Origin of the sequence: Noviherbaspirillum massiliense JC206, assembly GCF_000312045.1 — a bacterium.
GTDB classification, from domain to species: Bacteria; Pseudomonadota; Gammaproteobacteria; order Burkholderiales; family Burkholderiaceae_D; genus Noviherbaspirillum; species Noviherbaspirillum massiliense.
Window position 1 is genome coordinate 2,051,638 of record NZ_HE978634.1, and the last position, 215,322, is coordinate 2,266,959.

The window sequence follows — 215,322 nt, forward strand, 5'->3', positions numbered from 1 at the left end:
CCAGCACCGCCGCCAGCTCATCGTCGGTAGGATGCAGTTTTGCCAGCAAGCCAGTATAGACGGCAATTTTTCCGCCGGGCATGCACCACGCGTTGACCTCTGACGAGGTCAGCACATTCACTTCCCAGTTCCATTTGGGCGCATCCGGGCGAAAAGCCGCGGTCTCGGGAATGAGGCGCTGGACAATCTTGCGCACCCGCTCGACCTGCGCCGGGTCCTGGTTCACCAGCCCTTTCTTGCGTGCTTCCGTCATCAATTCTGCGTATTGCTGCTGGGCCGCCTGATCCATCTCCTGCGCAGAAAGTGCCATCCTTTGCTGGCGGTCGACACCGACCACACCGCCCTGCGTCGTTTGCACGGTTTGGCAGGCCGCCAGCCCGAGCACAAACACCGCGAGCATCATGCGTTTCAGAATCATTGGCTTGATGGCGAAATTCATTTTCCCTCCTCTTGATCACGTGACTGCCAGCGATATGAAAGGACTGCCGCACCGGCACCCACAAGCGAAAACAGCGCCGCTGTCAGATAGACTGCGCGCGGCCCCAATGTATCCCATAATTCCCCTAAAACAAGGCCGCCGAGAGTGCCGCCCAAACCATAGGAAATGCTGGTAAAGAGCGCCTGCCCCCTTGCCTGCAAGGGCCCCGAAAACCAGCGCTGCAGGCTGGCGATCGAAGCCGAATGGTGAACGCCGAAAGTTGCGGCATGCATGAGCTGGGCGATCGACAGCAACAGCAGCGACTGGGCGCCGTAACCGATCAGCAGGAAGCGGGCGACCGCAATCAGCAGGCTGGCCACCATCAGTTTCCTGATGCCAAAACGCCGGAAGATGGGTGCCTGGTAATAGAAAAACGCGATTTCGACCACCACTCCGAGCGACCACATTAAACCTATCACCGTGTTGCTGTAGCCGATTTGCGCCAGATACAAGGAATAGAAAACATATAGCGACGCATGCGCCGCGATCATCAGGAAAGTCGACGCGAAGAATGCGGCGACCTCGCGCCGCTTCAGCAGGCTCATGACCGAGGGGCCATTCATGGAAGCCTGGCCGGGCGGCGATTCCTCCATCCGCAGGCAGGCGACCAGCATCAGTGCGAGCAGGCCAATCGAAATCCAGAGCATGAGACCAATGCCGTACCAGTCGAGCAAAGGGCCGGCAAGCGTGACGGCGAGGATGAATCCGACCGACCCCCACAGGCGCAGTTTGCCGTAATGCGTCAGGTCCCCGCGCATTTCAGACAGCATCAGGGCTTCGGACAAGGGAACCTGCGCGCTGGTGAACAGGTTGACTGCCACCATCACAACGAAGAACTGGGCAAATGTGTGTCCAAAGAAGATTCCGGTAAAGCTTGCGAATGCGGCCAGCGCGGTGATGCGCAGCACAGCCACCCGCTGCTGCCTGCGGTCCGCGATCCAGCCCCACAGGTTGGGACCGAAAATCCGCATCACCTGCATGAGCGACATCAGCGCGCCAATCTGCGTTGCCGTCATGCCGTGATCGGCAAAATAAAGACTTGCATAAGGCGAAAAGATGCCGATGTAGCCGTAGTAGGCAAAGAAGAACAGCGCGAAGCTGACCCACTGCCTCGACCAGGATGCGTGCGCCATGCGGCGGGGATCGGGATGCGGCAGAATCGGTTTGTTGCGCAGGCTCATCTGCCCTTCATCCTCACGACGGGCAAAGCCGCGCCAAAGCGAAACCGCGGCTTCGCCTCATCCTTGCGAACCATTCCTTGCAACTTCTAGATGCTTGCCGCGATTTTCGGAGTCGTCACGCTCACGTCGCCGCACTGGGCCCGATGGCGCAACGCATGATCCATCAGGACCAGGGCCAGCATCGCTTCGGCGATCGGGGTCGCCCGGATGCCGACGCAGGGATCGTGCCGGCCGAAGGTTTCCACGTTGACCGGATTGCCGTTCTTGTCGATCGAACGGCGCGGTGTGCGGATGCTGGAAGTGGGTTTGATTGCGATCGATACCGTGATGTCCTGGCCGGTCGAAATGCCGCCCAATACGCCGCCTGCATTGTTGCTGGCAAAGCCCTGCGGCGTCAGTTCGTCACCATGTTCGCTGCCCTTTTGGGCGACCGACTTGAAGCCGGCACCGATTTCGATGCCCTTGACGGCGTTAATGCCCATCATCGCAAAGGCGATGTCGGCATCCAGCTTGTCGTAGAGCGGCTCGCCCAGACCGACCGGCACCTGCTGCGCAACTACCTCGATGCGCGCGCCGCAGGAATCGCCTTCCTTGCGCAAGCCATCCATGTACGCTTCCAGCTGCGGGATGATGGTCTGGTTCGCGGCAAAGAAGGGATTGGTCTGGACGAAGTCCCATGATTCGAAGGGAATCGCGATTTCCCCCAGTTGGCTCATGCAACCCTTGAAGCTCGTCCCGTACTGCTGTTTCAGCCATTTCTTGGCAATAGCAGCGGCGCCGACGATGGGCGCGGTCAGGCGTGCCGACGAACGTCCCCCGCCACGCGGGTCGCGAATGCCGTACTTGTGCCAGTAGGTGTAGTCCGCATGTCCCGGGCGGAAGGTTTCGGCGATATTGCCGTAATCCTTGCTGCGCTGGTCTTCGTTGCGGATCAGGAGCGCAATCGGCGTGCCGGTGGTTTTTCCTTCGAAGACCCCTGACAGGATTTCAACGGTGTCAGATTCCTGACGCTGCGTGACGTGGCGCGAAGTGCCGGGCTTGCGCCGGTCGAGCTCCGGCTGGATATCCGCTTCCGACAGCTCCATTCCCGGCGGACAGCCATCGACCACGCAGCCGATTGCCGGCCCGTGGGATTCGCCGAAGGTAGTGACGGTGAAGAGCTTGCCAAAAGTGCTGCCGGACATGTTATGCGTACTATCTCGAATTGAAGAGGGAAGGCTCGATTTTAGCCTATCCCTCGCAGGTTACGCGGCTAAAAATTATTTCCAGTCCCCGCGCAAGGCCAATACCTGTTCCTGCAAAAGCTCTGGAGTCGCTTGGGCCGGCGCCACCGGCCGCCCGACCGCCAGCGACAGCCGGGAAAACGGTCCGCGCTTGAACGAACGCTCGAAAGGATTGCCTTTGCCGCGTGTCAGCAGGCTACCCCACAAGCCGCGCAAGGCCATCGGGATCACCGGTACCGGCGTGCGGTCGAGGATTTTCCTGACGCCCCCTTTGAACTGATTGATTTCGCCGTCCATTGTCAATTTTCCTTCCGGGAAGATGCACACCAGTTCGCCCTCGTGCAGCGCCTGCGCGATATCCACGTACGCTTTTTCCATCAGCCACGGATCTTCCTTGGCCGGCGCGATCGGTATCGCCTTGGCTGTCCTAAAGATCCAGGACAGCACCGGGATCTTGAAGATGCGATGGTCCATGACGAAGCGTATCGGCCGCGGACTCGCTGCCATGATGACGATCGCATCCACATAGCTGACGTGGTTACAAACCAGCACGGCCGCTCCTTCTTCCGGAATGCGGTCGGTATCCACTGTATGCACCCGATGCAGGGTATGAATCAGCAGCCATGCGAGGAAGCGCATCAGGAACTCCGGCACCAGCGAGAAGATGTAGATTGCAACGACCGCATTCATCAGGGCCGTAGCCATGAAGATCTCCGGGATCGTAAAACCGATCCTCAGCAGCACCATGGCCACGCCGGCCGCAGCCACCATGAACAGGGCATTCAGGATGTTCATTCCCGCGATGGTGCGAGATACATGCTGGCGATCGCAGCGGGTCTGGATCAGCGCGAACAGGGGAACGATGTAAAAGCCACCGAACACGCCGATCATCACGCAGTCGAACAGGATGCGCCAGCTGCCCTGCTGCACGATGAAACCGGCGGCATCCACCATTGCAGCATTCGTGTAATGCAGGCTCGCGAGATAGAGGTCGAAGCCGAAGATCGACAGGCCGATCGAGCCAAACGGCACCAGGCCGATTTCCACCTTGTGTCCGGACAGCCGCTCGCACAGGAGCGATCCGGTGCCGATTCCGAGCGAGAACACCGTCAGCAGCAGCACGAATACGCTATGGTCGCCATGGAGATAGTCCTTCGCATAGACCGGAAACTGGGCGAGGATGATGGCGCCATAGAACCAGAACCAGGAATTGCCCAGCATGGACAAGAACACCGTGCGGTTCTGGCGTGAAAAGCTGATATTGCGGACGGTTTCGGTCAGCGGATTCCAGTTGATCTTCAAATCCGGCGCCGGCGCCGGCGAATGCGGAATGCGCAGACTGAACAGCCAGCCGATCACGGCACATGCGATCGTTCCGCCAGCCACCAGCTGCACGCCCCAGGGCTTGTGCAGCACCAGCACGGCGCCCAGCACTTCGCCTAGCAGGATGCCGACGAAGGTGCCCATCTCGATGATGCCATTGCCGCCGACGAGCTCTTCCGGCTTCAGCTGCTGCGGCAGGTAGGCGTACTTCACCGGGCCGAACAGCGTCGAGTGCAGGCCCATGCCGACGATGGCTCCCACCAGCAGCCACAGGTCATGCCGCAACCAGCCGATTGCCGCTAGCAGCATGATGCCGATTTCCAGTATCTTGATGTAGCGCGCGAGCCGCGACTTCTCGAACTTGTCTGCCAACTGCCCGGCGCTCGCCGAAAACACCACGAACGGCAAGATGAACAGCCCGGGAATCAGATTGTTCAGCAGACCCGGATCCAGGTCGGTCCAGCTCAAGGCTTCGTAGGTCAGGATGGTCAACAGGGCTGTCTTGAACAGGTTGTCATTGAAAGCACCGAAGAACTGGGTCCAGAAAAAAGGGCCGAAACGGCGCTGTGCAAGCAAGGCAAACTGACTGGATTGACTCATGTCGGTTTAATCAAAAGAAGAAAAATGGAATTTGAGGCGCGCGTCAAAGCAACCGTGATTCGCTTTGACGGCAGAAGTGTAGAGGACAATGAAGCCGTTTTCGGGAGCTTTTCCCAAAAGTGTTGCCGGGCGATACCCGGTGTGTCGTTTTCTCCGCATCCGGATGGGAGCGTCGGCCCCTATTGAGCGCCTGCCTGTCCGGGAGAATCAGATCTGCGGGCACATGCGCGTAGTGGAAGAAGCCGCCTGCCAACTGCCCGGTCAGTGCAAAAGGCCCTGTCCGTGCATCCGGCCAGCCTACTCCTCGCCCTCGCCTTCGGCCGGCCAGTCGCGGATGTACGCCTTGAGCATCCTGTTCTCGAAACTCTGCGCTTCCAGCACCGCCTTGGCCACGTCATAGAACGAGATCACGCCGAGCAAGGTCTTGGCGTCGACCACCGGCACGTAGCGCGCATGCTTTTCCAGCATCAGGCGGCGCACTTCATTGATTTCGGTGTCAGGGGTAATCGTGATCGGATGGTCGTCCATGTGCTTGCGCACCGTGCCAGCGCCGATGGAACCCTTGTTGGCATGCAGGGCCTTGATCACTTCGCGGAAGGTCAGCATGCCGACCAGTTCGCCGAATTCCATCACGACCAGCGAACCGATGTCCTTTTCAGCCATCGTGCTGGCCGCTTCCGCGATGGGCATGTCGGGGGTCACCGTGTAGAGGATGTCGCCTTTGACCTTCAGGATTTCGGATACTTTCATGGGTGCCACCCGGGAGAAATGGAGTTTGTTGTCACATTAGAAATTTAGCCCAAGCCGGACTAAAAATCCAGCCGCGCCGGGCTATTTTGCCTCTTAGATCAGGAACGGGTTCAATGCTAGGATGACAAAATCGCTTGATCGACAAGAATGCCCAACCAGGCTGCAGGAGACAAATTTCACATGAACATTCCGAAATACCCAGGCTTCGATACCCTGTCGCTACATGCCGGCGCGGCGCCGGACCCGGCGACCGGCGCGCGGGCTACGCCGATTTACCTGAGCACTTCCTTCGTGTTCAAGGATTCGGATCATGCCGCCTCGCTGTTCAATATGGAACGCGCGGGCCATGTCTACTCGCGCATCTCCAATCCGACCAATGCGGTACTGGAAGAACGCATCGCCGCTCTGGAAGGCGGCGTCGCTGCGATCGCAGTGGCAAGCGGGCAGGCTGCGCTCCATCTTGGGCTGGCAACGATTGCCGGTGCCGGTTCCCATGTGGTCGCTTCGCGCGCCCTGTATGGAGGCTCCCATAACCTGCTGGCCTACACCATGAAGCGCTTCGGCGTCGAGACCACCTTTGTCGATCCGCGCGACCTCGATGCGTGGCGCAATGCGATCCGTCCGAATACGAAGGTATTGTTCGGCGAAACCCTCGGCAATCCGGGCCTGGATGTGCTGGACATTCCGAAGCTTGCCGACGTTGCGCATGAACGCCATCTGCCGCTGATGGTCGACGCGACCTTCACCACACCCTACCTGCTGCGCCCATTCGACCATGGCGCCGACCTGATCTTCCATTCCGCGACCAAGTTCCTGTGCGGCCACGGCACCGCCATTGGCGGGCTGCTGGTCGATGGCGGCACCTTCGACTGGCAGGAAGCATATGAAAAAACCGGCCATTTCGCCGAATTGTGCGAACCGTATGAAGGCTTCCACGGCATGGTGTTTTCGGAAGAGTCGACGGTTGCACCATTTTCCCTGCGCGCCCGGCGCGAAGGCGTGCGCGACTTTGGCGCAGTGATGAGCCCGCACAATGCCTTCGCCATCCTCCAAGGTATCGAGACACTCAGCCTGCGCATGGAAAGGCATGTGGCAAATACCCGCAGGATCGTCGAATTCCTTGCTACCCATCCCGCAGTGGAAGCGGTCATGTATCCCGAACTGGAAACCCACCCGGACCATGAACTCGCCAAGACCTTGCTGCCGAAAGGCTGCGGCGCGGTATTTTCCATCAATATCAAGGGCGACCGGGCTGCCGGCCGGCGCTTCGTAGAATCGCTCAAGATCTTTTCGCACCTGGCCAATGTCGGCGACGCGAAATCGCTGGTCATTCATCCGGCGTCCACCACGCATTTCCGCGTGCCGGCGGAACAGCTTGCCGCTGCGGGCATTACCGAAGGCACCATTCGCCTTTCGGTCGGACTGGAAGATGCCGATGATCTCATCGAAGACCTCGGGCGCGGACTGAAAGCTTCGCAAAAGGGAAAATGACATGCTGCTGAATGTTCACGGGCACGATGCCTATTGCTATACCGGCGGCAAGACCTTCGATCCCTCCCTGCCGACGGCCGTTTTCATCCACGGCGCACAGAACGACCATTCGGTCTGGGCCCTGCAAACCCGTTATTTCGCGCATCATGGCTTCGGTGTGCTGGCGGCGGATCTTCCAGGACATGGCCGCAGTGCCGGAGCACCGCTGGCGAACGTCGAGGAAATGGCCGCCTGGCTGCTTACTCTGTTGGACGCTGCCGGCGTCAAAACAGCAACGCTGATCGGACACAGCATGGGCTCGCTGGTAGCGCTGGAAACCGCGTACCTCGCCCCGACACGGGTCGACAAGCTGGCTCTGGTCGGCACCGCCTATCCGATGAAAGTATCGGAGGCACTGCTGGATGCCGCCAAAAACAATGAACAGCTTGCGATCGACATGGTGAATATTTGGAGCCATTCATCCTTCGTGCAAAAGCCATCCTGCCCGGCCCCCGGCTTTTATGTATTGGGGGGCAGCCAGCGACTGATGCAGCGGCTATCAAAGCTGAACCTGGCGCCAGTCTTTCACACCGATTTTTCCGCCTGCAATGCGTATGCGAATGGAGAGATTGCCGCAAGGTCGGTGACCTGCCCTGCTCTATTCCTGCTCGGGAAGAGCGACCTGATGACCATGCCAAAGGCAGCAGGGCCCCTGATCAAGGCGATTTCGCATGCCAAGGTCGTCCAGATCGAGAAATGCGGGCATTCGCTGATGTCCGAGCAGCCGGATGCCGTTCTCGATGCCTTGTTCGGATTCGCCGCTGGATGAAACGCAGCTATGCTTTCTTTGCTTTGGGGAATGGAGTTGCATCCGCGCGGGACCGGAACTAATCTATCGTTGCCAATACACCAAGGAGGATGACATGAGCACCATCGCGGAAACGAAATACGAAACCTTTACCGATTTTTATCCTTTTTATTTAAGCGAACATTCCAACCGCACCTGCCGCGAGCTGCATTTCGTCGGCTCCACGTTGTCGCTCCTCTGTGTTGCCGCACTGGTCCTGAGCGGGAATTTCTGGTGGCTGCTGGCCGCACTCTTGTCCGGCTACGGATTCGCCTGGGTCGGCCATTTCGTATTCGAAAAAAATCGGCCAGCCACTTTCCAGCATCCCCTTTATTCGTTCATGGGCGACTGGGTCATGTATTGGCAGATGCTGAAAGGCCGGTCTGCATTCTGAGCCGGCCTAGGCTGCCATGTCCTGCCTTGACGACGCAAAGTGCGCGGACAAGGTCTGATCCAGGCCTTGTTCGATCACGCTTTCCACCTGTTTGACAACGGGCTTGCCGCTCGCAGGACTGAAGACGAAGACCCGGTACACATCCGCAAGTTTCAGCCGCTCCGGATTGGCAAGCAGGGTCCAGGTGTCCAGCCCTTCCGAGATGCGCTTGCCCAGTTGCACTCTACTGGGTCCGCTTGCCCGAATGCGCCCCACCCAGCCGGCATCCAGCATTTTCTCGAGAAGGCTCTCCGCTTCCTCGAAGCCAAGGCGCGTCCTTGAACGTATGGTGCCGGCATCGACTGCAGCATTCCTGCCGCTTTCCCGCGCCTCATACAACACTTTCAGCACCGACATTGCGTCGACAAAAGCGCTGCCGGGCGTCGGCACATGCCACCAGCGCTCATACTTCACGACTGGCAGCGCAGCCGCCACGACCGCTCCCATCAAGGTAATCAGCCAGGACACATAGACCCAGATCAGGAAGATCGGCACCGCGGCGAGCGCGCCGTAGATCACCGTGTAAGTCGGAAACTGCTTGATGAATACCGCGAAGATGCGCTTTGCAATTTCGAACGCGACTGCGGCGAACAGTCCGCCCCAGGCTGCGTCCCGCCAGTCGATCACCCGGTTCGGGACGATCACATACAAGAGGGTAAAGGCTGCCATGGTCAGCAGCACCGAAATCACCGTGTAAATGGCATTGCCGAGCAGAAGCAGCCGGGTGGCAAGTTCGTTGGTCGCGGTGAACACATAGGAAGTGGCCGTGATGGAAGCGCCGATCAGCAACGGACCGAGTGTCACGATTGCCCAATACACCACCACTCGCTGAGTAATCGGCCGCGCTTCCTTGACGCGCCAGATTTCATTGAATGCGCGATCAATCGTCAACATCATTGCAACTGCAGTCACGATGAGACCGGCCGCCCCGATCGCGGACAACCGCGTCGCCTTTGCCGAGAACTGGGTGAGATAGCCGAGTATGGTATTGGCAATGGTTTTCGGCATCAGGCTCTGGATGAAATAGGCCTCCAGTGATGCACGGAAAGTATTAAACAGGGGGAAAGTGGTGAATATTGCCAGTGCAATGGTCAGCATCGGCACCAGTGCAAGCACGGTGGTAAAGGTCAGGCTTCCGGCCACCTGCGGCAGGCGTTCTTCATTCAGGCGCCGTCGCGCGAATCGGAGCAGGCTGCGCAAATCGTCCAGCGAAAGGCGCTGAAATATTGCTGGAATATGTTGGAAAAGGAAACGGAACATAAGAGAGGTACCGTCAAAGGCTGCAACATGCAGGCGTGATACGGTTGGCAACTCAAAGCGCCCTATAATACCAAGCATGAATGCACCCGACCTGACTATTCTTGTTCTATATTATTCGCGGCATGGCGCCACGCGGAAGCTTGCGGAACTGATTGCGCAAGGCATTGAAAGCGTGTCGGGTTGCGACGCCCGCCTGCGCACGGTGCCGGCCGTTTCCACGGTTGCGGAAGCGGTTGAGCCGGAAGTGCCGAAGGAAGGCGCGCCTTATGTGGAACTGCGCGATCTCGAGGAATGCGCCGGCCTTGCGCTGGGATCGCCCACCCGCTTCGGTAACATGGCCGCTCCCATGAAATATTTCTGGGATGGCACGTCCTCGCAATGGCTGTCGGGCACATTGAACGGCAAGCCGGCCTGCGTGTTTACCTCCACCGGCAGCCTGCACGGAGGTCAGGAAACCACCCTAATGTCGATGATGATTCCACTGCTGCACCATGGCATGCTGTTGCTCGGACTGCCTTACACGCAGCCGGAATTGATGACCACTTCCAGCGGCGGCACACCCTATGGTGCCAGCCACTGGGCCGGCGTCAATGGCACGCATCCGATCAGCGAGGAAACCAGGATTCTGACAATTGCGCTGGGCCGGCGCCTAGCCCAGACAGCCCGCAAGTTGAGAGAGAACTGATGCAATATCCAGCGCAGAAGGTATTTTATTTCGGCAGTGCCGGCAGCCTGCTGGCCTTGATCGCATTATGTGTGGCCTGGGAACTGGTGCTGGCACCGCTGCGGCCAGGCGGTTCCTGGCTGGTGCTGAAGGCAGTCCCGCTGCTTGTGCCGCTGCACGGCGTGTTGAAGCGCAACCTCTACACCATGCAATGGGCATCGATGATGATCCTGCTTTACTTCGCCGAAGGAATCGTAAGGGCCACCAGCGACAAGGGATTGTCGGCCACCCTGGGCTGGGTCGAAGTCGGGCTGACCAGTGTGTTTTTCCTGTGCACCATCCTCTTCCTGCATCCCTACAAGAAGGCTGCCAAAAAGCTGGCCCAACAAGTCATCCAGAAAGCGTCCAAATGAACGATTTTCTCAATCTGTGCCGCGACGCGGTCGGGGCAGCCCATGTATTGACCGCCGAAGCGGACGTCGCTCCCTACCTGACCGACTGGCGCCGCCGCTTTACCGGCAAGGCGCTTGCGGTGGTGAAGCCGGCCTCGCCGGAGGAAGTGGCGGCGATCGTCCGCCTGTGCAGCCAGTTCCGCGTGCCTATCGTGCCGCAGGGCGGCAATACCGGCATGGTGCTGGGCAGCGTCCCCGATGCAAGCGGCACCTCGATCGTCCTGTCCCTGACCCGGCTCAACCGGATCCGGGGGATCGATACCGTCAACAACACCATGACCGTCGAAGCCGGATGCGTGCTTGAGACCATCCAGAACGCCGCCGCCGATGCGGGCCGCCTGTTTCCCTTGTCACTGGCAGCCGAAGGCAGTTGCACCATCGGCGGCAATCTCTCGACCAATGCGGGCGGCGTTGCCGTCCTGCGCTACGGGAATACGCGCGAGCTGTGCCTCGGCCTCGAAGTAGTCACGCCGCAGGGCGACATCTGGAGTGGGCTGAAAGGCCTTCGCAAGGACAATACCGGCTACGACTTGCGCGACCTGTTCATTGGCGCGGAAGGCACGCTCGGCGTCATTACCGCCGCAGTCCTGAAACTGTTTCCGCAACCGAAGGCAAAGCTGACGGCGCTGGCCGCCCTGGAAACGCCGGACGACGCGTTGCGCCTGCTGTCAATTGCCCAAGCGCGCTGCGGGGCAACGCTCACTGCATTCGAACTGATGTCGGAAATATGCCTGCACCTGGTCACCAAGCACTTCCCGCAGATACGCCTGCCGTTTGCGCAGCACTATCCGCAATATGTCCTGCTGGAGCTGTCCGACAGCGAATCCGAGGAACATGCGACCGCCATGCTGGAAGGCCTGATCGAAGAGGCGCTGGAACAGGGATGCATAGTGGATGCGGTGGTCGCCTCTTCGATCGCCCAGTCGAACGCGCTGTGGAATCTGCGCGAGCATATTTCGATGGCGCAGGCAGCGGAAGGCAAGAATATCAAGCACGATATCTCGGTACCGATTTCCCGCATCGGCGAATTCATCCGCATCACCGACGTGGCCCTGCAGGATGCCTTCCCCGGCTGCCGCATGGTCACTTTCGGCCATCTCGGGGATGGCAACCTGCATTACAATGTGTCGCCCCCGGAAAACGGTTCGGATGAAGAATTCATCCGCCATCAGGAGGCAATCAACCGCGTGGTGCATGACAGCGTCGACCGTTTCGGCGGATCGATTTCGGCGGAACACGGACTGGGTGCGCTCAAGCGCGATGAAGTCCGCCGCTACAAGTCCGAGACGGAAATGGCCTTGATGTGGACCCTCAAGCAGGCGATCGACCCGCTCGGCATCATGAACCCGGGAAAAGTCATATAAACAAACAAGGACAATCAAGATGACCCGAACCCTGCTGCTGTGCGCGCTCCTGTGCCTGTCCGCTCCTGCAATGGCCGTCTACAAGTGTGAAGCGGGCGGAAAGGTCACCTACAGCGACAAGCCCTGCGCTGGCGGCAGGCAGATCGACCTCGGTCCTGGCGTTTCCCCTTCCGATACGACGCAGGCGAATTCCCAGCTCGCCCAGGAGAAGGCAAAACTCGCACAGCTGGAAAGCGAAAGGCACAAGCGCGAGGCGAAGGAAGAGAAAGAACAGCAAAAGCTGGCGCGCGTCGCAAGGGCCAAGCAGAACCGATGCATGGCAATGGCACGCCGCAGGAATGCAGCGGATGAAGATGCCGCCGCCGCTACCGGCAAGGCCCACGACAAAGCCATGCGCAGATTGCGTCGCATTGTCGAGGAATATGAGGCGGAATGCAGGAAATGAGCTGGCGCTTGCCGGGAAAGGATTGACCACCCCATCCACGCTATCAAGCACTTCCCGGTCGCCCGCCTCGCCTGACTTTCCCAGACCATCGGTTTTCTCCCCCTTGGGCTGACTTGCTCGCCAGCCCAGCATCTCCCCTACTCCTGCCTCAAACATCGCCGAATAACTTGTTCCCGGGTCAATGATGGTCTTCGTGCGTCACAACATGGAGCGCTTGAATTTATTGCTTTTATGCAACAAATTCCCGATAGAATGCAAACAAGCGGTCATAATTGCCTGTATCCAGCAAGCGCCGGCAAAGGCATCGAAACCGGATTCATCCAATCTCTGCGGGGACCAACTTGAGCATTACTTCTGGCAAGCACGAGGGGGACGCCTACAAGCACCTCGCCACCATGTATGCCGTGCTCGGCGCCATCAATGAAGCCATCCTGCACGCGCAGACGCCCGCAGAGCTTTACCAGCGTGTTTGCGAAGCCGCCGTGGAAGACGGCAAGCTCCTGACTGCGGCGCTCATGGTCCCCGACCCCGCCACGGCCCGCGTCAAGGTGGAAGCTGTCGTCGGCATGGGAGAACAGGGACTGCACCAAGCGCGCATCTCGATTGACCCGGACTCACCTGAAGGGCAAGGCCTGGTAGGCCTGGCTTTCCGCACGCAAAAATCCGCCGTCAGCAATGATTTCCTGAAAGACGAACGCACGCGCCCCTGGCACGTCTTGGCCGAAAAGGCCGGCATTGCCGCAGGCGCAGCGATTCCCCTCTTGCGCGACGGGCACCCGGCCGGCGTGCTGCTGTTCTATTCAGCGCAGAAAAACGCCTTCGACCACAAGACGGTTACCCTGCTCGATCGGATTGCCCGGAATATCGCTTATGCGCTGCACAATTTCGAGCGCGAAGCCGAGCGCAAGCGCACCGAGGAAGCGCTGCGCGCAAGCGAGGAAAAATACCGGACCATCCTCGAAACCATGGAAGAAGGCTATTACGAGGTCGATCTGAAAGGCCGGAGCCTCTTCTTCAACTCCTCGACCTACAAGGCCCTGGGCCTGACTGCCGAAGAATTCAAGGGCCTGAGCAATCTTAATTATCAGACGCCGGAAATGGCAGCGACGGTATACAAGGCCTTCAGCGAGGTCTACCGCACCGGCCAGCCCTTGCTCAATCAGGACTGGGAGTACCGTCACAAGAACGGCAGCATCGTACGGGTGGAAGGTTCGGCCCATCTCATCAAGGATGCCAACGGCACGCCGGTCGGATTCCGCGGCCTCATGCGCGATGTGACGGCGCGCCGGAAAACCGAGGATGCGCTGCGTGCGAGCGAGGAACGATATCGCACCATTATTGAAAGCATCGGGGACGCCTATTACGAAGTCGATCTGAAAGGCAATCTCGTTTTCTACAACGATGCCTTCGTCCGCATGCTCGGCTATGCCCATAGCGAAATGGCGGGAGTGAACAACCGGGATTACATGACGCCTGAAGTGGCAGTGACGGTGTACCAGGCGTTCAACGAGGTTTACCTTACAGGCAATTCCAAGCACAGCCAGGACTGGGAGCATATCCGCAAGGACGGCAGCAAAATCCAGGTGGAAGGCTCGATCCACCTGGTCAGGAACAGTTCCGGAAATCCGGTCGGATTCCGCGGCATTCTTCGCGATGTGACCGAGCGCCGCAAGATGGAGCAGGCGCTGCGTGAAAGCGAAGCGCGTTTCCGCGCCTTGACCAATCTGTCCTCGGACTGGTACTGGGAGCAGGATACAGAATTTCGCTTTACACGCCTCGAAGGCCGGCACGCGAAAGCGGCCGAGATACAGGGCTATTTCCTTGGCAAGCCAATCTGGGAATGCGGCTTCGAGGTGCAGGCCGAAGGCGGATGGGATGCGCATCGCGAGTTTCTTGCTGCGCAAAGGCCATACCGCGACATCATCATGTGCCGGGTGCTGACTGACGGGAGCCCGTTCTACATCAGCGCCAGCGGGGAAGCGGTGTTCGACGGCGAGGGCCGCTTCACAGGATACCGCGGCGTATCGCGCGAAATCACCGACCAGAAAGTCGCCGAAGAACGCATCCAGTATCTTGCCACCCATGACGGCCTCACGGGCTTGCCGAACCGCGCGATGTTCAGCCACCTGCTGAATGCGGCCATCTCGTCGTCAAGCCGCTACGAGCGCAGCTTCGCGGTGCTGTTCATCGACCTCGACCGGTTCAAGTTCATCAATGACACCCTCGGTCATGAAGCCGGCGATGAACTCCTGAAGGAAGTCACTGCCCGCTTCCAGAAGACATTGCGCGCAAGCGACACGATCGCCCGGCTTGGCGGAGATGAATTCGTGGTGTTGATCCAGGAAACAGACCACAAGGACCAGGCCGCCACGGTCGCCCGCAAGATCCTGGCGGCCGCCATCCAGCCCGTGACGCTGATTAGCCAGGAATGCCGGGTGACGGCCAGTATCGGCATTGCCATGTTCCCGCAGGATGGCGAAGACGAGCAGACACTGATGAAGAATGCCGACATTGCGATGTACTTTGCCAAGGAAGAAGGCAAGAACAACTTCCAGTTCTATTCCAAGGAAATCAAGTCGCAATCCCTCGAGCGCCTGCTGCTGGAATCCAACCTGCGCCGCGCGCTGGAGCGCAATGAATTCACGTTGCACTACCAGGCCAAGGTCGATCTCAGGAACCGCAGGATCACCGGGGTGGAAGCCTTGCTGCGCTGGCACAATGCCGGGCTCGGCGCCGTATCGCCGGCACACTTCATCCCGATCGCGGAAGAAACCGGATTGATCGTCCCCATCGGCAAATGGGCCCTCCGGACAGCCTGCCTGCAAAACGTGGCATGGCAAAAACAGGGCTTGCCGCCGATATGCATGGCGGTCAATCTCTCGGTGCGCCAGTTCGCCGACGAGCACCTGCTGGAGGACGTCGCAGCGGTACTGAAGGAAACCGGCATGGCGCCCCATCTGCTGGAGCTGGAAATCACCGAAGGCATGGTGGTCCACAACCCGGAGCGCGCCATCAAGCTGCTTACGGCGATCAAGAAAATGGGAGTGCGGCTGGCGATCGATGATTTCGGAACAGGCTATTCCTCGCTCGGCCAGCTCAAGAGCTTCCCGATCGATACCCTCAAGGTGGACCGCTCCTTCATCCGCGATCTCGCCACCAGCACCGGCGACAAGGCAATCACCGAAGCCATCATCGCAATGGGCAAGACCCTGAGCCTGACAGTGATCGCAGAAGGTGTCGAAACCGTCGAGCAGGAAACCTTCCTGCGCGAGCACGCCTGCGACGAGATGCAGGGGTATTACTTCAGCAAGCCTATTGGCGCGGACGAGTTTGCCGCGCTGTTAGCGTCACATGCTCTGCCGCCGCAGAAGTAATGGTAGTGACTTGATTGGCAATTGGCATTGACCTGAAATCGGGCGTGGCAGCGCTTAACGAGGATGTGGCCTGCCCAGCAGGAGTCGAACCTGCGACCTACGGCTTAGAAGGCCGTTGCTCTATCCAGCTGAGCTATGGGCAGTGTGTAGAGAAATTTCTGGAGCCGGCATGCAAGGTGCGGCATTCGGGTTGGCCCGCATGCATGGACTGCTTGCGAAGCCGTGCGAATATTACCGCTAATGCCTTGCGCTTTCAACCAAGCACGGGGCATCCCCAAACAACGCGGCAGGTCCGTTATGCCCTTCGATAGCAAAAGCGAAACCGATATTCGGACTCGCCGTGCTTTTACCGAAAAAGAAAAAGGGTTAGCGATAAAGCTAACCCTTTGAATACTGGTCGGAGTACAAGGATTCGAACCTTGGACCCCCTGCTCCCAAAGCAGGTGCGCTACCGGGCTGCGCTACACTCCGAAAAGAAAGGCATGATACTCGACCCGTTTGCCCAGGTCAATTTATACGTGAGGACCGAAGTAGACAACCTATAAGACCATGCTAGGCAGAACCAGGAGCAGCGTCAAGACAGATTATCCCAAGACAGTTGTCGACAGCTTTCGAAATACTGTTCCCGGCCTGTAAATGGATCCTGAAAGGAAATGGCTTTCGCCAATAGTTTGAGCGGCTGCGACATGTCATCGCCTTTGCAGGCTTGCGCTTCGGGATAAAAATTATCATTGACAATCGGGATCCCGAGTGCGGAAAGATGCAGGCGCAACTGATGCTTTTTCCCGGTGACGGGATACAGGCGGTAAAGACTGATGTCACCGCGCTTTTCCAGCACTTCGATCCGGGTTTCGGAATTTGGCGGCCCTTCCACTTGTTTCATGCGGAAAAACTTGTCCCCCTCCACCATACGGCTCCGGTAAGTAAGCGGAAAACTTAGACCCGGCAGGCAACCGGCCAAGGCTTCGTAGGTTTTTTTCATTGCCCGTTTTTGGAACAGGGACTGATAACTGCCGCGCGTAGCCGGATTATGGGAAAAAATGACAATTCCCGCAGTTTCCCTGTCGATGCGATGGATGGGTGTCAAATGCTCAAGGCCGGTTTTCTTCTTCAGGCGGACAAGGAGGGTTTCGTGAAGAAAGCGGCCGGAAGGAATGACCGGCAAGAAGTGCGGCTTGTCGGCGACGAGGATATGTTCGTTCTGATAGAGGATTTTTTCTTCGAAAGGGATCGGCGTCTCCTTTTCGAGCTCACGATAATAAAAAATGCAGTGTCCCTGTCGATATGGGCTATCGGGACTCAATCGATTTCCCTTGGCGTCGACGACTTCCCCTCTGTTCATGCGGGAAATCCAGGTTGCCAACGACACGTCAGGAAACCGCTTTTCCAGAAAGGCAAGAAGGCTTGGCCAGGAGCCCACAGGCAAACACAGGTAGCTCGGACTCACGCCAGACCGCATTGGCAACGGCGTCATCACATCCTGCCAGCCTTGCGTCCCGCGTTTGACCGTTTCATGTGCCCTGCGAGCTGGCTCAGGCATTCACCCTGGCGGCAATACGCTGCGCCATCTTCTCGGCGGTTTCGGCGCTCTCCGCCTCCACCATGACACGGATCAGGGGTTCGGTACCGGATGCACGGATCAGTACCCGCCCCTTGTCGCCCAGCTCCGATTCGACGATTTCCTTTTCTGTCAGGAGCGCCGCATTCTTCTGCCAGTCGAATCCGGGCGCCACTTTCACGTTGACCAGGCTTTGCGGATAAAGCGCGATGTCGGCGGTGCATTCGGCGAGGGTCTTGCCGCAGCGCTTCAATGCAGACAGCACTTGCAGTGCGGAGACAATACCGTCGCCTGTCGTATGCTTGTCCAGGAACAGCAAGTGTCCGGAGCCTTCTCCGCCCACCAGCCATCCCCGTTCCTGCAGGATTTCCAGCACATAGCGGTCGCCGACTTTCGCACGTGCAAAACCAATGCCCATCTTCTTGAAGGCAACTTCCAGCGCCATGTTGGTCATCAGCGTGCCAACCGCGCCTTCGATTGGCGCGGTGGCCATGCGGTCCTTCACCATGACGTAAAGCAATTCGTCGCCATTGTAGATCCGCCCAGTGTTATCGACCATCAGCAACCGGTCCGCGTCCCCATCCAGGGCAATACCAAGATCGGCACCATGCTGAATCACTGCCTTCGACAGCGCTTGCGGTGCGGTGGCGCCAAGCTTGTCATTGATGTTCAAACCATTCGGCTCGTTGCCGATCGCGACGACTTCGGCGCCGAGCTCGTGGAATACATCGGGCGCGATGTTGTAGGCAGCCCCGTGGGCACAGTCAACCACGATTTTCAGGCCGCGCAGGTCCAGCTCATTCGGGAAGGTGCTTTTGCAGAATTCAATATAGCGGCCCTGGGCATCGAACAGACGCTTGGCCTTTCCCAGCTTTTCGGAAGGCACGCATTCCATGGGCATGTCGATGGCAGCCTCAATCGCCGATTCGACAGCGTCCGGGAGCTTGCTGCCCTGGGCAGAGAAGAACTTGATGCCGTTGTCATCGTATGGATTGTGCGAGGCGGAAATTACGACGCCTGCAGACAACCTGAGCGCGCGGGTCAGGTACGCTATCGCCGGAGTCGGCATTGGCCCGGCCAGCATCACGTCCACGCCAGCCGCAGCAAAACCAGCCTCCAGGGCGGCTTCAAACATGTAGCCGGAAATGCGGGTGTCCTTCCCGATCAGCACCGTTGGCTTGGCCGGGCTTGTCCCTTCCTGCACCAGCACCTTGCCAGCGGCATAACCAAGCTTCATCACGAAATCCGGCGTGATTGGAGCAACCCCTACTCTTCCCCGGACACCGTCGGTGCCGAAATATTTACGTGTCATTTTTGATTCCTGTCTGTATTCACGAGGCTGCGCGCCAGACTGTCAGTGCATCGACCGTTTCCGCCACATCATGAACACGCACGATGCGCGCGCCATGTGCTGCAGCCGCCAATGCAGCGGCAAGACTTCCTGCAAGCCGCTGCTCCACCTGCCTCCCGGTAATGGCGCCGATCATTGATTTGCGGGACAGGCCAGCCAATACCGGCAAGTCGAGCTCCTTCTGCAGCCAGTCGATATTTTTTAACAGGGCAAGATTATGCTCCAAGGTCTTGCCGAATCCAAATCCCGGGTCGATGCATAGTCGACGGCGATCAATGTTTTCTTGTTCGATCGACCTGATGCGTTCTCGAAGATAAGCCGTGACCTCGCGCGTGACATCCTCGTACTCCGGCTTCAATTGCATCGTCTGCGGATCATTTTGCATGTGCATGATACATAAGGCACAGTCACTTTCCTTGACGACACTCAACGCACCTTGGGCGGTAAATCCCTTGATGTCGTTGATCATGTCTGCTCCCGCCATAATTGCCTCGCGCATGACCTCCGGCTTGCAGGTATCGACAGAAAGCGGCTTTCCGCAGTCGCGCAAGGCGTACAAGACAGGCATGACTCGCTGCAACTCCTCTTCGACCGAGACCGGGGGAGCACCTGGCCGGGTGGATTCGCCGCCTATATCGATAATGTCAACGCCGTCGGCAATCATTTGTTCGGCATGAGACAGGGCGCGTTCCAGGGAATGGTGTCTGCCGCCGTCGGAAAAGGAATCCGGCGTCACATTCAGGATGCCCATGACATAAGTTCTGGACTCGCTCTGGTCCAGAGACAGGCGGTAGCGCCCGCATTGCAGATAGGTTTGCATTGCTCGAATCTTTTGGTTAACAAAAAAGGGCGAGGATTGCTCCTCACCCTTTTATTCAAGTACTTCGGTAATTGCTCGAACCAGCCCGGAATCAGGCCGGTGCCGGCGCATTCGGAGAAACACCGCCCGAAGCATTGTCGGAAGCGGACCGTTTGGGCGGCACGCCAGCCTTCGGCGGACGCGGTTCACGGCCTTCCATGATGTCGTTGATCTGGTCGGCATCGAGCGTTTCCCATTCCAGCAATGCATTTGCCATTACTTCAACCTTGCTCCGGTTTTCTTCCAGCAGGCGGCGCGACAAGGCATATTGCGTATCGAGAATCGAGCGGATCTCGTTGTCAACCTTTTGCTGGGTCGCCTCGGATACAGTTTTGGAAGTCATGCGGCCGAAATAGGCGTCCTGCTCCGTATCCTCGTACACCATGGTGCCCAGGGTTTCCGACATGCCGTAGCGTGTCACCATCGCACGTGCAAGCTTCGTTGCACGTTCGAAGTCGTTCGATGCGCCGGTAGACATTTGATGCATGAAAATCTCTTCAGCAATACGTCCACCGAACAGGATGGCAATTTCTTCCAGCATCTTGTCCTTGTACATGTTGACGCGGTCGTGCTCGGGCAATTGCCAGGTAAGTCCCAGCGCAAAACCGCGCGGCATGATGGTCACTTTATGCACAGGGTCAGCCTTCGGCAAAAGCTTGGCAACCACTGCGTGACCGGACTCATGGTACGCAGTATTGCGGCGCTCTTCTTCGCGCATGACCGCCGACTTGCGCTCCGGCCCCATGACGATCTTGTCCTTGGCATCCTCGAAATCCTGCATTTCCACCAGGCGCTTGTTGCGGCGGGCTGCAAACAGGGCTGCCTCGTTCACAAGATTCGCCAGATCGGCGCCGGAGAAGCCCGGCGTACCACGGGCCAGGATGTCGGCCTTGACGTCCGGTGCAATCGGCACCTTGCGCATATGGACGTACAGGATCTGCTCGCGGCCGCGGATATCCGGCAAGCCGACCATCACCTGGCGATCGAAACGACCCGGGCGCAGCAGTGCCTTGTCCAGCACATCGGCTCGGTTGGTTGCTGCAATGACGATCACGCCTGAAGTTGCCTCAAAGCCATCCATTTCCACCAGCAACTGGTTCAGCGTCTGCTCGCGCTCGTCATTGCCACCACCCATGCCGGCACCACGATGGCGACCGACCGCATCAATTTCATCAATGAAGATGATGCAGGGCGAATGCTTCTTGGCATTTTCAAACATGTCGCGTACGCGGGATGCGCCGACACCAACGAACATTTCAACGAAGTCCGAACCGGAAATCGTGAAGAAAGGCACTTTTGCCTCGCCAGCGATTGCACGTGCCAGCAAAGTCTTACCGGTACCCGGAGGGCCGACCATCAATACGCCACGCGGAATGCGGCCACCCAGCTTCTGGAACTTGGTCGGGTCACGCAGGAAGTCCACCAGTTCCTGGACTTCTTCCTTTGCCTCGTCGCAACCGGCGACATCGGCGAACGTCACGGTATTGCTCGCCTCATCCAGCATTCTGGCCTTGGAGCGGCCGAAGGAGAAAGCGCCGCCTTTCCCGCCTCCCTGCATCTGGCGCATGAAAAAGACCCATACGCCGATCAGGAGCAGCATCGGGAACCAGGAGATAAAGACTTGTGACAGGAAGGACTGCTCTTCCGGTTGCTTGACGTCAAACTTGACGCCATTGTTGATGAGGTCGCCGATCAGTCCGCGGTCGAGATAGGTGACCGCCGTCTTGACTTTCTTGCCGTCCGTCGTAGTCGCGATGATGCTGCGGTCTTCGATGGTAGCTTCCTTGATGTGCTTGGATTTCACCTCGTCCAGGAAGTCCGAATAAGCAACCGGCGTTGCACCGCCAGCAAGCGTACGGCCATCGAACTGCTTGAAGACAGTGAAAAGCACCAAGGCGATGACCACCCAGATGGCGGCTTTGGAAAACATGTTGTTCACTAGAACTCCTTAGACGCTGGCGCGCCCATTTACAAATCTTGTAAGGTTGATTCTACCCCCATTGCGTGGGGCTTACTAGCTTGCATGTGTGGCTGAACCCTTTAAAGTCAAGGGCGAAAAGTCATTCATGCCGGATTCAAGCGGGATTCTTGAGTATTTTACCGAGCAAGAAAATTTCAGAGGATTTATCCCTGCTGGCCTTAGGCTTCTTGGACAGGACTGTCTTGAATTCTCTCTTGAATTTCTCTACCAGCTGGCTGTAACCCGTCCCATTGAAACATTTGACGAGCAGGGCCCCGGAAGGTTTCATGTGTGCACGGGCAAATTCGATTGCCAGATCGATTATATCCTCCACCCGGGCGGCGTCCGTCACTGCCACGCCGGACAGATTGGGAGCCATGTCGGACAAGACGAGATCAACCTTGCGGCCCGCGACCACTTGCTCGAGCTGCTCCAGCACATCCTGTTCCCGAAAATCGCCCTGAATGAAATGGACATCGGCGATCGGCTCCATTGGCAGAATATCCAGGCCAATGATGGTTCCATGAATTCCGCCACCCGCCTGACCCGCCAGCTTGTTGCGGATGTATTGCGACCAGCTGCCGGGCGCACAGCCGAGATCGACGATGATCTGGCCCGGTTTGATCAGCTTTTCCGCCTCGTCGATCTCTTTCAGCTTGTATGCCGCCCGCGCACGATAGCCCTCTTTCTGGGCCAGCTTCACATACGGGTCATTGATGTGCTCGTGCAGCCAGCTTTTGTTCAATTTGTTCTTTGCCATTCGCGTAGAATACCGTTTTTAGGAAATTTATCATGCTTAAATTATCACCCGCCGAGCGCAGCGCACTTCGCTCCGAAGCGCATGCGCTGAATCCGGTCGTCATCATCGGTGAATCCGGTCTGACGCCGGGCGTCCTGAAGGAAATCGATGCCAGCCTGAATGCGCATGGCCTGATCAAAGTTCGTGTTTTCGGAGACGACCGCGAAGCCCGTACCGGCATCTATGAAACCATTTGCAGCGAACTTGATGCCGCGCCTATCCAGCATATCGGCAAGCTGCTGGTCATTTACCGCCCCAGGAAAGAAGAACCGAAGGAGCGCAGCGAGAAAAGAGGCAAGGGTCTGCGCGAAGTCACGATCATCAAACCCAGCGCAAGCGGCACCAAGCGCCCAACCGTAAGCAAGGTCATTCTCAAGGGTAACGAGCGGGTCACTGCCGGCGGTTCAATCAAGCGGGCCAAGCCGCGCCAGAAAAGCACCAAGAAATCGGCATTGGGCCGCTAAGCGGATCGCAACAGTCTCTGCCTGGAACAACAGGCTTGCCTACCTGCTTTTGAAAACCAGGGCCGCCCCGAGCAGGCTTTGAATCAGGTAAATGGCACTCGAGATGCCATGCAGGATTCCGAACTTCATCCGGGCATCCGGGTCCGCGATGCCTCCGGGACCTGCGGCGGCACGAATTTCGGCCATGAACGGCTGAAGGCCGAAATAGCCGATGAGCGTACATGCGAGCATGGCCAGAACCAGGCCAATCCGGATGCGCCGCCCTCTTTCATCACCATCTCGGTCCATCCTGGCCAAGGCAAGCAGAATCAGCGCGCAACCAACCGACAGCCACGCTTCAATGTGAAACAGGCTGCCCGCAATGGTGCCCGCCAGCCCTCTGTCCGCCAGCGTGGCAAACAGGGTCGGCGCGACGACATAGCCGATGGCCCACAATCCTCCTACCCAGAAGGTCGTGATCAGCACCCGCACGCGCGCCGCCAGCATGGACATCAGATATAGAGCACTTCGAGAATTTCGTATTCGCGGATGCCGGACGGCGCATTGACCTCGACCACGTCGCCGGCATACTTGCCGATCAAGGCGCGTGCAATCGGCGATGTGATTGATATCTTGGACTCCTTCAGGTCGGCCTCGTCCTCGCCCACGATCTGATATTTCACCTTCTGCCCGGTTTCCAGGTCTTCGAGGCAAACGGTGGATGCGAACACTACCCGGCCTTCGGCATCCAGCAGCTTCGGGTCGATGATCTGGGCAGCGCTCAGCTTGCCTTCCAATTCGGCGATCCGGCCTTCGATGAAGCTCTGGCGCTCTTTCGCCGCATCGTATTCGGCGTTCTCGGACAAGTCGCCTTGCGCCCGTGCTTCCGCAATCGCATTGATCACAGCCGGACGTTCTTTGGATTTCAAGCGCTGCAGTTCTTCCTTCAGCAGTTCTGCACCAAATTTTGTAATGGGAACGGTACTCATGATTTCTTTTGGCAAAATGAAAACCACAGAGGTCACAAATAGCATCGAACATGTCGATACCGTCTGTGACCTCTGTGGCTAAACTCGAATTGTCTGGCTAGTTTAAGGTTTTATGCAAGCCTTGTAAATCGTAGACGTGCAATTCATCGAGATGATGCATGCCTTCCACCGCCGCTTCCGCACCCGCGATAGTTGTGAACGTCGGCACCCGTGCTGCCAGCGCGGAGGTACGGATGGTGCGTGAATCCGCGATGGCGGAGCGCTTTTCCTCGACAGTATTGATCACGAGAGCAATTTCATTGTTTTTGATCATGTCGACGATGTGCGGCCTGCCCTCGGCAACCTTATTCACGGTCGCAACCGGAATGCCCGCAGAAGCGATGGCTGCTGCCGTGCCTTTGGTTGCCACCACCGAGAAGCCCAGCTCGACCAAGTCCTTGGCGACCTGCACTGCGCGCGGCTTGTCGCTGTTCTTGACGCTGAGGAACACCTTGCCCGATTTCGGCAGCTTCACGCCGGCGCCCAGCTGCGACTTGACGAAAGCTTCGCCGAAAGTCTTGCCGACGCCCATGACTTCGCCGGTCGATTTCATTTCCGGTCCGAGAATCGTGTCCACGCCCGGGAACTTCACGAACGGGAACACTGCTTCCTTGACACTGAAGTAGCCCGGTACCACTTCGTGCTCGACACCTTGGCTCTCCAGGGACTGCCCCACCATGCAGCGCGCGGCGATCTTCGCCAGCTGCAGGCCGGTCGCCTTGGACACGAAGGGCACGGTACGCGAAGCACGCGGATTCACTTCCAGCACGAAGACCACATCCTCGGTCTGTCCGTCGACTTCCTTCTGCTGGATCGCGAACTGGACGTTCATCAGGCCGACCACGTTCAAGCCCTTGGCCATCAGCGCTGTCTGGCGCTTGAGTTCCTCGATGGTCTCTTTCGACAGCGAATAAGGCGGCAGCGAACATGCGGAGTCGCCGGAGTGCACGCCCGCCTGTTCGATATGTTCCATCACGCCGCCGATGAAGGTGCGCTGACCGTCCGACAGGCAGTCGACATCCACCTCGATCGCGTCGTTGAGGAAGCGGTCGAGCAGCACCGGCGAATCATTCGACACCTTGACCGCTTCGCGCATGTAGCGCTCGAGGTCGCGCTGCTCGTGCACGATTTCCATCGCGCGCCCGCCCAGCACGTAGGATGGACGAACTACCAGCGGATAGCCGATTTCCTGTGCGAGAGCCAGGGCCTCTTCCTCGGTGCGCGCGGTACGGTTCGGCGGCTGGCGCAGGCCCAGGTCATTCAGCAGTTTCTGGAAGCGCTCACGGTCTTCCGCGGCATCGATCATGTCCGGCGAAGTGCCGACGATCGGCACGCCATTCGCCTCCAGGTCGAGCGCGAGCTTCAGCGGCGTCTGGCCGCCGTACTGCACGATCACGCCGTAAGGCTTTTCCTTGTCGACGATCTCGAGCACGTCTTCCAGCGTCAATGGCTCGAAGTACAGGCGGTCCGACGTATCGTAGTCAGTTGAAACGGTTTCCGGGTTGCAGTTGACCATGATGGTCTCGTAACCATCCTCGCGCATTGCGAGAGCCGCATGCACGCAGCAGTAATCGAACTCGATGCCCTGCCCGATGCGGTTCGGCCCGCCACCCAGCACCATGATCTTCTTCTTGTCGGTCGGCTGCGACTCGCACTCTTCATCGTAAGTCGAGTACATGTACGCAGTCTTAGTCGCGAACTCCGCAGCGCAGGTATCGACGCGCTTGTAGACGGGACGAACATTCAGCTCGCGGCGCCGTTCACGCACTGCCTTGTCGGTAGTTTTCATCAGCTTGGCCAGGCGACGGTCGGCGAAGCCTTTTTGCTTGAGCTTGTACAGCGTATTCCGGTCGAGCGACTCGAGCGACTGCTTTTCCAGCCACAATTCGATATCGACGATTTCCTTGATCTGCGCCAGGAACCAGGGATCGATGTGGGTCAGCTGGTGCACCTCTTCCAGCGAAAATCCCTTCGCGAATGCATCGCCGACGTACCAGATGCGTTCTGGTCCCGGCTCGCCGAGCTCTTCCTCGATGGTTTCGCGGTCGGTCGTCTTTTCATTCATGCCATCGACACCGACTTCCAGGCCGCGCAGCGCCTTCTGAAAGGATTCCTGGAAGGTGCGGCCAATGGCCATCACTTCGCCTACCGACTTCATCTGCGTTGTCAGATGGCTGTCGGCCTGCGGGAATTTTTCGAAGGCGAAACGCGGCACCTTGGTTACGACATAGTCGATCGACGGCTCGAACGAGGCCGGGGTCGCGCCGCCGGTGATCTCGTTGCGCAATTCATCCAGCGTAAATCCGACTGCCAGCTTGGCCGCCACTTTCGCAATCGGGAAGCCGGTGGCCTTCGACGCCAGGGCGGAAGAACGCGAGACGCGCGGATTCATTTCAATCACGATCATGCGGCCGTCTTTCGGATTGACCGCGAACTGCACGTTGGAGCCGCCGGTGTCAACGCCGATCTCGCGCAGTACGGCGAGCGAGGCGTTACGCATGATCTGGTATTCCTTGTCGGTCAGCGTCTGCGCCGGCGCCACCGTGATCGAGTCGCCAGTGTGCACGCCCATCGGATCAAGGTTCTCGATCGAGCAGACGATGATGCAGTTGTCCTTGCGGTCACGGACAACTTCCATCTCGAATTCCTTCCAGCCGATCAGGGACTCTTCGATCAGGAGTTCGTTGGTGGGCGATGCTTCCAGCCCGCGCTTGCAGATGGCTTCGAATTCTTCCGGGTTGTAAGCGATGCCGCCGCCGGTGCCACCCATGGTGAACGAGGGGCGGATGATGACCGGGAAGCCGATTTCCTGCTGCACTGCCCATGCATCTTCCATCGAATGCGCAATACCCGAGCGCGCAGAGCCGAGACCGATCTTGGTCATGGCTTCCTTGAACTTGGAACGGTCCTCCGCCTTGTCGATCGCTTCAGGTGAAGCGCCGATCAGTTCGCAGCCATATTTTTCCAGCACGCCGTTGCGATGCAGGTCGAGCGCGCAGTTCAATGCAGTCTGGCCACCCATGGTCGGCAGGATCGCGTCCGGACGCTCCTTGGCGATGATGCGTTCCACCACCTGCCAGGTGATCGGCTCGATGTAGGTCACATCGGCCATTTCCGGGTCGGTCATGATGGTCGCCGGGTTGCTGTTGACCAGGATCACCCGGTAACCCTCTTCGCGCAGCGCCTTGCAGGCCTGTGCGCCGGAATAGTCGAACTCGCAGGCCTGGCCGATAATGATCGGGCCGGCACCAATAATCAAAATACTCTTTATATCTGTACGCTTAGGCATATTTCTTCTTCTCCGTCATCGCCTTGTCCATCAGTCCAATGAAGCGATCAAACAGTGGGGCGATGTCCATCGGACCAGGAGACGCTTCCGGATGTCCCTGGAAACAGAACGCGGGTTTGTCGGTGCGTTCGAATCCCTGCAGCGACCCGTCGAACAGGGATACATGGGTGACGCGGCAATTTGCAGGCAGCGTGGCCGGATCAACTGCAAATCCATGGTTTTGCGAAGTAATCATCACCTGCCTGGTATCGAGGTCCTGGACCGGGTGATTGGCGCCATGGTGGCCAAACTTCATCTTCAGCGTTTTCGCGCCGGACGCGAGTCCCATGATCTGATGGCCGAGGCAAATGCCGAAGGTCGGAATGCCGCGGTCGATCAATTCCCGGGCGGCCTTGATCGCGTAATCGCAGGGCTCCGGATCTCCCGGGCCGTTTGCGAGGAAGATGCCATCAGGATTGAGTGCAAGTGCGTCGGCTGCGGTCGATTGCGCGGGCAACACCGTGATCTTGCAGCCGCGCTCGGCCAGCATGCGCAAGATGTTGCGCTTGACGCCGTAATCGAATGCAACCACATGGTATTTGGGCGACGACTGCTGACCGAAGCCCTTGCCCAGCTTCCATTCCGTCTCGTTCCAGACATAGGGCTTGGTGGTCGACACCACCTTGGCCAGATCCATGCCGGCAAGGCCGGGAAAGGATTTGGCGAGCGCCAGCGCTTTTTCGGCATCGGCTTCGCCAGCCAGAATGGCACCGTTCTGCGCACCCTTTTCGCGCAAGATTCGAGTCAGCTTGCGGGTATCGATACCGGCGATACCGACGACGTTCTCGGACTTCAGGTAATCTGACAGGCTCTGCTTTGAACGGAAGTTGGACGTCAACAAGGGCAAATCCTTGATGATCAGGCCGGCTGCATGGATCTTGTCGGCCTCGACATCCTCGGGATTGACGCCGACATTACCGATATGCGGGTAAGTGAGCGTGACGATCTGGCGACTGTAGCTGGGATCCGTCAGGATTTCCTGGTAGCCGGTCATGGCCGTGTTGAACACCACTTCGCCGATTGTGTGGCCGGATGCACCGATGGAAAAACCTTGAAAGATGGACCCGTCTGCGAGCGCAAGTATGGCCGGAACTGAATGGCCAGAAAAAAATGGCAGCAAGGGTAACTCCTAAGATGGTTACCGCCGCTGCGCTGCGCCGAACGACCGCCAACCAAGCAGCTTGCGCTTTGGATTTCGCGGGTCTTTTCGGGACGGAAAGGAAGGGGTATGCGCTACGGCGGGCTAAATTGGTTAAACCTTGCAATTATAGCCGATACCGCCCTTGCCGGCAAATTCTCTAACTGCGGCAAGGGCAATATGAGTGTGAAGGGATACGTTGATTAGGCTGTAAGTGCAGCGATTCCAGCCTTGGCAATCTGAGCGTCTTCAGTAGACTTGACGCCGGACACGCCGACTGCACCTAGGCACTGGCCGCCGACCGTGATGGGAACGCCGCCTTCAAGCATGCCTTCCAGGACCGGTGCAGTGATAAAGGAATAACGGCCGTTATTGATCATGTCTTCGTAGACCTTGGACTCGCGGCGGCCGAGCGCTGCGGTCTTCGCCTTGGCCGGCGCAATCTGGGCAGAGATCGGAGCAGCGCCATCGAGACGCTGCAGCCACAGCAAATGACCGCCATCGTCAACGATCGAAATGCTGACCGCCCAGTTGTTTGCCTTTGCTTCGGCTTCCGCCGCTGCTGCGATTTTCTTGACGTCGTCAAGCGTCAGGTATTGCTTGGATTGCATTGCGCCTCCTTGTGAAAGATGGCGGAATTTTACGTGAGTCATGCAAGGGATGCACGCGCGGAATCAGAACGCAATGAACCGCATTATTTTTTTGTCATCATCATATTTATAAGCGGCTGCAATTCATTCGCCAGCTTCCCGATATAAGGCCTTACCTGCTCTTCCTTGCCTTCTTTCAGCCATTGCAATACGGTGGCAAGGTCCGGCACGCCTCCAGGGGCAGCATCCGGTTCCGAGATATCGCCGCCGACACCACCACCCTGCTGCATTGCCCCGTCATCAAGCGCACCGGCCTTAGTGTCGCCAAGCAAAAAAGATGCTTCCTCCTCCGCACCCACCACGCCTGTTACGGCGCGCTCCATGCCGAGCACAGCGCGACGGTTTGCGGCCTCGTTCATCGCGTCAAATGTGATGGCAGACGGGTCCGAACCGCTGTCACTTAGTGACGCGAGCCCGCAGCTTGCAACCAGCGCAACATTGTCATCCTTGAGCAGGTTGGCATTGGCGATCGCCTTGCAAACCCGCAGCGCAAAAAAACGGGCCGAATCGAAATTGATGCTTCCCGTTGCCAGGGTATAGCTGGCCTCGCCGGTTTTCGCGACATGGTCAGTCTGGCGGATCGTGCGACGCAGAAGCTGCCCGATTGCATCGATGATGGCGTCCGGAGGCTGCTGAATCCCCCCTTCATGGCCAACATGTTTCAACCCAATGGAAACATTCAGGATGACGAAGTTCTTCTTGTGCTTGGCTGCGTTCGCCAGCAGCACTTCGGCCTGTGTTCGCAACTCCTCGGGAGAAGCCAGCTTCATCACAGCCGCATCCGGCGTATCGCTATGCACAAGGGCTTCCAGGCCGCGCTCGAATTCCCGCTGAGTGCTGACCAGCTTCGAAAGGATATCAAGACGCGACAGCAATTGCGCCGTGCCTATGCCTTTCGTGATCAGGTCAGTGGCGCCCGCCGCCTTGGCACGCTCGCACTCCTGCCGCTCATCGCTGCCTGAGATCACGATGACCGGGATGTCGCGTATGCGGCTGACCTTTGAACCGCGGATCCGCTGCAAAAGCCCGTATCCGTCAAGCTTGGGCATCGTCAGGTCGGTGATGACCACGCGAATGCTTGGATCAAGCAGCAGCACTTCCCAGGCCTGCTCCCCGTCGAGCGCCTCCCGGAATTCAAACATGCCTTCGATATGCTTGATTAGCGTGGCGCGCACAATACGCGAGTCATCCGCGATCAATATCCGTGGTTTGACTGAAATCTCTCCTGGTGTTTGCATAGGCCCGCACATGTCTTCCAACTATTTCAGTGCAAGCATACCTTCAGGCAACAAATTTTGACAGCATTGCCAGATTCGCTTACCCTCCGTTGGCCAAAGAATGCAACAATCGGCCGCACACAATGGCCAGCGTGAATGTGAAGGAGACTGTACATGCGACTCTGCGCCCTGATCCTCGGCTGCTGTTGTGTTTTTGGCGCCGCTCATGCCTCGGATGAACCTGGCGAAGCAGTCGAGGCAAACGCTGAATTGCCGGTCCATGCGGACAAGACATCCGAACTGACGATGCGCGCAATCGGCATGATCGGCACCAGATATAGATACGGGGGCGATGTTCCGGAAACCGGGGTGGATTGCAGCGGACTTGTGCGCTACCTGTTCAAGGAAGTATGGGACGCCGACCTGCCGCGCACCTCGACGGAAATCAGCCGATTCGGAAGGAAGATTCATCTACGCGATCTGCAACCGGGTGACCTTGTGTTTTTCAACACTTTGCGCCGGGCATATTCACACGTCGGCATTTACCTGGGCGACAACAAATTCATTCATGCCCCCGCTTCCGGCGGCCATGTCCGGATTGAAAGCATGACGCTGCGGTACTGGAAAAAACGCTTCAATGGAGCGCGCCGCATGAATGAACCTGAAGCGGATTCTGCACCTGCAAGCGACCAGGCGGCAATGGCGGCGGACGCCGGCAGACAGCATGAATGAAATGCCGGCAAGCCGTATGACGCGCCTGTTTATTGCTCCCGCTTCGCCTTCAGTTTCTGCTTGATCTCGGGTATTGCTGCTGAAGCGACCTGTTCCCCGGCAAGAATCGCCAGATTCCGGCTTGGAAAATCATTCCCCTTCATCGATCCGAGCTTAGGCTGCAGAACGATGTCCGCATCCTTCAGCTCATATTGATTGATGCTCTTTCCCATGATTGCAAAAGTTTGCAGCAGCACATCGAAAGAACTGTCGGAGGGCTGCATTTCGGGTTGCGCGGAGATATTGACCGCAATCACGAAGTCCGCGCCCATTTCACGTGCAAACCTTACCGGCACTGGAGAGACGAGGCCGCCATCGACATAGGTATGGCTGCCGATTTTCACGGGCTGGAAAACGCTGGGCACTGCAGATGAGGCCCGCACCGCAACACCGGTGTTGCCCCGCCTGAAAAGAATTGGAGCGCCGGTATGAAGGTCGGTGGCAACCGCGCCGAACGGAATCTTCAGTTTCTCTAGCGGCACGTTGTGCAGGGTCCGGTTTACGTAATTCTGCAGCGCCTCACCTTTCAACACCCCGCTCGCCTTGGCAAAAAACGGAATCGACCAGTCGGAAATTGCGGCTTCATCCATTTGCAATGCAAGCTTGTGCAGGGCGAATCCATTGTTGCCGGCTGCGTACAGAGCGCCAACCAGGCTACCCGCACTCGTCCCAACGACGATGTCGGGATAGATTCCCTGGGCTTCGAGCGCTTTGATGACGCCGATGTGGGCAAATCCGCGTGCAGCCCCTCCGCCCAGCGCCAGGCCGATCTTGATGTTGCGCGGCGCTTTTGGAAGCACTTCCGGGGGGACTACCACCGGAGCGACCGGAACGGTCTGAACAACAGCTTGTTGCGCCGTGACGGCAGATGAAGTTGGGGCGACCGGGGTCACCGTTGCACAAGCGGCAAGCGCCACGGAAACAACTAGAGCGGAAACAAAAGACAAGCGAAGCATGATGGACATGACGGAAAACTAGCGTCGTCCATTGTAGCGGAAGTTGGCGGAAAGAAATTTGTGCGGCCAGGAATTAACTTTTCCGCAATAATCTTCCGCTTTCCAGATCAGCCTGTCTTCCAGTTGGATCAGCCGATGACAGCCGCTTTCTTCGGGAATGTCGCAATAAAAGTGCTTCCCTCGCCGGGCTTCGATTCGATGGCAAGAGTGGCATCGTGTCGCAACAGGACATGCTTGACGATTGCCAGACCGAGCCCGGTTCCCTGCGTTTCCCTGGACCGCCCCTTGTCAACGCGATAAAAGCGCTCGGTCAGGCGGGAAAGATGCTCGGACGCGATACCAATGCCAGTGTCGCGCACAATGAATTGGAGACCTGATTCCGTTTCCTGCCACCGGATGTCGATGCTGCCCTCCGCCGGCGTGTAGCGCACCGCATTCGATACCAGGTTTCCAAATGCACTTCTCAACTCCTCGGTACTTCCGCTGATATCCGGGCCAGCAACTTCAAGCGAGATGCGGTGTCTTCCTGCAGACAGCGCTAGAGCCTCCTGACGGACCTGTTCAAGCAGGCCGCGGACATCCACCCTTTCCGGCCGCAGCGGATGGTCCAACGACTCCAGGCGCGTCAGGGTGAGCATGTCCTCGACGAGGTTTTGCATTCGTTTTCCCTGCTCCGCCATTAGCTTCAGGTGCGCCCCTCTCGTCTGAGAATCAAGGTCTGGCTGACTCTGGGCAATCTCCAGGAAGCCGTTGATGACGGTCAGAGGGGTGCGCAACTCATGCGAAGCGTTCGCAACAAAGTCGCGGCGCATGGTTTCAATGCGCTCGAATTCGGTCACATCATGTGTCACCAGAATCTGTCGTCGGCTTTCAAATGGAATGATCTGCACAATCAGCTTCCGATTCCGAAAACTGAGAGTCAGCGCCTGGTCGTAACGGCCAAGAATGATGTAATCCATGAATTCGGGACTGCGCAGCAGATTGGTTACGCGCATGCCCTTGTCCCGGCCAAGATCGAAACCGAGATGCCGTTCCGCGGCCGGATTGCACCATTCCAGGAACAGCACGTCATCCATGATGACCACGCCGTCCGGCAGCAGCGACATGGCTTGCCTGAACCGGGCCAGCCATTCACTCAGTTCAGCCCGGTTTTTCTCGTCATCGCGCCGCAGTTTGTACAGGCGGGCAAAAATCTCGGTCCATGCCCCCCACCCGTCCGGCAGCTTTTCACTGGCTGGATGTTCAAGCCACTCGGCGAGCTGGTCAAGATAATGCAGCTGCACGATCAGCAATGCGCACATGACCGCCATACCGGCAGCCAGCGCAGGGACCGGGCCATAAAAATATCCCAGGATGCCGACACCAACCAGGATCAGTGCAAGCCGCAGAAAGACGGGAATCCAGAACAACAGGCGCTGGCTCATGATTAGACTTATTTTTCCGACAGCATGTAGCCCACGCTACGCACTGTTTTGATCAGGGATTCTGCGTCCTTGAGCACCTTGCGCAGACGCAGCACATGGACATCCACGGTCCGCTCTTCGATCGCCACATGGTCTCCCCAAACCCGGTCCAGCAACTGGCTCCGCGAGAATACGCGCTCAGGATGCGCCAGCAAGAACTTCAGCAACTTGTATTCGGTGTTGCCGATATCGATCTTCTGGCCATGAAGCGTGACCGTGCAGCTAACCGGGTCAAGGGAAACGGCGCCTGCGCTCATCAATTGCTGCGCATGTTCCGGACTCTTGCGGCGCAATAGCGCCTTGATCCGGGACGTCAGCTCGCGCGGAGAAAAAGGCTTCGTTATATAGTCGTCCGCGCCGCTGTCCAGGCCGGCAATCTTGTCTTCCTCCATGCCCTTCGCCGTCAGCATGATGACAGGGAGCGCATGAAACTGCCGGTCATTGCGAATCCTCGTCAATAAGCTCAAGCCGCTCTGGTCCGGCAGCATCCAGTCCAGCAACATCATCTGCGGCATGCGGTGCTGGATAGAGGTCCATGCTTCCGCCGCCGTCTGCGCTACGGAGACATTCCACCCGCCAGCCTTGAGAGTAAAGCTCAGCAGCTCGGCAATCGCCGGCTCATCTTCAACAATAAGTATGGTGGCTTTCTCAACTGCCATGACTATACAGAGCTTTCCGGCTTGGAATGCGCGTAACCGGTATGGCGGATATCCTTTCCCTCAACGATATAAACGACATATTCGGCGATATTCTTCGCATGATCACCAATGCGCTCGATCGCCTTGGCAACCCAAAGGGTATCCAGGGCCGACGAGATGGTTCTCGGATCTTCCATCATGAATGTGATCAGGGTGCGCATGATGGAACGGAATTCATGGTCGACAACCTCGTCCTGCGCGATTATTTTCGCCGCCTGCTCCTGATCGAGACGCGCAAAAGCATCCAATGCATCATGCAGCAAATCGGCGGCCCGGCCCGCCAGAACCCGGATCGTCTCATAATGATTGAGCGCACCCGCTATGCCCCGTTCATGGAGCTCCTTCGCCGTGCGCGCAATCTTCGTCGCCTCGTCGCCGATGCGCTCCAGGTCGGTAATGACCTTGACGGTCGCCATGACAGTACGCAAGTCATTTGCGGCAGGCTGGCGCCTGACGATCAGGTGGCTGCAGGAATCGTCCAGGGTCACTTCGAGCCGATTGACCTGTTCATCCGCCTTGATCACCTCGTCGGCCTGATTCGAATTCCCGGTGCGGAAACAAGCGATCGCGTCATTGAACTGGCTCTCGACCATTCCGCCCATGAGCAGCACTTTGGAGCGTATTGCCTCCAGATCCAGATCATATTGTTTTGAAGAGTGGTCACCCGGCATCAGATTCTCCTAAATGCATCATTCATTGCTCATGCTCCGAAATTATCCAAAGCGGCCAGTAATGTAATCCTGGGTCTCCTTCTTCGCAGGATTCATGAAAATCTGGTCGGTTTCACCGAACTCTACCAATTCGCCCAAATACATGTAGGCCGTGTAATCCGAGCAGCGGGCCGCCTGCTGCATGTTGTGCGTCACGATCGTGATGGTGTAATCGTGTTTCAACTCGTTGATCAATTCCTCGATTTTCGCAGTCGAAATGGGGTCGAGTGCCGATGTCGGCTCGTCCAGCAACAGCACGTCCGGCTTGACCGCGATGCCGCGCGCGATGCACAGCCGTTGCTGCTGGCCGCCAGACAGGCTCAGGCCGCTCTTGTCCAGCTTGTCCTTGACCTCATCCCATAACGCGGCTTTCCTGAGTGCCCATTCCACCCGTTCATTCATTTCGCCACGAGAGAGTTTCTCATACAGGCGCACGCCGAAGGCGATGTTCTCGTACACCGACATCGGAAAAGGCGTCGGCTTCTGGAACACCATGCCCACTTTCGCACGCAGGATATTCACATCCTGATCAGGGTCGAGAATATTGCGGCCCTGGTAGAAAATCTCCCCTTCCGCGCGCTGACCGGGGTACAAGTCGTACATCCGGTTCAGCGTGCGCAACAAGGTAGATTTGCCGCAGCCGGATGGACCGATGAATGCCGTCACCTTTTTCTCATGAATATTCAGGTTGACATCCTTGAGGCTCTGGAAATTACCGTAATAAAAATTGAGATGCGAGATTTCCAGAATGGCCTTCGCGGCAGAGGAAGATAGGGATTGACTCATTTTAATTAGGAATCTTTTGTCTGAACAAGGTACGTGACAGGATGTTCAGGCCGAGTACGCTGAAGGTGATCAGCAGTGCTCCGCCCCAAGCCAACGTGCGCCAGTTTTCATATGGGCTCATTGCAAACTGATAGATCACCACCGGAAGATTGGCCAGAGGCGCGTTCATGTTGGTACTGAAAAACTGGTTATTCAGCGCGGTGAATAAAAGAGGCGCGGTTTCCCCGGAAATCCTTGCAACTGCGAGCAGCACACCTGTCATGACGCCGGCTCTGACCGCGCGCAGGCGCACCATCATCGCCACTTTCCAGCGTGGCGCACCGAGCGAAAATGCCGCTTCCCGCAGGCTGTTCGGCACCAGCCTGAGCATGTTGTCGGTAGTTCGCACGACAACCGGAATGGCGATCAGTGAAATGGAGAACGTGCCGGCCCATCCGGAAAAGTGCTTGACGTTCGCCACGTAAATCGCGTACACGAACAATCCGACAACAATCGATGGTGCAGACAGCATGACATCCGTGACGAAACGCGTGACACGGGCCACCCAGCTCTGCTCGCCATACTCGGCGAGGTATATTCCTGCGAGAATGCCGACCGGTGTGCTGATGAGCGTTGCGGCTCCCACCATCATCAAACTGCCGACAATCGCATTCAACAATCCGCCACCTTCATCCCCGGGCGCTGGCGTCGTCATGGTGAACATCGCGGGATGCACTGCGCCTATGCCCTTGAGCAGCAGTGTCATTAAAATCCATGCCAGGAATGAGAGACCGATTACCATTGCGGCAACCGACAGCGCCATTCCAAGTCTGTGCTTCCATAAACGCCTGCGGTAGACCGGATTCATCATTTGGCTCCCTCTTTCCGTGCCAGGCCCATCAGCATGAATTTCGCCAGCGACAGCACCACAAAGGTGATCAGAAACAGAATCAGGCCGAGCGCGAACAGCGAGGACAGATGCAGCTTCGATTCCGCTTCCGCGAATTCATTGGCCAGCGTAGAGGCAATGCTGCTCCCGGGAGAGAAAAGCGACCACGACAATGCCTGGGCATTGCCGATGACGAAGGTGACGGCCATGGTTTCACCCAGCGCCCGTCCAAGGCCCAGCATCACACCTCCTACCACGCCGGTTTTCGTATACGGGAGAACAACCCTTCTCACGACCTCCCACCTGGTGCAGCCGAGGCCATAGGCGGATTCCTTCAACACCGCGGGAACGACCTCGAAGACATCGCGCATTACCGAGGCAATGAATGGAATGATCATCACGGCCAGGATCAGGCCGGCGGTCAAGGTGCCAATTCCCATCATCGGCCCTTTGAACAATTCGCCAAGGAACGGGATCTGGCCCAAAGTGTTCTTCAATGCAGGCTGCACATAGTCTGCGAAGACGGGCGCAAATATGAACAGCCCCCACATGCCATAGATGATGCTCGGTATTCCCGCAAGCAGCTCCACTGCCATCCCGAGTGGGCGACGCAGATTTACCGGACAGATTTCGGTAAGGAACAGTGCAATTCCGAAACTCAGGGGCAAGGCGATCGCAAGCGCAATGAATGAGGTGGCCAGCGTGCCCACGATGGCGATCAGGGCGCCATATTTGTCATTCACCGGATCCCATTCAATGGTTGTGATGAACGATGGACCGAATTCCTTGAACGCCGGCCAAGCGCCGATGACGAGGGAAACGATAATACCGCTCAGGACCAGCAGGACGCTCAATGCGAATGCCAGCGTGATTTTATGAAACAGGAAATCCTGCAGCCGCTGCATGCGGACAGTCGAAGCGAGCGCCTTCGCTGCAGTTTCGGCTTGTTCTGTCATGCGGCCTGACTGCTTGGCGCAGGCCGCAGATGAAGGCGTGTGTACATTCATGGTTTAAAAGGCAGATCGAACGAACTGGCCGCGTCCTTGCGAATTCATCGGGATGCGGCCAGTTTCGGTGCAGGGCAAGCTTCCAAGCCTTACCAGATGGCCTTGCCGGTGCTGTCTTTCAATTGCGCTTTCCACGCATCCTGCACCAGCTTGGCTACCGAGGCAGGCATGGCGACATATTCAAGTTCCGAAGCCATCGCGCCGCCATTCTTGTACGCCCAGTCGAAGAACTTCAGCACTTCCTTGGCTTTTGCCGCATCGGCCTGCGTCTTGTGCATCAGGATGAACGATGCCCCGGTAATCGGCCAGCTGCCCTTTCCGGCCTGGTCGGTCAGGATGACTGCGAAGCCCGGAGTTTTTGCCCAGTCCGCGCCGGCTGCAGCCGCTTTGAACGCCTCGTCGTCAGGTTGCACGAATTGTCCATCGCGGTTCTTCAATTGGACATGCGCCATATTGTTTCTCTTCGCATAGGCATATTCGACATAGCCGATCGAGTTCTTCATCCGCTGGACGTTTGCGGCAACGCCCTCATTCCCCTTGCCGCCGATGCCAGCCGGCCATTTGACCGCCGTGGACGCGCCCACCTTCGACTTGAATTCGGGATTGACTTTGGACAGGTAGTCCGTGAACAGGAAAGAGGTGCCGGATCCGTCGGCGCGGTGTACCACTGTAATGTCTTCTGCAGGAAGTTTGAGCCCGTCATTGAGAGCGGCAATTTCGGGAGCGTTCCATTTGGTGACTTTCCCGAGGTAGATATCTGCAAGTACTTGCCCGGTCAGTTTCAATTGCCCCGGCGCGACTCCTGCCAGGTTAATCACGGGCACCACCCCGCCCATGATTGCAGGGAATTGGGTCAGGCCGTCCGCATCCAATTCTTCCGCCTTCAGAGGCATGTCGGATGCGCCGAAGTCGACAGTCTTGGCCTTGATCTGCTTGATCCCGCCACCTGAGCCTATTGACTGGTAATTCAGGCCGACGCCGGTAGCTTTCTTGTAGGCTTCCGCCCATTTTGCATAAATCGGATAGGGGAATGTCGCACCTGCCCCGGTGATATCTGCTGCAATGGCGGAAGAGAAAGCCATTGTAGCGGCGGCCGTTACTGCCAAAGACTTCAAGAATCGGTTCATACCTGCTCCTTTATGATGGGAAAGCAGTTCGAACTCTAATGAAGATTTATGACAGGTTTATGACAACTGAAATAATCAGTGTCATAAAGGCAGGCCGGCGGAATAAGAGTCTACAGTGCCAGGGATATGACATGCAGCCCTAACCCGACCAGGCCGCCGACCAAAGTGCCATTGATTCGGATGTATTGCAAGTCTTTCCCGACGTGTAATTCCAGCTTGCGCGACACGGTTTCCGCGTCCCATTTCCGGATGACGCGCGCCACCAGGTCTGCAATCATCTTCCGCCGCTCTACGATCACTTCGGTCGCCAGCAGGCGGATCCCCTGATTGATCTTGCTTTGCACCTTGGCGTCGCGCAGCAGGTCTGCGCCAACATTGCGGAATGCCTGTTCCAGCCTTGCGCGCATCCTGGAATCCTTGCTGGCGGCATCGGCGACAAGCCTTTCCTTGATTTCAAGCCAGACGTGCATGACGTAGTCGCGAAACATGGGATGGGCGAGTACTTCCCTGACCAATGAATCGATCTTCGCCTCATATTCCGGCGACGTTCGCAGTTTTTCGATGAACGCATTGGTCGCATGCTCGAAGCGCAGGCGCCATTCGCTGTCTTCATCCCGCATTTCGGCAAGTGTGCTTTCCAGCGCATCGAGCAATCGCTGGTACAGCTTGTCATCGATGGTTTTGGGCAGCCAGCGCGGGCTCGCTTCATGGATGCGCCAGCGGATATACGACTTGTTGTGATCCAGTGTTCCTGCCGCCATCTCGATCAGCTGGCTGAACAATTCCTGGTGATGGTTCCTGGCGGCCATGATTGTCAGCACTTCAGCGCATATCGGCGCGAATTTCACGCCTTCCAGAGCCGAACTGATCCTGCCCTGAATGAAATGCTGTATATCCTCATCCTCGACGACGCGCAGCAGCGCGGGAACACCCTTCATGATCTGGCGTGCAACTGCAGCACTGTTTTCCGACCGCGCCAGCCATTGCGCGGCAGCGCCGGCAAAGTCAATCGTACGCAACTCGTCCCGGATGATTTCCTGGGTGATGAAATTATTCTCAAGAAAGTTGGCGAGGCTCTCTCCTATCCTTTCCTTGTTCCTCGGAATGATGGCGGTATGCGGAATCGGCAACCCAAGCGGAGCCCTGAACAAGGCGGTGACTGCGAACCAATCCGCCAGGGCGCCCACCATCGCGGCTTCCGCAAAGGCGCTGACAAAAGACAGATAACTCCACTTCGGCTGCAGCAGCCTTGCGGCAACAAACACCACAGCCATCAATACAAGCAGACCGGTCGCAAGCCGGCGCATTCTTCTAAGCTGTATCAGTTGCTCGGATTCCTGCATCGATGGATACACCTTTACTTGTTTATTCAGGATAACAATTCGAGCATCAAATCATTCAAATAGTTCGGCTTTGACAACATGAACCGCACTTTCGCCCCTGCCGGAAGATGAAAGCCCCGAATAGATGTCTGCGGCACATCAAGGCACCAGCGGATAAGGAGGAATGTACCTGCCCCTGCAGCAAGGCCCATGTCATGATGTCCAGTAAGATCAGAGATTGGCAATGCCAATCGGCCGTTTTCAATGAAGCCGTGGTTGCCGCCAGGTGATTACGCGAAGCAAGGCTGTACAAGCATGACCCGTTACGCACTCTACTTCACTCCTGCCCCTGATTCTTCCTGGTGGCAGGCAGGTTGCAGCTGGCTGGGACGCGACCCCGCACGCAATATCGAATGTTCTCGCCCCGCGATCGTCAATGTGCCAGTTGACATATTGAACCGGTTGACGGAGGAAGCCCGCCGGTATGGGTTTCATGCGACGCTGAAGGCGCCATTCCATCTTGCAAACGGCTTTACCGAAACGCACGTGAATGCGATGGCAGATGCATTTTGCGCCGTCCAGCAGCCTATCATCCTGCACGACGTGAAAGTTCGCCCGCTTGGCGAGTTTCTGGCACTTCGGCCGGCCGGCCCCGTCCAGGATATCTGTGCGCTGGCTACGCGTTGCCTCGACTATTTCGACCTGCTGCGAAAGCTACCGGATGCAGAAGAATTGGATGAACATCGTCGTGTAGGCTTATCGGAGCGTGAAGAGGCCTTGCTGCAGCGCTGGGGCTATCCATACGTCGAAGAAAAATTCCGCTTTCACCTGACGCTTACCGGCCCGCTGGCCGGCTTGCCTTCCGATGCTGCGTTGGCAGTAAAGAGCGCCGCCCAAGCCTGTTTTGCGACTGCCCAGGCTGCGGAGCCGCTCGTCATTGACGGGTTGAGCCTATTCAAGGAAGAGCACCCCGGCGAGCCCTATGTTCTCTTGCGCCGCATTTCTTTTGGAGCAAGACCGCCGGCAAACTTGCTTCCCCCGCGCGGCAAGCTGTTTTACATCGTCGGTCCTTCCGGAGTCGGCAAGGACACCTTGATCCAGTGGGCGCAACAGCGCGTGGGTGCCAGGCAGCGGGTTGTGTTTGCGCAGAGAATATCCACCAGGCCGGAGGCTTCAAGCAGTGCACAGGACTTCGTGGACAGGGAAACCTTTTTGCGACTGGAAAAATCTGGCCACTTCGCAATGACCTGGTCGGCACATGGCTTTTTCTACGGAATCCCGCGCAGCATTGAAGCCGACCTTGCAATCGGATGCAACGTCGTTGTCAACGGTTCGCGCGAATACCTGCCGCAGCTGCGACGGCAGTTTCCCGGCACGCGAGTCATCTGGATCGATGCAGATGCAGCGCTGATCCGACAAAGAATCGAAGCACGCAGGCGGGAATCCGGTATCGCCCTGCGAAGCCGGCTGGAACGGACCAGCCGCTTTCCGCGCCCAGACAGTCAGGAAATCATCCATATCGATAATAGCGGGCCGCCGGGAATCGCCGGGCAGCGCCTGCTGCAAATATTGGAAGATGAAAGCAAGGCGAATTTGAATACATGATTTTCCGCAGCCAAGAGGTTGGCAGCACGCCGCCTCGTGGGATTAAAGCGTCACGTGCGCCCTATCTGAATGAAAAATACTCATACTGCAGATTGCCCTCGGGGATGCCGCTCTTGCGCATCTGCAGCCGAATCTGTTCCAGCAGACCCTGCGGGCCGCAAAAGCTGATGTTGACTTCCCTCGCGCCGGCGACCTGGACAATTTCGGCGAAGCGCTTGGTGAAAGCCGGGCTTGCGGCTCCCTCTGAAATGGGGACGAATTCCGCGCCCCGCTCCCGAGCCATTTCGCCCAGCACTTCGGCGCTCGGAAACTCGCGGCCCGGCGTAAAGAAATAGAAGAAGGTGACCTTCTCAAAGCCCTGTGCGGCCTCGTCCTTCAGCCAGGCGACGAACGGCGAAATTCCGACACCCCCCGATCCAGACTTCCCGCTTCGCGGCACCACGACGCTTGAAGCGCCCATAAGGTGCATAGATGTTGGCCCGCATTCCGATTTTAGTCCGGGCAATGAGCTTGCGGGTATGGTTGTCCAAATTACGGATAAGGAAGTCGACCTGACCATCGGAGCCGCTGGCGCTGGCAATCGTGAATGGATGGGGCTCGCGCATCCCGTCTTCGGTCATTGTCAGAAATCCGAATTGACCAGGCTCGAAACGGATTGGGCTCTCCACCGGTTTGAGCATCAAATGCACCGCATTGCTGCCGGGCGCGACTCCAGTCACCTCCTATTCGGCATGACTTGATACGAAGCGATACAAGAAGAGCTTGTAAGCGGCGGCCACGATTCCCACCGAAGAGACACCCGCCAGCCAGATTCCTGCCGGACTCGCCAGCTCGATGGGCGTTTTGATGCTCAACGAATGCAGGACTACGATCAGAAACAACGGCCCGGAAAGCTTGTGCCACCAGCGCCATGATGGGTGCCGTATCCCATCCCTGCATGCCGGCTCTGAACAACAAGTGAAACGAGGCAAAGCCTAGCGCCCATATCCCCATCCACTTGCGTGCCCTGTAAACCCGGTCGAGGCCTCCGAACCAGGACTCGATGAATCCCCCAGCGCTCTCCCAGAGTCGCCGCCGTCGCCATTAATGCCAGAGCGGTAACGCCGGAAGCGAGACTGAAGGCCGCTGTAGAAAACCAGTCCCGGGAAGGGATTTCAGAAAATGTCAGCAGAAAACTGATTGCCGCGGGTAACAGGACGGCTTGCCATAGCCTGATATGCATATCGTCAAATCTTGTGCGTTTGAATTGATGTCGCGGAAATGCGCTCAACTTTCTTTATCGACATATCACAACCGTGAAGTTCGACAAGTTCCAATTTGATAGTTCCCAAGGTACTCCATGGACCGGCAAGCCATTCCCCCTGTATTGAGACCAGTCAGAATGATGGTAAATAGCGTGCGGCGAAAATTGGAGCAGCGGCAGACTAAGAGCTTCGTCGACTGGAGCAGCGAAAAGAGAAGAAGTGCTGCAAACCCGCGTCAGAACTCAGTTAGTGCACCAAGCCGAGGATCAGAATTGAAAATCCTCACCACCCTGGCTTTTGGACATGTATGAAATGCACCCCAGGCGCGTTTTTGCGAGAGACGGAATAAAGCGCTGCATGGAAGCACCAAACAAGATGATGCACTGGAGCTTTTTGGGCAATGATGGAGAAGCCACTTATTCCCGTCGTGATTGTCGGCATTCAAAACAGAATCGGCCTGGCCCTGGTCCGGGACCTGGGCCGACACAGAGTGCCGGTGTATGGGTTTTCCACCGATCCGGCGGCTCCGGCCCTAGTATCACGTTATCTCCACAAAGGTTACGTCCGGGCTCCCGAAGAACCAGCGTTCATCGATCAGCTTGCTGCCTTGGGACACAGATTGGGACAGGCATGCCTCATTGCCCATGTCGAATGCGACATCGCCCTGTTAAACCGCCATCGACACCAGTTGCATGCCTTCCGGTTCTTATTTCCTGATGATGCGCATATGCAAAGAGTGGTCAATAAAGAGCAGACCTATTTGACTGCTCAAAAGATCGGTATTGCCGTACCCCGTACTGCTCAGATCCGCTCTCTCGACGAGATCGCCCACGTTTTGGGAACCTGGCAATTTCCCGTGGTGCTGAAATGGCCCAACCCTTACGCCGTCATGCCTGCATTAGCCAAGGTCGGACTGCCCTTTGAAAAATCGCATTACTGCTATTGCGCAAGTGAGCTCCTGCACTATGTGCGCCAATTCGCGTCCATCAACCAGTTTCCCTTAATTCAGGAGTATTGCCCGGGCGACGGGCTTGGCATTTCCATGTTCGTGGCAGGCGGTCATGCTTGTCAGGTATTTCAACACCGAAGAATTCATGAATGGCCGCCGGAAGGCGGTGTATCCAGCATGGCGCAATCCGAAGCGCCCGCCCCTGCGCTTGTCGCGCAATCCGTGGCGCTGCTAAGGGCATTAGATTGGGAAGGCATTGCCATGGTGGAGTACCGGATGGATCCGACGACGGGTCAAGCCGTCCTCATGGAAGTCAATGGCAGATACTGGGGGAGTCTGGCGCTTGCCAGCCATGCCGGCGTATCCTTCCCTTGGCTGGCGTATCAGGCCATGATACTGCATCAGCCAATCAGACCGATCCCGTACCGCAGCGGCATCCGGTTGCGGTGCATGATTGAAGAAACCAAACGCTTGTTGCGCATCCTGTTCCAGCAACACCGAATAGCCGACCAGAGCTTAAGGTATTGGCGCCTGCCCGAACTCTGCCGATACTTCATCGATTTCTTTCGGCCACACACTGCATACCCCTTACTCCAGCGGGACGACCTGATGCCGTTCGTACGCGATACCCGCGCTTTGCTGTATCGCCTGGCGCAGCGCTTGTTCCGTTAATGCAAACGAATACACCCACGCAACATCCCGTTGCCCGGATTAGCGAGCAATAGCAGGCGGCTTGATGAAGTCATTCGAACCCGAAAAATGCGGTCAAGCCTGAGGAACCGGAGCGCGATTGTGCCTGCCGACACCAACATCTCCTGATAGCCAGACGCCGCTGCCACCCTTTTATTCGCCGGTGCTCGCCGCGGGCGGAGTCCGTCTCAGAAAAGGAACAATCATTTGCCCCCAAAAACTATTCGGCATCGATTCGCTGAGACCGTATCTGTTCGGCGGGACTTTACCTTGTGGGATATGTGCTGTTCGAAACAAAAAATCGAAAAGCACCAAGTGCGGTGCGAAATCTTTGTTGTACGCCTCCGGAACAGAGCAATGGTGCCAATGATGAAATGTGGGACTGGCTATGATCCAGCGCAGTGGCCCATAATCCACCTTGATGTTCGAATGGTTGAGAAAGCCTTGGAATCCCAACACTATTGTGTAGGCAAGCAGTGGAGTATTGGAAAATCCGAGACCAAAGATCGGCACAAGCTGGAAGCAGTCTCCCAATATCTTGTCGAGTGGATGCACACGCACATTTGCGAGCCAATCCATTCGCACTGACGTATGGTGGATCTTGTGGAATCTCCATAGCCATACGTATTGATGCGCACCTCGATGATAGAAATAGGCGAGAAAGTCCGCCAGAAGCACAATCTCGATGAACTGAAGCCATCCCGGTTGTTGTCCCGCTATACCATCAGACTCAAACCCGAATGCCCACCGGATGATCAGTATGGCCGATACGGTGATGGCATCTGAAAGGCGGCCGACGAAGCATCCCACGACGTAGTAGGTGACATCAGTCATCCAGCCCGGTCGCAGCACGCTCTGATGCCGAAAAGGAAGATATCGTTCAAGCGTTACAAATACCAACGCGAACATTGTAAAACCCGCAAAGATCTCAAGGATGATCGGCGCGGACATGAGAGTCTATGCACCCGCAAAAAGGAAACAAGACGAGGATCGCAGAAATGGCGTCAGGGCCACTGAGCGTCTGCTTTTTAAGCTATTTGACCAATTGCTCGTGTCAAGAATCGGGCTCGCACGACACTGCGGCATCTCAATAACGCATGAATTCCTGTGTACGAGGCGAATGCAATTCGAACCGTACTACGCTTCATGCAGGGGTCCCAATAAGCTTGCACATCGCGCACCCGTGTTGCTTGGGTTTAAGAATTCCCAGCTGATTGCAATACGCCTACAACGAAAACAGAAACGGCCTTCGGATGAGCCCGTGAAGCATTGCCTGATCAAGACAGTGGCGTGATTGATGAGAAGAAAAAGGCGCGGGGAGAGGCAGGTTTTCCCACGCCAGGCAAAATAAAAGCCGCTTGGAAGCGGCTTTGAGTGTAATGCTAAGTACTTGATATTCTTGGCGGAAAGGGAGGGATTCGAACCCTCGATACGCTTGCACGTATACTGGATTTCGAGTCCAGCGCATTCGACCACTCTGCCACCTTTCCTGGTCGGTCATTTGCAGCGGGTACATGCCGCAAAGCGCGAAATTATAACAGAGTCTTTTCCTGTTCGTAACCCCTGGCGATTTTTGCATGCGCCCTCTGCCGCATTTACATACGGCAAATGGCACCAATCACCCTTGAGCTTCCGGCGACAAACGCTTCAAGCCACCCATATACGGCTGCAATGCTTCCGGGATCTCGACACTGCCGTCCGCCTGCTGGTAGTTTTCGAGAATGGCGACCAAAGTGCGTCCTACCGCCAGGCCGGAACCGTTGAGGGTATGGACCAGTTCCGGTTTGCCTTGGGCATTGCGGAAGCGCGCCTGCATGCGGCGTGCCTGGAAGGCTTCGCAATTCGAGATAGAAGAAATTTCGCGATAGGTGTTCTGCGCCGGCAGCCAGACTTCGAGGTCGTAAGTCTTAGCGGCACCGAATCCCATGTCGCCGGTGCACAGAGCCACCACGCGGTAAGGCAGGCCGAGTTTCTTCAGGATGTTTTCCGCATGCCCGACCATTTCTTCCAGCGCGTCGTAGGAATTTTCCGGGTAGACGATCTGCACCATTTCCACCTTGTCGAACTGGTGCTGGCGGATCATGCCACGAGTGTCGCGGCCGTAGCTGCCCGCTTCGGAGCGGAAGCATGGTGTGTGCGCAGTAAGCCGGACCGGGAGCGCATCGGCGCCGAGGATTTCATCGCGCACCATGTTGGTCAGCGAGACTTCGGAGGTCGGGATGAGGTACAGAGCCTCGCCCTCACCTTCCTGCCCGCCCTTCTTGACAGCGAACAGGTCGGCTTCGAATTTCGGCAACTGTCCCGTGCCGCGCAGGGAGTCGGCATTCACGATGTACGGCGTATAGCATTCAGTGTAATTGTGCTCGATGGTGTGCGTGTCGAGCATGAATTGCGCCAGCGCCCGATGGAGACGGGCGATACCGTTCTTCATTACGGCAAAACGCGAGCCGGCCAGTTTGGCGGCGACATCGAAGTCCAGGCCCAGCTTCGCGCCGATGTCCACGTGATCGCGCACTTCGAAATCGAAAGCGCGCGGCGTCCCCACCTTGCGCACTTCGACATTCGCGCTTTCATCCTGTCCCACCGGGACCGATTCGTGCGGCAGGTTGGGGATGGACAGCATGAATTCGCTGAGCTTGGCCTGAACTGCATCGAGGCGCTCGGCCGACGCCTTCAGTTCATCGCCGATGCCGGCGACTTCGGCCATTACGGCGGAAGTGTCCTCGCCTTTTCCCTTGAGCATGCCAATCTGCTTGGACAAGGCATTGCGCTTGCCCTGCAATTCTTCCGTACGGGTCTGGATTTGCTTGCGCTCGGCTTCAAGCGCATTGAAGGCGGCGACATCGAGCTGGAACTTGCGCGTCGCCAGGCGGGCAGCAACGGCATCGATGTCCTTGCGGAGAAGTTGAATGTCGATCATGGAATTGCCGGTTTCTGATTGCGAAACCGCCATTGTACCAAGCGCTCGCGAGCACAAGCGCGGCCGACAAGCGGCTGGCTGTTGATTATTGCCAAATCAGATGGATGAAAACCGGTGAGATGCGCGTGAGGAATCTGACCGACACGCAGCGTGACCAATAGCATGAAGCGCTTGGCGCGCAAGAAACTGGCGCTAAGCCTTGACCTTCTTCGCCTCGCGATCCAGCGCACGCAAATACGCCAGCTTTTCCCCGATCTTTCCTTCCAGGCCACGCGGCGTGGGCTGGTACCAATGCGGCTCCTTCATCCCTTCAGGCAGATAGGTTTCCCCGGCCGCATAGGCATCCGGTTCGTCATGCGCATATCGATACAGCTTCCCGTAACCGAGTTCCTTCATCAGCCTGGTCGGAGCATTACGCAAATGCTCGGGCACCGGGCGCGACTTGTCCTTGGCAACGAAGGCGCGGGCGGCATTGTAGGCGTTGTAGACAGCATTCGACTTGGCTGCGCAGGCGAGATAAACCACTGCTTCCGCCAGCGCCAGTTCGCCCTCAGGCGAGCCGAGCCGCTCGTAGGTTTCGGCGGCATCGAGCGCTAGCCGCAGTGCACGCGGATCGGCGAGCCCGATATCTTCTGCCGCCATGCGAATGATGCGGCGCGCGAGGTAGCGGGGGTCGGCGCCACCGTCGAGCATGCGCACGAACCAGTAGAGCGAGGCATCCGGATTCGAGCCGCGCACCGACTTGTGCAATGCCGAGATCTGATCGTAAAAGGCATCGCCGCCCTTGTCGAAGCGGCGCAGATTTTCCGACAAGGCAGTGGACAGCAATGCTTCATCCACCTCCTGTTGTTCGTTTGCGGCGGCAGCACGGGCGACGATCTCGAGATTGTTGAGCAACTTGCGTCCGTCGCCATCGGCGCTCGCGATCAGGCTGGCCTTCGCGCCTTCGGTAAAGCGCAGGCCACCCAGTTCTTGGGAACAGGCGCGCTCCATCAGCGCCGCCAGGTCGTCCTCGGTCAACGACTTGAGCACATATACCGCCGCCCGCGACAGCAGTGCGCCGTTCACCTCGAAGGAAGGGTTTTCAGTGGTCGCGCCGATGAAGGTGAACAAGCCGCTTTCCACATGCGGCAGGAACGCATCCTGCTGGCTCTTGTTGAAGCGGTGCACTTCGTCGACGAACAGGATGGTGCGACGGCCGGAAGTGGCGCGCACCAGTTCCGCCCGCTCCACCGCCTCCCGGATGTCCTTGACACCCGACAGCACGGCCGACAATGCAATGAAATCCGCATCGAAACTGTCCGCCATCAGACGCGCCAGCGTCGTCTTGCCCACACCCGGCGGGCCCCACAGAATCATGGAATGCGGTTCGCCGGATTCGAAGGCAACGCGCAGAGGCTTACCGGGCCCGAGCAAATGCTGCTGGCCGATGACGTCGTCGAGCGAGCGCGGGCGCAAGCGCTCAGCTAGGGGAGGAAGCGACATGGCTTTGGCAGGGTGACAGGCATGTGTCGAAATCAAAGGCGGGCAAGAGGCATGGATGGCAAACTTTTCCGCGAGGTGTCCATTCCCGGCTGGCCAGGAATGCGGACAGACTTATTGCTGGAATACGTCCGCCCCCTTGGGCATCACGAACTTGAACTGGTCCGGCGCCATGGGCGGATTCTTTTCAAACTTGCTGAATGTCAGCTGTGACACCTGGCCAAATGAATCGCGCAGTTCCATCGCCTGCGGCACACCATCCTTCAGGCCGATCAGTATGCGATCGAAATTCGTGTCCTTCGCCTTCGGCGTTGCTTCCAGCCACTCCAGTCCATCCCTGGTTCCCGCCTCTTTCAAAGCGAAATTCTTTTCCAGGTCATTGCTGCCGAACAGGATCGCGGCCGGCGAAGATCCGAGGGCATTTCCGAGTTTTTTGACCGTGACCTGGTTCAGGTCCTTGTCATAGATGTAAAGTTTTTCACCGTCCGCCTGCAGAACCTGCTCGTACGGTTTTTGATAGGTCCAGATGAATTTGCCGGGGCGGGAAAACTTGAATGTGCCGCTCGCAGGATTGGACACCTTGGTCGTGCCATCCATGGTCTTCACCTGACGCTGAAGGAATTCGCCCCTGGCGGACTTGGTGGCGGACACGAAGGACTTGAACTGGTCCAGAGCCGATGCATGGGCAAGTGCAGGCAATGCCGCAATACAGGTGGCGGCAATTGCCGCAAGCAGTTTGGTACGCCGGAAAAATCCGGTCGACTGACAGGGTTCGATGCGATTCAAAACGTTTTCCTATTCGGCATTATTCCCAGCAGGAACAAGGATCTCGCGGTTGCCGTTGGATTGCATGGATGAAACGAGGCCGCTCTGTTCCATCTGCTCCAGCAGGCGCGCAGCGCGATTGTAGCCGATACGCAGATGGCGCTGCACGAGAGAGATCGAAGCGCGGCGGTGCTTGAGGACCACCGCGACAGCCTGATCGTACATTGCGTCCGACTCGCCGCTGGCTCCGCCTTCTGCACCACCCAGAACAGGGTCGCCGCCCTCTTCCGCCGTGCCGCCTTCCAGGATGCCTTCCACATAATTCGGCTCGCCCTGCGACTTCAGGTGCTCGACCACCCGATGCACTTCATCGTCGGACACGAAGGCACCGTGCACGCGAATCGGCATGCCGGTACCGGGCGGCATGTAGAGCATGTCACCCATGCCGAGCAGTGTCTCGGCGCCCATCTGATCGAGAATGGTGCGCGAATCGATTTTGCTGCTGACCTGGAAGGCGATGCGGGTCGGGATGTTCGCCTTGATCAGGCCGGTAATCACGTCGACCGAAGGACGCTGGGTCGCGAGGATCAGGTGGATGCCCGCGGCACGGGCTTTCTGTGCGATGCGGGCGATCAGTTCTTCCACCTTCTTGCCGACCACCATCATCAGGTCAGCCAGTTCATCGATAATGATCACGATGGTTGGCAGCTTTTCCAGCGGCTCGGGCGCATCAGGCGTCAGGCTGAACGGATTCGGGATCTTTTCCTCATTCTTTTCTGCGTCGGCGATCTTCTGGTTGTAACCGGCCAGGTTGCGCACGCCAAGCTTGGACATCAGCTTGTAGCGGCGCTCCATCTCGGCCACCGCCCAGTTGAGCGCATGACCGGCCTGGCGCATGTCGGTGACGACCGGCGCGAGCAGATGAGGAATGCCTTCGTAGACCGACATTTCGAGCATCTTCGGATCGATCAGGATCATTCGCACGTAATTCGGGTCGGACTTGTACAGCAGCGACAGGATGGTCGCATTGATGCCGACCGATTTGCCGGAGCCCGTGGTACCGGCGACCAGCAGGTGCGGCATCTTCGCCAGGTCGGCAACCACCGGATTGCCGGCGATATCCTTGCCGAGCGCCACTGTGAGGCTGGACGGACTGTCGTTATAGACCTTGGAACCGAGGATTTCCGTCAACCGCACGATCTGCCGCTTCGGATTGGGCAATTCGAGTCCCATGTAATTCTTGCCCGGGATGGTTTCCACCACGCGGATTGACGTCAGGGAGAGAGAGCGGGCAAGGTCGCGCGCAAGATTGACGATCTGGCTGCCCTTCACGCCGGTTGCCGGCTCGATCTCGTAGCGCGTAATCACCGGGCCCGGATAGGCCGCAACCACTTTCGCCTCGACGCCGAAGTCGGAGAGCTTCTTCTCGATCAGGCGACTGGTGAATTCCAGCGTGTCGACGCTGACGGTTTCCTGGGCCGCCGGCGGCTCATCGAGCAGCGAAAGCGGCGGCAGATTGGTGTCCGGGAGGTCGTTGAACAGAGAAACCTGCTTTTCCTTTTCGACGCGCTCGGATTTCGGCACGGCCACCACCTGGGGCTCGATGCGGATCGGCGGCGCTTCGACGATCTTTGCACGCTCCTGCACCACCACTTCCTCGCGCTTGACCGCAGCGACATGGCCAACCTTGCGATCCTGGCGCTCCACATAAAATTTGCGCATGCGTTCGATGACGCCTTCGATCATCGCACCGATACGCTCCGCAACCGACAACCAGGATATATGGAAAAACAGGCTGAAGCCGACGCCGAACAACATCAGGAACAGGAGCGTGGCGCCATTGAAACCAAATGCAGCCTGTGCCCCATCGCCGAAATACTGGCCAAGCACGCCACCGGGTGCCCGCGGCAATTGCGCCTTCAAGGTGTACATCCGCGTATGCTCGAGAGCGGTGCTGCCGATGATCAGCAGGACGAATCCGATCGCCCGGATCCATGCCTCGTGCGGGTGCTCCGGCTCCGGCTCCTTCTGAAACAGGAACCGGTGCGACAGACGTCGGTACCCCTTCCACACGGACCGCAGCAACCATACGCAATACCACCATGCCGAAAAGCCGAAGATGTACAGCGTCAGGTCTGCCACCCAGGCCCCGGTAAAACCGCCCCAGTTATTCGGCTTTGATACCACGGCCGACTGTGACCAGCCGGGGTCGGCCTTGGAATAGGTTGCAAAGATGAGAATTAAATAAATGGTAATGCCGGTCAGCACGAACCAGCGTGCCTCCGATAACAGGCGCACCAGCCGGTTCGGCAATGGCGCCGCCTCCTGCGTCTTCTGCGCCTTCGCATTGCGCGTATAAGCTTGGGTTGTCCGGGTCATAAGATGAGAAATGGCATTCGTGAAATGCTGGAATGCGGCGGGTGTTCGGGCGCTGTCCGAGGGACTGCCGGTGCTCGCAAGGCATGTTCGACTATAATCTTAACCAGTTTTTCGGGCGCAAAACCGAATAAGCCGGGATGCAGTTGCAATTTTGCCCTTCGACCCCATATGCAAAGCTCTGCCAAACCGGTATTGGCACCGTGTATCGTCCTTGACAACCCTTACTCGTAATTCCTATGGCTACCACCAAACATGCCCAAGTCCTGATTCTCGGCTCCGGTCCCGCCGGCTATAGTGCCGCCGTCTATGCTGCCCGCGCAAACTTGAAGCCGGTCATGATCACCGGCATGGAACAGGGCGGCCAGTTGATGACCACCACCGATGTGGAAAACTGGCCCGGCGATCCGATGGGCGTTCAGGGGCCGGAGTTGATGCAACGCCTGTTGCAGCATGCCGAGCGCTTCAATACCGAAATCATTTTTGATCATATCCATACCGCGAAGCTTACTGAAAAGCCATTCCGTCTCATTGGCGACGTCGGCGAATACACCTGCGACGCGCTGATCATTGCGACCGGTGCCTCCGCCCAGTACCTTGGCCTGCCTTCCGAAGAGGAATTCATGGGCAAGGGTGTGTCGGCCTGCGCCACCTGCGACGGCTTCTTCTATCGCGGGCAGGAAGTGGCCGTGGTCGGCGGCGGCAACACCGCAGTCGAAGAAGCGCTCTATCTGTCCAACATCGCGCGCAAGGTAACGGTCATTCACCGGCGCGACAAGTTCCGTGCCGAACCCATCCTGATCGATCGCCTGAAGGCAAAAGTCGAGGAAGGAAAAGTCGAAATCAAGTGGAATCACACGCTGGAAGAAGTCACTGGCGACGCGAGCGGCGTGACCGGCATCAGGATCAAATCCACCGTGGATGGCAGCGTCCATCCGGTTGCCGTCCATGGCGTCTTCATTGCAATCGGCCACAAGCCGAACACGGGAATTTTCGACGGCCAGCTGGACATGCATAACGGCTATATCAAGACCAGGGCCGGACTGGAAGGCATGGCGACCTCGACCAGCATTCCGGGCGTATTTGCAGCTGGCGACGTGCAGGACCATATCTATCGCCAGGCGATAACCAGCGCCGGGACCGGCTGCATGGCGGCGCTGGATGCGCAGCGCTATCTGGAAAGCCACGCCGGGTAATTACTCTCCGGGCTTTGCAAAGGCTGCCACGGCAGCCCGTATCGGAAAGCAGAGCCGCCCGCAGCAGTGAAGTGCCCATGCGGGCGGCACATGGACACATTCATCATGTCTGGCATCATCAAGGATCTCACGGCTCTCAAGTCACTGCGCGAGCAACTGAAAGCGCAGGAGCAGGCGCGCAAGGAAGCCGAAGCCGAACGCCTGCGGCGGGAGCAGGAAATCCGGCGTGAAGCCGAATTGTTCCGCCGCAGCATAGGCAATGTTGCGCCCCTTCCTCCTTGCGACAAGGCCCCCTTCTCGACGCCCCGCCCTCTGCCGATCCCGCGCCAGCATCTTGCCGACGAACAGGCGGCATTGCAGGAGTCCCTGTCCGATGAATTCAATGTCGACACCCTGCTCGACACCGATGAAGCATTGAGCTTTGCCCGCAACGGCATCGGTCGGGATGTGCTGCGCAAGCTGCGGCGCGGACACTGGGTCATCCAGGGCCAGCTGGACTTGCACGGCATGCGCCGCGATGAAGCACGCGAGGCTTTGGCGGAATTCCTGCGCGCTACCGCGAAGCGCGGCTTGCGCTGCGTGCGCGTCATTCACGGCAAGGGCTTAGGCTCCGTCAACAAGGAACCCGTGTTGAAGAACAAGGTCCGCAGCTGGCTGGTGCAGAAGGAGGAAGTGATCGCCTTCTGCCAGGCCAGGGCCGTGGACGGTGGGGCCGGGGCCCTGATTGTTTTGCTGAAGGCGCAAGGGTAGGAAAAAGCCTGAATCCGAATGGAGCCGGGATGGATGCCTTACCGTGGCTTAAACCGCATCGGCTCCGGTTTCACCGGTGCGGATACGGATCACCTGCTGCACATCCTGCACAAAAATCTTGCCGTCTCCAATCTTCCCGGTACGTGCGGCCTTGATGATGGCATCGACTGCCTGCTCGACCGAACCGTCGTCGATCACCGCTTCGATTTTCACCTTGGGCAGGAAATCGACGACATATTCCGCGCCGCGATAAAGTTCGGTATGGCCCTTCTGCCGCCCGAAGCCCTTGACCTCGGTAACGGTGAGTCCGTTGACACCAATCTCCCCGAGCGCCTCACGAACTTCATCGAGCTTGAAGGGCTTGATGATTGCAGTAACAAGCTTCATGACAATTTCTCCAGTAAATATCGTTCGTCAAACCCCGGCCCTAGGGTTTCGTACAATGCCCTGCGCAGCAAGCCATTCGACCGGCACTGCAGCCTCTTCCTGGGGGCAAAGGCACTGAAATGGAAAGTGAACTGTTAAACGCAGGAAAATTTCATGCTGAATTATCGCACGCGAATTGTTTCTTCTCTATCGGATATTGGACAAGCGGAATGGGATGCGCTGATTGCAGCCCAGCCGGACCGGAATCCCTTCCTGTCGTACGCCTTCCTGCATGCGCTGCATGAATCCGGCTGTGCTTCCACGACCACCGGGTGGACGCCGCAATATCTGACGGTATGGCAGGCCAACCGGCTGGAAGCGGCCCTTCCCCTCTATGCAAAAGACCATTCCTACGGAGAGTATGTATTCGATTGGGCATGGGCCGACGCCTACCGCAGAAACGGCCTCGATTACTATCCCAAGCTTCTGTCCGCCATTCCCTTCACGCCTGTCAGCGGCAGCCGCCTGCTGTCCCGCTCCCCTCAGGCACAGGCGGAATTGATCAAGGCACTCTGCGCCCTGCAGGAAGCCAGCGGCACGTCATCGACTCATATTCTTTATCCGCCCGAAGAACAGGCAGAGGCGCTGGAAAAAGCAGGCTTCATGTTGCGCGCCGGCGTGCAATTTCACTGGATGAATGGCGGTTACCGCGACTTCGACGATTTTCTGGAAACCCTGGAGCAAAAGAAAAGGAAGAATATCAGGCGGGAGCGCCGCATCGTGCAGGAAGCGGGCATTGGCTTTCGCCATGTACGCGGCCAGGAAGCCAGCGCGAAAGACTGGCGCTTCTTCAAGCGCTGCTACGACCGCACCTATGCCGAGCACTATTCGACTCCCTATCTCGACCTGAACTTTTTTCAGCGCATTGGCACCGCGATGCCTGAGAATATCCTGCTGGTGATCGCTGAACGTAAAGGGCATCCGGTAGCATCCTCCCTCCTGATTCATGACAGGCGTGCCCTGTACGGCCGCTACTGGGGTGCCATCGAATTTGTGCCTTGCCTGCATTTTGAAACGGCGTATTACCAGCCGCTCGAATTCTGCATCGCAAACGGAATACAGCGTTTCGAAGGCGGCGCGCAGGGGGAGCACAAGATGGCGCGCGGCTTCCTGCCGCAAAAGACCTGGTCAGCTCATTGGCTGGCACATCCCGCGTTCGCCAATGCGATTGAGCAGTTCCTGCAAAGGGAAACCGGCGGCATCGAAGCCTATATCGATGAATTGAACGAGCGCAGTCCCTTCAAGGCTGGATGACGCTGCTGCATGATGCGCAGCTATGCGCAATAAACAACACGACATGCAGGTTGGAGCAAAAGTGAACAAGAGCTGTGTTTATAATCTCCAGCGACTAAACAGGACCATGAGGAATTTGCCATACGATGACATATCCTGCTGCAGCTCCTGCCAATTCGGACAATTCCTCGATCAGTCGTATCGGCCGCTTCTCCATCACGCGTGAACTGGGCCGCGGTTCGACAGGCCGCGTCTATCTGGGACATGATCCTGTCATTGCGCGCGACGTCGCCATCAAGACTTTCCATCCAGGCCTTTCCGGCCCTGACAGAAAGCCGCACGAGCAGCAGCTCATCAATGAAGCGCGTGCCGCCGGGCGCCTGTCTCATCCCAATATCGTGACAATTTACGATGCCTCGAGCGAAGGCGGAACGACTTACATTGCGATGGAATTGCTGCAGGGCTGCGAACTGCAGAAGATGCTGGATGGCGGAACGCGCTTCAGGCCTGGAGAAGTTGCGGCCATTGCGTGGAAGCTTGCCGATGCGCTCGACCATATGCACCGGAATGCAGTCATCCACCGCGACATCAAGCCGGCCAACATCTTTATGGTCGAAGACAAGCAGCCGAAGCTGATGGATTTCGGAATTGCGCGCAGCCCTAATCGGACCTCCGGCATGTTGGCGCAGGATGACGCGCCCTACACCATCTTCCACAATGATCTGCTGGGCACGCCCAACTACATGTCGCCGGAGCAGGCATCCGGAATTCCGGTGGACGAGCGCACCGACATTTACTCGCTCGGCACCGTAATGTATGAAATGCTGGTCGGGCGCAAGCCCTTCCAGTCGGACGAGACGGACAAACTGCTGCACCAGATCACCCACAAGACACCGCGCACGCCGCACGAGATTGATTCGAGAATTCCGCCAGCGCTTTCGCAAATCGTGATGAAGGCAATGAGCAAGCGCCCCGAAAAGCGTTACTCGGATGCCGCGAGCATGGCACTCGATATCAAGCGCTACATCGCGCACCAGAAGCGGGCGCGCCGCGGAAGGCAGATCCGCAAGGCCACGCTGGAAAAGCGCGGACCGCTTGCCGCGCTCCTGCAGCAGGATATCCTGCACTGGATAGGCTATCTTGGGCTGGCTGGCGCTCTGGCGCTTGCTGCGCTCAGCCTGGTGAGCCGGTGATCATTGACCGCAGTCGGCCGGCTAGCGCGATTGCAGCGCGGCGAGGACTTGCCCCTTCAAGGTCTTGATGAGCGCAGTCTCATCCGGCGGCACGCCTTCCGGTGCAGGCTCGGCACGGTCCGCATAAAACAGGCCGATCGGTTTTTTGTTCAATACCAGCGGCAGTACGATGAAGCTGCGGGCATCGGGCAACAGATCCGTATGCCATGCCGGAAGCAGATTCCTGATCTTCGGAGCACGCGCGTCGGAAATCATCAGGTCCGCATCATTTTCCAGCGCAAGATGAAACAGGTCGCGCGCCGGCGAGCCTGAAAACAAGAATCCCGCCTGGCGTGTGCCGCTTTGTTCGCCCATCGCAATGCGCGCGCGAAACTGACCGGACTGAAGATCTTTCAGGCAGACGGCACCGAAACGAAAGCCCATGCCGCCATAGAGCGTTTCCAGCACCAGCAGCAAGAGATCGTTCAGCTTGCAGCGGCTGGACGCCATCATCTGTGTCACATCCTGCACGCCTGCCAGCAACAGGTCGCGCGCGTTGATCGGCTTGCCGCTCGCATGCCGCGCGCTGCTACCCAGGGCGTCGCCATCGGGTGCACTGAGCAGCAGCTCATCCGGCAATCCTTCCGAATCTGCCGTTTCCTCCAAGAGGCCACCGTCTATATCCGCGCTTTTCCCTTCGGGACCGCACTCTAGTTTCGCGAGGCTGGCCAGCAGGCGGGTTTCCTGCGTCGTCACCGAAAGAAGTTCCTCCAGTTTGGACTGATCGAAGTTCAGGGCCGCACCGAACCGTTCCAGCAATGCCTTGCCCGCGGCTGCATCCCTGTCCGCACCTCCATTGGAAATCAACGCGGCCGCCGCGGCGCAGAAAGCAGTAGCCTGCTGCAGCCATTCCTGCCGGCCTTTGGCGGGTTTCAGGACGCCGGCAGCAGGCGCGGCATGCGCCTTGATGATCGTGTCCGGCATCTTCCATTCCTGCAGTACGGACTCCCCCACCGCCTCCACGCTGCAACCAATCACGTTCACCGCTGCCTGTGCGGGCGTATGGGTACTCGCGTCGACCAGAGATGTTATCCGTGCATAAAGATCCGGTTCATGCGATGCGAGCAGCACACGCCCAATATTCTTGAACAGAGCTGCCACCGACACCTCTTCCGCATCCTTGAAAGGGCTGCGCCGCGCCAGCTCGCGTCCCACGATGCTTGCAGCCAGTGCGCGCATCAGTTCCATACGCACACTTTGCGCATGTTTTCCCGACATGCCGTCCACCAGCAGCATCGCCAGCGCAATGGCTCTGACCGAATCGAATCCCAGCAGAAAAATTGCTTTGGAAATCGTGGCAATCGGCGCACCCGACGCCGTACGGTAACTTACCGTATTGGCCATCCTCAGGATTTTCTGCGTTAGGGCGACATCCGACAAAATGAAATGCGCGAGATCCCCCACAGCCTCATCATCCGAAGACGCCATCTGGATCACCCGGGACACAGAACTGCCCAATGCCGGCAATTCCGTATCGGCCCGGATCTTCTGCATCAGCCTCTCACGTGCAGTGCGCGCATCCTCTTCGTCCAAAACGCCGGGTGAAGCTAGTGGCCGGGTTGCCAGGGTGTCGGGAAAAGCCACTTCTATCTGCTCCGGGCGTTGTGGATTAATTTACGCTGCACGATTGATGCAATTCAGTTGAGGGCTGGCTCGTGCAAGGAATGTTGCGTTCCAAGGAGATTGTCAGTGGCATGCCATGCGCGAGACGCCTGCCTGAATAATGTCGGCAAACCTTTGAAAAACTTTATTCCGGCTGCGGACTTTATTTCATCCCTGGGAGCGCCGGCGGCCCGGGCATGCCGGGATAAAAAAAAGCGCATCCGAAGATGCGCTTTTCGTGCGGGAAGATAAAGGACCAAGCTTACTTGGCGACTGCTTCTTTTTTCTTGAAGGCCTCGACACTGGCCAGGATTTCCGCCCGTGCTTCATCCGGACCATACCATCCCTCAACCTTTACCCATTTGCCTTTTTCCAGATCCTTGTAGTGCTCGAAAAAGTGCTGGATCTGCTGCAGACGCAGATCGTTCAGGTCTTCCGGTTTTTGCCAGTGGGTGTAGATGGGCAGTACCTTATCAACCGGCACCGCCAGCAGTTTCGCATCCTGGCCACCCTCGTCAGACATGCGCAGCAAGCCGATCGGACGGCAGCGCACCACCACACCGGGGATCAAAGGAAAAGGCGTTACGACCAGCACGTCGACCGGATCGCCGTCATCGGAAAGAGTTTGCGGAATATAGCCGTAGTTGCACGGGTAATGCATGGCCGTGCCCATGAAGCGGTCTACGAAAATTGCGCCGGTTTCCTTGTCGACTTCATACTTGATCGGGTCGGCATTCATCGGAATTTCGATGACCACATTGAAATCATTGGGCAGGTCGCGTCCTGCCGGGACATTATTCAAGCTCATGATGCAGCCTCACTGGTGATGGGAATTTGTAAAAAACGGTGGATTATAACGACTTTCAATTTGGCCTTGTGCGCCGCAACAAGAACGTCTGCGGCAGCTCAAGCGTCAGTCGCTGCTGCCTTTTGGCGGGAAGCAACGGAAAACGGGTAGCGGAAACGCGATCGGTCAATTGGCAGAGGTCCGGAGTCATTCAGTCTGTCACAACATCAGGGTCAAGGCGCACTTTCGGTAATGCGCGGCTGCCTGTTCCCGCTGATTCAGCGCTTCATGCAACTGCGCCAGCTTGAGGTGTGCTTCGCGTACCGTAGCCGCCTCCGTAGCGTCTGACAAAGCCTGTTCCAGGTGCCGCTGTGCCTTGCCCCAGAGCTTTTGCCTGAAGCATAGCGTCCCCAGGGTCAACTCCACCTCCGCGTCGCCCGGATGCGCGCGGCACCACTCTTCGCAGCGCTCGATCTGCGCCAGCAACTCCGGTGAGCCTTCGGGGCCGGCGGATTCGCGATAGGCACGCACCAGCCGGTCGTCCCATTCGGTCTCGACCGCCTTTTCCACGATGACTCGTGCCTCGTCATGCAAGCCATTGGCATTGAAGGTGCGCGCCGCCCGCAATGCGACGAAGGGGCGGATACGGTCTTCGGCGGGAATGCTGGTCCAGATGCGCTTGATCGAGTCCGCATCATGCCGGCGCTCCGAAAGCAGATCGTCATACGCGAGTTCACGCAAGCGCCTGGACAGGGCTGGATGGAGAGCCTTGTGCTTGTCCAGCTGGCGCACCAAACGCAATACTTCTGGCCAGTTGCCAGCCCGCTGGTTGGCCTTCAATGCCAGCCGCAAGGCGTGAATGTGACGCGTGCCGGTGCTATTCAATTCCCTCATCGTTTCGAGGGCAGCTTCCGACTGATGATCGTCGACCAGCAACTCCGCAGCGACCAGGAGACGGGCGGAACGCAGTGACGGGTCATCCTGGACCTTGGCAAGCCAGCTATCCCTGCGATCCGGTTGGCGCAGGCGGTGTGCCGCCCGCGCGCCGATCAGCGCCGCCAGGCCGGCGTTTTCCGGGCTTTCGGCAGCGCGCGAGGCTGCCTTTTCCGCATGGCCGAAGCGTCCCTCGAACAAGGCTTTCAAGGCATCGCGCAAGGACCGGTTGCCTTCACGTTCACGTTTTTCCCGCCGATAGGCTGCGACGCGCTGCGGCATCTGGCGCGTGGCCCGGATGGCGCTCAGGATGACGTAGGCCACGATGAAGGCCAGGACAGCCAGCGCCAGAAAAAGATTCAGCGACATGTCCACCCGGTAGGGCGGATAGAACAGCACTACGTTGCCCGGATTGAAGCGGGCGCCGAGGGCCAGGCCGATGGCGGCTGCGAACAGGATGACGATCGAAAGAAAGATGCGCATTGTCCGGAATCCTTATGGCTTCGCCTTGTAATTGCGCACCGCTGTAAGGCTGTCGTCCAGGGTCGGCATTTCGATCGACAGGTTGCCCGACTGCACTTGCTTCAGCAGGGATTGCACGGTCTGTGTCTGTTTCGCATGCGGGTCGAAATATTTGACGATCGCATCCTGCGCCGCGACGATGTCATTGCGGAAGGCCGATTCATTGCGCGACAACAGAGCCAGGCGTGCGCTCAACAGACGCAGCTTGAGATTCTCCCGGACGTAATACGCCTGCGCAGGAGACAGCAGCAAGGCTTCCGGCGTGTCGACATTGCGAACCTGAATCAGCTGCTTGATCTCGGCCCACATTTCGCTGGCCCAGCTGTTCCATTTGTCTTCCAGCCTGGCGGCCCAGTCCGCAGCCGCACTGGCTTTCGCTGCGGCTACTGTCTGGTCTGGGTCAAGCTTCGGCTGGCGCCGCGAGTTTTTCGGAGGCGTTGGTGCCACGGCCGGCTTTTCATCGGACAGCAGCGGCATCTGGTCGATCAGAGTGATCGCACTGTCGAGCCGCAGCGCCATGCCGGGCAGATCGACTGTCGGCAGCGCTTTCAGCCTTTCGATATCCCGGGCAATCGCCCGGCGAATCCCGATGAACTGCGGCTTGTCCGAATGGGACAGGCGGCTGTCGGCATTCTGCAGGGCGATCAGTGCGCCTTGCACATTCCCGGCGAGCTGCAACTGCTGGCTGGCAGTGGACAGCACCTGCTCGATTTCCGCCAGCGCCCAGTCATCGCGGTTCTTGGACAAGTCCTGATACAGCTGCTCCAGCGCGAGCTGCTGGCTCTGCGCTTCGGCCTGCTTGCTCTCCAGGACATTCACCTTGGCCTGCAACTCCTTGGTGGCTTCCTGCACCGACTTGGTCAGGATCTTCGTTTCGGTATTGACGGCATCGCCGGCCGACAGGCGCCGCGCCAGTTCCTGCCGCAGGCCGCGGATTTCCTTGTGCGTGTTCCACCACAGGCCGGCAAGCAAGAGCGTCAGCACGCCGAGCGCGACATAAATCCACTTGGCCGCGGATACCGCGCGGCGCCCCTTTTCATTCATCTGGAAGTTGCCGGGTGAAGCGCCCTCCTGCAGAGGAGGATCTGTTGTACCGGCGGCCTGCTGTGATTGGGAAGCGATTGGCATTTCGTTCATATGTGGGATTGTAACGCGGCAAGCAGCTGTTCGTCGCCTGAACCGGTCAAGGTGATATGTTGAAAACCGAGAATACGCGCCGTTTCTTCGATGCGGATGTGGGGCACGATGAGATGCTGTTCTTGCAATTTCCGAATGAGGTCATCCTGGCCGATCTGCCCGGACAACTGAATAAGGTTCCGCAATGCTTCCGAACTGGTAATGATCCAGTCGCAGGACCCATCGATCAGTTGCTTCAGCAGTGCCGTTTTTTCCTCATTGAGTTCCGGCGCAGCCCGCCGGTAGGCAGCCACCTTCCGGACTTCCACGCCGGAGTCCTGCAATGCGTCGGCCAGCAATTCGCGTCCGGATTCGCCGCGGATGATCAAGACGCGCTTGCCACGCAAGGCTTCCACATCCAAGGCCTGCAACAGTCCCTGCGAATCACTGCGCCGGGGATCAGCCGGGCTGATGATCCTGGCATGCTCCACAGTCACGCCGTGCCGGGCCAGCGCCGCCTTGCTGCCCTCGCCCACCACTGCAATCGCAGCGTCCTGCGGCCAGTCCTTGATCCAGGCGAATGCGGCATCGATCGCGTTCGGGCTCACAAATGCGACCATTGCATAGTCATGCAAATCCGCAAGCGCTTCCTGCAGCGGCCGGGAATCCGGCAAGGGAAGAATGTCCAGCAGCGGGAAAACCACGGGTACGCGCCCGACATCCCGCACCCGCTGGGCGAGCGGCACGGCCTGTGCAAGCGGTCGTGTGATCACGACAGGATGGGAAGCATTCTTCATCATTGGGCAAGGCAGTTGCGCATGGGTTGCGGGCTGGATCGGCTGGTCTTTTGCTGAAGGCCCAGACTATCAGGCATCCATGGCCTTGCACGCCTCCAGGATTGCATGCGCGCCCTGCTGCTCCAGGTTCTTTGCAATTTCCCGGCCCAGCACTTCCGGTGCGTTGGCCGGGCCGGACGCTTCGGCGCTGGCAATGCGCCGGCCATCAGGCGTGGCGATCATGGCACGCAGTCGCATCTTTTCGCCTTCCACCATGCCGAAAGCTGCGAGTGGAATCTGGCAGCTTCCGCCGAAGGTCCTGGATACGGTGCGCTCCGCGCTGACTGCGAGCGCCGTCGGCTGATGGTTGAGCGGCACGAGAAGGCGCCGCAAGTCTTCGCGGCCGGCGGGAATTTCTATCGCCATCGCCCCCTGGCCAGGCGCAGGCAGGCTTTGCTCCGGGTCCAGCAGGCCGCGGATGCGCTGCTCCAGTCCCAGGCGCTTCAAGCCTGCGGCAGCCAGGATGATCGCGGCATATTCGCCCCGGTCCAGTTTCGCCAGGCGCGTGTCGAGATTGCCCCGCAACGGCCGGATGACAAGGTGCGGATAACGGGCGGAGATCAGCGCCTGGCGACGCAGGCTGCTGGTGCCGACGACGGCGCCGTCGGGCAAGGCATCCAGCGAAGCGTAGTCGTTGGAAACGAAGGCATCGCGCGGATCTTCGCGCTCCAGCACCGCTCCCAATGCGAAGCCCTCGGGCAATTCCATCGGCACGTCCTTCAGGCTGTGCACTGCCAGGTCCGCGCGCCCTTCGGCCATGGCCACTTCGAGTTCCTTGACAAACAAGCCCTTGCCGCCGACTTTGGACAATGTGCGATCGAGGATCTGGTCGCCTCGTGTCGTCATCCCGAGAATGTCGACGGAGCACTGCGGATACAACGCGGAGAGCCTGCTGCGAACATGCTCGGCTTGCCACATCGCAAGGCGGCTTTCACGAGACGCGATGATGATTTTCGAGGGAGGTAATGCGTTCAAAACGGGTTCTTTCGAAAAGCGCGGGCGCGGTTGCGCCACTTCAATCGGAAGCGCAGATTTTATCATGCGCATGCAAGCCTTCTTACCGCACCAGCGCCTTCACAACCGGCCATTGCCGTCTTGAAATGGGGAGCTTTTCATCCACATCGCGCAGGATTACCTGCCAGGATTCCTGCACCTTGTCGCCATCGGCGTCAATGACCTGCGCGCCGCGCTCGACACCGATGATCGCACTGCGCGCAACCAGGGCATTGCGATGCACCCGCACGAATGTCGAAGCAAATTCTTCCTCTATCGAAGTCAGCGACTCTTCGATCAAGTGCTCCTGCGCCCTGGTACGCAGGGTCACGTATTTCAGCTCGGCCTTGAGATACAGAACCTCTGCAACCGGCACCAGCAGCACCCGGTCGCGCTCCTGCACGGAGAAATGCTGGCGCCTTGCCTGCATGGAAGCGGCCACGGCGCTCACGGCATCCTTCTGCGAGATGGTCTGCGCGCGCAATTCGGACGCGCGCCGGATTGCATCGGCAAGGCGCGCGGCGCGTACCGGCTTGAGCAGATAATCCAGCGCATGCACCTCGAACGCTTTCAGCGCGAATTCATCATAGGCCGTGACGAAAATCACCGCTGGTGCGGTGACTGGATTGCGCGTCAGATGGGAGGCGAGCTCGATGCCGTTCATGCCCGGCATCTGCACATCCAGCAGGACGATGTCGGCTTGCGCGTTCGCGATCAGCCCCAATGCGCCGAGCGCATTGGCGGTCTCGCCTGCAAGTTCATGCGGGCACTCCTGCGCAATGTCTGCGAGCAGGGTTTTCAGGCGGCTGCGCGCAGGTGCTTCATCATCCACGATAAAAATTCTTGGCTTCATCCGGGGCTCTTCATGTAGGGAAAACGCAGGCGCACTTCAAAAACTCCGCGCCCAACCGTCGTGGTCAGCTGTGCCTCCACGTCGTAAAGCAAAGCGAGGCGCTCGCGAATGTTGTTCAAGGCCATGTGATTGCCGGATGCCGCCACGGACTTGCCCTGATACGGATTGACGACGACCACTTCGATACGGTCGATCGAGCGGCTGACATGCACCTGCACTTCGACTGGACCGCTTGCCGGCTCGACGCCGTAATGCACGGCATTTTCCAGCAAAGGCTGCAAAAGCAAAACCGGGATTTGCGCTTTGCGCAACACTTCGTCACTGATGCCTTCCATTTCCCATCGTGGCTGCAGGCGCTCGCCGAGGCGGATCTTTTCAATTGACAGGTATTGGTGACAGAGCTCGATTTCCCTTGCCATGGTCGTCATGCTGTGCGGATCGCTCATCAGGACCCGGAACAAGTCCGCAAGGTCTTCCAGCGCGGCTTCGGCGCGTTTGGGTTCGGTCCGGATTAACGACAGGACCGCATTCAAGCTGTTGAAAAGAAAGTGCGGCCGGATGCGCGCCTGCAGCGCCTGCAGCCGTGCTTCAACCAGAACGGGGGAAAACGCGCGCGTGCGCAATTCGAAGTAATGCTGAAACAGGATGCCGAGCAGCGCTGCGGTAAGAATGCCCTTCACTGCGGTGAAATGCTCGAAACTGCTCAGGAACCAGTCGAAGGATGTCAAAAAACTCATGATGACGCCGGTCACCAGCGCCGGCACGAGCACGCACAGCAGTCGCTGCATGGGCGGGGTTACGCCATGCATCAGCCCGGCATGCGTCAGCACGCGCCGCACGCCGCACAAGGCAAACAGCGACCACAGGCATGCCAGTTCCACCAGCATGGAAGCTTCGACGAATTCCGTCAGCCCCTGCTCCACGCTGTTGGTCTGCAACAGGATGCCGGTCAGGACAGCGGCATTCACCGCCAGCAGCGCCCGGAATACCACGCCGATATTGCAGCAGTCGGGAATCACGACTTCCATGGGTGCGGCGGCTGGCGTTGCTGTTGGCGGCATAGAATGAACGTATCGGGGGAAGCCCGCAGGACAAGCTGGTGTTTTATAATCGCGTATTCAACGCGGAACCCGAATTATGACAGCACAACTCTCCAAAAAAAGCGAGGCCTGGTCGGCGCGCTTCTCCGAACCTGTATCCGATTTGGTAAAGCGCTACACGGCATCGGTTCTCTTCGACAAGCGCCTTGCGGCAGCCGATATCGAAGGCTCGCTTGCCCACGCCGAAATGCTGGCGCACCAGGGCATCATCAGTGCGCAGGATTATGCGGACATCCAGCGCGGCATGGCGCAAATCCAGTCCGAAATCGCAGCCGGGAAGTTCGAGTGGCTGCTCGACCTGGAAGACGTGCACCTGAACATCGAAAAGCGGCTGACCGAGCTGGTCGGTGATGCCGGCAAGCGTCTGCATACCGGCCGCTCGCGCAACGATCAGGTCGCGACCGACATCCGGCTGTACATGCGTTCCGCGATCGACGATATCCTCGGCCTGCTGCGCGACCTGCGCCTGGCCCTGCTGGACCTGGCCGAACAGCATGCCGACACCATCCTGCCCGGCTTCACCCACATGCAGGTTGCACAGCCGATCACCTTCGGCCATCACATGCTCGCCTATGTGGAAATGTTCAACCGGGACGCCGAGCGCATGGCCGATTGCCGCCGGCGTGTCAACCGCCTGCCGCTCGGCGCAGCCGCGCTGGCCGGCACCACCTTTCCGATCGACCGCGAGCGCGTCGCCAAGACGCTCGGCTTCGAAGACGTCTGCCGCAATTCACTCGATGCGGTATCGGACCGCGATTTCGCCATCGAATTCTGCGCCGCTGCAGCCCTGGTCATGACGCATATCTCGCGGATGTCGGAAGAACTGGTGATCTGGATGAGCCCGCGCGTCGGCTTCATCGACATCGCCGATCGCTTCTGCACCGGCTCGTCCATCATGCCGCAGAAGAAGAATCCCGACGTGCCGGAACTCGCGCGCGGCAAAACCGGGCGGGTCAATGGTCATCTGATCGGCCTGCTGACGCTGATGAAGGGACAGCCGCTGGCCTACAACAAGGACAACCAGGAAGACAAGGAACCGCTGTTCGACACCGTCGACACCGTCACCGACACGCTGCGCATTTTTGCCGACATGGCAGGCGGCATCACCGTCAAGCCCGAAGCGATGCGCGCGGCTGCATTGCAGGGCTATGCAACGGCAACCGACCTTGCCGACTACCTGGTGAAGAAAGGCCTGCCTTTCCGCGACGCGCATGAAGCGGTTGCCCTGGCAGTCCGTACCTGCGTCGACCGGGGTTGCGATTTGAGCGACCTGCCGCTGGAAGAGCTGCGCAAGTTTTCATCACTGATCGATGCCGATGTCTTCCAGGTACTGACTCTGGAAGGATCGGTCGCCGCCCGCAATCACATTGGCGGCACGGCGCCCGCACAAGTCCGGGCTGCCATTGCGCATGCGCGCGCGCAGCTGAGCTGACTCTTCCGCCATCACGCAAGGGGGCCGGATCTTCGTCGCTCCGGCCCCCTTGCCTTGCGCGCCTGACGCTATGCGTTGCCACGTCGGCCGGCGTTGTCTGAATTGCGTGGCCCGCGCCTACGCTTTCGGGCAACTACCACGGAGAGGCCACTCCACCCTACGTACTTTCACGTATACAGCAGAGGGGAAAACCGCCGAATATCAAATCAGACAGCCTTTTTCGTGCAGCCACGCAAAAAACAGGCGCCCCGCGGGAGTAAAGTACTTGCTATCGAATTGAAATGGCATATACTCCCCAGCCAAAAAGTTTCCCTATTGAAAATTAAATGCGATCCCATTCCTTTAAGGATCAGAGGATTTTTGTTACTGGAGACTAACCATGTCGTTTTTACTGTCAATATCGAAGCTCATTGACACGATCAATGAAAAGATAGGAAGCCTCGTCAGCTGGGCCCTTCTGATTTCGGTCCTCATCTGCAGCGGCAACGCCTTCGTCCGCTACCTTTTCAACACCAGTTCCAACGCCTGGCTGGAAGTCCAGTGGTACCTGTTTTCCGCGATCTTCCTGCTGGCTTCGGCCTACACGCTGAAACGGAACGAACATGTGCGCATCGACGTGGTCGCGGGCCGGCTGTCGAAACGCACCCAGGTCTGGATCGACCTGCTTGGCTTCCTGTTCTTCCTCCTGCCCATGTCCCTGATCATCCTGTACTACGCGATCCCCTATGCCTGGATCTCGATCCAGAGTCAGGAAATCTCGAGCAATGCGGGCGGCCTGATCGTCTGGCCTGCAAAAATCCTGATCCCGATCGGCTTTTTGCTGCTGACCTTGCAAGGCGTCTCTGAATTGATCAAGCGCATCGGCTACCTCCAGGGCAAGGTGGATGCAAGCGCGTTTGAAAAGCAGGCCGCTACGCCGGAAGAAGAAATCGAGGCGATCAAAGCCGCAAACAAAATCAACTGAGCGCCCGGAGACGAAACAATGGAGCAATTTCTGATTGCAAATATGGCGCCGATCATGTTTGGCGCACTGGTGATATTCCTGCTGTCCGGTTTCCCGGTGGCCTTTTCGCTGGCCGCCAACGGTCTGTTCTTCGGTTTGGTAGGCATCGAACTTGGGCTGTTGACGCCTGAACTGCTGCAAGCCCTGCCGAACCGGATCTTCGGCATCATGGCCAACGATACCCTGCTCGCGATTCCATTCTTTACCTTCATGGGATTGATCCTGGAGCGTTCCGGCATGGCCGAAGACCTGCTCGACACCATCGGCCAGCTGTTCGGCCCTGTTCGGGGCGGCGTGGCTTATGCGGTGATTTTCGTGGGCGCCCTGCTGGCCGCAACCACCGGCGTGGTCGCGGCTTCCGTGATTTCGATGGGGCTGATCTCGCTGCCGGTGATGCTGCGCTATGGCTATGACAAGAGACTGGCGTCCGGCGTCATTGCTGCCTCCGGCACCCTGGCCCAGATCATCCCGCCGTCGCTGGTCCTGATCGTGATGGCCGACCAGCTCGGCCGCTCGGTAGGCGACATGTACAAGGCCGCATTCGTGCCGGGCCTGCTGCTGACGGCGATGTATGCCGGCTACGTGCTCTCCCTCTCGATCTTCAAGCCCAATGCCGTGCCGGCCCTGCCCCTGGAAGCGCGCAACCTGCGCGAGCCGAATGGCAGGAGCGGCGTGCTATCCCTGCTGGTGCTCGTAGTACTGGCCGTCGTAGGCTCCTACGCCTTCGCCTCTTACTACGGCTCCACCCACCCCAATGCGCCCGGCGACGAGGTCGGCATTTATTCGGCCGGCGTCGGCATTGTCGGAGCCTTCATCCTTGCCGTCATCAACCGGCAGTTGAAGCTGGGCCTGCTTTCGCGCATGGCGGAAAAAGTGGTGTTCGTCATGATCCCGCCGCTCGCGCTGATCTTCCTGGTCCTGGGCACGATTTTCGTCGGTATCGCCACACCGACCGAAGGCGGCGGCATGGGTGCATTGGGCGCCCTGATCCTCGCGCTGATGAATCGACGCCTCTCATGGTCATTGATGAAGCAGGCCATGGATTCAACCACTCGCCTGTCCTGTTTCGTCGTCTTCATCCTGATCGGGTCGAGCGTGTTCAGCCTGGTATTCCGCGGCGTCAACGGCGACCTGTGGGTCGAGCACCTGCTGACCTCTCTGCCCGGCGGCAGCACCGGCTTCCTGATCGTGGTCAACCTCCTGTTCTTCGGACTGGCCTTCTTCCTCGACTTCTTCGAACTGGCCTTCATCCTGGTACCGCTCGTCGGCCCCGTCGCCGAGAAGCTCGGAATCGACCTGATCTGGTTCGGCGTGCTGCTCGGCGTGAACATGCAAACCTCCTTCATGCACCCGCCCTTTGGCTTCGCGCTATTCTATCTGCGCTCGGTGGCGCCGAAAGAAGTGAAGACGTCGGACATCTACTGGGGCGCAGTACCCTTCGTACTGATCCAGGTCATCATGGTGGCGCTGATCATCAGCTTCCCCAGCATCGTCTCGGTCGGCAAGAAGACTGACATGAAAGAGCAGCTCGAACTCCGGATCGATGCACCTTCGATGAACCCGGGCTACAACTATTCGGCGCCCAATTTCTCTACCGAGCCGGACACGAAAAATGAGGGCGCGCCGGAAGATGGCGCACCACAGCTGAACTTTTCCACGGACGCAGACAAGAAGTAATCCTGTTCCAGCGAATCAAGCCCCCGCAAGGTGATTCTTGCGGGGTTTTTTGTTTTCAGGGAATTCGTCCATTGGCTCTGCCAGGCACAATAAAAAACCCGCAGGGCTTCCGCGCTGCGGGTTGACGCAAGAGTCTGTCGGCTTACTTGCGATTGATCATGAAGTTCTGCATCGGCGCTTCGGCTACCGAGAACCACTGGTTCTGGTCCCGCTGGAAACGCTTGTACGGTTCGTAGATCTTCTTGAACTTCGCATTCTTGGAGGCTTCTTCTTCCATGGTGGTGACAGCCGCCTTGTAGCAGGCTTCCATGATCTCCCGAGAGAAGAAGCGCAGTTTCGCACCGTTCTTGATCAGGCGCGCCAGGGCTGCCGGATTCTTAGAGTCGTATTCGGCCTGCATGGTGACGTGGGCATCATAGGCTGCGGCTTCGACCGCGTACTGGTATTCCTTCGGCAGTTTTTCCCATTCCTTGATGCCAACATAGAAGGACAACTGCGCACCGGATTCCCACCAGCCCGGCGCGTAGTAGTACGGCGCAACCTTGTAAAAGCCGAGCTTCTCATCGTCATAAGGCGTAGTCCACTCGACCGCATCCAGCGTGCCTTTTTCCAGCGCCGGGTAGATATCCGCGCCCGCCAGTTGCTGAGGCACGAGGCCGAGAGGTGCCATGACCTTGCCGGCGAAGGCGCTGATGCGCATCTTCAAGCCCTTGATATCGTTCAGCGTCTTGATCTCCTTGCGGAACCAGCCGCCCATCTGTGCGCCGGTATTCCCGCCGAGGAAATTGACGATGCCGTAGTCCTTGTAGAACTCGCGCAGCAGCGCCTTGCCGCCGCCCTGCTCGAACCACGCGGTCTGCTGGCGCGAGCTCATGCCGAAGGGGACGGCGCAGTCGAATGCGAAGGTCGGATCTTTGCCGAAATAGTAGTAAGGCGCGGTATGGCCCATTTCCACCGTCCCTGCCTGAACCGCGTCCACTACCTGGAGCGCCGGAACGATTTCACCGCCGGCAAATACGCGGATATTGAATTTGCCGCCGGTCAGCTGCGACACGCGCCTGCTGAACACTTCTGCGGTGCCATAGAGCGTGTCGAGCGATTTCGGGAAGCTCGAGGCGAGGCGCCAGTTGATGGTGGGCTGGGTTTGTGCCAGCGCCGGTGCGGCAACCGCGCCTGCAGCTGCGCCGGCAGCTGCCTTTTTCAGAAAGGAACGACGTTCCATTTTTTCTCCTGCAGGATTAAACAACATTCAATATGTGCCAGATAAAAAAACCCGCGGAGCCTGCGCACTGCGGGTTGATCGAGCAAGAATGCTTTACTTGCCGTTGATCATGAAGTTCTGCATTGGCGCTTCTGCCACCGAGAACCACTGGTTCTGGTCTTGGCGGAAGCGCTTCCAGGGCTCGTAGATCTTCTTGAACTTGGCATTCTTGGATGCTTCCTCTTCCATCACTTCGGTCGCCGACTTGTAGCAGGCCTCCATGATTTCCCTGGAGAGGAAACGTAGCTTCGCGCCGTTCTTGATCAGGCGCGCCAGAGCTGCCGGATTCTTGGCATCGTATTCAGCCTGCATGGTCACATGCGCCTCGTAGGATGCAGCCTCAATCGCGTACTGGTATTCCTTCGGCAGTTTTTCCCACTCCTTGATGCCAACATAGAAGGACACCTGCAGGCTCGGCTCCCACCATCCCGGGGTGTAGTAGAACGGTGCGACCTTATTGAAGCCCAGCTTTTCATCGTCATAAGGTCCGATCCATTCCGCCGCGTCGATCGTACCTTTCTCAAGCGCAGGATAGATATCGCCGCCGGCAATCTGCTGCGGCACCACGCCAAGGCGCTGGAGCACGCGGCCACCGAATGCGCTCACGCGCATTTTCAGGCCCTGCAGATCCTTGGCAGTCTTGATCTCCTTGCGGAACCAGCCGGCCATCTGGGTGCCGGTATTACCGCCCAAGAAATTGATGATGCCGTAATCCTTGTAAAACTCGCGGGTCAGCGCCTTGCCGCCGCCCTGCTCGAACCAGGCGGTCTGCTGGCGCGAGGTGAGCCCGAACGGCACTGCGCCGTCAAATGCGAAAGTCGGATCCTTGCCGAAATAATAGTAGGACGCGCTATGCCCGATCTCGACGGTGCCGGCCTGGACAGCATCCAATACCTGCAGCGCAGGGACGATTTCACCGCCGGCAAAGACACGGATGTTGAACTTGCCGCCAGTCAGTTGCGCGACGCGCTTGGAAAACACTTCCGCTGCGCCGTAAATCGTGTCCAGGGATTTGGGAAAGCTGGATGCCAGACGCCAGTTGATGGTGGGCAGGGTTTGGGCCAGTGCCGGCGCAGCGATCGCGCCAACCGATGCACCAACAGCCGCCTTCTTGAGAAATGAACGACGTTCCACTTTGTCTCCTTGTTTTGTTACGGAAAATCGGTACTGCGGGCCTGTATGTTACCCCAATTTCTACTCTTTCTTGATATCTAATTTTTCAGCCGTTCATCGAAATGATGAGCGCAACCGCTCTTCTGCGCAGCCTTGTAGGAACAAGTCCGTAGCATGCGCCGGCGGGGCTTCCTACTTCTCATTCCTGCATGGCCGGCGACCAGGCGGAACACACCTCACACCCTGTGGAAATTCCCGCGTCTTGGCATCAGTCCTGCTTGCTTTTTCAGGATGCGAAACCCCGCAAGGGGAACAGAAGGCCAAATGAAAGGAGACACGCCATGAAAGGGAAACCGCTTTACAAATCTCTGTACTTTCAGGTGCTGACGGCCATCATCATCGGGGTTCTGCTCGGGCATTTCTATCCGGCGCTCGGTGCGGAAATGAAACCGCTGGGCGACGGCTTCATCAAGCTGATCAAGATGATTATTGCGCCCGTCATTTTTTGCACGGTCGTGATTGGGATTGCCGGCATGGAAGACATGAAGAAGGTCGGCAAGACCGGGGGCCTGGCCCTGCTCTATTTCGAAGTGGTGAGCACGATCTCGCTGATCGTCGGCCTGATCATAGTCAACCTGGTACAGCCCGGCGGCGGCATGAATGTCGATCCGAAATCGCTCGACACGAAGAGCATCGCGGCCTATACCGGCCCGGGGAAAATGCAGTCGACCACTGAATTCCTGCTCAACATCATCCCGAGCAGCGTGGTGGATGCCTTTGCCAAGGGGGACATCCTCCAGGTCCTGCTGTTCTCGATCCTGTTCGGCTTTGCCCTGCATCGATTTGGGGGCCGCGGCACGTTGATGTTCGACTTCATCGAAAAGCTGTCGCATGTGCTGTTCGGCATCGTCGGCATCATCATGAAACTCGCACCGCTCGGCGCATTCGGCGCCATGGCATTCACCATCGGCAAATACGGGGTAGGCAGCCTGGTATCCCTGGGCAAGCTGATGGGCACCTTTTACCTGACCTGCCTGATCTTCATCTTCGGCGTGCTCGGCATCATCGCCTTCCTGCACGGCTTCAGCATCTGGAAGTTCGTCAAATACATCAAGGAGGAATTGTTCATCGTGCTCGGCACTTCCTCATCCGAAGCGGCCCTGCCGCGCATGCTGGCCAAAATGGAGAATCTGGGCGTCAGGAAATCGGTCGTCGGCCTGGTCATTCCCACCGGGTATTCCTTCAACCTGGACGGCACCTCGATTTACCTCACCATGGCTGCGGTCTTCATTGCCCAGGCGACCAATACGCCCATGACCCTGACCCAGGAGCTGACCCTGCTCGCCGTGCTGATGCTGACATCGAAGGGCGCCGCCGGCATCACCGGGAGCGGGTTCATCGTGCTGGCGGCCACCCTGTCCGCGGTCGGCGGCGTGCCGGTTGCCGGCCTTGCGCTCATCCTCGGCATCGACCGCTTCATGTCTGAAGCGCGGGCGCTGACCAACCTGATCGGCAACGGCGTGGCGACGATCGTGGTCGGCAAATGGACGGGCGATGTCGACATGGAGCGGTTGCACGCGCACCTGAACAATGAAACGCCCGACGAAGCCGACGAGCCGGAAGAAGTGCTGGATCACAACGAAGCCCACATGCCCGAAGTCAAACCGGCTGCGCGCCAGGAAGCATGAAATCACAGCCCGGTACTGCCCGCCGACTTCAGGCGCCGGCTGAGTGCTTACGGCCTTGTCAATTGCCGGCGATCGTCATGCTTTCGATCAGGATGGACCCGGTTTCCTTGGTACCACGAACCAGGGTATCGGTACCGACCGCAACCATCTGGCGGAACATGTCCTTCAGGGTGCCGGCAATGGTGATCTCTTCCACCGGATACTGGATCACGCCGTTTTCGACCCAGAAGCCGGAAGCGCCGCGCGAATAGTCGCCGGTCACGTAATTGACGCCCTGCCCCATCAGCTCGGTGACCAGCAGGCCGGTCCCCAGCTTTTTCATCATGGCCTCGAAGTCGTCCGTGGGCGCAGTCAAGGACGAGACCAGGAAGAGGTTATGCGAGCCGCCGGCATTGCCGGTCGTTTTCATGCCCAGCTTGCGCGCCGAATAGGTGGACAGGAAATAGCCCTGCACCACGCCATCCTTCACCACTTCGCGCCGGCTGGTCTTGACGCCTTCCTCGTCGAAGGGTGAAGAGCCAACGGCACCGATGATATGCGGGTCTTCGATGATCTGGATATGCGGCGCGAACACGTCCTTGCCGAGGGAATCGAGCAGGAAAGTCGACTTGCGGTAAAGGGCCCCTCCGGATACGGCCTGGACGAACGAGCCGAGCAAACCTGCTGCCAGGGGCGCCTCGAACAGCACAGGACACTTGCGCGTCCCGAGCTTGCGCGCATTCAGACGAGCCAGCGCGCGCTCGGCTGCATAGCGCCCGATCGCTTCCGGCTGCGCCAGCTTTGCCGGGTCGCGCGCCGAGGAATACCAGTCGTCGCGCTGCATGTTGCCGCCCTTGCCAGCAATGGGCGCCACCGACACGGTATGACGGGAATAGGGGTAGCCGCCGATGAAGCCGCAGCTGTTGGCCGACACGAATTGCGACTGCTGGGCATAGACGCTCGCGCCTTCGCTGTTGGTGATGCGCTTGTCGACTGCGAAGGCGGCCGCCTCGGCACGCTGCGCAACGTCGACCGCTTCTTCGGTCGAAATCCGCCAAGGATAGCAGAGCTGCAGGTCGCGCGGCTGCATTTCCAGAGTGTCCGGATCGGGCAATCCCGCACAGTCGTCTTCCGCAGTGAAGCGCGCGATGTTATATGCCGCTTCCACCGTATCCCGCAAGGACTTCTCCGAAAAATCCGAGGTGCTGGCATTGCCGCGGCGGATGTGGCCTGACTTGCCGAGATAGACCGTAACTCCGATACCCTTGTCCTTGTTCTGTTCGATGGTTTCGATCTTGCCCTTGCGCACGGTAACCGCAAGGCCATTGCCTTCACTGATTTCGACTGCGGCATCCGACGCGCCTTTTTCCTGTGCGAAACGAAGGACATCTCTTGCAAGCTGCCTCAACTGGTCCTGGGTATAGGTGAAAACGGAGTCGCTCATGGTCTTGTTTTTTTCGCAGTGGATTTAAAACAGTTATCATAGCAGTCGTTTACAGAACGGCCTTGCGCCACATTGCTTTTACCATGCCGAACTCCAATCGAGGCTCGGTCGGTTTCCGCTCCAACGAGTTTGAACAGGAATACGACCGCCCTTCCAAATCCCAGTTGAAACGCGAAATGACCGCCCTGCAAGAGCTGGGCGAAGAACTGGTCAATCAGCCCAAGGATCGCGTCATGCGCGTGCCCATGCCGGAAGATGTGCGCGAAGTCATTCTCGAATGCCAGCGCATCAAGGACCATGAAGGCCGACGCCGCCAGTTGCAGTATGTCGGCAGGAAGATGCGTACGCTGGAACCCGAGGAAGTCGCGGCCATCCAGAAAGTGCTGGACGGCTGGAAAGGCCAATCCAGGGCGGATACGGCGGCATTGCATGCGCTTGAACGGCGTCGCGACAAGCTGCTGGCGGATGACAAGGCCCTGACCGACCTGATGGCCCAGCATCCGGAACTCGATGTCCAGCAATTGCGAACCCTGATACGCAACGCGCGCAAGGAACAAGCCGAGAACAAGCCGCCCAAGGCTTATCGCGAAATCTTCCAGATCCTGAAGGAATTGCAATCCTCTTCCGCGAAGCAGACGAACGAGCAAGATGACCAAGAAAACGAAGAATGATCCCGATGAAGTGCTGATTGGCCTGGTGTCGATTTCCGACCGCGCCTCCAGCGGCACCTATGAGGACCAGGGCATCCCCGCTCTGCGCGATTGGTTTTCCGCCGCACTCGCCAGCCCGTGGCAAATGGAAACCCGGCTGATTCCGGATGAGCGTTCCCTGATTGAAAAGACTTTGATCGAACTGGTCGACGACCTCGGCTGCGACCTGGTGCTCACGACTGGCGGCACCGGCCCGGCCCGGCGCGATGTAACACCGGAAGCCACACTTGCGGTCGCCACCAAGGAAATGCCGGGCTTCGGCGAACAGATGCGGCAGATCAGCCTTAGATTCGTACCGACTGCCATCCTGTCGCGGCAAGTGGCGGTTATTCGCGAAACGCCGGACCATGCGGCGCTCATCATGAACCTGCCGGGACAGCCGAAGTCGATCAAGGAAACGCTGGAAGGCTTGAAAGACGCGGACGGCAAGCAGATCGTACCCGGCATCTTCGCCGCCGTGCCCTACTGCATCGACCTGATCGGCGGACCGTATATCGAAACCCATGAAAGCATCTGCAAGGCATTCCGGCCGAAGTCGGCGATCCGGCAGCGCTGATCCAGCCTGAACATCTGGCCGACCGCACTGAGCCGGGCGGCCTGGCATGTAAGCGGGACCATTTTCCACACTGCCTCTTTTGATTACCGCAAGATCCGCTCCATACAGAACATGACAGACCTGCTTGACTCCATCCAGATAGAAACCGCGCCGAATCCCACCGTCTCCGTGATCTGGCTGCATGGCCTCGGTGCCGACGGCAATGATTTCGTGCCGATCGTGCATGAGCTCGACCTGAGCGGCTGCCCGCCGATCCGTTTCGTCTTCCCGCATGCACCGACGATGCCGGTGACTGTCAACAATGGCTACGTCATGCGCGCCTGGTACGACATTCTCGGAACCGACCTCGCCCGGCGCGAGGATGAAGCCGGCCTGCGCAAATCGCAGACCCTGGTGGAGCAGTTGATTGCCCGGGAAAAGGCGCGTGGCATTGCTTCGAATCGAATCATCCTCGCGGGCTTTTCGCAGGGTTGCGCAATGACGCTGCAGACTGGCCTGCGCCATCCGGAAAAACTCGCCGGCCTGCTCTGCCTGTCCGGCTACCTGCCTATCCATACGACGGTCGAAGCGGAACGCCATGCGGCCAACCATGACACGCCGATTTTCCTCGCGCACGGCCGCAGTGATCCGGTGATTCCGATCGACCGCGCGGAAAAGTCCCGCGACATGCTGAAGAAGCTTGGCTACCGGGTCGAGTGGCATGAATACATGATGCCGCACTCGGTATGCATGGAAGAGCTGGATGACATCAGCCGCTGGCTGAAGCAGATCCTGGCTTGAGGGACGTCCTGCAACGGCCGGCACGCGGCCGTTGCAGGACACTCCGATACGTCAAAGCGCCTTCTGCCCGCCGGGCAGAACGGCCGCAAACTTCCTTACTTGAACACCACCGTCCGATGGCCGTTCAAGAGAATCCGGTGCTCGACGAACCATTTGACGGCACGGGCCAGTACCACGCATTCGACATCGCGTCCGATCGCGGTCAGAGTGTCCGGGTCCATTGAATGGTCGACCCGCTCCACATCCTGCTCGATGATCGGCCCTTCATCCAGGTCGCTGGTGACGAAGTGCGCCGTGGCGCCGATCAGCTTGACGCCGCGCTCATGCGCCTGATAGTAGGGCTTCGCGCCCTTGAAGCTGGGCAGGAAGGAGTGATGGATATTGATGGCGCGGCCGGCCAATGCCTTGCACATCGCCGGTGACAGAATCTGCATGTATCGCGCCAGCACCACAAGGTCGATATTGTTCGTCTTGACGATTTCGAGCACCCGCTCTTCCTGCGCCTGCTTGGCTTCCGGTGACGCCCCGGCTGCCAGCGGCAGATGATGGAAAGGAATGTTGTAGCTTGCCGCCAGCTGGTAGAAATCCATGTGATTCGACACGATGGCCGGAATCTCCACCGGCAGCAGTCCGCTTCGGTAACGGAACAGCAAGTCGTTCAGGCAGTGGCCGATCTTCGATACCATCAACATGACGCGCGGCTTCTTGTGCGCATCATGCAATTGCCAGTTCATCCGCATCGCGCCGGCCACCTCGGCAAAATCCTTGCGCAAGGCCGCATCGCTTACTGAAGAATCTTCCGCGGCAAAATGCACCCGCATGAAAAACAATTGCGACTGGGCGTCGCCAAACTGTGCCGAGTCGATAATGTTGCAGCCATGTTCGGCCAGGAAGCCGGATACGCGATGAACGATGCCACGCTGGTCGGGGCAGGACAGTGTGAGGATAAATTCGGGATACATGATGTAGGTTATTCGGTGACAGGGCTTGGCAGGGCAGCAAGCCAAAGGCCGCTATTTTCGCACGCTTGCGCTTCGCAAACAAAAACCCGGAAACGCCCAAGGACGCTTCCGGGTTTTGCATGGCTTCCCGATGGGCAGCCGTCGCCTTCCGAGATGGCCTCGCCGGCTTGCATCCGCCGGCGAACCTATAGGAATGGCAGGGGCGGATTAACCGACTTTCGCGACGGTCAGGCCTTTGGTTGCGGCAGCTGCCGTGCCAACCTGGATATCGCCGGACAACTGGCCACCTTCTTCAATAACTACCTTGCCATAGCGCACTTTGCCGGTAACCTTGCCGGTGGAATGAATCACCAGCTTCTGGCGTACGGTCAGGTCGCCTTCGAAATCACCACGGATTTCGGCGATGTCGATTTCAGCGGAACCCTTGAATGCGCCGTTCTGGGCGATCTGGATCACGCGGGAATCGATGGTCGCTTCGACGCGGCCTTCGACGACCAGGGTGTCGCAGTCGGTGATTTCAACGCCCTTGAGCTTGATGTTCGGCCCGACGATCAGCTTGCTGCCGCCTTCGTTGGCAGTCGCTACAGGAGTGTCGGTGCTGGGCGCATTTACCGGGCTGCCCAGAGGCGAAGCCGGCTTCGAAATGCCCGATGCGCCGCTCGAAGCGAAGCCGCCGGCATTATTGTTAAGAGAAGAATTTGGCGTATTGGCGTCGCGCTTGCCAAAAAGCGAATCGGATCGAAGCATGTGATCTCCTGAAGTAAATACGTGACGAGAAGTTTTTCAATGAATAGGAACGCTTTCAGCTTTCTCCTGTTCGCGGGCGTCTGCATCGTATGCCACACCCGCATTTCAGGACACGCGATCCCCATCCCTTGAACCGCGGCAATTTACGGCTCCAGCATTGGTCTGCTTGCCTGATGGAAAGTTCCGTCGCTGTTACACTTTTTAATAATTTAATAAAAAAAGAACGACCGTTCCAATTCCGGTATAGTGAGCACCTGTTTCAAGAAAGGCATCTGAAGCATCCGCTTCGGGCCTGCCCGAACATGCGCGTGCCAAGCTGGCCAACGATGGCTGCAATCCGGATTTCTCGTTTGTCCAGGCTGTCGCAATCGAGCGCACCCCGACATCACCCCTGAATGGAGCAAGCATGAACACGACGTCTCTCACGAACCGGCAATTTCTCCTCGCCGCCCGCCCGGTCGGCCTGCCCAAGCCCAGCGACTGGAATTTCACTACCGAACCGGTCAGGGACATCGGCGACGGGGAAATCCTCGTCAAGCTGCTTTATCTGTCGCTCGATCCCGCGATGCGCGGCTGGATGAATGAAGGCAAATCCTATATTCGCCCGGTTGGCATCGGCGAAGTGATGCGCGCCGGTGGCATAGGCAAGGTGATCGCTTCAAAGTCGCCGAAATTCGCCGTCGGCGATCATGTATCCGGCAGCCTAGGTGTTCAGGAATACTGGGCTGGCCCGGCAGATGACAAAGGCGCAAGCCTGCACAAGGTCGATCCGAAAGTTGCGCCCCTGCCGACTTACCTGAACACGCTCGGCATGCCCGGGATGACGGCCTACTTCGGCCTGCTCGAAGTCGGGCAGCCGAAAGCGGGTGACACAGTGGTGGTGTCCGGGGCAGCCGGGGCGGTAGGTCAGGCAGTAGGCCAGATCGCCAAGCACAAGGGCTGCCGGGCGGTCGGCATTGCCGGCGGCAAGGAGAAGTGCGATTTCGTCGTCAAGGAACTCGGCTTCGATGCCTGCATCGACTACAAGAGCGGGTCAGTCAAGGAAGGCCTGAAGCAGCATTGTCCCAACGGCGTGGATGTCTATTTCGACAATGTCGGCGGCGACATCCTCGATGAGGTCCTCACACGCATCAATATGAAGGCGCGGATCGTGATTTGCGGCGCAATCTCGCAGTACAACAACACTACACCGGTCAAGGGCCCGGCCAACTACCTGTCCCTGCTCGTTAACCGGGCACGCATGGAAGGCATGGTCGTATTCGATTATGCGAACCGCTATCATCTCGGCGTTGCCGAAATGGCGAAATGGATGAAGGAAGGCAGTTTCAAGTCGCGCGAAGATGTCGTCACCGGGCTGGAGAAATTCCCGGAAGCGCTGCTGATGCTGTTCGAGGGCAAAAACTTCGGCAAGCTGGTACTGCAGGTGGCGCAGGACGACTGAAGACATGCATTGCCCCGCTGGATCGGCAAGCGGGGCAGGCAACAAAAAAGGCGCTGCAGATTGCAGCGCCTTTTTCTACAAGCCTTTAGACAGAACCGATTACTTGCTGCGGCTCTTGTATTCGCCGGTGCGGGTATCGATTTCGATCTTGTCCCCGATGTCGACGAATAGGGGAACCGGGATTTCGAAACCGGTCGAGATCTTGGCCGGCTTCAATACCTTGCCGGAAGTATCGCCCTTGACGGCCGGCTCGGTGTAGGTCACTTCGCGTACGACCGTGGTCGGCAGCTCGACAGAGATCGGCTTGCCATCGTAGAACACGACTTCGCAAGTCATGCCGTCTTCCAGGTAATTGATCGCGTCGCCCAAGTTCTCGGCTTCGACCTCATACTGGTTGTATTCTTCATCCATAAAGACATACAGCGGATCGGCAAAATACGAGAAGGTCACCGGCTTTTTGTCGAGCACGACGATGTCGAACTTGTCGTCGCCACGGAATACGTTTTCCAGCGGCGCATTCGTCAGAAGATTTTTCATCTTCCACTTGTAGGTGAAGCCCGTGCGGCTTGAACCGTTAACGTCGGAACGGAGCACGATGAAAGGCTTGCCGTCGACCATGATGATATTGCCAACACGAATTTCTTTTGCAAATTTCATAGAGATTGAACGTAAAAAATGGGTTGCGTAAAAATCATCTCTCGCTCATGGCCAACAGCACTTCCCGCTCACGTCAGATAGAGAGAATCTCAAAGATTAACCGCGCATTATACCTTGTTTTCCGTAGTGAATGACCGAATCGAGCCAGCAAACTTCAGCAAGTTGGACGCCAGATCGCCATTCGCCAGGATTTGCTGCTGCCATTCGGCCGCTCTGCGCGCAATAGCCGGCATATCGGCCGCAAAGCGCGACCACAGCGCAGGCCAGTCGCCCCTCTCTTCTCCACTTCCGACGCGTGCATCGTTCCAGCGCAGGGAGAAGTTCCTCAGACTTTCAATGTCGGGAGAATAGCGCTGCAAAAACGCGCGCAGTTTCTTGTGATGCAGGTTCTCGTCCTGAGGATAGATATGCCAGATGAATGGCTGCCCCGCCCACTGGGCACGCACAAAGGAATCCTCCCCGCGCACGAAATTGAGGTCGCACGCCCATAGTAACTTGTCGTAATCCGGTTGAGCGACAAAAGGCAGCACGCGTACGGTGAGCGCATTGCAGGTACGTGCCGCACCCGGCCTTGCTTCTGTTCCGAGAAATGCCTGAATAGCCTCTGTTGCAACCCCTTCCGGGGCGAGGCAGGTTATTGCCTTGTCGCCTCTTTGCCAGACATCGAACAGCGCCGGGACTGGCGCGTGCGGATAACAAAACAGGGATGCCTTCAACGATGCCATTTCCTCCGGACTCAGGCCGACTTGCGCAAGAAAGGCCTTGATGGCAGTCTGATCCGATTGAAATTGCCGACGCTGCTTTTCCAGCGAGGATTCATGCAGCAGGCCGCCGGTTTTATTCGTAAATCCGGGAAAGAAAAAGTATTTCGTTATCGGCAGGCGCGGATGCGGCGAAGGCAAGGCGTGGCACCCCTCAACCCACTCCTCGGCACTCAAGCCTTCGAGGTTGAGCCATACCGGACGCGGATTGCACTCTGCCATTGCGGCAATGTAGCCGGGCGGGATATCGCAGCCGAAGAATTCAATGACGATATCGGCAACATCGTCCGTCGAAAACACACCGTCCTGATTGCGCCAGTGGAGCACGGTCACACCAGCAAGCTCCTGCACTTCCGCGTCGGTCACCACATCCGGACAAATCCGTTGAAAGCTCCGCAGATCATCCACCCACAAGGTGACGCCGATGCCATGTTCATGCTGCAGCTGCCGTGCCAGACGCCAGCAGATGCCGATGTCGCCATAGTTGTCGACAACTTTGCAGAATATGGCCAGGGTGGTTGCCTGGATTTTGTTGGAGTACATTTTTGACATTCACACCGGCAGGCAAATGCCTGCCCTGATTTTCTACTTGCCCTGAGCGTTGTCTTTCTTCGCCGAGGGGAAGAATACCTGCTGGCCTTCCACCCTGAACTGCGCGATCTGCCTTTGCCCCTCGTCCGAGGTGATCCAGTCGATCAGCTGCATCGCTCCCTTGTAATTGATGTCCTTGTACTTGGCTGGATTGACAGCAATGATCCCGTAGGGATTGAACATGCGCGGATCTCCTTCCACTTCCACCGCCAGCCCCGTCTTCGCCCGATAGGCATTGAAGGTGGCGCGGTCGGTCAGGGTATATGCCTTCAATTCCGAGGCCATGGTCAGCACCTCGCCCATGCCCATGCCGGCCGAGACGTAGGAGCTGCCCTGTGGTTGGGTGCCGACCTGCTTCCAGTAATTCTTTTCCATCTGGTCGGTACCGGAATTGTCTCCGCGCGAAATGAATTTCGCCTTGCTGTCGACAATCTTCTTCATGGCGGCCAGCACATCCTTGCTGCCCTTGATGCCGGCCGGGTCATCAGACGGGCCGACGATGATGAAGTCGTTATACATCACGTCGCGGCGATTGACGCCATGTCCCTCGGCGACAAACTTGTCTTCCGAAGGCCGCGCATGAACCAGGGTGACATCCACGTCGCCATTTTTTGCCAGCTCCAGCGCCTTGCCGGTACCCACGGCAATCACCTGCACCCGGCTGCCCGTCTTCGCTTCGAATTTCGGCAACAGGTAATTGAGCAGGCCGGAATTCTCGGTACTGGTCGTGGTCGACATCTTGATGACCGATTGTGCTTGCGCCAGAGGCGTGACGAGGGAAATGCAGGCAAGGGCCGACAACCAGAACAGGGAAAGGCGTCGTTTCAATCTCATCGCAATCTCCTTCAAAGTTTCGCATTTTTCAAAATCGGCCGTGCGGTACGATATTCAAGGTGGCCGTCTCGCAGCTTCAGGCGCTGCATGCCATGCAAGCCGATCAGGTCGCGGTCGTGGCAGGCGATGATGATGCTGCTTCCTTCGCCGACCAGCCCCGGAATCAGTTCGATCACCTTCTCCCGCGCCGCGCCATCGAGGTTCGCCGTCGGCTCGTCCAGCAGCAAGAGTCTTGGTGCCAATACCTTTGCGCGCGCCAGCGCGACACGCTGCTTTTCTCCGCCGGACAGGCTGTCGGGCTTGCTGTCTCGCAGATGAACGACATCCGCCCATTGCATTGCCTGCTCGACGCGCGTTGCAATCGCCCTTTTCGGCAAGCCGCGCGCCTTCAGGCCATAGCCGATATTGGCAGCCACACTGGTTGAAAACATCACGGGATGCTGGTGCACATACACCACCGCGTCGCGCATGGCAGCGGCATAGGGATGCCAGCTAACCGGCTGGCCGAGAAAATGCGCCTGTTCCACCTCGGCGCGCTCAAGACCGGCAAGGATGCGCAACAGAGTGCTCTTGCCGGCACCGTTCCTGCCGGTCAGGACGTAGGCCGTGGCAGCTTCGATAGCCAGCGCCTCGATGTCGAAAAGAATCCGCTCGCCGAAGCGCTTGCGCAGGCGATGGAGCGTCAGCAGGGAAGTCATGACGCCAGCCTGGAGATGCGGGTATCGCCCTGCAGCAGTAGCAGGGCGGCATTGATCACCAGCGCGATCGTCATCAGCACTATGCCGAGCGCAAGGCCCTGGGCAAATTCTCCCTTGCTGGTTTCCAAGGCGATGGCCGTGGTCATGGTCCGGGTTTCTCCCGCTATATTGCCTCCTACCATCAGGGCACACCCGACTTCGGACAGCACGCGGCCGAAGCCGTTGATCACGGCTGCCATTACACCGAAGCGCACTTCATGCAGCACCGTCGTCATCACGCGCCAGCGCGAAGCGCCATGGGTGAATGCTGTTTCCGCCAGACGCGGATCGGCAGCCTGCACTGCAGCAAGCACGAAAGCAACCAGCACCGGCAAGGCGATCAAGACCTGCCCGACGACGATGCCCGATTGCGAAAACAACCAGTGCAGCCCGCCCATCGGCCCCTGCCGCGACAATAATCCGTACAACAGCAGGCCGATCAGTACGGTAGGCAATGCGAGCGCTGCCTGCACCAGCCAGATTAGGATGCGGCGGCCCGGAAAGGAAGCGGTAGCGAGCACATAGCCTGTGAGCACGGCAATCGGTGCGGCGATGATCAGGGCGACAAGGGAAGTCTTCAGCGATACCCAGATAATTTGCCATAGCGCAGCATCGCCGGAGAAAAGCAGGACGAATGCATCGCCAGTGGCTTCGAAGAGTTGCATGGGCAATCTACCAAACGTCGAGTTCAGGCGAGCTTGAAGGCCGGATCCAGCACGTCCGGCTCCATGACCAGCCGCTCTTTTCCGGTCAACAATAAAAAATGCTTGCCGGTGCAGCGCGCAAGAAGAGACATGCCGACTTTTTGCGCAACTGCATGCCCCATTTGCGTCGTGCCGGAACGCGACAGCAAGAACGGGATGCCCATCTGGGCACCCTTGATCACCATTTCCGACGTCAGCCGTCCCGTCGTGTAAAAGACCTTGTCAGCGCCGGAAATATCCTCCAGCCACATCTTTCCCGCAATCGCATCCACTGCATTGTGACGGCCGACATCTTCGACGAAGTACAGCATCTCGCCGTCGGCATTGAACAGCGCGCAGCCATGTACCGAGCCTGCCTGCTTGTAGATGGATTGCTGCGTGCGTATGGTGTCGACAATCCGGTAAAGCGTGGATTGCCTCAGGCGCGCATCCGGCGGCAGGCTGATCGCATCGACCTCATCCATGAGGCCGCCGAACACCGTACCCTGGCCGCACCCTGTGGTCACGATCCGCTTGGATGTGCGGTCTTCGATATTGCTGATGCCGTTGCGCGTGGTGACTGCCACCGCTTCCACGCTCCAATCCACCTGCACCGTAGCAATCTCCTCGATCGACCTGATCAGGCGCTGATTACGCAGGTAGCCGAGCGTGAGCGCTTCCGGCGCACCTCCAAGCGTCATGAGCGTCACCAGCTCGCGCTTGTCGAGATAAATCGTCAGCGGACGCTCGGCGGGGATCGCGATGGTCGACACCCGGCCGCGTTCGTCCATGGCTTCAACCGGATGGGTAAGATCGATTGCAGCATTGGACAGGAACGGACGACGCGGCATGATGTTCAGATCAATTGATGCTTGCCAGCAGCTGGCCACCGCCATAGCTGCTTTGCTGCGGCGCTACTCCTCCAAGCGAAATGCGGATGGCGCAATACTTGAACTCCGGAATTTTGCCGAACGGATCCAATGCAGCATTGGTCAGTTTGTTGATCGCCGCTTCATAGTAGCAGAAGGCAACGAACACGGCGCCACGCGGTGAGCTCTCGTCGGCACGGGCATACAGCGACACCTTACCGCGCCGCGACTCGACGGTGATGATGTCGCCCGGCTTGCCGCCGAGGTCCGCCAGGTCCAGCGGATGCACCAGTGCCACCGGATCCGGCTCGATCGCATCCAGCACACTGGCGCGGCGGGTCATGCTGCCGGTATGCCAGTGTTCCAGCTGACGCCCCGTGATCAGCACCATCGGATAATCCGTATCCGGCCGCTCTGCCGCAGGAATGATGTCAGCGGGGACAAAGCGCGCGCGGCCGGTCGCCGTCGGGAAGTGCTCGGTGAATACCACCGACTGCCCGGGGTCGCCTTCCTTGGCGCAGGGGTAGGTCACGCCATGCTCGCGCTCCAGGCGGTCCCAGGTGATGCCGGCAATGCTCGCCATGCTTAGTCGCATCTCGTCAAAGACTTGGGAAACATGGGTATATTGCCAATCCAGGCCCAAGCGCTGCGCGATCTGCTGGATGATCCAGAGGTCCTGCTTCGCCTGTCCGGGCGGATCGATCGCCTGCCGCCCGAGCTGGACCACGCGATCGGTATTGGTGAAGGTGCCGGTCTTTTCCGGGAAGGCGGATGCCGGCAGGATCACATCGGCAAGATAAGCGGTCTCGGTCAGGAAGATATCCTGCACCACCAGATGGTCCAGCGCCGCCAGTGCTTCCCTGGCATGATTGGCATCGGGGTCGGACATGGCCGGGTTCTCGCCCATGATGTACATGCCGCGCACGGTTCCGGCCTTGATCGCATGCATGATTTCCACCACGGTCAAGCCCGGCTTGTCATCCAGCGGCATGCCCCACAGCTGCTCGAACTTGGCTTTTGCTGCCGGATTATCGACCCGCTGGTAATCCGGATACATCATCGGAATCAGGCCGGCGTCGGACGCCCCTTGCACATTGTTCTGGCCGCGCAGCGGATGCAGGCCGGTGCCGGGACGGCCAATCTGGCCTGTCATCAGGGCCAGCGCAATCAAGCAGCGGACATTATCGGTTCCATGCACGTGCTGAGATACGCCCATGCCCCAGAGGATCATCGACGCTTTCGAAGTGGAATATAGTCTTGCCACATAGCGGATGGTATCGGCATCGATGCCGCAAATCGGCGCCATGGCCTCCGGGCTGTACGCTTCGACATTCCGCTTGAGATCTTCATAACCGATGGTACGGCCGTCAATGAAGCTGGGATCGACCAGGTTTTCATGCACGATCACATGCATCATCGCGTTCAGGAGGGCCACATCGGTATCGGGCTGGAATTGCAGATAACGGTGCGCCATCCGTGCCAGGTCTGAACGTCGGGGATCGCACACGATCAGTTTCGTGCCATTCTTGACCGCATTCTTGATCCAGGTAGCGGCAACCGGATGATTCACTGTCGGGTTCGCACCGATTACGATCACCACTTCTGCCTTGGCCACGTCCATGACCGGATTGGACACCGCACCCGAGCCTATGCCTTCGAGCAGTGCGGCGACCGAAGAAGCGTGGCACAGACGCGTGCAATGGTCGACGTTGTTGGTGCCAAAGCCGGTACGCACCAGCTTCTGGAACAGATAGGCTTCTTCATTGCTGCCCTTGGCCGAACCGAAGCCGGCCAGCGCGCGTGGGCCATGCGTGTCGCGGATCATGCGCAGCTTGCCGCCGGCCAGCTCCAGAGCCTCTTCCCAGCTCGCTTCACGGAACACCTCAAACAGCTTGTCCGGGTCCATCACCATGTCGGCGCGCTTGGGCGCATCACTGCGGCGAATCAGAGGTGTTTTCAGGCGCTGGGGATGGTGCGCGTAATCGAAGCCGTAACGGCCCTTGACGCACAGGCGCTTGTGGTTGGCGGGTCCATCGCGTCCTTCGACATAAAGGATCTTGTTGTCCTTGACGTGATAGGTCAGCTGGCAGCCGACGCCGCAATACGGGCATACCGACTCGACCTGTTTGTCCGGCGTGGTCTGGGTGGCGCCATTGCGCACCAGCTGGGCCGGCATCAAAGCGCCCGTGGGACAGGCTTGCACGCATTCGCCGCAGGCCACGCAAGTCGATGCGCCCATCGGATCATCCATGTCGAACACGATCTTGGCGTCCTCGCCACGGAAGGCGAGCCCGATCACGTCATTGACCTGTTCATCCCGGCAGGCGCGCAGGCAGCGGGTGCACTGGATGCAGGCATCGAGGTTGACCGCAATCGCGGGATGCGACAAATCCGCCTTGATCTGTTCGCGAGGCGCGAAACGCGGTGTGCCCACCTGCAGCTTTTCGGCCCACTGGTCGACTTCATTGTGACGGGTGTAATCGGTCTCCGGCATGTCGGATTGCAGCAGCTCCAGTACCATCTGCTGCGCTTTCACCGCGCGTTCGCTATTCGTGGTAACCGCCATGCCATTGGCAGGATGACGGCAGCAGGAAGGTGCCAACACCCGCTCGCCCTGGATTTCCACCATGCAGGCGCGGCAATTGCCCGCGGTATCCAACCCCTCCTTGTAGCACAGGTGCGGAATCTCGACGCCTTCGCGCTGCGCCACCTGAATGATCGATTCATGCGCGCTGCCACTGACTTCCTTGCCATTCAAGGTGAACGTCACTTGCGTGGCTGCGGCGGCTTGTGCCAGTTCATTACGGGTAATTGCGTTCATGCTGTCTTTATCCTTGCCTTTCGCTCATCGTCACGCCAGCTCTTGCGGAAAGTATTTGATCACGCAGTCGATCGGGTTGGGTGCTGCCTGTCCCAGGCCGCAGATCGAAGCATCGCGCATCACGGCTGACAGTTCTGCCAGCAAGGTTGTATCCCAGTGAGGCTGTTCAATCAGTTGCAGCGCTTTGGCTGTGCCGACACGGCAAGGCGTGCACTGCCCGCAGGATTCTTCCTTGAAAAACTGCATCAGGTTGCGCGCGGCAGCCACTGCGCTGTCCTTTTCGGACAGCACGATGATCGCCGCGGATCCGATGAAGCAGCCATACGGCTGCAAGGTATCGAAATCCAGCGGAATGTTGCTCATGCTTGCGGGCAGGATGCCACCGGACGCGCCGCCCGGCAGATACGCATACAGGCGGTGGCCGTCCTGCATGCCGCCGCAGTATTCCTCGACCAGTTCCGCCAGCGTAATGCCGGCCGGTGCGAGGTGCACGCCCGGCTTCTTGACCCGGCCCGATACCGAGAACGAGCGCAAGCCCTTGCGGCCGTTCCTGCCATGCGATGCGAACCAGTCACCGCCCTTTTCCAGCAACTCGCGCACCCAGTACAGCGTCTCGAAATTGTGCTCCAGCGTTGGGCGCCCGAACAGGCCGACTTGCGCCACGTACGGTGGACGCAGGCGCGGCATGCCACGCTTGCCTTCAATCGACTCGATCATTGCCGATTCTTCGCCGCAGATATAAGCCCCCGCGCCTCGACGCAAATGAATTTCCGGCAAACCGGACACCGGAGGGGCCGCGCGCAATCGCGCCAGTTCGGCTTCCAGCATCGCGCGACAGCCATGGTATTCATCGCGCAGGTAAATGTAGATCGCAGAGATTCCCACTGCCCAGGCGGCGATCAGCATCCCTTCCAGAAAGCGGTGCGGATCGCGCTCCAGATAGGTCCGGTCCTTGAATGTACCCGGTTCGCCCTCGTCGATATTGACTGCCATCAGGCGCGGCCCCGGTTCATTGCGTACGATGCGCCACTTGCGCCCGGCAGGAAAGCCTGCACCGCCCAGACCGCGCAAGCCCGACGCTTCCATCGTCCGGATCACGTCTTCCACATCACGCGCGCCGGACATGCATTCTTTCAGCAGGCGATAGCCGCCCTGCTCCTGGTAATCGCCATAATCGATATAGCGCTCTACGGATGGGTTCACCGAACCTGCCGCCACTGCGGCCCTGACGGCATCGTTGCTGGCATTCGCGATCGGATTCTGCCCCACCACAGCTACCGGCGCCTGTTCGCAGCGGCCGACGCAAGGTGCCGGGATGACGCGCACTTCCTTGCCCAGAATTGCCGGCAGCTTGGCGAGCAATTCGCCGGCTCCGGCCAGTTCGCATGACAGGCTGGCACACACCCTGACCGTCAGGCTGACCGGGCTGGCCGCCTCGTCACCTTCCTTGATGACTTCAAAATGATGGTAAAAGGTCGCCACTTCATACACTTCCGCCTGAGCCATGCGCAGTTCCTGCGCCAGTGCCGCCAGATGCGGGGCCGACAACCGGCCATAGCGGTCGTTGATGAGGTGCAGGTATTCGATCAGCAAATCTCGGCGGCGCGGAGAGGAAGCCAGCAGGGATTGCACTTGTTCCAGCGCGACTGGGTCGACGCGGCGCCCCTTGGGAGCCTGGCGCTTGCGCTCCTTGCTAACAGCGGGCGCAATTGGTATGACGGTTCGGTTCACGGTGACCTCGGCTTTGGAGAGGCGCAGAATGCCGTGCTGCAGAGTATTTGCTCTGCAGCACGGACAAGCCGAGCGCCCTTAAGGATTATTTAAACAGGATCACGGCCTTCTGCAAGGTGATCCAGACGCCGACTGCGAGAGGAATGCCCACCGCGAGCCAGGCAAACAAGGCCAATACTGCACCATTTGCGACAGTCGGAGTAGCGATGGCAACGGCCCCACCGGATGCACCGGCATAGCCAGCCTGAGTCGAGCCAGCATTGCCTGCCGTCGAACGTTCATGGGCAAGCTTGCGTTCGCGCGCCAGTTCTTCGTCGGTCATGAAATTCTTCTCGGCGACCGGGCGGACAAGCAGGTTGCAGATGAATCCGAGCACCAGCATGCCGGCAAGGATATACATGGTGATGTCATATGCCTGAGCCTTCGGCACCCCATGCGCAATCTGGTACTCGCGGATGTAATTCACCAGCACCGGACCAAGCACGCCTGCGGTCGCCCAGGCAGTCAACAGCCTGCCGTGAATCGCGCCTACCATCTGGGTGCCGAACATGTCAGCAAGATACGCCGGAATGGTTGAGAATCCCCCGCCGTACATCGAGAGGATGATGCAGAATGCCAGCACGAACAAGGCCAGGTGGCCGCTCTTGGCCATGGTCGGAATCGACACGTACAGGACGAAGCCGAGCGCAAGGAAGACGAAATAAGTCATCTTGCGTCCGATGTAGTCGGAGAACGATGCCCAGACGAAACGTCCGCCGATATTGAACAGGGAAAGCAGACCGGTGAAACCTGCCGCAATGGCGGCAATCTGCCCCTTCTGGGCCGCAGTCAGGTCATTGAACGGCACATCGAGGCCGATCAGCTTGCCGCCGAACACTTCCTGCAGCAGCGGAGAAGCCATGCCGAGAATGCCGATACCCGCTGATACGTTCAGGGTCAGCACGGACCAGATCAGCCAGAACTGCGGAGTCTTCCAGGCAACATTCAGATGAACATGCCTGCTGGTGATCATCGCATTGTTGGCTTGTGTTGCAGGCGGGGTCCAGCCCTCCGGCTTCCAGCCGGTCGGGGGCACGCGATAGCCCAGTGCGCCCGCCATCATGAATACGAAATAGATGGCCGCCAGCGCCAGGAAGGTTTCCCACACGCCGACCGAGGTTGGTGTTGCAAAAAACTTCATCAGCATGTCTGCCAGCGGTGCGCCGATCATGGCGCCGCCGCCGAAGCCCATGATTGCCATGCCAGTCGCCATGCCGCGGCGGTCCGGGAACCATTTGATCAGGGTCGACACCGGCGAAATGTAGCCCAGGCCGAGACCAATGCCGCCGATGACGCCGGCTCCCAGCCACATGAGCCAGATCTGGTGGACATAAATGCCGAATGCCGAAATCACCAGGCCGCCGCACCAGCAGATGGTGGCCACGACACCCGCCTTGCGCGGGCCCGCATGTTCCAGCCAGCCGCCGAACAGTGCAGCGGCGGCGCCGAGGAACAGGAAGAACAGGGTGAACATCCAGCCCAGCATGGAAATTTTCCAGTCGCAAGTCGTCGCGAAAATCTCCGCGAAGAAGCTCATGTCCTTCGGACAGGCGATGGATTCCTTGATGCCAATGGCCTTGGACAAGGGCAGCCAGAAGACTGAAAAGCCGTAGGCCATGCCGATGCACAAATGAATCGCCAACGCCGCCGGCGGGACCAGCCAGCGGTTGAAGCCAGGCTCCGCGATGGTGCGTTCCTTGGACAGCCAATCTGATAAAGCCATTTCTCCTCCTTGTTTGGGGTCACGAGTCAGGCCGCCATTACCAATATGCTATAAATGGCATATAGTTCCGGCAACATTACTTTTATTGCCACGGGAAAATATCATTGATCCAAGGAAGCATCAATAAGCTTTATGTTTCATAATGTTTAAGATCACCATCGACCCTCGTTGGGAAATTGCGCGCGAAGCCCAGCCATGGCTGGATACGACTTTCCTGCTGCGCTTATTGCTGTCGATCCAGGAAACCGGATCCATTGCGCAAGCAGCGAATGAAGTCGGACTGTCCTATCGTTACGCATGGGGATTGCTGCGCGATGGCGAAAAGCTCTTCGGCCATGCACTCATGCATACCGAGCGCGGACGCGGCACCCGGCTTACTACGCTGGCGGAAAAATTGATCTGGGCAGACCGCCGCGTCAAGGCGCGCCTGACGCCGATGCTCGAAAGTCTTGCCTCGGAAGTGGAAAACGAACTGGAAAAAGTGTTTGGCGAAAAGCCGGCAGCCATCCGGCTCGATGCAAGCCACGGCTTTGCCGTTGCCGCCCTGCTCAATCACATGGATGGCAACGGGCTGCCGGTCAATCTGCGCTATCGAAACTGCACGGACGCGGTCGCCGCCTTGTGGCAGCATGAATGCGACTTGGCTGGCTTTCATGTACCGATCGGCAAATTCGAACGGGCTGCAGTCGACTGGTACGCGAAATGGCTTGATCCCCGCACCCATTGCCTGCTGCACCTTACGACGCGCAAGCAGGGATTGATCGTCGCACCCGGCAATCCGAAAAACATCGTCGACCTGCGCGACCTCGTTCGAAGCGATGTGCGTTTTGTTAATCGCCAGGCTGGGTCGGGCACACGGATGCTGCTGGAATTGATGCTCACCAAACAAAAAATCCCGTCAGGTCAGATCAACGGATTTGAAAGCGCCGAATTCACCCATTCCGCAGTGGCGGCCTACATCGCAAGCGACATGGCCGATGTGGGGATTGGCGTACAGGCGGCGGCACAGCGATTCAAGCTGGATTTCGTTCCGCTGCTGCAGGAACGCTACTTCTTCGCGCTGACAACGTCTTCGATCGAGAATCCCCTGATGCAAAAGCTCATCGGGATCATGCGGTCGCCTGCATTTCAGAGCAGCGTGAATGGGCTGGCAGGATATGACGCGACCGGCGCCGGAACACTCCTGTCGCTTGACGAGGCATTTGCCACGCTTTCGACACCGCAATAACGCGAGAAGAAATTGCAGGCCATATTTGGAAAGGGCAAAAAAAACGCCACGCAAAGCGTGGCGTTTTTCATTTGGCGTCCCCACGGGGATTCGAACCCCGGTTATCGCCGTGAAAGGGCGGTGTCCTAGGCCTCTAGACGATGGGGACAGAAACCTGTCAGTACTACAGCCTATCTTCACATTTTGCTGGTGGAGGTAAGCGGGATCGAACCGCTGACCTCTTGCATGCCATGCAAGCGCTCTCCCAGCTGAGCTATACCCCCTTGCGAAGAAACGGAATTATAGCAAAGGTTTTTCTCCAATGTAAATCGTCTTTTGAAAAATTATTTGGAGAATTTCGCGAGGCGTGCCAAAACCGTTTCGCGACCAAGCAATTCGAGGACTGCGTCGATGGCCGGCGTCTGCAATTGCCCGGTCAGGATCAGGCGCAATGGCATGGCGAGTTGCGGCATTTTCAGCTTGTTTGTTGCAAGCACCTCCTTCAACAGCGCGGACAAGGCGGCCTTGTTCCACTCGACGGTTTCGCATTGTTTCCCAAATTGCGCGAGCGCCGGCTTCACCGCATCCGTGACATGCTGGGCAAGCAGAGCCGCATCGGGTGCCGGCTGGCGATAGAACAGCATCGCGGCATCGGCCAGTTCATTGATGGTGCTGGCACGTTCCTTCAGCAAGGCAATGACTGCCTGGAGGTCGGGACCGCCTTCGAATTGCGCACCTTCACGCTCCATCACCGGCCGCACCAGTGCTTCAAGGCGTGCGTTGTCGGACTGCTTGATGTAATGGTTGTTGAGCCAGGCCAGCTTTTCCGGATTGAACTGCGCCGGCGATTTCGACAAGTGGTCGAGGTCGAACCAGGCACAGAATTGTTCCATCGAAAAAATCTCTTCGTCGCCATGGCTCCAGCCGAGGCGAGCCAGGTAATTCAGCATTGCTTCCGGCAAATAGCCCTGCGCCGGATATTCCATCACGCTGACGGCGCCATGACGCTTCGACAGTTTCTCGCCGTCGGCACCGAGAATCATCGGCACATGGCCGTACTGCGGCAGCGACGCGCCGAGCGCGCGCAGGATGTTGATCTGGCGCGGCGTATTGTTGACGTGATCGTCGCCCCGGATTACGTGGGTGATCTGCATGTCCCAGTCATCAACCGACACGCAGAAATTGTAGGTTGGGGTTCCGTCCGGCCGCGCAATGATCAGATCATCCAGTTCGCGATTGGAAATGGTGATCGGCCCTTTCACCAGGTCATTCCAGGTGACGTCGCCATCGAGCGGGTTCCGGAAGCGCACCACCGGCTTGCGGCCTTCCGGCACCGGCGGCAAGGTCTTGCCGGGTTCCGGACGCCAGGTGCCGTCGTAGCGCGGCTTTTCGCCGGCCGCGCGCTGACGCTCGCGCATTGCCTCCACCTCTTCTGGCGTGCAATAGCAGTAATACGCACTGCCCGCTTCCAGCATCTGGCCGACGACTTCGCGGTAGCGGTCCATCCGCTGCATCTGAAAAAACGGACCTTCGTCATGGTGCAGGCCCAGCCAGTTCATGCCATCGAGGATGGCCTGCACCGCTTCCGGGGTGGACCGTTCCAGGTCCGTGTCTTCAATGCGGAGGATGAAGGTGCCACCGAAATGGCGGGCATAAGCCCAGGAAAAAAGCGCGGTGCGCGCGCCGCCCAAATGAAGATAGCCGGTAGGACTGGGAGCGAATCGGGTGCGAACTGTCATGGCAAGTGCAAATAAAAACGGCCTTGGGTCGCCAAAGCCGTTGTTAAAAAAGAGCCCACATTTTACCGTGCCGGGGAAAAGAATGGAAACCGCTTCATCCGCCCCGGCACGTTCCGCGGCTAGTCATTCTTGATGACGATGCTGGGGAATTTGCTGGTCATGTCCTTGGCCTTTTCCGCCACCTTGACCGCAACGCGGCGCGCGATGTCCATGTAGATGCTGGCAACCGGGCCATCCGGGTCCGCCACCACCGTAGGCTTGCCGGAATCGGTCTGCTCGCGGATCGACATCGTCAGCGGCAATGCGCCAAGGAAGTCGACGCCGTATTCCTCGCACATCTTCTCCCCGCCGCCGACGCCGAATATCGGCTCGGCATGGCCGCAGTTCGAGCAGATATGCGTGCTCATGTTTTCCACCACGCCGAGAATCGGGATGCCGACCTTTTCAAACATCTTGAGGCCCTTGCGCGCGTCCAGCAGCGCAATGTCCTGCGGCGTGGTCACGATTACCGCGCCGGTTACCGGCACCTTTTGCGACAGCGTCAACTGGATATCGCCGGTGCCGGGTGGCATGTCGATGATCAGGTAATCGAGGTCGCGCCAGTTGGTCTGCTCCAGCAGCTGCTGCAGCGCCTGCGTCACCATCGGACCGCGCCAGACCATCGGCTGATCAGGATCGATCAGGAAGCCGATGCTCGATACCTGCACGCCATGGTTTTCCAGCGGTTCCATGGTCTTGCCGTCGAGGGATTCCGGGCGACCGGAAATGCCCATCATCATCGGCTGTGAAGGCCCGTAAATGTCGGCATCCAGAATGCCTACCTGTGCACCTTCGGCGGCCAGTGCCAGCGCCAGATTGACGGCGGTGGTGGACTTGCCGACGCCGCCCTTGCCGGACGCCACCGCAATGATGTTCTTGACGTTGGACATCAGCTTGACGCCGCGCTGGACCGCATGCGCAATGATTTTCGAATGGACATTGACCTTTATATTCCCGACGTCGCCAGCGCCGCGAATGGCGGCAGTGGTCATGTCGCGAATCGTGGCAAGCTGGCTTTTTGCCGGATAGCCAAGTTCCACGTCCAGCGACACATCCGTGCCGCTCACCTGGATATTCTTTGCAGACTTGCTGGATATCAAATCCTTGCCGGTGTTGGGGTCAATCACCTGGGACAGTGCCGCCTTGACGGCGTCGATCGTGATGCTCATCGCTTCTCCTGAATAGTTACATAAGTCTAAACGAAATCCGCGATGACCTCGTTCGAGTGAAGTCCGGCGCATGGCAATCGGCACGGGACGGGGCTGTGTGCCAATGCGGCAAGCGCCCCCGGACTGCTAAAATGCCAGTTTTATTCCCATCCGCACTGCAAAATGAGTTCCACTACGCTTCGCAAGCTGTTCGTTACCACTGCCCTCCCCTACGCCAACGGCGCTTTCCATATCGGCCACATCATGGAATACATCCAGGCCGACATCTGGGTCAGGTTCCAGCGCATGCAAGGCAATGAAGTGCATTTCGTCGGGGCGGACGACGCACACGGTGCGCCGATCATGATCGCCGCGGAAAAGGCGGGCGTCACGCCGCAGGAGTTCGTCGCCCGGATCGCCGCTGGTCGCAAGCAGTATCTCGACGGCTTCCATATCCAGTTCGACAACTGGAGTTCTACCGACAGTCCGGAAACGCATGAGCTCTCGAAAGAGATCTACCTCCGCCTGCGGGACGATGCAAAACTGGTCACAACCAAGACCATCGATCAGTTCTTCGACCCGGTCAAGAACATGTTCCTGCCGGACCGCTACATCAAGGGCGAATGCCCGCGCTGCGGCGCCAAGGACCAATACGGCGACTCCTGTGAAAACTGCAGCGCCGTCTATTCGCCGACGGAGCTCAAGAATCCGTATTCCACCCTGACCGGCGCCACACCGGTGCTGAAATCATCCGAACATTTCTTTTTCAGACTGTCCGACCCGCAGTGCGTCGAGTTTTTGCGCGGATGGGCGCTCGACCCGAACCGGTTGCAGCCGGAAGTTGCCAACAAGGCCAAGGAATGGCTGGAGGGCGAAGGCGGTCTGGGTGACTGGGACATCAGCCGCGATGCGCCCTATTTTGGCATTGAGATTCCGGATGCACCCGGCAAGTATTTCTATGTCTGGCTGGACGCGCCGATCGGCTATCTCGGCTCGCTGAAAAATTATTTCAACAAGACCGGCCGCGATTTCGACGCCTTCATGGCCGACCCGAACACCGAGCAATACCATTTCATCGGGAAGGACATCATTTATTTCCACACGCTGTTCTGGCCGGCAATGCTGCACTTCTCGGGCCGCAAGGTACCGAACAACGTGTTCGTCCATGGCTTCATCACCGTCAGCGGCGAAAAGATGTCCAAGTCGCGCGGCACCGGCATTTCTCCGCTGCGCTATCTCGATATCGGCATGAACCCGGAATGGCTGCGCTATTACATCGCCGCCAAGCTGAATGCCAAGGTGGAAGACGTCGATTTCAATCCGGAAGACTTTATCGCCCGGGTGAATGCAGATTTGATCGGCAAGTATGTGAACATTGCCAGCCGCTCCTCGAATTTCCTGACGAAATATTTCGACGGCAAGCTGGATTCTGCTACCTCCGAAACATTCCTGAAGGAGCGGGAAGTCGGCGTGGAAGATGAAGTCGCCCATGCCTACGAGCAGCGCGAGTATGGCAAGGCTTTGCGCATCATCATGGGATATGCCGACACCATCAACCAGTATTTCGATGCCAACAAGCCTTGGGAACTGGCAAAGGATGAGAACAAGCGCGCCCAGCTGCATGAAGTCGTCACCAGGTGCATGCTCGGCTTCTACCGCCTGACGATCCTGCTGAAACCGGTATTGCCGGCGCTTGCCAAACAGGCGGAAGCTTTCCTGCGCGTCGGCGACCTGTCGTGGCAGGACCTGAACCGTGCGCCCGCATCCATCGGCGCCTATTCTCATTTGATGACGCGCGTGGATGCGAAGATGCTGGACGCCTTGTTTGATATTCCGGTGGCTGCGTCTGGCCAAGCGCCGTCTTCCGGTTCGACCTCCGCACCCGCATCCCGGCCTTCCCCCTCCGAGGGGGGCGGTGAGAACGGCGCGGCGATCGAGCCGATCGCCGCGGAAATCAAGATCGACGACTTCGCCAAGATCGATTTGCGCATCGCGAAGATTGTCAATTGCGAAACAGTCGAAGGCTCCGACAAGCTGCTGCGCCTGACGCTCGACGTCGGCGAAGGCCGCATGCGCAACGTGTTCTCCGGAATCAAGTCCTCCTACAAGCCGGAAGACCTGATCGGCAAGCTGACGGTCATGGTGGCAAACCTTGCACCACGCAAGATGAAGTTCGGCGTATCTGAAGGCATGGTGCTGGCGGCTTCCGCTGCCGATGAAAAAGCCAATCCCGGCATTTATGTGCTCACCCCCTGGCCTGGTGCCGAGCCGGGCATGCGCGTCCGATAAGCGGCTCGCTCGACTGCCATGAATCTCCTGGTACGCGAAGCCCATGTCGACGATGCGCAACTGATTGCAGATCTTACGCGCGCGGCATGGGCAAACCGGGTTACGCCGACTTCCAGCGGCCATCGCGAAACCGCCGTGCGGGTACGCGAGGATTTGCAGACAGGTGGCGGTTTTCTGCTGCTGGTCGATGATATTCCCGTCGGCTCGGTGCGCTGGCTGCCGGTCGACACTGAACCGGGCGTATGGGAAATTCTGCGCATGGGTGTGATCCCGGGTTACCGCGGCACACACCTGTCGCAACACCTGGTGGAAGCGGTCATCCACCATGCCCTGGCATCCGACGTCGACGAATTGCGCCTTGCGGTCCGCCCGGAGCAGCCGCGGCTGCTCGACCTGTATGCCGCGCTCGGATTCGAACTGGCGCCGGAACTGGAATACATGCATGCCAATCCGCTCGAACCCGCACCTGTGGTCATGCGCAGAAAGCTAGACCGATGATTAGCCTGCCCATGCGCCCATTTATTCGCGGCGCCTGCGTCAAGACAAGGTAAAATAACGCCCGGAACATACTGTTATCAGACCAGCCATGAAACTCAGCAAGCAACAGGGATACGAATCAGATTTCACAAAGTTTCTCAAGGATTTGAAGGAAAAGAATCCCGATATCGAGCGCAAGCAGCGCGAAGGCCGCGCTATCTGGTGGGACAGGCCGCCGCTTGACCTCGACTCCCGCAGGCGTCTCAAGGAATCGTCGGTAAAGCAGCAGGCTTACGTCTACCAGACCAAAGTGTAAATCGTGACTACCCCGCAGGACGCGCAGTTAGCGCATTTGCCGCCAGATGCGCCCGAGCTCAAGCTTGCGGGCCAGCCTGATTCCACTCCGGATGTGATCGATGGCGTGGCGCGCGCCCGTCTCTATGGCGAGCCGCTGTTCACGCTGCCGAACGACTTGTACATACCGCCGGATGCCCTGGAAGTCTTCCTGGAAGCATTCGAAGGTCCACTGGACCTGCTGCTCTACCTGATCCGCAAGCAGAACTTCAACATCCTCGACATTCCGCTGGCCCAGGTCACGCACCAGTATCTGGACTATGTCGAGCAGATCCGCACGCACAACCTGGAACTCGCCGCCGAATACCTGCTGATGGCAGCGATGCTGATCGAAATCAAGTCGCGCATGCTGCTGCCGGTGAAAAAAGCAGATACCGGCGAAGAAGCCGAGGATCCGCGGGCCGAACTGGTGCGTCGCCTGCTCGAATACGAGCAGATGAAGCTGGCGGCGCAGCAGCTCGATACCCTGCCGCAGATCGGCCGCGATTATGTGCGGGCCCAGGTTTTCATCGAACAGACCATGGTGACGCGCTGGCCGGACGTGAATATCGTCGACCTGCAATCAGTCTGGGCCGATATCCTGAAGCGCGCGAAGCTGACCGCTCATCACACCATCAGCCGCGAAGAACTGTCGGTACGGGAACACATGACCGGCATTCTGCGCCGGCTGCAGTCCGCCAAGTTCGTTGAATTCGCCGACCTGTTCGATCCGTCGCGCGGCGTGCCGGTAGTCGTTGTCAACTTCATCGCCATGCTCGAACTGGCAAAGGAAACCCTGATCGAGATTACTCAGGCCGAGCCTTATGCGCCGATCTACGTGCGCCTGGCCTATTCGCCGACCTGAACACGCCGAAACCACATCCCTTCCCGCTGCACTGCAGCCAGGTTTTCAAGGATACCGACCGCTCATGAAAATCATCTCTTCCATCGAAGAACTGCGCGACCATTTGCGTGGCCAGTTGCGCACCGCGTTCGTGCCCACCATGGGCAACCTGCACGAAGGACACCTGTCCCTGATGCGCCTGGCGCGCAAGCATGGCGATCCCGTGGTCGCGTCCATCTTCGTCAACCGTCTGCAGTTTGGCCCGAACGAGGATTTCGACAAGTATCCGCGCACCTTCCAGGCCGATGTCGCGAAGCTGGAAAAGGAAGGCGTGTACGTGCTGTTCGCGCCGACCGAGAAGGACATGTATCCCGAACCGCAGGAGTACCGGGTGCGTCCGCCCGACGACCTCGGCAATATCCTGGAAGGCGAGTTCCGTCCCGGCTTCTTTACCGGTGTGACCACCGTGGTCATGAAACTGTTTTCCTGCGTTCAGCCGCGGGTGGCGGTGTTCGGCAAAAAGGATTACCAGCAGCTGATGATCGTGCGCAACATGGCCCGGCAGTTTGCACTGCCGACGGAGATCATCGCAGCCGAAACCTTTCGCGCAGAGGATGGCCTGGCGCTCTCATCCCGCAACAGCTATCTGTCAGAGCAGGAGCGCGCGGAAGCGCCGTCCCTGTACCGCCTGCTGAATGAAGTTGCCGACGAAGTGCGCAGCGGCCATCTCGACATGTTCGAACTGGAACGCCATGCCATGGCGAAGCTGGCGGGACGCGGCTGGAAACCCGACTATGTGTCGATCCGCAAGCGCGCCGACCTGCAGCCGCCGTCTGCCGGTGACCTGGCCAAAGGCGAGCCTCTGGTGGTCCTGGCCGCTGCCAAGCTCGGCATTACCCGCCTGATCGACAATCTCGAGATTTGAACCGGGCCAGCCACCGGCTCCCAGGGAAGCCGGCACGAACCGGCTTGCGTTTGCTGCTTCGCGCAGGGCTCGCATGCTGCGCTGCCCTGCTGCTCTCCCAGGCCCGCGCCGCCATTTCCGTTCTCGACGACGAAAACCATAGCGTCATCCTCGTCCGTCCGGCACATCGCATCGTCAGCCTCGCACCGCATGCCACCGAATTACTGTATGCCGCCGGCGCCGGGCCTTACATGGTGGGCGTTTCCGAATACAGTGATTTCCCGCCCCAGGCGCAAAAGCTGACTTCGGTCGGCGGAGTGTCCTCGCTGGACCTGGAGCGCGTCATCGCCCTGAAGCCGGAACTGGTGATCGCCTGGGGCAGCGGTAATTCGGCAGCGCAGGTCGCACGGCTGCGCGACTTGGGCATCCCCGTGTTCATTAGCGAACCGCGAAACTTTGCGACGATAGCTTCTTCGATCGAGCGCCTGGGACGCCTTGCAGGAACGGAGAAAGTGGCACAGGATGCGGCGACGGCTTTTCGCATGCGTCTGAACAAGCTCCAGCAAACCTACCGGCACCGCCCGCCGGTGAAAGTCTTTTACCAGATCTGGCGCGCGCCACTGATGACGCTCAACAATGCGCATCTCGTATCCAGCGTGATCCGCCTGTGCGGCGGGCAGAATATTTTCGGCGGATTGCCGCAACTGGCGCCGACGGTGAGCCTGGAAGGCGTCCTGCAAGCGAATCCCGAAACCATCTTCATCACCGATGCCAGTGACGATGCATTCGAGGAATGGCGCAGATTCCCGAAACTCACAGCTGCTGCGCGCGGCAACCTGTTCCGCCTGGACGGCAACCTGATGAATCGTGCCGGCCCGCGCATACTGGATGGTGCCGAGGCGTTGTGCAAGGACCTGGACGTCGCCCGCAGCAAGCGTTGAGCCTAGAATCAGTCCGGCATCAGCATCAGGTCGGTAATCCCCGGATCGATGCCAAGCTGCGACAGCAGCGTAGTGACTTGCCCGCGGTGATGGGTCTGGTGATTGAACAAGTGTGCCACCAGCAGCCAGGCCGGCTTGGTGCGCATCGATTTCGTCGAGCCGCTGTACCAGCTGAAGTCACGCGCCAGCCAGTCCGCATCCAGCATCGCTGCCCAGGAAAGGATATCGGCGTCCATGGCAACGCGTGCGGATTTCAAGGCATTCCAGTCTTCGTACAGGTCGACCCCGACGGCGGATTTCGGATAATCCCGAGCGAGGGGCGTGTCCTGCGCAAAGCGCGAGACCCAGACATGGTCGGCCCAGATCACATGATTCAGCGTCGAATGGATCGACCTGAAAAACGCACCGCGGTCCGCCTTGCGTTCCTCGTCGGTCAGCCGGTCGCAGGCGGCATAAATGCCTTCATTCATCCAGCGGTTGTAGCGCGCCATCAGCTGTGCATGTTCCGGTGTGATCATGTCTTTCCCTGTTGATGATTGCCCTTGAACGATAGCATCAAATCCGCCCTGACGCCGGCATACCCGAACGCTTCCGCAAATGCGCTTCAGAGCGGAAAGAACAATCGTCCTTGCGCTGTCTGTACTGCCTCGAAGGTACAGCCGAAGACCTCGTGCAGCAAGGGTGGCAACAGCATTTCCTCGGCCGGGCCAAGCCAATGCCGCCCATCCGCCATCATCAGCACATGGGTCGCAAAGCGGGACACGAGATTGATATCGTGGCAGGCGGCGATGATCGCCTTGCCCCCTTGCCCCGGCGCCAGATTCCGCGCCAGCATCTCCTGCATCAGTCTCATCACCGCAAGCTGGGCTGCCGCGTCCTGGTGCGCAGTCGGTTCGTCAAGCAGCAGCAGGTCGGGGTCCTGGGCAAGCAAGGTCGCCAGCGCAACCCGCTGGCGCTCGCCGCCGGATAATTTGACAACATCCTTGTGTGCGGCACCCGCCATACCGACTGCTGCAAGCGCCGAGCGGGCAGCCGTTCTGTCGGCATCGGATTCCCAGCCGAAGCCAGATTGGTAGGGATGGCGACCGGCCATGACGGTATCGAGCACGCTGCTCGAAAAGGCATCGAACTGCTGCTGCGCCAGCAGACCGCGGCAGCGGGCAAGCGCGATTGCCGAAATGCCGCGGATATCCGAGCCGTCGAGGAGGATGCGTCCGTGCTGCGGTTCGCGCAATCCGGCGAGCGTATGCAGCAGCGTGCTCTTGCCTGCGCCGTTCTTGCCGACGATGCACCAGAATTCACCCGGATGAACATGCAGGTTCAAGCCGTCGCACAAGAGCTTTTCGCCGGTGCGAATGTGCAAGGATTCGGTGCTGAGCAAGGCGTGCCTCATGCCCGGCTCCTCGACAGCAACCACAGGAACAGCGGCACGCCGACCAGGGCGGTAATTACGCCGACCGGCAATTGCGTGGGCGCCACGGCGGTACGGGCCAAAAGATCAGCGATAGTCAGGAAACTGCCTCCGGCAAGCACGCTGGCCGGCAGCAGGATGCGCTGGTCGTTGCTGAACACCAGCCTGATCGCATGCGGCACCACCAGGCCGACGAAGCCGATGGTGCCGGCAGCCGTCACTGCGGCAGCCGTCGCAAGGGATGCCGCGCACAGCACCATGATGCGCAGGCGCACCACCGGCACGCCGAGCAACTGGGCAAAGCTTTCTCCCCGCGACAGCAGGTTCAGGGACTTCGCATTGAGAATGGACCAGACAGCGCCTGCTGTCAGCACGATCCATGCCGGCAGAAGGAAGGCGCTGCCTTCGAGATCGCCCAAAAGCCAGAAGATCATGCCGCGCAATTGCGCATCCGGCGCGAGGCTCAGCGCCAGCGTGACGAGGGCGCCGGATCCGGATGCGATCATCACGCCAGTCAGAATCAGCCGGTGCCCGGCGGCGAAGGGCGTATCCGGCAGGTGGCGCAGCGAACGGTGCGCCAGTCCGAACAGCAGCAGCACCGTAGCGGCGGCGCCCAGAGCCGCGCCGACGCCTGCCGAATGCTGCACCGAGATGCCGACATGGATGGCGAACAGCATTGCCATCAGCGCTCCTGCTGCCGCGCCGCCAGAAAGGCCGAGCACATAGGGGTCGGCCAGCGGATTGCGCAGCAAAACCTGCATCAATGCCCCGGCGAGCGCGAGCAGGCCGCCTACCGCGAATGCCGCGAGCACGCGCGGCGCCCGCAGTTGCCAGATCATCTCGTTCACATCAGGCACAGGCATGCAGCCAGTGCTGCCGCACAGGGAGGACACGGCGAGCACAAGCACCGCCAGCACAGACAAGCTAACCAGGATGACGATGGCACGCCGCATCGCTTTTCGCCTTCTCAGGATTTCCAGTTGACGCCCACGAACACGCCGCGCGGTGGCTGGTTGTACCCGTAGGCAGTCTGGTAATCGCGGTCGAACAGGTTTTCGATCCGACCAAACACGGAAAAAGCCTTGCTGACTGCATATCGCGCATTCAGGTTTGCCACCCAGTACGCGCCCAGCCAGCTTGCACCGTCCGGCCGGCTGCCGCTGTAATCCACGTTGCCACCGATCTCCCAGCGTTGGATCGCCCTGCTTGCCGACACCGATGCCAGGGTGCGCGCACGACGGCGCAGTCGCTCGTCGGTCACATCATCGCGCGGGTCCTGGAGAGTGAGGCTGCCGCGCAAACTCGTATCGAACCATTTTCCACTGGCGCTCAATTCCAGTCCTTTGTTGCGGGTGCGGGCGATGTTCTCGAAGCGGTTGCTCACCGGGTCGTACTGCAACTCATCCCGGGTGCGGGTGGCGAACACCACGGCGCGCAAGAGCACGTCCTGCAACGCGTATTGCAGGCCGGTTTCGACCGAACGTGCATGCTCCGGCTTCAGGTCGGGATTGCCGAATCCCGGCGCATAGAGATAGCCGAGGGGCGGTGCGCTGAAGCCTGTCGATACACTGGCCGTCGCCTTGAGCGCCTCGGTCAGGCTGTATCCATATCCGAGATATCCGGTGGTGGCGGAATCGACCCGGTCGAGCTGGTCATGCCGCACGTTGAACTGCCACTGGTGCGCCCCGGACTTGCCCTGCAGGCCGGCATAGACGCTGTCCGCATTGCGGTTGACATCGAAAACCGTACCGTAGCCGTCATCGCTGTCAAGCATCTGCCACTGGCGTTCGACGCCGGCGATCACGGCCCAGGCTGCGTTCAGCGCGATCTCGTTGTTCCATTGCAGCGCACGCGTCCTGGTCCGGAAACTGTCTTCGGTCACGCCAAATGCGCTTTCGTAGCGGTTCTCATTCTTGTCACGAAATTCGGAATACGAGAGCTGCGACGACCAGTTCGCGGCAAGGCGGTTCCGGGCGAACAGGCTGAACATGCCGAGATCGGTCTTGCTAGTCTGGACATCTTCAGGCGCCCCGAAATTCTGGTCGAAATCAGCTTTCCCCCGTGTTCCAAGAAAGCGCAGGCCGAACTCCTGCCCTTTCGCCCACTCCTGCGAAATCGTGCCGCTGGCGCTGGTATTGCGATAGCCGTCATGGTCCGGATTGGCACTCGGAATCTGCGCCGGGTTGAGCGCGGAGAAGCCGCCCGTGTGGAAATTCGATGCGGAAAGCGAATAATGCAGGCCCTCGGAGGAACCGCTTATGCCGGCCGACACACGGTTGGTATCGCGCGATCCGGCTTCGGCGCTGACGCTGGCCTGCGGCGGGCCTTCCCCGCGCTTCGTGAAGATCTGGATCACGCCGCCGACTGCGCTCGAGCCATAAATGCTGGAGACATTGCCGCGCACGACTTCGATGTGATCGATCTGGTCGAGCATCAGATGCTCGATGCTCACCGTTCCGGTCGCATCCTGTTTCGTCATCGGCACACCGTCGATCAGAACCAGGGTTTGCCGTGTTTGTGCTCCCCGCAGGAACAGTCCGCTGGCTTCGCCATACCCGCCATTCTGCGTGAACTGGATGCCGGCTTCATGCTTGAGCAGCGACGGCAGGTCGACAGCCTGGGAATTGCGGATTTCTTCCGGCCCGATGACCGTGGTATGCGGCAAGGCGTCGGTCTGGGATTGCTCGATGCGCGAAGCGGTGACAACGACCGGCGCAAGCGTGCGCTCATTGTCGGTTTGTGCCGATGCGGATGAACAGGCAAGGATGAACAAGGCAGGCAGCAGCGGATGCATTGCTGCGCCACCGGTGCGGGGTGTGAAACGGTTCATGTAGTTGATTTTCGATAGCAAGCTTCCAGCCTGCTTCCCCGCAGGCCGGATTCAACGGAAGGCGCAACAGGGCTGTCGAAAACGAATGAACATAGTCTGCGCATGGCTGCCCAGGCGGGACCGATCGATTCGTGTTTGCGAAAACCCCCGTCCGCAGCACTTCCCCCTGTCCTGGCCGGTATCCGGGCTAACAAGTCGGGCAAGCTGCCTTCCCATGCAGACTGCACAGTGGCTCGAAGGCTTGCCGGTCACGATGAGGCGGTGACGCTTGTTTTACCGTTGCGGGGGCAGCACACGTTGGCTGTGTCATGCACAGCGCCGTGTTTCCCGTTTAACTGCACGCATGGACATGCGCGCGGGCACCAGAACCCGGCCATTGTAAGCTTGTCAGCATTTGCCCGCAAATTTCATTGGAAAAATCTGCATCTGCCACGACAGCAAACAAAAAGGGCGCCACGATGTGGCGCCCCTTGTCCGGCGGCTCGCCCGAAGCAAGCCGTCTCCCGGTTCCTGCAACTTCAGTTGATGAATTTTTCGTTCTTGGTGATGGCCGTCATGTCGACAAATGTCGATCCGTTGTGACTGCTTGCGGAGAAATTCACCGGGAAGCCGATGTCGTAGTTCGACAGGTTGATGGTTTCGAGTGCCTTGATGAATTTGTCGCGTGTCAGGTCAGGACCGGCACGGCGCAAGCCTTCGACAAAAACTTTCGCGGCAATGAAACCTTCCAGGCTGGAAAAGTTCAGGTTGTCGATGCCGGCCTTCTTCATTGCCTTGGTGTATTCGTTGACTATCGGATTGGCCTGGCGCCACGGAAATGGCACCACCTGGGAAACACCCACGCCTACGCCGTCATTACCAAGGGCACGGGCAAGTGCCTGGCTTCCCACGAAGGAAACATTGTGGAACTGGCCGGTGTAGCCGCCCTTCTTCATCTCCTTGATGAAGGCTGCACATGAAGCATAGGCGCTGATCTGGATGATGGCGTCCGGGCGCTTCGGCAGGAGTTTCGCAACGGCGCTGGAGACATCGGTGCTGTTGCGCTCGACGGTGGCCGTGCCGACGACCGAGAGGTTGCGTTTCTTCAGTGCGCGCTGAACGCCATCCAGACCAGTCAGGCCGTAGGCATCGTTCTGGTAAAACACGGCGATATCGTTGATGCCGAGCTTGACGAGCTGGTCTACCAGATGTTCCGTCTCTTCAAAATAGCCGGCGCGGACATTGAAGATGTAGCGATTGAATGGCTCGCGCAGAGATTGCGCGCCGCTGAAAGGAGCGAAAAATACCATTTTCGCCTGGCTGAAAATCGGAACCACGGCATTGCTGGTCGGGGTTCCCACATAGCCGAACAGGGCGAACACCGAACCGCTCTCAATGAAGCGCTTGGTATTGGCCACCGCAAGCTGCGGCTCGTACTTGTCGTCGGCTGTCTGGATCGAGATCTTTCTGCCATGGACGCCCCCTTCCTCGTTCACCATGTCGAAGTAGGCTTTGGCGCCGGCATGCAGTTGAATGCCCAGTTCGGCGGCGGGACCGGAAAACGCCGCCGACTCGCCCAAGGTAATGCTGTTCGGGGTAACGCCCACCTCTGCCAGACACGTACCGGCCGACATCGCCAGCATGACAAGGCTGCCGCCCACCCATTTACCCAAGCGCATCCACATCTGCAACCACTCCTTATCAATTGGTCAACTACCTGACCTTGCAAAACCACGGATTTGTGAGCAATGAATCATCAACGATTCTTTTCTCGCAATTTTCGGACCCAGAAATGTAAGGCCAAGTTGCTATATGGCAAAAATTTGATACGATTTGTTTCAATTTATGGATGCGCAATGATGCGGAAAGGCAGGACCTTGTCGGACGGGCTTGTGGCGGTTGCCCTTTTGCTTGCCAACCGGTCAACGCTGCTGCAGTTGCGCCTCACCAGAGTCCCTTCAATTTGCAGATCTGCTTGCGATTTCTCCTTCATTTTTGCGAACCGGGCCGCAGGTCCAACACCTACCATTGCATTGCACCGGCAGTTTCCCCCTGCCGGCAACTAGAAACATGAACACTTCCGCGGAATACTACGACCGGCAATTCAATGTGCGCGCCCACGTCAGGGACCATGCGTACGTCTATACCAGGTGGATGAAGGAATCGGCGCGGGTGCGCCGCATGCATGCGGCCATCCTCGATGTCGCCTTTGGCGAGGCGAGCGGCGAGCGTCTGGACTTCTTCCCGGCCAATCGCGGCGGCGGTCCGCTCCTGGTCTTCATCCATGGCGGCTGGTGGCGCTCGCTCGACAAATCGGATTTTTCCTTTATTGCGCCCGCCTACACTCAAGTTGGCTTCAATGTTGCCGTTACTAACTACACGCTCGCTCCGGCGGCATCGGTTGCAGAAATCACAAGGCAGCAATTGCGCGCAATCGCATGGCTGTATCGCAACGCGGATCAGTACGACTTCGATCCGAATCGCATCGTGGTTTGCGGCCATTCTGCAGGAGCGCACCTGACCGCGATGATGCTGGCGGCGATATGGCCAGAGTGGGGAAAGGATCTGCCGCCGGACCTGGTGAAGGGAGCAATCCTGCTGTCCGGCGTCTATGACCTGGAACCGGTACAGCGGTCCGACTTCCTGAATGCCGACCTGAAACTGGGGCCGGAAGAAGTCGGCCTGCTGTCGCCGGCACGCCTGCCCCACGCAGGAAAGACGCCTTTCATCACCGCGGTCGGAGGATTGGAATCGGATGAATTCAAGCGGCAAAACATGCTGATCGGGGAAGCCTGGAAAGCGAACCATGCAGGGGACATCCCCCTGCCCGAAGCAAATCATTTGACGATTTGCGACGCCTTCGCGACCCCGGGGCATCCCCTGCATCAGGCAGGCGCCAAACTTGTTTCCAGGATGTGAGCCAGACAACGTAGAACTGAAAGACCGACATGACCGACGCAGCAGATGATCTAGAAGCACTGTTTGAACAAGTAGCCGCTCAGCGCACCCAGGAGGCGGCGGCCGAACCGGCCCCGGCCCAGCCTGCCGGGCAGTCCGCCGGCGAACAATCCGATGCGGCCGCGCAACTGGCAATGGATGACGACCAGTCCGCCAATCCCATGTATGAACGCCTCGGCGGCATCGTCCGGCTGCTGCACGATTCGCTGCGCGAGCTCGGCTATGACCGTTCGCTGGCGAATGTGGCCACGCAGATCAACGATGCGCAGGACCGGCTCGGCTATATTGCTTCGCTCACTGAGCAGGCGGCGAACAAGGTACTGAATGCGGTCGATGTCGGCATGCCGGCGCAGGAAGCGCTGCAGAAGCAGGCGAAGGACATGGACAGCCGCTGGGCCCAGCTGTTCGAGGGCAAGATGAGCATCGAGGAATTCAAGGCGCTCGCTGGCGATTCAAAGCAGTTCGCTGCGGTGGTGATGGAAGCAACTGACGCGGAAAAGGCGCGCCTGCTGGAAATCATGATGGCCCAGGATTTCCAGGACATTACCGGCCAGCTGATCAAGAAAATCGTGGCCATCGCCAATGCCGCGGAACGGGAACTCGCGCAGCTGCTGCGCGACTATGCACCGCCCGAAGTGAAGACTGCGATGGCGGCGGCAGATAACAAGCCGGCCGAGCTGATGAACGGCCCTTCCACGCCGAACGCGGCGATGGCCCAGAATGACGTCGACAGCCTCCTTGCCGAACTGGGGTTCTGATGGACGACATGCTCAAGGAATTCGTCGTCGAGGCGCTCGAGCTCGCCAACAATGTGGAAGAGCACCTGCTCTCCCTGGAGCGCCGCCCCGACGACAGCGATACGCTGAACGCGCTGTTCCGCTCCTTCCACACCATCAAGGGCGGCGCGGGTTTCATGAACCTGCCGGCGATCGTCTCGGCCTGCCATTTGACCGAAAACCTGTTCGATGCGCTGCGAACCGGACAGGTACCGGTTACGCCGGCGGCGATCGAGGCCGGATTGCAGGCGAGCGGCTTCGTCGCCGACCAGCTTTCTCAGCTTGCCAATGGCGCCGCGCCTGAAAGCCTTCCCGCCATGCCGGCGGTGCTGGAAGAATTGCTGACCAGCGCCATCAACGGCAAGGCTGATGCGAGCAAGAAGACAGTGGCGGCTGCCGAAGGCGCCGCTGCAGCGAGCTCCACGCAAGTTCAAGTTTCTGCAGCGGACGGCGTCGACTGGGAAGCCCTCTACCGCGCAGTCGTGCCGGGCCATGACGCGCCCGCGTTCGCGCATCCTGCGCCGGCAGCGAAGGCCGCGACGGAAGATCCGGGATTCAAGCCGATCACCGCAGCGGTCAAGGAAGACAGCATCCGCATCGACGCGGTCAAGCTGGACGCCTTGCTGGAAGTGGCAGGCGAATCGGTGCAGGCAGCCAACCAGGCCAGCGTGCTTCTTGAGAAACTCGCGCAGTTCAAGTTCGAAGGCCAGGCCGCGGCCCTGATGGCAGCACTCGCCGAAACTCTCGGCCGCGCCTCGCGCTATTCCACTGAGTTGCAACGTGCCACGCTGGCGACCCGGATGCAGCCGGTCGGCCGCCTGTTCCAGAAATTCCCCCGCCTGGTGCGCGAACTCGCGAAAGACCTCGGCAAGGATGTGGAACTGGTGATCGAGGGCGCCGAAACCGAAGTGGACCGTGTCGTTGTCGACAGCCTGTACGACCCGCTGGTGCACATGCTGCGCAATGCGCTCGACCATGGCGTCGAGGAAGCGCAGGAGCGCGCGGCCGCAGGAAAGTCTGCCAGGGCGACTATCTCGCTGAAAGCCTGGCAGGAAGGCAATAGCGTGATGATCGAACTGGCCGACGACGGCCGCGGCATGGATGCCCAGAAGCTGCGCGCCAAAGCGATTGCCAAGGGACTCATCGGCGAATCAGCGGCGGCCACGGCTGAAGAAGCCTATCAACTGGTGTTCCTGCCCGGCTTTTCGACCAAGGAAGTGGCTTCCAGCGTTTCCGGCCGAGGCGTCGGCATGGATGTGGTGAAAACCGCGGTGGAAAAGCATCGCGGCGCAATCCGCATCGATTCGACCCTGGGCAAAGGCACCCGCTTCACCATCCGCCTGCCGATCGAATTGTCGATCGTGCCGACGCTGCTGGTGCGCGCCTCGGGTGCCGCACTCGCGATGCCGATGGCAGTCGTGCAGCGGGTGGTCGAGTTGCCGGAAACCTTCATGGAAGTGGGAGGCGAGCCGGTCCTGCGCGACCAGGGGCGCCCGCTTGCGGTGCGTTCTCTGGCCGGCATCCTCGGTTATGAAGCCAGCAGGGAAAAGGTCGGCATCGTCATCGCCGCGCCGCAGCCCTATATCCTCGCAGTCGCCGCAGTCGACGGTACCGCCGACCTGGTGATCAAGCCGCTGACGGCGATGGCCGTCCCCGGCATCAATGGCACGGCCCGCTCGGCGGAGGGTGAACTGGTGCTGGTCATCAGCCTGTCTTTCCTGCTGGACGGCTGCAAGACCAACACGCTGCGGCTGGCCGCATAAGATTCCTCGCGCACGGACGGTGCATCCGTCCGTGCGCGAGGCCCGATCAGGGATTGGTGAGCTTGAGTCCGACGATGCCGCCGATGATCAGGCAGACGCACAGGATCCGCCCGGCCGTGGCCGGCTCGTTGAACAGCATGATTCCCAATATCACCGTGCCGACTGCGCCGATGCCGGTCCAGACAGCATAAGCCGTACCCACCGGCAGGCTGCGCATCGCAAGGCTCAACAAGACTACGCTCGCCACCATGGAAACACCGGTGGCGAGCGATGGCCACAGCCTGGTAAATCCGTTGGTGTATTTCAATCCGATTGCCCAGCCGATCTCGAACAGACCGGCAATGAAAAGCACTACCCAAGTCATGCAACAACTCCTGTGAAGCGGGGCCGTCCCCGGTTATCGATGCAGGAAGGGGTCGTCCCCTCCCCGACAAGGGGCACGCTCCCGCAACAGGAATGCCGCCTTATTCCTTGTCCGCCAGCCGTGCCGCTTTTTCCTTCGACCAGGCGGCGACTTTGTCATGGATGCCCTTCTGTTCGCTGAACATCTGGGAATTGGAAGCGAGCTGCGCGCACAACTCCAGCCGGATGCCGTTCGGGTCGAAAAAGTAGATGGACTTGAACACCCGATGGTCGGTCACGCCCAGCACTTCGATGCCATGCGACTGCAGTCGCGCCTTCATCGTTTCCAGCTGCTCCACGGTGTCGACGCGCAGGGCAATGTGGTTGACCCAGGCCGGCGTGTTTCCCGAGGGCGCAGGCGCGACATTATCGCCGAGATCGAAAAACGCGAGGCAGGAACCGTCAGTCATGCGGAAGAAGATGTGGACGTAGGGGCAATATTCGCCGGTCGAGGGCACGATATCGGAACGGATGAAGTGAAACAGCGGCAAACCGAGAATATCTTCATAGAAATGCCGGGTTTCTTCCGCATCGCGGCAGCGATAGGCGAAATGGTGCAAGCCATGGATGGGAACTGCAGCCAGGGCGGCAGCCTGGCCGATGGCGGTGCTGGCAAGCGTATTCATGGAGACCTCCTGCGATTCGGCATGTCCGGGCGCTTTCCATGAGAAGAAAGCGTCATCCCGTGGAAACCCGGCCCTTCGGTACAGTCATTCATATCGGAAGGACCATCTAAATCAGGGGCAGTTCATGGAGCGGATTTGTGCGCAGTCCTGTCCGCTGCATATTGCGCGACGCGCTGCTCGATCGCCCCGAAAATCGACTTGCCTTGGGCGTCCAGCATTTCGATGCGGATGGTATCGCCAAACTTCATGAACGGCGTCTTCGCTTCGCCATGTTCAATCATTTCCAGGCAGCGCTTTTCCGCGATACAGGTATACCCCTTGGCAGCGTCCTTGTTGGACACCGTGCCGGAACCGACGATCGTGCCGGCACGCGCATTGCGGGTTTTCGCCAGATGGGCAATCAGCTGCGGAAAGCTGAATACCATGTCGACGCCCGCATTCGGCTGTCCGACCAGCGTGCCATTCCATGTGGCGCGCAGCGGCAGGTGTACCTTGCCGTCCTGCCAAGCCGACCCGAGCTCATCCGGCGTGACGGCCACCGGCGAAAAGCTGGATGCCGGCTTGGACTGGAAAAAGCCGAAGCCTTTCGCGAGTTCGGCTGGAATCAGGTTGCGCAGGGAAACATCATTGACCAGCATCAGCAGCTTGATATGCGTGGCAACCTGTTCCGGCCGGGTACCCATCGGCACGTCATCCGTGATGACGGCGACTTCGCCTTCGAAATCGATGCCCCATTCTTCCGAACCCACCAGGACGTCGTCACAGGGCCCCAGAAAATCGTCGGAGCCGCCCTGGTACATCAACGGCTCATGCCAGAAGGATTCCGGCATCTCGGCATTGCGCGCCTTGCGTACCAGCTCGACATGGTTGACGTAGGCGGAGCCGTCGGCCCACTGGAACGCCCGTGGCAAAGGCGCCATGCAGCGCTTCGGATCGAAGGCGAAGGGCCGCGCGGCCTTGCCGTCGTTCAACTGGTCATACAGTGCCTGAAGCTGCGGCGCCATGAAATTCCAGTCATCCAGCGCACGCTGCAGGGTCGGAGCGATGCCATCGGCAATATGGGCGGTCTTCAGGTCGCGTGCCACGACGGCCAGTTGGCCATCGCGGGTACCATCTTTAAGGGTGGCAAGTTTCATGCAGTTCCCTCACGCAATTGATCCGAAATACGGATCGTCAGAGCTCGTAGGACTCTCGCTCGCCGCTCATGATCTGTTCGACCAGTTTGCGGTTCAGAGTCGGCGACAGCAATTCAATGAAACTGTATACATAACTGCGCAGGTATCCGCCCTGCTTCAGCGCAACCCTGGATACATTCGTGCCAAACAAATGTCCCACTGGAATTGCCCGCAAACCCTTGTCGCGCTCGGAATCGAAGGCCATGCCGGCAATGATGCCCACGCCTAGGCCAAGCTCTACATAAGTCTTGATCACATCGGCATCGATAGCTTCCAGCAGGACATCCGGCTTCAGATGCCTGACCGAAAAGGCGTGGTCAATCTTGGCCCTGCCGGTAAAGGCACTGTCATAGGTAATTAGCGGGTAAGCGGCGATTTCCTCCAGCGTCACGCTCTTGGATTTCAGCAAGGGATGCTCGGGCGGCACCACGACCACATGTTCCCACTGGTAGCAGGGCAGGGAAATCAGTCCATCGATATCGGCAATGGATTCGGTTGCCAAGGCGAGGTCGGCCTGGTCCTTCAGAACCATGTCGGCCACCTGCCTGGGATTGCCTTGCAATAATGACAGCCTCACTTTCGGATATTTCTGGGTGAAGGCATGCACGACCTTGGGCAGGGCATAGCGTGCCTGTGTATGGGTGGTCGCGATAGTAAAACTGCCACTGTCCTGAGCCGCGAATTCCTTTCCGATCTGCTTGAGTCCATCGATTTCCTGCATGATCAGCTCGACGGATTTCAGGACCGCCCTGCCCGGCTCGGTCAAGCCGCGGATACGTTTTCCGTGCCGCGTGAAGATGTCGATGCCAAGCTCCTCCTCCAGTTCGATGATTGCCTTGGAAACGCCAGGCTGCGAAGTGTAAAGCGCCTTGGCTGCCTCGGTCAGGTTGAAGTTTTGCCGGACGGCCTCGCGCACGAAACGAAGTTGATGCAGGTTCATATTCCCCTTGCTCCTATATCCTTGCTCGCCCAGTTTTCATAATCGGGGAGCATATAAGCAAATAAATTCTATGTAGTTTGGAATAATGAATTAGTTTATTACGATTCATGCTACTTTGTGCGAGGTAACATGACTGTTTCTTATGTTGTTTCAGGTTTTGCAGTAGGCATGCTGGTCGGACTGACCGGCGTGGGCGGCGGCTCCCTCATGACGCCGCTGCTGACTCTGCTGTTTGGCGTCTCGCCATCGGTGGCCGTCGGCACCGACCTCGCCTTTGCATCCGTTACCAAGGTTTCCGGCACTTTCGCGCATAAATTCGGCGGCAATGTCCGTTGGCCGATCGTCGGGCGTCTCTGCGTCGGCGCCCTGCCCGCGGCTGTGCTCGCCACCTTCGCCATCCGGCACTTCGGAACGCTGAACGAGGAAATCGGCCAGTTCATCCGTTATGCAATCGCGACTTCGGTCCTGCTGACCGTGACTGCCCTCCTGTTCCGTAGCCAGCTGCTGGCATGGGTGAATGCCCATCCGGGAAGGCAGTTGCAAGGACGCAAACTTACCATTGCCACCATCGCTGTCGGTGCATTGCTCGGCACGCTGGTGACCATTTCCTCGATCGGCGCCGGTGCCATTGGCGCCACCCTGCTGGTACTGCTCTACCCGCGCCTGTCGCCCGCCGAGATTGCCGGCACCGATATCGCCTATGCAGTTCCGCTGACCGCCATCGCTGCAGCTGGCCACTGGTGGCTGGGCTCGATTGACTGGACACTGCTGGCTACCCTGCTCCTGGGATCGGTACCGGGCATCATCATCGGCTCGCTGGCCGCCCGCGCTGTACCGGAAAAGATCTTGCGAGGCCTGTTGGCGACGACGCTGACGGGTGTCGCCGCGAAATTAGTTTTTTAAGGACGGAAGATGTATCGCTACGACCAATACGACCACCTGATTCTCAAGGAACGCATCGCCCAGTTCCGGGACCAGGTCCGCCGCCGCCTGGCGAACGAACTGACCGAGGAAGAATTCCTTCCCCTGCGTCTGCAGAACGGGCTGTACATGCAGCGCCACGCCTACATGTACCGCATCGCGATTCCCTATGGCCTGCTGTCGTCGACGCAACTGCGCAAGCTGGGCTACATTGCTCGCACCTATGACCGTGGCTACGGCCATTTCACCACCCGCCAGAACATCCAGTTCAACTGGATCAAGCTGGAAGAAGCGCCGGACATCTACGCGCATCTCGCCTCGGTGGAAATGCACTCGATCCAGACTTCGGGCAACGACGTGCGCAACACCACCGCCGACGAGTTCGCCGGCGTGGCTGCAGACGAGATCGTCGACCCGCGGCCGTATGCCGAGCTGGTGCGCCAGTGGAGCACCTTCCACCCGGAATTCGCCTACCTGCCGCGCAAGTTCAAGATCGCCTTCAATGCCGCCGCGGAAGACCGTGCCGCCATCATGATGCACGACATCGGCATTCAGATCGTGAAGAATGAACAGGGCGAAATCGGCTACCGGGTGCTGGTCGGCGGCGGACTGGGGCGCACGCCCATCCTCGGCAGCTTCATCCGCGAGTTTCTGCCCTGGCAGCACCTGCTGACCTATATCGAAGCCATCCTGCGCGTCTACAACCAGTACGGCCGGCGCGACAACAAGTTCAAGGCACGCATCAAGATCCTGCTGAAGGCAACCGGCGTCGAGGAATTCGCGCGCATGGTGGAAGAAGAATGGGCCGACCTGAAGGATGGCCCGGGCACCCTCACGGAAGAGGAGTTCCAGCGCGTTGCCGCCTACTTTGCGCCGCCAGCATACGAAAGGCTGGCCAACGAAGATGCCCTGCTCAAGCAGCAAAGAACCGAAAGCAAGGCGTTCGACAACTGGATGAAGCGCAACGTCAAGCCGCACAAGGTCCCGGGTTACGCTGCCGTCGTGCTGTCGCTGAAGAAGCCGGGCGTGCCGCCGGGCGACGCGACCGCCGAGCAGATGGACTTCGTGGCCGACCTGGCAGATCGCTACAGCTTCGGCGAAGTGCGCGTGACGCACGAGCAGAATCTGGTCCTGGCCGACGTGAAGCAATCGGATCTGTTCACCGTATGGCAGCAGGCCAAGGCGCATCAACTGGCGACGCCGAACATCGGTCTCATTACCGACATCATCTGCTGCCCCGGTGGCGATTTCTGCTCGCTGGCCAATGCCAAGTCGATCCCGATCGCAGCCGCCATCGCGCAGCGCTTCGAGGATATCGATTTCCAGCATGACATCGGCGAAATCGAGCTGAACATGTCAGGCTGCATCAATGCCTGCGGCCATCACCATATCGGCAACATCGGCATTCTCGGCGTCGACAAGGATGGCTCCGAGTGGTACCAGGTGTCGATCGGCGGAGCTCAGGGTAATGACAGCTCGCTCGGGAAGATCATCGGCCCTTCATTCTCGGCCAAACAGATGCCGGAAGTGATCGACAGGCTGTTGCAGGTCTATGTACAAAACCGTCATGAAGGCGAGCGTTTCATCGAAACCGTGCGCCGCATCGGCATGGAGCCGTTCAAGCAGCATGTCTACGCGACACCGATCGAGGACGGCGAACTGGTAGGAGAAGGCGCTTATGCGTGAAATCATCAAAGACAAAGCCATCGTCAATGACGACTGGATTGTGCTGCGCCTGGAAGAAGGCGCAGCACCGGAAGCGGTCGCCGTCCCGGCCGGCAAGACCATCGTGCCGCTGGCCGTATGGGAAGCGCAGCGTACGAAGCTGCAACAACGCGGCGACATCGGCGTCTGGATTGCCAGCCATGAACGCCCGGAAGTGCTGAAGGAAGATGTTGCGAAGCTGCCGGTCATCGCCGTGGATTTCCCGAAATTCGCCGACGGACGCGGTTACTCGATCGCCTACAACCTGCGCGCACGCCTGGGCTATACCGGCGAACTGCGCGCAATCGGCGACGTGCTGCGTGACCAGATGTTTTACATGCAGCGTGTCGGCTTCAATGCATTTGCCACCCGTGAAGACCGCAGCATTCATGAAGCATTGAAGGGCTTGTTCGATTTCTCGGAAGCCTACCAGGCTGCCTGGGACCAGAAAATGCCGCTGTACCGCCGTGCCGAGCGCGGGCAGAAGGCCACGCAGGAATGACACGATGAATGCTTTCGATGCTCTGGTGGCAACCACCCGGGATACGCTGAACAGGATCGCCAGCGATTTCACGCCGGCCGTGTTCGCCTCCAGCCTGGCTGCGGAAGACATGGTTCTGACCGACATGATCCTGCGCGCCGGCCTGCCGATCGGAGTCTTCAGCCTGGAAACCGGACGACTGCACAGGGAGACCCTTGGCGTGCTCGACCGGATCAGGGAAACGTACGGCTACGAAGTGAGGCTGTACAAACCCGAACAGGCGGCGGTTGATGCCTACGTGCGGGGCCATGGCCTGAACGCATTCTATGACAGCGTCGACATGCGCAAGGAATGCTGCCGCATCCGCAAGGTGGAACCGCTGAAGCGCGCACTGGCCGGCAACAAGGCATGGGTGACAGGCCAGCGCCGCGCCCAGTCGACTACCCGTGCCACGCTGCAAGTGCAGGAGAACGACGAGGCGCACGGAATGGTGAAGTTCAATCCGCTCGCGGACTGGTCGGAACAGGACGTATGGCATTACATCCGCAGCAACGATGTGCCGTACAACCCTCTGCATGACAAAGGCTACCCATCGATCGGCTGCGAGCCCTGTACCCGCGCCATCCAGCCGGGCGAGGACATCCGCGCCGGACGCTGGTGGTGGGAAAACCCGGATACGAAAGAATGCGGCCTGCATGTCGTCGACGGCAAGCTCGTCAGAATCAAATCAGTAGCGTAATCAACATGAATACCCCTGTCGAAAAAATTTTCCTGGATGCCGCGAGCAATCGTCATCTTGATTGGCTGGAGTCGGAAGCCATCCACATCATGCGCGAGGTTGCCGCGGAATGCTCCAACCCGGCATTGCTGTTCTCCGGCGGCAAGGACTCGGTAGTCTTGCTGCGCATCGCGGAAAAAGCCTTCCGCCCCGGCCGCTTCCCCTTCCCTCTGGTGCATATCGATACCGGACACAACTTCCCGGAAGTGATCGAGTTTCGCGACCGCCGTGCCAAAGAGCTGGGTGAACAGCTGATCGTGCGCTCGGTGGAAGATTCGATCAAGCGCGGCACGGTCCGCCTGCGCAATCCGCAAACCGATTCGCGCAATGCAGCCCAGGCCGTGACCCTGCTGGAAACCATCGACGAATTCAAGTTCGACGCCTGCATCGGCGGCGCACGCCGTGACGAGGAAAAGGCACGCGCCAAGGAACGCATCTTTTCCTTCCGCGACGAATTCGGCCAGTGGAACCCGAAGGCGCAGCGCCCGGAGCTGTGGGACCTTTATAACACCCGTGTGCACCCAGGCGAGAACATGCGGGTCTTCCCGATCTCGAACTGGACCGAGCTCGACGTCTGGCAATACATTGCGCGCGAAAGGCTGGCGCTGCCCCCGATTTATTTTGCGCACGAGCGGCAGGTCATCCCGCGCAACGGCCTGCTGGTGCCGCTGACCGAACTGACGCCGCCAAGGCCGGGCGAAGCGGTCGAAACCCGCACGGTGCGCTTCCGCACCGTCGGCGACATTTCCTGTACCTGCCCGGTAGCCTCGGATGCCGCGACCGTCGATGCCATCATCGCCGAAACCGCGGTGACCCAGATTACCGAGCGCGGCGCTACCCGCATGGATGACCAGACATCGGAAGCCTCGATGGAAAAACGCAAGAAGGAAGGATATTTCTGATGAACGCAGTGCTTTCAGAAAAAACTTTGTCGAACCCCGTTGCCCAGGAGCGCGGCCTGCTGCGCTTCATCACTGCCGGCTCGGTCGATGACGGCAAGAGCACGCTCATCGGGCGCCTGCTGTTCGACAGCAAGGGGATTTTCGCCGACCAGCTGGACGCGATTTCGCGTGCCAAGCACAAGCGCACCGTCGGCGACACCGTCGACCTGTCGCTGCTGACCGACGGCCTGGAAGCGGAACGCGAGCAAGGCATCACGATCGATGTCGCCTACCGCTATTTCGCCACGCCCAAGCGCAAGTTCATCATTGCCGACACGCCCGGCCATGAGCAGTACACCCGCAACATGGTCACCGGCGCTTCCACCGCCGATGCCGTCATCATCCTGATCGACGTCTCCAAGGTGAAGATGGGCGAAGACGGCGGCGTCGAGCTGCTGACCCAGACCAAGCGCCACTCGACCATTGCCCATCTGCTGCGCATCGAGCATGTGATCGTCGCCGTCAACAAGATGGACCTGGTCGACTACGACGAGGCCGTGTACGAGCGCATCATCGGCGCCTACCGCCAATTCGCGCAGCAGCTTGGCCTGCAGGACGTCCATCCCATCCCGCTGTCGGCACTGGCCGGCGACAATGTGGTCGTCGCGAGCGACAGAATGCCGTGGTACAAGGGGCCGACGCTGATCGAGCTGCTGGAATCACTGAGCGTATACGACGAGTCGCATGAACAGCCGTTCCGCTTCCCGGTGCAGCTGGTGGCGCGCCACAACGGACATGAAGCGAACGACTTCCGCGGCTACATGGGACGTGTCGAGGCAGGCAAGGTCAGCAAGGGCGACAAGCTGGTGGTGCAGCCGGGCGGACAGTCGGTAACGGTAAAGGACATCGTAACCCTGGACGGCTCGCTGGAAACGGCAAGCGTTGGCCAATCCGTCACCGTCCTGCTGGAGGAGTATGTCGACATTTCTCGCGGCGACATGCTGGCCGCTGCCGACAGTCTGGCGAGCCTGGTGAAGACCGTCAACGCCGACATCTGCTGGCTGTCGGAAGAGGCGCTGGACGTGCGGCGCAAGTACTGGCTGAAGCATACGACCAAGCAGGTTGCCGCACGCGTGACAAAGATCGACACCCTGCTCGACATCAATACCCAGGAACGGCGTCCCGCGGAATCCCTGAACCTCAACGACATCGCCAGCGTGTCGATCAATGTGCAGCAGCCGCTCGCGGCAGATGACTACGATGCCATCCGCTCGACCGGCGCCTTCATCCTGATCGATGAAGTGACGCACCAGACGGTCGCGGCGGGAATGATCAGGCTTGCCTGAAGGGCATACGGCTTCATGTCCTCACCCCCGAGTGGCCGGAACAGCACCGGCAAGGTGTATCTGCTGGGTGCCGGTCCTGGCGCCGCGGACCTGATCACAGTGCGCGGCGCCCGCATACTTGCACAGGCCGAAGTCGTCCTGCATGACGCCCTGGTCACGGAAGAGGTATTGCAACTGTGCCCGCAAGCGGTCAGGATTTCCGTCGGCAAGCGTTCCGGCCAGCGCTCCACAGCGCAGGCGACCATCAACCAGCGCCTCGTTGAATGCGCAAGGGAGTACCGGCTGGTAGTGCGTCTGAAAGGCGGCGACCCCATGCTGTTCGGACGGGCCGACGAGGAGTTGCGCGCGCTCGAGGCAGCAGGCATCGAGGTCGAAGTCATTCCCGGGATTACCACCGCACTGGCGGCGGCAGCTTCCACCAAACAGCCCTTGACCAAGCGTGGCGTGGCGCGCAGTGTTGCCTTCTTCACGTCCAGCGTCGCCCCCGGCCATCCGGAGCAAAGCACCCTGCCGGATTGCGATACCCTGGTCCAGTACATGGGCGGCAAGGAAGCAGTTGCCACCGCACGCAAGCTCCTGTCACAGGGACGCTCGCCACGCCTGCCGGTCATCGTTGTCGAAAATTGCAGCCGTCCCGACGAGCGCATTCTGCGCTTGCGGCTGGATGAGCTGGAACAGGGCTTGTCGCATTGCCATGGACCGGTGCTGGTGATGATCGGGGAAGCCTTCGCTGCCCGCACCTATGCGGAACACGCTGCCACGCTGGCCATGCAGGAAGAGAAATGAAAATAAGCCGCGCGGCTTATTGATTGTCCAGGGTGCCCAGACAATAGCGGGCGATCGCATTCAATACGTCCGGGCTTTCGCCGACCGCTTCTGCAGCCCGGATATTCAGCCCGGGATACTGCTTCTGCAGCTGGCTGATCATGAGCGGCAAGTCGCGCAAGACATGGCCGCCCTGCCCGAAAAATACCGGCACGATCATGATGTCGTCACATCCCGCCTGCTGCAATTGCAGCACGACACTCGCCAGCTCGGGCGGCATCATCTCCAGGAACGCCAGTTCAATCGGAACATCCGGCGCCTGAGCCTGGACAATTTGCTGCAAGCGCCGGAACGGCGTGGCCCACCTCGGGTCGCGCGCGCCATGCGCAAACAGGATCATCGCGCGCCTTGTCATGCCTGCCTCACCGCCTCTGCATCCGCCACAGCGTGGCGATCGCCGCCAGCAGGAACATCGCGCTCGGCAGCATCGCCGTGGCTGCCGGCGGCCAGGTATTCAACAGCCCCAGGTGCGAGAACAGGCTGTTGATCAGTTGGAAGCTCACGCCAATCATGATGCCGATAAAAATCTTCAGACTCACGCCGCCAGTGCGGAAATGCAGATAGGCAAATGGCAGCGCGAGCGCCATCATTACCAATATTGCCAGCGGATAAACCACCTTCTTCCAGAAGGCGATCTTGTAGCGCTCGGCATTCTGCTTGTTTTCGGTGAGATACCGGACATAGGAAGAAAGATCCTTGGCCGACATGCGGTCGGGATCGGCAAACAGCACCGACAGGATGTCGGGCGTGATTTCGGAAATCAGGTTGCGGTTGGGCGCCGTGGTGGTCGAAACCGCAGTCGATATGTTTTGCGTACTGCCGGAAAAGCTGGTTTCCGACACGTTAGCCAGGCGCCAGGTATGCTCGCCCGCATAATTGGCAGTATCGGCCGAAACGATCTTCGTCAGGCGGAATTCGGGGTCGAACTCGTAAAGACGGATGCCGCGCAGCTGGCCGTCCGGCCTCACCTCGCGCACATTCACGAAACGCGAGCCGATGGCTTTGCCGGTCATTCCGTTCTGCCTGATCACATCCTTCGTCCACAAACCCGAGCGGAACTGCTGCGATACTGCGGCACCTTGCACTCGCAGCTTCAGCTTTTCCGCCATTTCGCTGCTTGCGGGAGCGACGATTTCGCCAAACAGGAAAGTGATCACCATGAGCACGATACCCACTTGCGCCAGGATCCAGCCCGCCATCCTGGGCGACATGCCGGATGCGCGCATGATCGTGAATTCGGAACGGGCCGCCAGCTGGGACAGCGCGAAAATCGTCCCGATCAGGGCAGCCGTCGGCATCAGCTCGTAGATGTAACCCGGAAAGCCCAGCAGCACATACAGGAATGCATGATGCAACTGATAACCGCCGCGGCCCACCCTTGGCAATTCCCCAATCAGTTCGAAAAACGCGAACAGCGCCAGGAAGGCCAGCAGCACGAATACGACGGAGCTGAAGAGCTGGGCGGAAATATATCGCTGCAAGACTTTCATTGCGATTGCAACTCCGCCTTGTTCGTTGCCACTGTCCGCTTGAACGCCGCCCACATCCTCGAAGGATGATAGGGACTGTTGATCGTAAGCCGCCATGCGAACAGCAGGGAAACCGCCAGTATGGCCACCAGGTGGATCGGCCACCATCCCATTCCAAAGGAGACCCGGCCCTGCACCACCATGGTCTGGAATACGCTAACCATATTGCTGTACACCACGAACAGCAATATTGCAATGATCAGGTTACCGGAACGGCCGCCGCGCGGATTCACGAAACTCAGGGGAATCGCGAGCAGCATCAGGAACACTCCCATCAGAGGCAGCGCGATGCGCCACAACAATTCACCCATGTTGTAGTTGGTCCTGTCTTGCAACAGAACGGATGTAGGCTGCGAGCGCGCGGATTTATCACCGGCCACGGCTGCCGATTGCGGCGCAACCAGGACGCCGTAACGCTCGAACTCCATCACCCGGAAATCCGATTGCGTGCTGATGCCGTCATAGCGGCGCCCCCTGCTCATGACCAGAAACTTGTCGCCATGTTCATCGAGCGAGACCGTGCCTTCCTGCGCCACGACGATGCTGTTGCGCCCGTTGTTCATGGTATTGACGAAGATGTTCTTCACTTTGGTGCCATCCTCGGAAATGCCTTCGACGAAGAAGATGCGTTCGGCCGATGCGGATTCCTGGAACTTGCCCGGGGCGACCTTGGCAATGTCGCCGCGCTTTTCAAAGCGTTCCCGGAATTCGGCGCTTTGCCGGTTTGCCCACGGCGTGGCGACGAAGCTGAGCAAGGCGGTAAGCGCCACAATGGGCATGCCGAAGGACAATACTGGCCGTATCCATTGCGCTAAACTGAGCCCGGAAGCGAACCAAACAACCATCTCGGAATCCTGATAACTGCGGGTAACAACAAGCAGGACCGAAATGAATCCGGTAAGAATCAAGATGATGGGCAAATAGTTAAGCGCGGCAAAGCCGATCAAGGCAACCACGTCCTGGGATGCGACTCGTCCACCCGCGGCCTGGCCGAGAATGCGGATCAGCATCACTGTGATGACAATGGTGAAAAGCGTGGTGAAGACAGCGCCGGCGGTACTTACCAGTTCGCGTCGGAGAGCGCGCCGAAAAATCATTGAAGGCTATAATTGCATATAGATAAGGAGCAACCCATGGACTTTAGCATAAAAACTATCGACGCAAAAACCGGCACCACGGGCATCAAAACCGATTGCATCGTGGTCGGCGTGTTCGAAAACAAGAAACTGTCCCAGGCCGCGCGCGAACTCGACCGCAAGGGCGATATCGCCGCCGCGCTCAAGTCGGGTGACATCTCCGGCAAGCCCGGCTCCACGCTGCTGTTGCGCAATACCGATGGTATTGCGTCCGAGCGCATCCTGCTGCTGGGCATGGGCAATGAAGAAACCATCAGCGAAAAGAATTTCCTATCCGCCGCACAGGCGTTGGCACGCAGCCTGGCTGGCCTTGGAGCAAAGGATGCGACTCTCGCCCTGCCCCTGGACTCGGTGAACAAGCGCGACGCCGCCTGGGCGATCCGCTCCATCATTCTTGCCATTCGGGACAACGCCTACCGTCCGGATACATTGAAAAGCCAGAAGGATGCCAACTCGAACGGCGTCAGAAAGCTTGCCTTCGCTACCGGCACGACGGACAGCGCTGCCGCCAAGAATGCAGTGGCACAAGCAGTGGCTCTGGCCAATGGCATGGAACTGACGAAAGACCTGGGCAATCTGCCCAGCAATGTCTGTACGCCCACCTATCTTGCCAATACTGCCAAGAAGCTTGCGAAGGATTACAAGTTCGGCATCGAAGTGCTGGACCGCCGTCAGCTCGAAGCCCTCAAGATGGGCAGCTTCCTGTCAGTGACCAAGGGCAGCGAGGAACCGCCGAAGTTCATCATCCTGAAGCACATGGGTGGCAAGACGAAGGATGCGCCGGTCGTACTGGTCGGTAAAGGCATCACTTTCGACACCGGCGGCATTTCGCTCAAGCCGGGCGCCAACATGGATGAAATGAAATACGACATGTGCGGCGCCGCGTCGGTGCTCGGTACTTTCCGCGCCATCGGCGAAATGGGCTTGAAGCTGAACGTGATCGGCATTGTCCCGAGTTGCGAAAACATGCCATCCGGACGCGCATCCAAGCCGGGCGACATCGTGACTTCCATGTCGGGCCAGACCATCGAGATCCTCAATACCGATGCGGAAGGACGGCTGATCCTGTGCGATGCGCTGACCTATGCCGAGCGCTTCAAGCCGGCTGCGGTGGTCGATATCGCCACTCTGACCGGCGCCTGCGTCACCGCCCTCGGCCATCACAACACCGGCCTGTTCACGCGCCATGACGATGCACATGACGAGCTTGCGGATGAATTGCTGGCCGCCGGCAAGGCGACCGGCGACACCGCATGGCGCATGCCGATCGAAGACAGCTACCAGGAACAGCTCAAGTCGAATTTCGCCGACATGGCGAACATCGGCGGCCCGCCGGGCGGCAGCATCACCGCCGCCTGCTTCCTCGAGCGCTTCACCCGGAAGTACACCTGGGCACACCTGGACATCGCCGGCACGGCATGGAAGAGCGGCGCCGCCAAAGGCGCCACCGGACGCCCGGTGCCGCTGCTGACCACCTTCCTGCTGAACCGTGCTCAGGCCGGCAGCGGCAGGAAAGCAGCATAAAGCCGGCAAGCTGCAAGGGCGGTTGATGTTTCGCTGCGTTCCCTAGTGCAGCTTCTCCGGCCCGACCTGCGTCTTGCGCTTCTGTTTCCGAAAGCGTCGCCGTGCTTTGCGGCGTCGATTCGGGAATGGAATTCCAATTCGGCAGGCCCAGCTTGTTGGCTAAGGTGCGACAGCGCGGCTGGTATCTACAGAGCCCCGATCCGGATCGAAGCGTAGTCATAACACGCCGCCTTCCCTGCTCCGCAAGGATAAGGCAGGTCAAGCCGGCCCTGCCGCTCTATCCGGCTGTCGGGATAGGCATCCTGCAGCTTCTCCATCCATCCGTCTGCGACTGCGCCGCGCATCAATACGATCACCTGACCTTGCAGGTGCGGACGCTGCTTCAGGACATCGTCCAGCAGCAGCGTCCGGCGCGCAGGCTGCTGTAGGTACAGACTGGCGGCGGCACGTTGTTCGCTGACGACCAGAACGGACGCATTCGGAAACAGCCTGTCCAGCTGGGCCGACATGTCCGAATAGGGAGGATCCGTCCGCACCTTCTTGCCTATCATCGGACCAAGGTATCCACGCACGGGAAACGCCAGCAGGATGATGACACCGGCCACTTGCGCGATCTGCAGAATGCGCCGGGTCACACCGCGCTGCAGCAATACCGGCCACAGCACCAGCCAGGCAAGCGGCAGGGAAAACAGCAGCGGCTGCAGCCATCGCCCCCTCATTGCGCTGACTTCGCCTGTCAGCACGATTGCAGTGACATAAACACAGAAGGCGGCATGCAGGAGGGCGAAAAACCGCGCCTCGGGATGGATCATCCCCGGCACCCTCTTCTTTCGGAAGCGCAGCGAAAAGAAACCGTAGACCAGCCATTGCGGAGCGCTGATCGTCAGTGTCGTCAGCAGTACGCTGGAAAGGCCGCTTGCCACGTTCGACAGGTAATCGGCGTGACCGCCTTCCCGCATCTTCTCCAGCGTACCCGCGGTCGCGATGCCCAGGTGGTCGAACAGCCATACGGCATGCGGCAGGAAAATCAGCAAGGCAACGCCGGCCGCAAGCAACATCCGGCGATTCCACAAGACCTGCCGGTAATGCGCAACCAGCAGGCTGGCGGTCGCAAGCCCTGCAAGGAAGACTGCGAAATTGTACTTGGACAGCAGCCCCAGCCCGACCAGAAGACCCATCAGGGCATGGCGCCACATGGCAGGACGCCGCACAAGCGTGAAATAAAGCCAGAGCGTGGCGGCCGCGATCGCGGTCGACAGCACAGTGTGTGTCAGGTCTCTTTGTGCCTCCCAACTGAATTGGGGCATCAGCAGCAAGGATGCCGAAGCCGCCATGGCGCCGCCAGCGCCGACCAGCGGTTTGGCCGTGAAATAGATGCAGACATAGAGGGAAAACAGCAACAGGTTCTTCAGCGCCGCGAGAGCAAACAGGTTTACGCCGAACATCTGGAACAGACACCACTGCAGCCAGTAGTACAAGGGAGGCTGGGTACCGTATCCCAGACGCAGCTGCTGCGACATCAGGATTTGCTCGGCTTCGTCAAAACTGAGCGGAGCCGCCAGCCCAATGCGGAACGCGACCTGCAGCACGAAGTAGGCAGCCAGGCAAAGCAGGAATCCCCTGCCGGAACGGATCAGTCCGGAATCCACGATTGATTTTCGTTCACTCAAGAGAAGAGGCATATGTTCGCTTGGATAGTGGCTTTTTGTCGGTGGATATACTGCAATTAGAAGTCGGCCAGCAATGCTTTCCGTCGACTAGCAGGAATGGCAGAATCTAAAAATTAAGCGGAATCCGAGTTGGATATTTGATCGAGCTCTGCAGGAAATTTCCGTTCGCCATATTGCTGCGCCCTTGCCAGCATTACGCATTCCGACACCGCAACCCAAGGCCAGCGCGCCATGAATGGGGTACCATCGGCATTCCGCGCCCGAGCATCCAACCAAATCGCCGGTCGGATTTCCGGCCTTTGCTCCTGACTATCAAAAAACAAAAGGAATTGCCCAGTATATGAAGCTTGCCACTTGGAACGTCAATTCACTCAAAGTCCGCCTGCCCCAGGTGTTGCAGTGGCTGGCAGACAATCCGGTGGATGTCCTGTGCCTGCAGGAGACCAAGCTGACCGACGACAAATTCCCCGTCGCCGAGATCGAGGCTGCCGGCTACCAGGTTGCCTTCACCGGTCAGAAGACCTACAACGGCGTCGCCATCCTGTCGAAGCATCCGATGAGCGAAGTGGTCAAGAACATCCCGAGCTTCGAAGACCAGCAGCAGCGCGTGATCGCAGCCACCATCGGAGGCATGCGCATCGTGTGCGCCTATATCCCGAACGGGCAATCCATCGATTCCGACAAGTATCAGTACAAGCTGCAATGGTTGAACGGTTTGCACGACTGGCTGGTGGAACAAGGCAAGGCTTACGACAAGCTCGCCCTGCTCGGCGATTACAACATCGCCCCGGAAGACCGCGACGTGCACGACCCGGCCGGCTGGCAAGGCCAGGTGCTGGTGTCCGACCCGGAACGCGCCGCATTCCGGCGCCTGCTGGACCTTGGCCTGAAGGACGCCTTCCGGCTGTTCGAACAGCCGGACAAAATGTTCAGCTGGTGGGACTACCGTCAAATGGCATTCCGCCGCAACATGGGCCTGCGGATCGACCACATCCTGCTCTCCCCTGCCCTGGCGTCCCGCTGCAGCAGCTGCGTGATCGACAAGACGCCACGCAAGTGGGAACAGCCTTCCGACCATACGCCGGTGGTCGCGACGCTGGATTAATAAGTAGCCTTGGCAGGCATCGATATCCAGGCATCGATATCGTATGCGTGCGAAGCACGCAAGTCTGTCCCTGGATCAAATTTCAATATGCCATGCGGAAGTAGGGTGCGCCGCGCGCACCGGAATGGCATGGTGCGCACGGCACACCCTGCTTTCTTTTCCGTTCATCGTTGCGAAATCCCGCTTTAGTCCCCGGATGCCCTGGCAGTTGTCCGTTCCATCTTGATCAGGTAAAGATTGCGCAGATAAATGAAAACACCGAGAAGCTGGCCGGCAATGAATACCGGATCGCGACGGTGAATGGAATATACCAGCAGCGTCAGGCCACCCAGTACGCTGAAATACCAGAATGCCACCGGAACCACGCTTCTTCTCTGCCGCTCACTCTGAATCCACTGGATGACGAAGCGCATCATGAAAAGTCCCTGCCCCGCAAAACCGATCACCAGCCACCAGACATCGTTTTCCATTTCAGTTTTCCTCCGCACTTCCGCGCATGCTTCGCCGCGGAAGCATCAGGATCATTTCGCGCGCGCCCCAGACCAGGCAAATGATGCCAAGCACCCGCTGGAATGCGAGCGCATTGGGATATCTCATATGATTACTTACCAATAATGCCGCCGCGATGGCGAGCAATACGATGCCCGCGAGGTAGCCGCCGATCCCGGAGGTTTTCCATGTCCGACGCCCCACCAATGCCAACCCGGCCCATGCCGCCAGCCAGCCGCCGAGCATCCCGCCCAGCAGGTCGAGCGGCCAATGGACTCCGACCATGACGCGCGACAGGCTGACCAACACCGCAAGAATGAACAACAGCGTGCGCAGCAGGTAATGCCGGCTCAGACTCATGATCCAGATTCCGGCAACCGCGAAAATCGCGGCGGCATGGCCCGACGGGAAGGCCCGGGCGCGAAAGGCGGGGCCATAATGGAAGAATTCCTCCGGCGGGAACACTGCCAGTGGACGCGGCACGTTGATCACATGCTTGATGCCTTGCACCCATAATGCGGCAAAGACTGCCGCAAACAGTGCCGCCCAGAAGCGCTGCGGCGATCGCTTGATCCAGGGCGCCACCAGCGCGAGCGCCACGGCGCCATCCCCGAGAATGGTCAGGTTGGCCCACCAGACATCGCCCAGCACATGCCCGGAACGATTCAAGGCAAGAAAGAGTTCCCGGTTGCTGTCAGTGAAATAAACGACTCCCAGCAAAACCGATGCGATCAGCGGAGGCAGCCATGCCCAGGGTGAGTTTCGGTAGCTTTGCATGATTGTTCAGGAAGGAATCCTTACCAGGACGACACCGCCCTTGCCGTACAGGATTTCCGCTTGTCCCAAGTTCGGTAATTCATCGCTTCGGGTCAGGACCACATCTCCCGGTGCGGGAGCGCTGACCCGCCTGGTCACCGCTTGCCGGTACACGCTGAAGCTTGGCACGTTGATCCGCCACGCCACCACCGGCACGTTCAGTCTTTGTGCGACCGCAGCGGCTTCCTTCACCGGCCCCTGCTGCAGTTCGCCGACGGCGGGCAGGACCAGGCCGCCAGCGGCCGCAGCTCCCAGCAGTCCCATCGCGATCAGCCGCTGCCACACTGCGATGCGCGTGGCAAAGACGAGGGCTAGCATTGTCAGCAGCAGGATCAGGGCGGCCACGTAGTAGGACTGCCCGAACACATCCGGGCGCGTCAGCATTTCGCGTATATAAGTGTTGCGGATGCGCGGTCCGCTCCATTGCAGCAATCCGGGCAGCGCCAGCACGATGCCCAGCATCAGCAGAGGCGGCGTGAATGCCAGCCAGCGCGACTGCAGGGATTCCCTGCGCATCGCCATCAGCACGAACAGCGGTGAAATGCCATACAACAGGTAATGCGGCAGCTTGGTGCCGGCCAGCGAGAAGAAGATCAGCACCAGCAGAAACCAGGTCCACAGGAAAGTATCAAGCGGATGCGCCCACATGCGCCGGATGCCCGGCAAGACGCGGAGGAACAGGCCGCTGTAGGGCAACAGCAGCACCAGGCTCATCGGCAGGTAGTAGAGCATGTTGCCGCTGTGCCCCTGGAGCGGGGACATGAAGCGCTCGACATTGTGGCGCATGAAAAAACCCGCGAGGAATGCCGAACCCTGTTCACGGTATTCGAGCAGGTACCAGGGGCCGGCCACCACGAGAAAAATGGCCCAACCGACCGGATCGGTCACTGCTTTCCACCAGGAGCGCAGCTTGCCATGCAGCAGAAACGCGATCGCGCTCGTGGCAAACGGAATGAAGAGCGCGATCGGTCCCTTGGTGAGCATGCCGAGTGCCATCCACAGGAATGCGCGATACCGGTACTTCTGGAGCGGCTGCTCCAGATAACGGTACACGTCGAACATGGCGAGGACAAGAAACAGGTTCAGCAGCGCATCGGCTGTCGCGGCACGCCCGATGACATTGAAGCCGAGCGTCGTTGCCGCGATCACGGCAGCCGCATAACCGGTCGTGCGGCCCGCCTGATGCCAGGCAAAGCAAAGGATTGCCAGTATCCAGCCGATGCTGGCCATAGCGGACGGTAGCCTGAACGCCAATTCATGAATGCCGAACAGCGATACGGAAATCGCCTGCAGCCAGTAGATGAGAATCGGCTTGTCGAAGCGCAGGTTGCCGTTCAGGTAGGTGGTCAGATAATCCCGGCGCTCCAGCATTTCACGCGTTGCCTCGCTGAAGGCTCCCTCGTCCACGTCGAACAGCGGAACCTGGCCGAGCTGGACCAGCAGGCCGACGCAGATGGCGAGCGCCAGCAGCACCGGAAGCGCCGCCGGGGATTGCATCACCCGGGACGGCAGGCTTGCGCCTTTCCCGGGCAGGAAATCGGTACGGTCGGAGCCGGTCCGGTTCATGACATGCGTTCCATCATCCGGCCTCGCGTCCCCGCACAGGCGCAGGCTGCCTCGATGCCTGCAGCGTGACTTCGCCTTCCGGCTTGGGTATGCCATGCTGGGCATCGTTCGGGTCGCCGAGGACCGTGCGCACTGCATAGGTTTTCGTGCCGGTCGATTCGAAATAGGTACGCGCCAGCATCTCGGTCACGATGCCGGTGCTGATGAACTGCACGCCGATGACTGCAAGCAGCGCGCCCAGCAGCAGCAGCGGACGGTTGCCGATCGCCTCGCCATCGACAAGCTTGGCCCATGCCAGCGAGGCGAGAATCAGGAAGCCCGCCAGGCCGAACAGCATGCCGATGCGCCCGAAAAAATGGCCGGGCTTGGCGCGGAAGCGCATGAAGAAATACACCGAGAGCAGGTCGAGCATCACCTTGAAGGTTCTCGACAGGCCGTACTTCGACTCTCCATGGATGCGCGGGAAATGGCTGACCGGTTCTTCCTTGATGCGGGCGGGAGAAGTCACGGTGGCCATCCATGTCGGAATGAAGCGGTGCATCTCGCCATACAGCCTCACCTGTCTGATGACGGAAGCGCGGAAGACCTTCAGCGAGCAGCCGTAGTCGTGCAGCCGCACGCCGGTGACCGCGACGATCAGGCGGTTCGCCAGCCAGGACGGCACTTTCCTGAACCACAGGTTGTCCTGGCGCTGATGACGCCAGCCGACCAGCAGGTCCAGGTCTTCCGCCAGCAGGCGGTCGACCATGCGCGGAATGTCTGAGGGATTGTTCTGCAGGTCGCCGTCCATGGTAGCGATGATCGTGCCCTGCGCTGCGTCGATGCCGGCTTGCATGGCTGCCGTCTGGCCGAAGTTGCGTTGCAGGATGATGGCCGAGACATGCTCCGGATAACGCGCGACCGCCTGGCTCAGCCGTTCCGCCGTGCCATCGCGGCTGCCGTCATCGACCAGGATCAGCTGCCATGGCCAATGCGCCGGCGTCAGCGCGGCATGGACTTGCTCCACCAGCGGTCCGATGTTGTCTTCTTCGTTATAGACGGGCACCACCACCGACAGCCGGTGCTGCCCGTTGCGCTGCCCTCGCTCGGCATCTGTCTTCGTCCACATTGGCAAAGGTCCGGTTAAGAATGATAGCTTTTGTACCAGTCGGCAAAGCGGGCGATGCCAGCGGCGAGCGGCGTGGCGGGCGCCCAGCCGGTGGCTTTCGCCAGTTCGCTGGAATCCGCGCTGGTGGCGATCACATCGCCCGCCTGCATCGGGCGGAAAATCATTTGCGCCTTGCGCCCGAGCTCCTTCTCGAGGGTCTCGATGAAGTCGATCAGCGCGACGGGCTGCTGATTGCCAACGTTGTAAATCCGATAGGGCGCGTGGCTGGTCGCGGGGTCGGGATGGAAGGCATCGAAATCCGGATCCGGGTTTGCCGGATGCCGCATGATGCGCACGATGGATTCCACCACGTCGTCCACATAAGTGAAGTCGCGCAGCATCTTTCCTTCATTGAATACTTCGATCGGACGGCCCTGCGTGATCGCATCGGCAAACAGCATGGGTGCCATATCCGGGCGTCCCCATGGTCCGTACACCGTGAAGAAGCGCAAGCCGGTGGTCGGCAACCCATATAAATGACTGAAACTGTGCGCCAGCAGTTCATCGCTTCTCTTGGTTGCCGCGTATACGCTGACCGGATGATCCGCCGGATGATGCTCGCTGAAGGGCATGAGCCGGTTTGCGCCGTAAATGCTTGAGCTGCTTGCATACACCAGATGCGACACCCTATGTTTCCTGCAGCTGTCGAGGACATTGGCGAACCCGACCAGGTTGCTCATGATGTAGCGCTGCAGGTGTTCGGCCGGGTGCCGGACACCGGTCTGGGCGGCAAGATGCACGACAGTGGTAAAACCGCCGGAACGGAACAGCTCATCCACCGAGTCCGCGTCCGCCAGGTCGAGCTCTGCAAAGCGGAAGCCGGCATGACGAGAAAGCACTGCAAGACGGGCCCGCTGCAGGCCGCCATGCGATGGACCCTGTGTGGCCTGCATGTTGTCGATGCCGACCACCTGCTGCCCATCCTGCAGCAGGCGGTGTGCCAGGTGCATGCCGATAAAGCCTCCTGCTCCAGTAACAAGAATCATCCCGATGTGTCCAATGCAGTTAAAGACGGCCAAGCGCCGCTTCCTTCAGCCTTCGCGGCGCACTACGTACTCTTTGATTCCGCTGCGCTCGTCAGGCCCGAAAGAACGGACGCGCACGCCCGCCATGCTGCTGACCGCTTGCGTTTAAACTGGCCGGTCCTCCCGAAATGTCGGCAAGCCGCGTGGAGAAATGCGCCACCGCCCTTGTTCCTGCATTGGAGTGCAGCCGATTTCGAAGCGGCGCCTGGTCCTGCAGGCTTCCCCGAGGATTCCCAAGCCTCCGGAAAGCGGGTCGGGTTCCCGAGTGGCACGTCAGTGTGGCTTGTACTTGTCCGCCATCTCATGAAGTTGCGCATGGCGGTCAGCCGGCTGTCATAGCGCAAAAGAAATCTTCGCCCCGTGTTTATATAAGAAGCAGCATAAGAGACTTTGCTTTAACGCAAAGGCAAGGCATGTCATATCTGCGCGTTTTCCGCAGGGAAATGAAGCGGGATTGCCGGGCACTGGAAAGCGGTGCCCGGCATGGGGAAATAAGGCGTGCGGCGTCAGCTCTTGAGTGCGCCTTCGATCTGATGAAGGGCTGACGGATCTTCGATCGTCGGCAAGTCTCCGGGATCACGGCCTTCGCAGATCGCCTGGATGGCCCGGCGGAGCAGCTTGCCGGAGCGGGTTTTCGGCAGCAGCGTCACGAAGTAGATCCGGGCCGGCCGGCCAAGCGCGCCCAAGCGTCTGTCGACCACTGCCATGATCTCGCCTTCCAGCGTCCGCCGCTCTTCGGCTGTCGTTGCCGCCTGTGCATTCTTCAGTACCGCGAAGGCAACCGCGACCTGCCCCTTGAGCTTGTCCTCGATGCCGACCACCGCCACCTCGGACACGTTCGGATGGCTGGAAATGCTTTCCTCGATCTCGCGCGTGCCGAGTCGGTGTCCCGCGACATTGATCACGTCATCGGTACGGCCAAGGATGAAGTAATAACCGTCCGCATCGCGGATGCCCCAGTCGAAGGTCGAATACGCCTGCTGGTCCGCGAAGTTGGACCAATAGGTATCGAGGAAGCGCCGGTCGTCGCCATACACGGTCTGCATGCATCCCGGTGGCAGCGGACCTTCGATCACCACCACGCCCTTCTCGTTCGCGCCGCAGGTCTTGCCCGTCCCTTCATTCAGGATCTTCACCTTGTAGCCGTACATTGGCACGCCCGGGCTGCCAAGCCGCGCCGGCCGGTCGTCCACGCCGCGCGCGATCGAGAGGATGGGCCAGCCGGTTTCAGTCTGCCAGTAGTTGTCGATCACCGGCACATCCAGCGCGGATGAAATCCATTCGGAAGTCGATTCATCCAGCGGTTCGCCGGCGAGGTAGAGCGTCTTCAGGGAAGACAGGTCATGTTTCTTCATGAATTCCGGCGGTTGCTTCTTCAGCACCCGCACCGCCGTCGGTGCCGAGAACATGCGACTGACCTTGTATTTCTCGACGATGCTCCACCAGATTCCCGCATCAGGGCGGATCGGCAGTCCTTCATACAGGACGGTCGCCATGCCGGCGATCAGCGGGCCGTAGACGATGTAGGAATGGCCAACCACCCAGCCGATGTCGGACGTGCAGAAATAGGTTTCCCCCGCCTTGCCGCCGAAGATGTAATCCATGGAAGCAGCGAGCGCCACCGCATAACCGCCGACATCGCGCTGCACGCCCTTGGGCTTGCCAGTCGTACCGGAGGTGTAGAGGATGTAGGAGGATTCATTGGACTCCAGCCAGGTAACGGGAACCTGCGCATCGGCGTGCTTTTCGCGCAGCTCCGCATAATCCACGTCCCGGCCTGGCACCCTTTCCATTGCTGCCAGGCCGCGGTCGACGAGCAGCACATGGTCGGGCTTGTGCTGCGCCATGCGGATCGCCTCGTCCAGCAAGGGCTTGTAGGCGACGACCTTGCCGCCGCGCGAACCCGCATCGGCGGACACGACCAGCTTCGGCGTCGCGTCCTCGATGCGGCTGGCCAGGCTGTTGGATGCAAAGCCGCCGAACACGACCGAATGGATCGCGCCGATGCGGGCGCAGGCGAGCATGGCGAATACCGCTTCCGCAATCATCGGCATGTAGATCAGGACGCGGTCGCCCTTGCCCACGGCGAGCGACTGCATCATGGCCGCCGCGCGATTGACTTCGGCATGCAGTTCGGCAAACGTGTATGTCTTTTCGCTGCCGGTTTCGGTGGAGATGGCGATCAGGGCCGGCTTGTCGCCCTGGCTGCCCGTCCACCGATCGACGGCGTTGTAGCAGAGATTGGTCTTGCCGCCGACGAACCAGCGGGTGAATGGCGGCTTCGAATAATCGAGCACCCGGGAAAACGGCTCCTGCCAGTGAATCCGCCTGGCCTCGTCAGCCCAGAATCCGTTCGGGTCGTCGACAGAGCGTTGGTAGAAATCTGAATAATTCATTGTCTCCTCCGATTTCACTTCAAATGCAGCCGGATGCAAGCCAGTTTCGTCGATCCGCCTTACTGTGCGCTTACAAGGCATGCGCGAGTCAAGCGAGATCAAAGGAAGGGACGGGAGCCAGACGGAAAGATTCGTTGCGCGGGAGGAGCGCCTTCCGGGCTTATTTCCACGCGGACAGGTCAGATGACGTACAGGTCGACATATTCGTGCACCGGCATGGCTTCGAGCTTTGCCTGGTCGAGCGAGATGTCGAGGATCATCTGTTGTTGCCTGGGGGGGAAGCGGCGTGCCAGGTTGGTGCGGAACTTCGCTTCCAGCAGAGGGATGCCTTCCGCGCGACGGCGCGCATGGCCGATCGGATACTCCACCACGACTTCCGGCAGCACTTCCCCGCTGTTCAGTTCGACCGTCAGCGCATTCGCAATCGAGCGCTTGTGCGGGTCGTGGTAATCGGCGGTGAAGGCCGGATCTTCAACGCACACGATCTTCTCGCGCAATGCATCGATGCGCGGGTCGGCAGCCACTTCATCCTCGTAATCGGCGGCGGTCAGATGGCCGTACAGCAGCGGAACGGCCACCATGTACTGGATGCAATGGTCGCGGTCGGCCGGGTTGTCCAGTGGGCCTTTCTTGTCGATGATGCGGATGCAGGCTTCATGGGTGCGGATCGTGATTTTCCGGATGTCATCGGCCGACTTGCCGTCTTTCTTCAATGCGGCGTGGATTGTCATTGCCGCTTCGACCGCCGTCTGAGCATGGAATTCGGCCGGATAGGAAATCTTGAACAGCACGTTTTCCATCACATAACTGCCCCATTGCGCCGACGGGCGCTGGAAGCGGAACGGGTGGCCCTTGAACAGCACGTCGTAGAAACCCCAGGTCCTGGCGCTCAGCACCGAGGGATAGCCCATCTCCCCCGTTTTCGCGATCAAGGCGAGCCGTACCGCACGGGAAGTCGCGTCGCCGGCCGCCCATGACTTGCGCGAGCCGGTGTTTGGCGCGTGGCGGTAGGTGCGCAAGGACTGGCCATCGACCCAGGCCAGCGATATCGCATTCAGGATTTCCTCGCGCGACAGGCCGAGCATCTGCGCGACAACGGCGGTCGAGGCCACCTTGACCAGCACCACATGGTCGAGGCCGACCTTGTTGAAGGAATTTTCCAGGGCGATGCAGCCCTGTATCTCGTGCGCCTTGATCATGCCGGTCAGCACATCGCGCATGGTGAGCGGCTTCTTGCCCATCGCAACGGCGTTGCGCGACAGCCAGTCGGCCACCGCGAGGATGCCGCCGAGGTTGTCGGACGGATGGCCCCATTCAGCCGCCAGCCAGGTATCGTTGAAGTCCAGCCAGCGGATCATGGTGCCGATGTTGAATGCGGCCTGCACCGGGTCGAGCTGGAATTGCGTGCCCGGCACCTTCGCACCGTTCGGCACCATCGTACCTTGCACGATCGGCCCGAGCAGCTTGGCGCAGGCCGGATACTCGAGGGCTTCGAGGCCGCAGCCGAGCGTGTCGATCAGGCAGTTGCGCGCCGTCTCGTAAGCGAGCTCTGAACGGACCTCGGTGTTCAAGACGTAATCGGCAATGTCGACCAGGACCTGGTCCCAGTCGGGGCGGGTGGCAGATTCCATGCCATTTAGGACATGGAATCGCCTCCGCTGTTCCTTAAAACGCGTCGCCCGGCACGCGCACCCATCCTTCCATCAACACCCGCGCGCTGCGGCTCATGATGGCCTTGGTCACGCTCCATTCTCCGTTGGCCTGGCGCGCTTCCGCACCGACGCGCAAGGTGCCGGAGGGATGACCGAAGCGCACCGCATTGCGTTCGCCGCCGCCTGCGGCGAGATTGACCAGCGTACCGGGAATCGCTGCGGCGGTGCCGATGGCAACCGCTGCCGTGCCCATCATTGCGTGATGCAGCTTGCCCATGGACATCGCGCGCACCAGCAGGTCGATCCCGTCCGCCTTCACCGTCTTGCCGCTGGAAGCGACATACTCCTTCGGCGGCGCGACGAAGGCAACCTTGGGCGTGTGCTGGCGTTTGGCGGCCTCGTCGAGGTTCCTGATCAGCCCCATGCGCATCGCGCCGTAGGCCCGGATGGTCTCGAACTTCAGCAGTGCTTCGGGATTGCCGTTGATCGCTTCCTGCAGTTCGGTGCCGTTGTAGCCGATCTCGTCGGCATTCACGAAGATGGTTGGAATGCCGGCATTGATCATGGTGGCCTTCAGCGTGCCGACACCCGGCACTTGGAGATCGTCCACCAGATTCCCGGTCGGGAACATCGCACCGCCTGCACCCTCTTCTTCCGCGGCCGGATCGAGGAATTCCAGCTGCACTTCCGCAGCCGGGAATGTCACGCCGTCGAGCTCGAAGTCGCCGGTTTCCTGCACCTGCCCGTTGGTGATCGGCACATGCGCAATGATGGTCTTGCCGATGTTCGCCTGCCAGATGCGCACCGTGGCGATGCCATTCTCGGGAATACGGCTGGCATCGATCAGGTCATTGCTGATTGCGAAGGGACCGACCGCAGCGGACAGGTTGCCGCAGTTGCCGCTCCAGTCGACGAAGGGCTTGTCGATGGAGACCTGGCCGAACAGGTAATCTACATCATGCTCGGGCCGGCCGCTTTTGCTGACGATGACCGTCTTGCTGGTGCTGGACGTTGCGCCGCCCATGCCGTCGATTTGCTTCCCGTACGGGTCGGGGCTGCCGATGACGCGCAGCAGCAGCTTGTCGCGGGCTTCGCCCGGCACCTGCGCGCGCTCGGGCAGATCCTGCAGGCGGAAGAACACGCCCTTGCTGGTCCCGCCACGCATGTAGGTCGCGGGGATTTTGATTTGGGGGATGTGAGCCATGTTTTTTTATCCTGTGGATTTTCCCTCCCCCTTCAAGGAGAAGGGATTGCAACAGCTCTACGCTGCCTTTGCGTCGGACGACGCAAGAAAGTCCTGCGCAAACCGCTGCAGCACGCCACCGGCTTCGTAGATCGACACTTCTTCCGCGGTATCGAGACGGCAAGTCACCGGCACTTCCACCCGTTCGCCGCTCCTGCGGTGGATCACGAGGGTAAGGTCACAGCGCGGCTTGCGCTCGCCGATCACGTCGAAGGTTTCAGTACCATCGATGCCAAGCGTGAGGCGGTTGACGCCAGGCTTGAACTCCAGCGGCAGCACGCCCATGCCGATCAGGTTGGTGCGATGGATGCGTTCGAAGCCTTCGGCCACGATGGCTTCCACGCCCGCGAGGCGCACGCCCTTTGCCGCCCAGTCGCGCGAGGAGCCCTGGCCGTAGTCGGCGCCGGCGATGATGCACAGCGGCTGCCGGCGTTCCATGTAGGTCTCGATCGCTTCCCACATGCGGGTCACCTTGCCTTCCGGCTCGATGCGGGCGAGCGAGCCGGGCGTCACCGCGCCGTGGGCATCGCGCACCATCTCGTTCTTCAGCGTCGGATTGGCGAAAGTGGCGCGCTGCGCGGTGAGGTGGTCGCCGCGGTGAGTTGCATAGGAATTGAAGTCTTCTTCCGGCAGCCCCATTTTCGCCAGGTACTCGCCGGCCGCCGAGCTCGGCAGGATGGCGTTGGATGGCGACAGGTGATCCGTCGTGATGTTGTCGCCCAGTACCGCCAGGGGACGCATGCCAGTCAGCGTACGCGGGCTGGCCGCAAGCGCGCCCTGCCCTTCCCTGTCCCAGTACGGCGGGCGGCGGATGTAGGTGCTCATCGGACGCCAGTCGTAGAGCGGCTTGACCGCTTCCGTCGACGCCGCCTTCTTCTCGAACATCGGGATATAGACATTGCGGAACTGTTGCGGCTTCACGCAGGACTTCACGATTGCATCGATCTCTTCATCGGTCGGCCACAGGTCCTTCAGCAGGATGGGCTTGCCGCTGGCATCGGTGCCGAATGCATCGCGCTCGATGTCGAAGCGAACGGTGCCGGCGATCGCATAGGCCACGACCAGCGGTGGTGAGGCAAGGAAGGCCTGCTTGGCGTAAGGATGGATGCGGCCGTCGAAGTTGCGGTTGCCGGAGAGGACGGCGGTCGCATACAGGTCGCGGTCGATGATTTCCTGCTGAATCTTCGGGTCGAGCGCGCCGGACATGCCGTTGCAGGTCGTGCAGGCGAAGGCCACGATGCCGAAGCCGAGCTTTTCCAGTTCCTTCTTCAGTCCGGCTTCTTCCAGGTACAGCTCCACCGCCTTCGAACCGGGTGCCAGCGAAGTCTTCACCCATGGCTTGCGGACCAGCCCCAGGCGATTGGCATTGCGCGCCAGGAGAGCCGCCGCAATCACGTTGCGCGGATTGGAAGTATTGGTGCAGCTGGTGATCGCGGCGATGATGACCGCGCCGTCCGGCATCTGGCCCGGGACTTCCTCCCACTTGCCGGCGATGCCCTTCGCCGCGAGGTCGGTGGTTGCCACGCGCGCATGCGGGTTCGAGGGGCCGGCCATGTTGCGCACGACGGAAGACAGGTCGAACTTCAGCACGCGCTCGTATTGCACATTCTTCAGCGTGTCGGACCAGAGGCCGGCTTCCTTCGCATAAATTTCCACCAGCTTCACCTGCTCTTCGCTGCGGCCGGTGAGCTTCAGATAATCGAGCGTCTGCTGGTCGATCGAGAACAAGGCCGCCGTGGCACCATATTCCGGAGCCATGTTGGAAATGGTCGCGCGGTCGCCCAGCGTCAGTGACGAAGCACCCTCGCCATAAAACTCGAGGTAGGCGCCGACCACCCTGGATTTGCGCAGGAACTCCGTAAGCGCGAGCACGATATCGGTGGCGGTGATGCCAGGCTGGCGTTTGCCGGTCAGCTCCACGCCGACGATTTCCGGCAGGCGCATCCAGGAAGCGCGGCCCAGCATCACATTCTCGGCCTCGAGACCGCCGACGCCGACGGCGATCACACCCAGTGCATCGACGTGCGGCGTGTGGCTGTCGGTGCCCACGCAAGTGTCGGGGAAAGCCACGCCATCAATGGCATGGATGACCGGCGACATCTTTTCCAGGTTGATCTGGTGCATGATGCCGTTACCCGCGGGGATCACGTCCACGTTCTTGAACGCTTCCTTGGTCCATTCAATGAAGTGAAAGCGGTCCTCGTTGCGGCGATCCTCGATCGCGCGGTTCTTGGCGAATGCATCCGGGTCAAAGCCGCCGCACTCCACGGCCAACGAGTGATCGACGATCAGCTGCACCGGCACCACGGGATTGACCTTGGCCGGGTCGCCGCCCTGCTCGGCAATCGCGTCGCGCAGGCCGGCGAGGTCGACCAGCGCAGTCTGGCCGAGGATGTCGTGGCAGACCACGCGCGCGGGGAACCAGGGAAAGTCGCGCTCGCGCTTGACTTCGATGATCTGCTTCAAGCAGTCGGTAAGGATTGCCGGATCGCAGCGGCGCACCAGGTTCTCGGCGTGGACGCGGGAGGTATAGGGCAGCTTTTCCCAGGCGCCCGGCTGGATCGCTTCGACAGCGGCGCGCGCGTCGAAATAGTCCAGCTTGGTGCCCGGCAGGTTTTTGCGGTATGCGGTGTTCATTACTCGTCAATGAAAAAGGTGTTGCGTAGGGTGCGCCATGCGCACCGCATTTTATGTACGGCGGGCAAGGTGCGCGCGGCGCACCCTGGTCCTTTACTTGCGCTTGTTGATGGGCACGAACTTCAGGTCTTCCGGCCCGACGTAATTCGCGCTCGGGCGGATGATCTTGTTGTCGATACGCTGCTCGATGATGTGGGCGGCCCAGCCGGAGGTGCGGGCGATCACGAACAGCGGCGTGAACATCGCGGTCGGCACGCCCATCATGTGGTAGGACACGGCGGAGAACCAGTCGAGGTTCGGGAACATCTTCTTGATATCCCACATCACGGATTCCAGACGTTCGGCGATGTCGAACATCTTCATCGAGCCGGCTTCCTTCGACAGCCTGCGCGCGACTTCCTTGATCACCTTGTTGCGCGGGTCGGCGATGGTGTAGACCGGATGGCCGAAGCCGATGATGACTTCCTTGTTTTCCACGCGCTTGCGGATGTCGGCTTCCGCCTCGTCCGGATTGTCGTAGCGCTTCTGGACTTCGAACGCGAATTCGTTGGCGCCGCCATGCTTGGGGCCGCGCAGTGCGCCGATCGCGCCGGTGATGGCGGAATACATGTCGGTGCCGGTGCCGGCGATCACGCGACTGGTGAAGGTCGAGGCATTGAATTCATGTTCTGCGTACAGGATCAGCGACGTGTGCATTGCCCTGACCCACTCGTCGGAAGGCTGTTCGCCGTGCAGCAGGTGCAGGAAGTGGCCGCCGATCGAATCGTCGTCGGTTTCCACCTCGATCCGGTTGCCGTTGTGGCTGTAGTGATACCAGTAGAGCAGCATGGAGCCGAGCGATGCCATCAGCTTGTCGGCGATGCCGCGCGCATCTGGCACATTGTGGTCATCCTTTTCCGGCAATACGCAGCCGAGGGCGGACACGGCGGTGCGCATCACGTCCATCGGGTGGGAAGAAGCCGGCAGCCATTCCAGCACCGCTTTGACGTTGGCCGGAATGCCGCGCAGCGACTTGAGCTTGGCCTTGTATCCCTTCAGTTCGGCGACGGTCGGCAGCTTGCCGTGCACCAGGAGGTACGCAATCTCTTCGAACTCGCAGGCCTCCGCCACGTCGAGGATGTCGTAGCCGCGGTAATGCAGGTCGTTGCCGGTCCTGCCCACCGTGCACAAGGCGGTATTGCCGGCCGTGACGCCGGACAGCGCGACGGATTTTTTCGGTTTGAAACCTGTTGCTTGTTGCTCGCTCATCAAGATCTCCCGGTAAATTACTTGGACTTCTGCTGCGCAAACAGCGCGTCGAGCTTTTGCTCGAATTCGTGGTAGTTGATGCGTTCGTACAATTCCATGCGCGTCTGCATGGTATCGACGACATTCTTCTGCGTGCCGTCGCGGCGGATCGCGGTGTAGACGTTTTCCGCTGCCTTGTTCATGGCGCGGAAAGCGGACAGCGGATAGAGCGCCAGGCTCACGTTCGCCGACCGCAGCTCGTCCACGGTATAGAGCGGCGTGGCGCCGAACTCGGTGATGTTGGCAAGCACCGGTACCTTCACCGCGTCTGCGAACTTCTTGTACATCGACAGCTCGGTGATCGCTTCCGGGAAGATCATGTCGGCGCCGGCTTCCACGCAGGCATTCGCCCGGTCCAGTGCGGCTTCCAGACCTTCGACGGCAAGCGCGTCGGTGCGGGCCATGATGACGAAATTCTCGTCGGTGCGCGCATCGACCGCTGCCTTGATGCGGTCCACCATTTCCTGCTTGCTGACGATTTCCTTGTTCGGACGATGACCGCAACGCTTGGCGCCGACCTGGTCCTCGATGTGCATGGCGGCAGCGCCGAACTTGATCATGGACTTGACCGTGCGCGCGACATTGAAGGCCGAAGAACCGAAGCCGGTATCGACATCCACCAGCAGCGGCAGGTCGCAGACATCGGTGATGCGGCGCACGTCGGTCAGCACATCGTCGAGATTGGAAATGCCGAGGTCGGGCAAGCCGAGGGAGCCGGCTGCGACACCGCCGCCCGAGAGATAAATGGCCTTGAAGCCTGCGCGCTTGGCGAGCAATGCATGATTGGCATTGATGGCACCGACGACTTGCAGCGGCGCTTCTTCTTTGACCGCCTGACGGAAGGCGGCACCTGCGGAATGGAGACTCATTGTTTTTCCTTGTAGTCGGGTGTTTCATGAAACGTGAACCATCCCTTTAGTGCAATCGACATGCCAGCCAGTAATGCTGGCCATAAGCGCCAAATATCAGTTCTGCAACTCCCGGAGAAATGCTTTTTCCTCAGGAGGTTATGGCCGCCAAAGCCGGGCAGCTCCCATCCATGCCCGACCACCGTCGTTTCAAATGACGTTACAATTGAAACGTTGAAACGCACGTTTGAAACATGGCTCGCTCCCCCTCCTTCCCTCGTACACCCGCCGACAAGCCGGTGATCTGGACTGTCTCGATCTCCCGGCTGTCGGAGCTGTTCCGCGACATCACGCCGGAGTTCGACGATCGCGCCATCATCGAGCCGATCAACCTCGGCTTCGAGGAGGCGGTGCGCCACATCCGGGAAAGGATGGACACCGAACGCTGTGATGCGGTGATTTCCGCAGGCTCGAATGCCGCCTACCTGAAAGGCCGCCTGTCAGTGCCGCTGGTCATCGCCAAGGTCAGCGGCTTCGACCTCATGCAGGCACTGGCACGCGCACGCCGGATCAGTCCGGACATCGCCCTCGTCTCCTACCAGGAAACCATGCCCGAGCTGGCAGAATTCCAGACGGCTTTCGGCCTGAAGATCGTGCAGCGGACCTATACCACCGAGGAAGACGCAAGATCGCAGCTCAGCGAGTTGAAGGCCGCCGGCATCAAGGTTGTCGTCGGCGCAGGACTGGTGACCGACCTGGCGGAGGAAGCGGGACTGGCAGGCGTATTCGTTCATTCGGAAGCATCGATCCGGCAAGCCTTCGAGGATGCGCTGGAGATTGCGCGCTATACGCAGCTCGAGTCCAGCGGCAAGAAGCGTCCGGTCGCCGATGCCCTGCGCGCCCGGCACGGGCTGAATGCCTTGCGCGGCGAATCGACGGCAATGCAGGCGGTGCGCGATTCGGTCGCGCTGTTCGCAAGATCGCCGGCCACTGTCCTGATCCAGGGTGAGACAGGCACCGGCAAGGAACTGGCGGCGCAAGCGATTCATCGCGAAAGCCCGCGCGCGCGCCAGCCGTTCGTGGCGATCAATTGCGGTGCCGTCGCGGAATCGCTGCTGGAATCCGAGTTGTTCGGCTATGAGGAAGGCGCCTTCACCGGTTCGCGCCGCGGCGGGCATGCCGGCCTGTTCGAAACGGCCCATCGCGGCACGCTGTTTCTCGACGAAATAGGCGAAATGCCGCTGGCCTTGCAGACACGGCTGTTGCGAGTGCTGGAAGAAAGAGAAATCGTGCGGGTGGGCGGCACCCGGCCGGTTCCGGTCGATGTGCGCATCATCAGCGCCACCCATTGCGACCTGGCCCAGCGCGTCCGGGATGGATTGTTCCGCGCCGACCTCTACTATCGCCTGGCAGTGCTGCGCATAGCAATCGCGCCCTTGCGCGAGCGCATGGAAGACCTGGTGCCGCTGGCGGAATGGAGCCTGAAGAATGCGCTGGCCGCACTCGGCGTGCGGCCGCACGCCAACCTGCATGCAGAGCTGTTCGCCTGCGCGCCGCTGCTCGGCACCTATGCGTGGCCTGGTAATGTCCGGGAATTGCGCAACCTGATGGAGCGAGTGGCGCTGTTCCTCAGTGCCGAGCCGCTGCAGGCATTGACGCCGGGCTTCCTGGCGAAGCTTGCGCCGGAGCTTTCCGGCACCATCGCTTCCTCGGAAAAGCGGCGGCCAGCGACCTCACCGGAAACCATCGCGCAGGTACTGGCCCGCTTCAATGGGAATCGGGAAGCGGCTGCCAGGCATCTGGGGATCAGCCGCACCACGCTCTGGCGCAAGCTGAAGGAGGAAGACCGCATCTCGCGCTAACCCTAGTACAGCGGTTCTTGCAAGCCTTCGCTTTCGAATGCGCGCTGCACTGCCGGACGCGCCGCGATCAGGGCGAGATGGTGGCCAAGATGCATGCGCTCACGTGCGGGCCGCTGCATGAAACGCGTCCAGCGGCCCAGCATCAGCAGGTAGGGATCGGCAGCGCTGTAATTTTCACCGAGCAGGTATGGTCCCCTGCCCTTGTCCGTATTCCGTGCCAGCGCAGATTCGATCAGGTCGAGCATGCCGCCGACTCGGCGCTCCGCATGTGCCTTCACCTGCGCTGCCGCACCGGCATCGTCAGTCAGCCGCTCCGGATAGAAATAGGTAAGCAGCTCCGCCTGCAGAGTGTTGGTCAGGTAAACCAGCCACTTGTAGAACTCGGCGCGCGCATCGGTACCAACTGGCGGCGCCATTCCCGCTTCCGGGTGACGATCGACTAGGTGCAGGCAGATGGCCGCCGTTTCGTAGAGCACGAGATCGCCGTCGATCAGCGTAGGGATGCGCCCGTTCGGATTCAGCTTCAGGTATTCCGGACTGGTGTGCGCATTCCTGTCCCTGTCCACCAGTACCAGTTCATAGGGAACGCCGAGCTCCTCCAGCAACATGTGGGGCGCGAGATTGGCATTACCTGGGTAATAATAGAGCTTGTACATTGTTGGCCTGTGCCTCGTTTCAACCGATTCCAATTATGCAAAATTCTTCGCCAAAGCGCCCCGATACTCCCTGCGTCGCCGTCTGCTCGACCACCTTCGACGAGGTGTGCCGCGGCTGCGGCCGCACCGTGGATGAAGTCGCGCAATGGGTATTCATGACTGACGAGGAAAAGGAAAAGGTCTGGCAGAGAATCACCGCACAGGGCTATCCGCGCCGCCAGTCCTGACTGCCTGCGGTCTGCCGACTCGCGGCAGGCACATCCTCGGCTAATCGTCCTTCGCGCCGTCGATTCCCAGCTCCTGGATTTTCCGTGTGATGGTGTTGCGGCCGATACCGAGCCGGATCGCCGCATCATTCTTGCGTCCGTGAGTATGCTTCAGCGCCACCTTGATCAGCGCTGATTCGAACTGCCGGCCGAGCGCATCCATTACCTCCGGCTGACCAAGGGCAAGCATGTGCGCCGCCTCGCTTTCCAGCAGCGTGATCCAGTTTTCCGCGTCGACGGAGTCGTTGTCTTGCGCGAGCGAGGCGGATGACGGCGCATGCACTGCGCCATTTCCTGCGCCTTGTGTCGCATTGTCCGAATGCGCAATGGCCGGTACTGGCACCAGCACAGTGACTGCCGCCGCAGATGCCGCAGGCAGGGATTCCCCATGCGTCAGGTCGGGCGGCAAATCCTTGATTTCCACGGTTTGCCCGGGCGCCATCACGGTGATCCAGTTGCACAGGTTTTCGAGCTGGCGCACATTGCCCGGGAAATCGAGGCTGGAAAGGAATTGCATCGCACTGTCGGACATCCGCTTGGCTTCGACGCCGAGCTGCTTCGCGCTTTGTGCGAGGAAGTGCCGTGTCAGGAGCGGGATGTCTTCACGCCGCTCGCGCAGGCTGGGCAACCGCAGGCGGATCACGTTCAGACGGTGATACAAGTCTTCGCGGAACAATCCTTCGCGGACCCGCTGCTCCAAGTTCTGATGAGTCGCTGCGATCACGCGCACGTTCGCTTTCAGCGGCTGATGGCCGCCGACGCGATAGAAATGGCCGTCCGACAGCACACGCAGGAGCCGCGTCTGCAAGTCGAAAGGCATGTCGCCGATCTCGTCCAGGAACAGCGTGCCGTTCTCGGCCTGCTCGAAGCGGCCGCGGCGCGTCGCCTGGGCGCCGGTGAATGCGCCGCGCTCATGACCGAACAGCTCGGACTCGAGCAGGTCCTTGGGAATTGCTGCGGTGTTCAGGGCGATATAAGGCTGCCCGGCACGCGGACTGTGCCTGTGCAGCGCCCGCGCCACCAGCTCCTTGCCGGTACCGGACTCACCGGTGATGAGCACAGTGACATTCGATTGCGACAGGCGGCCGATGGCGCGGAACACGTCCTGCATGGCAGGCGCCTGCCCGAGGATTTCCGGCGTGTCCGCGGCTGCCTGTTCGACCTCCGCCTCGCGCAGGCTTTCATCTAATGCCCGTCGTATTAGTTCCACCGCCTTGTCGACGTCGAAGGGTTTTGCCAGGTATTCGAAGGCGCCGCCCTGGAAAGCCGCCACTGCGGAATCAAGGTCGGAAAAGGCGGTGATGATAATGACCGGCAAACCGGGATGTTTCGCCTTCACAGCCTTCAGCAGCTCGAGGCCCGAGTCACCCGGCATGCGGATATCGGAAACCAGCACCTGGGGCGTGCCCTTTTGCAGTGCATCCATCGCATCGCGTGCATTGGAAAAGCTGGTGGTGGCCAGGTTTTCGCGCGCCAGCGCCTTCTCGAGCACCCAGCGTATCGATTCGTCGTCGTCAACAATCCAGATCGGCTTCATTCGTGTTCCAAGTCATATTCGAGCGGCGCTTCAGTCCGTCGCTCAAGGCAGCGGTATCAGCAACCTGAAGTCCGTGTATCCGGGGCGACTCTCGCATTCGATCATGCCCATGTGCTGCTGCACGAAGGTTTGCGCCAGCGTCAACCCCAGGCCGCTTCCGCCCTCCCGTCCCGATACCAGCGGATAGAAAATGCGGTCCCGGATCTCGGCCGGAATGCCCGGTCCGTTGTCGATGATATGCAAGTCCAATGCCAGCTTGTAACGCACCTTTGCAATCGTGACCTGGCGGGCCACGCGGGTCTGAAAAGTGAGCACGGCATCGCCGGCCTCGATACGTTCCGTCAGTGCATGCGCGGCATTCTGGGCAATGTTCAGCACCGCCTGGATCAGCTGCTCCTTGTCGCCGCGCAGCTCCGGCACCGACAAGTCATAGTCGCGCCGGATCGTCAGGCCGTGCGGAAACTCGGCGACAATCAGACTGCGCACCCGCTCGCATACCTCGTGGATGTTCACGTCGCCGACGATATGGGGCCGCTTGTGTGGCGCCAGCAGCCGGTCCACCAGCGTCTGCAGACGGTCAGCCTCCTTGATGATCACTTGCGTATATTCGCGCAGCTCCTTCGCATGCCGTTGCGGCAGTTCGAGCTCGAGCAGTTGCGCGGCGCCGCGTATGCCTCCCAGGGGATTCTTGATCTCATGCGCCAGGTTTCGGATCAATTCCTTGTTGGCCTGGCTCTGGTCCAGCAGGCGCTCTTCGCGATCCGTCTTCAGCTGCTGCACGTTTTCGCGCAGCTCGATCAGGACCGGCCGCTCGGAATTGTCGAGCGCCGTGACGATCACATGCACATGCAGCGGGTCGCGCCCCGGTCGCTCCAGCGTCAAGTCGAGCCGCTTGTCGGCAAACTGGTAGCCGACGGCCTGCTTGTAGGCCGCCGCCAGCTCGTCACCATTGAGAAACAAGGCGTCCAGTTTCTGGTTGGCCAACACCTTCGATGAGCTTTCGAGAAGATTTTCCGCGGCAGCATTGACGAAGGCGATGCGGCTTTGAGCATCGAGGATAAGGACTGCCGACGAAAGCAGATCCAGGCCATCCAGGGGAGGAAGTGGTGTTTTCATGGAAGCCTCAAAAAACAAAGGCCGCTTCACGCGGCCTTTCACAAGCAAGCGCAACCCTATTTTAGATTAGCCAGTTCGCGCCTCAACGCTTCGATATTCTTTTCGGTACGGCTGATGTCTTCCTTCATCGTTTCCGTCCGTTCCTGGTACTTTGCGTAATTGCGCTCGTCGCCGCGGCGCTCCGGTTCGCCGTTATTGAATTCTTTCTGCAGGTTGGCGAGCTTTTGTTCCTCGGCCTTCATCTCGTCAAGCAGGATCTGCCTGCGATCATTGTCGCGCGTCTTCTGGGCATTCCCGTCCACTTTCGGGAAGTCCGACGGGGAAGATGCGGGCTTTGCCGCAGCCTGGACAGCGGGCCTCTTCGGCGCCGTAATCATGGTAATGCTCGGCAAATCGACTTTTTTGCAGCCCTTGGTGGCGCCGGTATTCTTGTACTCCTTCTTGCCGCTTTCATCGACGCAGAGGTACACCTCGCTCTGAGCGTAGACATGGCCGGTTGCGGCAGCAAGCAAGAGCAGTCCGGAGAGATATTGTTTCATGAGATTTCTTTTAGGAAACTATGGAGGCGCCTATAGTTTAGGATAAGAATCAAGGCTTTACAAACGACAAGAGCCGGAACCCGGAGTCGGCACAACAGTTCTGCAAACAAAAACGGGGAAAGCGCCTGCTTTCCCCGTTTTATCTGCCTGCTGGCAGGCTCCCCCTTACAGGGAGTAATACATGTCGAACTCGATCGGATGGGTCGTCATGCGGAAGCGTTGTACTTCCTGCATTTTCAGTTCGAGGTAGGCGTCGATCATGGTGTTGCTGAACACGCCGCCGCGGGTCAGGAACTCGCGATCCTTGTCCAGGTACTCGAGCGCTTGCTCAAGCGAGGAGCACACGGTCGGGATCTTCGCATCTTCTTCCGGCGGCAGGTGGTACAAGTCCTTGGTTGCAGCTTCTCCCGGGTGGATCTTGTTCTGCACGCCATCCAGACCGGCCATCAGCAAGGCCGAGAAGCACAGGTAAGGATTGGAGAGCGGATCCGGGAAACGTGCTTCGACGCGGCGTCCCTTCGGATTGGCCACGTGCGGAATGCGGATCGAGGCAGAACGGTTCTTGGCCGAATAAGCCAGCTTCACCGGTGCTTCGAAACCTGGCACCAGACGCTTGTATGAGTTGGTGCCCGGATTGGTGATCGCATTCAGCGCGCGGGCATGCTTGATGATGCCGCCGATGTAGTACAGCGCGAATTCGGACAGGCCGGCATAGCCGTCACCCGCGAACAGGTTCTTGCCATCCTTCCAGACCGACTGGTGCACGTGCATGCCGGAGCCGTTGTCGCCAACGATGGGCTTTGGCATGAAGGTGACAGTCTTGCCATAAGTGTGGGCGACGTTCCAGATCACGTATTTCATGTTCTGGGTCCAGTCGGCACGTTCCACCAGGGTGGAGAACTTGGTGCCGATTTCATTCTGGCCGGCGCCCGCCACTTCGTGGTGGTGCACTTCGACCGGGATGCCCAAGGCTTCGAGGATCAGGCACATTTCCGAACGCATGTCCTGGAAGCTGTCGACCGGGGGAACCGGGAAATAGCCGCCCTTGACGGTCGGACGGTGGCCACTGTTGCCGCCTTCGATGTCCTTGCCGGTGGTCCAGGAAGCTTCTTCGGAATTGATCTTCACGAAGCAGCCGGACATGTCGACCTTCCAGCGCACGCTGTCGAAGATGAAGAATTCGGGTTCCGGACCGAAGTAGGCGGTGTCGCCCAGGCCGGAGGACTTCAGGTAGGCTTCGGCGCGCTTGGCGATCGAACGCGGGTCGCGGTCGTAGCCCTTGCCATCGGAAGGCTCGATCACGTCGCACTGCATGAACAGTGTGGTCTCTTCCATGAAGGGGTCGATCCGGGCGGTATTCGGGTCCGGCATCAGAAGCATGTCGGATGCTTCGATGCCCTTCCAGCCGGCGATCGAGGAGCCGTCGAATGCATGGCCGGACTCGAATTTGTCCATGTTAAATTGAGAAACGGGAACAGTCACGTGCTGCTCCTTGCCCCGGGTATCAGCAAAACGGAAGTCAACGAATTTGACTTCGTTTTCTTTCGCCATCTTCAACACTTCTGCGGCCGTCGTTGCCATGCGAATCTCCTAAAATATGCAGGTACTACAGAATTTTGCGGTTTGGTTGTGAGCCGACTGCGTGCGGCGTATCGTGCGAAGCGCTACAAGACGAAGTACGACCAGAACTCGGAAGGCATTCTTAGCAGGTTCCGTGCCAGCAAATTTACCGCCGGCAAATTTGCCTGCCCTTACTAAAACCGGAAAATCGAATGAAATAAGCTGCTTTCAAAGCACAAGGATGATAACAGGCAAGACCATGCATCACCAAAAATGTGCATCTGGGGATTTGAGCACCATTTTGGGGCGTTGCATATTTTATTCGACAGAATTTGCACCAATATTGTGCGCAGGTTGAAATCTGCCGCATCTCGTCCAACAGTTAACAATCGGGAACGAACATGAGCAAAGACATTCTTTCGACCGCACGCCAGCGCGCCAGCGAAAAGCAACTACCCTATGCCGGCGCAGTCACGCCGCAGGAAGCCTACGAGCTGCTGCGGCAAAATCCGGAAGCGAAACTGGTCGACGTGCGTACCAATGCCGAACGCGACTGGGTAGGACGGGTTGCGATTCCCGAGGGCCAGCACGCCGCGATACAGTGGAACCTCTATCCGGGAGGGATGCAGAATCCTGATTTCCTGGCGCAGCTTGATCAGGTGGCGCGCAAGGACACGGTGCTGATGTTCCTGTGCCGATCCGGCGTGCGTTCACGGCATGCAGCCAAGCTCGCGACGGAAAACGGCTACGCCAACTGCTTCGACATCCTGGAAGGCTTTGAAGGCGACAAGGATGCGGAAGGCCATCGCAAGACGGTTGCGGGCTGGTGCAAGGCCGGCCTGCCATGGATCGGAGCCTGAGCTGGCTCCAAGTGCCGCGCAATTCACGCAAGGAACACGGCACCAGCCGAAAACCGCCACTCCAAGCGCACAGGAATATCCTCCTCAAAGAGCTGGGGCATGCGAGGAGGTGCTGCCTTGCGTCATGAACTGGGCATGTGACGCATCGCGCCGTCGCTGGCGGGCCATTGCGTCCTCGGAGAGGAATTTGGCAGCCATTGCGAACCATTCATCCATCGACAACAGGCGTTCCGCCAGGGGAAACAAATGCTCCTCTTCCCTTGCCAGCCTTTCCAGCATTTTCCGGCAATAGACCTGCATGGACAGGCAAACTTCCCTGGCGCTTTCAGCCATGTCGTGACCCATGCCCGACAGCTTGCCGTGTGCCCAGGCGAGGAGGTCACTTGCGGCGGCAGCAAGGAAGTCCAGTTCGGCCAGCAGAGGCACAGTAACGGCCTTTGTCCGGATTGCGGGCAGCAGATGCACTTCGACCTTGCGATTGCGGCAATGCTGGTCGAATTGGACCAGCTTGTTCATGATCGCTTTCATCAGGGGAAGATCCACTTTCGGCAGCTTTTCCAGAATGTTCCGGATTCCCTGCTGGAGTTTGCCAAGCATGTTTTTTGTAGCTTTGTGTTCATTGGTAATGGCTACCAGAGAATAGGTCGCGGTCAGCACGCGGACTCCTTCTTTCCATGAGTGCAATGAATAAACGATGACCCGCAGCAGCTTGATCAGCCGCCGGGAATGCACAGTGGCGAAAAAATGTTGAAGGAGTATAGGAGGCGGCGCCATGCGCCGTTTGATTTCACGCAAAGGCCGCCAAGATCCAATTTACTGGCGGACAATCCATGCCTGAATGCAAAAAACAAGAGATGAAGTATGGCGCGCTGCAACTATTCAAGCCTGGTCGCAGCGCGCGTCATTTGCGGCGTCAATCGAGTTTCGCCGCATGCTCCCGCGTGGTGTGGAAGGTGATGTTCGGCCAGCGTTCCTGGGTCAGTTTCAGGTTGACGCCCGAAGTCGCAAGATAGGCAAGATTGCCTGCGGCATCATGTGCAAGATTGGCACCGGCCGACGACTTTTCGAAGTCGGCGAGCATGCGCTTGTCTTCGCACGAGATCCAGCGCGCGCTGCTGATGCTGGTGCCTTCGAACACCGCATCGACTCCGTATTCGTTCATCAGGCGGCTCGCCACCACTTCGAACTGCAGTACACCGACTGCGCCGAGGATCAGGTCGCTGCCGTGCACCGGCTTGAAGACCTGCACCGCACCCTCTTCGCCGAGCTGCTGCAAGCCTTTGTGCAATTGCTTGATCTTGAGCGGATTGCGGATGCGTACCGAACGGAAAAAGTCCGGCGCGAAATAGGGAATGCCTGTGAACTGCAACAACTCTCCTTCCGAAAAACTGTCGCCGATCTGCATGTTGCCGTGATTGGGCAATCCGATGATGTCGCCGGCATAGGCCTCTTCCACCTGCTCACGGCTGGACGCCATGAAGGTGACGACGGACGACACCTTGATTTCACGGTTCAGTCGCAGATGCTTGATTTTCATGCCGCGCTCGAAGCGCCCGGAACACACCCGTAGGAAGGCGATGCGGTCGCGGTGCGCCGGGTCCATATTGGCCTGGATCTTGAACACGAATCCGGAGAATGGCGCTTCCGTCGGCTCCACCGCACGTACAGTTGCATCGCGCGGACGCGGGGCCGGCGCCCAATCCAGCAAGGCGTTCAGGATTTCACGCACGCCGAAGTTGTTGATCGCCGAACCGAAGAACACCGGCGTCTGCGTGCCTGCAAGGAAGGCATCGAGGTCGAAGGGATGGGATGCGCCATGGACCAGTTCGACTTCCATCTTGAGCTGTTCCATCTCGAGGGGGAACATCTCTGCCAGCTTCGGATTGTCGATACCCTTGACGACTTCGAATTCCTGGTCGGCCCGCTCCTCGCCCGGCGTGAACAGCAGGATCTCGTCGCGCAGAAGGTGATACACGCCGCGGAAACTCTTGCCCATGCCGATCGGCCATGTGACCGGCGCGCACTGGATCTTCAGCACCGACTCGACTTCATCGAGCAGTTCCAGCGGATCGCGGGTTTCGCGGTCCATCTTGTTCATGAAGGTCAGGATGGGCGTATCGCGCATGCGGCAGACGTTGAGCAGCTTGATGGTCTGCTCTTCCACGCCCTTGGCGGCGTCGATCACCATCAGCGCGGAGTCGACCGCAGTCAGCACGCGGTAAGTGTCTTCCGAAAAATCCTGGTGGCCCGGCGTGTCGAGCAGGTTGACGACGTGATCACGGTACTCGAACTGCATGACCGAACTGGCAACCGAAATGCCGCGCTGCTTTTCGATCTCCATCCAGTCGGACGTCGCATGCCTGCCGCTCTTGCGCGCCTTGACCGTACCGGCAAGCTGGATCGCGCCTGAGAACAGCAGCAGCTTTTCCGTCAGGGTCGTCTTGCCGGCGTCCGGGTGCGAAATGATGCCGAAGGTGCGCCGACGTGCGACTTCGCGCGCAATCGCATCGCCGGAACCGGCGCGCACGGCCGGAGCGGCATCGGGAGTTTCGGTCGAGGGAAGTTCGGGTGCTGCTGACATAATGGCGTCTTGCAAAAAGTAGTAAGCCCCGATGACGGGGCGTGAAAATTACATCATCCGGGAATGGTCTCGTGCCGCATTGGCATCTTGCAAGCGGCCGCCGGACGAGCCGCGGCGATTCTGCTTCAAGCCTTGATGAAATGCTCGCGGTAATAGCGCAGCTCTTCGATCGACTCGACGATGTCCGCCAGTGCCGTGTGCATCTGGTGCTTCTTGAAGCCTGCAGCGACTTCCGGCTTCCAGCGCTTGCACAATTCCTTTAGCGTCGAAACGTCCAGGTTGCGATAGTGGAAAAACGCTTCCAGCTTCGGCATGCCACGCGCCATGAAGCGGCGGTCCTGACAGATCGAATTGCCGCACATCGGTGATTTTCCGGCAGGCACATATTGCTTCAGAAAATCGAGCAATGCCGCTTCGGCATCCGCCTCGGTTACAGATGAGGCCTTTACCCGATCAATCAAGCCTGACCTGCCATGCGTGCCCTTGTTCCAGGCATCCATGCCGTCGAGAATTTCATCCGGCTGATGGATGGCAAACACCGGTCCTTCGGCCAGCACATTCAATTCGGAATCAGTGACAACCACTGCCACTTCGATAATGCGGTCCTTGTCCGGATCGAGTCCGGTCATTTCCATGTCGACCCACACGAGATTGAATTCATTCGGCCGCACAGGCGCCTGGGCCGGGGAATGGGATGGATTGGCTTGTGACATAATTTGTTTTCCGTATTCGAATCCGCCATTTTCTCACAGGCATAGAATGTATTCACTCGCGTTTTCGCTTTTGTTTGTTGCCTTCCTCGCCCTCACCCTGCTGGTCCGCTTCTGGCTCGCTTCACGCCACATCCGGCATGTTCTCGCCCACCGGCATGCGGTGCCTGCGGAATTTGCGGACAGGATTCCGCTGGATGCGCACCAGAAGGCGGCCGACTACACCGTCGCGAAAACCAAGCTCGGCTTGCTGGAATTGCTTGTCCATACCGCCGTTCTGATCGGGTTCACGCTGCTGGGTGGCCTGCAACTGCTGTCCACCACCCTGCTCGGCATTACCGGCCCCGGCATGACCTACCAGATCGCCCTGCTGGCCGCCTACGCGGTCATCACTTCCGTGATCGATCTCCCCTTCGACTATTACCGCCAATTCATCCTTGAAGAGAAATTCGGCTTCAACAAGATGACGCGCCGCCTGTTCTTCACCGACATGCTGAAGGGCGCCGTGCTCGGCGCCGCCATCGGATTGCCGCTGGTCTGGGTCATCCTGACACTGATGGAGAAATCCGGCGACCTGTGGTGGCTGTATGCGTGGCTGGTCTGGACCGGCTTCCAGCTGCTGATGCTGGTGATTTACCCAACCGTCATCGCGCCCCTGTTCAACAAGTTCACGCCGCTTGCCGATGACAGCCTGCGCGCCCGGATCGAGGGCCTGATGCGGCGCGTCGGATTTGCCTCCAAGGGTTTGTTCGTGATGGACGGCTCCAAGCGCAGCGCACATGGCAATGCGTATTTTTCCGGCTTCGGTGCCGCCAAGCGCATCGTGTTTTTCGACACCCTGCTGGCGCGCCTGGCACCGGAAGAAATCGAGGCGGTGCTCGCCCATGAACTCGGGCACTTCAAGCTCAAGCACATCATCAAGCGCATCGTCGTCATGTTCGCCGTGTCGCTCGGCCTGCTCGCCCTGCTCGGCTTCCTGAAGACCCAAACGTGGTTCTTCACCGGACTGGGGGTCGATCCCCTGCTGAGCGGAAGCAACGATGCCATGGCGCTGATCCTGTTCACGCTGACTTTGCCCGTATTCACTTTCCTGCTCTCCCCGCTGACTTCGATCACATCGCGCAAGCATGAGTTCGAGGCGGATGCCTTCGCGGCCCGCCACACCGATGCCCATAACCTGGTGTCGGCGCTGGTGAAGCTGTACGAAGACAATGCGTCGACCCTGACGCCGGACCCGATCCATTCCGCCTTCTACGATTCGCACCCGCCTGCCAGCGTGCGGATCCATCACCTGCTTGCCGCACGATAGAGGTGATTGCCATGGTGACTACGAATGAACTGCTCCAGAAGAGATGCCGGCATCTCGATACCGGCTTGAGCGACACGGAAATTGCGCAGCACCTCGCCGCCGTTCCCGGCTGGGCGCTGCAGGAAGGCAAGGTAGCAAAGACGTATTCGTTCGCGAATTATTACGAGACCATCGCCTTCGTCAATGCGATCGCCTGGCTCATCCATGCCGAGGACCATCATCCCGATCTGACCGTCACCTACAACCGCTGCATCGTGAAATTCGACACCCATTCCGTCAACGGCGGCCGCGGCGGCATTTCTGAAAACGACTTCATCTGCGCCGCCAAGGTCGACGCGGTGTACCAGCAAGGCCGGCATCAGGGATGATGCGGGGTATCGTGATCGCGGCACATGGCCGCCATTATCTGGTCCAATGCGCCGACATCCGGCTGCAGTGCGTTACCCGGGGCAAGAAGAGCGATGTCGCAGTCGGCGATGCCGTCGACCTGAAGCAGACTTCCCCCGACCAGGGCGTGATCGAATCCATCGGGGAGCGCAAGACCCTGCTCTACCGCTCGGACCAGTACAAATCCAAGTTGCTCGCGGCCAATGTCACCCAGCTGTTCATCGTGGTGGCAACCGAACCGGGCTTTTCCGACGATCTGGTATCGCGTGCCCTGGTCGCTGCCGAGGCGGCCGGCATCGCGGCGCATCTCGTGCTCAACAAGATCGATGTCAGCCATGCACTGGAGCGCACCCGGCAACGGCTGGACTTGTATGCTGCGCTCGGTTACCCGGTGCACGAAGTTTCGGCGCTTGCCGCACCGGAAACCACGCGCGCAGTGCTCGAACCGCTGCTGCAGGGCGAGTCGACCATCCTGATCGGCCAGTCGGGCATGGGCAAATCCTCGCTGATCAATCTCCTGGTGCCGGATGCGGATATCGCCACCCGGGAAATCTCGGCGGCGCTCGATTCGGGCAAGCACACCACCACCTTTACCCGGCTCTACCAGATCAACGATGATACGAGCGTGATCGACTCGCCGGGCTTCCAGGAATTCGGCCTGTACCACCTGAGCGAAGGCATGCTGGAACGTGCATTCCGCGATTTCAGGCCGCATCTGGGCAAATGCCGGTTTTACAACTGCCATCACCAGACTGAGCCGGGATGCGCCATCCTGGCGGCGGTCGATGCCGGCGAGATTTCGCCGATGCGCCACGCCCTGTACCGGCAGCTGGTGCACGAATCGTCGCAGAAGCTGTACTGAGCCGTACCGGCGCATTCCCGGCGGTTTGGCTATTCTGACCAAAAATCTCTTATAATTGAATGGCTTGCAAATTTCGGCGGCGGCGACCGGGCCGCCGTTTCCATTTATGGCAATCAAACACTTCCTCCAATTCTCCGACTTCACGCTTGCCGAGTTCGAACATGTGATCGAACGCACACGCATCATCAAGCGCAAGTTCAAGAATTACGAACCGTACCATCCGCTGGCAGATCGTACGCTGGTGATGGTCTTCGAAAAGAATTCCACCCGTACCCGCCTGTCCTTCGAAGCAGGCATGCACCAGCTCGGCGGCGCGGCGATTTACCTCAATACCCGCGACAGCCAGCTGGGACGGGGCGAGCCGGTCGAAGATGCGGCCCAGGTGATTTCGCGCATGTGCGACATCATCATGATTCGCACCTTTGGACAGGAAATCATCGACCGTTTTGCCGCGCATTCCCGGGTTCCGGTGATCAACGGCCTGACCAATGAACACCATCCCTGCCAGGTGCTGGCCGATATCTATACCTATATCGAGCATCGCGGCTCGATCGCCGGCAAGACCGTGGCCTGGGTGGGCGACGCCAACAACATGCTGTACTCCTGGCTGCAGGCGGCACAGGTGTTCGGCTTCCACGTCAACGTGTCCACGCCCAAGCGCTACGAGATCGACCCGACGCTGGTGGCGCCGGACAACAATCACTACACCACCTTCGTCAATCCTTCGGATGCCTGCGTCGGCGCCGACCTGGTCACCACCGACGTCTGGACCAGCATGGGCTACGAGGAAGAAAACGCGGTGCGCATGAAAGCTTTCGCCGGCTGGATCGTGGATGGCGAGAAAATGAAGCGCGCCCATCCGGATGCCTTGTTCATGCACTGCCTGCCCGCCCATCGCGGCGAAGAAGTGGCCGCCGAAGTGATCGACGGCCCGCAGTCCGTGGTATGGGACGAAGCGGAAAATCGCTTGCACGTCCAGAAGGCACTGCTCGAATACCTGGTCCTGGGCAAGGTCGATTGATCATCGAAGCGCCCCGTTCCTCATCGTCTTAACCATCATCTCAAGCACGCGAAGCAGAAATCATGTCGACCATTCTCCAGTCCGTTCCTGTCAATCAAAAAGTGGGCATCGCCTTTTCCGGCGGGCTTGATACCAGTGCAGCACTCCACTGGATGCGCCAGAAAGGCGCGATCCCGTACGCCTACACTGCCAACCTTGGCCAGCCCGACGAATCCGATTACAACGAGATTCCGAAGAAAGCCAAACTGTACGGCGCCGAGCAAGCACGCCTGATCGACTGCCGTGAACAGCTTGTCGCAGAAGGCATCGCCGCACTGCAGAGCGGCGCCTTCCACATTTCGACCGCCGGCAACACGTATTTCAACACCACGCCGCTGGGCCGTGCCGTTACCGGCACCATGCTGGTCGCTGCGATGCAGGAAGACCAGGTGAACATCTGGGGCGACGGCAGTACCTTCAAGGGCAACGACATCGAGCGCTTCTATCGCTACGGCCTGCTGGTCAACCCGGCGCTGAAAATCTACAAGCCCTGGCTCGATCAGCAATTCATCCAGGAACTCGGCGGACGCAAGGAAATGTCGGAGTTCCTGCTCAAGTCCGGCTTTGACTACAAGATGTCGGTCGAGAAGGCCTACTCCACCGACTCCAACATGCTCGGCGCGACGCACGAGGCGAAAGACCTCGAACACCTGAACAGCGGCATGAAGATCGTGGAACCGATCATGGGCGTAGCCTTCTGGCGCGACGATGTCGAAGTCAAGCGCGAGGAAGTCACCGTGCGTTTCGAGGAAGGACGCCCGGTTGCACTGAATGGCATCACCTTTGCCAATGCAGTCGACCTGATGATGGAAGCAAATCGCATCGGCGGCCGTCATGGCCTCGGCATGAGCGACCAGATTGAAAACCGCATCATTGAAGCGAAGAGCCGCGGCATCTACGAAGCTCCCGGACTCGCGCTGTTGTTCATCGCGTACGAGCGCCTGGTCACCGGCATCCACAATGAAGACACGATCGAGCAATACCGCGAAAACGGCCGCAAGCTCGGACGCCTGCTGTACCAGGGCCGCTGGTTCGATCCGCAGGCGATCATGCTGCGCGAAGCCTCGCAGCGCTGGGTCGCGCGCGCAATCACCGGCGAAGTCACGCTGGAACTGCGTCGCGGAAACGACTACTCGATCCTGAACACCGATTCACCCAACCTGACCTACCATCCGGAACGCCTGACGATGGAAAAAGGCGAAGGCGCATTCTCGCCGCAGGACCGCATCGGCCAGCTGACGATGCGCAACCTCGACATCACCGACACGCGTGACAAGCTCGGCATCTACGGCAAGGCCGGCCTGCTCTCCGCAAATCCGTCGGTTGCTCTGCCGCGCCTCGGCAAGGACAGCGACAAATAATTCCTCAACATCGAACTCGACATCATGACCACACAATTCGACAACGTTTCCGTCGTCAAGAAAGCCAACATCTACTTCGACGGCAAGTGCGTTTCGCACACCGTCCTGTTTGCCGACGGCACGAAAAAAACCCTTGGCGTGATTTTCCCGTCTTCGCTGACCTTCAATACTGGCGCGCCGGAAATCATGGAACTGAATGCCGGCAAGTGCCGCATTCGCCTGAAAGGCCAGACTGAATGGAAGACGTACGAAGGCGGCCAGCGCTTTGAAGTGGCGGGCAATTCCAGCTTCGATATCGAGACGCTGGAAACGCTGGATTACGTATGCCACTTCGGTTGAAGTGCGCATACGAAGCCGCGCGATGATGTGAAAAAAAACGGCCGTTGCGGCCGTTTTTTCATATGAAGACCGGTTCCGGCTCCAGCACGACGCCGAAGCGTTCCTTCACATCCGCCTGTATGCGCGCTGCAAGCTGCGCAATCTCCTGCCCGCTGGCGCCTCCCCTATTCACCAGAACCAGAGCCTGCCTTTCATACACGCCAGCGGCTCCCAGGCTTTTGCCCTTCCAGCCGCACTGGTCAATGAGCCAGCCGGCTGCCAGCTTGAAACTGCCGTCCGGTTGCGGATAGCTGACGAGTTGCGGATAGCGCTCCGATAGCGCGTCGCACTGCCGGGACGAGACCACTGGATTCTTGAAAAAGCTGCCCGCATTGCCGACCACGGATGGATCCGGCAGCTTGCGGGTACGGATGGCGATCACCGCATCGCTGACGTCCCGCGGTGTCGGCGATGCGATGCCGCGCGCGGCGATTTCCCGCTCCACGTCGGCATAGCGCAGGTTCGGCTTCCAGCGCTTCGGCAATGCGAAAGTGACATCGAGGATCACCGCGCGCTCGCGCAGCGCATGCTTGAAGATGCTGTCGCGATAGCCGAAGGCGCAGATGGCCTTGTCGAGCCGGATGATTTCGCCGGACTCGAAATCGAAGGCCGTCAGTTCAAAAAAGCAATCGCGGACTTCCACGCCGTAGGCACCAATGTTCTGAATCGGCGCGGCGCCAACGCTGCCCGGTATCAATGACAGGTTTTCCAGTCCGCCCAATCCCCGTTCCAGCGTCCATTGCACGAAGCGATGCCAGTTTTCGCCAGCTGCGGCGCGCACGTATGTCGAGTCGTCATCTTCTCCAACGACATCGATGCCCTGGCTGCACATGTGAAGCACCAGGCCCGAGAAATCCTTCGTCAGCAGGATGTTGCTCCCGCCGCCGAGAACCAGGCGCGGCAGCCCCGCCAATGCTTCGCTGTTCCTGACATGAGGCAGCATGTCGGCAGACGTTACCTGCAGGTAGGCATGTGCCTTCGCATCGATGCCGAAGGTATTGTGAGGACGCAAAGGATAATCGTGTCGGATCGGAAGCTTCATAGCGCAGGGATTATATGCCACCGCCCTGCCGGGCATGCCTAGTCACCCGCTTTTTTGTCCGCTAGAATGGCCCGTTACTCGAATAGCAAGTTGAAAGGAATGCACCATGCCATCGTTTGACGTTGTTTCCGAAGCCAACGCAGTCGAGGTGAAGAATGCCGTCGACCAGGCCAACAAGGAGATTTCCACCCGTTTCGATTTCAAGGGCAGCGATGCGCGCGTCGAGCAGAAAGAACGCGAACTGACTGCCTATGCAGACAGTGAATTCCAGCTCAATCAGGTGCGGGATGTCCTCACGGGCAAGATGGCCAAGCGCAATGTCGATGTCCGCTTCCTCGACATGGGCAAGATCGAAAAGATCGGCGGCGACAAGGTGAAGCAGGTCATCAAGGTGAAGAACGGCATCGAGTCCGACACCGCGAAAAAGATCGTCCGTCTCGTCAAGGACAGCAAGATCAAGGTCCAGGCCAGCATCCAGGGCGATGCGGTACGGGTGACGGGCGCGAAGCGGGATGACTTGCAGGCGACGATCGCCCTGCTGCGCAAGGACGTGACGGACTTGCCACTGGAATTCAACAATTTCCGCGACTGAAAACCGAATCCGGTTAGCATGCGGAATGTATGTACTTCATCCTGACCGATACAGCCTTTCGAGTCTTATGCGTCTACATTCCGCAGCTCTTCTCTTGATCCTTGCCGGCGCCGCTCAGGCGGCAGACATCAGCGTTGTCGGCCTGTTTCCCAACAAGGCAGTGCTGGTCGTCGACGGCAAGGCGCCAAAGACCTATTCGGTGGGCAGCACGATCGCGGATGGCGCCCGGCTACTCGCGGTGAACGGCTCGGCTGCGGTCATCGAGGCCAACGGCAAGCGGCAAACCATCGGGATCGGCGAATACGTCAGCCGTGGACGTTCTGACGGGCCGGCGAGCGTGACGCTCCAGGCCGACACCCAGGGCCACTACATCGCTCAGGGACAGATCAACGGGGGCAGCGTGCGCATGCTGCTCGATACCGGCGCCACCATGATTTCCCTGCCGGCATCGGATGCGACTCGCCTCGGGATCCGGTACAAGCAGGGTCAGGTGGGTTATCTCAATACGGCAAACGGCACCGTTCCCGCTTATCGCGTCAAGCTCGATACGGTCCGGATAGGCGATATCGAACTCAATCAGGTCGACGCGGTGGTGCAGGAACAGGGCCTGCCCATCATCCTGCTCGGCATGTCTTTCCTGAGCCGCATGGAAATGCGCCGCGAAGGTGAGCAGATGACGCTCACCAAGCGATTCTGAGTGATTCCATTTTGAAGGAGGCGTGAGAAGAGCCGCGCTTCCTGCGGCTCCTCCGCTTCAGGCATCCGCATCCTGGTGCAGGCGGCGCTGCCTTACTGCTTCCGCCAGGCCTTCCAGTACCTTCACGCTTGTCTCCCAATCGATGCAGCCATCGGTAATCGACTGGCCATAGGTCAGTTCCTTTCCCGGTACCAGATCCTGACGACCCGCTACCAGATGGGATTCGACCATCACGCCGACGATGCGCGTGTCGCCCGCGGCAATCTGGCGGCCGATGTCGGCACAGACCGGCACCTGGTTTTCCGGCTTTTTCGAACTGTTCGCATGGGACGCATCGATCATCAGGCGCGAAGCCAGGCCATTGCTGGCGATATCCTTGCAAGCAGCCTCGACGCTTGCCGCATCATAGTTGGGCGACTTGCCGCCGCGCAGGATGACATGACAATCCTCGTTGCCATTGGTGGATACGATGGCCGAGTGTCCTCCCTTGGTGACGGAGAGGAAATGGTGCGGCTGTGAAGCGGCCTTGATGGCGTCGATTGCGATTTTCACGTTGCCGTCGGTGCCGTTCTTGAAACCGACAGGGCAGGACAACCCGGAAGCAAGTTCGCGGTGCACCTGGGATTCGGTGGTACGCGCACCGATTGCCCCCCAGCTCACCAGGTCGGCAACGTATTGCGGACTGATCACATCCAGGAATTCGGTGCCGGCTGGCAGGCCGAGCTCATTGATGTTGAGGAGCAGTTCGCGCGCCATGTGCAAGCCATCGTTGATGCGGAAGCTGTTGTCCATGTAGGGATCGTTGATCAGGCCCTTCCAGCCGACGGTCGTGCGCGGCTTTTCGAAATACACGCGCATCACGATTTCCAGCTCATTGGCGAAGCGTTCCCGCTCCTTCACAAGCCGGCGCGCATAATCCATCGCCGCCCTGGTGTCGTGGATCGAGCAAGGTCCGATCACCACCATTACCTTGTCATCCTGGCCATGCAGGATGCGGTGCAAGGCGGTACGGGCATGGGCTACCGTCTTGGCCGCCTTCTCGGTACAGGGAAATTCGCGGATCAGGTGGGATGGCGGAGTGAGTTCTTTCAATTCTCGTATGCGAATGTCGTCCGTGCGCAGCATGTTTTCTCCAGGTAAAAAACTTAAAAATCCTAATCTTAAAAACCTACAAACGAAAAAACCGCCATCGCTGGCGGTTTTCATGAGAAATTCGGTTTTGGCTGTCTGCGCGCTTACCGCTTTTCCACCGCCCTTGGGCTGGAATAGCTAAAGTAAAAATAAAAGAAAAAGCGCGCGAAAGTCATGATTACTGTGGGTTTTCGGGTAGGGCCAGACCAATAGTGCAATAAATCAAGGCATTTGGCAAGCGGCCCGTCATGCCGTTCCGCCCACGGTCATGCCGTCGATGCGCAATGTCGGCTGTCCTACTCCGACCGGCACGCTCTGCCCTTCCTTGCCGCATACGCCGATGCCGCTGTCGAGCCGCATGTCGTTGCCGATCATGGTCACGCGGTTAAGGACGTCGGGCCCGTTGCCGATCAGGGTCGCGCCCTTGACCGGGTATGTCACCTTGCCATCCTCGATCATGTAGGCCTCGCTCGCGGAAAAGACGAACTTACCGTTGGTGATATCCACCTGGCCGCCGCCGAAATTCACTGCGTACAAGCCGTTCTTCACCGAAGCGATGATCTCGGACGGATCCTTGTCGCCGCCCAGCATGTAGGTGTTCGTCATGCGCGGCATGGGCAGATGCGCAAAGGATTCGCGGCGCGCATTGCCGGTGACCGGCATGTTCATCAGGCGCGCATTCAGCGTGTCCTGGATGTAGCCCTTCAGGATGCCGTCTTCGATCAGGGTCGTGCACTGGGTCGGATTGCCTTCGTCATCGATGTTCAGCGAACCGCGGCGGTCGGCCAGTGTGCCGTCATCCACCACGGTCACGCCCTTAGCCGCCACCCGTTCACCGATGCGGCCGGAAAAGGTGCTGGAACCCTTGCGGTTGAAATCACCCTCGAGGCCGTGGCCGACTGCTTCATGCAGCAGGACGCCTGGCCAGCCCGGCCCGAGCACCACCGTCATCGGGCCGGCCGGCGCCGGGCGCGCTTCGAGGTTCACGAGTGCCGATGCGACGGCTTCACTCGCATATTTCTCAAGCAGCTCATCGGTGAAGTAGCCATAGTTGTAGCGGCCACCGCCACCGCTCGATCCCATTTCGCGGCGTCCGTTCTGCTCAGCAATCACCGTCACGGAAACCCGCACCAGCGGACGGATGTCGGCCGCGAGCACGCCGTCGCTGCGCACCACCAGCACCACATCGTATTCGCCCGCGAGGCCGGCCATGACCTGCACCACCCGCGGGTCCTTGGCGCGCGCAATGCGCTCCACCTTTTCCAGCAGGCGGACCTTTTCGGTCGCGTCGATGGAAGACAGAGGATCCTTCTGCAGGTACAGCGAGCGTCCGCCGGCCGGCTGGATGGCCGAGGCCAGCTTGATCTTGCCGGCACCCTGACGCGCGATGCTGCGGGTCGCCGCGGCGGCTTCGAGCAGGGCGCGTTCGGAAATCTCGTCCGAATAGGAAAACGCGGTCTTGTCGCCCGACACGGCGCGCACCCCGACGCCCTGGTCGATGGAAAAGCTGCCTGTCTTCACGATGCCCTCTTCCAGGCTCCAGCCTTCATTCTTCGTGAACTGGAAATACAGGTCGGCATAATCGACGCGATGGGTGAAGATTTCATCCAGCGCCTTCATCAGCTTGCCTTCATCCAGTCCAAACGGAGTCAGCAAGACATCGCGGGCAATCGCCAAGGTCGACAGGTTGGGCTCAAATGCTTTCATGGTTCAGGCAGTCGCGCACCAGCGCGAAGATGGATTCAAGGGATTGGTGGATTGTAGAGCATCTGGGAGCAAGCCGTTGGCGCATGCCTTGGCGCGCCTGGATTTATCGAGAGCAACGTGCAGGCCTTGCAGCATGGGCTTCACAACTTGCGATGCTGCAATGCAGGCAGGCTCTCGCGCACCCGCCGCAACTGCCCGAGATCGAGCTCGTCAAGGACGACGCCTTCGCCCTCGGCCCGCATCGCCTTGATCTCCCCCCATGGGTCGATCAGCATGCTGTGGCCCCAGGTGCGGCGCCCGTTCGGATGCTTGCCTCCCTGTGCGGCGGCAAGCACATAGCACTGGTTCTCGATGGCGCGGGCGCGCAGCAGGATTTCCCAGTGTGCCTGCCCGGTGGTATAGGTAAATGCCGCAGGCATGACGATCAGGCTGCAATCGCCCATCGCCCGGTAAAGCTCGGGAAAGCGCAGGTCGTAGCACACTGACAGGCCGATCTTGCCGAACGGTGCGTCGAAGACCGCGACGTTCTTGCCATGCACGATGGTCCGTGCCTCGTCATACGATTCCTCGCCTTTCGTGAAGCTGAAGAGGTGGATCTTGTCGTAGCGTGCGACCTGCCTGCCTTCGGGGTTGTAGACCAGCAGCGTGTTCAGCACCCTGACGGGATCGGGCGCTACGATCGGCAGGGTCCCGCCGACCAGCCAGATGCGATGTTCGCGCGCAATGTCCGCCATGAAGGCCTGGATCGGGCCCGAGCCCGGCTGTTCCGCATGCGCCAGCTTGTCCGACTCGTGCATGCCCATGACCGGCCAGTACTCGGGCAGCAGCACCAGCTGCGCGCCCTGCTGCGCCGCCTCGGCGATATGCCTGCGCGCGGAGGCGAAATTCTCTTCGATCTGCGGCGTCGATACCATCTGCACCGCAGCGATTTTCGTGATCTGATCTGTCATCGTCAGCCGCTCCTGTCAGGTTGTTCGTTTGCCTCGCTTGAATTAGGGGTCACGTTCGGCTTGCGCACCAGCTTGGTCACCACAGGCTCCTTCCACGGACCGGTCACCTGGTATTCGAAGGTGAAAGCTTTCATCAGCGGTTCGCGCAGGAACAATTGCGCAAGGAAGCTCCCCACGCCGATCGCCGGATTGATTGCCAGTCCATACACCACCGATGCGGCACCGACGTTGATTTCCGGGATCACCACCACATGCAGATTTTGCGATTCCTTCGTGATATCTGCACTGCCATCGATCAATACCGTCGCCGCCACACTGCGCATCTTGAAATTGTCGGTCCTCGCCACCCCCTGATTGATGGTTGCGTTTGCCGTCACGCCATCGAAGGCAAAGCCTTCCGAGAACACGTCGCGGAAATCCAGGATCAGGCGCCGCGGCAGCGATTGCAGGCTCAGCACGCCGAGCAGTTTGGCGGCCGCCGGATCGACTTTCAGGAATTGGCCTGACGCCATGTCCAGCCGGATCTGGCCGGACAGGCTGGGAATGTCAAAGGAAAAAGGCATGTCCTTCCAGCTCACCTCGCCTTCCATCTTTCCCTTGCCGCCACGCAGCACATTGGCGAAGCCGAAGCGGTTGAGCAGGCGGCCGGCATCGGCGATGTTGAAGGTATAGTTCAAGGCCGTGACGTTCTGGCCATCACTGCTCGTCCATTTTCCCGACGCCTTCAGGTCCGCATCCGGGTTTGCAATAGAGAGCCGGTTGATGCGCCATTCGTTCCCGGCAGGCGTGCGCGCATTGTGGGCGACGAGTTCCAGATGACCGAACTTCGTGCCGGACAATTCAAAGTTTTCCGCAACGATGTCGAGGGCTGGAATTTGTGTCGTCGTGCCCTTGCCTTCCAGCAGATCGGTCACGTCGGACGCGGCAGACTTCGGAATGATGAGCGACGCCAGCCGCGCAGTGACCTTGCCCAGCCCTCGTCCCGAACGCGATTCGTTCCAGGTGACGTAGCCGGACGCCTGGTCGGCGTCGATATTCGCCTGCCACATGCCTTCCTGATGGGAAGCGCCGACCACCACGTTGTCCAGTTTCTTTCCCATGATGATGAGTTCCACCGCCCTGGCAGCGAGGACTTCCGGCTCGACGTATTGCGCGATGTCAGGCGTGCCCTGCGCCTCGGGCACATTCGCGTCGGCCTTGTCCTGGTCCCCGGAGGCAAGCGATCCCGCCACCTTCTTCCATGCATCCACGTTCAGCACGCCGAGATTGACGTTCGCAACCAGGCCGGAATCCGGCTGCGGCGGAGGCGCATTGACGCCGATCCCGCCCCTGAGCACGCGCCACTGCGCATCCTTGCCTGCACTCTTTTCCCGCTCGTAGCGAGCGGCGATTGCCGCGCCGAGCGACAGTTTCAATTCATCGCGCGAGAGGGCGGGGTCTGCGGACGGCAATCCCGTCAACTCGAATTTCAGCGGCATGGTTTCCTGGGCGGACTTGCCCACCGGAGCCGGGAAATCAAGCGCGATTCCTTGCAGGCCCGACTCCACCACCACCTCGGGATGCTTGTTCCTGACGCGGATGGTCGTGCTGTAGCGCGTGCTGCCGCTGATGCGCGCAGTCATGCGCTGTGCGCCGGGCGCCGGATAATTCTTGCGTATCCCTTCGGCGGTCAGGCTGCCCTCGCCTTTCACCAGGATGGATCCGTCCCGCAGGGATCCGCCGGAGACCATGACCGGCCCGCCGAGAAAGCCCGCCCGGATGCCATTGAGGTTAAACCCCTTTTCGGAAAAATCGAGCCTGCCGCTGGCTCCCGAAAGAGGCGGAAGTGCATTGAAAAGCGTGACAGTGTTGTTCGCGAATTGCAACGAGCCTTCGACCTTGGCATTTTCCAGATGTGCAAGAGGCAGTTGCAGCTTCAAGGCCAGCGCCGCGTCGCCGTTCGCCCGGGTTTCTTCGGTGAAGTGACCGATCCATTCGGTGACCGGGCTGTCGTTCACGTAGCGAACGAAATCCTGCAAGGGGCCGTTGGCACGGCCGTCGATGTCGAGAACCCGGTCCGGTGCCGGCAAATCGGGAATGACCGCTCTCACGTTCGCCAGGTCCACGCCGTGCGTCTTCGCGCTCTCCGCATGGATCTCCATGCGGGTGCGGTTGAACGCGATCGTGCCCCTGATTCCTTCCAGCAGAGGCCAGAGTGGCGCCTTGACATCCTTGCCGAACCTGCCGGGCGCATAATTCAGCCGCCCATCCTCGATCCTGCCCACCACGCTGAATTCGCCCCTCGCCTTCTCGGCCGGCACCAGCGCGGAGAACGGGAAATGCGCAAGGTCACCCTTGAGCCGGATGTTCACGTCGCGTGCGGTGCCGCCGACCAGCGCGCCGGTCAGCCAGTGGCGCAACTCTTCCGGCGTCTGCAGCGGCAGGTAGCGCCCGATGTTTTCCAGCTTCAGGCCATTGACCTTGCCCGACATGTCGATCACGCCGGGCGATTTCGATTGCTGGCGGTTCAGCGGCATCAGGTGCCTGCCGGACAGCGAGCCGGACAGCCCGTCCTGGACGAACTCCATCCTGCGCACATCCAGCAACAGCTGGTCGTTCTGCTGGAAGGTCCAGTTTGCCTGCATGTTCAGGCGATCGAAGAGCATGACCGGATCCTCGAAATAGCCCGGCATCTGCAGCTTGAGCTGTTCCGACGCGAGGCTGAAGCCGCCTCCGCGCTCATTGGCATCGATCTGGCCGGTCAGGTTTTCAAAACCGGGGATGGCAGGAATTGCAACCTGGGCCGGCGCATCCGCAGTCTTCGGCCGTGCCGGCCGGGCTGGCTGCGCGTTCAGCGACAAGCCGGCGAACTGGCCCTTGATGCTGTAGGCCGAGATGTCGGGATACGTCCCTTGCCACTGTGCCGAGAAGTCTTTCAGTTTTCCGCGCGGCGCAAAGTCGGCCAGCATCTTGCGCTGCTCGGTCGGCAGCGGCAGGCGCTCCGCGAAATTCGCGAGTGTCTCCAGGTCCAGCATCCGGGCGGCGAATTCCGTCCTGGCCGGCTTGCCGCTCCTTGCAGGTATATAGCGTTCGCTGATGCTTGTTTCCGGCAATGTCAATCCGTCACTTGTCTGCATCGAAAAATTCGTCAGCGACATGCTGTGACCGTTGGCCCCCAGGGTTGGTTTGCCGTCCTGGACGAAGGGATTGAATTCCTCGTGCACCGAGACACGTCCGTTCACCCGTTCCAGGTTCAGGAGTTCCAGGTCGCTGCGCAGCCGCGCCGAGACCCGCGACAGTGTCAGGTCCGCGGTGAAATTGGCAACTCGCGCATGATCGAAATCCAGCCAGGCGCGCACCGATCCCCTGCCTTGCAGCAGTTCGAAGGGATAATCGACATAGGTTTTCCAGACTGGCAGGTCGGTATCCTGCAGATCGACATACAGCTGGCCTGTCCAGAGCGCGGCATTGGAAATCCTGTTGGTGAAGCGTGGATGCTCGAACAGCCCACGGACATCCAACGGCGCAGCCAGCGCGCGCGGCGGCGTGGCATGGAGGGTGAATTCGTGGCTCTGCCATTGGTTGCGCAGCAGGAGATCGACGTTTTCCAGCAACAGTTCCGGCGCGCCACGCTGCACATCATTCCAGCGGATGCGCCCGTCACGGATGACGATTTCCCGCTGCGACAATACCCAGTCCGCGCCCTTGCCATTGCCGCTCTTGCGGTTGTCGATGAAGATCCCGGCAACATAGAGATTGCCGCTTGCGTCGCGCATCACCTCCATCTCGGGCCGCTCGATTTCCAGCGCATGCAGCCGCAGGTCGGCGGCGGGCACCGACCACCACGAGAGGATGGCCGATACCACCGGCAGGTTGAGCGCGCGCTTGCCGGCATCGTCATATACCGCGACACCGCCAAGCGTCAGATGCGGACGCAATCCGGTCCATGACGCTTCGATGCTGTCGATCGACACCCGCTTGCCGAGTGCGCGCGCGGCCATCTGTTCCACTTGCGGCTTGTATTCGGCGATGTTGGGCAGGACCAGATAGCGCAGGCCGAGGAAGAGGATGCAAAAGAGGAAGTAGATGACGGCGACCAGCTTCAGCATGAAGCCGGCCGCATGATGGGTGACGGTGTTCAGTGTCCGGTACCCGTCTCGGAAGGCATGCCAGTAGAGAGCAAGGCGGCCGGCAGCCGGCTTGTTATTTTGTTGGTCGATGGACATCAATCAGAGAAGGCAAATGGGGACACCGGGCGTACAATAGGATCGCCTCGATTATGCCGAACAATGTGTTCGATTAGACAACGCAGGCCGGATATTGCCCGCCGTTTTGCAATAGCGCCACGCAATCGGCAACAGCTTCCGCTTGAAAAAACGTACAACTTCCCGACCGATCATCGTGACGTACTCCTCTTTGACCAGCAATCTTGCCTCCCGGTTCTATTCGCGCTGGGTAAATGCCGCCCCGGCCCGCGCCGGCATGGTAAAGGAACTTGCCGAATTATCCATGAAGCCCGAGGCCTTTGCGACACTTTTACAGAAGGAAGTCGAGGCCGGCCTGCCCCTGCCGAGGGCAATGCGGCGCCTGCGCAACCTGGTCATCTGCGCCCTGATCGAGCGCGACCTGAGCGGGCGCGCCGACCTGGCGGAAGTACTGGATACCATCAGCGGCTTTGCCGACTTCGCGGTGCAGACCCATGTCGCCGCCCTGACGGCCGAAATGATCGAAGCGCATGGCACGCCGGTCGGAGAGGAATCCGGAGAGCCGCAGGAACTGATTGTCCTGGGCATGGGCAAGCTGGGCGGCGGCGAGCTGAATGTCTCGTCCGACATCGACCTGATCTTCGTCTACCCGGAACAGGGTGAAACCCAGACAACCTCGCCGGAGCAGCGCCAGTTGTCGAATCATGAATTCTTCACCCGGCTCGGCAAGAAACTGATCGGGGCCCTGTCGGAAATCACCGAGGACGGCTTCACCTTCCGGGTCGACATGGCGCTGCGGCCGAACGGCAATTCGGGGCCACTGGCGGCAAGCTTCGCCATGCTGGAGGAATACCTGCTGGTGCAGGGGCGCGAATGGGAGCGCTATGCCTGGGTCAAGGCACGGGCGCTGACCGGCCGCGCCAGCGACATTGCGGCACTCGAGCAGATCGTCCGGCCCTTCGTCTACCGGCGCTACCTCGATTTCGGTGCCATTGAAGCCTTGCGCAATATGCATGCGCAGATCCGGGCCGAAGTCATCCGCCAGGAAGCGCGCCATCCCGACCGCAGCAATAACGTCAAGCTGGGCCGCGGCGGCATCCGCGAAATCGAATTCCTGGCCCAGGTGTTCCAGCTGATCCGCGGCGGGCGCGATCCGGAACTGCGCAACCGCTCCACCCGCAGGACGCTCTCCACCCTGGCCCGCAAAGGCTTGCTGAGCACGGCTGAAGTGGACCAATTGCAGCAGGCCTACGTCTTCCTGCGCAATCTGGAACACCGGCTGCAATACCTCGACGATGCGCAGACGCATACCATGCCGGCCAATCCTGAGGATCGCCTGACGGTGGCCCGCATGATGGGTTTCGCCGACGAACAGTCATTGCTGGACGAGCTGAACCGGCAGCGGGCGATCGTGGCTGCCCAGTTCGACGCCATGTTCAGCGACAAGAGCAACGGACGCGTGGCCGAATCGGAAGCAGCCCAACCGGCCCCTGCCGATACCAGCCTTTCGGACCAGGACAGTCTCGAAGCGGTGGCCGCGCGCCTGATGGCGCTCGGCTTTGAAGACGCGCCAGCCGCGGCCCAGCGCCTGCAAGCCACCTGGCAATCCTCGCGCTTCCAGTCGCTGCCGGAAAACAGCCGCGCAAAACTGAATGCGCTGATCAATTCAGCCCTGCCCGTCATCGGTGCCATCGGCAGTTCGCGGTCCGCGACGCTCAGCCGACTGCTGGACTTTTTCGAGGCCATCGCCCGCCGTGCCGCATACCTCGCGCTGCTGACCGAATTCCCGCACACCCTGGAACGCGTCATCCGGATGATGCACGCAAGCGACTGGGCGGCGAAATACCTGACGCGCCATCCCATCCTGCTCGACGAGCTTCTCGAAACCCGCAGCCTGAAGGCGGCGCCGGACTGGCCGGCCTTTGCCGCCGAATGCCAGCGGCAGCTGGATGCCGCGCATGGCGATACCGAGTTGCAGATGAACGTGCTGCGCGACCTGCACCATGCCCAGCTGTTCCGGCTGCTGGCGCAAGACCTGGAAGGTGACCTGACGGTGGAAAGACTGGCCGATCACCTGTCGGCCCTGGCCGACATCCTGGTGGCGGCGACCATAGGCGCGGTCTGGCAAACCGTTCCGAACCGGCACCGGGAAACGCCGCTCTTCGCGGTCATCGCCTACGGCAAGCTTGGCGGCAAGGAACTGGGCTATGCCTCCGACCTCGACGTGATCTTCCTGTTCGACGACGAGCATCCGGACGCGGCCGCCCTGTACGCCAAGCTGGCGCAGCGCTTCATTACCTGGATGACCATGCATACCTCGTCCGGCATCCTGTTCGATGTGGATATCGCCCTGCGTCCGGATGGCGCGAGCGGCCTGCTGGTTTCGCGCTTTGCCGCATTCGAGAAGTACCAGGCCGAATCGGCCTGGCTATGGGAACACCAGGCCCTCACGCGCGCCCGCTTCTGCGCCGGCGATGCCGACATCGGCGCACGCTTCGAAGCGCTGCGCGTGACCATACTCCGCAAGCCCAGGGACGAAGAGAAGCTGAAAGAGGAAGTCCGGGCGATGCGCAGGAAGATGCATGACGCGCATCCGAACCGCTCCGGCCTGTTCGACCTGAAGCATGACGCGGGCGGCATGATCGATATCGAGTTTGTCGTGCAATTCCTGGTGCTGCGTCACGCCGAACGCTACCCGCAACTGACCGACGACATCGGCAACATCGCCCTGCTCAAGCTGTGCGGTGAACTTGGCCTGATCGACAAGACACTCGCCAACGGGGCGGCGGATGCCTACCGCAGCTTCCGCAAGCTGCAGCACCAGATCAGGCTGCAGGGCGAAGAGCGGGCGCGCGTGGAAACCGAACGGGTTTCGCAGGAAGCGGCAACCGTGCGCCAGCTCTGGGCCTCGATTTTCGAAGGCTGAGGAGCGGCTGCAGCCGGGAGCGGGATTTCAGGCAGACGCTCCCGTCGGCTGCCTGGTCCCGGCTTGACCGTTCCAGAACAAGGCCTGCCCGAGCACGTATTCCATCGCGGTAGCGGCGGCCAGCAGGCTGGAGCCGACCACGAGCAGATAGGTTGGCGACAGCACCTTCGCCAGTCCCCAGAACATGAACAGCGATACCATGCGCAGCACCCACAAGGTGAATTCACGGGCAAAGATGCGGTCTGACAGGTCACCGCGAATGTCCATGGTCCGCTGGTTCAGCACCTGTTCGCTGGCCGACAGGAAGGGCCCTCCGGCCGCCTTCAGCACTGAATAGCCGATGTACAAGGCCGGCACCCAGGCACTGGCGCCCAGCAGCACGAAGGCGAGCGCCACCACCAGGCAGGAGCCGCCGAGCCAATGGCTGCGGTTCTGCACATCCCGGTTCTTCCGGGTGAAATAGAGCGCAATGCCGCCGGTCAGTCCCGCTATCGTCGAGACCCAGCCGAAATGGCTGGCCGAATGCAGAGCCTTGACGGCGCCGGCGGAAGCCAGCGCCTGGGTCACCCCGAACAGGCCGGATTCGAGGAAGAAGATCGGCAGGCAGGCGATGAATTCGGGCTGGCGGATGACGGAAAGCGGATCATTGATGGACACCGGCGCGGTATGCGGTATGCCCCGGCCGAAGACGAGCGCGCCGAGCAGGCAGAGCGCACCGTAAAACCAGAAGACATAGCGGCTTTGCTCGGCGGATCCCGCCAGCAGCAGGGTTGCCGCGAGGGTCGCGGCAATGCCGCAGATGACGGTCAGGGTTCCCGAATGCGAGGCATAGCCATCCCGTTCGCCGTCCTCCAGGAAGGACATCTCCAGCCAATGGCGCGCGCCCCAGGTCAGGCCGATGAACGAGCCATAGGCAAACGCCAGTATCGCTACCGAACCGCCCCCGAACAGGATCAGCAGCCCCGGAATCAGGAATCCGAGCCTGAGCAAACGCCTGCCCGACAGCCGCAGGCGCGGGCCGAAGAAAAAGGCGAAGAAGGTAGACAGCATGGCGACGGTCAGCATGATCGCCGTGAAGCGGAACATGGCATTCACGTTCTGTCCACCGACAACGAAGTATCCGATGAAGCCGCCCAGGGTGCTGACTGCTCCCTGCAAGGCGATCAATGGCAACAGGGAGCGCGCGCGGGAAAAAGCCTTCATGAATATGGGATCGGATAGACAGCCGGTGACGAAAAACGCGCCGGACGAGGGCGAAGACTCCGGTGCAGCAATTGCCTGATAGCAAGGCGTAATCATGCAATACGCCCTTGCGGTGTTACAAGCATTTGCTCGGCCTTGTCTGCTGACGGCAACGCCGGCAAGTCCGTCGCTGCATCATCCATGAAGAAACGGCAATGAAAAGTCGAGGTAAGGCGATTGGCTCATGCCATCGCGGCATCGCCGGGTTGCGGCTGTCGCCAGGTCTTTGGCCGCAAAAAAAAAACGCCCCGGATGCCGGGGCGTTTTGATCAGGGAAGCTTCCTGAATTACTTCGCGTTCATCAACGCAACCGTGGTGTCCAGCATGCGGTTGGAGAAGCCCCACTCGTTGTCATACCAGGAAGAGACTTTCACCAGGCGGCCGGAGACCTTGGTCAGGGTGGCGTCGAAGTTGCTCGATGCCGGGTTGTGGTTGAAGTCGACCGATACCAGCGGCTCGGTATTGTAGGTCAGGATGCCCTTCAGGGCGCCGTTGGCGGCTTCCTTCATGATGGCATTGACTTCGTCCACGGTCGTGTCGCGTGCGGCGATGAAGGACAGGTCGACGATCGAGACATTGATGGTCGGGACGCGGATGGCATAGCCGTCGAGCTTGCCGTTCAGTTCCGGCAGCACCAGGCCGACTGCGGCGGCGGCGCCGGTCTTGGTCGGGATCATGCTCATCGTCGCGGAGCGCGCACGGCGCAGGTCTTCGTGGTAGACGTCGGTCAGCACCTGGTCGTTGGTGTAGGCATGCACGGTAGTCATCAGGCCGTTCAGCAGACCGATCTTGTCATGCAGCGGCTTGACCAGCGGTGCCAGGCAGTTGGTGGTGCACGAGGCGTTCGAGATGACGGTATCGGAAGCCTTCAGCACGTTCTGGTTGACGCCGAATACGACGGTGGCGTCGACATCCTTGCCGCCCGGTGCGGAAATGATGACTTTCTTGGCGCCGCCCTTGAGGTGGGCCGATGCCTTTTCCTTGGAGGTGAAGAAGCCGGTGCACTCGAGAACCACGTCAACTTTCAGCTCGCCCCATGGGATTTCTGCCGGATTGCGCTGCGCGAAGACGCGGATCTTGTCGCCGTTGACGATCATGAAATCGCCGTCGACTTCAACGGTGCCCGGGAACTTGCCATGGGCAGTGTCGTAGCGGGTCAGGTGGGCATTCGTCTGAGCATTGCCCAGATCGTTGATCGCAACGATCTGGATGTCGTTCTTCTTGCCGCCTTCGTAATGGGCACGAAGGATGTTGCGGCCGATGCGGCCATAGCCGTTGATTGCAACGCGGATGGTCATGGTTTTCTCCTGAAGATAATTACGCTAAAACCGATTTCACCTTGGCCACGACGTTTTCCGTCGTGAAGCCGAAATGCTTGAACAGCACGCCTGCGGGTGCGGACTCGCCGAAGGTATCGATGCCCACCACTGCGCCTTCGAGGCCGACATACTTGTACCAGTAATCGGTCACGCCGGCTTCCACGGCGACGCGCGGCAATCCTTTCGGCAGGACGCTCGCCTTGTACGCGGCATCCTGGCGCTCGAACACGTCGGTGCTCGGCATCGACACCACGCGCACCGGGATGCCCTGCAAGGCCAGTTCGCCCGCTGCCTTGACGGCAAGCTCCACTTCGGAACCGGTGGCGATCAGGACCGCCTTCGCATCCGCGGCATCCTTCAGGACGTAGCCGCCGCGCTGGATGTCGGAAATCTGCTGCACGCTGCGTTCCTGGAACGGCAGGTTCTGGCGCGAGAAGATCAGCGTAGTGGGACCGTCGCTGCGCTCGACCGCATGCTGCCATGCGACGGCCGACTCGACCGTGTCGCAGGGGCGCCAGTTGTCGAGGTTCGGGATCAGGCGCAGGCTGGCTACATGCTCGACCGACTGGTGGGTCGGGCCGTCTTCGCCGAGGCCGATCGAATCATGGGTGAACACGAAGATCGAACGGACTTTCATCAGTGCCGCCATGCGGATGGCGTTGCGGCTGTAATCCGAGAAGGTCAGGAAGGTCGCGCCGAAAGGAATGAAGCCTCCGTGCAGCGCGATGCCGTTCATGATGGCGCTCATGCCGAATTCGCGCACGCCATAGTTGATATGGTTGCCCGGATGGTCGGCGCGCAGCGCGATGGCTTCCTTCCAGTTGGTCAGGTTGGAGCCGGTCAGGTCGGCGGAACCGCCGAGGAATTCCGGCAGCACCTGGGCCAGAGCCTGGATCGCGTTCTGACTGGCCTTGCGGGTGGCGATGGTTTCCATCTTGTCGGCGCAGGAAGCGATGTAAGCCTTCGCCGTCTCCTTGAAATTGCCGGGCAGCTCGCCCTTCATCCGGCGCAGGAATTCGCCCGCTTCATGCGGATAGCGTTCGTCATACGCCTTGAACAATGCCTTCCACTCCTCTTCCCTCGCCTTGCCAGCTTCTTTCGCATCCCATGCGGCATACACGTCGGCCGGAATCTCGAAGGGTACATGGCCCCACAGGATCGCTTCACGGGTCGCGGCGATTTCCTTGTCGCCCAGTGCGGCGCCGTGCACCTTGTCGGTGCCCTGCATATTAGGCGCTCCTTTGCCGATGATCGTCTTGCAGCAGATCAAGGTCGGCTTGTCGGATTTCTTCGCTTTCGCAATCGCGGCATCCACCGCGGCGACATCGTGACCGTTGACATTGCGGATCACATTCCAGCCATAGGCTTCGAAGCGCTTCGGCGTATCGTCGGTAAACCAGCCCTCGACATTGCCGTCGATCGAAATGCCGTTGTCGTCATACAGGGCGATCAGCTTCGACAGGCGAAGGGTGCCGGCCAGCGAGCAGGCTTCATGGGAGATGCCTTCCATCAGGCAGCCATCACCGAGGAAGACATAGGTATGGTGGTCGACGATGTCGAAGCCGGGCTTGTTGAATTCGGCGGCGAGCAGCTTTTCTGCGAGCGCCATGCCGACTGCATTCGCCAGGCCCTGGCCGAGCGGACCGGTGGTGGTTTCCACGCCGGGGGTGATATGCACTTCCGGATGCCCCGGGGTCTTGGAATGCATCTGGCGGAAATTCTTGATCTCCTCCATCGACAGATCGTAGCCGGTCAGGTGCAGCAAGGCATAGTGCAGCATCGACCCATGGCCATTGGACAGGATGAAGCGGTCGCGGTTGTTCCAGTGCGGATTGGCCGGATTGTGGCGATAGTGCTTGGCCCACAACGCGACGGCAATATCCGCCATGCCCATGGGCATGCCAGGATGGCCGGAATTAGCCTTTTGTACTGCGTCCATCGCCAATGCACGAATCGCATTGGCCATCTTGTCGGTGGGGAGTGAGGAAGTCATAACGTTCAGATCGAATAAATGGCGGGTATTCCAGGAATTGCGAAGCCTTCAACAATTGCCGTGTCAGGCGCGTGCCGGCAGGAGTGCATGACAGGATTTTTGATGGCGACGGAATGGAATGGTGCAAAGCCCGGTATTTTACCAGAGAGCAGCATCCCGATTTAAAATCAGGCTTGGCAATCTGGCATTCCGGGTGAATGCCCGGACTGTGCAAATCATTCATCAAGAAAATCAACATGCCCCGCTTTTACATCCCGCAGCCGCTTGCCGTCGGCGCCCTCGTCAGCCTGCCGGAACCGGTTGCCCACCATGTGCATGTACTACGGCTGGAACTGGGGGCGCAGATCATCCTGTTCAACGGCCAGGGCGGCGAATATGTCGGCGTCCTGACGAGCATCGAGAAGAAGCGGGCCACCGCGGAAATCAAGACTTTTTCCCCGCGCGAAGCGGAATTGCCGCATGCGGTCACCCTGGCGCAGGCCTTGCCGGAAGCATCCAAGATGGACTGGATCGTGGAAAAGGCGGTCGAGCTGGGTGCATCGGTCATCCAGCCGCTTGCCGCGCAGCGTTGCGTGGTGCGGCTATCGGCGGATCGCGCGGGCCGGAAGCTGGCCCACTGGCAGGCGATCATCCAGGCCGCCTGCGAGCAGAGCGGCCGCAACCGCCTGCCCCAGCTGAATGATCCGGCCGATTTCAGCGCCTGGATCGGTCGCCAGGACTTGCACCGGCGCATTCTCCTGTCGCCTCACGCGGAACAATCGCTGTCGGAATGGGCAAAACATCATCCACCCCAGGCAGTCGCGCTGCTGGTCGGACCGGAAGGCGGCTTTACGGAACAGGAAGAAGCGGCCGCGGACGCGCAGGGCATCCTGCGGCTGTCGATGGGCGCGCGCGTACTGCGTACCGAGACGGCAGGACTTGCTGCCATTGCCGCACTGAATGCTGTCTGGGGCGAAATGTAGGCCGGGATCAAACAATCCTCCGATTTCCTTTCATCAGTCCGGCGTGTCTTATATCGTTGGATTTTCCAATCAGACTCCGGAGGAAATGGATGGGATTGTTCAACAGCGCGTTCGACATGTCTGGCGGCAAGCAGCCGCCCATTCCCCAACTGCTCGATTCTGACTCCCGGCTGCTGCAGGCCGCGCTCGCATTACTGGCTGACAACGGACAAGCCGGCGGGTTGCCTGGACTGACGGAGCGTTTCCGTGCCGCCGGACTGCAGCATGTCATGGATTCCTGGATGGATTCGGATTCGCCCTTGCCCATGTCGGCGGAACAGCTGGAAGAAGTGCTGGATACGGGTTACCTCAGACAGATGGCGGAGGAGACCGGACTGACCGAGCATGAAGTGGCGGAGCAACTGAGCGGAATGCTCCCCGACATGGTTCATCGGCTGGCCATGGATGGGCAGGTCCGCGCAAGCGGCGCGGGCGAACTGAGCGCATTGCTGGAATGGTTCATGAGTGGAGGAAACGGGCTGCGGGAAGCCTGAGAATCCTTGCCGCGCCGGACCGCTTTCCGCGACAATCGCTGCATGCGATGGCTTCGTCGAATTTTCGGGCGCCCGGCGCCGGCAGTCATTCCCGATGTGCTCTGGGGCGCCTGCGTGTCGGATCTGCCTTTTCTCCGGCAACTGCCGCAGGCGGATCTCGCGCGGCTGAAGCGCCTTTCCGAGGAATTGCTGGATACCAAGACCTTCACAGGGGCAGCCGGGCTGGAACTCACCGACGACATCGCAGTGCATATCGCTGCCCAGGCCTGCCTGCCGGTACTGAATCTTACGCTCGACCTGTACGGCGACATGGCCGGGATCATCGTGTACCCGGCTGAATTCATCATTCCGCAAACTGAAGTTGACGAGGCCGGCGTGGTGCATGAATGGCACGCACCGGTGTCCGGCGAGGCGCTGGATGCAGGAGGCGCCGTGGTGCTGTCCTGGGAAGACGTGGCAGATGCCGGCGTGCCGGGCTATAACGTCGTCATCCATGAATTCGTGCACAAGATCGACATGCGCGACGGCAGCGCCAACGGCTGTCCGCCGTTTCTTGCCGCCTATCACAAGGAAATCGATGCGCGCGCCTGGCAGCGCACATTTTCCGACGCCTATCGCGATTTCTGCGTGCGCATCGATGCACTGGAACGGCGCCTCTCCGCCAGATTCGACCCGGACGACGAGACCGGCACCGTACACTACGACGAAGCATTCGCATCGCTGCCGCTCGATCCGTATGCGGCCCGGCATCCCGCGGAATTCTTCGCGGTCGCGTCCGAAGCGTTTTTCGTGCTGCCCCAGCCGCTGGCACAAGACTATCCCGACATCTTCCGCCTGCTCAGCCTGTATTACCGTCAGGATCCACTGCAGCGGCACAGCCGCCAAGGGCTTGCGCACCCCCCTGTTTGAGCAAAGGATCCGCGGGTGCAGATGATAAAATCCGCGCATCATGTCATTAGGCTGGATCATCCTTCTCCCGTTTGCGGGCAGTGTGTGTGCGGCCTTCCTGCCGTCCAATGCCCGCAACTCTGAAGCGTGGCTCGCGGGCGCTGTGGCCTTGTGCTGCACCGTGCTCGCCGCCGCGCTGTATCCGCAGGTGATTGGCGGCGGCGTGGTGCGCGAGGTCTTGCCGTGGGCGCCTGCGCTCGGCCTGGAATTTTCACTGCGCATGGATGGCTATGCCTGGCTGTTCACCATGCTGGTGGCGGTAATGGGCGTGCTGGTGGCAATCTATGCGCGCTACTACATGTCGCCGCAGGATCCGGTACCGCGCTTTTTCTCCTTTTTCCTCGCGTTCATGGGCGCCATGCTGGGTGTGGTGTTATCCGGCAACCTGATCCAGATGGTGCTGTTCTGGGAACTGACCAGCCTCGCCTCCTTCATGCTCATCGCCTACTGGCATCATCGCGTCGATGCCCGGCGCGGGGCGCGCATGGCATTGGCCGTCACCGCCGCTGGCGGCCTGTGCCTGCTGGCGGGCGTCCTGATACTGGGACGCATTGCCGGCAGTTACGACCTGGATGCAGTCCTGGCTTCGGCAGATCGGATTCGCACGCATCCCTGGTATATGGCGGCACTGGTCCTGGTTGCGCTGGGCGCGCTCACCAAAAGTGCGCAATTCCCCTTCCATTTCTGGCTGCCGCATGCGATGGCCGCGCCCACGCCGGTATCGGCCTACCTGCATTCGGCGACCATGGTCAAGGCCGGGGTATTCCTGCTGGTGCGCCTGTGGCCGGTGCTGTCCGGCACCGAAGCCTGGTTCTGGATCATCGGCGGCGCCGGCCTGTGCTCGCTGGTTCTGGGCGCCTACGCCGCGATGTTCCAGCTGGACATGAAAGGCGTGCTGGCCTATTCCACCATCAGTCACCTGGGCCTCATCACCTTGCTGCTCGGCTTGAACAGCCCGCTTGCGCTGGTGGCCGCGATTTTCCATATCGCCAACCATGCCACCTTCAAGGCTTCGCTGTTCATGGCGGCGGGCATGGTCGACCATGAGACCGGCACGCGCGACCTGACACGCCTGTCCGGGTTGCGCCATGCGATGCCGATCACCGCCACGCTGGCGATCGTCGCCGCCGCCTCGATGGCGGGCGTGCCGCTGCTCAACGGCTTCATCTCCAAGGAAATGTTCTTCGCCGAGACGGTTTTCATCAGCAGCAACCAGGCCATCGAATTCGGCCTGCCCGCAATCGCGGTGATCGCGAGCACGTTCAGCGTTGCCTATTCGCTGCGCTTCATCCTGCAGGTGTTTTTCGGCCCGCCCGCGCAGGATCTGCCGCGAAAGCCGCACGAGCCGCCGCTCTGGATGCTGTTTCCCAGCGCGCTGCTGGTCATGGCCTGCCTGGTGATCGGCATGCTGCCGGAACAGACCGTCGGCCCGCTCCTGCGGGACGCCGCCCGGGCGGTGCTGGGACCGGACCTGCCGTCGTACAGCCTGGCGGTATGGCATGGCTGGAATCTGCCGCTGATGATGAGCCTGCTGGCCATGGCCGGCGGCATCGCGCTGTACCGGCTGCTGGGCAAGTACCAGCGTCGTGCGCCCGGCGTCGCGCCGCTGATCGATCCCTTCGACGGCAAGCGCGTGTTTGAATTCCTGCTGAACAGCCTGACCTCGGCGGCGAACCGGATGACGCAACTGCTGTCCTCGGAACGCATGCAGGCGCAGTTGCTGCTGCTGGTCGGCGTCGCCTTTCTGATCGCGCTGACGCCGCTATGGCGAAAAGGCTTGCCGTCCGGCGACTTGCCGGTGTCGCCGGCGGATCCGGCGTTCGCACTGATGTGGATCGCAGGCGCGGCCTGCGCGATCGGCACCGTGTTGAAGTCGAAGTACGAACGCATGGCCGCACTGATTCTTGCGGGTGGCGCCGGGCTGGCCACCTGTCTGACCTTCGTCTGGTTCTCGGCGCCTGACCTGGCACTGACGCAACTTGCGGTGGAAGTGGTGACGGTGGTCCTGATCCTGCTCGGTCTGCGCTGGCTGCCGCAGCGGATCGAGCACAACCTGCGCAAGCCGCGCAGTCCGCAGGCGCGCTTGCGCGACCGCAGCCGGCGCATCCGCGATCTGGTGCTGTCCATCGTGGTCGGCGCGGGTATGGCGGCACTGGCGTATACGGTGCTGACGCGGCAGTTGAACGGCGGCATTGGCCCCTTCTTCGTCGAGAATGCCTTGCCGCTGGGCGGCGGCGCCAATGCCGTCAACGTGATCCTGGTGGATTTCCGCGGCTTCGATACGATGGGTGAAATCACGGTGCTGGGAATCGTCGCGCTGACGGTTTATGCATTGCTGCGGCGCTTCCGCCCCGCACGGGAGAGCATCGCCCTGCCGCGTCAGCAGCGCGTCCCGGGCCAGGGCGAGCTGGCCGAGGCCGCATCGGCGCCCGACCCGCATGCGCAGCTGCCCGCGGGCCAGATGATGCTGCCGGCGGTGCTGGTGCGGTTGCTGCTGCCGATCGCCGGAATGGTATCGGTGTTTTTCCTTCTGCGCGGACATAACGTGCCCGGAGGCGGCTTTGTCGGCGGTCTGGTGATGGCCACCGCCGTCATCCTGCAATACATGGTCGGCGGCACGGTATGGGCGGAGTCGCGTACCCGCATCCATCCCCAGTACTGGATCGCTGCCGGCCTGTTCTGCGCGATGGGCGCCGGCCTGCTGGCATGGCTGTCGGCACGCGCCTTCCTGTCCGCGCTGACCTGGGATGCCACGCTGCCGCTGCTCGGCGAATTGCACCTGTCCACCGTTCTGCTGTTCGACCTGGGCGTATACATGCTGGTGGTCGGCGCAACGGTGCTGATCCTGGTGGCGCTGGCGCACCAGTCCCTGCGCACCCATCGCAAGGCAGTGCCCCTGCCCGAAGCCAGTGCGGAGGCGGAGGCCGGACTCCAAGCAAAGACTGCTCGAGGAAGCTGATGGAAATCATTTATGCAATGGCAATCGGCGTGCTGACCAGTTCCGGCGTGTGGCTGCTGCTGCGGCCGCGTACTTTCCAGGTCATCATGGGGCTTTCACTGCTGTCCTATGCGGTGAACCTGTTCATCTTCGGCATGGGCAGGCTGACGATCGGGCGTGCGCCTATCGTCGACGTTGGTGAGGCGGCCGAGCCCTCCCTGTATGCGGACCCGCTGCCGCAGGCCCTGGTGCTAACGGCGATCGTGATCGGCTTTGCCACGACCGCGCTGTTCCTGGTGGTGCTGCTGGCTTCCCGCGGGCTGACGGGCACCGACCATGTCGATGGCCAGGAGCCCGACTGATGATCGACTGGCTGCGGCACCTCCCCATTCTCCCCATCCTGCTGCCGCTGGCGGCCGGCACGGCAATGCTGTTCCTGGGCGAGAGCCGGCGCACCCTGCGTGCAGCGATCGCGCTCTGTTCGACCTTCCTGCAACTGGCGGCGGCGATCGCGCTGCTGGGCATGGCCGGCGGGATTTTTCCCGACGTCTGGCCTGAAGGCATCGCCGTCTATCTGCTCGGCGGCTGGCGCGCGCCTTTCGGCATCGTGCTGGTAGCAGACCGTCTGGCGGCAGTCATGCTCGCGCTGACCGCGGTGCTGGCCACGGCGTCGCTGCTGTATTCGCTGGCGCGCTGGGACCGGCTCGGAGTGCATTTCCATCCGCTGTTCCAGTTCCTGCTGATGGGTATCAACGGCGCATTCCTGACCGGCGACCTGTTCAACCTGTTCGTGTTCTTCGAAGTGCTGCTTGCGGCTTCCTACGGCCTGATGCTGCACGGCTCCGGCGCGCCCAGGGTAAAGGCCGGCCTGCACTACATCGCGGTAAACCTGGCAGCCTCCTTCCTCTTCCTGATCGGGGTCGCCCTCATCTACGGCGTGAGCGGAACCCTGAACATGGCACACCTGGCGGTGCGCTTCCCGCAACTGCAGGGGGGCGACCGCGTGCTGTGCGAACTCGGCACCGCCATCCTCGGCGTGGCCTTCCTGGTCAAGGCCGGCGCCTGGCCCCTGAACTTCTGGCTGCCTGCCGCCTACGGCACGGCGGCCGCGCCGGTGGCGGCGGTATTCTCGATCACCACCAAGGTCGGCGTGTATGCCCTGCTGCGCCTGACCGCGCTCCTGTCCGAGGCGGGAACGACTGCGCCGTTCGACACCGGATGGCTATGGCCGATCGGGCTGGCTACGCTCGCCTTCGGTTCCGTGGCGATGCTGACCGCGCAACAGCCCCAGCAACTGACCTCATATTCCGTGCTCGTATCCTCCGGCACGCTGCTGGCGGCCCTGGGGCTGGGCGATGCGGGCATGGTCGGCCCGACCCTGTTCTACCTGATCAGCTCGGTCCTGACCACCGGTGCCTTCTTCCTGCTGTCCGAGATGATCGAACGCAGCCGACCCTTCGGTGCGAATATCCTGGCAGTGACCTTCGAATCCTTCGGCGTCGAAGAGCCGCTCGATCCCGACCGGCCGGACGAAGTGGTGGGCACGGTCATTCCGGCGGCGATGGCGTTTCTCGGCCTGGCCTTCATTTCCTGTGCGCTGCTGGTCACCGGCCTGCCGCCCTTGTCCGGCTTCGTCGCCAAATTCTGGATGCTGTCCGCGGCGCTCGGCTGGCCGTCTGCCGGAACGCCGACGGCATCGGCATGGGTGCTGACGGCCGCCGTGCTGGCATCCGGACTGGTGGGCATCGTTGCCCTGAGCAGGATGGGCACGCGAATATTCTGGGGTGCGAGCGAGCGCATCAAGCCCAGACTGCGGGTCATCGAAGCCGGCCCAGTCGCCTTCCTGGTCCTGCTGTGTGCCGCACTTGCGGTACAAGCGGGGCCGGTGACCGACTATCTCGGCGCTACCGGGAACTCCCTGTACACGCCGCGCACCTATATCGATGCAGTACTGTCGGCCAGCCCCATGGGCCAGCCGGTGCCGGGAGCGCAACCATGAAGCGCATGCGCTTTCCCCTGCTGACGGCATTTCTCGTACTGATCTGGCTGCTGCTCAACGATACGCTGGCACCCGGCCAGATCGTGCTCGGCCTGGCGCTGGCCGTCGCGCTGTCGGCCGCCGTCGCCGCGATGCGCCCGCTGCGCGCGCGGCCGCGCCGGCTGGGGGTGGCGATCGCGCTGCTGTTCCGGGTGCTGGTCGACATCGTCAAATCGAATATCGCCGTCGCCGGCATGATCTTGGGAGGAAAGGAGCGGCGCGCGCATGCAGGCTTCATGGAAATTCCGCTGGACCTGCGCGATCCGCACGGCCTGGCGATGCTGGCCTGCATCATCACCGCGACACCGGGAACCGTTTGGTCCGGCCTGTCGCCGGATGGCGGCACGCTCAGGCTGCATGTGCTGGAATTGCTGGACGAGGAAGCCTGGGTTCGCACGATCAAGCACCGTTATGAACGCCCGCTGATGGAGATTTTCGAATGAACATGATGATGCTTTCCTGGGCAAGCAGCTTCGCCCTGATTGCTTTTGCGCTGGGAATCCTTTGCGCGGCCATCCGCCTGGTGGGCGGGCCGACCGCGCAGGACCGGGTGCTGGCGCTGGACACCCTGTATGCCAATGGCATGCTGACGGTGCTGACACTGGGCATTCGATTCGGCTCCAGCGTGTATTTCGATATCGCGCTGATCATCGCATTGTTCGGTTTCGTCGGTTCCGCGGCGATGGCGAAATTCCTGCTGCGCGGGGAGGTGATCGAGCCATGACGACGGCAGCCATCCCCCTCTGGGCAGCGCTGCCCGCCTCCATCCTGCTGGTGGCGGGTGGCCTGCTGGCGCTGATCGGCTCGTTCGGCCTGTTGCGGCTGCCCGATTTCTTTGCGCGGATGCATGGCCCTACCATGGGCAACACACTGGGAATCGGCTGCGTGCTCCTGGCGTCGATGCTGGTGAGTTCCGCACAGGAACAGCGGCTGGTACTGCAGCAGATCCTGATCAGCCTTTTCATCGTCCTGACTTCCCCGGTGACGGCACTGCTGCTGATGCAGGCGGCGATCTACCGGCACCGCCGCAGCGCGGAATGAGCGCGCCTGTCCTGAAAAGTCCATGCGGCATGATTGCCGCCCATTGATTTCCGGTCAGTCGGCCATACCTGAATAATGAGTGTTCTTGATGTGAAGACGACAATTTCGTCCCCGGCGCTCACAGATGCCGGGTCGCCGGCGATTGTCATCCCGTCATGTTCGGGATGACATTTCCCAATGCTGCGATCCTGGTGCGAAAAAGAAAACCGGTGGAAAGCATTTATAATCCAAGGTTTTGCGATTGTTTTCCCGGCAAAACCGTATGAAGGTATTTCGCGGACTTCCCAATGCCGTGTCGCGGGCGCCCTGCGCGCTTACGATCGGCAACTTCGATGGCGTGCATCGCGGGCATCAAGCCTTGCTGGCGCACGTGCGCGATGCGGCAACCCGACTGGGAGTGGAAGCGGCGGTGATGACCTTCGAACCGCATCCGCGCGAGTTTTTCGCACGCCTCGCAGGCGATCCGTCAAAAGCACCGGTGCGCATCGCCAACCTGCGCGACAAACTGCAATCCCTGTCGAATGCAGGCATAGACCGGGTGATCGTCGAACATTTCAATGCCCACTTTGCCTCCCTGGCGCCCGAAGAATTCATTGAAAAGATCCTGGTGCAGGGCTTGCACGTGAAATGGCTGATGGTAGGCGAAGACTTCTGCTTTGGCGCCAGGCGCGCCGGCAATGTCGCCCTGCTGGTCGAAGCCGGCAAGAAATTCGGCTTTCAGGTGGAAGCGCTGCCGGCAGTGACCAACCAAGGCGAGCGCATCTCTTCCTCGGCGGTGCGGACGGCGCTGGCCCGGAGTGATTTCTCGCTGGCGAAGGAATTGCTCGGCCATCCCTATGCAATATCCGGCCATGTCATTCATGGCAAGAAGCTGGGACGCACGATCGGCTTTCCGACCATGAACCTGCGCATCGCACACAAGCGCCCCGCCCTGTCCGGCATCTTCGTGGTGCAGGTACATGGCCTGGCCGACCGCCCGCTGCCAGGCGTGGCCAGCTTCGGCGTGCGGCCGACGGTGGAAGACAGCGGCCGGGTGCTGCTGGAGACGCATGTCTTCGATTACGACGGACAAGCCTACGGCAAGCTGATCCGGGTCGAATTCCTGCAGAAGCTGCGCGACGAGGAAAAATACGCCGACCTGCAGACGCTGACCGATGCGATCGCGCGCGATGCCGGCAATGCGCGCGCCTACTTCGAGCGGCAGAGTGCGCGCGTGGTCTCCGCCACCGACCGAATTTAGCGATCAGACATGCAAGCCATCCCTGTCCGATCCACCGATTTTTTGAAATTGACCTCACCATGTCCGAACAGAAAAACAAGTATCCGGTCAACCTGACCGAAACCGCCTTCCCGATGCGCGGCGATCTTGCCAAGCGCGAACCGAAATGGGTGAAGGAATGGCAGGAGAAAAAGATCTACCAGCGCATCCGCGAGGCGTCGAAGAACCGGCCCAAGTTCATCCTGCATGACGGCCCGCCCTATGCCAACGGCGACATCCACATCGGCCATGCCGTCAACAAGATCCTGAAGGACATGATCGTCAAGGCCCGCAACATGGCCGGCTTCGACGCGCAGTACGTGCCGGGCTGGGACTGCCACGGCATGCCGATCGAGATCCAGATCGAGAAGCAGTTCGGCAAGAATCTGCCGACCGCGGAAGTGCTGGCCAAGTCGCGCGCCTATGCGAGCGAGCAGATCGAGCGCCAGAAGAAGGATTTCATCCGCCTGGGCGTGCTGGGCGACTGGGACAATCCCTACAAGACGATGAACTTCCGCAATGAAGCGGATGAAATCCGCGCGCTCGGCGCCATCCTGGAAAAGGGATACGTGTACCGCGGCCTGAAGCCGGTCAACTGGTGCTTCGACTGCGGCTCGGCGCTGGCGGAGGCGGAAGTCGAATACCAGGACAAGCGCGACCCGGCGATCGATGTCGGTTTCCCGTTTGCCGAACCGGAACGGCTGGCCCAGGCTTTCGGCCTGCCCAAGCTGCCGACCGAGCACGGCTATGCGGTGATCTGGACCACCACGCCATGGACGATTCCCGCCAACCAGGCGCTGAATGCGCATCCGGATTTCGAATACGCGCTGGTCCAGACCGAGCGCGACGGCCAGCCGACCCTGCTGCTGCTGGCGAAAGACCTGGTCGAATCCTGCCTGCAACGCTATGGCCTGCAGGGCAGGATCATCGCCACCTGCCGCGGCGAAGCGCTGTCAATGATCCGTTTCCATCATCCGCTTGCCAAGGTTGACAAGGGCTACGACCGCCTGTCGCCGATCTATCTCGGCGAATACGTGACGCTCGACACCGGCACCGGCATCGTCCACTCCTCCCCGGCCTATGGCGTGGAAGACTTCAATTCCTGCAAGGCGCACGGCATGAAGGATGAAGACATCCTGAATCCGGTGATGGGCGACGGCCGGTATGCATCCTGGCTGCCCCTGTTCGGCGGCATGACGATCTGGGAAGCCTCCAAGCCGATCTGCGGCAAGCTGGAGGAAGCCGGTTCGCTGTTCAAGCTGGTGATGTTCGACCACAGTTACATGCATTGCTGGCGGCACAAGACGCCGATCATCTATCGCGCGACTTCGCAGTGGTTTGCCGGCATGGATATCACACCCAAGGATGAGGGCCCGACGCTGCGCCAGACCGCGCTCGAAGGCATCGATGCCACCGCTTTCTATCCGAGCTGGGGCAAGGCGCGCCTGCACGGCATGATCGCCAACCGTCCGGACTGGACCCTGTCGCGCCAGCGCCAGTGGGGCGTGCCGATGGCCTTCTTCGTGCACAAGGAAACCGGCGAACTGCATCCTCGTACGCCGGAATTGCTGGAGCAGGTCGCCCAGCGGGTGGAGAAAGGCGGCATCGAAGCCTGGCATGCGCTCGATCCGAAGGAATTGCTCGGCCACGATGCCGAGATGTATGTGAAGAACAAGGATACGCTCGACGTCTGGTTCGATTCCGGCACCACCCATCAGACGGTGCTGCGCGGCTCGCATGCGGCCGAGTCGCAATTCCCGGCCGACCTCTACCTGGAAGGCTCGGACCAGCACCGCGGCTGGTTCCATTCCTCGCTGCTGACTTCATCCATGCTCAACCGCTGCCCGCCCTACAAGGCGCTGCTGACGCATGGCTTCGTGGTCGACGGCGAAGGCAAGAAGATGTCCAAGTCCAAGGGCAACGTGGTCGCGCCGCAGAAGGTGTCGGACACGCTGGGCGCGGAAATCCTGCGCCTGTGGGTGGCATCGACCGATTATTCGGGCGAATTGTCGATCTCCGATGAAATCCTCAAGCGGGTGGTGGAAGCCTACCGGCGCATCCGCAATACGCTGCGCTTCCTGCTCGCCAACACCTCCGACTTCGACATCAACAAGGATGCGGTCCCGGTGGCGGACATGCTCGAGATCGACCGCTACGCGATTGCACGCATGGATGAACTTCAGAAGGAAATCGGCAGGCATTTCGAAGCCTACGAATTCCATCCGGTGGTAGCCAAGCTGCAGATGTATTGCTCAGAAGACCTCGGCGGCTTCTACCTCGACATCCTGAAGGACCGGCTGTACACCTGCCGCACGACTTCCCACGCGCGCCGCTCGTCGCAGACCGCGCTCTGGCACATCACGAACGCACTCCTGCGCGTGATGGCGCCGATGCTGTCCTTCACCGCGGAAGAAGCCTGGGCAGTATTCGCGGACAAGGAAACCTATGCCGCCAGCGGCGAAACCATCTTCACGCAGATCTATTACACCCTGCCCTCGGTCGCCGATTCCGACGAACTGCTGAAGAAGTTCGCCGACCTTCGCGAGTTGCGCGCCGAAGTCATGAAGCAACTGGAAGAAGTGCGCATGGCCGGCAAGATCGGCTCGTCGCTGCAGGCGGAAATTGAAATCCGCGCGAGCGGCAAGAAATATGCGCTGCTGGAAAGCCTGGGTGAAGACGTGAAATTCGTCTTCATCACTTCCCAGGCGATGATCACGAAAGTCGCCAGCGAAGCAGAGGAAGCGGTGCTCGTCACACCGTCGCCCAACCAGAAATGCGAGCGGTGCTGGCATTATCGGGCCGACGTCGGCAGCCATCCCGAACATCCTGGCATTTGCGGACGCTGCGTCAGCAACCTGTTCGGCAAGGGCGAACCTCGCAAGTTTGCCTGACGGTCCCGCATGCCGGCGCAAGCCGGCATGCCTTTCCCATAACAACACGGCACAACATGGCAGACAAACACACCCTCTCCTTCCGCACCAGCACCAGCATTGCTCCCTGGCTCGGCATCTCGGCGATCGTCATCCTGTTCGACCAGATCACCAAGATCGCCATCGCCCGGATGTTCCAGTTTGGCGAATCCCTGACAGTCACCTCTTTCTTCAACCTGGTGCTGGCCCATAACAAGGGCGCGGCCTTCAGCTTTCTCGCCTCCGAATCCGGATGGCAGCGTTATTTCTTTACCGCGATCGGCATCGCCGCCGCGGTTTTCATCGTGCATCTGCTGCGGCGTAATGCCGGCCAGCGGCTGTTCTGCTGGGCGCTGGCGCTGATCCTCGGCGGCGCGATCGGCAACGTGATCGACCGCACGCTGTACGGACACGTGATCGACTTCCTCGATTTCCACGTCGGCGCATGGCACTGGCCGGCCTTCAATGTCGCCGACAGCGCGATCTGCATCGGCGCGGCCCTGTTCATCTACGATGAACTGCGGCGAGTCCGCAAATAGCAGGCATGCCCGCGCAACTGCTACACTAGCGCGTCCTCATTCTTGGAGCATCAATGGATCTCGCTGGCAAAAGAATCCTTCTTGGCCTGACCGGAGGCATTGCCTGCTACAAGGCTGGCGAATTCGCGCGCGGCCTGGTCAAGGCAGGCGCTTCCGTGCAGGTCGTGATGACGCAGGCGGCCATGCAATTCATCACGCCGGTCACCATGCAAGCGCTCTCCGGCAATCCCGTCTATACCGACCAGTGGGATGCGCGCATCGCCAACAACATGCCGCACATCGACCTGACGCGTGATGCCGACGCCATCGTGATCGCGCCCTGCTCGGCGGATTTCATGTTCAAGCTCGCGCATGGCGCCTGCGACGACCTGCTGTCCACCCTTTGCGTGGCGCGCCCGGCGACGGTCCCGCTGCTGGTAGCGCCGGCGATGAATGTCGAAATGTGGCAAAACCCCGCCACCCAGCGCAACCTGGCCCAGCTCAAGGCCGACGGCATCCGTATCCTCGGCCCGGAAGCGGGCGACCAGGCCTGCGGCGAAACCGGCATGGGACGCATGCTGGAGCCGGAATACCTGCTGGAAGAAGTGATTGCGGGACTGTCCCTCAAGCTCCTCGCCGGAAAGCAGGTGCTGATTACTGCCGGGCCGACCTTCGAACCGATCGACCCGGTGCGCGGGATTACCAATCTCTCGTCCGGCAAGATGGGCTACGCCATTGCCCGCGCCGCCCGCGAAGCCGGCGCCGACGTGACCCTGGTTTCCGGCCCGACCATGCTGAACCCGCCCTATGGCGTTCATCGCATCAATGTCCATACCGCGCAGCAGATGCATGACGTGGTGATGTCGCATGTCACCGGCAAGGATGTCTTCATCGCGGTGGCCGCGGTCGCCGACTGGCGCGTGGCCAATGTTCGTGAGCAGAAGCTGAAGAAGAGCGACGGCGGCATGCCGCAACTGCAGTTCGAACAGAATCCCGACATCCTCGCCGCGGTCGCCGCCCTGCCCGACCGGCCCTACTGCGTCGGCTTTGCAGCAGAATCGGAGCAGCTCCTGCGCCATGGAGAAGAAAAGCGCCGGAAGAAAGATATTCCCCTGCTGGTTGGCAATATCGGACCGCGCACCTTTGGCAAGGATGACAATGAACTGGTGCTGTTCGATGACCATGGCCATCTGCAGCTTCCGCGCGCGGACAAGCAGCAGCTGGCGCGCCAGCTGGTTGCAGAGATTGCGCGCCGCATCTGATCCATTAATCCGGATGCCCGCATCCTTGCAGTCGTTTCCCCTACCGTCAAAGAACATGAAAACCATCGACGTAAAAATCCTCGACCCGCGCATGCGGGAACAAATGCCGTCCTATGCCACAAGCGGCAGCGCCGGGCTTGATCTGCGTGCCTGCATCGATGCCCCGCTCGTCATCCGTCCGGGAGAAACGCATCTGATCCCCACCGGGCTCGCCATCCATATCGGCGATCCCGGCTATGCCGCCATGATCCTGCCGCGCAGCGGCCTGGGCCACAAGCACGGCATCGTGCTGGGCAACCTGGTCGGACTGATCGATTCGGACTACCAGGGCCAGTTAATGGTATCGACCTGGAACCGCGGCCAAACCGAATTCACGCTGAATCCGATGGAGCGCCTGGCGCAGCTGGTGATTGTCCCGGTGTTGCAGGTCGGGTTCAATGTCGTGGACGAATTCACGAGCAGCGAACGCGGTGCCGGCGGATTCGGCAGCACCGGAAAGCACTGATCGACAGGAGGCTTCATGCGCAGGACACGGACTTTCGCTTCACGCACGCTGCGGCGCCTGGCCGCAAGCCAGGTTACGACGCTGCTGCCGGTCGCCCTCTTGCTCACGGCCTGCGCAACGGTCGCTCCTCCTTCCGGCATCGGCGTCCCGCAGGAGCAGGTGCCAACCGTCACCGCGCCTTCCAATCTCGAGGAAGAAGCGCTGCTGTCGCTCGTGACGCAGCAGGACCGCCTGTACCGCGTCGCGGCGCCGCTGCTGGTCAACAATACCGAACTGTGCCGGGGCAATGCCCGCAATCTCCTGGGCTTCAGCGCAAAAACCAAGTATTCCTATTCTGCCGAATACACGGACGAAGCGGAGCGGATCCTCGGCTTGGGTGAACGCCTGCAGGTCATGAATATCTTGTCGGGCAGTGGTGCAGCCCGCGCCGGCGTTCGGCGCGGCGATACGCTTGTCACGGTGGATGCGCAGCCGCTGCCGCAGGGGCCGAACGCGGAGCGGGAAGCAGCGGCGATCCTCGCTCCACTGGTCAGCGCTCGCTCCAGCGTCAAGCTCGGCATCCTGCGAAACGGCGAAAGCATGACGCTGAACGTTCCCCTCACGAATGCCTGCGCATTCGGCATCGAACTCGGCAATACCGATATAGTCAATGCCTATTCCGACGGACGCCGCGTACTGGTCACGCGCGGCATGCTGAAAGCGGTCCGCTCGGATGAGGAGCTCGCCTATGTGATTGCCAAGGAGATGGCGCACAACGCGCTCGGCCATGCCATCAAGCAGCGCATGGTGGCCACCGAAGGCGGCATCATCGACAACCTGATCCGGGTACATCCGGACATGAGCACCATGAGCGGCATGGCCGGCCTCAAGCCCATGCCGCAGGATTTCGATGCCGCGGCGGACAAGCTTTCGCTCTACATGCTGGCGCGCGCGGGCTATCGCATCGACAACGTCGTGCCGTTCTGGCGGCGCATGGCGAGCGAATACCCGGCGAGCATGCTCAACAGCTATACCGCACTGCACCCGGCTACCGATTACCGGCTGGCCGCCATGGAAACGGCGCTTGCGGACATCCGGAGCAAGCGCGCCGCCAACAAAGTCATCTTCCCCTGAGCGGATTGACCATCAATTCGCTTTAGGACCCGACGCTCAAGGCATTCTCGATCTCGGCGCGTTTCAGTTCGGGCGCGAACTGCAGGATGAAGTCGTAGATGTAGGAGCGCAGGTAGGCGCCGCGCCTTACCGCCAGCCGCGCCACATTCGGCGCAAACAGGTGGGCCGCCTCGATCGACTGCAAGCCCTGCGTGCGATTCTGGTCGATCGCCATCGAAGCAATGATGCCCACGCCCATTCCAAGCGCCACATACTGCTGGATCACGTCCGAGTCCATGGCTGTCAGGACGATGTCCGGCTCGATGCCTGCTTCCCGGAAGGCCTCGTCGATATGGCTGCGGCCGGTGAAACCGATGTCATAGGTAATCAGCGGATAGGCCGCGAGGTCCTGCAGCCTGATGTGCGTGCGCGAGGCCAGCGGATGATCCTGCGGTACGACGACTGTGTGACTCCAGCTGTAGCACGGAAAGGAAACCAGCTCGTCGAACCGGCTCAGGCCCTCGGTGGCGATGGCAATGTCCGCCTTGCCCGAAATGACCCATTCGGCGATATGCTCCGGCGTGCCCTGCTGGAGCGCGATGCGCACCTGCGGGAAGGCAGCACGGAAGCCCTGCACCACGCGCGGCAGCACATAGCGCGCCTGGGTGTGGGTAGTCGCGATCTTCAGCACGCCGGTTTTTTCCCCCGTGTATTCCCGGCTGGCCTGGCGCAGGTTTTCCGCCTCCAGCAGCAGGCGTTCGATGATCTGCAAGATGCCCCTGCCCGGCTCGGTCAGGCCTGTCAGCCGCTTGCCGTTGCGCTCGAACACCTCGACGCCAAGTTCCTCTTCCAGTTCCCGGATTTGCCGGCTCACGCCGGGCTGCGAGGTAAACAGCACATTGGCGACTTCGGTCAGGTTGAAACCGCGTCGCGCCGCCTCGCGCACGGAACGCAATTGCTGGAAATTCATGCGATGCCTCCTGCTAACTTACAAAGACTGACGGTCGACAAAGACGTGCAGCCGCTTCGGCCGCACCACCAGCGTCTCGCCTTCCTTCAGCTGCAACTGCCGGAAATGCTCGGCGGGGATCACCGCCTCGATCGTGTCCGGGCCGTCTTCGCGCTCGAGCTCGAGCTGGGCCAGCGGGCCAATTGCATGGGCGCGCCGCAGCTGCACCAGGATGCCTTCGGCCCCCGGTGCATAGCGATCGACTTCAATGTCGTGCGGCCGCACGAAGCCGATGCCTTTTGCATCCTGGGTGCGGGCGTGATCGGGCGCGGCGAATGCCTGACCAGCCGCTTCCAGCACGCCTTCATGCACGCGGCCATGGAACAGATTGACGTTGCCGAGGAAGCCGTAGACGAAAGGCGATGCCGGATGGCTGTAGACCTCGTCCGGCGCGCCCGCCTGCTCGACCTTGCCCTTGTTCATCAGGACGACCCGGTCCGCGACTTCGAGCGCTTCTTCCTGGTCGTGCGTGACGAAAATGCTGGTGACATGCAGTTCGTCATGCAGGCGGCGCAGCCAGCGCCGCAACTCCTTGCGCACTTTCGCGTCCAGCGCGCCAAAAGGCTCGTCCAGCAGCAGTACGCGCGGTTCGACCGCGAGCGCGCGCGCGAGGGCGATGCGCTGGCGCTGGCCGCCCGACAGCTGCGAAGGGAAACGGTCCGCCAGCCAGTCCAGCTGCACCAGCTCCAGCAATTGCATGACCTTGCTGCGGATTTCGGCTTCCGACGGCCGCTGCTTGCGTGGCTTGACGCGCAGGCCGAAGGCGATGTTCTCGAACACGCTCATGTGCCGGAACAGGGCATAGTGCTGGAATACGAAACCCACCTGCCGCTCGCGGGCGTGGCGGCCGGACGCATCCTCGCCATCCAGCAGCACCCGTCCCGAATCCGCGTGTTCCAATCCTGCAATGATGCGCAGGAGCGTGGTCTTGCCGCAGCCGGAAGGACCGAGCAAGGCTGTCAGCTCGCCGGACGAGAAATCCAGCGACACGTCGTCCAGCGCGACGAACTCGCCGAAATGCTTGTTGATGTTCCTGACTTCGATTCCCATGCTCAATGCTCCTGAAAAGCCGGCAGCACCTGCACCCGGCTGGCGCGCCACTCGATGAATGATTTGACTGCCAGCGTCACCAGCGCCAGCAGGGCCAGCAGCGAGGCGATTGCAAATGCCGCCGCGAAGTTGTATTCGTTGTAGAGGATTTCCACCTGCAAGGGCATGGTGTTGGTCTGCCCACGGATATGGCCGGACACTACCGATACCGCGCCGAACTCGCCCATGGCGCGCGCATTGCAGAGAATCACGCCGTACAGCAAACCCCACTTGATGTTCGGCAGCGTCACGCGCCAGAAGGTCTTCCATCCCGACGCGCCAAGCACGAGCGCCGCTTCCTCCTCGTCCCTGCCCTGCGACTGCATCAGGGGAATCAGTTCGCGCGCCACGAAAGGAAAGGTGACGAAAATCGTCGCCAGTACGATGCCGGGCACCGCAAACAGAATCCGGATGTCATGCTCCTGCAGCCAGGGCCCGAACCATCCCTGCGCGCCAAAAAGCAGCACGTAGATCAGACCGGAAATCACCGGCGACACCGAGAACGGCAAGTCGATCAGGGTGAGCAGGAGGTACTTGCCGCGAAACTCGAACTTCGCGATGGTCCATGCCGCTGCCACGCCAAACACCAGGTTAAGCGGCACGGCAATTAGTGCCGTCAGCAGGGTCAGCCTGATGGCGGACAGGGCATCCGGCTCGACGATCGCCTCGACATACGCCTGCCAGCCTTTCCTGAACGCTTCCGCGAAGACCGCGATCAGGGGGACAAACAGGAACAGGGTGAGGAATGCGAGTGCGACGCCGAGCAGCAGTGCGCGCACCCACAAGGGTTCGACCGTCGCCGCAAGCGCGCGCTCCGGCTCGGCGCGCGGCGGCAGGGACAAGGTGGAAGCACTTGCAGTCATCTCAGACTCCTTCCGCCTGGCCGCGCCTGCGGGTCCAGGCTTGCAGCAGGTTGATGGCGAACAGCAGGCCGAACGAGACAAGCAGCATCACGAGGGCAATCGCGGTCGCGCCGGTGTAGTCGTACTGTTCCAGTTTCGTGATGATCAAAAGCGGCGCGATCTCGGACACCATCGGCATGTTCCCGGCGATGAAGATCACCGAACCATACTCGCCGGTGGCGCGGGCAAATGCGAGCGCAAAGCCGGTCAGCAGCGCCGGCAGGATGGTCGGAAAGATCACGCGGGAAAACGTCTGCAGCCGATTGGCGCCGAGGCTGGCCGCCGCCTCTTCCAGCTCGCGCTCGGCTTCCTCCAGCACCGGCTGCACGGTACGCACGACGAAGGGCAAGCCGATGAAGGTCAGGGCGACGACGACACCGAGCGGGGTAAATGCCACCTTGATTCCGAACGCTTCAAGATAGCGCCCGATCCAGCCGTTCGGCGAATACAGGGCTGTCAGCGCGATCCCGGCCACGGCGGTCGGCAAGGCAAACGGCAGGTCGACCAGGGCATCGATCAGTTTCTTGCCTGGAAAGCGGTAGCGCACCAGCACCCAGGCGACGACGGCGCCAAACAACACATTCAGCAGCGCGGCAATGAACGAGGCGCCAAAACTCAGGCGGTAGGACGCCAGCACCCGCGGCGCCAGCACCGCATGCACAAAGGCATCCCAGGTCATGGCGGACGTCTTGAGCAGGATGGCCGACAGCGGGATCAGGACGATGAGGCCAAGGTACAAAAGCGTAAATCCGAGGGACAAATGAAAGCCCGGCAGCACCGGCGCCCTTCCCCGAGCGTTGTTTCTTCGTATAGGAACCCGCATCACCATTCTCTTTATTACCAATGCAACTATAGATGCCGAATATTTGCATTGCATCGTTATAAAAAGAACGATTTTTTTCGTATTTCAATAAGCGTTTTTTGAATAAGCCGCTGCGGGCAAACCTGCCGCCTGGAAAATCGGACCATGGCCAACCGCTTGCCCTTCATCGCGGAGCGCGGCGCGGGGATGGGCCTGGATTGCTTTCCGGGGAACTGCGCCAGGCCTGTTCAGGGCCTCGCCGCTTGCTAGACGGCTGCATGTCTCCGGAAGTCAAATGCGTCTCCGGCATCGATCAGGCAGGACAGGAGTTCGAGTCCGTCGGCCCAGTCTCCCAGCCCGGAATCGGCATTGATATGCCCCGCGCGACCGGCATTGACGAAGGCGCATCCCCATCGCCTTGCCCACACCGCAGCGTCGGCGCTTGCCATCCATGGATCGTTGAGGCTGCCGACCAGAATTGCCGGGCAAGGCATCCTTGCATGGCGCAGTGCATCCGCCAGCCCGAATTTATGCGGATCGGCTGGCGCCACCAGCAGCGCGCCAGCAAGGTTTGGCGATTGGAAGCGGGCCTGGCGCACGACAGCAAGGCAGCCGAAACTATGCGCCGCGATCCACGTTGGCCGGCTTGAACGGGCCAGTTCCTCTCCTACCCGGGCCGCCCATGTTTCCAAGTCCGGCACACTCCAGTCCGCCTGCTCGACTCGTTCAAAATGCGGGAACAATTGTTGCCAGCGCGATTGCCAGTGCGCCGGCCCGCTGCCGTTCAGGCCGGGAACGAGCAATACCCGACGCTCAGGAAACTGCAGCACCGTCATGCCAGGCCGGCTATCTCAATACCCGCGCCAGAATGCGTTCTTCCAGTCGCGCAAATGCCGCGCTTCCGCGCGCGCGGGGCCGGGGCAATTCGATCCTCACATCGAGCGCGATCTCGCCGTCCTCGATCAGAATGACGCGGTCGGCGAGCGCAATCGCTTCCTGCACGTCATGCGTGACCAGCAATGCGGTAAAGCCGCGCTGCTGCCAAAGGGTTTCGATCAGTTGCTGCATTTCGATGCGGGTGAGCGCATCGAGGGCACCGAGCGGTTCATCCAGCAACAGCAGTTCCGGGTCATGCACCAGCGCGCGCGCCAGTGCGACCCGCTGGCGCTGGCCGCCGGACAAGGCTGCCGGCCAGTCACCGGCCCGGTCCCGCAGCCCCACGTTCTGCAGTGCACGCGTCGCCTTGCCGGTACCCGCCGGAAGCCCCAGTGCAATGTTATCGATGACCTTCTTCCAGGGCAGCAGCCGCGCATCCTGGAACATGATGCGGGTTTCCGGCTTGGGTACCGCATCGGTTCCCCGGGTAACTGCGATATTCCCTCCGGTGGCGCTCTCAAGCCCTGCAATCAGACGCAGCAATGTGCTCTTGCCGCAACCGCTGCGCCCGACGACTGCCACGAATTCGCCCGCCGCGATGTCGAGGTTTACGGAGCGCAGCACCTGCCTTCCCGGGAAGGACTTGGACAAGTCCGACAATGCGATGGCCACGCCGCGGGCGCCTGCGACCGCGTGCAGCTGTTCCTGTTCTGCCAGATTGATTTTCATGAGCGATTCTCCGTTTTCATTGCGTTCATGCGCTTATCGATATCCGGGATGCCAGCGCAGCCAATAGCGTTCCAGCCTGCGTGCCAGCACATCAGCCAGCTTGCCGAGCAGCGCATAGAGGAGGATGCCGACCAGCACCACGTCAGTCTGGAGGAATTCGCGCGCATTCATCGTCATGTAGCCGATGCCTGACTGCGCGGAGATGGTTTCCGACACGATCAGCAGCACCCATACCAGGCCAAGCGAAAACCGTACGCCCACCAGAATGGAAGGCAGCGCCCCGGGCAGGATGACATCCCGGTACAGCGCCCATCCCGACAAGCCGTAGCTTCGCGCCATCTCGACCAGGCCCTGGTCCACAGTGCGGATGCCATGGAAGGTATTGAGGTAGACGGGAAAGAAGACGCCGACCGATACGAGGAACAGCTTTGCCGTTTCATCGATGCCGAACCAGAGGATGACCAGCGGGATCAGGGCCAGTGCCGGGATGTTGCGGATCATCTGGAGCGTCGAATCCAGCAGGGTTTCGGCCTTGCGGAAGCTGCCTGTCAGCAGCCCGAGCAGCAAGCCTAGTCCGCCGCCGACCGCAAACCCTGACAGCGCACGCCATGCACTGGTTCTGAGGTGGCCCCACAATTCCCCGGAAGCGCCAAGCTCCCAGCCGGCGCGGACGACGGCAAGCGGCTCGGGCAAGATCCGGCTGGATAGCCACCCGATATGCGCGGCGAACTGCCAGGCAATGAGCAATGCCACCGGCACCGCCCACGCAGTCAGGATATCCAGCGTGCGCCGTGTCCAGGGCAATCGTCCTTCCCTTGCCGGCACCGCATCCGCGGTCCCGTTCGCATTGAGAAATGCCATGCTGCCTCCTCAGCTCTGCGAGACTTTGGGATAAAGGCTGTTCGCCACCACCTCGCCGAACGGTCCGGTCAGTGCGTCCTGCTTTCCCTGCTGTCCGCCTTTTCCGAGCAAGGGAAAAACCAGTTCCGCAAACCGGTACGATTCCTCCAGGTGCGGATAGCCGGAGAGGATGAAGGTATCGATGCCCAGGTCCGCATATTCCTTCATGCGTGCCGCCACGGTCTCCGGATCGCCCACCAGCGCAGTGCCTGCACCGCCGCGCACCAGGCCCACTCCGGCCCAGAGATTGGGCGACACTTCCAGCTTGTCGCGCCGGCCACCGTGCAAGGCCGCCATGCGGCGCTGGCCCTCGGAATCCATTTTTGCAAACGCCGCCTGCGCGCGAGCGATCACGTCATCATCGAGATGGCTGATCAGCTCGTCAGCCGCCTTCCATGCCGCCTCGCTGGTTTCGCGCACGATGACATGCAGCCGGATGCCGAAGCGCAGGGTTCGTCCATGCTTTGCAGCCCTTGCCCGGATATCCGCAATCTTCTCGGCGACTGCTGCCGGCGGCTCGCCCCAGGTGAGATAGACATCCACCTGCTCCGCCGCCAGATCATGCGCCGCCGCGGAAGAACCGCCGAAATACAGCGGCGGGTAAGGCTTCTGTACGGCAGGGTAAAGCGTTTTCGCGCCCTTGACCTTGATGTGCTTGCCCTCGAAATGAAAGCCGGCGTCGCCTCCTTCCCCAGCCAGCGCCGCGCGCCAGACCCGCAGGAATTCCGACGAGATTTCATAGCGCGACTCATGATCGGCGAACAGGCCATCCCCTTCCAGTTCCGCCTGGTCGCCGCCGGTGACGACATTGACCAGCAGTCGCCCATTCGACAAGCGGTCGAATGTCGCCGCGGTCCGTATCGCCAGTCCCGGGCTGCTCAGACCGGGACGAATCGCGACCAGGAATTTCAAATTCTTCGTCGCGCCGATCAGGCTGGATGCCACCACCCATGGGTCTTCGCAGGAGCGTCCGGTCGGGATCAGCACGCCGTCATAGCCCTGGGTGTCGGCGGCGACGGCCAGCTGTTTGAGGTAGTCGTAATTGACCGGGCGGGCGCCGCGCGTCGTGCCCAGATAGCGGCTGTCGCCATGCGTGGGAAGAAACCAGAAAACGTTCAGACTCATCATGTATTCCTTTCGTATTGTGTATTTTTGATGCTTCAGTTGGATCCGGCTTTCCCTTGCGGCTGCCAGAACACGTCCTTGACGCGGATCGGTTTCGGTATCAGCTTCTGGCGGAAGAAGGCATCTGCGATTCCCTGCTGTTCATCGCTCATCGCTGCAGTCAAAGGGCCGACCGGCGCGCGGGGGCGGCGACGGATATACACATCGATCGTTGCCGGATCGAGGCCGGTACTGCCAGCGACGATCCGGACCGCCTCGGCATGGTTTTGCTGAACGAACAGGTCACTCCGGGTCAGCTCGTCAAACAAGATGCCAATGATGTCCGGATGCAGGTTTGCGAAATCGCGGCTGGCAAGGTAGTAGCTGTGATTGCTGACCAGCCCCCTGCTCGTCGTCAGCACGCGCGGGTTCAGGCTTTTTTCAATTGCCGCCCAGTACGGATCCCAGATGGCCCATGCATCCACACTGCCCTGCTCGAATGCGGCACGCGCATCGGCCGGGGCGAGATAGACCGGGGTGATGTCATTCCATTGCAGACCGGCCTGCTCGAGTGCTCACACGGTCAGATAGTGGGCGCTCGATCCCTTCTGCAAGGCCAGCTTCCTTCCCTTCAGGTCCGCCACGCTTCGCACGGGCGACGCTTGCCTCACAAGGATGGCGCTGTTGTCAGGCTTGGGCGGCTCCGCTCCGACATAGACCAGGTTGCTGCCTGCGGCTTGCGCAAAGATCGGCGGCGTGTCTCCGGTCATGCCGAAATCGATGCTACCGACTGATAAGGCCTCAAGCAGTTGCGGGCCGGCGGTGAATTCGAACCAGGCAACTCTCACACCGGGCAAGCGTTGCTCCAGCGCCTTGCGCTGCTTCAGCAACGTGAGATTGACGGAACTCTTTTGAAAGCCGATCCGCAACTGCTTCGGCAATTCATCCGCCGCAAAGCTCGGCCGGGCGGCAAGGATCAGGCAAGCCGTTACCACGATGCCCGCGGCAGCGACGGCGAGCGCTCTGCGCAAGGAGAATGATGTATCCATGAGCGAGCCTTTTAGAGTGTTGCAGGCAGAACGGCGTCCTTGATGCTGATTTTTTTCGGAATCAGCTTCAGGCCGGCAAATACATCTGCGATTTTCTGCTGCTCATGGATGACTTCCGCACTGACAGGCCGGATGCCATAGCTGTAGCGCTGGGCCGCCAGTTCCACAATTGCCGGCTCCAGCCCTATCTGCCCTGCGAGGATGGCGGCGACTTCCCTGTAGTTCTGGCGTCCCCAGTCATCGACCTTGGCGAGTTCCTCGATGATTGTCTGCAAAGTGGTCCGGTTCGCTTCCGCATACGGGCGCGCTGCGAGGTAGAACTGGTGATTGCTGACGAGCCCCTTGCCATCTACCACGATGCGCGCGCCGATCTGCCTTTCGGCTGCAGCCAGGAACGGATCCCAGATCACCCATGCATCCACGCTGCCGCGCTCGAAGGCGGCGCGGGCATCGGCCGGAGTCAGGAATACCGTATTGATGTCCTTGTAATCGACCCCGGCCTTTTCCAGTGCCTTCACCAGGAGGTAATGCACATTCGATCCCTTGTTGAGCGCGACCTTTTTCCCCTTCAGGTCGGCGACGGTTTTCAGCGGCGATCCCTTCGGAACCACGATCGCCTCGCCCAGCGGTGCCGGCGGCTCATTCGCCACATACACCAGGTTGGCGCCTGCCGCCTGCGCAAAAATCGGCGGCGCCTCGCCCACCGTGCCGAAATCGATGCTGCCGACGTTCAGGCCTTCCAGCAGCTGCGGCCCCGCCGGAAATTCGATCCATTTCACCTCGATGCCTTGTTCGGCGAGGCGCCGGTCGAGCGTGCCGCGGCCCTTCAGGATGGTGAGCGTGCCGTATTTCTGATAACCGATGCGCAGCACCTTGCTTGCTTGCGCCCGGGAGATTCCCGGCCAGGCCGCAAGCATGGCTCCTCCTATCGCTGCGGACAGCAAGCCGAGTGTGCGTCGTCTGTCATTGCGCCTGTTGCTGAAGATGGTCATGGCTTTCCTTTTTGTGCTTTGAATTGAATAAAGAACTCCCGTCCGCTCCAGGGGAGCGGTTGTGGTGCGGCGACGGAACCGCCGGATTACATGGGTGAAGCTGCGGGCTTGCTATGCGTTACATCGCATGCGGAGAACGGAGGCCGATGCGGTCTCGGCCTGAGCGGAGGAGCGCTGGCTCAGGAGACTGGCGGACAAATGCTCGACGCCTGTGGCAATGCGTTGCGCAATCGCGGGGTCGAGAGCCAATCCGTCGCCGGCGCTCCAGTTGACTTGCGCGTCGGTTGCGTAAATGCTCGGCAAGACATACCTTGCGCCGAGCGCCGACAGCACCGGGCGCAATGCGTAATCCAGCGCAAGCATGTGCGACTGGCTGCCGCCGGTCGCAAGCGGCAGCACGAGCTTCCCGGACAAGCCATCCTGCGGAAGAACGTCCAGAAATGCCTTGAGAATGCCGCTGTATGCCGCCTTGTACACCGGCGTGGACACTACCACCGCGTGTGCCTGTGCGACTTGCGCCTTCGCCGCCATGATCCCGGCATCGCCGAAATCCGCTTGCAGCAGCGCCCGGGCCGGCAAGTCGAGCACATGCAAGGCCTGATGGCGGTGGCCCAGGGCGGCCAGCCTCTCGCCAACATAGTGCAGCAGCCGGGTCGAGCGGGACGGCGTCGAGGGACTGCCGGCCAGGAGAAGAATGGAGGTCATCATTGTCCCCGTGATCGAGATACGGGCCGCTTACTTCCTGCCCGGCTCATAGATTTGATCGAAAGTGCCGCCGTCGGCAAAGTGAACTTTCTGGGCCTTGGTCCAGCCGCCGAACACGTCATCAATGGTGAACAGGGTCAGCTTCGGAAACTGCGATGCATATTTCTTCGCTTCCTTCTCGACGGTCGGACGGTAATAGTTCTTCGCAATGATTTCCTGGGCTTCTTCGGTGTAGAGATACTGCAGATAGGCTTCCGCTACCTTGCGGGTGCCGCGCCTGTCGACCACCTTGTCGACGACGGCGACCGGCGGTTCGGCCAGGATGCTCACCGGCGGCGTGACGACGTCGAACTTGTTCGGGCCGAGTTCCTTGATTGCCAGCAGGGCCTCGTTTTCCCAGGCAATCAGGACATCGCCGATGCCGCGTTCGACAAAGGTCGTGGTCGCGCCGCGGGCGCCGGAATCCAGCACGGGCACATTCCTGAAAAGCTTGCCGACGAAGTCGCGGGCACTTGCATCATTGCCGCCCGGCTGCTTGAGCGCATAGCCCCATGCCGCGAGATAGTTCCAGCGCGCGCCGCCCGAAGTCTTGGGGTTGGGGGTAATGACGGAGATGCCGGGCTTGGCCAGATCGCTCCAGTCCTTGATGCCCTTCGGATTGCCCTTGCGTACCAGGAAGACGATGGTCGACGAATACGGCGTGCTGTTGTTCGGCAGGCGCTTCTGCCATTCCTTCACCACCAGGCCGTGCTCGGCAACGGCATCAATATCGTAGGCCAGCGCGAGCGTCAATACGTCTGCATTCAGTCCGTCGATCACGGTCCGGGCCTGCTTGCCCGATCCGCCATGCGACTGCCGGACGGTAACGTTATCCCCGCTCTTTGCCTTCCATTGCTTGGCGAACGCCTGGTTGATGTCCTGGTACAGCTCGCGCGTCGGGTCATACGACACGTTGAGCAGAGTGATGTCCGCAGCGTATGCCGATTGCGCCAGCAATGCGATGGCAGCGGCGGCCTGCAGGAATAACTTCGAAAACATCTGACTTCTCCTTCATGGTGGTTCGTTTCGGAGTCGACAGACTAAACAGCTGGCAAAAAAATAAGAACGAATACTTTTGCCGCGTCTTATGAGGATTGCGAATATGGCTTGTGGACGGCGTCCGGGGAGGCACGCCTCTGACGCCCGGCTTACTCACAATTCTTGTGGTCAATTCTGTGGATAAGCTGGGGCAAGATTTCTCAAGTTCATGATCTTGTTGGAAATTTTTCCCTTGATCATAATCAAGGCAGGACTGGAGAACCGCGCTGCCATCTTCGTTGAGCGTCGTACATTCTTGTTCGGGAAGGTGCTCGAGCCAGAATGGCATTTCATTGCGATTAGACATCCAGTCCCGCTATGCGTACACTTTCCCGATATTGCGTAGCGGCATCGATGACCTCAACCAGACAAAACAAGGACTTGTCGGATCCACGTTCTGTTTTGCCCGGGATTGAAAGCGATGCGCTTTTTTATCAATTCAATCGGCAACGCACAGCGTCATGAACATGTGGTTTTTCATTGCTGCGGTGGCCTGGATTGCCCTGTGCATCCCGGCAGCCCGCGAAGTGTGGCGCAGGTATAACTGGGGACGGGTCAACGCCGTCGTGATAGGCCATCCGCCCCAGCGAGATGACTCGGACCATGGCGCTCTGCTGATCGCCTTCCATGAAGCACGGAACAATGCCTTGATCCATACCTATCTTCATAGCCGCAATCCCCGGGTGGTGCTGCAGGGGCGCTGGCCCCTCAAATGCGCGGTGGAAGTCTTCTACAATCCCCTGTCCCCGACCGTAGTGGCCTGGCCACGCAGCCCGAGATTCATCGCGCTGTGCTGCAGCGTTTTTTCAGTCCCGATTCTGACGGGACTGCTCGCATGGCTCTGGCACGCTTTGCACTAAAGCTGACAATCGCCCGCCGCTTCCTCCTGATCTCTTCAGGCAAAAAAAAGCCCGCGATGCTTTCGCTGGCGGGCACAAACCAATCTCGAGAAGAGTTGGAGGAGACAGAAAAAATATATCTCTTCTCAATTCATAATTCCGCTTTCATTTGGTAATAACAGCTATCAGTTAATTTAATACCAATAGTTGCAATGCCGGTGCTTGCCCACCGCCTCGGCCTTTCCGCTTCCTCGGCCGATCCTTATCAAGAAAAACACAGTTTTCATCCGGTTGAAGCCTTGGCGCCCCGCCGCTCGACTCCTCATTGAACTGCACTTCCCGCATTTGCAAAAGAACAAACCGCACACTGAATATGTCTACGCTCTTTTCTCTGCGCGTCATTGCATGCTTTGCACACCATGCAAGCGCTGCAAATTCTCACGATTTCCCTCTCGGAAAGGAGCACCATGAGTTCACCGAAAAATGTTGCCGTCCTTGTCGGCAGCCTGCGCAAGGAATCGCTGAATCGCAAGATGGCCAATGCCCTGATCGCCATGGCGCCGCCATCACTCAAGCTCGGGATCATGGAGATCGGCCAGCTGCCCTTGTTCAACCAGGATTTCGAAGCCGATCCGCCGCAAGTCATCCGGGATTTCAAGCAGCAGCTGGAAGCAGCCGACGCCGTGTTGTTCATCACGCCGGAATACAACCGCTCGATCCCCGGGGCATTGAAAAATGCGATCGATGTGGGCTCACGCCCTTATGGAAAAAGCTCCTGGAACGGCAAGCCAGGCGCCGTGATCAGCCTGTCGCCGGGCGCCATCGGCGGCTTCGGCGCGAACCATCACTTGCGCCAGTGCCTGGTCTTCCTGAATGTTCCTGCCATGCAGCAGCCTGAGGCCTATATCGGCAAGGCGGCGAACCTGTTCGATGAAAAAGGCGCGATCGCGAATGAATCCACCCGTGAATTCATGCAGAAATTCCTGCAGGCCTTCGAACAGTGGATCGACCGGAATTTGCCACAGAAGCAATGAGGACGGCTGCGCGGAAGACCCCACGCAGCCCTTCAACTGCAGGGACGTGCCCTACCCCAGGAACAAGGGCAGCACGATGACGGCCCAGCTTGCCGCGGCAAGCAACAGCGCCAGGCATACGGCGGCACTGCCGAAATCCTTGGCATTTTTCGATAGCGGATGGCGCTCGAAGGAGATGCGGTCCACGACGGCTTCGATTGCAGAATTGATCAGTTCAACAATCAGCACCAATACCAGGACGCCGATCAGGACCAGCTTGTGCACTGCCGGCACCGGCAGCAGCAAGGCGACGATCGCTGCCGGTATCGCCAGCATCAGTTCCTGGCGAAACGCATGCTCGCTCCGCCATGCCGACTTGAAGCCTTCCATGGAATAGAAAAAAGCGGAGTAAATCCGTTTTACTCCGCTTTTGCTCTTGAATTCGCTGACTTGGGTTTCGTGCTCAGTCATTTTCGTTGTCGATAAAGTTCACGGAAGGTCTTGCCGGTCGGCGCAGGCATGTCCCGGTAATCGGTCCATCCACCACCGAACGGCAGCTTCGCGATCAGCTTCCTGCTACCCCCCATCGCCCGCAGAATACGCACACCCATTCCCGTGGCCAGCCGGTACAGTGTCGGTCGTTTGGCGAGAAAGGCCCACGCTGCCAGGCCCAGGCGCTCGCTTGCAGGACGCAGATGCTTCTCGACCTGCTTCTCGCGCAGTTTGCGCAGCAAGTCCGGCAGCGGGATTTTAACAGGGCATACCACGTGGCATTCGCCGCACAGGGTTGAAGCCTGCGGCAGGTCGAGCGCATTTTCGACACCGACATACGATGGCGTAAGCACGCTGCCCATCGGCCCGGGATAGACCCAGCCATAGCTGTGGCCACCGATCTTCTGGTACACAGGGCAATGGTTCATGCATGCACCGCAGCGGATGCAACGGAGCATGTCCTGGAATTCGCTGCCGACCAGGCTGGTACGGCCAGCGTCCACCAGCACGAAATACATTGCTTCCGGGCCGTCGAGATCGCCCGGACGTTTCGGTCCCGTCAGCAGCGACACGTAGTTGGAAATCGACTGACCGGTGGCCGAGCGCGGCAACAGCCGCATGACCGTCGCGAAATCCTCGAGCGTCGGCAAGACTTTCTCGATACCGGTCACTACCACATGCACCTTGGGGGGCATCACGGTGCACATGCCCTCGTTGCCTTCGTTGGTGACGACGGCCACCGATCCGGTTTCGGCGATGATGAAATTGCCGCCGGTAATACCCATGTCCGCCGACAGGAATTGCGGGCGCAGCATCTCGCGCGCCTCATGCGTCATCTCCGGAATGTCAGTCAGGCGTGGCCGCTGGTGTACGCGCGCAAACAGGTCGGAGATTTCTTCCTTGTCCTTGTGGACCACGGGCGCGATGATGTGGGACGGCGCCTCGTTGTTGTTGATCTGCAGGATGTACTCGCCGAGGTCCGTTTCGACGACTTGCACGCCGGTCGCTTCCAGCGCCTTGTTGAGCGCCATCTCTTCCGACACCATCGACTTCGACTTGATGGCTTTTCTGACCTGGTGCTTTTTTGCGATTTCCACCACCAGGCGAGACGCATCTTCAGCGGTCTCGGCATACAGCACGGTGGCGCCGCGCCGGGTCGCCTCCTTCTCGAAGGTATCCAGCCAGACATCGAGATTCTCGATCGCGCGCATGCGGCGCTCGATCGCGGCGTCGCGCGTGCCTTCGAAGTCATCGAGCTCGGTGATGGCCGAAGCGCGCCCCGACACGAACTTGGAGGAAAGCTTTTTCAGGTTTTGCTGCAGGCGCTGGTCTGCCAGCTTTTGCCCGGAGCGCGCCTTGAAATGCATGGACTGAACTTGCATCAGACGTCTCCTGCCAATACTTGTGCCACATGCAGCACGCGCGTCTTGTCATCGCCGGTGCGGCGCAGTCTGCCTTCGATATTGAGGATGCATCCCAGGTCGCCGAGCACGACGGCATCGGCGCCGGACGCATGGATGTTCGCGCATTTTTCATCGGCAATTGCCGTCGAGATGTCGCCATACTTCACGGCGAACGTGCCGCCAAAGCCGCAGCAGGCACGGCTGTCCTTCATCTCCTTCAATTCCACACCGGGGACCTTCTTCAGCAATGCGCGCGGCTGCGCTTGCACGCCCAGTTCACGCAAGCCGGAGCAGGAATCGTGATAAGTGATGCAGCCTTGGAATCCGCCCTTTTCCGGAAGTGGCAGTTTGTCCAGCTTCACCACGTTCTGCAGGAAGTCGGTCAGTTCATAGACGCGCGGCGCCATGCGCTCCATCCGCGCCAGCCAGGACGGGGAATCCGAGAACAGGTCGGTGTAATGGGTTTTCACCGTTCCGCCGCAGGAGCCGGAGGGAATGACGATATAGTCAAAGCCTTCGAACTCGCTGACGAATTTTTCGGCAAGCGCGCGCGCCGCCTTGCGATCGCCCGAACTGTATGCGGGCTGGCCGCAGCAGGTCTGAGTTTCCGGAACGATCACTTCGCAGCCGGCGGCTTCCAGCAGTTTCAAAGCTGAAAACCCGATTTCCGGCCGCATCATGTCTACCAGGCAGGTAACAAATAATCCGACACGCATGCTTGATTCCTGATCATAGAGAGTCGTTATTATGATGCGCCCAACGTCTCATGGGACCAATGCTTGGGATGAAATAATTTGCCGAAAACACGCAAATTTCTTTACAACTCTTTTTGATTTTTTCACAATGTGGTATAAATAAGCTATTGCAACGCACCAATTTCAGCATGAAAAAAGAGCAGTCTAGCGATAACAATCAGATTTCGATCCAGGTTATCGAGCGCATGATTTCCCTGCTGGATGCGCTCGCACAATATCCTGACCCTGTCAGCCTCAAGGAATTGTCGACGGTAACAGGCTTGCACCCATCCACGGCGCACCGCATTCTGAACGATATGGTGGTCAAGCGCTTTGTCGACCGGGCGGAAGCAGGATCTTACCGGCTGGGCATGCGCCTGCTGGAATTGGGCAATCTCGTGAAAAGCCGCCTGAACGTGCGTGAAGCCGCACTGGATTTCATGCGCGCGCTGCATCGGAAGACGCACCAAACCGTCAATCTGTCGGTACGGCAAGGCGACGAGATCGTGTATATCGACCGCTCGTTTTCCGAGCGTTCCGGCATGCAGGTGGTACGTGCGATCGGCGGACGCGCGCCGCTGCACCTGACCTCCACCGGCAAGCTGTTCCTCTCCATCGAAGATCCGAAGCAGGTCCGTTCCTATGCGACCCGTACCGGACTGGCGGGCCATAACAAGAATTCGATTACCGACCTCGCCAAACTGGAACGGGAACTCAGCCTAGTGCGCGCGCGCGGTTATGCCCGCGACAATGAGGAGCTGGAACTCGGCGTGCGCTGCATGGCCGCGGGCATCTACGATGACTCCGGCAAGCTGGTTGCAGGCTTGTCAATCTCCGCGCCTGCAGACCGGCTGCAGGACGAGTGGGTGGAAGACTTGCTGAGTACCGCAAGTCAGATTTCCGCGGTACTGGGCTATGTGCCGCAGGGAACCGGCACCTAGCCCGTATTGAAGTCGAACTCGAAGCGGCGCAGGCCACCTGCTGCCGCGCTTCCCGTTGACAGGCCGCGACGCTCAGGCCATGCGTCGATACAGACCCTGGTTTGCACAAATCGACTTGTAGCGTGACGCGAAAGGCTCGCACGCCATTTCATTGGCTTGGTCGACGCTCAGCATGCCGAACACTGGCAGGCTTTCATGGAACAGCTGCAGGGTCCTGCGCCGCAATGGCGCCCCGAATTCGCCCAGCGTCCCGCGGCAGACTATCAGTTCGAATTCATTGAATGAGGCATTCGTGGCGAGGCTGTACTGCGCCCAGGTAATGTTGCTGAGCATCCGGGGCAGCAGCACTATGTGCCCCTTGTCCTCGCGGCAGTAGTCGGCAAGAGCATGTTTGCCCCCGCTGCGACGGTAGTTGTCTTCATACTCCCGGATGCGCTCCGCTGCAAGGATGCCGCGGCTTGCCTCCTCCAGCAGACCTTCATTCGCCGCGGTCGCGAACACCTGCGTCTTGTCGTAGACGCCTTCTTCCGCCAGCAGGATTGCGAGCGTGGCGATGTCTTCGGCGGACGTGCATTCGGCGATCCAGACCTTCGGCGAAGGACAGGATCGCAACCATGGCCCAAGGGCTTCGCGCAATGCAAGGAAATGGGCAGGATCGTCGAACAATCCTGCCGTCTTTGCACCTAGCATCCGCAGCAATGTCTCGAGCATATGGGGATCATGCAACACCCTGTCCTGCAGCATCGACACACTGTTGAGCTTAGCAGCCTGCATCAGGGCATGCAGTTTCCGGGCAAGCAAGCCTCGCCGGTAGCCGCGAAAGTCGTGGCCGGAGAGCTGGAATACGCCTTCGAGCAGAAGGTCGATTTCCAGATCTTCTATCGATTGGGCTTGCTCCATACCGTGCGCTCTTATTCCTTATGCAGCCACACCCGCATCAGCGAGAGCAGCTGAGCCACATCCACCGGCTTGGTAATGTAGTCCGAAGCACCTGCGGCGATGCACTTGTCGCGGTCGCCCTTCATCGCTTTCGCCGTCAGCGTGATGATGGGCAGCGACTTGAATTTCGGAACACGCCGTATCGCGCGCATGGTGTCATAGCCATCCATCTCCGGCATCATGATATCCATCAGCACGATTTCAATCGAAGGGTCCTTTTCGAGCACTTCGATGCCGTCGCGGCCGTTTTCGGCAAACAATACTTTCATCTGATGGCGCTCGAGCACGGAACTCAGGGCGAAGATATTGCGCAGGTCATCGTCCACGATCAGTACCTTGCGTCCTGCAAGGCCGCCGTCCGCCGCATGGATTTCATCCAGCATGCGCCGCTGCGGTTCCGGGAGGCTTGCGTGCACACGATGCAGGAACAGCGCAGTTTCATCCAGCAGGCGTTCCGGCGAGCGCGCATCCTTGACAACGACCGTTTTCGCGATGCGCTTGAGACGCGTCACTTCCTTGCGGTTCAAGTCCTTCGCGGTATAGACCACGATCGGCAAGTCGCGCAGGCCTGAATCCGCCCCAATCTTGTCGAGCAGGTCAAAGCCATTGATATCCGGCAGGCTAAGGTCGAGCACCATGCAATCGAAACGGGAGGCCTTCAAGGCATCCAGCGCTTCCTGTCCGCTTGCCGCCGCAACGATATTGACATCGTTACTCCCGATCAGGTTGACGATGGCATCGCGCTGCATCTGGTCATCCTCTACCACCAGCAGGCTGCGCTTGCCTTTTACCAGGAACTGCTGGATGCGGTTGAATTCCTCCTGCAGGCGTTCGCGATCGATGGGTTTCTGAAGATAGGAAATCGCACCATGCCGCAGTGCCCGCTCGCGTTCCTTCATGCTCGACATGACATGCACAGGAATATGGCGGGTGCTCGGGTCACGCTTGAGGCGGTCGAGCACCGTAAAGCCCTCGATATCCGGTAAATCGATGTCGAGCAGAATCGCCGCAGGCAGATAATCCCTCGCAAGCGCGAGTGCGGAGTCACCCTGATAGGTGACGACCCCCTTGAAGCCCTTTTCCCTTGCGTACTCAAGCACGATGCCGGCGAAGCGACGGTCATCCTCCACGATTAGTACCGTCGGCTCTCCCGGTACGATCAGTGCCCTGTCGTCGAAAGTCTCGCCCGCTTCCTCTGGTTGCAATTCGACGGCAGGAGCGACCGGCTCCACTTCATCCAGAACTTCAATCGCCTCGGCTTGGGCCACCACCACATTTGTCGGCAAAGTCGGCATATGCGATTTTGGAACAGGCAATGACTGCGGATGACGAATGAAGTCGTGTGCCATGAAACCCGCGCGGTTGTACGGAAGGTAGAGCGTGAAGGTGCTGCCGACGCCAATGACGCTCTCCACCCGGATCTCGCCGCCGAGCAAACGCGCCAGTTCGCGGCTGATCGACAGGCCCAGCCCGGTGCCGCCATATTTGCGGGCAGTGCTGCCGTCGGCTTGCTGGAAGGCTTCGAAGATCAGTTGCAGCTTGTCGGAGGCGATGCCCACGCCGGTATCCGTCACGGCAAAGGCCAGTACCGCATCGGCTTGCGCAAGACTTGGATGATCGGGGGTCCAGCCGGATTCCACCAGTCCGATACGCAGCGATACCTGACCGTGCGCCGTAAATTTGAAAGCGTTCGACAGCAGGTTTTTCAGGATCTGCTGCAGGCGCGTGCTGTCCGTCATCATGGATTCCGGCAAGGAGTCGGACAGGTCAATCGAGAATCCGAGGTGCTTTGCCTCGGCCATGTGACGGAAGGTGCGCTCGACATAACCCCGCAGAGTGCGGAAGCGGCACTCGCTGACTTCCAGCGTCACCGTGCCGGATTCGATCTTCGACAAGTCGAGGATGTCGTTGATGAGTGTCAGCAAGTCACTGCCGGATCCGTAAATCGTCTTGGCAAATTCCACCTGCTTGTTCGAGAGATTGCCATCCGGGTTGTCGCTCAATTGCTGGGCCAGGATCAGCAGGCTGTTGAGCGGCGTGCGCAATTCATGCGACATATTGGCCAGGAATTCCGACTTGTACTTGGACGACAAGGCCAGCTGCGTCGCCTTTTCTTCCAGCGCCCGCTTGGCTTGCTCCACTTCCCGGTTCTTGCGCTCGACTTCGATATTCTGATCCGACAGCAGGCGCGCCTTTTCCGCCAGTTCCAGGTTGGTCTGCTGCAGTTCCTGCGCGAGCGACTGCGATTGCCGTAACAGGCTTTCAGTGCGGCTGTTGGCTTCGATGGTGTTCAGCACCACGCCGATCGATTCCATCAACTGGTCGAGGAAAGACAGGTGGGTCTCGGTGAAACGGTCGAGCGAGGCGATTTCGATCACGGCTTTCACCTGCTGCTCGAACAGGATGGGCAGTACCACGATATTGGTGGGTGGTGCCGCGCCCAGGCCGGAGGACACCATGATGTAATCGCGCGGCACGTCGGTCAGCCAGACGCGCTGCTTTTCCAGCGCGCACTGCCCGACCAGGCCTTCACCCGGCAGGAAGGAAGTCGGAAGCTTGCGATCGGAACGGTAGCCATAACTTGCGATCATGTGCAAACGCGCATCCGCATCCTGCGAATCCATCATGTAGAACACGCCATGATGCGCCGACACCAGCGGCGCCAGTTCCGACAGGATCAGCGCGGTCACCGTCGACAGGTCGCGCTGGCCCTGCAGCAGGCGGGTAAAGCGCGCCAGGTTGGTCTTCAGCCAGTCCTGCTGGGCATTCTTTTGCGTGGTTTCCTTCAGGTTGCGGATCATTTCATTGATGTTGTCCTTCAGGTCCGCCACCTCGCCGCGCGCTTCCACCTGGATCGAGCGCGACAAGTCGCCGCGCGTCACCGCAGTCGCCACTTCCGCAATCGCCCGCACCTGGGTCGTGAGATTGGCCGCCAGCTGGTTGACGTTTTCCGTCAAGTCTTTCCAGGTGCCTGCTGCACCCGGCACCGAAGCCTGGCCACCGAGCTTGCCTTCCACACCCACTTCACGCGCCACCGTGGTGGCCTGGTCGGCAAACACCGCCAGGGTGTCGGTCATTTCATTAATGGTGTTCGCCAGAGCCGCAATCTCGCCGCGGGCCGCCACCGTCAGCTTTTTCTTCAGGTCACCGTTTGCCACCGCTGTCACCACACCGGCGATGCCGCGCACCTGTGCAGTCAGGTTTGCCGCCATGAAGTTGACGTTGTCGGTCAAGTCTTTCCAGGTACCGGCCGCGCCTTCCACCTGCGCCTGGCCACCCAGCTTGCCTTCGGTACCCACTTCCCGCGCCACCCGCGTCACTTCCGAGGCAAACGACGAAAGCTGGTCCACCATCACA

General features: G+C 59.8%; 187 protein-coding genes, 5 tRNA genes, 1 pseudogene and 1 riboswitch (1 of these 194 only partly in view). Of the genes and pseudogenes, 73 read left to right on the forward strand and 120 right to left on the reverse strand.

Going from position 1 to position 215,322, the window contains the following annotated elements:
- The 5 genes from HGHM_RS10100 to HGHM_RS10120 form a co-directional block, all read right to left on the reverse strand.
- Positions 1 to 439 carry the 5' portion of a M48 family metallopeptidase gene (locus HGHM_RS10100; RefSeq protein ID WP_019141410.1) on the reverse strand. 395 nt of this gene lie to the left of the window's left edge, so 439 of the gene's 834 nt are visible here — the first part of the coding sequence; it begins with the start codon at positions 437 to 439; the stop codon falls past the left edge of the window.
- Entirely contained in the window at positions 436 to 1,659 is a 1,224-nt protein-coding gene (locus HGHM_RS10105; protein WP_019141411.1) for an MFS transporter, read from the reverse strand. The genes HGHM_RS10100 and HGHM_RS10105 overlap by 4 nt, the downstream gene beginning before the upstream one ends.
- An 86-nt stretch (positions 1,660 to 1,745) precedes the next feature.
- Entirely contained in the window at positions 1,746 to 2,843 is a 1,098-nt protein-coding gene (gene aroC / locus HGHM_RS10110; protein WP_019141412.1) for a chorismate synthase, read from the reverse strand.
- Between the two features lie 75 nt (positions 2,844 to 2,918).
- Positions 2,919 to 4,805 carry an MFS transporter gene (locus HGHM_RS10115; RefSeq protein ID WP_019141413.1) on the reverse strand — a complete coding sequence of 629 codons (1,887 nt, stop codon included), beginning with the start codon at positions 4,803 to 4,805 and terminating at the stop codon, positions 2,919 to 2,921.
- Between the two features lie 297 nt (positions 4,806 to 5,102).
- The gene (locus HGHM_RS10120; RefSeq protein ID WP_019141414.1) at positions 5,103 to 5,555 is read right to left on the reverse strand and encodes a CBS domain-containing protein; all 453 of its coding nucleotides are present in this window, start codon (positions 5,553 to 5,555) and stop codon (positions 5,103 to 5,105) included.
- Positions 5,556 to 5,735: 180 nt separating this feature from the next.
- Here HGHM_RS10120 and HGHM_RS10125 point away from each other — a divergent pair, with 180 nt between their 5' ends.
- The 3 genes from HGHM_RS10125 (at position 5,736) to HGHM_RS10135 (ending at position 8,266) form a co-directional block, all read left to right on the forward strand.
- Positions 5,736 to 7,046, forward strand: a complete 1,311-nt coding sequence (locus HGHM_RS10125; RefSeq protein WP_019141415.1) for an O-acetylhomoserine aminocarboxypropyltransferase — start codon at positions 5,736 to 5,738, stop codon at positions 7,044 to 7,046.
- A 1-nt stretch (position 7,047) separates the two neighbouring features.
- On the forward strand, positions 7,048 to 7,854 hold the full coding sequence (locus HGHM_RS10130) for an alpha/beta fold hydrolase (RefSeq protein ID WP_019141416.1): 807 nt from the start codon (positions 7,048 to 7,050) through the stop codon (positions 7,852 to 7,854).
- Between the two features lie 94 nt (positions 7,855 to 7,948).
- The gene (locus HGHM_RS10135) at positions 7,949 to 8,266 is read left to right on the forward strand and encodes a DUF962 domain-containing protein (RefSeq protein WP_019141417.1); all 318 of its coding nucleotides are present in this window, start codon (positions 7,949 to 7,951) and stop codon (positions 8,264 to 8,266) included.
- 6 nt (positions 8,267 to 8,272) lie between these two features.
- Here HGHM_RS10135 and HGHM_RS10140 read toward each other — a convergent pair whose 3' ends face one another.
- On the reverse strand, positions 8,273 to 9,565 hold the full coding sequence (locus HGHM_RS10140) for a YihY family inner membrane protein (protein WP_019141418.1): 1,293 nt from the start codon (positions 9,563 to 9,565) through the stop codon (positions 8,273 to 8,275).
- Positions 9,566 to 9,641: 76 nt separating this feature from the next.
- On the opposite strand from HGHM_RS10140, the gene wrbA reads away from it, so the two are divergent.
- The 5 genes from wrbA (at position 9,642) to HGHM_RS22285 (ending at position 15,864) form a co-directional block, all read left to right on the forward strand.
- Positions 9,642 to 10,250: an NAD(P)H:quinone oxidoreductase gene (wrbA, locus tag HGHM_RS10145; protein ID WP_019141419.1), complete on the forward strand. Its 609-nt coding sequence runs from the start codon at positions 9,642 to 9,644 to the stop codon at positions 10,248 to 10,250.
- Positions 10,250 to 10,642 carry a DUF2069 domain-containing protein gene (locus tag HGHM_RS10150; protein ID WP_019141420.1) on the forward strand — a complete coding sequence of 131 codons (393 nt, stop codon included), beginning with the start codon at positions 10,250 to 10,252 and terminating at the stop codon, positions 10,640 to 10,642. Before wrbA ends, HGHM_RS10150 begins: the two co-directional genes overlap by 1 nt.
- On the forward strand, positions 10,639 to 12,045 hold the full coding sequence (locus HGHM_RS10155) for an FAD-binding oxidoreductase (RefSeq protein WP_019141421.1): 1,407 nt from the start codon (positions 10,639 to 10,641) through the stop codon (positions 12,043 to 12,045). The genes HGHM_RS10150 and HGHM_RS10155 overlap by 4 nt, the downstream gene beginning before the upstream one ends.
- A gap of 19 nt (positions 12,046 to 12,064) precedes the next feature.
- The gene (locus HGHM_RS10160; protein WP_019141422.1) at positions 12,065 to 12,490 is read left to right on the forward strand and encodes a DUF4124 domain-containing protein; all 426 of its coding nucleotides are present in this window, start codon (positions 12,065 to 12,067) and stop codon (positions 12,488 to 12,490) included.
- 341 nt (positions 12,491 to 12,831) lie between these two features.
- Positions 12,832 to 15,864 (forward strand): bifunctional diguanylate cyclase/phosphodiesterase, encoded by a 3,033-nt coding sequence (locus tag HGHM_RS22285; RefSeq protein WP_148415469.1) that lies wholly within the window; start codon positions 12,832 to 12,834, stop codon positions 15,862 to 15,864.
- Between the two features lie 66 nt (positions 15,865 to 15,930).
- Here the strand turns inward: HGHM_RS22285 and HGHM_RS10170 are convergent.
- From HGHM_RS10170 to HGHM_RS10200, 7 genes are all read right to left on the reverse strand, one after another.
- Positions 15,931 to 16,007, reverse strand: a tRNA-Arg gene (locus HGHM_RS10170).
- A gap of 251 nt (positions 16,008 to 16,258) precedes the next feature.
- Positions 16,259 to 16,335: transfer RNA gene (locus HGHM_RS10175), tRNA-Pro, on the reverse strand.
- Positions 16,336 to 16,438: 103 nt separating this feature from the next.
- Entirely contained in the window at positions 16,439 to 17,338 is a 900-nt protein-coding gene (locus HGHM_RS10180; RefSeq protein ID WP_026075892.1) for an RluA family pseudouridine synthase, read from the reverse strand.
- 58 nt (positions 17,339 to 17,396) lie between these two features.
- Positions 17,397 to 18,734 carry a phosphoglucosamine mutase gene (gene glmM, locus HGHM_RS10185; protein ID WP_026075893.1) on the reverse strand — a complete coding sequence of 446 codons (1,338 nt, stop codon included), beginning with the start codon at positions 18,732 to 18,734 and terminating at the stop codon, positions 17,397 to 17,399.
- Positions 18,735 to 18,753: 19 nt separating this feature from the next.
- A complete protein-coding gene (gene folP, locus HGHM_RS10190; protein WP_019141426.1) occupies positions 18,754 to 19,593 on the reverse strand; it encodes a dihydropteroate synthase in 840 nt (279 codons plus the stop codon).
- A 91-nt stretch (positions 19,594 to 19,684) separates the two neighbouring features.
- Entirely contained in the window at positions 19,685 to 21,571 is a 1,887-nt protein-coding gene (ftsH, locus tag HGHM_RS10195; protein ID WP_026075894.1) for an ATP-dependent zinc metalloprotease FtsH, read from the reverse strand.
- A gap of 136 nt (positions 21,572 to 21,707) precedes the next feature.
- Positions 21,708 to 22,352, reverse strand: coding sequence for an RlmE family RNA methyltransferase (locus HGHM_RS10200; RefSeq protein WP_019141428.1), 645 nt, complete (start codon positions 22,350 to 22,352; stop codon positions 21,708 to 21,710).
- 32 nt (positions 22,353 to 22,384) lie between these two features.
- Between HGHM_RS10200 and yhbY the strand changes: the two genes are divergently transcribed.
- Positions 22,385 to 22,855 (forward strand): ribosome assembly RNA-binding protein YhbY, encoded by a 471-nt coding sequence (yhbY, locus tag HGHM_RS10205; protein ID WP_019141429.1) that lies wholly within the window; start codon positions 22,385 to 22,387, stop codon positions 22,853 to 22,855.
- 39 nt (positions 22,856 to 22,894) lie between these two features.
- Here yhbY and HGHM_RS10210 read toward each other — a convergent pair whose 3' ends face one another.
- From HGHM_RS10210 to HGHM_RS10240, 6 genes are all read right to left on the reverse strand, one after another.
- On the reverse strand, positions 22,895 to 23,341 hold the full coding sequence (locus tag HGHM_RS10210; RefSeq protein ID WP_026075895.1) for a DUF4149 domain-containing protein: 447 nt from the start codon (positions 23,339 to 23,341) through the stop codon (positions 22,895 to 22,897).
- Between the two features lie 5 nt (positions 23,342 to 23,346).
- Positions 23,347 to 23,823: a transcription elongation factor GreA gene (gene greA, locus HGHM_RS10215; protein ID WP_019141431.1), complete on the reverse strand. Its 477-nt coding sequence runs from the start codon at positions 23,821 to 23,823 to the stop codon at positions 23,347 to 23,349.
- Between the two features lie 97 nt (positions 23,824 to 23,920).
- Positions 23,921 to 27,151 (reverse strand): carbamoyl-phosphate synthase large subunit, encoded by a 3,231-nt coding sequence (gene carB / locus HGHM_RS10220; protein WP_026075896.1) that lies wholly within the window; start codon positions 27,149 to 27,151, stop codon positions 23,921 to 23,923.
- Positions 27,144 to 28,310, reverse strand: a complete 1,167-nt coding sequence (gene carA / locus HGHM_RS10225; protein ID WP_019141433.1) for a glutamine-hydrolyzing carbamoyl-phosphate synthase small subunit — start codon at positions 28,308 to 28,310, stop codon at positions 27,144 to 27,146. Before carA ends, carB begins: the two co-directional genes overlap by 8 nt.
- A gap of 221 nt (positions 28,311 to 28,531) precedes the next feature.
- The gene (locus HGHM_RS10235) at positions 28,532 to 28,939 is read right to left on the reverse strand and encodes a GlcG/HbpS family heme-binding protein (RefSeq protein WP_019141435.1); all 408 of its coding nucleotides are present in this window, start codon (positions 28,937 to 28,939) and stop codon (positions 28,532 to 28,534) included.
- Positions 28,940 to 29,022: 83 nt separating this feature from the next.
- On the reverse strand, positions 29,023 to 30,216 hold the full coding sequence (locus tag HGHM_RS10240) for a response regulator (protein ID WP_034348482.1): 1,194 nt from the start codon (positions 30,214 to 30,216) through the stop codon (positions 29,023 to 29,025).
- Positions 30,217 to 30,369: 153 nt separating this feature from the next.
- Here HGHM_RS10240 and HGHM_RS21115 point away from each other — a divergent pair, with 153 nt between their 5' ends.
- A complete protein-coding gene (locus tag HGHM_RS21115) occupies positions 30,370 to 30,927 on the forward strand; it encodes a C40 family peptidase (RefSeq protein ID WP_019141437.1) in 558 nt (185 codons plus the stop codon).
- A 29-nt stretch (positions 30,928 to 30,956) separates the two neighbouring features.
- On the opposite strand, the gene HGHM_RS10250 is transcribed toward HGHM_RS21115, so the two are convergent.
- The 9 genes from HGHM_RS10250 to HGHM_RS10290 form a co-directional block, all read right to left on the reverse strand.
- Positions 30,957 to 31,931, reverse strand: a complete 975-nt coding sequence (locus HGHM_RS10250) for a patatin-like phospholipase family protein (protein ID WP_026075898.1) — start codon at positions 31,929 to 31,931, stop codon at positions 30,957 to 30,959.
- 119 nt (positions 31,932 to 32,050) lie between these two features.
- Positions 32,051 to 33,346 carry a phosphate regulon sensor histidine kinase PhoR gene (gene phoR / locus HGHM_RS10255; RefSeq protein ID WP_019141439.1) on the reverse strand — a complete coding sequence of 432 codons (1,296 nt, stop codon included), beginning with the start codon at positions 33,344 to 33,346 and terminating at the stop codon, positions 32,051 to 32,053.
- An 8-nt stretch (positions 33,347 to 33,354) separates the two neighbouring features.
- Positions 33,355 to 34,044 carry a phosphate regulon transcriptional regulator PhoB gene (phoB, locus tag HGHM_RS10260; protein WP_019141440.1) on the reverse strand — a complete coding sequence of 230 codons (690 nt, stop codon included), beginning with the start codon at positions 34,042 to 34,044 and terminating at the stop codon, positions 33,355 to 33,357.
- A 2-nt stretch (positions 34,045 to 34,046) separates the two neighbouring features.
- Positions 34,047 to 34,754: a phosphate signaling complex protein PhoU gene (phoU, locus tag HGHM_RS10265; RefSeq protein WP_019141441.1), complete on the reverse strand. Its 708-nt coding sequence runs from the start codon at positions 34,752 to 34,754 to the stop codon at positions 34,047 to 34,049.
- Positions 34,755 to 34,796: 42 nt separating this feature from the next.
- Positions 34,797 to 35,579: a phosphate ABC transporter ATP-binding protein PstB gene (gene pstB / locus HGHM_RS10270; protein WP_019141442.1), complete on the reverse strand. Its 783-nt coding sequence runs from the start codon at positions 35,577 to 35,579 to the stop codon at positions 34,797 to 34,799.
- Between the two features lies 1 nt (position 35,580).
- Positions 35,581 to 36,429: a phosphate ABC transporter permease PstA gene (gene pstA / locus HGHM_RS10275; protein ID WP_019141443.1), complete on the reverse strand. Its 849-nt coding sequence runs from the start codon at positions 36,427 to 36,429 to the stop codon at positions 35,581 to 35,583.
- On the reverse strand, positions 36,426 to 37,403 hold the full coding sequence (pstC, locus tag HGHM_RS10280) for a phosphate ABC transporter permease subunit PstC (protein WP_019141444.1): 978 nt from the start codon (positions 37,401 to 37,403) through the stop codon (positions 36,426 to 36,428). The genes pstA and pstC overlap by 4 nt, the downstream gene beginning before the upstream one ends.
- A 140-nt stretch (positions 37,404 to 37,543) precedes the next feature.
- The gene (pstS, locus tag HGHM_RS10285) at positions 37,544 to 38,581 is read right to left on the reverse strand and encodes a phosphate ABC transporter substrate-binding protein PstS (RefSeq protein WP_034348485.1); all 1,038 of its coding nucleotides are present in this window, start codon (positions 38,579 to 38,581) and stop codon (positions 37,544 to 37,546) included.
- A gap of 110 nt (positions 38,582 to 38,691) precedes the next feature.
- The gene (locus HGHM_RS10290) at positions 38,692 to 39,888 is read right to left on the reverse strand and encodes a DUF445 domain-containing protein (RefSeq protein WP_019141446.1); all 1,197 of its coding nucleotides are present in this window, start codon (positions 39,886 to 39,888) and stop codon (positions 38,692 to 38,694) included.
- A 330-nt stretch (positions 39,889 to 40,218) separates the two neighbouring features.
- Here HGHM_RS10290 and phnN point away from each other — a divergent pair, with 330 nt between their 5' ends.
- On the forward strand, positions 40,219 to 41,508 hold the full coding sequence (phnN, locus tag HGHM_RS22290; RefSeq protein WP_161603777.1) for a phosphonate metabolism protein/1,5-bisphosphokinase (PRPP-forming) PhnN: 1,290 nt from the start codon (positions 40,219 to 40,221) through the stop codon (positions 41,506 to 41,508).
- 61 nt (positions 41,509 to 41,569) lie between these two features.
- Here the strand turns inward: phnN and HGHM_RS23605 are convergent, their stop codons facing one another.
- A complete protein-coding gene (locus tag HGHM_RS23605; protein ID WP_026075903.1) occupies positions 41,570 to 41,968 on the reverse strand; it encodes a ferredoxin reductase domain-containing protein in 399 nt (132 codons plus the stop codon).
- Complete coding sequence (locus HGHM_RS23880) at positions 41,859 to 42,227, reverse strand: FAD-binding oxidoreductase (RefSeq protein ID WP_407635403.1); 369 nt, start codon at positions 42,225 to 42,227, stop codon at positions 41,859 to 41,861. Before HGHM_RS23880 ends, HGHM_RS23605 begins: the two co-directional genes overlap by 110 nt.
- Before the next feature lie 925 nt (positions 42,228 to 43,152).
- Between HGHM_RS23880 and HGHM_RS21130 the strand changes: the two genes are divergently transcribed.
- Positions 43,153 to 44,373 (forward strand): carboxylate--amine ligase, encoded by a 1,221-nt coding sequence (locus tag HGHM_RS21130; protein WP_019141449.1) that lies wholly within the window; start codon positions 43,153 to 43,155, stop codon positions 44,371 to 44,373.
- A gap of 171 nt (positions 44,374 to 44,544) precedes the next feature.
- Here HGHM_RS21130 and HGHM_RS21135 read toward each other — a convergent pair whose 3' ends face one another.
- The 6 genes from HGHM_RS21135 to HGHM_RS10350 form a co-directional block, all read right to left on the reverse strand.
- The gene (locus HGHM_RS21135) at positions 44,545 to 45,342 is read right to left on the reverse strand and encodes a sterol desaturase family protein (protein WP_019141450.1); all 798 of its coding nucleotides are present in this window, start codon (positions 45,340 to 45,342) and stop codon (positions 44,545 to 44,547) included.
- 449 nt (positions 45,343 to 45,791) lie between these two features.
- Positions 45,792 to 45,881: transfer RNA gene (locus tag HGHM_RS10325), tRNA-Ser, on the reverse strand.
- A 128-nt stretch (positions 45,882 to 46,009) separates the two neighbouring features.
- Positions 46,010 to 47,311, reverse strand: coding sequence for a serine--tRNA ligase (serS, locus tag HGHM_RS10330; protein WP_019141451.1), 1,302 nt, complete (start codon positions 47,309 to 47,311; stop codon positions 46,010 to 46,012).
- A gap of 192 nt (positions 47,312 to 47,503) precedes the next feature.
- On the reverse strand, positions 47,504 to 48,796 hold the full coding sequence (locus tag HGHM_RS10340) for a replication-associated recombination protein A (RefSeq protein WP_026075904.1): 1,293 nt from the start codon (positions 48,794 to 48,796) through the stop codon (positions 47,504 to 47,506).
- 111 nt (positions 48,797 to 48,907) lie between these two features.
- Positions 48,908 to 49,579, reverse strand: coding sequence for an outer membrane lipoprotein chaperone LolA (lolA, locus tag HGHM_RS10345; RefSeq protein ID WP_019141454.1), 672 nt, complete (start codon positions 49,577 to 49,579; stop codon positions 48,908 to 48,910).
- 9 nt (positions 49,580 to 49,588) lie between these two features.
- Positions 49,589 to 51,937: a DNA translocase FtsK gene (locus tag HGHM_RS10350; protein ID WP_019141455.1), complete on the reverse strand. Its 2,349-nt coding sequence runs from the start codon at positions 51,935 to 51,937 to the stop codon at positions 49,589 to 49,591.
- A gap of 236 nt (positions 51,938 to 52,173) precedes the next feature.
- Between HGHM_RS10350 and trxB the strand changes: the two genes are divergently transcribed.
- Both trxB and HGHM_RS10360 read left to right on the forward strand, forming a co-directional pair.
- A complete protein-coding gene (gene trxB, locus HGHM_RS10355) occupies positions 52,174 to 53,130 on the forward strand; it encodes a thioredoxin-disulfide reductase (protein WP_019141456.1) in 957 nt (318 codons plus the stop codon).
- Between the two features lie 90 nt (positions 53,131 to 53,220).
- Entirely contained in the window at positions 53,221 to 53,880 is a 660-nt protein-coding gene (locus HGHM_RS10360) for a Smr/MutS family protein (protein ID WP_019141457.1), read from the forward strand.
- Between the two features lie 48 nt (positions 53,881 to 53,928).
- Here the strand turns inward: HGHM_RS10360 and HGHM_RS10365 are convergent, their stop codons facing one another.
- Positions 53,929 to 54,267 (reverse strand): P-II family nitrogen regulator, encoded by a 339-nt coding sequence (locus HGHM_RS10365; RefSeq protein WP_019141458.1) that lies wholly within the window; start codon positions 54,265 to 54,267, stop codon positions 53,929 to 53,931.
- 153 nt (positions 54,268 to 54,420) lie between these two features.
- Between HGHM_RS10365 and HGHM_RS10370 the strand changes: the two genes are divergently transcribed.
- Together HGHM_RS10370 and HGHM_RS10375 are read left to right on the forward strand one after the other, a co-directional pair.
- The gene (locus tag HGHM_RS10370; RefSeq protein ID WP_019141459.1) at positions 54,421 to 55,560 is read left to right on the forward strand and encodes a GNAT family N-acetyltransferase; all 1,140 of its coding nucleotides are present in this window, start codon (positions 54,421 to 54,423) and stop codon (positions 55,558 to 55,560) included.
- A 125-nt stretch (positions 55,561 to 55,685) separates the two neighbouring features.
- Positions 55,686 to 56,732: a serine/threonine protein kinase gene (locus HGHM_RS10375; RefSeq protein ID WP_019141460.1), complete on the forward strand. Its 1,047-nt coding sequence runs from the start codon at positions 55,686 to 55,688 to the stop codon at positions 56,730 to 56,732.
- Between the two features lie 21 nt (positions 56,733 to 56,753).
- Here HGHM_RS10375 and HGHM_RS10380 read toward each other — a convergent pair whose 3' ends face one another.
- The 8 genes from HGHM_RS10380 to HGHM_RS10415 all read right to left on the reverse strand — a co-directional run bounded on the left by HGHM_RS10380 (position 56,754) and on the right by HGHM_RS10415 (position 65,441).
- Positions 56,754 to 58,355 (reverse strand): HDOD domain-containing protein, encoded by a 1,602-nt coding sequence (locus tag HGHM_RS10380; RefSeq protein ID WP_245549200.1) that lies wholly within the window; start codon positions 58,353 to 58,355, stop codon positions 56,754 to 56,756.
- A 280-nt stretch (positions 58,356 to 58,635) separates the two neighbouring features.
- The gene (gene ppa / locus HGHM_RS10385; protein WP_019141462.1) at positions 58,636 to 59,181 is read right to left on the reverse strand and encodes an inorganic diphosphatase; all 546 of its coding nucleotides are present in this window, start codon (positions 59,179 to 59,181) and stop codon (positions 58,636 to 58,638) included.
- A gap of 198 nt (positions 59,182 to 59,379) precedes the next feature.
- On the reverse strand, positions 59,380 to 60,576 hold the full coding sequence (locus HGHM_RS10390) for a heme biosynthesis protein HemY (protein ID WP_019141463.1): 1,197 nt from the start codon (positions 60,574 to 60,576) through the stop codon (positions 59,380 to 59,382).
- 12 nt (positions 60,577 to 60,588) lie between these two features.
- Positions 60,589 to 61,752: a uroporphyrinogen-III C-methyltransferase gene (locus tag HGHM_RS10395; RefSeq protein ID WP_019141464.1), complete on the reverse strand. Its 1,164-nt coding sequence runs from the start codon at positions 61,750 to 61,752 to the stop codon at positions 60,589 to 60,591.
- The gene (locus HGHM_RS10400; protein ID WP_019141465.1) at positions 61,749 to 62,531 is read right to left on the reverse strand and encodes a uroporphyrinogen-III synthase; all 783 of its coding nucleotides are present in this window, start codon (positions 62,529 to 62,531) and stop codon (positions 61,749 to 61,751) included. Before HGHM_RS10400 ends, HGHM_RS10395 begins: the two co-directional genes overlap by 4 nt.
- Positions 62,532 to 62,597: 66 nt before the next feature.
- Positions 62,598 to 63,542: a hydroxymethylbilane synthase gene (gene hemC, locus HGHM_RS10405; RefSeq protein ID WP_026075907.1), complete on the reverse strand. Its 945-nt coding sequence runs from the start codon at positions 63,540 to 63,542 to the stop codon at positions 62,598 to 62,600.
- Positions 63,543 to 63,624: 82 nt separating this feature from the next.
- On the reverse strand, positions 63,625 to 64,413 hold the full coding sequence (locus HGHM_RS10410) for a LytR/AlgR family response regulator transcription factor (RefSeq protein WP_019141467.1): 789 nt from the start codon (positions 64,411 to 64,413) through the stop codon (positions 63,625 to 63,627).
- Entirely contained in the window at positions 64,410 to 65,441 is a 1,032-nt protein-coding gene (locus tag HGHM_RS10415) for a sensor histidine kinase (RefSeq protein WP_019141468.1), read from the reverse strand. The genes HGHM_RS10410 and HGHM_RS10415 overlap by 4 nt, the downstream gene beginning before the upstream one ends.
- Positions 65,442 to 65,550: 109 nt before the next feature.
- On the opposite strand from HGHM_RS10415, the gene argH reads away from it, so the two are divergent.
- The 3 genes from argH to HGHM_RS10430 all read left to right on the forward strand — a co-directional run bounded on the left by argH (position 65,551) and on the right by HGHM_RS10430 (position 69,625).
- Positions 65,551 to 66,945 carry an argininosuccinate lyase gene (gene argH / locus HGHM_RS10420; protein WP_019141469.1) on the forward strand — a complete coding sequence of 465 codons (1,395 nt, stop codon included), beginning with the start codon at positions 65,551 to 65,553 and terminating at the stop codon, positions 66,943 to 66,945.
- Between the two features lie 379 nt (positions 66,946 to 67,324).
- Positions 67,325 to 67,909: a TRAP transporter small permease subunit gene (locus HGHM_RS10425; RefSeq protein WP_019141470.1), complete on the forward strand. Its 585-nt coding sequence runs from the start codon at positions 67,325 to 67,327 to the stop codon at positions 67,907 to 67,909.
- An 18-nt stretch (positions 67,910 to 67,927) separates the two neighbouring features.
- Positions 67,928 to 69,625, forward strand: a complete 1,698-nt coding sequence (locus tag HGHM_RS10430; RefSeq protein ID WP_019141471.1) for a TRAP transporter large permease — start codon at positions 67,928 to 67,930, stop codon at positions 69,623 to 69,625.
- 142 nt (positions 69,626 to 69,767) lie between these two features.
- On the opposite strand, the gene HGHM_RS10435 is transcribed toward HGHM_RS10430, so the two are convergent.
- Both HGHM_RS10435 and HGHM_RS10440 read right to left on the reverse strand, forming a co-directional pair.
- Entirely contained in the window at positions 69,768 to 70,847 is a 1,080-nt protein-coding gene (locus tag HGHM_RS10435) for a TRAP transporter substrate-binding protein (protein ID WP_019141472.1), read from the reverse strand.
- A gap of 93 nt (positions 70,848 to 70,940) precedes the next feature.
- Positions 70,941 to 72,020: a TRAP transporter substrate-binding protein gene (locus HGHM_RS10440; RefSeq protein ID WP_019141473.1), complete on the reverse strand. Its 1,080-nt coding sequence runs from the start codon at positions 72,018 to 72,020 to the stop codon at positions 70,941 to 70,943.
- Between the two features lie 320 nt (positions 72,021 to 72,340).
- On the opposite strand from HGHM_RS10440, the gene HGHM_RS10445 reads away from it, so the two are divergent.
- Positions 72,341 to 73,687 carry a dicarboxylate/amino acid:cation symporter gene (locus HGHM_RS10445; RefSeq protein WP_019141474.1) on the forward strand — a complete coding sequence of 449 codons (1,347 nt, stop codon included), beginning with the start codon at positions 72,341 to 72,343 and terminating at the stop codon, positions 73,685 to 73,687.
- Positions 73,688 to 73,745: 58 nt separating this feature from the next.
- Here the strand turns inward: HGHM_RS10445 and pmbA are convergent, their stop codons facing one another.
- Positions 73,746 to 75,110, reverse strand: coding sequence for a metalloprotease PmbA (gene pmbA, locus HGHM_RS10450; RefSeq protein WP_019141475.1), 1,365 nt, complete (start codon positions 75,108 to 75,110; stop codon positions 73,746 to 73,748).
- A gap of 83 nt (positions 75,111 to 75,193) precedes the next feature.
- Between pmbA and yjgA the strand changes: the two genes are divergently transcribed.
- From yjgA to HGHM_RS10465, 3 genes are all read left to right on the forward strand, one after another.
- The gene (gene yjgA / locus HGHM_RS10455; protein ID WP_026075908.1) at positions 75,194 to 75,781 is read left to right on the forward strand and encodes a ribosome biogenesis factor YjgA; all 588 of its coding nucleotides are present in this window, start codon (positions 75,194 to 75,196) and stop codon (positions 75,779 to 75,781) included.
- Positions 75,759 to 76,376, forward strand: a complete 618-nt coding sequence (mog, locus tag HGHM_RS10460; protein ID WP_019141477.1) for a molybdopterin adenylyltransferase — start codon at positions 75,759 to 75,761, stop codon at positions 76,374 to 76,376. Before yjgA ends, mog begins: the two co-directional genes overlap by 23 nt.
- Before the next feature lie 111 nt (positions 76,377 to 76,487).
- The gene (locus HGHM_RS10465) at positions 76,488 to 77,156 is read left to right on the forward strand and encodes an alpha/beta hydrolase (RefSeq protein ID WP_019141478.1); all 669 of its coding nucleotides are present in this window, start codon (positions 76,488 to 76,490) and stop codon (positions 77,154 to 77,156) included.
- Between the two features lie 95 nt (positions 77,157 to 77,251).
- Here the strand turns inward: HGHM_RS10465 and purU are convergent, their stop codons facing one another.
- Positions 77,252 to 78,121: a formyltetrahydrofolate deformylase gene (gene purU / locus HGHM_RS10470; RefSeq protein WP_026075910.1), complete on the reverse strand. Its 870-nt coding sequence runs from the start codon at positions 78,119 to 78,121 to the stop codon at positions 77,252 to 77,254.
- 204 nt (positions 78,122 to 78,325) lie between these two features.
- A complete protein-coding gene (locus HGHM_RS10475; RefSeq protein WP_019141480.1) occupies positions 78,326 to 78,865 on the reverse strand; it encodes a bactofilin family protein in 540 nt (179 codons plus the stop codon).
- Positions 78,866 to 79,271: 406 nt separating this feature from the next.
- Between HGHM_RS10475 and HGHM_RS10480 the strand changes: the two genes are divergently transcribed.
- A complete protein-coding gene (locus tag HGHM_RS10480) occupies positions 79,272 to 80,306 on the forward strand; it encodes an NADP-dependent oxidoreductase (RefSeq protein WP_019141481.1) in 1,035 nt (344 codons plus the stop codon).
- 99 nt (positions 80,307 to 80,405) lie between these two features.
- Here HGHM_RS10480 and efp read toward each other — a convergent pair whose 3' ends face one another.
- The 9 genes from efp to HGHM_RS10525 form a co-directional block, all read right to left on the reverse strand.
- On the reverse strand, positions 80,406 to 80,963 hold the full coding sequence (gene efp, locus HGHM_RS10485; protein WP_019141482.1) for an elongation factor P: 558 nt from the start codon (positions 80,961 to 80,963) through the stop codon (positions 80,406 to 80,408).
- A gap of 107 nt (positions 80,964 to 81,070) precedes the next feature.
- Positions 81,071 to 82,267, reverse strand: a complete 1,197-nt coding sequence (earP, locus tag HGHM_RS10490; protein ID WP_019141483.1) for an elongation factor P maturation arginine rhamnosyltransferase EarP — start codon at positions 82,265 to 82,267, stop codon at positions 81,071 to 81,073.
- 42 nt (positions 82,268 to 82,309) lie between these two features.
- Positions 82,310 to 83,149, reverse strand: a complete 840-nt coding sequence (locus HGHM_RS10495; protein WP_051155332.1) for a substrate-binding domain-containing protein — start codon at positions 83,147 to 83,149, stop codon at positions 82,310 to 82,312.
- A gap of 11 nt (positions 83,150 to 83,160) precedes the next feature.
- Positions 83,161 to 83,847, reverse strand: coding sequence for an energy-coupling factor ABC transporter ATP-binding protein (locus HGHM_RS10500; protein ID WP_019141485.1), 687 nt, complete (start codon positions 83,845 to 83,847; stop codon positions 83,161 to 83,163).
- Positions 83,844 to 84,551 carry an ABC transporter permease gene (locus HGHM_RS10505; protein WP_019141486.1) on the reverse strand — a complete coding sequence of 236 codons (708 nt, stop codon included), beginning with the start codon at positions 84,549 to 84,551 and terminating at the stop codon, positions 83,844 to 83,846. The genes HGHM_RS10500 and HGHM_RS10505 overlap by 4 nt, the downstream gene beginning before the upstream one ends.
- 23 nt (positions 84,552 to 84,574) lie before the next feature.
- Entirely contained in the window at positions 84,575 to 85,420 is an 846-nt protein-coding gene (locus HGHM_RS10510; protein ID WP_026075912.1) for a formate dehydrogenase accessory sulfurtransferase FdhD, read from the reverse strand.
- A gap of 10 nt (positions 85,421 to 85,430) precedes the next feature.
- Complete coding sequence (gene fdhF, locus HGHM_RS10515) at positions 85,431 to 88,259, reverse strand: formate dehydrogenase subunit alpha (protein ID WP_019141488.1); 2,829 nt, start codon at positions 88,257 to 88,259, stop codon at positions 85,431 to 85,433.
- 30 nt (positions 88,260 to 88,289) lie between these two features.
- The gene (locus HGHM_RS10520) at positions 88,290 to 89,990 is read right to left on the reverse strand and encodes an NADH-ubiquinone oxidoreductase-F iron-sulfur binding region domain-containing protein (RefSeq protein WP_026075913.1); all 1,701 of its coding nucleotides are present in this window, start codon (positions 89,988 to 89,990) and stop codon (positions 88,290 to 88,292) included.
- Positions 89,991 to 90,075: 85 nt separating this feature from the next.
- On the reverse strand, positions 90,076 to 91,752 hold the full coding sequence (locus HGHM_RS10525; protein ID WP_019141490.1) for an OFA family MFS transporter: 1,677 nt from the start codon (positions 91,750 to 91,752) through the stop codon (positions 90,076 to 90,078).
- Between the two features lie 142 nt (positions 91,753 to 91,894).
- Between HGHM_RS10525 and HGHM_RS10530 the strand changes: the two genes are divergently transcribed.
- Positions 91,895 to 92,980 carry a substrate-binding domain-containing protein gene (locus HGHM_RS10530; protein ID WP_019141491.1) on the forward strand — a complete coding sequence of 362 codons (1,086 nt, stop codon included), beginning with the start codon at positions 91,895 to 91,897 and terminating at the stop codon, positions 92,978 to 92,980.
- A gap of 72 nt (positions 92,981 to 93,052) precedes the next feature.
- On the opposite strand, the gene HGHM_RS10535 is transcribed toward HGHM_RS10530, so the two are convergent.
- The 4 genes from HGHM_RS10535 to apbC form a co-directional block, all read right to left on the reverse strand.
- Positions 93,053 to 93,128 (reverse strand) — tRNA-Glu (locus HGHM_RS10535).
- Positions 93,129 to 93,167: 39 nt separating this feature from the next.
- Positions 93,168 to 93,243: transfer RNA gene (locus HGHM_RS10540), tRNA-Ala, on the reverse strand.
- 60 nt (positions 93,244 to 93,303) lie between these two features.
- Complete coding sequence (gene gltX, locus HGHM_RS10545) at positions 93,304 to 94,698, reverse strand: glutamate--tRNA ligase (RefSeq protein ID WP_026075914.1); 1,395 nt, start codon at positions 94,696 to 94,698, stop codon at positions 93,304 to 93,306.
- Between the two features lie 119 nt (positions 94,699 to 94,817).
- On the reverse strand, positions 94,818 to 95,906 hold the full coding sequence (apbC, locus tag HGHM_RS10550; RefSeq protein ID WP_019141493.1) for an iron-sulfur cluster carrier protein ApbC: 1,089 nt from the start codon (positions 95,904 to 95,906) through the stop codon (positions 94,818 to 94,820).
- Between the two features lie 162 nt (positions 95,907 to 96,068).
- On the opposite strand from apbC, the gene metG reads away from it, so the two are divergent.
- The 6 genes from metG (at position 96,069) to HGHM_RS10580 (ending at position 101,673) form a co-directional block, all read left to right on the forward strand.
- Positions 96,069 to 98,174: a methionine--tRNA ligase gene (gene metG, locus HGHM_RS10555; protein WP_019141494.1), complete on the forward strand. Its 2,106-nt coding sequence runs from the start codon at positions 96,069 to 96,071 to the stop codon at positions 98,172 to 98,174.
- Between the two features lie 18 nt (positions 98,175 to 98,192).
- Positions 98,193 to 98,672, forward strand: a complete 480-nt coding sequence (locus tag HGHM_RS10560) for a GNAT family N-acetyltransferase (protein ID WP_019141495.1) — start codon at positions 98,193 to 98,195, stop codon at positions 98,670 to 98,672.
- Between the two features lie 88 nt (positions 98,673 to 98,760).
- Complete coding sequence (locus HGHM_RS10565) at positions 98,761 to 98,967, forward strand: DUF3460 family protein (protein ID WP_019141496.1); 207 nt, start codon at positions 98,761 to 98,763, stop codon at positions 98,965 to 98,967.
- A 36-nt stretch (positions 98,968 to 99,003) separates the two neighbouring features.
- Positions 99,004 to 99,849 carry a segregation and condensation protein A gene (locus HGHM_RS10570; protein ID WP_019141497.1) on the forward strand — a complete coding sequence of 282 codons (846 nt, stop codon included), beginning with the start codon at positions 99,004 to 99,006 and terminating at the stop codon, positions 99,847 to 99,849.
- 64 nt (positions 99,850 to 99,913) lie between these two features.
- Positions 99,914 to 100,753: a pantoate--beta-alanine ligase gene (gene panC, locus HGHM_RS10575; protein ID WP_019141498.1), complete on the forward strand. Its 840-nt coding sequence runs from the start codon at positions 99,914 to 99,916 to the stop codon at positions 100,751 to 100,753.
- A 50-nt stretch (positions 100,754 to 100,803) separates the two neighbouring features.
- Positions 100,804 to 101,673 (forward strand): cobalamin-binding protein, encoded by an 870-nt coding sequence (locus tag HGHM_RS10580; protein WP_019141499.1) that lies wholly within the window; start codon positions 100,804 to 100,806, stop codon positions 101,671 to 101,673.
- Positions 101,674 to 101,681: 8 nt separating this feature from the next.
- On the opposite strand, the gene HGHM_RS10585 is transcribed toward HGHM_RS10580, so the two are convergent.
- From HGHM_RS10585 to HGHM_RS10605, 5 genes are all read right to left on the reverse strand, one after another.
- Positions 101,682 to 102,191 (reverse strand): DinB family protein, encoded by a 510-nt coding sequence (locus tag HGHM_RS10585; protein ID WP_019141500.1) that lies wholly within the window; start codon positions 102,189 to 102,191, stop codon positions 101,682 to 101,684.
- A gap of 86 nt (positions 102,192 to 102,277) precedes the next feature.
- Complete coding sequence (locus HGHM_RS10590; protein ID WP_019141501.1) at positions 102,278 to 103,066, reverse strand: ABC transporter ATP-binding protein; 789 nt, start codon at positions 103,064 to 103,066, stop codon at positions 102,278 to 102,280.
- Positions 103,063 to 104,037 carry a FecCD family ABC transporter permease gene (locus HGHM_RS10595; RefSeq protein ID WP_019141502.1) on the reverse strand — a complete coding sequence of 325 codons (975 nt, stop codon included), beginning with the start codon at positions 104,035 to 104,037 and terminating at the stop codon, positions 103,063 to 103,065. Before HGHM_RS10595 ends, HGHM_RS10590 begins: the two co-directional genes overlap by 4 nt.
- Positions 104,038 to 104,051: 14 nt before the next feature.
- Entirely contained in the window at positions 104,052 to 105,914 is a 1,863-nt protein-coding gene (locus HGHM_RS10600) for a TonB-dependent receptor plug domain-containing protein (RefSeq protein WP_019141503.1), read from the reverse strand.
- Between the two features lie 156 nt (positions 105,915 to 106,070).
- A riboswitch (cobalamin riboswitch) is annotated at positions 106,071 to 106,296 on the reverse strand.
- A 136-nt stretch (positions 106,297 to 106,432) separates the two neighbouring features.
- A complete protein-coding gene (locus tag HGHM_RS10605; protein ID WP_019141504.1) occupies positions 106,433 to 107,578 on the reverse strand; it encodes an ABC transporter substrate-binding protein in 1,146 nt (381 codons plus the stop codon).
- A gap of 385 nt (positions 107,579 to 107,963) precedes the next feature.
- On the opposite strand from HGHM_RS10605, the gene HGHM_RS10615 reads away from it, so the two are divergent.
- Genes HGHM_RS10615 through HGHM_RS10625 form a run of 3 tightly spaced genes read left to right on the forward strand, consistent with a single transcriptional unit; the run spans position 107,964 to position 111,390 of the window.
- Entirely contained in the window at positions 107,964 to 108,812 is an 849-nt protein-coding gene (locus HGHM_RS10615; protein ID WP_019141506.1) for an alpha/beta hydrolase, read from the forward strand.
- Positions 108,813 to 108,841: 29 nt separating this feature from the next.
- Positions 108,842 to 109,609 (forward strand): protein phosphatase CheZ, encoded by a 768-nt coding sequence (locus HGHM_RS10620; RefSeq protein ID WP_019141507.1) that lies wholly within the window; start codon positions 108,842 to 108,844, stop codon positions 109,607 to 109,609.
- Positions 109,609 to 111,390: a chemotaxis protein CheA gene (locus HGHM_RS10625; protein WP_019141508.1), complete on the forward strand. Its 1,782-nt coding sequence runs from the start codon at positions 109,609 to 109,611 to the stop codon at positions 111,388 to 111,390. Before HGHM_RS10620 ends, HGHM_RS10625 begins: the two co-directional genes overlap by 1 nt.
- Before the next feature lie 46 nt (positions 111,391 to 111,436).
- Here the strand turns inward: HGHM_RS10625 and sugE are convergent, their stop codons facing one another.
- The 4 genes from sugE to HGHM_RS10645 form a co-directional block, all read right to left on the reverse strand.
- The gene (gene sugE, locus HGHM_RS10630) at positions 111,437 to 111,754 is read right to left on the reverse strand and encodes a quaternary ammonium compound efflux SMR transporter SugE (RefSeq protein WP_019141509.1); all 318 of its coding nucleotides are present in this window, start codon (positions 111,752 to 111,754) and stop codon (positions 111,437 to 111,439) included.
- 100 nt (positions 111,755 to 111,854) lie between these two features.
- Positions 111,855 to 112,418: a VOC family protein gene (locus HGHM_RS10635; RefSeq protein ID WP_019141510.1), complete on the reverse strand. Its 564-nt coding sequence runs from the start codon at positions 112,416 to 112,418 to the stop codon at positions 111,855 to 111,857.
- A 122-nt stretch (positions 112,419 to 112,540) separates the two neighbouring features.
- Entirely contained in the window at positions 112,541 to 113,554 is a 1,014-nt protein-coding gene (locus tag HGHM_RS10640) for a fumarylacetoacetate hydrolase family protein (RefSeq protein WP_019141511.1), read from the reverse strand.
- A gap of 37 nt (positions 113,555 to 113,591) precedes the next feature.
- On the reverse strand, positions 113,592 to 114,533 hold the full coding sequence (locus tag HGHM_RS10645; RefSeq protein WP_019141512.1) for a CysB family HTH-type transcriptional regulator: 942 nt from the start codon (positions 114,531 to 114,533) through the stop codon (positions 113,592 to 113,594).
- 129 nt (positions 114,534 to 114,662) lie between these two features.
- On the opposite strand from HGHM_RS10645, the gene HGHM_RS10650 reads away from it, so the two are divergent.
- From HGHM_RS10650 to cobA, 7 genes are read left to right on the forward strand one after another with little or no spacing between them, the layout of a single operon-like run.
- Positions 114,663 to 115,436, forward strand: a complete 774-nt coding sequence (locus HGHM_RS10650; protein ID WP_026075916.1) for a sulfite exporter TauE/SafE family protein — start codon at positions 114,663 to 114,665, stop codon at positions 115,434 to 115,436.
- Positions 115,437 to 115,445: 9 nt separating this feature from the next.
- Positions 115,446 to 117,140, forward strand: a complete 1,695-nt coding sequence (locus HGHM_RS10655; protein WP_019141514.1) for a nitrite/sulfite reductase — start codon at positions 115,446 to 115,448, stop codon at positions 117,138 to 117,140.
- On the forward strand, positions 117,133 to 117,660 hold the full coding sequence (locus tag HGHM_RS10660; RefSeq protein WP_019141515.1) for a DUF934 domain-containing protein: 528 nt from the start codon (positions 117,133 to 117,135) through the stop codon (positions 117,658 to 117,660). The genes HGHM_RS10655 and HGHM_RS10660 overlap by 8 nt, the downstream gene beginning before the upstream one ends.
- A 4-nt stretch (positions 117,661 to 117,664) precedes the next feature.
- Complete coding sequence (locus tag HGHM_RS10665) at positions 117,665 to 118,378, forward strand: phosphoadenylyl-sulfate reductase (RefSeq protein ID WP_019141516.1); 714 nt, start codon at positions 117,665 to 117,667, stop codon at positions 118,376 to 118,378.
- Positions 118,379 to 118,383: 5 nt separating this feature from the next.
- Positions 118,384 to 119,319 (forward strand): sulfate adenylyltransferase subunit CysD, encoded by a 936-nt coding sequence (gene cysD / locus HGHM_RS10670; protein ID WP_019141517.1) that lies wholly within the window; start codon positions 118,384 to 118,386, stop codon positions 119,317 to 119,319.
- Entirely contained in the window at positions 119,319 to 120,644 is a 1,326-nt protein-coding gene (locus tag HGHM_RS10675; protein WP_019141518.1) for a sulfate adenylyltransferase subunit 1, read from the forward strand. The genes cysD and HGHM_RS10675 overlap by 1 nt, the downstream gene beginning before the upstream one ends.
- 15 nt (positions 120,645 to 120,659) lie before the next feature.
- Positions 120,660 to 121,430, forward strand: coding sequence for a uroporphyrinogen-III C-methyltransferase (gene cobA / locus HGHM_RS10680; protein WP_019141519.1), 771 nt, complete (start codon positions 120,660 to 120,662; stop codon positions 121,428 to 121,430).
- Between the two features lie 16 nt (positions 121,431 to 121,446).
- Here the strand turns inward: cobA and HGHM_RS10685 are convergent, their stop codons facing one another.
- The 3 genes from HGHM_RS10685 to lptF are packed head-to-tail and all read right to left on the reverse strand — an operon-like array spanning position 121,447 to position 124,095.
- Positions 121,447 to 121,824, reverse strand: coding sequence for a sirohydrochlorin chelatase (locus HGHM_RS10685; protein ID WP_034348488.1), 378 nt, complete (start codon positions 121,822 to 121,824; stop codon positions 121,447 to 121,449).
- 7 nt (positions 121,825 to 121,831) lie between these two features.
- Complete coding sequence (gene lptG, locus HGHM_RS10690) at positions 121,832 to 122,959, reverse strand: LPS export ABC transporter permease LptG (protein WP_019141521.1); 1,128 nt, start codon at positions 122,957 to 122,959, stop codon at positions 121,832 to 121,834.
- Positions 122,956 to 124,095, reverse strand: a complete 1,140-nt coding sequence (gene lptF, locus HGHM_RS10695) for an LPS export ABC transporter permease LptF (protein ID WP_019141522.1) — start codon at positions 124,093 to 124,095, stop codon at positions 122,956 to 122,958. Before lptF ends, lptG begins: the two co-directional genes overlap by 4 nt.
- A 36-nt stretch (positions 124,096 to 124,131) precedes the next feature.
- Here lptF and HGHM_RS10700 point away from each other — a divergent pair, with 36 nt between their 5' ends.
- The gene (locus HGHM_RS10700; protein WP_019141523.1) at positions 124,132 to 125,658 is read left to right on the forward strand and encodes a leucyl aminopeptidase; all 1,527 of its coding nucleotides are present in this window, start codon (positions 124,132 to 124,134) and stop codon (positions 125,656 to 125,658) included.
- Positions 125,659 to 125,843: 185 nt separating this feature from the next.
- Here the strand turns inward: HGHM_RS10700 and HGHM_RS21140 are convergent, their stop codons facing one another.
- Positions 125,844 to 127,307, reverse strand: coding sequence for a glycosyltransferase family 39 protein (locus HGHM_RS21140; RefSeq protein ID WP_019141524.1), 1,464 nt, complete (start codon positions 127,305 to 127,307; stop codon positions 125,844 to 125,846).
- Positions 127,308 to 127,668: 361 nt separating this feature from the next.
- On the opposite strand from HGHM_RS21140, the gene xth reads away from it, so the two are divergent.
- The gene (gene xth, locus HGHM_RS10710; RefSeq protein ID WP_019141525.1) at positions 127,669 to 128,433 is read left to right on the forward strand and encodes an exodeoxyribonuclease III; all 765 of its coding nucleotides are present in this window, start codon (positions 127,669 to 127,671) and stop codon (positions 128,431 to 128,433) included.
- A gap of 185 nt (positions 128,434 to 128,618) precedes the next feature.
- Here the strand turns inward: xth and HGHM_RS10715 are convergent, their stop codons facing one another.
- The 11 genes from HGHM_RS10715 to prpB all read right to left on the reverse strand — a co-directional run bounded on the left by HGHM_RS10715 (position 128,619) and on the right by prpB (position 143,560).
- The gene (locus HGHM_RS10715; RefSeq protein ID WP_019141526.1) at positions 128,619 to 128,903 is read right to left on the reverse strand and encodes a lipid-A-disaccharide synthase N-terminal domain-containing protein; all 285 of its coding nucleotides are present in this window, start codon (positions 128,901 to 128,903) and stop codon (positions 128,619 to 128,621) included.
- A 1-nt stretch (position 128,904) separates the two neighbouring features.
- Complete coding sequence (locus HGHM_RS22305; protein WP_019141527.1) at positions 128,905 to 129,699, reverse strand: phosphatase PAP2 family protein; 795 nt, start codon at positions 129,697 to 129,699, stop codon at positions 128,905 to 128,907.
- Between the two features lie 6 nt (positions 129,700 to 129,705).
- The gene (locus tag HGHM_RS10725) at positions 129,706 to 131,304 is read right to left on the reverse strand and encodes an ArnT family glycosyltransferase (RefSeq protein WP_019141528.1); all 1,599 of its coding nucleotides are present in this window, start codon (positions 131,302 to 131,304) and stop codon (positions 129,706 to 129,708) included.
- A gap of 13 nt (positions 131,305 to 131,317) precedes the next feature.
- On the reverse strand, positions 131,318 to 132,412 hold the full coding sequence (locus HGHM_RS10730; RefSeq protein ID WP_019141529.1) for a glycosyltransferase family 2 protein: 1,095 nt from the start codon (positions 132,410 to 132,412) through the stop codon (positions 131,318 to 131,320).
- 14 nt (positions 132,413 to 132,426) lie between these two features.
- Positions 132,427 to 133,437: an NAD-dependent epimerase/dehydratase family protein gene (locus tag HGHM_RS10735; protein WP_034348489.1), complete on the reverse strand. Its 1,011-nt coding sequence runs from the start codon at positions 133,435 to 133,437 to the stop codon at positions 132,427 to 132,429.
- A 545-nt stretch (positions 133,438 to 133,982) separates the two neighbouring features.
- A complete protein-coding gene (locus HGHM_RS10740) occupies positions 133,983 to 135,872 on the reverse strand; it encodes a propionate--CoA ligase (RefSeq protein ID WP_019141531.1) in 1,890 nt (629 codons plus the stop codon).
- A 179-nt stretch (positions 135,873 to 136,051) separates the two neighbouring features.
- Positions 136,052 to 137,503, reverse strand: a complete 1,452-nt coding sequence (locus HGHM_RS10745; RefSeq protein WP_019141532.1) for a bifunctional 2-methylcitrate dehydratase/aconitate hydratase — start codon at positions 137,501 to 137,503, stop codon at positions 136,052 to 136,054.
- A 34-nt stretch (positions 137,504 to 137,537) separates the two neighbouring features.
- A complete protein-coding gene (gene prpF, locus HGHM_RS10750; protein WP_019141533.1) occupies positions 137,538 to 138,728 on the reverse strand; it encodes a 2-methylaconitate cis-trans isomerase PrpF in 1,191 nt (396 codons plus the stop codon).
- A 57-nt stretch (positions 138,729 to 138,785) separates the two neighbouring features.
- A complete protein-coding gene (acnD, locus tag HGHM_RS10755; RefSeq protein ID WP_019141534.1) occupies positions 138,786 to 141,404 on the reverse strand; it encodes a Fe/S-dependent 2-methylisocitrate dehydratase AcnD in 2,619 nt (872 codons plus the stop codon).
- A gap of 93 nt (positions 141,405 to 141,497) precedes the next feature.
- Positions 141,498 to 142,652 carry a bifunctional 2-methylcitrate synthase/citrate synthase gene (gene prpC / locus HGHM_RS10760; RefSeq protein ID WP_019141535.1) on the reverse strand — a complete coding sequence of 385 codons (1,155 nt, stop codon included), beginning with the start codon at positions 142,650 to 142,652 and terminating at the stop codon, positions 141,498 to 141,500.
- Positions 142,653 to 142,669: 17 nt separating this feature from the next.
- The gene (gene prpB, locus HGHM_RS10765) at positions 142,670 to 143,560 is read right to left on the reverse strand and encodes a methylisocitrate lyase (protein ID WP_019141536.1); all 891 of its coding nucleotides are present in this window, start codon (positions 143,558 to 143,560) and stop codon (positions 142,670 to 142,672) included.
- A gap of 233 nt (positions 143,561 to 143,793) precedes the next feature.
- Between prpB and prpR the strand changes: the two genes are divergently transcribed.
- Complete coding sequence (prpR, locus tag HGHM_RS10770; RefSeq protein ID WP_019141537.1) at positions 143,794 to 145,401, forward strand: propionate catabolism operon regulatory protein PrpR; 1,608 nt, start codon at positions 143,794 to 143,796, stop codon at positions 145,399 to 145,401.
- A 2-nt stretch (positions 145,402 to 145,403) separates the two neighbouring features.
- On the opposite strand, the gene HGHM_RS10775 is transcribed toward prpR, so the two are convergent.
- Complete coding sequence (locus tag HGHM_RS10775) at positions 145,404 to 146,057, reverse strand: glutathione S-transferase family protein (RefSeq protein WP_019141538.1); 654 nt, start codon at positions 146,055 to 146,057, stop codon at positions 145,404 to 145,406.
- A gap of 35 nt (positions 146,058 to 146,092) precedes the next feature.
- Between HGHM_RS10775 and HGHM_RS10780 the strand changes: the two genes are divergently transcribed.
- Positions 146,093 to 146,284: a DUF1289 domain-containing protein gene (locus HGHM_RS10780; RefSeq protein ID WP_019141539.1), complete on the forward strand. Its 192-nt coding sequence runs from the start codon at positions 146,093 to 146,095 to the stop codon at positions 146,282 to 146,284.
- 40 nt (positions 146,285 to 146,324) lie between these two features.
- On the opposite strand, the gene ntrC is transcribed toward HGHM_RS10780, so the two are convergent.
- The 4 genes from ntrC to glnA all read right to left on the reverse strand — a co-directional run bounded on the left by ntrC (position 146,325) and on the right by glnA (position 151,096).
- Positions 146,325 to 147,860 carry a nitrogen regulation protein NR(I) gene (gene ntrC, locus HGHM_RS10785; protein ID WP_019141540.1) on the reverse strand — a complete coding sequence of 512 codons (1,536 nt, stop codon included), beginning with the start codon at positions 147,858 to 147,860 and terminating at the stop codon, positions 146,325 to 146,327.
- Positions 147,861 to 147,902: 42 nt separating this feature from the next.
- Positions 147,903 to 148,976, reverse strand: a complete 1,074-nt coding sequence (glnL, locus tag HGHM_RS10790; protein ID WP_026075919.1) for a nitrogen regulation protein NR(II) — start codon at positions 148,974 to 148,976, stop codon at positions 147,903 to 147,905.
- Positions 148,977 to 149,032: 56 nt separating this feature from the next.
- On the reverse strand, positions 149,033 to 149,515 hold the full coding sequence (locus tag HGHM_RS10795) for a hypothetical protein (protein ID WP_019141542.1): 483 nt from the start codon (positions 149,513 to 149,515) through the stop codon (positions 149,033 to 149,035).
- Positions 149,516 to 149,680: 165 nt separating this feature from the next.
- On the reverse strand, positions 149,681 to 151,096 hold the full coding sequence (gene glnA / locus HGHM_RS10800) for a type I glutamate--ammonia ligase (protein WP_019141543.1): 1,416 nt from the start codon (positions 151,094 to 151,096) through the stop codon (positions 149,681 to 149,683).
- A 380-nt stretch (positions 151,097 to 151,476) separates the two neighbouring features.
- On the opposite strand from glnA, the gene HGHM_RS10805 reads away from it, so the two are divergent.
- The gene (locus HGHM_RS10805) at positions 151,477 to 151,935 is read left to right on the forward strand and encodes a rhodanese-like domain-containing protein (protein WP_019141544.1); all 459 of its coding nucleotides are present in this window, start codon (positions 151,477 to 151,479) and stop codon (positions 151,933 to 151,935) included.
- Positions 151,936 to 152,019: 84 nt separating this feature from the next.
- Here the strand turns inward: HGHM_RS10805 and HGHM_RS10810 are convergent, their stop codons facing one another.
- The 3 genes from HGHM_RS10810 to orn form a co-directional block, all read right to left on the reverse strand.
- Entirely contained in the window at positions 152,020 to 152,532 is a 513-nt protein-coding gene (locus tag HGHM_RS10810; RefSeq protein WP_148415475.1) for a hypothetical protein, read from the reverse strand.
- 316 nt (positions 152,533 to 152,848) lie between these two features.
- Positions 152,849 to 154,516: a peptide chain release factor 3 gene (locus tag HGHM_RS10815; RefSeq protein ID WP_019141546.1), complete on the reverse strand. Its 1,668-nt coding sequence runs from the start codon at positions 154,514 to 154,516 to the stop codon at positions 152,849 to 152,851.
- Positions 154,517 to 154,641: 125 nt separating this feature from the next.
- Complete coding sequence (orn, locus tag HGHM_RS10820; protein ID WP_019141547.1) at positions 154,642 to 155,229, reverse strand: oligoribonuclease; 588 nt, start codon at positions 155,227 to 155,229, stop codon at positions 154,642 to 154,644.
- A gap of 46 nt (positions 155,230 to 155,275) precedes the next feature.
- On the opposite strand from orn, the gene HGHM_RS10825 reads away from it, so the two are divergent.
- The 6 genes from HGHM_RS10825 to ppnP all read left to right on the forward strand — a co-directional run bounded on the left by HGHM_RS10825 (position 155,276) and on the right by ppnP (position 160,544).
- Entirely contained in the window at positions 155,276 to 156,535 is a 1,260-nt protein-coding gene (locus HGHM_RS10825) for a M48 family metallopeptidase (protein ID WP_019141548.1), read from the forward strand.
- A gap of 11 nt (positions 156,536 to 156,546) precedes the next feature.
- A complete protein-coding gene (locus HGHM_RS10830; protein ID WP_019141549.1) occupies positions 156,547 to 156,903 on the forward strand; it encodes a 4a-hydroxytetrahydrobiopterin dehydratase in 357 nt (118 codons plus the stop codon).
- Positions 156,900 to 157,784 (forward strand): ribosome small subunit-dependent GTPase A, encoded by an 885-nt coding sequence (gene rsgA, locus HGHM_RS10835; protein WP_019141550.1) that lies wholly within the window; start codon positions 156,900 to 156,902, stop codon positions 157,782 to 157,784. Before HGHM_RS10830 ends, rsgA begins: the two co-directional genes overlap by 4 nt.
- A gap of 106 nt (positions 157,785 to 157,890) precedes the next feature.
- The gene (gene argF, locus HGHM_RS10840) at positions 157,891 to 158,805 is read left to right on the forward strand and encodes an ornithine carbamoyltransferase (RefSeq protein ID WP_026075920.1); all 915 of its coding nucleotides are present in this window, start codon (positions 157,891 to 157,893) and stop codon (positions 158,803 to 158,805) included.
- Positions 158,806 to 158,867: 62 nt separating this feature from the next.
- On the forward strand, positions 158,868 to 160,205 hold the full coding sequence (gene argG / locus HGHM_RS10845) for an argininosuccinate synthase (RefSeq protein ID WP_019141552.1): 1,338 nt from the start codon (positions 158,868 to 158,870) through the stop codon (positions 160,203 to 160,205).
- Positions 160,206 to 160,229: 24 nt separating this feature from the next.
- On the forward strand, positions 160,230 to 160,544 hold the full coding sequence (gene ppnP, locus HGHM_RS10850) for a pyrimidine/purine nucleoside phosphorylase (RefSeq protein WP_019141553.1): 315 nt from the start codon (positions 160,230 to 160,232) through the stop codon (positions 160,542 to 160,544).
- Between the two features lie 58 nt (positions 160,545 to 160,602).
- On the opposite strand, the gene murB is transcribed toward ppnP, so the two are convergent.
- On the reverse strand, positions 160,603 to 161,625 hold the full coding sequence (gene murB / locus HGHM_RS10855) for a UDP-N-acetylmuramate dehydrogenase (RefSeq protein ID WP_019141554.1): 1,023 nt from the start codon (positions 161,623 to 161,625) through the stop codon (positions 160,603 to 160,605).
- Between the two features lie 106 nt (positions 161,626 to 161,731).
- Between murB and HGHM_RS10860 the strand changes: the two genes are divergently transcribed.
- Positions 161,732 to 162,217: a YajQ family cyclic di-GMP-binding protein gene (locus tag HGHM_RS10860; protein ID WP_019141555.1), complete on the forward strand. Its 486-nt coding sequence runs from the start codon at positions 161,732 to 161,734 to the stop codon at positions 162,215 to 162,217.
- A gap of 67 nt (positions 162,218 to 162,284) precedes the next feature.
- Positions 162,285 to 162,914 (forward strand): retropepsin-like aspartic protease family protein, encoded by a 630-nt coding sequence (locus tag HGHM_RS10865; RefSeq protein ID WP_026075921.1) that lies wholly within the window; start codon positions 162,285 to 162,287, stop codon positions 162,912 to 162,914.
- Positions 162,915 to 162,971: 57 nt separating this feature from the next.
- On the opposite strand, the gene aroG is transcribed toward HGHM_RS10865, so the two are convergent.
- The 4 genes from aroG to HGHM_RS10885 form a co-directional block, all read right to left on the reverse strand.
- The gene (gene aroG, locus HGHM_RS10870; RefSeq protein WP_019141557.1) at positions 162,972 to 164,039 is read right to left on the reverse strand and encodes a 3-deoxy-7-phosphoheptulonate synthase AroG; all 1,068 of its coding nucleotides are present in this window, start codon (positions 164,037 to 164,039) and stop codon (positions 162,972 to 162,974) included.
- Between the two features lie 252 nt (positions 164,040 to 164,291).
- A complete protein-coding gene (gene tldD / locus HGHM_RS10875; protein ID WP_019141558.1) occupies positions 164,292 to 165,752 on the reverse strand; it encodes a metalloprotease TldD in 1,461 nt (486 codons plus the stop codon).
- Between the two features lie 140 nt (positions 165,753 to 165,892).
- Complete coding sequence (locus tag HGHM_RS10880; protein ID WP_019141559.1) at positions 165,893 to 166,702, reverse strand: carbon-nitrogen hydrolase family protein; 810 nt, start codon at positions 166,700 to 166,702, stop codon at positions 165,893 to 165,895.
- A 2-nt stretch (positions 166,703 to 166,704) separates the two neighbouring features.
- Entirely contained in the window at positions 166,705 to 170,907 is a 4,203-nt protein-coding gene (locus tag HGHM_RS10885) for a YhdP family protein (protein WP_019141560.1), read from the reverse strand.
- A gap of 175 nt (positions 170,908 to 171,082) precedes the next feature.
- Between HGHM_RS10885 and glnE the strand changes: the two genes are divergently transcribed.
- On the forward strand, positions 171,083 to 173,812 hold the full coding sequence (gene glnE, locus HGHM_RS10890; protein WP_019141561.1) for a bifunctional [glutamate--ammonia ligase]-adenylyl-L-tyrosine phosphorylase/[glutamate--ammonia-ligase] adenylyltransferase: 2,730 nt from the start codon (positions 171,083 to 171,085) through the stop codon (positions 173,810 to 173,812).
- A 27-nt stretch (positions 173,813 to 173,839) separates the two neighbouring features.
- Here the strand turns inward: glnE and HGHM_RS10895 are convergent, their stop codons facing one another.
- The 3 genes from HGHM_RS10895 to tkt form a co-directional block, all read right to left on the reverse strand.
- Entirely contained in the window at positions 173,840 to 175,111 is a 1,272-nt protein-coding gene (locus HGHM_RS10895) for a hypothetical protein (RefSeq protein ID WP_019141562.1), read from the reverse strand.
- Between the two features lie 230 nt (positions 175,112 to 175,341).
- The gene (gene gap, locus HGHM_RS10900; protein WP_019141563.1) at positions 175,342 to 176,352 is read right to left on the reverse strand and encodes a type I glyceraldehyde-3-phosphate dehydrogenase; all 1,011 of its coding nucleotides are present in this window, start codon (positions 176,350 to 176,352) and stop codon (positions 175,342 to 175,344) included.
- Positions 176,353 to 176,371: 19 nt separating this feature from the next.
- On the reverse strand, positions 176,372 to 178,366 hold the full coding sequence (gene tkt, locus HGHM_RS10905) for a transketolase (RefSeq protein WP_019141564.1): 1,995 nt from the start codon (positions 178,364 to 178,366) through the stop codon (positions 176,372 to 176,374).
- Positions 178,367 to 178,602: 236 nt separating this feature from the next.
- Here tkt and HGHM_RS10910 point away from each other — a divergent pair, with 236 nt between their 5' ends.
- From HGHM_RS10910 to HGHM_RS10980, 15 genes are all read left to right on the forward strand, one after another.
- Entirely contained in the window at positions 178,603 to 179,328 is a 726-nt protein-coding gene (locus tag HGHM_RS10910; RefSeq protein ID WP_026075922.1) for a 16S rRNA (uracil(1498)-N(3))-methyltransferase, read from the forward strand.
- Positions 179,329 to 179,417: 89 nt separating this feature from the next.
- On the forward strand, positions 179,418 to 179,861 hold the full coding sequence (locus HGHM_RS21150; RefSeq protein WP_019141566.1) for a YidB family protein: 444 nt from the start codon (positions 179,418 to 179,420) through the stop codon (positions 179,859 to 179,861).
- Between the two features lie 42 nt (positions 179,862 to 179,903).
- The gene (locus tag HGHM_RS21155; protein ID WP_051155333.1) at positions 179,904 to 180,770 is read left to right on the forward strand and encodes a M90 family metallopeptidase; all 867 of its coding nucleotides are present in this window, start codon (positions 179,904 to 179,906) and stop codon (positions 180,768 to 180,770) included.
- A 40-nt stretch (positions 180,771 to 180,810) separates the two neighbouring features.
- Positions 180,811 to 183,768, forward strand: a complete 2,958-nt coding sequence (locus tag HGHM_RS10925) for a monovalent cation/H+ antiporter subunit A (RefSeq protein ID WP_019141568.1) — start codon at positions 180,811 to 180,813, stop codon at positions 183,766 to 183,768.
- Complete coding sequence (locus HGHM_RS10930) at positions 183,768 to 184,109, forward strand: Na+/H+ antiporter subunit C (protein WP_019141569.1); 342 nt, start codon at positions 183,768 to 183,770, stop codon at positions 184,107 to 184,109. The genes HGHM_RS10925 and HGHM_RS10930 overlap by 1 nt, the downstream gene beginning before the upstream one ends.
- Entirely contained in the window at positions 184,109 to 185,746 is a 1,638-nt protein-coding gene (locus HGHM_RS10935) for a monovalent cation/H+ antiporter subunit D (RefSeq protein WP_019141570.1), read from the forward strand. Before HGHM_RS10930 ends, HGHM_RS10935 begins: the two co-directional genes overlap by 1 nt.
- Entirely contained in the window at positions 185,743 to 186,228 is a 486-nt protein-coding gene (locus tag HGHM_RS10940; protein ID WP_026075923.1) for a Na+/H+ antiporter subunit E, read from the forward strand. The genes HGHM_RS10935 and HGHM_RS10940 overlap by 4 nt, the downstream gene beginning before the upstream one ends.
- On the forward strand, positions 186,225 to 186,509 hold the full coding sequence (locus HGHM_RS10945; RefSeq protein WP_019141572.1) for a K+/H+ antiporter subunit F: 285 nt from the start codon (positions 186,225 to 186,227) through the stop codon (positions 186,507 to 186,509). The genes HGHM_RS10940 and HGHM_RS10945 overlap by 4 nt, the downstream gene beginning before the upstream one ends.
- Complete coding sequence (mnhG, locus tag HGHM_RS10950) at positions 186,506 to 186,826, forward strand: monovalent cation/H(+) antiporter subunit G (protein ID WP_019141573.1); 321 nt, start codon at positions 186,506 to 186,508, stop codon at positions 186,824 to 186,826. Before HGHM_RS10945 ends, mnhG begins: the two co-directional genes overlap by 4 nt.
- A 262-nt stretch (positions 186,827 to 187,088) precedes the next feature.
- On the forward strand, positions 187,089 to 188,066 hold the full coding sequence (locus HGHM_RS10955; protein ID WP_019141574.1) for a bifunctional riboflavin kinase/FAD synthetase: 978 nt from the start codon (positions 187,089 to 187,091) through the stop codon (positions 188,064 to 188,066).
- A gap of 59 nt (positions 188,067 to 188,125) precedes the next feature.
- Positions 188,126 to 190,975 carry an isoleucine--tRNA ligase gene (gene ileS, locus HGHM_RS10960; protein WP_019141575.1) on the forward strand — a complete coding sequence of 950 codons (2,850 nt, stop codon included), beginning with the start codon at positions 188,126 to 188,128 and terminating at the stop codon, positions 190,973 to 190,975.
- 56 nt (positions 190,976 to 191,031) lie between these two features.
- Positions 191,032 to 191,532, forward strand: coding sequence for a signal peptidase II (gene lspA / locus HGHM_RS10965; RefSeq protein WP_019141576.1), 501 nt, complete (start codon positions 191,032 to 191,034; stop codon positions 191,530 to 191,532).
- Between the two features lie 53 nt (positions 191,533 to 191,585).
- Positions 191,586 to 192,773 (forward strand): bifunctional phosphopantothenoylcysteine decarboxylase/phosphopantothenate--cysteine ligase CoaBC, encoded by a 1,188-nt coding sequence (coaBC, locus tag HGHM_RS10970; RefSeq protein ID WP_019141577.1) that lies wholly within the window; start codon positions 191,586 to 191,588, stop codon positions 192,771 to 192,773.
- 55 nt (positions 192,774 to 192,828) lie between these two features.
- Entirely contained in the window at positions 192,829 to 193,278 is a 450-nt protein-coding gene (gene dut, locus HGHM_RS10975) for a dUTP diphosphatase (RefSeq protein WP_019141578.1), read from the forward strand.
- Between the two features lie 15 nt (positions 193,279 to 193,293).
- The gene (locus tag HGHM_RS10980) at positions 193,294 to 194,391 is read left to right on the forward strand and encodes a M48 family metallopeptidase (protein WP_019141579.1); all 1,098 of its coding nucleotides are present in this window, start codon (positions 193,294 to 193,296) and stop codon (positions 194,389 to 194,391) included.
- A 22-nt stretch (positions 194,392 to 194,413) separates the two neighbouring features.
- Here the strand turns inward: HGHM_RS10980 and HGHM_RS10985 are convergent, their stop codons facing one another.
- The 12 genes and pseudogenes from HGHM_RS10985 to HGHM_RS11045 form a co-directional block, all read right to left on the reverse strand.
- Positions 194,414 to 195,340 (reverse strand): CysB family HTH-type transcriptional regulator, encoded by a 927-nt coding sequence (locus tag HGHM_RS10985; protein WP_019141580.1) that lies wholly within the window; start codon positions 195,338 to 195,340, stop codon positions 194,414 to 194,416.
- 18 nt (positions 195,341 to 195,358) lie between these two features.
- Positions 195,359 to 196,429, reverse strand: coding sequence for a sulfate/molybdate ABC transporter ATP-binding protein (locus tag HGHM_RS10990; protein ID WP_019141581.1), 1,071 nt, complete (start codon positions 196,427 to 196,429; stop codon positions 195,359 to 195,361).
- Positions 196,430 to 196,431: 2 nt separating this feature from the next.
- Entirely contained in the window at positions 196,432 to 197,331 is a 900-nt protein-coding gene (cysW, locus tag HGHM_RS10995; protein ID WP_019141582.1) for a sulfate ABC transporter permease subunit CysW, read from the reverse strand.
- A gap of 1 nt (position 197,332) precedes the next feature.
- The gene (gene cysT, locus HGHM_RS11000) at positions 197,333 to 198,193 is read right to left on the reverse strand and encodes a sulfate ABC transporter permease subunit CysT (RefSeq protein WP_051155334.1); all 861 of its coding nucleotides are present in this window, start codon (positions 198,191 to 198,193) and stop codon (positions 197,333 to 197,335) included.
- A gap of 245 nt (positions 198,194 to 198,438) precedes the next feature.
- Complete coding sequence (locus tag HGHM_RS11010) at positions 198,439 to 199,008, reverse strand: RBBP9/YdeN family alpha/beta hydrolase (protein WP_019141585.1); 570 nt, start codon at positions 199,006 to 199,008, stop codon at positions 198,439 to 198,441.
- A gap of 10 nt (positions 199,009 to 199,018) precedes the next feature.
- Positions 199,019 to 199,777, reverse strand: a complete 759-nt coding sequence (locus tag HGHM_RS11015; protein ID WP_019141586.1) for an ATP-binding cassette domain-containing protein — start codon at positions 199,775 to 199,777, stop codon at positions 199,019 to 199,021.
- Positions 199,778 to 199,810: 33 nt separating this feature from the next.
- Positions 199,811 to 200,638: an aliphatic sulfonate ABC transporter permease SsuC gene (ssuC, locus tag HGHM_RS11020; protein ID WP_019141587.1), complete on the reverse strand. Its 828-nt coding sequence runs from the start codon at positions 200,636 to 200,638 to the stop codon at positions 199,811 to 199,813.
- Positions 200,639 to 200,647: 9 nt separating this feature from the next.
- The gene (ssuD, locus tag HGHM_RS11025) at positions 200,648 to 201,796 is read right to left on the reverse strand and encodes an FMNH2-dependent alkanesulfonate monooxygenase (protein ID WP_026075926.1); all 1,149 of its coding nucleotides are present in this window, start codon (positions 201,794 to 201,796) and stop codon (positions 200,648 to 200,650) included.
- A 41-nt stretch (positions 201,797 to 201,837) separates the two neighbouring features.
- Positions 201,838 to 202,830: pseudogene (locus HGHM_RS23175) on the reverse strand (sulfonate ABC transporter substrate-binding protein).
- An 11-nt stretch (positions 202,831 to 202,841) separates the two neighbouring features.
- A complete protein-coding gene (locus tag HGHM_RS11035; RefSeq protein ID WP_019141591.1) occupies positions 202,842 to 203,822 on the reverse strand; it encodes a sulfonate ABC transporter substrate-binding protein in 981 nt (326 codons plus the stop codon).
- 111 nt (positions 203,823 to 203,933) lie between these two features.
- Positions 203,934 to 204,530: an NADPH-dependent FMN reductase gene (gene ssuE, locus HGHM_RS11040; protein WP_019141592.1), complete on the reverse strand. Its 597-nt coding sequence runs from the start codon at positions 204,528 to 204,530 to the stop codon at positions 203,934 to 203,936.
- Positions 204,531 to 204,557: 27 nt separating this feature from the next.
- Positions 204,558 to 205,565, reverse strand: coding sequence for a sulfate ABC transporter substrate-binding protein (locus tag HGHM_RS11045; RefSeq protein ID WP_019141593.1), 1,008 nt, complete (start codon positions 205,563 to 205,565; stop codon positions 204,558 to 204,560).
- Positions 205,566 to 206,065: 500 nt separating this feature from the next.
- On the opposite strand from HGHM_RS11045, the gene HGHM_RS11055 reads away from it, so the two are divergent.
- Both HGHM_RS11055 and HGHM_RS11065 read left to right on the forward strand, forming a co-directional pair.
- Entirely contained in the window at positions 206,066 to 206,464 is a 399-nt protein-coding gene (locus HGHM_RS11055; RefSeq protein WP_019141595.1) for a hypothetical protein, read from the forward strand.
- Positions 206,465 to 206,910: 446 nt separating this feature from the next.
- A complete protein-coding gene (locus HGHM_RS11065; RefSeq protein WP_026075927.1) occupies positions 206,911 to 207,477 on the forward strand; it encodes an NADPH-dependent FMN reductase in 567 nt (188 codons plus the stop codon).
- 51 nt (positions 207,478 to 207,528) lie between these two features.
- On the opposite strand, the gene HGHM_RS11070 is transcribed toward HGHM_RS11065, so the two are convergent.
- Genes HGHM_RS11070 through HGHM_RS11080 form a run of 3 tightly spaced genes read right to left on the reverse strand, consistent with a single transcriptional unit; the run spans position 207,529 to position 210,067 of the window.
- Positions 207,529 to 207,927, reverse strand: a complete 399-nt coding sequence (locus HGHM_RS11070) for a diacylglycerol kinase (RefSeq protein ID WP_019141598.1) — start codon at positions 207,925 to 207,927, stop codon at positions 207,529 to 207,531.
- On the reverse strand, positions 207,924 to 209,330 hold the full coding sequence (locus tag HGHM_RS11075; protein ID WP_019141599.1) for a LutB/LldF family L-lactate oxidation iron-sulfur protein: 1,407 nt from the start codon (positions 209,328 to 209,330) through the stop codon (positions 207,924 to 207,926). The genes HGHM_RS11070 and HGHM_RS11075 overlap by 4 nt, the downstream gene beginning before the upstream one ends.
- Positions 209,330 to 210,067 (reverse strand): (Fe-S)-binding protein, encoded by a 738-nt coding sequence (locus tag HGHM_RS11080; RefSeq protein ID WP_019141600.1) that lies wholly within the window; start codon positions 210,065 to 210,067, stop codon positions 209,330 to 209,332. The genes HGHM_RS11075 and HGHM_RS11080 overlap by 1 nt, the downstream gene beginning before the upstream one ends.
- Positions 210,068 to 210,234: 167 nt before the next feature.
- Here HGHM_RS11080 and HGHM_RS11085 point away from each other — a divergent pair, with 167 nt between their 5' ends.
- Positions 210,235 to 211,026: an IclR family transcriptional regulator gene (locus tag HGHM_RS11085; RefSeq protein ID WP_019141601.1), complete on the forward strand. Its 792-nt coding sequence runs from the start codon at positions 210,235 to 210,237 to the stop codon at positions 211,024 to 211,026.
- Positions 211,027 to 211,098: 72 nt separating this feature from the next.
- Here HGHM_RS11085 and HGHM_RS11090 read toward each other — a convergent pair whose 3' ends face one another.
- Together HGHM_RS11090 and HGHM_RS21165 are read right to left on the reverse strand one after the other, a co-directional pair.
- Complete coding sequence (locus HGHM_RS11090; RefSeq protein WP_019141602.1) at positions 211,099 to 211,926, reverse strand: CheR family methyltransferase; 828 nt, start codon at positions 211,924 to 211,926, stop codon at positions 211,099 to 211,101.
- A gap of 11 nt (positions 211,927 to 211,937) precedes the next feature.
- Positions 211,938 to 215,322, reverse strand: a 3,385-nt coding sequence (locus tag HGHM_RS21165; RefSeq protein WP_034348493.1) for a response regulator, incomplete at its 5' end; no start/stop codon positions are given.

Bases quoted from the DNA above. Each gene is read 5' to 3' on its own strand.
- HGHM_RS10795 (WP_019141542.1), bottom strand. From the start codon at position 149,515: ATGAAACAATATCTCTCCGGACTGCTCTTGCTTGCTGCCGCAACCGGC.
- HGHM_RS10200 (WP_019141428.1), bottom strand. From the start codon at position 22,352: ATGGCAAAGAACAAATTGAACAAAAGCTGGCTGCACGAGCACATCAAT.
- HGHM_RS10880 (WP_019141559.1), bottom strand. From the start codon at position 166,702: ATGACAGATCAGATCACGAAAATCGCTGCGGTGCAGATGGTATCGACG.
- phoR (WP_019141439.1), bottom strand. From the start codon at position 33,346: ATGAGCCAGCGCCTGTTGTTCTGGATTCCCGTCTTTCTGCGGCTTGCA.
- HGHM_RS23605 (WP_026075903.1), bottom strand. From the start codon at position 41,968: ATGGGCGCTTCAAGCGTCGTGGTGCCGCGAAGCGGGAAGTCTGGATCG.
- rsgA (WP_019141550.1), top strand. From the start codon at position 156,900: ATGATGCGGGGTATCGTGATCGCGGCACATGGCCGCCATTATCTGGTC.
- mog (WP_019141477.1), top strand. From the start codon at position 75,759: ATGACCAAGAAAACGAAGAATGATCCCGATGAAGTGCTGATTGGCCTG.
- pstS (WP_034348485.1), bottom strand. From the start codon at position 38,581: ATGAACCGATTCTTGAAGTCTTTGGCAGTAACGGCCGCCGCTACAATG.
- serS (WP_019141451.1), bottom strand. From the start codon at position 47,311: ATGATCGACATTCAACTTCTCCGCAAGGACATCGATGCCGTTGCTGCC.
- HGHM_RS10700 (WP_019141523.1), top strand. From the start codon at position 124,132: ATGGACTTTAGCATAAAAACTATCGACGCAAAAACCGGCACCACGGGC.
- ssuC (WP_019141587.1), bottom strand. From the start codon at position 200,638: ATGGCATTTCTCAATGCGAACGGGACCGCGGATGCGGTGCCGGCAAGG.
- glmM (WP_026075893.1), bottom strand. From the start codon at position 18,734: ATGACACGTAAATATTTCGGCACCGACGGTGTCCGGGGAAGAGTAGGG.
- HGHM_RS10810 (WP_148415475.1), bottom strand. From the start codon at position 152,532: ATGCTTGGCAAACTCCAGCAGGGAATCCGGAACATTCTGGAAAAGCTG.
- phoB (WP_019141440.1), bottom strand. From the start codon at position 34,044: ATGGCAGTTGAGAAAGCCACCATACTTATTGTTGAAGATGAGCCGGCG.
- HGHM_RS10135 (WP_019141417.1), top strand. From the start codon at position 7,949: ATGAGCACCATCGCGGAAACGAAATACGAAACCTTTACCGATTTTTAT.
- HGHM_RS10115 (WP_019141413.1), bottom strand. From the start codon at position 4,805: ATGAGTCAATCCAGTCAGTTTGCCTTGCTTGCACAGCGCCGTTTCGGC.
- HGHM_RS10430 (WP_019141471.1), top strand. From the start codon at position 67,928: ATGGAGCAATTTCTGATTGCAAATATGGCGCCGATCATGTTTGGCGCA.
- HGHM_RS10605 (WP_019141504.1), bottom strand. From the start codon at position 107,578: ATGTGGATGCGCTTGGGTAAATGGGTGGGCGGCAGCCTTGTCATGCTG.
- orn (WP_019141547.1), bottom strand. From the start codon at position 155,229: ATGTCACAAGCCAATCCATCCCATTCCCCGGCCCAGGCGCCTGTGCGG.
- HGHM_RS10505 (WP_019141486.1), bottom strand. From the start codon at position 84,551: ATGCAACTCTTCGAAGCCACTGGCGATGCATTCGTCCTGCTTTTCTCC.
- HGHM_RS10500 (WP_019141485.1), bottom strand. From the start codon at position 83,847: ATGACTTCCCTGCTGACGCTCCATCGCCTGCGCAAGCGCTTCGGCGAG.
- HGHM_RS10600 (WP_019141503.1), bottom strand. From the start codon at position 105,914: ATGAACCGTTTCACACCCCGCACCGGTGGCGCAGCAATGCATCCGCTG.
- yjgA (WP_026075908.1), top strand. From the start codon at position 75,194: ATGCCGAACTCCAATCGAGGCTCGGTCGGTTTCCGCTCCAACGAGTTT.
- ppnP (WP_019141553.1), top strand. From the start codon at position 160,230: ATGACCACACAATTCGACAACGTTTCCGTCGTCAAGAAAGCCAACATC.
- cysT (WP_051155334.1), bottom strand. From the start codon at position 198,193: ATGCGGGTTCCTATACGAAGAAACAACGCTCGGGGAAGGGCGCCGGTG.
- HGHM_RS10980 (WP_019141579.1), top strand. From the start codon at position 193,294: ATGCGCAGGACACGGACTTTCGCTTCACGCACGCTGCGGCGCCTGGCC.
- earP (WP_019141483.1), bottom strand. From the start codon at position 82,267: ATGTACTCCAACAAAATCCAGGCAACCACCCTGGCCATATTCTGCAAA.
- HGHM_RS10365 (WP_019141458.1), bottom strand. From the start codon at position 54,267: ATGAAGCTTGTTACTGCAATCATCAAGCCCTTCAAGCTCGATGAAGTT.
- lptG (WP_019141521.1), bottom strand. From the start codon at position 122,959: ATGAAAGTCTTGCAGCGATATATTTCCGCCCAGCTCTTCAGCTCCGTC.
- argH (WP_019141469.1), top strand. From the start codon at position 65,551: ATGACAGCACAACTCTCCAAAAAAAGCGAGGCCTGGTCGGCGCGCTTC.
- gltX (WP_026075914.1), bottom strand. From the start codon at position 94,698: ATGACAGTTCGCACCCGATTCGCTCCCAGTCCTACCGGCTATCTTCAT.
- HGHM_RS10825 (WP_019141548.1), top strand. From the start codon at position 155,276: ATGTATTCACTCGCGTTTTCGCTTTTGTTTGTTGCCTTCCTCGCCCTC.
- HGHM_RS10640 (WP_019141511.1), bottom strand. From the start codon at position 113,554: ATGAAACTTGCCACCCTTAAAGATGGTACCCGCGATGGCCAACTGGCC.
- HGHM_RS10180 (WP_026075892.1), bottom strand. From the start codon at position 17,338: ATGACGCCGTTGCCAATGCGGTCTGGCGTGAGTCCGAGCTACCTGTGT.
- HGHM_RS10650 (WP_026075916.1), top strand. From the start codon at position 114,663: ATGACTGTTTCTTATGTTGTTTCAGGTTTTGCAGTAGGCATGCTGGTC.
- sugE (WP_019141509.1), bottom strand. From the start codon at position 111,754: ATGACTTGGGTAGTGCTTTTCATTGCCGGTCTGTTCGAGATCGGCTGG.
- HGHM_RS10655 (WP_019141514.1), top strand. From the start codon at position 115,446: ATGTATCGCTACGACCAATACGACCACCTGATTCTCAAGGAACGCATC.
- HGHM_RS10125 (WP_019141415.1), top strand. From the start codon at position 5,736: ATGAACATTCCGAAATACCCAGGCTTCGATACCCTGTCGCTACATGCC.
- HGHM_RS10105 (WP_019141411.1), bottom strand. From the start codon at position 1,659: ATGAGCCTGCGCAACAAACCGATTCTGCCGCATCCCGATCCCCGCCGC.
- HGHM_RS10525 (WP_019141490.1), bottom strand. From the start codon at position 91,752: ATGGCTTTATCAGATTGGCTGTCCAAGGAACGCACCATCGCGGAGCCT.
- xth (WP_019141525.1), top strand. From the start codon at position 127,669: ATGAAGCTTGCCACTTGGAACGTCAATTCACTCAAAGTCCGCCTGCCC.
- HGHM_RS10615 (WP_019141506.1), top strand. From the start codon at position 107,964: ATGAACACTTCCGCGGAATACTACGACCGGCAATTCAATGTGCGCGCC.
- HGHM_RS11055 (WP_019141595.1), top strand. From the start codon at position 206,066: ATGAACATGTGGTTTTTCATTGCTGCGGTGGCCTGGATTGCCCTGTGC.
- HGHM_RS10120 (WP_019141414.1), bottom strand. From the start codon at position 5,555: ATGAAAGTATCCGAAATCCTGAAGGTCAAAGGCGACATCCTCTACACG.
- lspA (WP_019141576.1), top strand. From the start codon at position 191,032: ATGGCAGACAAACACACCCTCTCCTTCCGCACCAGCACCAGCATTGCT.
- efp (WP_019141482.1), bottom strand. From the start codon at position 80,963: ATGAAATTTGCAAAAGAAATTCGTGTTGGCAATATCATCATGGTCGAC.
- HGHM_RS10730 (WP_019141529.1), bottom strand. From the start codon at position 132,412: ATGTGGACGAAGACAGATGCCGAGCGAGGGCAGCGCAACGGGCAGCAC.
- HGHM_RS10830 (WP_019141549.1), top strand. From the start codon at position 156,547: ATGGTGACTACGAATGAACTGCTCCAGAAGAGATGCCGGCATCTCGAT.
- pmbA (WP_019141475.1), bottom strand. From the start codon at position 75,110: ATGAGCGACTCCGTTTTCACCTATACCCAGGACCAGTTGAGGCAGCTT.
- ssuE (WP_019141592.1), bottom strand. From the start codon at position 204,530: ATGATGACCTCCATTCTTCTCCTGGCCGGCAGTCCCTCGACGCCGTCC.
- HGHM_RS10775 (WP_019141538.1), bottom strand. From the start codon at position 146,057: ATGTACAAGCTCTATTATTACCCAGGTAATGCCAATCTCGCGCCCCAC.
- HGHM_RS10150 (WP_019141420.1), top strand. From the start codon at position 10,250: ATGCAATATCCAGCGCAGAAGGTATTTTATTTCGGCAGTGCCGGCAGC.
- murB (WP_019141554.1), bottom strand. From the start codon at position 161,625: ATGAAGCTTCCGATCCGACACGATTATCCTTTGCGTCCTCACAATACC.
- HGHM_RS10160 (WP_019141422.1), top strand. From the start codon at position 12,065: ATGACCCGAACCCTGCTGCTGTGCGCGCTCCTGTGCCTGTCCGCTCCT.
- HGHM_RS10590 (WP_019141501.1), bottom strand. From the start codon at position 103,066: ATGAGGCACGCCTTGCTCAGCACCGAATCCTTGCACATTCGCACCGGC.
- HGHM_RS10955 (WP_019141574.1), top strand. From the start codon at position 187,089: ATGAAGGTATTTCGCGGACTTCCCAATGCCGTGTCGCGGGCGCCCTGC.
- HGHM_RS10895 (WP_019141562.1), bottom strand. From the start codon at position 175,111: ATGATTACGCCTTGCTATCAGGCAATTGCTGCACCGGAGTCTTCGCCC.
- HGHM_RS10390 (WP_019141463.1), bottom strand. From the start codon at position 60,576: ATGCGCATCTTTCTTTCGATCGTCATCCTGTTCGCAGCCGCCATCGGC.
- HGHM_RS11010 (WP_019141585.1), bottom strand. From the start codon at position 199,008: ATGACGGTGCTGCAGTTTCCTGAGCGTCGGGTATTGCTCGTTCCCGGC.
- ntrC (WP_019141540.1), bottom strand. From the start codon at position 147,860: ATGAAGCCGATCTGGATTGTTGACGACGACGAATCGATACGCTGGGTG.
- HGHM_RS10940 (WP_026075923.1), top strand. From the start codon at position 185,743: ATGAAGCGCATGCGCTTTCCCCTGCTGACGGCATTTCTCGTACTGATC.
- HGHM_RS10240 (WP_034348482.1), bottom strand. From the start codon at position 30,216: ATGCAAACACCAGGAGAGATTTCAGTCAAACCACGGATATTGATCGCG.
- HGHM_RS10410 (WP_019141467.1), bottom strand. From the start codon at position 64,413: ATGAAGCCAAGAATTTTTATCGTGGATGATGAAGCACCTGCGCGCAGC.
- HGHM_RS22305 (WP_019141527.1), bottom strand. From the start codon at position 129,699: ATGCAAAGCTACCGAAACTCACCCTGGGCATGGCTGCCTCCGCTGATC.
- coaBC (WP_019141577.1), top strand. From the start codon at position 191,586: ATGGATCTCGCTGGCAAAAGAATCCTTCTTGGCCTGACCGGAGGCATT.
- tkt (WP_019141564.1), bottom strand. From the start codon at position 178,366: ATGACTTCCTCACTCCCCACCGACAAGATGGCCAATGCGATTCGTGCA.
- HGHM_RS10130 (WP_019141416.1), top strand. From the start codon at position 7,048: ATGCTGCTGAATGTTCACGGGCACGATGCCTATTGCTATACCGGCGGC.
- prpR (WP_019141537.1), top strand. From the start codon at position 143,794: ATGGCTCGCTCCCCCTCCTTCCCTCGTACACCCGCCGACAAGCCGGTG.
- HGHM_RS10925 (WP_019141568.1), top strand. From the start codon at position 180,811: ATGTCATTAGGCTGGATCATCCTTCTCCCGTTTGCGGGCAGTGTGTGT.
- HGHM_RS10990 (WP_019141581.1), bottom strand. From the start codon at position 196,429: ATGGGAATCGAAGTCAGGAACATCAACAAGCATTTCGGCGAGTTCGTC.
- HGHM_RS21150 (WP_019141566.1), top strand. From the start codon at position 179,418: ATGGGATTGTTCAACAGCGCGTTCGACATGTCTGGCGGCAAGCAGCCG.
- apbC (WP_019141493.1), bottom strand. From the start codon at position 95,906: ATGAGCATCACGATCGACGCCGTCAAGGCGGCACTGTCCCAGGTGATT.
- HGHM_RS10445 (WP_019141474.1), top strand. From the start codon at position 72,341: ATGAAAGGGAAACCGCTTTACAAATCTCTGTACTTTCAGGTGCTGACG.
- lptF (WP_019141522.1), bottom strand. From the start codon at position 124,095: ATGATTTTTCGGCGCGCTCTCCGACGCGAACTGGTAAGTACCGCCGGC.
- phnN (WP_161603777.1), top strand. From the start codon at position 40,219: ATGACCCGTTACGCACTCTACTTCACTCCTGCCCCTGATTCTTCCTGG.
- HGHM_RS10435 (WP_019141472.1), bottom strand. From the start codon at position 70,847: ATGGAACGTCGTTCCTTTCTGAAAAAGGCAGCTGCCGGCGCAGCTGCA.
- HGHM_RS10400 (WP_019141465.1), bottom strand. From the start codon at position 62,531: ATGATGAAGAATGCTTCCCATCCTGTCGTGATCACACGACCGCTTGCA.
- HGHM_RS21155 (WP_051155333.1), top strand. From the start codon at position 179,904: ATGCGATGGCTTCGTCGAATTTTCGGGCGCCCGGCGCCGGCAGTCATT.
- folP (WP_019141426.1), bottom strand. From the start codon at position 19,593: ATGCAAACCTATCTGCAATGCGGGCGCTACCGCCTGTCTCTGGACCAG.
- HGHM_RS10815 (WP_019141546.1), bottom strand. From the start codon at position 154,516: ATGTCAGCAGCACCCGAACTTCCCTCGACCGAAACTCCCGATGCCGCT.
- HGHM_RS10495 (WP_051155332.1), bottom strand. From the start codon at position 83,149: ATGAGATTGAAACGACGCCTTTCCCTGTTCTGGTTGTCGGCCCTTGCC.
- HGHM_RS10595 (WP_019141502.1), bottom strand. From the start codon at position 104,037: ATGCGGCGTGCCATCGTCATCCTGGTTAGCTTGTCTGTGCTGGCGGTG.
- trxB (WP_019141456.1), top strand. From the start codon at position 52,174: ATGGCTACCACCAAACATGCCCAAGTCCTGATTCTCGGCTCCGGTCCC.
- HGHM_RS10620 (WP_019141507.1), top strand. From the start codon at position 108,842: ATGACCGACGCAGCAGATGATCTAGAAGCACTGTTTGAACAAGTAGCC.
- prpC (WP_019141535.1), bottom strand. From the start codon at position 142,652: ATGAGCGAGCAACAAGCAACAGGTTTCAAACCGAAAAAATCCGTCGCG.
- HGHM_RS10340 (WP_026075904.1), bottom strand. From the start codon at position 48,796: ATGTCGCTTCCTCCCCTAGCTGAGCGCTTGCGCCCGCGCTCGCTCGAC.
- HGHM_RS10780 (WP_019141539.1), top strand. From the start codon at position 146,093: ATGCAAAATTCTTCGCCAAAGCGCCCCGATACTCCCTGCGTCGCCGTC.
- mnhG (WP_019141573.1), top strand. From the start codon at position 186,506: ATGACGACGGCAGCCATCCCCCTCTGGGCAGCGCTGCCCGCCTCCATC.
- cysD (WP_019141517.1), top strand. From the start codon at position 118,384: ATGAATACCCCTGTCGAAAAAATTTTCCTGGATGCCGCGAGCAATCGT.
- HGHM_RS10395 (WP_019141464.1), bottom strand. From the start codon at position 61,752: ATGAACGAAATGCCAATCGCTTCCCAATCACAGCAGGCCGCCGGTACA.
- aroG (WP_019141557.1), bottom strand. From the start codon at position 164,039: ATGCTGCGCACGGACGACATTCGCATACGAGAATTGAAAGAACTCACT.
- HGHM_RS21115 (WP_019141437.1), top strand. From the start codon at position 30,370: ATGCGACTCTGCGCCCTGATCCTCGGCTGCTGTTGTGTTTTTGGCGCC.
- HGHM_RS10560 (WP_019141495.1), top strand. From the start codon at position 98,193: ATGAATCTCCTGGTACGCGAAGCCCATGTCGACGATGCGCAACTGATT.
- greA (WP_019141431.1), bottom strand. From the start codon at position 23,823: ATGAGTACCGTTCCCATTACAAAATTTGGTGCAGAACTGCTGAAGGAA.
- yhbY (WP_019141429.1), top strand. From the start codon at position 22,385: ATGCTTAAATTATCACCCGCCGAGCGCAGCGCACTTCGCTCCGAAGCG.
- HGHM_RS10140 (WP_019141418.1), bottom strand. From the start codon at position 9,565: ATGTTCCGTTTCCTTTTCCAACATATTCCAGCAATATTTCAGCGCCTT.
- HGHM_RS11035 (WP_019141591.1), bottom strand. From the start codon at position 203,822: ATGACCATCTTCAGCAACAGGCGCAATGACAGACGACGCACACTCGGC.
- HGHM_RS10480 (WP_019141481.1), top strand. From the start codon at position 79,272: ATGAACACGACGTCTCTCACGAACCGGCAATTTCTCCTCGCCGCCCGC.
- metG (WP_019141494.1), top strand. From the start codon at position 96,069: ATGAGTTCCACTACGCTTCGCAAGCTGTTCGTTACCACTGCCCTCCCC.
- ppa (WP_019141462.1), bottom strand. From the start codon at position 59,181: ATGAGCTTGAATAATGTCCCGGCAGGACGCGACCTGCCCAATGATTTC.
- HGHM_RS21130 (WP_019141449.1), top strand. From the start codon at position 43,153: ATGATGGAGAAGCCACTTATTCCCGTCGTGATTGTCGGCATTCAAAAC.
- HGHM_RS11015 (WP_019141586.1), bottom strand. From the start codon at position 199,777: ATGAAAATCAATCTGGCAGAACAGGAACAGCTGCACGCGGTCGCAGGC.
- HGHM_RS10350 (WP_019141455.1), bottom strand. From the start codon at position 51,937: ATGACCCGGACAACCCAAGCTTATACGCGCAATGCGAAGGCGCAGAAG.
- HGHM_RS10425 (WP_019141470.1), top strand. From the start codon at position 67,325: ATGTCGTTTTTACTGTCAATATCGAAGCTCATTGACACGATCAATGAA.
- HGHM_RS10685 (WP_034348488.1), bottom strand. From the start codon at position 121,824: ATGACAAGGCGCGCGATGATCCTGTTTGCGCATGGCGCGCGCGACCCG.
- HGHM_RS10910 (WP_026075922.1), top strand. From the start codon at position 178,603: ATGCCCCGCTTTTACATCCCGCAGCCGCTTGCCGTCGGCGCCCTCGTC.
- HGHM_RS10415 (WP_019141468.1), bottom strand. From the start codon at position 65,441: ATGGAAGTCGTGATTCCCGACTGCTGCAATATCGGCGTGGTATTCCGG.
- glnL (WP_026075919.1), bottom strand. From the start codon at position 148,976: ATGAAAACACCACTTCCTCCCCTGGATGGCCTGGATCTGCTTTCGTCG.
- HGHM_RS21135 (WP_019141450.1), bottom strand. From the start codon at position 45,342: ATGTCCGCGCCGATCATCCTTGAGATCTTTGCGGGTTTTACAATGTTC.
- HGHM_RS10675 (WP_019141518.1), top strand. From the start codon at position 119,319: ATGAACGCAGTGCTTTCAGAAAAAACTTTGTCGAACCCCGTTGCCCAG.
- HGHM_RS10375 (WP_019141460.1), top strand. From the start codon at position 55,686: ATGACATATCCTGCTGCAGCTCCTGCCAATTCGGACAATTCCTCGATC.
- HGHM_RS11075 (WP_019141599.1), bottom strand. From the start codon at position 209,330: ATGCAAGTTCAGTCCATGCATTTCAAGGCGCGCTCCGGGCAAAAGCTG.
- HGHM_RS10155 (WP_019141421.1), top strand. From the start codon at position 10,639: ATGAACGATTTTCTCAATCTGTGCCGCGACGCGGTCGGGGCAGCCCAT.
- wrbA (WP_019141419.1), top strand. From the start codon at position 9,642: ATGAATGCACCCGACCTGACTATTCTTGTTCTATATTATTCGCGGCAT.
- HGHM_RS11070 (WP_019141598.1), bottom strand. From the start codon at position 207,927: ATGACTGAGCACGAAACCCAAGTCAGCGAATTCAAGAGCAAAAGCGGA.
- HGHM_RS10735 (WP_034348489.1), bottom strand. From the start codon at position 133,437: ATGATTCTTGTTACTGGAGCAGGAGGCTTTATCGGCATGCACCTGGCA.
- HGHM_RS11090 (WP_019141602.1), bottom strand. From the start codon at position 211,926: ATGGAGCAAGCCCAATCGATAGAAGATCTGGAAATCGACCTTCTGCTC.
- HGHM_RS10475 (WP_019141480.1), bottom strand. From the start codon at position 78,865: ATGCTTCGATCCGATTCGCTTTTTGGCAAGCGCGACGCCAATACGCCA.
- HGHM_RS10865 (WP_026075921.1), top strand. From the start codon at position 162,285: ATGCGTCTACATTCCGCAGCTCTTCTCTTGATCCTTGCCGGCGCCGCT.
- HGHM_RS10805 (WP_019141544.1), top strand. From the start codon at position 151,477: ATGAGCAAAGACATTCTTTCGACCGCACGCCAGCGCGCCAGCGAAAAG.
- argG (WP_019141552.1), top strand. From the start codon at position 158,868: ATGTCGACCATTCTCCAGTCCGTTCCTGTCAATCAAAAAGTGGGCATC.
- HGHM_RS10985 (WP_019141580.1), bottom strand. From the start codon at position 195,340: ATGAATTTCCAGCAATTGCGTTCCGTGCGCGAGGCGGCGCGACGCGGT.
- gap (WP_019141563.1), bottom strand. From the start codon at position 176,352: ATGACCATCCGCGTTGCAATCAACGGCTATGGCCGCATCGGCCGCAAC.
- pstB (WP_019141442.1), bottom strand. From the start codon at position 35,579: ATGAGTCAATCCCTATCTTCCTCTGCCGCGAAGGCCATTCTGGAAATC.
- HGHM_RS10935 (WP_019141570.1), top strand. From the start codon at position 184,109: ATGATCGACTGGCTGCGGCACCTCCCCATTCTCCCCATCCTGCTGCCG.
- HGHM_RS11045 (WP_019141593.1), bottom strand. From the start codon at position 205,565: ATGTTTTCGAAGTTATTCCTGCAGGCCGCCGCTGCCATCGCATTGCTG.
- HGHM_RS10290 (WP_019141446.1), bottom strand. From the start codon at position 39,888: ATGCGCCGGCTTGCGACCGGTCTGCTTGTATTGATGGCTGTGGTGTTT.
- HGHM_RS10235 (WP_019141435.1), bottom strand. From the start codon at position 28,939: ATGCAATCCAAGCAATACCTGACGCTTGACGACGTCAAGAAAATCGCA.
- prpF (WP_019141533.1), bottom strand. From the start codon at position 138,728: ATGGCTCACATCCCCCAAATCAAAATCCCCGCGACCTACATGCGTGGC.
- HGHM_RS10210 (WP_026075895.1), bottom strand. From the start codon at position 23,341: ATGCTGGCGGCGCGCGTGCGGGTGCTGATCACGACCTTCTGGGTAGGA.
- cobA (WP_019141519.1), top strand. From the start codon at position 120,660: ATGTCCTCACCCCCGAGTGGCCGGAACAGCACCGGCAAGGTGTATCTG.
- HGHM_RS10665 (WP_019141516.1), top strand. From the start codon at position 117,665: ATGAATGCTTTCGATGCTCTGGTGGCAACCACCCGGGATACGCTGAAC.
- glnA (WP_019141543.1), bottom strand. From the start codon at position 151,096: ATGGCAACGACGGCCGCAGAAGTGTTGAAGATGGCGAAAGAAAACGAA.
- HGHM_RS10530 (WP_019141491.1), top strand. From the start codon at position 91,895: ATGTTTAAGATCACCATCGACCCTCGTTGGGAAATTGCGCGCGAAGCC.
- ileS (WP_019141575.1), top strand. From the start codon at position 188,126: ATGTCCGAACAGAAAAACAAGTATCCGGTCAACCTGACCGAAACCGCC.
- HGHM_RS10945 (WP_019141572.1), top strand. From the start codon at position 186,225: ATGAACATGATGATGCTTTCCTGGGCAAGCAGCTTCGCCCTGATTGCT.
- pstC (WP_019141444.1), bottom strand. From the start codon at position 37,403: ATGACAGAACAAGCCGAAACTGCAGCGAAGGCGCTCGCTTCGACTGTC.
- prpB (WP_019141536.1), bottom strand. From the start codon at position 143,560: ATGAGTCTCCATTCCGCAGGTGCCGCCTTCCGTCAGGCGGTCAAAGAA.
- HGHM_RS10250 (WP_026075898.1), bottom strand. From the start codon at position 31,931: ATGTCCATCATGCTTCGCTTGTCTTTTGTTTCCGCTCTAGTTGTTTCC.
- dut (WP_019141578.1), top strand. From the start codon at position 192,829: ATGAAAACCATCGACGTAAAAATCCTCGACCCGCGCATGCGGGAACAA.
- HGHM_RS11085 (WP_019141601.1), top strand. From the start codon at position 210,235: ATGAAAAAAGAGCAGTCTAGCGATAACAATCAGATTTCGATCCAGGTT.
- HGHM_RS10465 (WP_019141478.1), top strand. From the start codon at position 76,488: ATGACAGACCTGCTTGACTCCATCCAGATAGAAACCGCGCCGAATCCC.
- HGHM_RS10360 (WP_019141457.1), top strand. From the start codon at position 53,221: ATGGACACATTCATCATGTCTGGCATCATCAAGGATCTCACGGCTCTC.
- HGHM_RS10740 (WP_019141531.1), bottom strand. From the start codon at position 135,872: ATGAATTATTCAGATTTCTACCAACGCTCTGTCGACGACCCGAACGGA.
- HGHM_RS11065 (WP_026075927.1), top strand. From the start codon at position 206,911: ATGAGTTCACCGAAAAATGTTGCCGTCCTTGTCGGCAGCCTGCGCAAG.
- HGHM_RS10635 (WP_019141510.1), bottom strand. From the start codon at position 112,418: ATGAATACGCTTGCCAGCACCGCCATCGGCCAGGCTGCCGCCCTGGCT.
- HGHM_RS10370 (WP_019141459.1), top strand. From the start codon at position 54,421: ATGCTGAATTATCGCACGCGAATTGTTTCTTCTCTATCGGATATTGGA.
- HGHM_RS10510 (WP_026075912.1), bottom strand. From the start codon at position 85,420: ATGCCGCGTCGTCCGTTCCTGTCCAATGCTGCAATCGATCTTACCCAT.
- pstA (WP_019141443.1), bottom strand. From the start codon at position 36,429: ATGATGAATCCGGTCTACCGCAGGCGTTTATGGAAGCACAGACTTGGA.
- acnD (WP_019141534.1), bottom strand. From the start codon at position 141,404: ATGAACACCGCATACCGCAAAAACCTGCCGGGCACCAAGCTGGACTAT.
- tldD (WP_019141558.1), bottom strand. From the start codon at position 165,752: ATGAAAGCATTTGAGCCCAACCTGTCGACCTTGGCGATTGCCCGCGAT.
- HGHM_RS10860 (WP_019141555.1), top strand. From the start codon at position 161,732: ATGCCATCGTTTGACGTTGTTTCCGAAGCCAACGCAGTCGAGGTGAAG.
- HGHM_RS10660 (WP_019141515.1), top strand. From the start codon at position 117,133: ATGCGTGAAATCATCAAAGACAAAGCCATCGTCAATGACGACTGGATT.
- HGHM_RS10625 (WP_019141508.1), top strand. From the start codon at position 109,609: ATGGACGACATGCTCAAGGAATTCGTCGTCGAGGCGCTCGAGCTCGCC.
- HGHM_RS10745 (WP_019141532.1), bottom strand. From the start codon at position 137,503: ATGGAATCTGCCACCCGCCCCGACTGGGACCAGGTCCTGGTCGACATT.
- HGHM_RS10715 (WP_019141526.1), bottom strand. From the start codon at position 128,903: ATGGAAAACGATGTCTGGTGGCTGGTGATCGGTTTTGCGGGGCAGGGA.
- HGHM_RS10930 (WP_019141569.1), top strand. From the start codon at position 183,768: ATGGAAATCATTTATGCAATGGCAATCGGCGTGCTGACCAGTTCCGGC.
- aroC (WP_019141412.1), bottom strand. From the start codon at position 2,843: ATGTCCGGCAGCACTTTTGGCAAGCTCTTCACCGTCACTACCTTCGGC.
- phoU (WP_019141441.1), bottom strand. From the start codon at position 34,754: ATGCCGGGTGACCACTCTTCAAAACAATATGATCTGGATCTGGAGGCA.
- HGHM_RS11080 (WP_019141600.1), bottom strand. From the start codon at position 210,067: ATGCGTGTCGGATTATTTGTTACCTGCCTGGTAGACATGATGCGGCCG.
- argF (WP_026075920.1), top strand. From the start codon at position 157,891: ATGGCAATCAAACACTTCCTCCAATTCTCCGACTTCACGCTTGCCGAG.
- HGHM_RS10645 (WP_019141512.1), bottom strand. From the start codon at position 114,533: ATGAACCTGCATCAACTTCGTTTCGTGCGCGAGGCCGTCCGGCAAAAC.
- HGHM_RS10585 (WP_019141500.1), bottom strand. From the start codon at position 102,191: ATGATCACACCGGAACATGCACAGCTGATGGCGCGCTACAACCGCTGG.
- HGHM_RS10725 (WP_019141528.1), bottom strand. From the start codon at position 131,304: ATGAACCGGACCGGCTCCGACCGTACCGATTTCCTGCCCGGGAAAGGC.
- panC (WP_019141498.1), top strand. From the start codon at position 99,914: ATGAAAATCATCTCTTCCATCGAAGAACTGCGCGACCATTTGCGTGGC.
- HGHM_RS10885 (WP_019141560.1), bottom strand. From the start codon at position 170,907: ATGTCCATCGACCAACAAAATAACAAGCCGGCTGCCGGCCGCCTTGCT.
- cysW (WP_019141582.1), bottom strand. From the start codon at position 197,331: ATGACTGCAAGTGCTTCCACCTTGTCCCTGCCGCCGCGCGCCGAGCCG.
- fdhF (WP_019141488.1), bottom strand. From the start codon at position 88,259: ATGAACGCAATTACCCGTAATGAACTGGCACAAGCCGCCGCAGCCACG.
- HGHM_RS10565 (WP_019141496.1), top strand. From the start codon at position 98,761: ATGAAACTCAGCAAGCAACAGGGATACGAATCAGATTTCACAAAGTTT.
- carB (WP_026075896.1), bottom strand. From the start codon at position 27,151: ATGCCTAAGCGTACAGATATAAAGAGTATTTTGATTATTGGTGCCGGC.